Consider the following 230,686-nt stretch of genomic DNA (forward strand, 5'->3'; position numbering starts at 1 on the left):
GCAGGATGCCGAGCTCTTTCGACATGGTCTCGACGTCGGCGATGTTCTTCTTGACGAACGCCTGCATGTCGTCGCCGAAGTTGTTGAACTGCTCGATGGAGGCATCGTCCAACGCCTGCTGGAACTCTGGCGACTCGGTCATCTTCTGGATGGCGTCGCTCCAGAATGCCTTTGCCGCGTCGGACGCGCCGGCGGGCATGTAGAGGCCGCGCCAGTTCAGGCCATCGACGTCGTAGCCCTGCTCGACGGCGGTCGGAATGTCCGGAAATGCCTTGAGGCGCTTCGGCCCGAGCACCGCCAGGACGCGCACGTCACCGGACTCGTAGAAGCCGCGCACCTCGGAGAAGTCGCCGGAGAAGACCTGGACCGAGCCGGAGAGGAGCGAGGTGATCGCCTCGCCGCCACCGGAGAAGGCGACGTATTTCATCTGCCGTACGTCATCCATGCCAGCGGCCTTGCCGAGCAGCATCGGCTTGATGTGGTCGTAGCTGCCGACCGAGGAGCCGCCGGCGATCGCGATGGAGCGGGGATCGGCCTTGATCGCTTCGACGAGCTCTTTGAGCGTCTGGTATTCCGAATCCTTGTCGACGGCGATGGCGCCGTACTCCGTGCCGAAGGTGGCGAGCCAGTGGACGTCGTCGGGCGACGAGCCCTTGAAGATCCCCTGGGCGAGGCGCGCGCTGGTCGAGACCGAGGCCGCGACGATGAGGTTGTCGTCGTCGTTGCGTTCCTTGGTAACGTGGGCGAAGGCGACGCCGCCGCCGCCCCCGGTCATGTTGGTGACCTGCATCACCTGGTCGATGAGGCCGAGGTCGAAGAGGGTCTTGGCGGTGGTGCGGCAGATGAAGTCCCAGCCGCCGCCCGGGCTCGCCGGAGCGATGCATTCGGGATGGTCCGGTTTGAAGTCCTGCGCCACCGCCGGACCGACGGCCAGCGCCGCGACGCCGCCCACGAGCGTCGCACGAAGGAATTTTGCGAGCATGACAGCCCTCCCTTTTGATTTGTTTCTTTGGCCGTCTTCGCGGCTCATCCGGATTTTGTACCTTTATATTGTAAAAGCCAATATCTATCGGGCATGAAATTCGGATCGCCGCGTTGGCCGCATTTTGATGCGGGGACGACGGGGCGTCGACGTCGCCCGCACGCAGTCTCAGGGGTCGCCGTTCCGAGGCCGGACCACCCACGCCTTCATGGGAGCCGTGAACCATGGTGGGCGGCGGCCCGGCGCGGTCTCATGCGCTCTCCCGCCAAGGCGCGTCTGCCGAGAGCGCAACCGCTGGACACCCCGTCGACGCGGATCGATATTGCACTTCTAGTCCGATAAAGATTGGAGATTGGCCCGATGGCGGACGCCCTCGCTCGGCGCAGCAGCGTATCGGGAGACCTTGCGAGCGCGATGGCGCGCGAGATTGCGGCAGGACGATTCGAGATCGGCCAGCACATTGTCGCGCAGTCGGTCGCCGACCGATACGGCGTCTCGCGCTCGCCGGTGCGACACGCCCTCGAGGAACTCGCCATGCAAGGCTTGATCGAACGCCGCGAGAACCGGGGATACTTCGTGGCGGTGCGCCCCGCCGAGGCGGCGGCGTTTCCGGTCGATCCCTCGTCGAAGGAGGCCGCCTATCACGCGATTGCCGCGGACCGCCGCGACGACACCCTGCCCACGGACGTTTCAGAGCAACTACTTCGGGAGCGCTATGGCCTGTCTAAGGCCAAGGTGAAGGATGTCATGCTGCGGGCCGTACGCGAAGGCTGGGCCGAGCGAAAGCCGGGCTACGGGTGGCGCTTCCTGGATGTCGCGCAAACCCCGAAATCCTTTCGGCAGATCTATGAGTTTCGTATGGCGATCGAACCGGCGGCGATGCTGGTCCCCGAATATAGCCCAAGCGCCGCCGTGCTCGATTCTCTGGCAGCCGAGCAGAGCCGGATGCTCGACCGCGATGTCACGCGGCAGAACGTGGAGGACCTGCTGAACGCAGGAACGCGCTTCCACGAGGAGCTCATCAAGTTCTCCGGCAATCCCTACTTCCACTCGACCCTGGTGCAGATCAACCGGATGCGCCGACTGTTCGAGTATGAGACCGCGTTCATGTCCGAGCGGTTCCAGATCCAGTGCCGGGACCATCTTCACCTCATCGAGCTGCTGCGGTGCGGTGAGATCATCGAGGCGTCATACGCCATGCGCCGCCACCTCGCCGGCGCGCTGACCTGGAAGCAGTCGCAAATCGCCAATGACAGGCGCCGTTAGACGTCTTGCACTTTTGGTCGCATAAGATCAGAAATTGGTGTCTGTTTCTCGCGGCGCAAAGTGTACCATCCGCTCCCAAGGCGACACCCTTCGCGTCCGGAAAAGGCACGGACGGCCGACGTGCTTATGGCCCGCACGGCGACGTTGACCGGCATCTCAGAGGATCTTGAGGCCTCGGTCAGCCGATAGAGAATCGACTGATCACGGGAGAAAGATGAGGCGAGCGCCGTGTGTTCGGCGTGACCAGCGCAGTCGGCACTCGATTGGACGCCCCCTGTAGGGCTGGCATCTGCGTCAGATCCGGCGAGCCAGCTGCTCGGCTATCGCTGGCCAAGCGATGCGGCGCTGCCGCCCGACATCGAGCCGCTGGCAAAGTCCGGCGTCGTGCAGGGCACGAGCATCGCCGTCGCCAGAGGCGGCGCGATCGTCGCTGAGAGCCTTCCTACGCTGGTCACTGAACTCGAACGGGCCGATCGGCACATCCAGGCGGACACCAACTTCGGCATCGCGATCGGTGTGCTGATTGTCGCCGGCGGCGGGTACGCGCTCTGGAGGCGGATCAAGGCCGCTCGGCAGTTGGGCGCCAACTTCAAACGTCTCGAATTCCCTCAACCGGGTGGGGGTGTTGCAGGTCTTGACCTAGGCGGATGGCCGCAACCGTTCGCCCTGTGTCAGAGCTTGTAGCCGCCGCTTGCCTCGATCACCTGGCCGGTGACCCAGCGGCCTGCGTCCGAGGCGAGGAATGCCACCACGGCGGCTATGTCGGCGACCTCGCCGAAGCGGCCGAGCGCGGTGTCAGCCTCGATTGCCTTCACCGTATCGTCGCTGTCGCGAACGGCGGCGTTCATGTCGGTGCGGACCCAGCCCGGTGCGACGGCATTTACTGTGATCCCGCGCGGGCCCAGCTCCATAGCGAGGGTGTGGGTCAGGTTGTTGATGGCCGCCTTGGCCATGGAATAGATTGGGACGGGCTGAAGCGGTCGCGTCCCCGCGGCGGATGAGAGGTTGACGATCCGCGCGCCGGCCGAGAGGCGGCTCAATGCGGACTGGACCATGAAGAACGGCGCGCGGGCATGCACGGCGAACATCGCGTCCCAGGCGTCGGGGGTCGCATCGCCGAGACCACCCCAACCGGAGTTGCCGGCGTTGTTGACCAGGATGTCGAGCGTTGCGCGAGTGCTCCGCTTGGCGAGTTCGGCATCGAGCCGATCGAAAAGCGTCGGGATGTCGGCCGCCGAGCCAAGGTCCGCCTGCAGCGCGAAGGCGTTGCCGCCGGCCGCCTCGATCGCGGCGACCGTGTCCGCAGCACCTGCTGCGCTCTCGTGGTAGGTGATGGCGACGGTGGCGCCACCGGCGGCGAGGCGTTCGGCGATCGCTCGGCCGATGCCGCGCGATCCGCCGGTGACGAGGGCGATCTTGCCCGCGTGGAACTGCGTCATTCTGATTCTCGATGTGGGGTTGGTGGACTGTGCTGGGGTTGCCGCGGAGCTGTTCAGGCGGCGCGCTCGCGCATGATCGGCCCGGGACTTGCCTCGACGACCGACAGCGCAAGGCGCACGAGGTCGGCATCACCGCGATACTCGTTGTCGGCGACGTGGTGCAGGAGAACGCCGAGCTGCTCGAGCTGGCGGGCGCTCTTCAGCGGGCCCGCGTTGACAGCCCCGAAGCCGGCGTCCTCGATGAGGCCGCGCGTCAGCCGGCCGGCTGCCGCATCGTCGCTCGCGTAGAAGATGCCGGGCCGCGACGGGGACGTCGCCCATGCCGCGGCTTCGAGCACAGGCGCCGCCATGAGGTTGAACGCCTTGACCACCCGTGCTTCGGGCATGCGCTGCTGCAGTGCCTCAGCGGTGGAGCTTTCCTGCATGAACGCGAGGTCGTGGGTATGCCGGAAGTCGGCATCCACGTTGAGCGGGTTCATCGTCTCGATCACGACCTTGCCGTGGAGCGCCTCCCGGGCTTCGCCGACGACCGCGTCCATGCGCGGCCAGTAGACCGAGAAGAGGACAACGTCGCCGGCTTCGGCAGCCTCACGGATCGACCCGAGGCGCGCTCGGTCCCCGAGTTCGAAGAGAAGCGGTGCGAGCTTCCTGTCCTCGCCGTCCTTGGCGAGGATGAGGTCGTGCCCAGCGTGTGCCCACGCTCTCGCGAGGCGGCTGCCGAGGTTTCCGGTATTGAGAATTCCGATCTTCATCACGATCCGATCCGATTTGAACTTCGCTTCGAGCTGCAAAGTGGGGGATCGTCGCTGGATCATTAGACGCGCCGCGGGCGTCAGACCGTTGTCGGAAGGCGCAACAGTGGGCTTCAGCGCAGTCGTCTACCCGGTCGTGTCGGGACGATCGTCGAAGGCGTCGCGGCAGAGGTCGACGAAGCCGCGCACCTTCGGGTCCATGTAGCGGGTGGATGCGAACACGGCGTGAACCGGCAGGGGCGTGCTCGCCCAACCGGGCAAGACGCTCGAGAGCGTGCCCTCGTCGATGTGCGGGGCGGCCATGAAGCGAGGCAGGAGAGCGATGCCGAGGCCCGACGATGCCATGTTCTTGACGGCGATGGTATTGTCCAAGGCACACCGGGGAACGGACGAAATCTTCACCGTCGCCTCGCCGTTGACGAGGGTCCAGCTCGTCCGGCGACCGGTTGTCTTCATGACGAGGTCGTGCCGTCGCAGCTCCTCGACCGTCCGCGGCGACCCGGCGCGCGCGAGGTATTGCGGGGACGCGAAAAGGCCGTAGCCGATCTCGCCCAGCTTTCGCGCCGACAGATCCGAGTCCGGCAGGCTGCCAATGCGGATCGCGACGTCGATTCCCTCATGGATGATGTCGACGAAATGGTTCGAGTAGACCGCGTCCACGCTGACACCCGGCCACTTCGACAGATACGCGGCGATCCAGCGATCGACCTTCGTCGTACCGAACTCCGGAGTCGTCGCGAGGCGCAGGCGGCCCTTGGGGTCGCCTCGCTGTTGTGCGACGGCAGCCTCCGCCGCTTCCGCCGCCGCAAGGATCGTGGACACCCGCTCGAAGTAGTCGCGGCCCACCTCGGTCACGCTGAGCCTGCGGGTGGACCGGTTCAGGAGACGCGCATCGAGCTTCTCCTCGATCCGCTGCACGATCCGGCTGACGCGCGCCTTATCGGTCTCGAGGCGCTGCGCCGCGGCGGTGAATGATCCCTCCGTCACCACCGCGACGAAAACCTGCATCTCGGAAATGCCGACCGTTGCTGTCATGGACAACATTTTGTCACGCACCGCCGGATTGCTCAATCGACGCCGCGAGAGGCTTCTGCATCAGCGCGAGCGGAGAACGGATCAGCCTTTGACGGTCTCGGGGCTGGCCTGTTCGAGGAACAGGTCGATGTGGACCTGCGGCATCCCCTCGAGGGTTCCGCCGATAGGCGACGGGCGCGTCGCATCGGCGATCAGGGTGCGCGCCTCGTCCTTCGAGACGGGCCGACCCGGTTGCTGGTAGATCCGCTTCGCCTCGTCGCCGGACACGCCCTCGGGTACATGCGGTGCGTAGCGCCAGAAGTAGATCGGCGTACCGGGCTCGATGCGCCAGCTCTCCGCGAGCGCGCCGGCGTCGATCACGTCGTAGCCGATGGTCTCGATGAAGCGGGTGACGGCACCCTTCGCCGCGTTGTCGTCACCGGCGATCGGCAGGGTCGTGCGCTCGGGGCTTCCCTCGGGCCGGGCGTTGCTCGCGATGTGGAGCCAGCTGAGATTGTGGAGCCCCTTCACCAGCCTCGCGCCGGAGAGCTGCCGCTGCATCAGTTCGCTTGAGGTCAGCTCGCCACTGTCGAGGTCGGCGCGGTGGAAGCCGCCCATCCCGGGATAGTAGTTCGTCTGGTCGAGCACGACCTTGCCGGCGAACGCGTTGGCCGGCAGGTTTGCAAACGATGCAAGCGGAAGCGAGAGGATAACGATGTCGCCGGCGGCGATTGCCTCCTCGACGGTCCCGGCGCGCGCGAGCGGGCCGAGTTCGCGGGCCAGCTCGGCAAGCGACTCCGGGCCCCGCGTGTTGCTTACGACGACATGGTACCCGGCGGAAACCGCAAGTCGAGCGACTGCCTTGCCGACCAGGCCTGCGCCGATCATTCCGATTGTCTGTGTCAAACTCATGCTCCTTGTGGGTGGCGCCACGCGCTGACGATGAGGCGCGCATCGCGAGCCGGTCGAACGACAGGGGCCGTTCCAACCAACAGGAGCGGGAAATGGGTTGGCCGCAGCGTGAGCAACAGTAAGGCGAGGAGCAACGCTCTGTTGTCCATCAGGCCAACAAGGTGTGCACTGAGCAAGGGGCGCCAGACCAGGCCGCTGCGCCTCAAATGTAGCCCCACCCCAGGTTCGAACCCTATTCGCCCGAGACGGCACCGCCCAACGTCCTGTACGCCAAATTCAATCGGATGAGGGTCACTCGCGCCTAGGTGCTGGCAATACCGTCTGCCCGGCGCGCCTTGTGCGGGCTCATTTCGTTGGGAGGTTCCTCAAACGCCAAAGTGGGATCAACTCGCCATCGTCGAGCTGGGCCAGCAGGAGAGCCGCGAGACACAATCGACGGATCGTCAGCTTTCCACCTGCGCGCAACCGACGACGAGACCGCCTGATGTGGCTCGTTCGTGGCGTGATACCTTCGCGAGGCAGGGATACGCTACGATGTTGCTCGCGCCGCATCCGCTCGGTCCTGGCTGAGCCGGGGCCGCAAACTCGACAAGCCGACCATCGGCTCCATCGTAGTGTTCTGTCGCGGCAAGCGCGACGGCTGGCAGGGTCACGTCGGGTTCTACGCCGGCCGCGCGAAGAACGGCGATATTCTGGTCCTCGGCGGCAACCAGGGCGATGCGGTCAGCATCCGGCCGTATTCGGCAAGCCAGCTGCTCGGCTATCGCTGGCCAGGCGATGTGGCGCTTCCGCCGGACATCGAGCCGCTGGCGAAATCCGGCGTCGTGCAGGGCACCAGCATCGCCGTCGCTAGTGGCGGGGCGATCGTCGTCGAGAACCTACCCGCGCTTGTCACCGAACTCGAGCGGGCCGATCGACACATCCAGGCCGGGACCATCTTCGGCAGAGCAATCGGCGTGCTGATCGTCGCCGGGGGCGGGTACGCGCTTTGGAAACGTGTCAGGGCCGCTCGGCAGCTGAGCGAAGCATGATGGGTTGGCTTATCGCACTGCCTTGGGTTCGGCGGCTCGCGATGTATGCCGCCGCTGTCGGCACCTTGTTCGCGGCGCTGGTCGCACTCCGTCGCTCGGGCGAGCGCAGCGGACGTTTGCAAGAACAACTCGAACAGGAACGGGAGGTGTCCGATGCGCGTCAGCAGATGCTGGATGCAGCGCGCAGTCGCACTCGTGGGCGTGATGATCTCGCTCGGCGCATGCCCGACGGAGAGTTCTGAGTCGGGCGGCTTCGTCTGCGTGCCGGTGCCGGAGTACCGGCAAGAATTCCTCGACCGGGCGGCGAGTGAGGCGCCGGTCGGAGCTCGTAGTCGGCACCCGGCACGGGCAGCCTGGCGGGGGATCGGAGCGCTGCATGGAGCACGGTCCACCGCTCGCGGAAGGTGTCGCCGCGGCGGTCGATATCCTCACCGAAGGCTGCGAGCTCCTGCGGGCGGTCGCCGGCCCCGAGACCGAGAAGAAGGCGACCGCCGGAAAGCGCCTGAAGAGACGCTGCTGCCTTGGCCACGTGAAGCGGGTGACGCAGTGTCAGCACCGCGGCCGCCGTGCCGAGCGCAATGCGCTGGGTTCGGGTCGCGACGCTGCCAAGCGCGACGAACGGATCGAGGTGCCCGAACGCTTCCGGATACCAGGGCCCGTTCAACGGCACGTCCCGAACCCAGTACGCCGCGAACCCCAGCGCATCGGCGCGCACCGCGAAGTCCACCTGCTCGCGGTAGTCGATCGCGATGCCGGGCGCACGCCGGAGCGGCGCCATGATGCCGATCGACAGCGCGCCGTCGCGGAAGACGGAGCCGGTCACGGGCGTGGCGGGCAGGGTGCTTGACATGGTGTCGGTCGGGGTCATCGCGGCGCGTTACCAGGCGAACCCGTCGCCGATCGTCGCGTTGCCGCGCCGATAGTCGAACGGACCCTCACCGGCCCAGTCCTTGCCGTTCGGGAAGCGCACCTCGACCCCGCCCAGTGCCGCGGGATCGAACAGCCGCATGTTGACTCCCATCAGGTCGACCTCCGGATGGTCGTGGCTGAACCGCTCGGTGAAGACCCAGTGGGTCGTCGCGGCGCACCGCACGCAGGAGTGGACCGCGGCCGCCGCGTTCGGCTTGTCCCGGCGGACGAACGAGACCGTATCGCCGACGACGATCGCCGCCGCGGCCGGGACATAGGCCCAGGCTCCGCCGGATTTGCGGCACAGGTCGCAGTTGCAATCATGGATGAAGTCGGGTTTTCGCTCGATCGTGACGCTTACCGCGCCACACAGACATTTGCCGGTCATTCAGATCTCCCGTTGCGAATTGGTTCGGCAACCGAGGGCGTTCGCACTCGGGCGCATGTGTGCCTTCAGAGTGTCGGGTGCAGCCCGCGAACCGGGCTCGCACGTTCCAGAAGCGAGGCGACGTGGAGGATCGTGGACTCGGCCAGCCAGCTGCCGACGATCTGGACATTGATCGGCAGCCCTTCCTTGGATGTGCCGAACCGCATCGAGATGCCCGGCAGGCCCGTGATGTTGAGGGGCACCGTCGCGCCCTGCAGATAGGTTGCGTCGACCGTCTGGCCGTTGATGACGAACTCGTCCTGTCCATGCGGGTGCGCGGGGAGCGGCAACACCGGTGTAACCAGAGCGTCGAACTGCTCGAAGTATGCGGCGTAGCCGTCGCGGAGGCGCTCTGCGGCCTGCTCGGCCTCGATGAACGCCGTCATCGATGTGTCGGGAAGCGAGAGCATCGTCTTCGACATCTTGTACATGTCACCTTCGTGGCCGGCGGTCACCGCAGCGAACTTCGGCTTCATCTCCATGACGTGCAGCCGGTTGAAGACGTCGAGCGCAAAGTCCTTCTCGAGCGCCGGGATGCGGACTGGCTCGACGTGGAGGCCGAGGTCCTCGAGCGCCTTAGCCGCGGCCTGAACCGTCGCGCCGACCTCGGGGTCGATCGGACCGAAGCCCGGCTCCACCAGCCAGCCGACACGGAGCTGCCGGTCGGGCTGGCGACCGATGCCCGCGTCGAACCGGCCAATGCTGGTGGCGAAGGCGTCCTTCCCGTCCGGACCCGCGAGCTGCGAATAGGCGAGAGCAAGGTCGCGAATGCTGCGCGCCATCGGGCCCACGTGCCAGAAGCGGCGCGGTGCGCGCGGATAGATGCCGGTCATCGGCACCCGCCCATGCGTCGCCTTGAGCGAGACGATACCGGTCTGCGCGGCCGGTCCGCGGACGGAGATGGCAAGGTCGGTGCCGAGACCGATCGGCGACATGCCAGCTGCGATCGCCGCCGACTCGCCACCGCTCGATCCGCCGGGCGTGCGGGTCACGTCCCAGGGATTGTTCGACCGGCCGGACAGAAGGTTGTCGCTCTCGATCCAGTAGGAGAACTCCGGAAGGTTGGTCTTGGCGAGCAGGATGCCGCCCGCCTGTTTCATTCGCGCGACGCTCGTGGCGTCGGCCTCCGGGATGCGCCCCCTGAAGATCGGCGAACCGCGCTGCGTGAGAACCCCCTTCGTGTCGATCGAGTCCTTGGCCGTGAACGGGACGCCGTGGAGCGGTCCGACGTCGTCGCCGGCGAGGATCGCGGCCTCCGCCCTCTTCGCCTCCGTGATCGCATCGCCCGCGAGCGTGACGATCGCATTGATTTTGGGGTCGACCGCCTGGATGCGATCGAGATGCGCCTCGACGACCTCGACCGGAGACACCTCCTTGCTGCGGATGCGCTCGGCGAGCTCCGTGGCGTCGGAGAAAATGATGTCTTCACTCATCACGGCTTTTCCGATCCTTCGGCGCGACCGAATCGCGTGGGCTGAGCGCGACGGGGTCGCTGGCGGGAAAGCTCTCCTCCAGCGCCTCGTCGAGCAGGGCGTCGAGATGGTCGTCGGCCTGGTCGTGGGCGGGCACGGGCGCGGGTGCGTCGCCGGCCGGATGCTCCGGCATGCTCGTCATCCCTTTCGGTGAGCGAGGAGGCGGCGGGCGGCCTCGGTCGATGACGCGGGGTTCTGCCCGGTGATGAGATTGCCGTCCTCGAGGACGTAGGACGACCAGTCGTCACCCTGGGAGAACCGGCCGCCGAGCGCCTTGAGCTCGTCCTCGACCAGGAACGGCACGACCTTGGTCAGCCCGACCGCCTCCTCCTCGGAGTTGGCGAAGCCGGTGACGGGCCGGCCGGCGACGAGCGGCTTGCCGTCGGTCCCCTTGACGTGGCGCAGGACACCGGGCGCGTGGCACACGAGGGCGAGAGGCTTGCCGGCGGCGTTCATCGCCTCCAGCAGCGCGATGGACGTCTCGTCTTCGGCAAGATCCCACAGCGGTCCGTGGCCGCCGGGATAGAAGACCGCGTCGAAGTCGGCGGCGTTCACGTCGGCGAGCTTGACGGTGTTCGCCAGAACCTCGCGCGCGGCGGCGTCCGCCTTGAAACGCTCGGTCGCGTCGGTCTGGAACTGTGGCTCGTCGCTCTTGGGATCGAGCGGGGGCTGCCCGCCCTTCACCGATGCGACGGTGATGGCAATGCCGGCATCGTGCAGGACGAAGTACGGGGCGGCGAACTCCTCGAGCCAGAAGCCGGTCTTGCGGCCGGTGTCGCCGAGGGTGTCGTGGGAGGTGAGGACCATGAGGACGTTCATCGGGTGCTCTCGTTCGGAATTGGGGGAAGGCGCGCGGCCGACGCCGCGCCGTTCGGGGATCCGCGATCCCGCAGCTCCTGCCGCAGGGTGGCGACGTCTTGTGTCGGCGCGAGGCCGTAGAATTTGCGGTAGTCGCGATTGAACTGCGACAGGCTCTCGTAGCCGACGTTGTAGGCGACGGCGGCGACGCTCTCCGCCGCGAGTAGTCGTTTTCGGGCGATGTGGAGCCGCATCTGCTTCTGGAACTGAAGCGGCGAAACGGTGGTGACCGTCTTGAAGTGCCGGTGGAAGCTCGGAACGCTCATGTTGACGCGCTCCGCCAGCTCCGCGACCCGCAGCGGCTCCGAGACATTCTCGCGGATCCACTGCGTCGCCCGGCCGATGCGGGCGATGTTCCCCTCCGGCCATGCCAGCGCTTGCAGGAGCGGCGCGAACGGGCTGTGGAGCAGGCGCCAGACGATCTCCCGGTTGATCATCGGAGCGAGAATCGGGACGTCGGCCGGCCGATCGAGAAGCTCGAGCAACCGGGCCAGCGGATCGGCGAGCGCCGGATCGAAGTCCATGACGCCGAATGGCGCCGCCGCCTCTGCAGCGGGCCCGTGCGCCTGGTTGCCGATAAGTTCGGCGACGTTCGACAGGTCGAGCGCGACGCTGATCGCGAGGTAGGGCGTGGCAGTGCTCGCTTCGACGATGCGCGACGTGACGGGCAGATCGACGCCGGCGATCAGCGATTGGCCGGCGGTGTACCGGACGAGCTGGTCGCAGATCATCGCCTCCTTCTCGCCCTGCAGCACGACGCTGTAGACGGGGTGCTGCACGGTCACGAACGGCTCGCTCGCCCGCGTGAAACAGGAGAGCGTCAGTCCGTCGATGTGCGTATGCATCCCGTAACGTTTGGCTTGGCGCTCGGTCAGCGGCACGAGGCGGCACAGATCTTCGTGTTCATTCATGCACGGATCCTGTCTCTGGAGCGGACTAAGGTTTCATCGCCGCGACGGCGCCCTCGATGGGCGTCGTGCCTCCCGTGACCTCGAGGATGACGCGGTTGACGGTGGGCTGACGCAGGAGTTCTGCGATCGTGACAGCGACGTCGTCGCGCCGGATCTCCTCGTGAACCTTCGCGAGGCCGAGGTCGACGGTGCCGGCGCCCGGCTCGTTGCGCAGCGCCGACGGTCGCAGGATCACCCAATCGAGGGCGGTGAGCACAAGCTGGGTCTCCGCGTGCTTCTTGGCGACCATGTAGTGCTCGAAGTCCTCGTTCATCCGCCGCTCGCGCCACGCCTCCGGGAAGACGGAGACGAGGACGAAGCGCCGGATGCCGGCGAGTTCGGCGGCGGCCGCGAGCTTGCCTGGCCCTTCGCCGTCTACTTGATCGGTCGCCTCGGGCCCGTCGCGTCCGCCCGCGCCGGCGGTGAACACGATGGCGTCGTTGCCGCGCATCGCTTCGGCGAGTTCGGCGACCGACATCGCAACAAGGTCGCCGGGCGTGGTCGCAATTCCCTCGGCGGCCAGCTCGTCCCGCTTCGCCGCCTGGCGGACCAGTCCGTCGACGCGGTTGCCTCGCGCCGTCAGCTGGCGGGCGAGCCGCACGCCGACACCGCCGCCGATCCCGATGATGAAGACGTTCATGCCAAAATCCTTGTCTACGATCGCGTCAACCCGCGTGCGCCTCGACGAGCCACAGCGCCTTGTCGAGACTGCGCGCGAAGCCGGTGAGGATGTCCGCGGTGACCGCGTCGCCGGCTCCGCCGGTCTGGTCGATCCCCTCGCGGACGGCTCCCACGAGCGCCGCGTACCGCTCCGCCAGCGCCGCCAGATGATCCTCCTCGGCACGCAATGCGTCGGGATAGACCGGCAGGCGCGTCGAAGCCGCCACCGCTTGCACCGAACCTTCGGCGACGGCGCCGAGCTGGACGATGCGTTCTGCGGTGGCGTCGACGTGGCCGTCGAGGTCGGAGCGGAAGCCGTCGAGCATCTCGTGAAGCGCGATGAAGCGCGACCCCTTGAGGTTCCAGTGGGCGTGCTTGGTGAGGAGCGCCAGATCGATACCGTCGGCCAGAATGGCCTGCAGGCAGTCGACCGAGACGGTGCGCGCATTGGCGCTGAGGTTGATGCCGTGCATGACGTCACCCACGGATGAAGGAGAGGACGTCGGCATTGAAGCGGTCGGCGTCGATCTGGGCGAGGCCGTGCGAGCCTCCCTCGTAGACCGTCAGGACCGCGTCCTTCACGATCTCGGCCGCCTTGGCCGACGAAGCGGCGAGGGGAACGATCTGGTCGTCGCTGCCATGGACGATCAGCGTCGGGCGGTCGATCGCTTCGAGGTCTCTGGTGTAGTCGACCTCGGAGAACTCGCGCACGCAGTCGAACTGGCCCTTGATGCCGCCGGCGAGCCCCTGGAGGCGGAAGCTCTCGCGAAGTCCCTCGTCGACGACGGCGCCCGGACGGTTGAAGCCGTAGAACGGCATCGTCAGGTCATAGTAGAACTGTGCCCGGTTGGCCTCGACCTGCGCGCGGATGTCGTCGAAGACCGCCATCGGCGTGCCTTCCGGGTTCGCATCGGTGCGCAGCATCAGCGGCGGCACGGCTCCGACCAGCACCACCTTCGCCACGCGTGACGAGCCGTGCCGGCCGATATAATGCGCGACCTCGCCGCCGCCGGTGGAATGGCCGATCAGCACGGCGCCCGACAGGTCAAGATACTCGATCAGCTCGGCGAGGTCGTCGGCGTAGCGATCCATGTCGTTGCCGTCCCATGGCTGGGCGGAGCGGCCGTGGCCGCGGCGGTCATGGGCGACGACGCGGTAGCCGGCGTTCCCGAACGCCAGCATCTGCCGGTCCCAGGCATCGGCCGAGAGCGGCCAGCCGTGCGACAGGACGATCGGTTGCCCGGAGCGCGGGCCCCAATCCTTGTAGTAGAGCGAGACGCCATCGCGTGTCGTATGTGTCGGCATGGGAAGAACTCCTTGCGCGGCAGGGCATGCCGTGCGGTCTCGGGGCGCTCGCCTACAAGGCGGGCGGGGTCAGGTCGGAAAGCCAACGGCGGAACATCGCATCCGCCTGGACGCCGAGGCGGTGTCCGTGTTCCACGGCGTCGGCGCGCAGGGCGTTCGGGCTGATGCCGGCGTGCGCCAGCTCCACGACGTGACCGATGAGCCAGTGCTCGAAGGTTGCGGCTATCGCTTCAGCGTGGAACTGCAGCGCGAGGATGTTCGGCCCCTTTGCGAAGGCCTGCGTCGGGCATTCGGGCGTCGCGGCGAGCCGGACGCATCCGTCCGGCAAATCGACGTTGTCGCCGTGCCAGTGGAGGACGGGCGTGCCCGCGAGTGCGGCGAGCGGGCTCGCCATCCCGTCCGGCGTCAGTTCGACCGGCGACCAGCCGATCTCCCTCACCGCCCCCGGATGGACGGCGGCGCCGAGCGCCTGCGCCATCAGCTGCGCGCCGAGGCAGATGCCCAGCGTCGGCCGGTCCGCCGCGAGGCGCGTGTGCAGGAACCGCAACTCCTGCGCAACGGCCGGATAAGTTTCTTCGCCGGCCACCCCGATCGGCCCGCCGAGGACGACCAGGAGATCGGCCGCCAGCGGATCGAGCGCGGCGAGATCGCCCCCGGCGGCCTCGACGTACCGGATTGCGTAGCCCGCCTCGGTCAGAGGGGCGGCGAAGCTGCCGAGATCCTCGAAATGGACGTGTCGGATGGCTTGCACGGTGGGCATCGCGCGCCTCATCCCGCTCGGCCGCGCGAGAGGCGCGCGGTGAGGATGTGCTCGAGGTCCTTCAGCGCGGCGGCCGCGGTCGCGGTCGGCTCTGACGCGCCGCCGATGGCGACAAGCTCGCCCATCGTGTCGGTCGCGACGCGGATCGCCTTGTCGTGGCCCGAGACGTGCGCGAGCGGATCGTTCCTGGTGAAAGTCTCCAGTCCGACGCGCGCCGCGAACCGATCGCCCTCGCGCGTCAGCCGGCCGACCAGCTTCGGGACGCGCCCTTCGCTTTGCCACGTGGCGATGTCGTCCGCGGTGATGGCCGCGATGCCTTCGACCGCGACGTCGTCGAGGGTCAGGCGGGCATCGAGGCCGAAGTTCGCAAGGATCAGGAGCTTGTAGGCCGTGTCCCAGCCCTCGAGATCGCCGCGCGGGTCGCGTTCCGCGAAGCCGCCGGCCTGCGCTTCGGCGAGCGCCTCCGCGAGCCCCACACCGCGCGTCATCATCGCGTCGAGCAGGAAGTTCGTCGTGGCGTTGAGGATCCCTTCGAGGCCGAGAACGGTGGTTCCCCGAAGATTGTAGTCGAGGAGGTCGATGGTCGGCAGTGCGGCACCGGTCGCCCCGCTGACCTTCAACGTCGCGCCCGTGCCGCGTGCGATTTCGCGCAACCGGGGGCCGGAGTGGACCAGCGCGCCCTTGGAGACGGCGATGGCGTCGCGCCCGGCTTCGAGCGCCATCGTGAGGTAGGCGAGGCCGGGGCCGCCGGTGCGGTGGTCGCTCGGCCCGGCTTCGATCACGACGTCGGCGCCGGTGGAGGCGACGAAGTCCGGCCCGCTCAGGTCTTCCTCGAGGGCGTCGAACCGCGCCTCGTCGAGCCCGGCGGGATCGAACAGGCCGCTCCGTGAACCGCAGACCGCGACCAGGCGAACGTCGACACCAAGGAGATCCCGATAGCGCGAGCGCCGGGCGAGCAGCATCGCCGCGATGGCGCGGCCGACCCGTCCGAAGCCGGTGATCGCGATCTGGCTTGTCTGCATGGTGGCACTCATTCCCCGTCCTCGGATGACGTGACAGCTGGCGATGCTGGAGCACGGACGCCACGTGCCCGCATGTAAATGCTTGTGAATCGCGCCGGTGCATGCGCCCCCGGCGACGTCCGGCTAGAGCACATGCTCGATCCTGATGGGCAGGTCGCGCACTCGCCGCCCCGTGGCGTGGTACACGGCGTTGGCAATGGCCGCCGCGACACCGACCACGCCGATCTCGCCGACGCCCTTCACCCCGGCAGCGTTCACCGCGCTGTCCTCCTCGGGCACCATGATCGCCTGCACGTCGCCGATATCGGCGTTCACAGGTAAGAGGTATTCGGCGAGGTTCGCGTTGATATAGGCGCCGTTGCGCTCGTCGATCTCGGTCGCTTCGAAGAGCGCCGAGCCGATGCCCCAGATCATTCCGCCGACGAGCTGGCTATGCGCGGTGCGCGGATTGATGATGCGCCCGCACGCGAAGGCGCCGACCGCGCGGGGCACCCGGATCTCGTGCGTCAGCGCGTGGACGCGGACCTCGACGAACTGCGCCCCCAGCGCGAACTGCACCCGGTCGGGCAAATGCACCCCGCCGGCCGGACCCGCCTGACCGCGGTAGAGTGCGCGCATCCCGTCCGGCGCGACGCCGTGCGGGCGGATTTCCGCCAGCTCCTCCACAGCGCCCATCCCGGACGCCTCCATCGCCGGGATGACGGCGGCGGGCGTCGCTGCATCGAGCCGTCGGCGGATCGCGGCGCACGCGGCCATGATCGCCGGGGCAACGCTCGCGGTGGAGGATGAGCCACCCGCGACGATGGCCGGCGGCAGGTCGCTGTCGCCGATCGCCACCGCGACCCGGTCGACAGAAACGCCCAGTTCCTCGGCGGCGACCTGCGCCATCATCGTTGTCATGCCCTGGCCGAGCTCGTGGCCGGCGCTGGCGACGTGCACCCGCCCGTCCGCGGTGAGGCGGACACGGGCGGCCGAGGCTCCGGCGTAGGTCGGATAGAACGCCGCCGCGCAGCCCCAGCCGACGCGCCAATCGCCATCCGTCATGGAGCCCGGCTCCGGGGAGCGCGCGGCCCAGCCGAATGCCGCCGCCGCCTCGTCGAAGCAGCGCATCAGCGAGCGGCTGGTGTAGGGGAGGCCGCCGACAGGGTCGGTCAGCGTGTCGTTGACGCGCCGCAGCTCCACCGGATCCATGGCAAGCTTCACGGCGAGTTCGTCGAGCGCACTCTCCAGAGCAAATCCGTACGGCATCTCGCCGGGCGCGCGCATGAAACCGGGCGTCGAGCGGTCGGCGGCGACAGCGTTCACGCGGACCGATATGTTGGGGCAGGCGTAGAGCCGCGCGGTCATCGACGCGGCGCCCATCGCCAAGGTGTCGGCGCGCGAGGTCAGTTCCCAGCCCTCGTGGCGCATCGCGGTCAGGCGGCCGTCGCGGTCCGCTGCGAGTTCAACGTGATGGCGCGTCTCCGCGCGATAGCCGGAGAGGGTGAAGCCCTGCTCGCGCGTCGGTACCAGCACCACGGGACGCCCGAGCCGCCGCGCCGCCAGTGCGACAAGGGCGGTGCGCTGGGTGAGGAAGCCCTTGGCGCCGAAGGCGCCGCCGACATATGTCGACACCACGCGGATGCGGTCCGGCTCGATCCCGAGTTGGTCCGCGAGGCCGAACTTGACGTTGTTCAGGTACTGGCTCGGCTCGTGGACGGTCAACCGGTCGCCGTCCCACACGCACTGGGTGGCGAACAGCTCCATCGGGTTCTGGTGCTGCGTCGGCGTCGAGTAGCGCGCGTCGACCGTGACGGGCGCCGCCGAGAACGCCGCCGCGACGTCGCCGGTCGTGATGGTCATCGGCTCCAGCTTCTGCACCGTGCCGGCATCGATGGCGACCGCGGTCGGCGCCTCGTCGCAGCTGACGCCGACCCGCCCTGCCGCCTCTCGCGCGGCCTCGAAGGTCTCGGCGAGGACCATGGCGACGGGCTGCCCCCAATGGGCGACCTCTGCCGATCCGAGCGGGCGCACGGAGTCCGCCAGGTAGCCGCCGGCATAGAGCGACGGGCGCTGCGGGATCGCGTCACCGACCGTCTCGTGCGTGAGGATGTCGAGGACGCCCGGGACCGCCCTCGCGGAGGTCAGCTCGAACGCCTGCACCGCGCCGCGTCCGATCCGGCTGGTAACGAGATAGGCGTAGGCCGTTCGCGGCAGGCGCACGTCACTCGCATAGCGCGCCGCGCCGGTGACCTTGGCGCGCCCTTCGACGCGTGGCACGGCGTGGGCGGGCGTCGGAAAGAGCGGAAGGTTCATGGCCGGGGCTCCATCATGGCTGCCTCGCGCAGGGCGCGGACGAGCGTCGCCTCGCCGAGGGCGATCTTGAAGGCGTTGTGAGAGTGCGGCCGCGCATCGGCGAACGCGATTCGGGCCGCCGCTTGCATGGCGCCTTGCGAGAGCGCGCCGCCCTTGAGGGCCGTCTCGGCCTCGTGCGCCCGCCACGGGACGGTCGCGACGCCGCCCAGCGCGATCCGCACGTCGCGCACCGTATCGCCGTCGAGGTCCAGCGCCACCGCGGCGGACGCGACCGCGAACTCGTAGCTCTGCCGGTCGCGGACCTTCAGGTACAGCGACCGCCACGTCCACGACCGGGCCGGAACGACGAACTCGGCGATGATCTCGCCGGGCTCCAGGCTCGTCTCCCGATCAGGTGTCGAACCGGGCAGCCGGTGCAGCGCGGCGAACGGAACGGTGCGGGCGCCATGCCGGCCGGCGACGACGACATCGGCGTCGAGCGCGATCAGCGCCTGCGCGAGGTCTCCCGGATAGGTCGCGATGCAATGCTCGCTCGTGCCAAGAACGGCGTGCGTCCGGTTGGCGCCCTCGCGAGCCGCGCACCCGCTGCCGGGCACGCGCTTGTTGCAGGCCGCCCAGGAGGGGTCGCGGAAATAGGCGCAGCGCGTCCGCTGCAGGACGTTGCCGCCCAGTTTGGCCATGTTGCGCAATTGCGCGCTCGCCGCCAGTGCCAGCGACTGCGCGATCACGGGGTAGTCGGCAACGACGGCGGGGTCGGCGGCGACGTCGGCCATCCTGGCGAAGGCACCGAGGCGCAGCCCTTCCGGGCCGGCGCGAACGTGCCCCAGCTCTGCTTCCAGCGCCCTCAGATCGACGAGGCGGCTCGGCTGCATGACGTCGAGCTTCATGAGGTCGATGAGTGTGGTGCCGCCGACGAGGATGGCATCGGACGAGGGCTCGGCCTCGGCCATGGCGAGGACGGCCTCGGCCAGCGACGCCGGGCGGATGTACGCGAACGGACGCATCTCAGCCCTCCACCAGGTCGCGGGCCTCGAGCACCGCGCGCACGATGTTGGGATAGGCGGCGCAGCGGCACAGGTTGCCGCTCATGGCTTCGCGGATCTCGTCCTCGGTGCCCGCGCGCCCCTCCCGGACGCAGCCGACGGCGGACAGGATCTGCCCCGGCGTGCAGTAGCCGCACTGGAAGGCGTCGTGGTCGATGAACGCCTGCTGCATCGGGTGCAGCGTGCCGTCCGGCCCCGCCAGCCCCTCGATGGTGGTGACCTCGCGCCCCGCCACCGCCACCGTAAGCGTGAGGCAGGACAGCTCCCGGCGACCGTCGACGAGGACCGTGCAGGCCCCGCACTGGCCGTGGTCGCAGCCCTTCTTGGCGCCGGTGAGGCCGAGGTGATCGCGCAGCGCATCGAGGAGGGTGGTGCGGGGGTCGATCTCGACCCGGTACATGCGCCCGTTGACGGCGAGGTTGGTTTCGGAGGCGTCGCGCGTCTCTGCCGTCGAGGGCGGCGGAGCGGTCCGGGCCGCCGCATCGCTCGCCACGAGAGGCAATGCACTGCTTGCCGCCGCCCCGATCAGGAATTGCCTGCGGCCTTCGTGGTAGTTCGGGCGTCTTGGTGTGCGCTTCATGGGGTTTCCCTTCACTGCGGGTGAGCCGTCGGCGGCCGGCGCCGGCGATCAGGCGGTCCGGGGCGATTTTCGCTTCGTTGCGTGCCGGCGGAGTTGGCCGGGCGTCTCAGTTGGCCTCGACCCGGCCGATGAATGCGGTCAGGAGACGAATGACGTCCTCCGGGGCCTCCTCGGCGACGTAGTGCCCGACGCCTGGAAGATGCTCGATGCGCGGCTCGCTGAAGCGGGCCTCCATCAGTTCGACGAGGAGCGGGTGGCCGAGGCCCCCGATCCCGAGCGAGGGCGTGCCCAGCGTGTCCGGATAGGTGAGCTGATCGTCGAGGTCCTGCGCGTAGGCCTGATACCAGCCGTTGCCGCCACGGATCCCGTCGGGCGTGTCGTACGCGGCGGCGTAGACCGCGCGGTCGCGCTCCGTCAGGGCGTCCTTGCGATAGAGGAGCTGGTCCCAGAACCAGCCGTGGAGGATGTGGGCGCGGCCTTCGATCAGCGCCTCGGGAAGGTCCGGCACCTGGTTGAAGGCGAACCACCAGAGGAAGAAGTCCTCCGAGAAGGTCCCCGTAAGGGGGCGGGGCGGCACCAGCCGCAGGTCACGCGTGCTCTGCGGCTGCGCCGCGACGTCGAGAAATGTCACCGACATCGCCGCCTCGGGGGAGTTGGCCGCGAAGGCGTAGGCGACCTGCGATCCGATGTCGTGGCCGACGAGGTGCGCCTCACTGTAGCCGAGGTGCGCGATCAGCTGGCGGATGTCCTCGGCCATGGTCTTCTTGTCATAGCCGCCGCCGGGCTTGTCCGTGGCGCCCATGCCGCGAATGTCGACCGCGATGACATGATGGTTCTGCGCAAGGGCGGGCATGATCTTGTGGAACGCCCACCAGGTCTGCGGCCAGCCGGGCATCAGGATGACCGGCGACCCTTCGCCGCCTTCGACGTAGTGCATGCGGATGCCGTTCACCTCGGCGAAGCGACGCTCGAAGCCGGGAAGCTCCCGGACCAGACTGTCGTCGGACACGTCGATCCCGGCGTAGGGGTTTGCCTTGTCGGTCGTCTGCGCGAGCGCGGCGGTCGGGAGGACGAGCGCTGCGATTGCGGCCGCGATTAGAAACGGGCGGCTTGTCATTGTACGGTACTCCGCTCGCGGGGGCGGGAACGGCCGTCGCGTGCGATGGTCTCGGCGGCGCCGGCCAGCATTTCGACCCAGTCCTGGTGATATCGGTACAGTGCTCCGGGGTTCTTCCGGCCGATCAGATCCAGGAAAAACGGGCCTTGCAGGGTCTCTTCGGTCAGAAGATGCGCGCCGGTCGCAGTCGGCGTGACGATCCAGCCGTGGACCGCGGTCGACCCGGTTTCGTCGCCATCGACGGTCGTCGCCCAGGTGAGCTTGCGCTGCGGAACCCACCCGGTCACGACGCACCGCATCGGATATCCGACCGTCACCCGTGTGAACCGGGTTCCGAGGCGAAGCTCACTCTCGTCACCGTGGATCGAGACGCGATCCTCCGGCGGGAAGTACCGCGACCAGTTTTCCGCCTCGACGAGCAGCTTCCACACCACCTCCGGCGGTGCGTCCACGTCGGTCTCGTTCAGCGCATAAAGGGCCGAGACGCGCGGATCGTGCTCGGGTGGGAATGCAACCTTTTCCAGCATGTCCGGCTCCAGGCTTCCGTGATTGGCGGACGTACAGCCGTCGCGCCCGGTTGCCTGGAGGTAGTGGCGCAGGTCCTCGGCAGACTATGCAGATTCTCTCAGGAGCTGGTTCGTTTCGCTCATTTGCGCGGCCGCCAACCGACGATTGTTCGCCGGCCCTAAGTCTGTGTGTCGCGAATCCCGGCCGCGGGACCAGTCCCTGCCAGAAGCGCACGGGCGCGCACGAGGTCGCGCGTCGAGAGCCCCTCGTCGAACCGCCGATAGTGCTGGTCGAGCTGCTCCGCGGCGCCGCGCTGCGAGCCCAGATCCATCATGGCGGTGGCGATGCGAAGCTGCCACGAACGCGCTCCCATCGCCTCCGCGTCGGCCATGGCGCGGGCGAACAGGCCGGCGGCTCCGTCACGGTCGCCGCTGCGCATGTGCACGACGCCAGCGACCCGCAGCACTTCCGGCCGACACCACGTCTCGCGCTGTGTCGCAACGCCGGCCTCTGCGGCGGCGATCGTTGTTTGCGCCTCGTCGAGGTCGCCGCGCGCCGCGAGCGCTTCGGCGAGGACGCTCCGATAGAACGGGACGCGGATCAGGAACCGGGCCCGTTCGAGCTCGGCGATGGAGGCGCGCAAGGCATCGATCGCGTCCGTGCTGCCACGCTCGGTGACGGCCCATGCGGTGAGCGTCTTCGCCAGCGGTCGCCACACCCAGATGTCGTTGCGACACACCGTGTCGTAGAGGAGCGCCAGATACGCGTCCGCCTCGTCCACCGCGCCGCGCCAGAGCGCCACCAGAAGCGCCGATGCGACGAGCGAGTTGGAGACCGAGACGCCGTGGTCGATCGAAAGTGCGGTGTCGACAGATTGCGTCGCGGCGCGCGCCGCCTGATCAGGATAACCGAGTAGCCAGAGCGTCAGCGAACGCGTGCTGTGGATCGCGACGGTCCGGTCGAAATGGAACCGGCCCAGCTTGACGGGCGGCGATCTGGGCTGACGGCCGCGCGCCAGCGTCTCGATCCGGCGGTGCGCGGATTTAAGGTCGCCGGTCTGGAACTCCGCGAGCGCGCGGAGCCGTTCGCCGTCGGGGAGCGCGGCGGCATCCTCGCGCGCCGCAACCTCGGCAAATCCGCCCAGCGGCGCGAACGCGTCGGCCGGCCGGCCCGAGTAGATCAGGTAGTACACGAGGCCCCAGAGTGCGCGCAGCTCGATGTCAGCATTTGCGTTGCGTCTGGCAAGTTCGATGCAACGCTCCCACGCCCCCTCGATCTCGGGGACGAGCGTTTCCTCCAGCGTCAGACCCCATGCGTGCGAGGCGCGAAGCTTGGCCTCGATGGGGCCGTTCTCGCACACTCCGCTCTCGAATACGGTGAGGGCGCGCGCAACGTGGGACCGGCTTTCGCCGACGAGCGAAAGCGCGTCCCACAGCGGGATCGCGGCGCTCGTCAGCCGGAGTCCGAGATGCGCATCGCCGCCGGGAGCGAAGGCCCAGACGAGCGCCTTGCGCAGGTCGTCGATCCGGACGGCATAGGATGCCGCCCAGTCGCGGGTCGGGCGGGAGTTCCATTCCGCTTCGGCGTGCTCGAAAACGCCAAGCAGGTGCTCCGCATGCCGGCGGGTGCGATCGCGATCTTCCCCCGCGGCCTCGAGACGACCGGAGGCGTACACCCGCGTGCTTTCGAGGAGGCGGTGGCGCAAGGCGCCGTCGCGCACGCTGCTCGCGATGAGGGATTTGGCGGTCAGCCCGGCGATGCCTGCGGCGAGCTCGGCAGGGGCGAGCTCTGCGTCCGCGACGACGGCGATCGCGTCGTCGCTGCTGAAGTAGCCGGCGAACACCGAAACGCCGCGCAGGATGCAGGCTTCGGTGTCCGAGAGCAGACTGTAGCTCCAGTCGAGCGTCGCCGTCAGCGTCTGCTGTCGCAGCGGCGCGTTGCGAGGACCGTGCGTCAGGAGCGACAGGCTGTCCGAGACCGAAGCGCGGATCGTGCCGAGTTCGAGCGTGGTCGCGCGCGCGGCGGCGAGTTCGATCGCCAGCGGGATGCCGTCGAGCAGCCGGCAGATGTCGGCCACGACCGGAGCATCGTCACCGGCGAGTTCGTAGCCGCTCCGCTCGCGCGCACGGGTCACGAACAACTCGACGGCAGCGTAGGCGAGCGCCTCCTGCGGCAGCAAGGCGGAGCCAGGCGCCGGGCTGGCGAGAGGCTCCAGCCGGAAGACGTGCTCCTGGGCGAGGCCGAGCGGGGCCCGGCTCGTCGCCAGAATCGTTGCATCTGGAACCTGTCTGCAGATCCGGTCCGACGCGACGGCGACCGCATGGGCGAGATGCTCGCAACCGTCGAGCAGGAGGAGGCTGGGCCGATGGCGCAGCGCGGCGACGGTCGCATCGAGCGCGTTCGGGTACGTCGCGGCGCCGAGCGCGGCCGCGATCGCGATCGGAACCAGTTGCGGATCCCCGACCGTCGAGAGGTCGACGAAGATCACGGTCTGCCCCTGCGCGGCGGCATCGCGGGCCGCGGCCGCGGCAACGGTCGTCTTGCCGACCCCGCCCGCGCCGACGATCGTCACGAGCCGCGCCCGGCTCAGGTGCCTCGCGACGGCCGCGATATCGTCGGCGCGGCCGATGATGCCGAGATCCCCCGGAAGGTTCGGCGGCAGGTTCGGCGGGGGAGTCGTTGAAGCTGCCGTCTCCGGCGGCGCGACGCTGACCGGAGCGACGAAGCGATAGCCCCGCCCGATCTCAGTGGCGATGAACGTCATCCCCGGTGCCGCGGCAGAGAGGGCGCGGCGCAGGGCGGCGATGTGGACCCTCAGATTGTCGTCTTCGACGAACGTGTTCGGCCAGGCGTGGCGGAGCAACTCCTCTTTCGAGACGGCACCACCGGCCCGCGCGACGAGAAACGTCAGGATGTCGAACGCGCGCGAGCCGATCGCGAGCGGCCCGTCGGCCCCCAGGAGCAGCCGTTGCTGCGGGAGGAGACGGAACGGCCCGAAAACGTAGCTTGCGCGTTCGATAGCGTTGCGCCCGGCGTCGGCGGCCGACTCGTCCGAATTCTCATCGTCACGTGAAGACACGGCGTGCGCTTTCTCCGAGGGCACGATCCAACCGAACAGAAGTCCCGACCGGTCTCGGCGATGAAACCTGCACGGTGTCGACGATGCAACGCATCGGCGTCGACCGCAGAATTCATACCAGATTATGTCGCTTAACGAGACAGTCATCCAAGCGCCGCGCAAAAACTCCGGCCGAACGGTTGCCTCCGGCGCTCGATGCGAGCGACGCGGCGAAGGGGGTCGGCGGAGCTCCTCGCGCCGGCAGGCCGAAGGCAACCATCCTTGCAGTCGCCGATGTCGCGCGACGAATCCGGCTGCTTGCCCGAACCTTCCAACAATTCGTGGAGCCACCATGGAAACGATGCGCGCTGTCGTAGCGGAACAGTTCCGCAAGCCGATGGAACTCATGGACGTCCCGGTCCCGGAGATCGGCGCCGACGACATTCTCGTCCGACCCAGCGCCTGCGGCATCTGCCGGACCGACTGGCACGTCTGGAACGGGGACTGGGTCTGGGGCGGCCTAAAACTTCCGCTGCCGATCACGCTCGGTCACGAGATCGGCGGCGTGGTCGACCGCGTCGGCGCCAACGTCAAACGCCTGAAGCCGGGGATGCGCGTCTGCGTCCCGTTCAACTTCGGTGACGGGGACTGCCCCTACTGCCGCAAGGGCCTGTCGAACCTTTGCGACAATCCGGCATGGGGCTTCACCACCCCGGGTTCGGGCGGCTTCGCACAGCTGGCAAAGGTTCCGAACGCAGACTTCAATTGCATCGAGCTGCCCGCCAACGTCACGGAGAAGGACGCCGCGGCGCTGGGCTGCCGCTACATGACCTCCTTCCGGGCCGTGAGGACGCGGTCTGAGGTCCAGGGCGGCGAGACCGTCGTCGTGGTCGGTGCCGGTGGCGTCGGCCGGTCGGCCGTTGAGATCGCATCGGCGTTGGGCGCGCTGGTGGTCGCGATCGACACCAAGGACAGCGCGCTCGAAGCCGCCAAGGCGGTCGGGGCGAGCCACGCGATCAACTCGTCCGGCCTCACCCCCGAGGAGGTCCGCGAAAGCCTGGACACGCTCATTGGCAGCCGGGGGGCCGACGTCGCGATCGACGCGATGGGCGGTCAGAACTCGACGCTCACCGCGCTGCACACGCTGGCCAAGGGCGGGCGACTGTGCGTCGCGGGGCTGACGACGCAGGACGACAAGGGCGCGATCACGCTGCCGGTGGACCTCATGGTGTTCCGGGAATGGTCGCTCGTCGGCACGCTGGGCAACCCGCACGCGGACTATCCCGAACTCCTCCGCCTGGTCGACAGCGGCAAGCTGCAGCCTGGCCGGCTGATCACGGAGGAGGTCGCGCTCGCGGACGTTCAGGGCGTCTTCGATCGACTGCCGACCTTCGAGACCGAGGGTTTCGTCGTCGTCACCGACTTCAACTGAAATATACGGACAAACAACCATGCCCATCATGTTTCTGAGCGCTGCCGAAGGCACGTTCGACCAGGCGGCGAAGGATGAGATCGCCGAGAAGCTGACTGATCTTGGCGCCGAGTGCGAGCGCTTGGCCCGGACCCCATTCATCCGCAGCACGACGTACCTGCACTTCTGCGACCTTCCCGCCGGCGACATCTACCATGGGGGCAAGCGGGCCACGGCTAAGATCGCGACGCTTCTCGTGAACGCCCTCGAAGGCGGCTTCGACGCGACCGCGAAGGAGGTCTTCATGGAGCGCGCCACGAAGATCCTCGGCGACGCCTCCGGCCAGAGTGGCCGCGTGCCGGCCTACGTCATCTTCCGGGACGTCTCGAACATCAGCCTCGGCCTGTTCGGCGGCACGGCCACGCTGAAGGATCTGCGCGAACCCGACCCTGACGCGAAGCCGATCTGATGCCCCCGCTGAAGAACTTCGCCCTCCTGCGCGATGCCTGCCTTGTCGGCGGCCGCTGGATCCACGCGGCCGACAGCGCCACCATTGCCGTCACCGCACCCGCGTCGGGTGAGACGGTCGGCACTGTCCCCCGACGCGCACGTCGATGGAACTGGGCGGCAACGCGCCGTTCATCGTGTTCGACGACGCCGACATCGACGCGGCGGTGGAGGGGGCGGTCGCCTCGAAGTACCGCAACGCCGGGCAGACGTGCGTGTGTGCCAACCGCATTTTCGTGCACGACGGCGTCCACGATGCGTTCGTCGAGAAACTGGCGGCGCGGGTGGCGACCCTCAAGGTCGCAGGGGGCTTCGAAGCGGGCGCCGACGTCGGACCGCTGATCGACGAGGCGGCGCGCGACAAGGTGGCGGCGCTGATCGAGGAGGCGCGCGCGGGCGGAGCGAGGGTTGTCGCCGGAGGCCGGCCGCACGCCCTCGGCGGCACCTTCTTCGAGCCGACCGTCGTCACCGGGGTCACGCCGCGAATGAGCCTGTTTCGTGAAGAGATCTTCGGCCCGGTCGCGGCGGTCGTCCGCTTCCGCGATGAGGCCGAGGTGACGGCGATGGCGAATGACACCCCGTTCGGCCTCGCCGGCTATGTCTACGGTCGCGACGTCTCCCGCATCTGGTGCACCGCTGAGGCGCTCGATTTCGGCATCGTCGGCTGCAACACCGGCCTGATCTCCACCGAGGTCGCCCCGTTCGGCGGCATGAAGGAGAGCGGCCACGGCCGCGAGGGCTTCTACCACGGCGTGGAGGATTATCTGGAGGTGAAGTACCGCTGCCTCGCGGTCTGACGGCAGCGGCGCGCGGCGGTCATGAGATCGCCACGCGTGGCCTCAGCGCGAGAGCAGCACGTCGGCGACGGCCTCGCCGATCCGTATCAGCTCAGCGTTCCGCGTCGCGAAGTCCGTCGGCGTGTCGGAGATGTAGATCGCCACGAACCACGGCGCGCGGTCCGGCGGCGTGACCATTGCGACGAGGCTGCGGGTATACCCGTTGCCGGCGCCGGACTTGTCGGCGACGTGCCGGTCGGCCGGCAGCGCGTCGCGGATCAGCGCGCCGGTGACGCCGCCGCGGCTCATCCAGTCGCTCAGGATGTCGCGGGAGGCGGGCCCGAGCGCCGGGCCGAGCAGCATCGCTTTCCAGGTGGCGACGATCGCGGTCGGCGTCGTCGTGTCGCGCGGATCGCCGGGCGCGAAGTCGTTCACCGCCGGTTCTGTGCGGTCGAGACGGGTCGTGTCGTCGCCGGTCCGGCGCAGGAAGTTCGTCACCGCCTGCGGACCGCCGAGCCGTTCAATCAGAATGTGGGCCGCCGAATTGTCGCTGACGTCGAGCGTCGCGAGGCACAGGTCCGCCAGCGTCATCGTCCCGCCGACCTTGGTTTCCGTGACCGGCGCATAGTCGAGCATGTCCTCGGATGCGAACGGCGCCTGGTCGGACCGCGCGAGCTTGCCGGCGTCGGCTCGCTCCAGCACGGCCCCGCACAGGACCGACTTGAACGTGCTCGTCATGAGGAAGCGCTCGTCCTACCGATGGCCCCATGTCCAGCCGGTGGCGTTGTCTTCGACCGGGACGCCGATCCGCCCGCCGAGGTCGACCTCGAGCGTACGCACCACCGCACCGAGTCGCTCGGCGGAATCCTCGGCCCTCGGCGCCCCGGCGGTCATCGCGATGACGAGCGCGCCGAGGATCGGCGCGGCACGCGTTCTGAATCCCATGATCGAAGATCCTTGTTGCAGTCGTGTTTATGGCGCGGCCGTTGTAGCGCCGGGCGCATCTCAGCTCGTGGCGGCGGAGAGGGCGGGCAATACGACGACCCGCGTTCCGACCGGGAGGCGGGCGTAGAGGTCGATGATGTCCTGATTGAACGGCCGCACGCATCCCGAGGACACCATGGTCCCGATCGCGCTCGGCTCGGTCGTGCCGGCGGGCTCGCCGGTCGGGTCGGGGACCTCCTGCTGCAGAAGGTGCGGAGCGATGCGGCGGACGTCTATGGCCGGGATTGCAAACGGCTCGGTGTCGATCGCCGCATACATCGCCGAGTACATCGCGAACGCGCGACGGTGCTCCAGGACGACCTGCCGCGCGGCAAGGTCGTCGTCCCGCGTCACACAGGCGGCGAGGGCGAACGGGGTGGTGACCCCGAAGGCCCGCCGGCTAATCGTCATTCGGGGATCGCTCCTTTTGCGCCGGCAACTATGGCTGGCGAGACAAGGCAACGTCCATCGGCTATGAGTTTCTATAGATCATAATCAAAAGTTTGGGATGGGCCTCGCCCCGGCGCTGCGTGTGTTCGTTCGCACGGTGGAACGTGGATCGATCAGCGCCGCCGCCCGCGACCTGTCCGTCTCACAACCGGCGGTCAGCAAGCATCTGCGCAATCTGGAGAGCCACGTCGGTGCACGGCTGCTCGAACGCTCGGCCCGGCTCGCCCGGCCCACCCCGACGGGGCAGACGCTCTACGAGGGCGCACGGGACGGCCTCGCGACCATCGAGGCTGCGCTGGAGGGCGTGCGACGTGACATGGGCGCCGTCGAGGGGCATCTGCGGGTTCATGCGCCGACATGCATTGATGGCAAGCAACTCCATCCGATCGTGCTGGCATTCCAGCAGCGCCATCCCGGCGTCACCGTGGATCTCGCGCTGGAGGACCGCGTCGTCGATCTCGTTTACGAGAATTTCGACCTCGCGCTGCGTCTCGGCCGTCCGGACGGCGCGGGGCTGATCGTCCGTCCGATCGGCGTGACGCGACGCATCCTCGTCGCGGCGCCGGACCTTCTGGCGCGGACCGGGCCGATCGAGACGCCCGAGCGGCTGATGGAGGTGCCGGTCGTCGTCCCGATTTCGACGGCGCCCGACTCCACGCTGGCGCTCAGTCGGGCGGGGACGGACATCGCGGTGCCGGTCCGCTCGGTCCTGCGCAGCAACAATCCCGACGTGCTCGTGCGGACGCTTGTTTCGGCTCACGCCGTCGGCCCGGTGCAGCAGCTGCTCATCTCGCAGGAGCTGTCCGATGGTCGGCTCGTTTGCATCCTGCCGGAGTACGAGGCCCGGTCCTCGGAGGTCTACTTCACCTTTCTGTCGGTACGCTTCATGCGATCGCTGGTCCGCGCCTTCACCGACTTCTCGGTCGCAGCGCTCCGCCAGGTCGAGGGGATCGGTGCGGTCGGTTCGACGTCCGTCGGCCCCGGCACCGGCAGGCTGCGGGTCCCCGAGACGACCGACTGGACCGTCGCGTTCGCCGGCGTGGCGGGCGACTAGCCGGACGGCCGAATCGGCGGGGGAGGCCAGCCCGCCGAGCGGCGTCGCGCATAGCGCGGCCGACCATACCCGGCGGGTGCGATGCAGGACGGGTCGTCTATCGGACGGTGAGGACGACCTTGCCGGGGACGCCGCCCTTCATGGCGCGCTCGTGGGCGCGCGCCGCCTCGGCGAGGGGAAAGGTCTCGCCGACCTCGACGCGCACCGTGCCGTCGGCCAGCAGGCGGGCCGCCTCGGCGAGCTGCGGGCCGTTCGAGCGAACCTGCGTCGAGGAGACGGTGATGCCCCGCTCCCGCGCCGTGTCCTGTCCCTGGAAGCCGAGCGGGTTGACGAGGAACAGCGCCCCGCCGGGCCCGAGGACGCGCAGAAACCGCTCCATGCCCGCCCCGCCGACCGCGTCGATCACGAGGTCGACTCCGGAGACGACGTCCTCCGCATTTTCCACTTTGTAGTCGATGACGTCGTCCACCCCGAGTTCGCGCAGCAGCGGAGCGTTGCGACCGGCGGCGACACCGATGACGCGCGCCCCCTTCCACGTCGCGAGCTGCACGACGAGATGGCCGACGCCACCGGAGGCCCCGTTGACGAGCACCGTCCGCCCCTTCAGCGGAACCGGCTCGTGGCGGACGGGCTGGAACGGGTTGGGCGCGTCGTGGCCGAGATCGACCAGGAACTGCCAGGCGGTCAGAAGCGACATCGGCGCGCCGGCGGCAGCGATGTGGTCGATCCCGGCCGGCTTGCGCGCCAGCTCCGTTGCCGGGACGCTGACGAACTGCGCGTACGCGCCGCTCCCCGTCATCAGCTTCTCGGGGAAGCCGACCATGGCGAACACCTCCTCGCCCGGCGCGAAGCCGGTGACGTCGTCCGCCATCCGCTCGACCGTCCCCGACACGTCCGTGCCGATGATCAGCGGGAAGGCCGGATCGGGCCGCCACTCGGGCGGCAGCGCGCGATAGCCGTCGCGCAGATAAAGGTCCGGCGGATTGATGCCGACGGCATGAACCCGCACCAGCACCTCGCCCGGACCGATCGCCGGCACCGGCGCGTCCTCGTAGGTCAGAACCTCCGGCCCGCCGTATGCGTGCAGGCGGACCGCTTTCATCATGGTGCTCATGGGAGCCCCCTCATTGCTTGCACGGCACAGCTAGGGACTTCCAGCACGTTGATAATGACAGCCGACGGTCTAACTCTTGTTACATGGCGGAACAGATCGCGCTCGATCGGCTGACCGGGCTGCTGGCCTTTGCCCGTGCGGCGTCGCTTGGCAGCTTCACGGCGGCGGCACGCTCGCTGTCGATCTCGCCGTCGGCGGTGAGCAGGAGCGTGCAGCGACTGGAGGCCCGGCTCGGCGTGTCGCTGTTCACCCGGACGACGCGGGCGCTGACGCTGACGCCCGAGGGGCGCGAGCTGTTCGAGCGTGCGCTGCGCCTCCTGCGCGAGGTCGAGGAGATCGAGCAGGCCGCGATGACGGCGCGATCCGATCCGGTGGGCACGCTGCGGGTCGCGACGTCGCTGCCGCTCGGCGTCCATGTGATCGCGCCGGCGCTTCCGGCCTTCCGGCGGCTCCACCCCATGGTGTCGATCGACCTTCGGCTGAGCGACCGGTTCGTCAACATCGTGGAGGAGGGGGTCGACGTCGCCGTTCGCATCGGCGAGCTCGGCGATGCCCGGCTGATCTCGCGGCGGCTGGCGGCGTGCCGGCTCTGCGCCTTCGCGGCGCCGTCCTACCTCGCCGCCCGCGGCACGCCGCAGCATCCCGACGAGCTGTCCGGCCACGACACCGTCAACCTGCAATATCAGAGCAGCGGCCAGCCGTTCCGCTGGCCGTTCCGGGTCGACAATCGCACGATCGAGATCGTCCCGCAGCCCGGCATCGTCGCCGACGTGAGCGACGCCGTCGTGGCCGCGCTGGTGGCCGGCGGCGGCATCGGGGTGACGGCGACCTTCCTCGCCGCGCCGTTCGTCGCACGCGGAGACCTCGCGCCCGTTCTCGCCGACTACGCCGTCGACCACCACGACATCACCGCCGTCTGGCCCGAAAGCCGCGCGACGAACCCCGCCGTCCGCGCCTTCCTCGACTGGCTCGCCGGCGTGTTCAGCGATCTAGATCGCTGACGGTCTGATCGGGCGCCGCCGGCGGGCGTGAAGACCTCCTTTGAGATCTTAACAAGGCGATAGTTGAGCAGACAGCAACGCTGAAGAATCGGTGCGAGCTGGAGAATGTTCGCTCCCAGGCCCTCTCTCTCCGCCAGTCTTATCATCGATCAATTTGGATTTGATTGGCGCTTCTGGGGCGGACGGAAATTCTGTCCCACGTTCTGTCCCACATCCCTGCCCGACTGCTGGCGCACTTCGGTGAACGCGTGCGGATAGACGGTTCGGGTCGGCGCATGAACGTCGGCTCTACCGTCCATTTCAACCCGACCGAGGGCCACATCCTTGCTGGCGTGCAGATCGACGAGCACCGCTTTCTGGCGCGGGTAACGTCGCCGCAGCTCTTTCACATCGCTCCCGACCCGCGTGACACGGAGGACAAGCGCAAGCTCGCCGCATCGAAGGATGCGCAGGATCTGCCGGAGATCCGCCACAAGGTGCAGCGGCTCTTTGAAGGTGCGAAAGCCTGCGGTGCCGTTTGGTGCTGCGGTCATCGAGTTACTCCAGCCTTATGCCCCTTGGCGAAAGCGTTGAGCATCTCTTCGAACTGGTCGACGAACTCGATCAGGTCATCGCTGGCGCGAAGCATCGCGTCTCCGCACGAGTGGCGGACCCCATCCCGGCAATGGACTCCGCGCCTGCTGTGTAGAACCTGATGCGCGCCTCCAGCGAGTCCCATTCGTCGATCAGGTTGGACAGTGTGGGTGCCACGTCGCTCTCCGCGACTGTCCGGTCGCAGGCGATGGTCTTGGCGGTAGGCACTGCTTCCCCCACCGCCGGCTCGGCGGTCTTCCGCAAAGTCGGTATCCCAATTGTCTGCGATAACCACCAACGCGGTGCTCATAACTAACCAGCCGCGGAACGTTTCGGACAAATACAAAGATAGTTATCGGAGCCAGTATGACGTCGGTGACAAGCAATCAGTTGCGAGCGGTCGGTACACTCGCGGGAGTATAGCAAAAGCGGCTCGCTGAGAAATCCGGCGTCAGTATCAATACGATTCGCAATATGGAGGGTCGCGGCTCCGAGGAGATAGCCAGTGGTGCCGTTACTGTCATGAAGGTGCTGGCCGCGATGGAAGCGGCCGGCGTAGAATTTGCGAATAGTGGACAGCCGGGCGTTCGTCTCCAAAAGACAGCGGAATTATAAACCTACCGTCAAGGACCGCGCGGGGCACGGAGGGCGGCTTCGAGCCTCTCGGTTGCTCGGCAGCCGCAAGTTCAAACGCCGCGTCTGTCCGTAGTTGCTCGACCTCGTCCTCGATTTTCTTCTCGTCGGGGAGCGTAGCGATCCGGTTGTCCTTGTCCGCGCGCCGATAGATCTGGCGGGCGACAGCGATGAGGATGGTCTTCGGGGCCTTGCCCTTCTGGCGCATCCGCTCGCGCATGGCGACGAGGTTCGGGATGCGGCGCGGTGCCGTGAGGGCTGCGATGTAGAGCGCTTCGCGAACCTTGCGGTGCGCGCCCCAGATGCGGCGCGTGCCGCGCCGGGTTCCGCTCTCCCGGGCGTGGGGTGCGAGGCCGGCGAGGGACGCATTGCGGCGCCGGTCGAGCCTGCCGAGTTCGGGAAGTTTGCCCCGGAGAAGTGGCGAGGACCATCGGGCCGATGCCAGGTACGGCGCGCAGAAGCCGAGCTTGTGAAGAAAGCGTCCGGTCGTCTTCGATGAATTGAGCGATGGCGCGATCGAGTTCGGCGATCTGGCGTGTGAGGAGGTCGATCATCGCCTCGATCTGGGCGGCGATCTCGTCCTGGCCGGCGTTGTGCCGGCGCGTCGTCTCGGCCTTGCCGATATCGACCAACTGCCTGCAGTACCTGAGGAAATCGGACAGCCGGCTGCGCGCCGGGCTGCTTGGGCGAGTGATGGGGAGGTCGAGGACCGAGCCCATCTGGGCGAGCACGCGGGCATCAACCCGGTCGGTCTTGGCGAGGACGCCGGTGGCCCTGACGAACTCGCGCCTGGCGTGGATTGGTCCACGAGAAGGTGACGCCGCATTCGGTGAGTGCAGCGTTGAGCGGGCCTTCGCGGCCACTGGTCGCCTCGAAGATGACGAGGGCGTCAGAGGCCAGCGACGAAACCCAGGCGGCGATAGATTCCGGGTCGTTCGCGACCTCGTGTGGAAGTGACAGCCGGCAGGCCGGGGAGGTCGAGAACGGTGCGCGAGAGGTCGCAGCCAAGGACGGTGCGCGGCATGGTGGGATCCTGTCCATGTCGTTCGGGATCGGCTGTCCCAAGCAACTATTCAGGGTTCAAGAGCGACGCGGAAGGGACCCATGCTCCCTAACGGGTTCAGTCACCCTCGGGGGGGACGGGCTCCCTTCCGCAACCCTGAAGCTACCACCTCGCCAATAAACAGGGAGGTTCAATTGATATTGGATCTTGTACCTGATCGACGGCGAGTGGGAGATTCCGCAAGGTGGCACCTTATAGGGGAAGCAATTGAGCCAGTGACCCGGTGGTGCGATGGTCATGCCCATGTCGAACCCCAACCCCGACACATTTCGATACCACAAGACGTCACCGGAAGTGTTGCCGCTCGCCGTCATGCTCGACATAGGCTTCCCGCTGTCGTTCCGGAACGTGAAGGATTTGCTGAAGGAGCGCGGGATCGAAGCCTCCGGCAAGACGGTACGAATTTGGAACGAGCGCTTCGACCCCATCTTCACCGCTGATATCCGCCGCAAGCGGTTGGTGGCACTGCCGTCAAGGACACCGTGGCGCTGGCATCTCGACGAAGCCATTCTGAAGATCAAGGGCGCAACGCGCCTCCTCTGGCGCGCATTTGACCAGGACGCCGAAGTTCTCGAGGCTTTCATCTCGAAAACACGAAGTCGCAGGGCGGCGCAGAGTTTTCCGCGGAAGGCATCGAGGCGGCACGGCCGCCGCCTCGAAATTGCGACCGACCGAACCCTCTCATACCACGCCGCTCTGTGCGATCGCGCCGTCTCGGTCCGGCAATGCACCGGCCGCCGGCTCGATAATCGCGCCGAGACTCTGGGTCAGCCGGTGCGACGACATGACCACGCCATTCTTCGTTTTCGGCCACCGGAGACGCAGCAGCGGGTCGCCTGCGCCCGCACCTCGATCCGCAACCACGTCAACCCGGAACGCCACGTCTACAGCCGTCATGATCTGCAACGACATCGGGCCACCACCGTCGCCGAGGGCGTCGGGCCGGGGCGGCCTGATGTCGACGCCGTCAGCCAACCTCCCTCCCTCACGCCATTCCCCTGACACCGCCCGTAGGAGGCCGGCATGACCCGCTTTTCACGCCCCAATCTGCGCTTTCTCGGAGCTGCGGGAACCGTCACAGGATCGCGCTATCTCGTGGAAGCCGGGTCACGCCGCATTCTTGTCGATTGCGGCCTCTTCCAGGGCTTCAAGACCCTGCGTGACCGCAATCGTAAACCGTTCCCAGCACGACCCTCCAGCATCGACACAGTGCTGCTGACACATGCGCATCTCGACCACTCGGGCTATCTTCCGGCGCTGATCCGCGCCGGATATGCGGGGCGCGTGCTCTGTACCGAAGCCACCGCGGAACTCTGCGGTCTGATACTGCCCGACAGCGGCCACCTTCAGGAAGAGGAGGCGCGCTTTGCGGCGCGAAAAGGATTCTCAAAGCATCGGCACCCGACCCCGCTCTACACGCTGAAAGATGCCGGGAAGGCTCTCGAGCGGTTCAAGACCGTTGAGTTCCAACAACGGATCAACTTGGGCGACGACATCGCCGCGACGTTCATTCCTGCCGGCCACCTCCTGGGAGCGGCGCAGATCCGACTCGAGATCGGCAGCTCCATTGTTCATTTCAGTGGCGATCTCGGCCACGATCCGGATCCGCTGATGAGACCACCGGAGCCGTTTCACGGTGCCGATGTGCTTGTCTGCGAATCGACCTACGGCGATCGGCGCCATCCGGATATCGACGCGGAGGCGGAACTTGCGCCGGTGCTCAAGCGCACCTTCGCTCGGGGCGGGACAGTCCTGATTGCGTCTTTTGCGGTCGGCCGTGCGCAGGGGTTGATGCTTCATCTCGCCCGCCTAATGGCGCGGGGTGAGATCCCTCGAGTGCCTGTCTACCTCAACAGTCCGATGGCGATCGACGCGACCGAGATCTATCACCGCCATCACGAGGAGCACCACGTCTCCCGCGAGGATTGCGTGGCCATGTTCCGAATTGCCACCCGCGTGAATTCGGTCGACCAGTCGAAGGAACTCAACACGCGGAAGGGGCCGATGATCATCATCTCGGCGAGCGGTATGCTCACCGGGGGACGCATTCTCCATCACCTGGTCAGCTTCGGGGGCGATCGGCGGAACACGATTCTGCTCTCGGGGTTCCAGGCCGGCGGGACGAGAGGCGCAGCGCTGGTCGGCGGCGCTCGAACGCTGCGCATGTTCGGACGCGATTATCCAATCGAAGCGGAAGTCGTCCAACTTCAAAGTCTCTCGGGTCACGCCGACGCCGACGAAATCCTGCGCTGGATGGCGTCCGGGCCGGCACCGCGCATGACCTATCTCACGCATGGCGAGCCTACGGCGGCCGACACGTTACGCCAGCGAGTCGCGCATGAACTCGGCCGGGCAGTCCGCGTTCCGGATCATCTCGACACAGTGCATCTAGATCGCCCGAAATGAGCGACACGCTCATCCTCGTGCCCGCGGGCATCGACACCTACCGTCAGCCCGTCGTCTACATGCGCGAGGATTGCCACATCTGCCGGGCGGAGGGCTTTGCCTCTCAGACACGAGTGCGCATCGACCTGCGCGACCGGTGGGTCATCGCCACGTTGAACGTCGTGGCTCACGACGGATGGCTGGCGGTCGACAATGCGGCGTTGTCCATTTCCGCCTGGTCGGCGCTTGGAGCACGCCCCGGTGACAGGGCCCGGTTCTCCCATCCCGAGCCTGCCGGATCCGCCTCGAAGGTCCGGGCAAAAGCCTACGGCGAAAGGCTGAACGAGCGCGATTTCGCATCGATCATTCGCGACACGCTCGAGAACCGGCTGACCGATCTCGATCTTGCTGCCTTCATCACGGCCTGTGCGGGAAACCGGCTGGACGGCACCGAGACCGTGGCGCTGACGCGGTCGATGCAGGCCGCAGGCGAAACCCTCGACTGGGGCGGACGAAGCGTCCTGGACAAGCACTGTGTCGGAGGGCTGCCCGGAAACCGGACAACACCGCTGGTCGTCGCGATTGTGGCGGCCACCGGCCAGTTGATCCCCAAAACGTCGAGCCGTGCCATCACATCCCCTGCGGGAACGGCGGATACCATGGAGGTCATGGCCCCGGTCACGCTCGACGAACGGGCGCTGCGCCGAGTGGTCGAGGCCGAGGGCGGCTGCGTGATCTGGGGAGGCGCGCTGAACCTCAGTCCGGCCGACGACCACTTCATCCGCATCGAGCGCTCGCTCGACTTCGACTCGACCGGACAACTTGTGGCCAGTGTCCTGTCGAAGAAGGCCGCAGCCGGGTCCACTCATGTTCTGATCGACATGCCAGTCGGGGTCACTGCCAAGGTTCGTTCCGCCGAGGCGGCCGCGGCCCTGTCAGCGCTGTTCCTACGGGTGGGCGAGGCCATTGGCCTTCGGCTGGCCGTCCACCTCAGCGACGGCACCGCTCCCGTCGGTCGTGGCATCGGTCCGGCGCTCGAAGCGGCGGATGTGCTGGCGGTGCTCCGGCGAAGGGCCGAGGCACCGCTGGATCTTCGGGCAAGGGCGTTGGACCTTGCGGCGCACCTGCTCGATCTCGCGCCCGGTGGAGTGCCCGGCGAGGGGCGGGCAAGAGCGGAAGCGCTGCTCGACAGCGGCGCGGCGGAGGCGAAGTTCCTTGCGATATGCGAAGCGCAGGGCGGCTTCGCGGAGCCGAAGCTGGCGCCACACCGGATCGAGCTTCCCGCCCCCTGCCAGGGGATCATTTCCGCTATCGATAATCGAGTCATCGCGCGCGTGGCCAAGCTTGCAGGTGCACCGCGGCAGAAGGTTGCAGGCGTTCTACTCCGGGTGCAGGTCGGGGACCGGGTCTCGAAGGGCCAGCCGCTCTACGAGATCCACGCCGCGACTCCGGGGGAGGCGGCGTGGGCGCATCGCTACGCCGAGCAGCATGCAGATGCGCTGTCGATCGCGCAGGGGCCACGATGATCCTGGCTCCGTTCCCGGAGATGACCCCGCTTGCGACCGCGATCGCAAGCCATCTGGATACCGGATGTCGGCCGCTCGGCTGGCACCGTTTTCCGGACGGCGAAAGTCTGGTGACGCTCCCGGACGGGCTATCGGGCGACGATATCTCCGTCGTCGCGACCCTGCGCGATCCCGACCGGCTTGCCCTTCCGCTGCGCATTGCGCCTGCCACGGCGCGGGAACCTGGCGCTCACCGAGTCGGGCCGATTGCGCCTTCTCTCGGCTACATGCGGCAGGACCAGTCGTTCCACCCGGGATAGTCCGTCAGCTCGCCCTTTTTCGCGGATTTGCTGAGCGAAAGCTCCTTGGGCGGTATTCGGGGTCGTAGCCGGAGTGTGGATTGGCGCCGGAGGTGGGTATGAGCCATGCTGCCGTGTCAAGGATGCCCGAGTGTTGCGCGAGGAGCAGTCGATTCGTGGATCCGGGTGAAGCCGGAGCTTGTTCGACGTTGCGGAGATAGTCGCCACGACCTGCCAGGGCCACTGTCAGGATTTGCTCTCGTCTCTTTAGCCTCACTACCTTCTGCGGCAACTTTAAGGTGGTAAAGGTCGCGCGTTCATGGCCTCTTCTGGGTACGGGTAACGCCAAAGACCGCGGAGATCGTCATGCCTTGGAGGCGGCTATACTTCAGTCGGTGTCGGATACAGTTTGCTTCCCTGTTGCTGTCCATGGGACTGGCGACACTGGCGGTCGCGCAGGCGACGGCCGACGAACGGACGATTGGATCGTTCGATAGCGCGACCTCGGAGTCGATCCGCGCCGCCATCCCGAAGCTTGAGACGTACATCGAGGCCCTGATCGAGGCCGACGCCGTGCCGGGCCTCGCGGTCGCAATCGTGAGCGGCGATCAGGTCTATCTGAATGGCTTTGGTGTCAGGGAGGCCGGCGCGCCGGAACACGTCGATGCCGATACGGTGTTTCAGATCGCATCACTGTCGAAGCCGATCTCGTCGACGATCGTCGCCGCGCTGATGTCGGACGGCGCCTTCGACTGGGACACACGCATCTCCCAGATTGATCCGTCGTTCCAGCTCTTCGAACCCTATCCGACCGCAAACGTCACCGTGTCGGACCTTCTTTCGCACCGCAGCGGGTTGCCCGGTCTCGTCGGCGACGAGCTTCTGGCCTACGGCTTCGATCGCGCCACGATCCTTCGTCGGCTGCGCCTCGTCAGGCCGGCTTACTCCTTCCGCGGAGGATATGAATACAGCAACTCAGGCTTTACGGAGGGTGCCGTCGCGGCCGCAGCCGCTGTGGGCCTCGCGTGGGAGGAGGCGGCCGAGACGCTGCTCTTCGGGCCGCTCGGGATGGCCTCCACCAGCATGCGCTACGGCGATTACCTCGCGCGGGGAAACCGTGCCGAGCTGCACGTTCGCTACGACGACCGCTGGCAGGCGCTCGTGAAACACGACACGGATGCCCAGGCGCCGGCGGGGGGAGTCAGCACCAGCGTGCGCGACCTCGCCCGTTGGATGACCCTTGTCCTAGGCAATGGCGTCATCGACGGGCGACGGCTCGCCCCGGAAGATGCCCTCGCGGCGAGCCATGCCGCACTTTCGCACATCGGATCGGACCCGATCGGCGGGGAACCGGTCTTCTACGGATTGGGATGGGCCTTGATCTACGGCAACAATGGCAGGGTCTGGACCCATGCCGGCGCCCTCACTGCCGGAGCGCGCTCCCTGGCGACATTCTATCCAGATAAGGGGTTCGCAATTGCCGTGCTGTCGAATGCCCACCCGACCGGCGCGCCGGAGGCTGTGGTCGACCGGTTCGTGGACCTCGTCCTCTCCGGCGGAGACGGACCGGACACGATCGAAACGTGGAACGGGATCTACGCGTCGATGGTCCCCGAATCTCCCTCGGCCAAGGACTATGGATCGTTGCCACAATGGCTATCACCGCCCTTGTCGCCGCAAGCTTACGTCGGGACCTACCATAACGCTTATGTAGGGACGGCGGTTGTCACAGCGTCCGATGACGGGATCCTCAACCTCGCGCTCGGTCCCGAGGGTGGTCTCCAGCGTCCTCTGCGCCACTTCAATCGCGACCAGTTCACGTTCTTTCTTCTCGAAGAAGTGCCTGACACGCCCTTCGGTATCAGTTTCCAGATCGGCGCACAGGGCGTGGCTACGTCGATGAATATCGACGACATCACCGACAGCGGCTTCGGAAGGCTCGAACGGGTGGGCGACGCGCCCTAACCGCGGGGGGTGGAACGCCAGGTGCCGGAGTGAGAGCACGACAGGTACCATCTGTATCGCGACTTCGACGGAAACTGACAGCGTATCGGCGATCCGACATCTCTGCGCCGCCTCGCAAGAGTGTCGTCACGGACGATCGAGAGCGTTCGCGAGATGACGAAAGATCGGGACGTCCCCCGCGCTTTTCGACCGCGGCGCAGAGCTGCACGACGCTCCGGTTGCTGGCTACACCACTGGATGCCTGAATTCTTTCGGAACAGCGAAGCAGGTAGTGCAGACGAGCGCGAGGCTGTCCGAGGGCCACCCAGCAAGAGGAATTGGCCCACGGTGGTCTGCTCCCCTGAAGTGTCCTCGGTGTGGAATGCTACCCTCCGAACACGCGCTCTATTCGCTCCTTCGAGGCGTCATCCCGTCGCGCGCTCGTGCAACCGGTGCGATCGATACGACGAGCGGTGTGCCGCGATACTCATGGCGGCGGTGGCGAGATCAGAACCGCTTGGTCAGGCGCACCGTGCCGCTGTGGCTCCAGTAGTCGTCGCCGAAGGTACCGCCGTACTGGGCGCGGAGGTCGAAGCCCTTGGGCCCGGTCAGCGTCACGCCCGTCCCGAGGCGGCCGACGACGTCGGCGATCGGAATGGTGGTGTCGAAGGTGCCGGTGCCTGCGGGAGCTGCAACGAGCTCGGCCGTCGTCGTCCAGTCGTCCTCGGTGGAGAGGCTGAGCCCCGCCGTCGCGAACAGGCGGGCCTGCCACTCTTCGGCGAGGTCGACCCTGGCGCCGACCTCCACCGCCGGGGTGGCGACAAAGGTCGTCTGGTCCTGGTCGCCGACCTTGAGGTTGTAGATGCCGGCGCCGTTTTCCGTGTAGCCGCTGGCGTTGGCGTAGATGAGGTCGAGGTCGAGGAACGGACGGATGTAGGCGACTTCGGTGCCGGCCGTGTAGGCGAGGCGGGCGCGGGCCGACAGGGTGGTGATGTGGGACGCGCCCTCGGCCGTGCCGCTGAAGCCCGGCAGCGTAACCCGGCGGTCGACGTCGTAGCTGCCGTAGCTGCCGGCGACGCCGCCCGCGATGGTGAAGGCGCCGATCTCGTGCTTGACGGCGGCGGCGATATAGCCGGAGTCGCCGTCCGCCGTGGAAAGGCCGTCCGAGCTGTCGTAGTCGGAGCTGATGTAGCCGAACGCGACGCCCGCGAACCAGCTCGGCCGGATCTCGACCTGGCCGCCGCCGGCGAAGCCCCAGTCCGTCGCGTTGTAGCCGGGGTCGCCGCCCTGGCTCGCGGTCGCCGCGCCGAACTCGGCCCAGACGCAGCTGTTCTCCGAGACGATCGCTGTCCCGCCCGAGAAGGCCGGACAGCTCATCACGCGGTCGAGACGCCCCAGTGCGAGGCTCGACTGCGCCGCCGCGGCTGCCTGCGAGGCCCCCGGCGACAGCGACGACAGCGCCGCGGCGTAGGCGAGCCCGGCGTCGTCGGCGGCCGACATGTTGTCGATCACGGCGAGGAGCTCGGCATACCGGCCCGAACCGTTGTCGAAGATCCGGTCGAGGTGCGCGCCTACCCTCCGCTCGTTGCCGGACAGGCGGCCGAACGCGTCGGCGAAGCGCGAGTCCTCGGCCGACACGGCGAGGGTGTCGCCGGTGCGGGACACGGCGTAGTCCACGGCCGGCGTGTCAATCGCGTCGAGAGTGTCCGTGATCGCGCCGTTCGCGGTGAAGACGGGGAGGGCGGAAGCCTTCACGAGCCGCGTCGGCGCGACGGCGATCCCGCCGGCGAGCTCGGCGTCGCCGTCGACCGTCAACCGCCCGGCGCGTCCGTTCGCGAAGTCTGCACCGAGGGCGATGACGCCGTCCGCGCCCTGAGTGAACCGGCCGGCGATGCGGGTCGCGGCGTCGATCCCCCCGTCGCCGACGACGAGGCGACCGTCGTTGACGATGTCGGCCTGGTAGAAGTCGGCACCGGTGAGTGTCGCGTCCGAGAGGTTGTTGACGGTGACTGCGCCGGGGCCGTTCGGGCTCGTCGTCGTCACGTTGCCGGAGATGGTGCCGCTATTGTTGACGGTGAGGGTTTCGCCGGAGCGGGCGCCGTCGGAGATGTACTGGATCGCATCGCCGCCGGAGGATGCGGCGATCGTGCTGCCGCTGTCGAGAAAGATGACGTTGACGTCGCCATCGAGGATCGCGACGCCCGCACCACCGTCCGTGCCGCCCGTGATGTCGTCCTCGACGAACACCATCACCTGGGAGTTGCCGGAGGTGCCGCTGCTCTGGGCGAGGACGCCGTAGGAGCCGCTGCCGGTCGCCGAGACCGGGCCCTTCAGCTCAAGCTCGACACGGTTTCCGATGCCGCTGCCGCCGGACTCGCCCATCCGGATGCCGGCCGCGTCCTCCTGCAAGCCGCCGCCGCCGCCGACCGACTGGACGATGACCCCGTGCGCACTTTCGCCGGTGGTGGTGACCGCGGTGGAGATGATCGCGCCGATCTCGCCGCCGTCACCGTTGCCGCCGTTGGCCAGCCTCTCGATGTTGATGCCCTTGTTGCCGACGTCGCCGCCGATGCCGCCGCCGCCGCCGATCGACTGGACGACGATGCCGTGGGCGCCGCGACCTGAGGTCGTGATGCTGCCGCCGTTCAGCTCCAGCCCGACCTCGCCGCCGTTGGAGGCCGTGCCGCCGCTGCCGCCGACGTTGACGCTGTTGGTGTTGCTGGCCGAACCGGAGCCGCCGATGCCGCCACCGCCGCCGATCGACTGCGCCACGAGGCCGAAGGCGCGGTTGCCCGTGGTGGTGATGGTGGGCGTGAAATCGAGTCCGACCTTGCCGCCGCTGCCGGCCGCGCCGCCCCCGCCGCCGACGTTGATGTCGACCGACATGCCCGTGCCGCCCTCGGATGCATTGGAGGTGCCGTTGCCGCCCATGCCGCCGCCGCCGCCGATCGATTGGGCGACGAGGCCGTGGGCGTCGGCGCCGGTGGTCGCGATCGCCACCGTGCCCTTGACCTCGACCCCCTTGCCGTCGCCGGCCGTCCCGCCTTTGCCGCCGACGCCGCTGCCGGCGCCGCCGCCAACGCCGATGTTGCTGGTCCCGCCGGCCGTGTCCGAGCCGTCGCCGCCCTGGCCGCCCCCAGCGCCGATCGACTGGAGCAGCACGCCATGCGCCATGTAGCCGGCCGTGGAGACCGTCGCGGTCGGGGCCGCAGCGTCGGGGGTGAAGACGACGTCGACCTTACCGGCGTCGCCGCCCGAGCCGCCCTTGCCGCCGACGCCCACGGTGATCTGCGGCGTCACGCCCGCGCCGGTCGTGGCGGCCGTGGCGCCGGTCCCGCCGCCGCCGCCGATCGACTGGGCCACGATGCCGTCGGACCAGTCGCCGGTCGTGGCGATGGCGCCGCCATGGTCGAGCGTCACTGTGCCGCCTGCGCCGCCGTCACCGCCGCGCCCGCCGACGCTGACGGTGGGGTTGATGTCGATGAGCCTGTCCGGAAGGTCCTGCGGGTCGGCGAGGGCGATATCGCTGTCGCTGGTCGGCTTGGCGGAGCCGAGCGAGCCGGCAAGGCCCCCGCCGCCGCCGATCGACTGGATGAACAGCCCGTCGGCGTCGATGCCGCTGGTGGTGATGGCGCTGCCGGCCGTGGTGGCGATGTCCACGGCGCCGCCGTCACCACCGGCGCCGCCTCTCTGGCCGAGGTTGACCGTCACGGTCGCGTAGAAGGCGGTCTCCTCACTCTCCTCCTCCTCGCCGCCTCCGGTGGAGAAGGCGCCGGAGAGCTGCACCTCGCTGCCCTGGACCGTGCCGCCGCCGCCGCCGACCGACTGCGCGACGACCCCGCGCGAGCCGTCGCCGGTCGTCTTGAGGATGCTGTCGGAGTAGAGCGTGACGCTCGTTGTGCCGCCATCTGCGCCGAGCGAATTCTTTCTGATCTCGAGGGCGCCGACGTCGAAGGTCGCGTCGAACGTGTAGTCGCCGAGATAGCTGCGCGTGCTGCTGGTCGGCAGGCCCGAGCTGCCGCCGCCGCCGCCGATCGACTGCGCCAGGATCGCGTTGGCGTACTGGCCGGCAGTGGTGATCGTCGTCGGGGTCGAGGATGGTGTCGCGCTGCCGACCGTCACGGACGTCTCGCCGCCGGTGCCGCCGTCGCCGCCCCGGCCTCCGAGCGCAGCGTTGACGGTGAGCTTGACGGTGCCGCCGATCAGCTCGTTCGTGGTGGTGCTGGCATCGCCACCGTGGCCGCCGCCGCCGCCGATCGACTGGGCGAGAATGCCGTGCGAGCCGGCGCCGTTGGTGAGGATCGTGGCGCCCTGGTCGAGCGTCGCGGCGACGGTGCCGCCGTGGCCGCCCGTGCCGCCCGCGCCGCCGAGCGAGGCTTGAAGGTTGGCGTTGAAGGTCTGCTCCGGATCGTCGGGGTCGACCGGAATGCCGGTTGTGAAGGCCTTCGCGGCAGCGGCGCCACCGATGCCGCCTCCGCCGCCGACCGACTGGATGAGGAGGCCGATGGCGTCGTTCGCCGTCGCGTTGTCCTGTGCGGTCGCCGTCTTCACCGTCGTTCCGGACAGCGTCGCGGTGACCGCGCCGCCGTCGCCGCCACCGCCGCCTTTGCCGCCGAGGTCAAAGCCGATGGCGAGGAGGCCAACCGCCTTGGTGGTCGCCGAGCCGCCCAATCCGCCACCGCCGCCGACCGAATGCGCGAGGACGCCCGTGCCGCGGTTGTTTTCGGTGGTGATGGTGCCCTCGCCGAGCGTCACGGCGACGGAGCCACCGTCTCCGCCGGTCCCGCCTTTGCCGCCGATGCCCAACTCGAAGAGCTTCAGTTGCGTCGTGCTCAGGGCGTCGCCGCCCGTGCCGCCGCCGCCGCCCACGGACTGCGCCGCGACGCCGACGGAGGCGTCGCCGGAGGTGGTGACGGAGAAGGCCGACGCGGGATTGATGTTGACGCTGCCGCCGTTGCCGCCGCCGCCGGCCTGTCCTCCGATTGCGGCGGAGCCTTCGCCGAGCACGCCGCTGGAGAAGGCAGCGCCGCCGTTGCCGCCGCCGCCGCCCACCGAATGGGCGAGGAGGCCGTGCGAGAAGATGCCGTCGGTGGTGACGGTGCCGATGTCGGTGATGTCGATCGTGCCGCCGTCGCCGCCGTCGCCGCCTCTGACCCCGAGCGTGTAGACGCCGGTGGTCTCGTCCGTGCTCGGCACGCTGACGGCGGTGCCGCCACCGCCGCCGACCGACTGCGCGTGGATGCCGATCGCCGCGGCGCCCGTCGCGCCGACGGTGCCGGTGTTGGAGATCGTGACCGTGCCCGGCGCGACGCCCGAGTCCGAGCCGCCCGTGGCGCCGATGGAGACATAGCCGTTTCCGACGCCCGCCAGGCCGCCGGCGCCGACGATGGACTGGGCGACGAGTCCGCTTGCACCGAGGCCGTTGGTGGTAACGCTGCCGGTGTTGTCGATCGTCACCGTGCCGCTTTGCCCGCCCACGCCGCCGGAGCCGCCGAGCGCGACGAGGGCGGTGGAGCTCACCCCGCCCGCGCCGCCGCCGCCGCCGATCGACTGGGCGAGAATGCCGCTCGCCATCACGCCCTGCGCCGCGATGTCACCGGCGTTGGTGACGGTGACGTCGTCGCCTTCGCCCCCTTTGCCGCCGGCCCCGGCGGGTCCGCCGAAGAGGCCGCTGATGCTGCCGCCGGTCCCGCCGCCGCCGCCGATCGACTGGGCGACGATGCCGTAGCCGTAGGGCACCGGCTCGCGGATGTCGCGCGTGCCGTCGGTCGAGATCGAGCCGCTGTAGACCTCGACGCTGACGGTGCCGCCGTTGCCGCCGGCGCCGGCGCCGCCCGCTTGGCCGAACACGATGTTGCCGTCGCTGCCGTCGCCACCGTAATTGCCGATCGACTGGGCGACGATGCCGCGCCCCGAATCGTGCCCGGCCGAGGAGGCTTCGGCGCGGATGCCCTGGTCCGTGCCGGGACTGATGCCGATGGTGATCGCGCCGCCGTTGCCGCCGATGCCGCCGGTGGAGTCCTGCGCATCCTTGAGGCCCGCACCGCCGAGGCCACCGGTGCTCAAGGCGAAGATCGCGTCCACCGCCGTGCCGACAGCGTGGACCGGGGTGCCGCTTTCGTCGTCCTGCAGCAGGATGTCGATATCGACATTGCCGCCGTCGCCGCCGACGCCGCCCGGCACGTGGCTCTGGCCGACGCCGCCGGTGCCGCCGGCGGATTGGCCGGAGATCGCCGCGCTCTGGTAATAGGAGGCCGCGGTGCCGGTCTGCTGCGCCGAAACCGTCCCGTTCAGCGTGAGGGAGACGTCACCGCCGACGCCGCCGTTGCCGCCCGAGTCGAATTTGTCGAGCGGGCCGACGTTGTAGGACCAGCCGCCATTGCCGCCGACGCTCTGGAGGTCCACCGCCCGGACCGCGCCGCCCCCGGTCGACTGGCCGACCACCGACGTGGTGCCGTCCATGGTGAAGTCGACCGCGCCGCCGCTGCCGCCAAGGCTCGTGCCGCCACCGCCCTGCGTCTCGCCGTTCGAGGAGTTGTAGTCGTCGGGCCCGTTGCCGCCGACCGAGTGGGCGCGCAATCCCATGACGCTGGGGGCGAGGAAGGGCACATCCGCACTGCCGATGGTGATGTCGCCGGTCGTGCCCGACACCAAGCCGCCATTGCCGCCCGCACCACCCAGAGGCGTGAAGGTGCCCCCCTGGTTGCCCCGCCCGCCCTGTCCGCCCTGGGACAGGAGATCGATGACGTACGCGTCCACCACGGTCTGGGGGCCGGACACCGTAGCGAGGATCGAGGCGGACGTGTTCCGGCCGTTGAAGGAGACCAACCCCGCGTCGCCGCCGGCTCCGCCGTTGCTCTTGTTGTTCTGGTTGTCGTCGTTGCCGTTGCCGCCGCGGGAGACGATCAGGATCGCCGATGCGCGGTCGCCAGCGGCCGTATCGGCCTGCTGATACGTGACCTGCGTGGAGGCGGGAGGTTCGATGGTGAGATTGCCGCCCGCTCCGCCGGACGAAGACTGACCATCGGTCGACCCTTCGCCCCCTTCCGAGGTGACGAACAAGCCGACGTCAGAGTAGGGGTAGACGACATCGAGGTTCGAATCGACATAGACCGTGAGGCTTTCACCGGCCCCTCCGTCGGTGCTCCCCGATCCAGCGGTGCCGGTGCTCTGATGCCCGAACGGCTGGTCGCTCGTCGCGCCGTCGGAGAACGTGCACACCCCGTTCGAGACGGTGCAGTCGATCGCCTGCGCCGCAGCCGGCGCGCCGGCGATGACCGGCGCCAACGAGGTCAGCACAGTCGTCAGCATCAGGCGCCGATTGAACGAAAGTAAGGAACCCGAGGCACGCATAAATCTAATCCTAATTCGGCCGGAACAGTGGCCGTCGCGGGTCCCGGAAACAAAATTACGATTACTCGTTAGCGGCTTGTCGGTGCCAATGGCTTGGTGACGTGTCGCATCTCCGCCACAAACCTCCTTTCGCGAATACACTTTTAAGCAATTTTCGTTCGTGTCGAGGGCGAAGCCGCTCGTACAAAAGTAGGCATCGCCGTCGAGCACAGGCGGGGCGACGATTCCGGCAACGGTGAGACCGGCGACGCACGTGGTGGTCCTCGAGCCGTGGGGTGGACGCCGCCGGTGCACCGTCGATGCAACGCCGCAGCGCGAGAAGCGGTATCGGCAGGGCGACGCATGAACGTCGGCTCCCCTCGCCAACTCAATCCGACCGAGGGTCACATCCCCGCACCTCCAGCGGGTCTCGTTCTTTGAACATTTTGGACAGCGTGGGCGCTGCGTCGCCTTCGGCGATTGTCCGGTCAGATGCGACGGTCTTGGCAGCGGATACCGCCTCTCTGTCCGCCGGAAATGTGGTGTTCGGCATCGATTGCTCTCCAGTGCACTGTGTGTGATGCCTCAAGGATGCTTCGATGCCGTGGGTATCGTCAGTGCCCGAGGTATCACTTTGGTGCTGAGACGGTCGCTGCGCGGTGCTGGAGCAATCGCCGCGCAACCACGTACGATTGAGGCCCTCCGGTCTGCTCTGGAAGAAGCAGGTGTGAAGTTCATTCCGGAGAATGGGGGCGGCGCTGGAGTGAGGCCGAGAGAGGGTACAACAGACGACTGAGATGGTAGTGACAGGCGCCATCGCCTTGGCTTGACGAACAGGCGCTCGAGAAGGAGCGCCCCCAGCGAAGCCATCACGCGCATAGACCCTATTGGCCAAGACAAGATGACTAAACTGACGTTCCGGAAGTATCGGAGTTCCCTGCATTTGCGGGCAAACGCCATCCCAGTTGCTATCATCGCCGCGGTGATGCTCACGGCCGGGTTCTTGGTATTGGAATACGATGTACTCGCACACTTTAGAGAGCGTTCAGCGGACGTCCTGTTCTTGGAGATCGAAGAGGCGCTGATCCTGGCCGCCATCTTGATCGGCGGGATGTTCATCGTGTGGTATCGGCGCAGCCGCGCCTATCGGACTGAGCTGGAACGACGCCTCAAGGCGGAAATCGAGGCTCGCCGGGCGCTGGAACTCGCGCTACTCGATCCACTCACCGGTTTGGCGAATCGACGCCATTTCGAAGAGATCTTCCACGCGGCGGCTGAGCGCGGGTTGATCACCAAGCATGCGCTCATCCTCCTCGATCTGAATGACTTCAAGCCGGTGAACGATGTCTACGGCCATCCGATCGGAGACGAGGTGCTGAGGGTGATCTCGATGCGCCTGAACAACGCCGTCAAGCAAAACGATCTCGTTTCTCGATTGGGCGGCGACGAGTTCTCGGTGATCGTGTTCGAGGTCCATTCCGCCGAGGCCGCGTCGGAGGTTGCTCAGCGCCTGATGGAAATCGTGGCGGAGCCGGTCGCCGTTTCGGGCAAGCTGTTGAACGTCTCCGCGAGCATTGGCTACACGCTGTTTCCGAACGAGGGGCAGTCGCCGCCAGAGATCTACGCTCGCGCGGATCAGGCGCTTTATGTGGCGAAGACGAACAAGCACGAGCGCAGGGCGATCCACCGCTAGGGCTCTTTGTGCGGCTAGGCTGCCATTTCACTATCTGAGACCTCGAGAGCCGCTCATGCGAAGTGCGTTTCCACCACTCGTCCTGGCCTTCGCCGTTGCGATGGTCATTTCCAGCCTGCTTCCCACTCATGCGAGATCCGAGCGCGGACAAGAACCGAAACCGTCTGATTTTGCGGAATGTCGTCCCCGGGCAGCCACGTAGTCCACCGGCGGGACACCTCGGCCGTTCGCCTGTGGCTGTGAAAGCTCAATCGGGACGCTGTTGACAGCCTCGAAACTGCCGTCCGACACGACCCGCTTTTGTCCATCGGCGGAAAAGGGTATCCGTCATCGGATGCGCCTAAGAGCCTACGCTATTCACCTATTCACCGCCGCCGGCGCATCGCTTGCCATGCTCGCACTGCTGGAGGCCGCGCAGCAGGACTGGGCCATGATGGCGATCTGGCTGGCCATCGCCTTCGTCGTCGACGGGATCGATGGCCCTTTGGCCCGCCGCTACGACGTTCGCACCCATGCGCGAGTGATCGATGGGACGCTGCTGGACCTGATCATCGATTTTCTGACCTATGTCATGATCCCCGCCTACGCCCTTTATGGATCGGGCTTGCTTCCAGGGTGGACCGGCTGGTTCGTGGTGCTTCTCATCCCGTTTGCCTCCTCCCTCTATTTTGCTGATACACGCATGAAGACGGACGATGCTTCGTTCCGTGGCTTCCCCGCATGCTGGAATATGGTGGTTCTGGCATTGCTGGTGATCCAGCCGGGTTGGGGCGTGATCTTCGGTCTGGTCCTGCTGCTGTCCGCTGCTCAGTTCCTCATGCTGCGGTTTATTCATCCGGTGCGTACGTCGCGCTGGCGGACTGTGTCATTGCCTGTCGCGATGATCTGGACAGGCTGCATTGCATATTCCGCTTGGATTGATTTCGCCTCGATGTCGGTGTTGACCGGGATCGTGGCCGTGACGTCAGCCTATTTGCTGCTCGCGGGAATCGCACAGCAGATCATTTATGAATCGCGAAGCGCTGCGCTGATGTAGAACGGTGGCGGACGACGCGCCGCACCGGGTTGCGTCGCGACGCCGTAGCGGGCGGGAGGTCGGCCTTGGCGAGTGTGTGACAGGTCCGAAGTTTCGGTACATCGGTTTTCGTCATATGCTGCATCGAACGAACGCCGTCGGTGGCCCGAATGGCCACCGGTGGTCTGACTCCGAACGTCTGCTTCGGGCTCACTGCCGACCCGAGGTATCTCGGGGCCCTTCGATATTGGAAGGGTCGTACCGGGTGGACATCTCGGACGCTGATTGACACCCCCCTGTCGCACTGGTGATGCGGTTGGCACAGGATGGTCTTCGCGGAGGAGGCAATAATGAGCGTCGCATTCAAGAAGGAGGACAGCGCCGACACCGCCTCGGAGACGGTGCTGCCCGACCGACCGATCTCGCAGCATCCGAACTTCGTGACCGCAGAGGGGCTGGCGGCGCTGGAGCGGCTCCTGGCCGAGGCGCGCAACGCCGTCGACGCCGCGTCGGGGATCGAGGACATCAACGAGCGGCGACGGCAGCAGGCGGTCCCGCTGCGCGACATGCGCTATCTCGCCGAGCGTGTCCGCACCGCCCAGGTGGTGGACGCGCCGGCATCGGCGGAGGCCGTGGCGTTCGGCGGAACCGTAACGTTCCGCCGCGACGACGGTCGTGTGCAGACATACCGCATTGTCGGCGAGGATGAGGCGGACCCCAGGACCGGAACGATTTCGTACGTCTCGCCGGTGGCGCAGCGCCTCCTCGGCCGGGTGATCGGAGACGTGGTGGATGTCGGCGGGGGCGAACTCGAGGTCGTTTCCATCGCTTGACGGCGGCTTCCGGAGGGAATGCATCGTCTGCCATTGCGATGGCAACTCGCCCGCTTGAACGTGCCACGACGCTCTCGAAAGACCATCGCCTTTTCGAATACCGGCACGTCCGCTTCGAAGGGCCCTGCCTCGCGCAGCCAGCGTTCGCGATTGGCACACATCGGTGGCAAGTTTGCTAAGGGGCTGGAGGGCCCCACTTGGAGCGGGGCTCCTTCCTCCCAAGGAAGCGCTAGCGGTTACCGCCCGGGGCGGGTGATCGCTGCAGAAGATCGTTGCAGCGGCGGGCCACTACCGTGGCAAAGGTGGCGCAGTGATCAGGCGCCGCTCGTTCGCCCGCGTCTTCAGCCGTTCGCGCATCGCCGCGTTGTCTGGCCGCCGGGACTTGTGCCGGTCGGTCCTCGGATGCATTCCGACTCCAGCGCCTTCGGCCGTCTGGCCTCGGAAACCTCCATCCCGCCATACGGCTTCCGCCAGGCGTAGAAGGTCGCGTCGCCGATCCCGTGCTTGCGGCACGGCTCCGCCACGCTGTTCCTTGCGGCGTGTTCGTTTAGCACCGCGATGATCGCAACCTCGCTGAAGCGGCTCTTCTTCACCGCCGTCCCCTCCCGGCGGAGTCCAGTTCAGACCGGCGACGCTCCAGCGGACAGCGGCCCTGCCAATATTCGAGCAGTTCCGACCGGGACACAGCCTGGCCGATGCACTTTACGACCAGCCGTTCGGCTTCGGTGCTCGTCGGCGGAATGCCGTGGGATGGATATTGGCCCAGATGCCTAAATCCGCCAACACGCGGAACCAGCCTTCGCGCGCTCTGCGGCGGTGCCTAAACGTGCTGTGCCCCGCTGGATTTGAAGCAACAGGCAAAAGTCTACCGTGCCTCGAACACGACCTCGCCCTCCTTGATCGTCGCGAGCACGTCGATCGTGTCGAGTGTCTCCGGATCGATGGCTGTGGGATCGGCGGACAGCACCACGAAATCGGCGAGCTTGCCGGGCTCGATGGAGCCCTTCGTCGTCTCCTCGAAGTGCTGATAGGCCGGCCAGATCGTCATTGCCTTCAGCGCCGTCATCACATCCACCCGTTGTGCCGGCCCGACGATGTCGCCGGAGCGCGAGCGCCGTGTCACCGTTGCGTCGAGCACCCGCATGCTGTCGGGGAAGGCGACCGGTGCATCGTGATGGGTGCTGAACCTCATCCCTCGCTTCACCAGCCAGCCGGTCGGTGAGATGTCGTCCACGAGCTCGGGGCCGACGGTATGCTCGCGGTGCCAGTCGCCCCAGTAGAAGGTGTGCATCGGGAAGAGAGACATGAACACGTTCAGCCGCTTGTAGGAATCGACTTGGTCCTCTCGCAGGAACTGTCCGTGAATCAGTACGGCGCGGCGGTCCGCAGGACCGTACTTCTTCGTGGCAGCGTCGATGCTGGCGATCAGCATGTCCGACGCGCCCTCGGCGTTGGCATGGGTATTGATCTGGATGCCGTTGGCGAAGGCCCAGTCGATGACGGCGACCGTCTGCTCCATCGTCGCAGCAGCATAACCCTTGTAGCCGGGGGGATAGTCGCCGACGGGATCGTAGTAGGGCCGATCTCTCAGTGCGGTGAAGCCTTGCGGCGAGCCGTCGATCGTCAGCTTCGCGCCGGCGACCCGGAAGCGGTTCTGGTACTCGCGCGAGACGTGGGCGGCGATGTAGTCGCGGTCAACGAGAACGTCGGGGTAGGTCAGCACGTCGATCTTGAACCCGCCCTCGTCCGCCACCTTGCGCAGCACGTCGGCAGTCGCCGGAACCGAGCGTCCCTCTTCGGCGGTGGTGTAGCCGTACCGCGCCCAGAGCTCGGCGCCGGCACGGGCGAAGGTCTCGAAGCCCTCGGCGCCGAGGGGCTGGATCAGCTTGGAGAGCGCGGCATAGAAGGCGTTCTCCTCGAGCACGCCGGTCGGCTGGCCATCCGCGCCGCGGAGGATCTTGCCTCCGGCGGGATCCTCGCTGTCCGAGGTGATACCGGCCGCCTCGAGCGCCTTGGAGTTCGCTGCACCCATATGGCCGGACTGGTGGACGACGAAGACCGGCACGTCGGCCGAAACAGTGTCGAGATCTTCGCGAGTCGGGTGCCGCTCCTCGACGAGTTGCGCAGGGTCGTAGCCGAAGCCGATAACAAGGTTTGCCTGGGCCACCGCGTCGGCGTTGCTCGCAGCCCAGCCCCTAAGCGACTCCGTCAGGCTCGCGATGTCTGTCACCTCGCCGTCCGGAGGCGAAAGGAGGTTGGCCGAAAGCGCCTGCAGGCCGCCCATCAACATATGGCCGTGAGCGTCGAAGAACCCTGGCAGCATCGTCCGTCCTGCCAGATCGAAAGTCTTCGTCTCCGGCCCGCGGTGACTCTCCACCTCGGCAGCAGTCCCGACAGCCAGAACCTTCCCGTCCCTGACCGCCACGGCTTCGGCGCTGGGGGTGGCATCGTTCATGGTCAGGATCGGACCGCCGGAGTAGATGGTATCTGCGAGCTCCCGCGCCAGTGCCGCCGGAGGAGCGAGCAGCACCCCGGCCATCGCGACATGTCGAATGGCGCGGATCAAGGTTCCACGAGGCAAGAGGGTCCCTCCACTGCGTTGCCCTGTCGGCTGGCAAGTTTAATCTTATGCGTGCGCCGATGACACCACCATTCTTGACTGGACCTATGTCGGTGTTTTCTGACCGCCTCTCGCTTGAACGCCTCCGCGTAGGCCCGCCGTCGTCTCTCGCTCATCTTGAGACACTCCGCCATCAGCTCGAAAACCTGTCGTCGGTGTCCACACGAACAGGCCGGGGTCGCTCTCTGATGCTGGACGAAAGGTCGAAAGGCCGGCATTCGAACCCGATCAGGCAATCGCGGGCTCGGAGTGAAGTCCGACCATCGCTTCGCTTTCGCGCCAGAGCCGGTCCTGGCCCTGGCGGTCGCGGGCCAGCTCCGAGGGATCCGGAAAGGTCGGCTTGCCCTTGACGAGCGACACGTAGACCCGATCTGCGGGCGGCTCGATCATCCCCAACGCGACATCAGTCAGCATTTTCCCGGAATGCTCGGCCATGTTCATCACGAACTCGGGGCGGAACAGCCCGATCACAGGAAAGATCGTGCGCATCATGATCCGGACCAGCAGGACCTGCAGTGCGGATGCGTCACGGCCCGAGCTGCCGCCGGTGAGGCCGGGGTTGAAGGCAATGACGCGGATGCCGAGGGCCTTCGCCTCCTCCAGGCGCGAAAACGACAGCGCGGTCATGAGGTTGCACAGCTTCGACGCCGTATAGGAGCGGATGCCGACGCCGGAGCCGTTCGGCGTCGGGTGCGCCCATTCCGCGATGTCGAGCGACTTCGGCGCGATCCGCTTCATCGGCGGGTCGTGAATGTTGCTCGACGTGATGACGAGGCGCCTCTGGAGCGCCATGTGCGGCAACCGCAGCCGGGCCAGCAGGAAGTGAGCGAGGTGGTTGACCGCGAACGTGAGCCCGTAGCCCTCGGCGCTTCGCTCGTCCGCGGCGCTACCGTGCAGTCCGGCGTTGAGGACGAGAATATCGATGTGCTGCTCGCCGAGTTGCCTCTTCACCGCGTCGGCAAACGCGCGGACGCTCGCGAGCGAGCCCAGCTCGAGAGGGAGAACCCCGGCTCGAGTGGGCGAATATCGGTGTGGCCGGCGTTCGCCGACGATCACTCTCGTCCGGGGCCGCTTCAGGAAATTGCCCAAAGCGTATGCGCCGACGCCGCTGGTGGCTCCGGTCATGACGATGACGCGCCGCGGCAGGGATTCGCTCATGATATCTCTCCGTTGATGGCAGGTGCCTCGGCCGTCACGGCCGACCGGGTCGGTGCACCGAACGGACGCGTTCTGGAACGACGTCGTCGCCGGCGGGAATCCTGGGGTCTGACCGTTCAGGCCGGGTCCGCCGATATACGCTCGTCTCCGGATCGGGCGTCACGGTCGACGGGCGCCGGGCGCGGATCCGCCAGATGCCTGCGACGAGCGCTTCGACGCCAATGAGGATCAGCCATGTCTTCAGCGCCAGGGCCGAGGCGTTGGCGTCGCCTCCGTCCCTCGCCGCCGCGTATCCCACGGCGATGAAAAGGGCGTTCCACAGCGCCGCCCCGAGAGAGGTGGCGCCGACGAAGCGCCAGGACCGTGCTCGCAGGAGCCCCGAGATGCCGGGCGCGATCAGGCGGATTGTCGGAATCAGCTGGGCGCACAGGACGAACCGGTGCCCGTTCGATCTGAATTGGTCGAGCCACCAGCCAGTGCGCGACGACGGCACGCCGATATATCGGCCGAACCGTTCGAGCAGGTTGCGGGCGCGTGCCTCGCCTAGGGCATAAAGTGGCAGGCAGCCGAGGACCGTGCCGACGGTGCTGAGCAGGAGGGCGGCCGGCAGCGAGAAATGTCCTTCCGCCGCCGCGATGCCGATCACCACGAGTACGGCGTAGGACGGCAGAACGGGGACGAGGCGCTCTATAAGGGCCACCGCCGCGAGGGCAACCGCCCCGTAGGCCGCGATCCATGGAATGAGTGTTCCGACAGGGTCCGCGCTACGTCACCCCTCGATGGGCACGAGTGAGCAGGCGGCGGCATTCCGGCGCCGTCGGCGGGACCGGCACGATCTCCAGGGCGGCCCTTCGGCTGATCCGGTCGTCCACGGCATCGGACCGTCGTTCCTTGGTTCGTTTCGGGCGGGGTGCAACCCTCGCGGGGCGCAGCAACGGGCGACGTGCCCCGTGGGCGAACTCAGCGTCGCAGGCGAAGGTCGGGCTCGCCGTTCTCCCAGCCTTGCAGCCCGTCCGGGGTCTCGCGGAATTCGAGGCACTTCTCCAGGAACGGGCTCGCGAGGCAGATCGTCGGGCCCTCGACCCGCCAGTTCACGTTCTGGGAGAAGAAGAGCGGGCCGCGCAGGCGTCCTGTGCCGTCAGGATTGAGCGTGAGATCGAATTTGCGGCGGCCGCTCGGCGCCTCGGCCGACCATGTCGCCCCGTCAGCAAGGATGGCCGCTGCGGCTTGAGGTGGCAGCCTGGTCTGTCCCTCCGCGGCCGACGTATGCCGCGCGAGGATAAAGAAGGCTCGGGCGATTGTGATCGACGTCTTCATGGTCGGCAGATCTCCTCCGTTCCTAGCGAGTGGCGGACGGTTCGCGGCGGGGCTGATGAGTTGTCTCGGATGCTTGCTGCTGCGGATCGGTGGCCGGACCGTCGTCGGTCCAGCTCGGCGTCACCGCCGCTGCCGTCTCGGCACAGCTCGATGACGTCCAGTCCGACACGTCGGGCGATGTCGGCGAGATTGGGGGCGCACGCCAGTCGGTGCGCACGATCGGCACCGTCGCCTCGGTGGAGGAGCTGAAGGCACTGCGCATCCCGCTCGCCGACGGGCGGCAGGTCCGGCTCGACGAGGTGGGGGCTGTGGAGGACAGCTTCGCCGACCGAACCTCGATGGCCTTCCTCGACGGGAGGCCCATCATCGCCGTCGAAATCATGCGCTCCAACGGGTTCTCCGACACGGGTGTCGCCGCTGACGTGGAAGCGGCGCTGACGCGCTTCGCCGCCGCCCATCCGGATGTCGAGATTTCGGAAGCCAACAGCGTCATCGGACCGATCCTGGAGAGCTACGACGGCTCGATGCAGATGCTGTACGAGGGCGCCGTCCTCGCCATCGTCGTCGTCTTCTTCTTCCTGCGCGATTGGCGCGCCACGGTCCTCGCGGCTGTCGCCCTGCCGCTGTCGGTGATCCCGACCTTCCTCGTCATGGCGCTGCTCGGGTACAGCCTCAACACCTTCACGCTGCTCGCGCTGTCGCTCGTCGGCGGCATCCTCGTCGACGACGCGGTCGTCGAGATCGAGAACATCGCCCGCCATCTGCGCTCGGGAAAACGTCCGATCGACGCCGCGATGGAGGCGGTCGCCGTCGTCGCCTCGCTCGTCGTGGCGCGCCTGCTGACGCCCATGATGGCGGCCTACTTCATGAAGGCGCGCAACACCGAGGAGAGAGACGGCCTCGTCATGCGCGCCTATATGGTCGTGGTGAAAGCCTCGCTGCGGCACCGGGGCCGGACCGCGCTGCTGACCGCACTCGCGCTCACGCTTTCGTTCGCCACCATCCCGTTCCTCCAGTCCGGCTTCCTTCCCGCCTCCGACGATGCGCGGGTGCAGATCACGCTGACGCTTCAGCCCGGCGTCACCATCGAGCAGACGGAGCGGGTGGAGAGAGCGGCCGCAGCGATCGTCGGCGACGTGGACGAAGTCACGCGCGTTCTGGCCTCGGTCGGCTCGGCATCCTCCGGCGGAGACCGCGGCGCTTCGGCGATGAGCAACACGGCGGCTGCCACGCCGGTCGCCACGTTGACGCCGATCGGCGAGCGGGAGGTGAAGCAGTCCGACATCGAACGCGAGATCCGGGCCGCCCTGTCATCGCTGCCCGGCGTGCGCGTCGAGGTCGGTGGCGGCAGAAACGGCGCCAAGCTCGACATCACCCTTGCGGGCGACGACCCGATCGCGCTCGCAGGCGCAGCGGCCGCGCTGGAGGACGAGCTCCGCACGCTTGTGGGCGTCGGGGCGGTCACGTCGACGGCCTCGCGGCAGGCGCCGGAGATCCAGATCATCCCCGACGTCGCCCGCGCCGCCGCGCTCGGCGTCACGTCGCGCGCGATCGCGCAGACCGTGCGGGTCGCGACGGGCTGCGACTACTCGGCCGTGCTCCCGAAGCTCAATCTTCCCCAGCGGCAGATCCCGAGCGTCGTGCGCTTCAGCCGCGAGGCTCGGGCGTCGCTCGACGATATCCGCAACCTGCGCGTCCCGGGCGCGAACGGCAGCGTCGATCTCGGCAGCATCGCCGACATCGGCATCGGCGGGAGCCCGTCGCAGATCGACCGGGTCGACCGGATGCGCAACGTCACGCTCTCGATCGAACTCGGTGGGCGCGTGCTCGGCGAAGTCTTCGCCGAGGCATAGGGGCTGCCGGGCTTCGCGAACCTTCCGTCGAGCGTGACCCTCGTGCAGCAGGGCGAACTGCAGCAGAGCTCTGACCTGTTCGCGAGCTTCGCGGTCGCGATGGCGGTCGGCGTGTTCTGCATCTACGCCGTGCTCGTCCTTCTCTTCCACGATTTCCTGCAGCCCTTCACCATCCTGATGGCGCTGCCGCTCTCGCTCGGCGGCGCGCTGGTTCCACTGGTCGTGACGGGAACCAGCTTCTCGCTGCCGGTGGTCATCGGTCTTCTCATGCTGACGGGCGTGGTGACGAAGAACTCCATCCTCCTCGTCGAGTACGTGATCATGTCACGCCGCGAGGGTATGGCGCGCTTCGACGCCTTCGTCGACGCCTGCCACATGCGCGCGCGGCCGATCGTGATGACCACCATCGCGATGGCGTGCGGCATGCTCCCGGTCGCTCTCAGCCTCACCGGCGGCGGCCCGAGCGTGCGTCAGCCGATGGCCATCGTGGTGATCGGCGGCGTCATCACCTCCACCTTCCTCAGCCTTGTCGTCATTCCGATGATCTTCACCTTCGTCGACGACCTGTCGCGCCTGCTGAAGCGGCTCGCCGGATCGGTCGGTGTCCGCCATGCGATCTTGTCCGTCGAGGCGCCAGACCCCGTTCGTCCAGAGGTGGTAGCATTCGAACGCAGTCGTCGCGCCGGCCTACAGGATGAAGTCCGCGCTGCTCATCGCTGAGAGGCCGGTGAGCTCGATCGTCAGGTCCGCGCCCGCACTGGCGTCGGTGACGGCGACGACGACCGCCTTGTCGCCATAGATGCGGTAGCCGAGGTCGCCCGCAGCCGTCAGCGCGCCGGTGCCGACGAAGCGGAAGGCCTGGTCTCCCGCACGGGTCGGGTCCGCGTCGATCGAGGAGAGGTCCAGAAGGTCTTCGCCACGGACGAAATCGCCGACGATGTCGCGCGTGTCAGCCGTGATGCCGGAGTCGCCCTCGCCGAACACGACCACATCGCGCCCCGCGCCCAGCCGGATCGAGTCCTGCCCCGCACCGCCGACGATCGTGTCGTCGCCGGCACGGCCGCTCAGGAAGTTGTCCCGGTCATTGCCGGTGATGACGTTCGCGAGGTCGTTGCCGCCCCCATCCAGCGCCAGCGATCCGACCTCCAGATTCTCGACATTGTCGTCCAGGTAATAGGCTGGGAGAAATGAACGGACCGTGTCGCGGCCCCCGTCCGCGTCTTCCAGCACGAGGTCGTCGCGCGCGCCGACGATATAGAGATCGTCGCCGCTCCCGCCGATCATCGTGTCCCATCCGGCACCGCCGTCCAGCGTGTCGGCGCCGGAACCTCCGTCGAGGAGATCGTAACCATCGCCACCCAGCAGGAGATCGTCGCCGGTGTCGCCGAAAAGTTCGTCGTTGCCGGCGTTGCCGGTCAACGTGTCGTCGCCCGCTGCGCCGGAGAGGGTGCCCGTCCCGTCATCCAGCGTCATCGCATTGCCGAGTCCGTTGCCGACGCCCTGGCCCCCGCCACGCACGATGAGGTTCTCGACGTAGGCGGGCAATTCGATCCGGGTGTAGGCGATGATCGTGTCGATCCCGCCGTCGGCCTCCTCGATGACCATGTCGTCCAGACTGGAGACGTAGAAGATGTCGTCGCCGAGGCCGCCGAGCATGGTGTCATCGCCCACGCCGCCGTTGATCCGGTCGTCGCCGCCGCGGCCGTCGATCCGGTCGTCGCCGCCTGCGCCGATGAGCACGTTCGCCCCGTCGTTGCCGACTATCAGATTGTCGCCGTCGTTGCCCGTGGCGGTGGTCCGCCCATATCCGAGCCGCAAGACCTCGACATTGTCGTCGAGGACATAGTTGTTGGCGTAGGAGAGGACGGTGTCGTGGCCCTCGTCGATGCGCTCCACCACCCGGTCGCCGGCAAGTCCGACGATATAATAGTCGTTGCCCGCACCGCCTATCATCGTGTCCGCGTCGGCGCCACCGTCGAGGGTGTCGTCGCCGTCCTCGCCCACGAGGCTGTCCCGCCCGGCAAGGCCCTTCAGCGTGTCGTCGCTCGCGGTGCCCCGCAGCATGTCGCCGCCGGCTCCGCCGGACAGCGGCTCGCCCGCGGTGGCTGTGAGATTCATGCCGTCACCGTCGTCGCGCCACAGGGTGATGCTGACCGTGGCCTCGTCGGTGATCACATAGGACTGACGGGCCCTGTAGGAGGCACGGAACAGGTCTCCGAAAGGACCGGTATCTGAGGACTCATGATTATATCCGGCCCTGACGCTCGGCCCGTTGGCCGCCATGTCCGCGGCTCCGAACAACATGGTGTAGATAAAGTAGACGAAACCGCCGTAAAATGTGCTGTATGCAAGGTATCCCGCAATATCATCGAAGCCATCGCCGTTGACGTCACCGAGGGCGCTGATCGCTTCTCCCCTGCCGATTTCGGTCCCGGCGCTGTCGGCCGATGCGGTGAACTCGCTGATCCGGATGGGGCTGGATACCGCGTCGGCCTGCCCGTAGATGAGGAAGTTGGCAAAGGTATATTCGGGCTCGTCGTCGCTCAGATCGATGTCCGTTCGCACCGTGAGGGCGAGGTCGGCATAACCGTCGCCATTGACGTCGCCGCCTGCCGACACGCCGTAGCCGAACTCGTCGGGGCGGCGATCGACTTCAACCACGAACCCTTCGGTTTCGTCGATGTCATCGAGGTCGACGATGCCGCCGACGTCGCCACGGCCGAAAATCGCAATAAGCCGATCCTTGCGAACGACCGCCATGTCGTCGATCCCGTCACCGTTTACGTCGCCGACTTCGGTTTCGGCGAGGATCGGCAGGCTGGACTGATAGCGGTCGCCATAGAGGGCCTCGGTGTCCTCCTGGCTCGGATCTCCCGGCGTCTGCGCCCGAATGGTGCGGCTGATGAAACTGCTGGCACCGGGCGCATAAAGATCGACGAGGCCATTACCGGTGTCCTCCCCGGCGGGCTCGACCCCGTAGTTTCCCAAGCCCAGGGTGGCGAACTCGTACTTGAAAAGACCATTGGAGACGAGGCTGTACGTGAAGGCGTCGGTCCCGGCGGTTCCCGGCGCCAGATGCTCGAAGGCGTCGCTGGAATCGTAGTGAAAGGTCAGGTCGGTGTTGACTGTGAGCCGGGCGCCGGACGCGAGCGTGACAGTCTTGCCCGGCGCGACGAGCGAACCGTCGACGAGCGCATGGTCCGGTGCGGCATGGGGGCTGCCCTCCCCGGGTATGCTCAGTTGACCGTCCGCGGATCCCATGTAGGTCGTGAACAGGCTGAAGCTGTCGGCTGGCACGAGGGTCGGTGCCGCCGGAAGAATATCGGACATGGGTCCCCCACGAAAATGGATCGGGCAATTACAGTATGCACGATTGCACAGGATCGGTTGGCACGATGGTGCGCCGCGGCAAATAAATAGATCTTTCACCCGTCTGCAATTGACGTGGTTCCGGTGGGTTGCGTTTGGGCCACCGAACGGGCCTTCATCTTGACTGCGATGGCGGAACTGGCCTCCCAAGCACTCGTCTCATTGGCTCCAGCGGTCTGACAGATTAGGGTTCATCTGGCTGTTGGCGCCGGAGCAAGGCGCCTTTCTCGACGAAATCCCCGCCGATGCTGTCGGCGACAACCTGTGTCGCGCGGTTCGGGGCAGGCGGACGGCATCGGCGAGGGGTGATCAGGCGCTGGCCGGCAGGGCCGGCGCCTCGAGCGCGGCTTCCAGATGGCCGAGCACGCCGAGCTGTCCGAGGATGATCGACGCGGCAGGGTAGCAATGGAACGACGCGACCTTGCCGTCCTTGAGTTGGAAGACGTCACAGCAGGGGGCGTGCATCTCGCGGCCCGTCGGCGCGATGGTGCCGGCCGGCAAGGCGAGCGGCCCGGTGTGCGTCCCGTTCAGCGTGAGCTCGACGATCACCGTGTCTCCGGCGACAGTGAGGTTGCCGAGCGCACGGTGCATGTCGGCAAAGGCGTTCCCGTAGATCTCGACGGGCCGTCCGATGTCGGCTCCGACGTATTTCACGCCGGCAGAGGTGTCCCAGAAGTATCCGTCGTGCGCAAACAGGGCGACGAAGGCGTCGATGTCCTTGACCTCGGCGACCCGGTAGAGTTCGCGGATCGTTGCTTCGTTGGATGTCATGTCTCGGTGTCCAGTAGAGATGAAGGGGGAATCGGCGTGCAGCGTTGGGGGATCCGGGGCCTCGTACGCTCGTGGTCCCCGGATCGCCGCCCCGTCGGTTACACCTGCGCCTGGCCGCCGTCGGCGAAGAGCTCGGCGCCGTTGACGAAGCTCGAGTCGTCCGAGCCGAGGAAGAGCACCGCCTTTGCGATCTCCTCCGGCTGGCCGACGCGTCCGAGCGGAATGCGCGAGGCGAGGTGGTCAAGGAGCGCCTCCTGCCGGGAGGGGTCGTCGCCGGCGAGGTCGACAAGCCCGGGCGTCCTGGTCGAACCAGGGCTGACGACGTTGACGCGGATGCCGGTACCGCTGAGATCGAGCGCCCAGCTTCGCGCCAGGTTGCGCACCGCCGCCTTGGAGGCGGAGTAGACGCTGAAGGCCGCCGTTCCCTCGGTCCCCGCGGTCGAGCCGGTCAGGATGATCGATGCGCCGCGCTGAAGCAGGGGCAGCGCCTTCTGCACGGTGAAGATCACGGCCTTGACGTTGCGCCCGAAGGTATCGTCGACCTGTTCCTCGGTGATCTCGCCGAGCGGAAGCATGCTGCCGCCTCCCGCGTTGACGAAGAGGACATCGATGCGGCCGGCGAGGCGGCGGACGTCGTCGAAGAGCAGGTCTAGGTCGTTGAGGCTCGCTGAATCCGCCTGGATGCCGACGGCGCCCTCGCCGATCTCGGCGACCGCCTTGTCGAGAGCGTGACGCCGGCGACCGGTCACGAAGACCCTCGCCCCCTCCGCGGCGAACAGCTTGGCGGTAGCGAGTCCGATGCCGCTGGTGGCACCGGTGATGACGGCGACCTTGCCGTCGAGACGAAGAGACATGTCTTGGACCTTTCGTGTTGTGCCGTTGCCCCAGGCGTCGCCCCTCCGCCAGCATTCGCGCATCGGCGGGGCTCACCAATCCGCGATGGATGGCGTCGTCCTGTGGTCTCCAAGGTATTCCAGAAGAAATATTGAGAGGTGTGCACTAGAATTTGCAGGGTATTTTCGCCTATTCTTAGGTATAAGACGGAAATTTATGTCTATAGGGTGCGTTTATTGGAATGCGTTGTCTGCAACGTTATTTCGAACGGGGCATATCGTGGGTTGTGCAGGCGTTCGCTTTGCGGAGACGTTTGTCGCGACGCCGCGCTGGACGTAGGCGAACGGCAGAACCGGCAGAAGCGCGCGTCGATGGATTCTGATGCCATGCGGATGGACAATCGGCACCGCCGGGGCTGGGCGTCAGCGACTGGCCCGCCCGACGCGATCCTCGCCGAACCGGACCTACACGTCGCCCGGGGCGAGGCCTCCGAAGACCTCGACGACGAAATCGCAGAAGGCGCGAACCCGCGCATTTTGCCGGCCGCTCTCGTGATAGACGAGGTGGAGCGGCATCGGTGCGGGGCGATAGTCGCCCAGCACCGCCTCCAACCGCCCATCGGCGAGATAGGGACGCAGCACGCACTCGAAGCTCTGCCCGATGCCGAGACCGGCGAGCAGCGCGCTCACATGCGCCGTGCTCTCGTTGACGCTCGCCGCGAGCGGCGGGAGGATCTCGATCGGCCGCTCGTCACCGATGAAGCGAAACGGGAAGGGTGACCCGCTGAGGGCCGAAAAGTAGCCGACGCCGCGATGATGTCGGACGTCGTCGGGCGCCACCGGGCGGCCGAACCGCTCGAAATAGGCCGGCGTCGCGCAGGTCACGAAAGGGAGTTCGCAAACCCGCCGCGCAATCAGAGTGGAATCGCGCATGGGCCCGCCGCGAATGGCGCAGTCGACCCCGTCACCGACGATGTCGACGCTGCGGTCCGTCACGCCCATCACGATTTCGACGTCGGGATAGCGGGACAGGAATTGCGGCAGAGCCGGGATCAGGATGACGTTGGCGAGGGAGGAGCCGATGTCGATCCGCAGCCGCCCGGAGAGGTTCCGCGTGGTTCGGCGCGCGGCATCGTCCATCGCGTCGAGTTCGGAGAGAAGCTTGACCGCGCGATCGTAGTAGTCGTGGCCCTCCACTGTGATCGCCGTGGTGCGTGTGCTGCGCGCGATGAGTCTCGTCGAAAGATGCTCTTCAAGATCCAGCAGCAGCTTGCTGACCGTCGATCGCGGAAGATTGAGGGAGCCGGCGGCCTTGGTGAGGGATCCAGCCTCGACGATCCGGACGAAGACCCTAAGCGCCAGTACTTGATCCACCGTCCGCTCCGTCGCCTCTTCCGTCCGGCCCGGCCGTCCGCGGATGCTGCACCGCCCGTCCCAATCTGTCGAGGCCGGCGGCAGCCTCGCCGCCCGCGGCCAGCGGACGCTTCCGCCGCAGCGCGTCGGCCGCGGTATACTCGGAGAGTTCGATCCGCGAGCCGCCTGGCGTCTCGATCATCACGATGCGGCGGACCTCAGCCGATGGATGCCAGCGGAAGCGCCGTTTCACTCGGCGTCGGCAGGTTCCGGTCGCGTTCCGGGGCCTGGCGGTCCAGGACGTCCCGGACATGGAGCGGCCCACCATCAACGTCACCACGACGCTCGACGATGCGGAGCCGGCGCTGCTCGAGGCCGAGGCGGCGCAGGCTATCGCGTGCAGAGGCGGCGCGGGCCGCGGTAGGGCTGGTACGTGCAGTCCGACGCGCGGAAGCTGCGGTAGAAGCGCGAACAGACCCTGATGTTGCAGCGCGGTGCGGCCGCAGCGGCCGCGGCGGCGCGTGCTTCCAGCAGGTTGAGCGGCGGCGGGCGCTGGACAGCGCCTTCCTGCCGGCGCGAAACGACGTCGCCTCGCTCTCCGACACTTCGTACCAGCTCGATCGGGGTGGCCGGCTCGTCGCTCTCCGCCGGGCCATCCACGCCGGCCGCGCCCTTCATGACGCTGGCGAAGATCTCGGCCGGCAGCGACCCGCCGGTGATATTGCCCTCCAGCGGGGCGAAGTCGTCGCGCCCGATCCAGACGCCGACCACCAGCTTGTCCGAGAAGCCCACGAACCACGCGTCACGGGAGTCCTGGCTCGTCCCGGTCTTGCCTGCGACGGGGCCGCCCCAGTTCGCCCGGCGGCCGGTACCCTGGCGCGTGACGGACTCGAGAAGCGAGAGAAGCGCGGGGCGGACCTTCGACAGGTCGGTCGCAGCGGCCGTCGGTGCCACTTCGAAGGAGGGACCATCGTCCCCCAGTCCGATCGCCGCGATACCCGTCGCCTGGATCGGAGCGCGTCCGGCCAGCACCGCTGCGTAGGCTTCTGTGAGATCGAGCAGCGTCACCTCGGAGGTGCCGAGCGCCAGCGCCGGCACCTTCGTGAGCTCTGCCTCGATCCCGAAGGCTTCGGCGGTCTCGGCGACCTTGTCGATGCCGACGTCCATCGCGAGGTTGACGGCGGCGCCGTTGAGCGAGCGGGCGAACGCCTCGCGTGCCGTGACGCGCCCGGAGAAGCGGCCGCTGAAATTCTGCGGTCGCCAGCCGTTCACGTCGATCGCCACATCGTTGACCATCGTGTCGGGCGTCAAACCCTCGGAGATGGCGGCGGCGTAGGTGAACAGCTTGAACGTCGATCCGGGCTGACGTTTTGCCTGCGTGGCGCGGTTGAACTCCGATTGCGGGTCGCGTCCGCCGACGAGCGCGCGGACCTTGCCGTCGGGCTCCATCATCACGATCGCGCCCTCCTGGCCCGGATGGTCCGCGAGTGCGGTCTGCAGCGCCTCTTCCGCCAGCTCCTGAAGCGCTTCGTCGAGGGTAACGGTGATCGTCACGTCCGTGGCGATCTCCTGCGCGACCGCTTCCGCCTGCGGCAGCACCCAGTCCGTGAACCAGCCGCCGTGCCAGCGCCCGCTCGGAGCGTAGCGCGGGCGGGCGACGAGCGAGGCGATCTCGGCCTTCGCCGTCTCCGCCTCCGCGTCGGTAATCCGCCCCTGCGCGGCCATCAGGTCGACCACCACGCCGGCCCTTGCCCGGGCTGCGTCCGGGGCGGAGCGCAGATTGGCCGCCGACGGCGCACGGATCGAACCGGCGATCACGGCGGCCTGCGCGATGGTCAGCTCCTCGTGGGACGTGTCGAACAGCACGCGTGCCGCTGCCGGCACGCCGGACGCGCCGGCGCCGAGGTAGATGGTATTGAGGTAGAGTTCGAGGATCCGGTCCTTGCCGAGCTGGCGGTCGAGATTGCGCGCGACGACCGCCTCCTGGATCTTTCTTCGAAGCGTCGTTTCGTCGTCGAGATAGAGGATCTTCACGAGCTGCTGGCTGATCGTGCTGCCGCCCTCGACGACCATGCCGGCGCGCCAGTTGCGCCACGCCGCGCGCATCACGCCCCAGGGATCGACGCCGCCGTGGCTGTAGAAGCGGCGGTCCTCCGTCGCGAGCACGGCGTCGACGACATGGTCGGGGAAGGTCGAGAGTTCGGCATACGGCTCGCGATGGCCGCCGCGGCGGAAGAGCGGCGCCTTGTCGGCGGTCTGCAGCGTCAGCACGGGCTCTTCGGCTGCGGGCAGCGTCTGGCTGAGCGGCAGATCGCGAAGCGCCCACAGGGTGACGCCGGAGAACACCGTCACGAGCACCACCGCCACTCCCGCCACGGACGCGAGCGTCACGAACGGCCAGCGCCGCAGCTTGCCGTCTCTCTTCCTCCGGAAAAGCGCCGGGAGCGAGCGGGTGTATCGAAGCCCCGTGCGGGTGCCTCTCGTGACGGCGCTCGCGATCACCGGCGCCTTGCTGCGCGCCGTCCCGTTGAGCGAGCGGGCGGCGCTCGAGGCCCCCTTGCCGAGAGCGGCGCCGCCGCGTCGCGCGTCACGCCAGAGGGCCGAGCCGAGCGCCGCGAAGGCCTGCTTCGTCCCGGACGTCTCCCTTCCGCCGCTCACGCAGAGGCCGCCGAGCGGAAGCGAAATCCGCAGACGGGCTCGACGGCGACGGGATTGCCGAGACACCCGGCCCGAAGCACGCCGATCGGATGGGCCCGTTTCTCGGTTCGAACAGTCATGAGCGGTTTCCCACTGCGCGGCGACCCCGTTGCCTCTCGGATGACAGCGCCAAAGCACTGCCGAAAGTCAGACAACGCGGGTTGGAGCGTTTCGATCCCGCACGCTTCTATCGCCGAGCCGAGCAGGCGGATCGGCGATCAGGCACGGCCGAGGCATGTGGCGGGCATTCGATCCCCCTGTTGCCGCCGCACGCACCACCCAGAGCGCCACGCTGCCCGACGAGGCCGGGAGAGCGTCATCGCCGAGTGGCGTGGAAGAGCGACGGTCGCGATCCCGTGGGGGAATGCCGGAACGGGTGCCGGGCGTCCTCACCAGCTCACGGTGAGGCCGATCCGCCCGCCGAGCGCATGGCCCGAACTGTCGTCCACCCGAACGTCGTAGTCGCCGGACGCGAAAAGGCTCACCTTGTCCGACACCGCCATCGAGGTGCCGAGATCGAGCTGCACCCGCGTGCCGCCGAGCCCGGCATCGAACGACATGGCATTCCTGCCGCCGAGCCCGGCGAACGTCACCTCGGGACCATCGCTGAAGGCGTGCCAGAGGTTCGCCCGCGCCCACCCGGTCAGCTCGTGGCCGTTCTCCAGCGACCAGCCCCGGCTCACCCGCCCGCCGATGCGGCCGAGGAAGTCGTCAGCCGCGTCGTAGCGGACCACTCCGTAACTGTCCGCACCGTTGTCGAAGGACAGGCGCTGATAGACGAGTTGGGCCTGCGGCTCGACCACCCAGCCGGCACCGAGGTCGAAGCGATAGCCGGCCTCCAGCGAGCCGATCACGCCGAAGCCGTCGGTCTCCAGCGTCTCGCCCAGTGTCGAACGCGCGCTCGCCTCATCGTAGAAGGTGCCCTGCAGCACCGCGTCGATCTGCAGCCCGCTCGACCGCTCGTGGTTCCAGTAGGCGCCGAGCGAATAGGCGTCCATCGACACCTTTCCCGCCGATCCGCCGTAGACGGCATCGACGTTGCCGCGCGCGTGACCCGCGCCGACGTAGAAGCCGATCACGTTCTGCACCGCACCGCCGGGCTGCGACAGCAGATGGTCATAGCCCGCCTGAAAGCCCCCGAGGTCGACATCGTAGCTCGGCCCGTCATTCTCGAAGCGGTCCAGTCGAGCCGCCGCGCCGCCACCGCCGGAGCCCTGGCTGCCGGTCTCGCCGAAGACGCGGCCCCAGGCGGCGCTTCGACGACCCGGCGCACGGCCAGCGGCGCGCTCGTCGCGGGTGCCGAGAATCGCGAGGCCATACTGCGAGGCGATGGCGGGAAGCGCGGTATCGACGGCCACCTCCGGCCTCAGATCGGGCAGCGCGTCCGGTCCGGTCGCGCCGCCTTGCGTCGACCGCAGGAACCAGTCGTCGCCCCCCGACGCGCCGCCGCGATAGACCCCATACTCGAGCGCTCCGCTCGCGACACGGCTTCCGAGTACGAACGCGCCCGGGGCGGTCGCGCCGCCGTTGACCGTCTCGATCAGCCTGATGCCGTCGCCTGCGGTGAGCTCGCCGTCGCCGATCGGCGCAACGAGGACGCGGGTCAGCCCGCTCGCCAGCCCGCCATCGACGATGAGCCGGTCGGCCGCGCCCTCGTCGCCCAGCGCAGCGTTCATGACGAGCGCGCCGTTGGCGCCGGCATAATTGCCGACGGTCAGACTTTGGAAGTTCCCTCCCACGGGCGGCGCGAACGCGATCGTGCTGCTCACGTTCACCAGATCGTCGACCCGCGAATTCACCCCCGGCCCCGCGCCGGGAAGCTCCCACGCGCTGCCGTCGGCGAGCACCAGGTCGATGCGTGCGTCGGCGGAACGGGTGATCGCGCCGGTGAGCCGTGAACCGGACGCCGCCAGCGTCAGATCGGTTCCCCTCGCGACGACCGCCGTGCCGTTCGCGGCGGAAAGGGAGCTGTCCGTAAGCGACAGCGCGGCGCTGCGGCTGTCAGAGAGCTCATCGACAGGGAGCGCCGCGATCGCCGCGGCGGATTTGCCGAAAGCGGATACGCTCACACCCTTCAGGTCGACCAGCGCGCCTTGCCCCAGCACGACGGCATGAGCATCGGCGCCTCGGGTCACCACCGACCCGCCGGAAAGCCCGACGAAGGCTCCGTCCCCCTGTGCCAGCACGCCGTAGCTGTCCCGCGCCAAGGTCTCGACGGCGAGGTTCGTACCCAGCATCTGCGCCGCGCCGTCACCACCCGCGACGTGTAGGCCGATGCCATCCCCGCTCAGCATGATCCGGCTGTTGGTGAGGTCGACCGAGCCGTTCGCCTCCACCCACACGCCGTCGCCGCGCGCGAGGTCGATATCGACTTCGGTGCCCCGGAGCGTCGCGGGGGCATTGCCGCCCGCATGAAGGCCCGCGAGCGCCGAGCCGGTAATGCTCACGCGGCGCAGCTCGGCGACCGCGTTGTCCCGCGCGTCGATCCCGATGCCGCTGATCTCGTCGCCGGCCATGAGGATGTTCACGTCCGTCATCGACAGCGAGGCGGTCCCCGTCGTCGTTGCCAGGAACGCGCCGTCGCCGCCGAGCGAGGCGGTGATATCGCCGCCAAGGCCGAGGGTCACGCTGCCGTCGCCGACATAGATCGCGGGCACGTAGTCCTGGATCGGCGCGAGCGTCACTCTGCCGTTTGCCGTGGCCGAGCCGCCATTGTCGGCATAGACCGCCGCCCGCGTCAGGAACGGCCCGCTGATGAGCCCGGTCCAGACCGTCCCCGCGTCCACGGTTTCGGTCCGGCCGTCGGCGGCGACCTGAATCTGGTTGTCCGGCCCGGTCCAGCCCATGATCTCCAGCAATTCCCGGAACAGATGCGCCGGTGCATCCGGATCGTCGGAATTGCTGGAGTTGATCAGAATGCTGATCGTGCGGTCGTTCGCGCGATCGTACATGACCAGCGCCTCGAAGCCGAGACCGTTGCCGGTGTGGCCGATAAAGCCGGAGATCTCGCCCATGCCGAAGCCGTAGCTGTCATACTCCGGGCTTTCCGGATCGGACGCGGTGGAGCCGAAGGACTTCAGCCGATCCACGAATTCGCGCCTGGTGATGAGCTCCCCGCTGCCGACGGCTTTGCCCCAGCGCTCCACGTCCGCGATGATGCCGACCAACCCTCCGGACGCACCGGCGCCGGTGGTATTGAAGTCGGCGAGCGAGATCGGCCCGGTGCCTTCGTCGGCATAGCCGACCGCATTGGGCGTCGGCATGGCGTTGGCGCCCTGGTACACCACCGAACTCAAGCCGAGTTTGCGGGACAGGCGGCGCTGCACTTCCACGGACCATTCACGGCCCGTGGCGGCCTTGATCACCTCGCCGAGCAGCAGGGTATTGGTGTTCGAATACTCGTAGGACGTGCCGGGGTCGAACTGCATCGGCTCGGCAAAGGCGAAGGCGAGCAACTCCTGCGGGGTCCAGTCCCGGCCGGGGTCCAGCCCGAACTGCGCGCGAAAGGCGTCGGACGCCGTGTAGTTGAACAGGCCGGAGCGCATCTGCGCGAGCTGGCGGATCGTGATCACGTCGCCGTCCGGCACGCCGCTGACGTAGTTGCCGATCGGATCGTCGAGATTGACCCGCCCTTCGTCGGCCAATTGCAGGACGACCGTGGTGACGAACGACTTGGTGACACTGCGATAGCCGAAGTAGGTCTCCGGCGTCGGAGCGGTGCCGTTGGCGATATCCGCGACCCCGGAATTCGACGTCCAGCGCATGTCGCCCTGACGGACGGAGACCGAGGCGCCGGGAATGCGCTTGGTGATCAGCGCCTGATCGATGGCGAGCTGCATCTGCGCGGCGGTGGCCGGGTTGTCCCACGGGACATCGCCCAGCCCCTGCGCGAGCGCGAGCGTCGCGTGCGAGGAAAACATCAAAATTGCGGCGACCGTGGAAAGGCGACGTTTGTTCGAAGCTAAAATACGGTCCAACCCGGCCACCAAGCTCTGATTCTCCAGTGCTTCGCACCGTATCAGCGTTCGGCGCGAAATCCATTCCCAGTCCAGTTGCCGACATCTCACAGGCGACGAGTGTGTCCGCCACGCCGAAGACTGGAAAATTCTCGCGTATGAACGGAATCCGTTCCTTCTAACGTCGCCGCTTGGAATGTGTTCGGCCCGGATCAGTCGTAGCCGGGAGGGGCCGCGAAGGGACGAGTAGTGGACATGCTTGCCTGCGTGCGGGCGATCCAGAGCGCCGCGCCCTGTTCGCGCGCAAGCGCCGTCGCTGACCGGAAGTCGCCGGTCGAGGTTTCGGGCGTCGGCGCGAGCGTCCCGCGGATCCTGTGGAGCTCAGGCTCGATCCAGCGGAGCCCATGCCTCCCGACTTGGACGAACGCCTCGTAGAGCTCGCGAAGACCGGCTTGCGGCCGCCCCGCGAGAGCCTCGCTCTCCGCGAGCAATCCGAGAAAATAGGGCACCCACATGACCGCGCCCGTCGCGGAATAGTTCGCCAGACCACGCCTGATTTCGGCTGCGCCGTCCTCGGCCATTCCCTGGCGGGCGAGCGCCCAGCCGCGGATGACGGTGCCGGTCGCCGCATAGAGCGGGTAGCCGTGCTCCAACGACACGCGGGTCGTGCGCTCCGCCTCGAGCCGGGCGGCGTCCGGATCGTCGAGAAGCTGAAGGAAGATGCAGTTCCAGGCGTGTGCCACCGCCGTCGTCGTCGCGCTGGCGACCGCCGAGACGTAGCCGGGGATCCTCTCGAAATGGGCCAGGGCGCTATCGCGGTTGCCGAGGATCAGCTCGAGCTGCGTCAGCCAGCACGTCGACATGACGCGGGAATCGATCGCGTACACGACCGCAGAGTCCCGATCACGATCCGGGTCGTAGAGCGACAGGACGCGTTCGAATTCGGCGCGGCTCTCGACGAAGCGGCCCATTTGCGACAGGGCCGATCCGATCATGCGATGGCCGGTGATCTGGGCCGGCACGTCGCCGGTGGCCTCGCCGCGGCTCACGAGCTCGAGGGCGACGGCATGCGCCCGGTCGAGATCGCCGCGCTGGAAGTGGAACACGGACAGGCCGTAGAGCACGGGATAGAGTTCGCCCGCCTCCCCGAGCGAAAGGCAAAGTTCCTGCGCGCGCGCATACGCGGCGCCTGTCTCCGGCGCGGCGAATCCCAGGGTCGCCAGGGAGGCCTGCCCGCGCGCTCTCTGCAAGCGGAGTTCGCGTCGAAGCGTCCCGGGTTCCGCCGGAAGTCCGGCGACGGCGGCAAGACCCTTGTCGATCTGCACCGCCGCCTCCTTCATGGCAAACCGCGCGAGTGCGCGCTCGGCAGCGCGCTGCCAGCCGTCCACTGCCCGACACAGGTCGCCGGCCGCCGCGTGATGCTCGGCGAGCAGCCCCGGCTCCGCCTCGGCCAGCTGCGGGAAGCGCTCCTCGATCGCGAGGGCGATCCGGTGGTGGACCTCCTGGCGGTGCACCTTGAGCAGGCTCTCGTGCGCGGCGTCCCGAACGAGGGCGTGCTTGAAGGTGTAGCGGGCCTCGGGCGGCGTCCCCGTGCGGAAGACGAGTTCGGCGGCCACGAGGCGATCGAGCGCGGCCGCGAGCTCGTCGTCCGGCAGCGGCGACACGGCGGCGAGAAGCGGCCAGGCAAATTCACGTCCGATGCAGGCCGCCGTCTGCGCCACCTCGCGGATGTCCGGAAGACGGTCGAGGCGCGCCATGAGCGACGCCTGGAGCGATGCCGGCACCGTACCGGGCAAACCGGCAATGCCAGCTTCCAGCACGGCCTTCGTGAGTTCCTCCACGAAGAGCGGCACGCCGTCGGTGCGGGCGATGATTTCCGACCGCACCGCCTCAGGCAGCGCACGCCTGCCCCTGAGCCGCGCCACGATCGCGCCCGAAGCCGCCCGGCCGAGGCGGTCGAGAGACAGCTGCGTGAGGGGAGCGCCGCGTCCGAGCGTCGGCTGGTTGTCGGGACGGCTCGTGAGGAGCACGAGGATCGGCTGGTCGCCGACCCGCTCCAGTATTTCGGCCAGGAATTCCAGCGTCGTCGGATCGATCCAGTGGACGTCCTCTACGACGAGGAGCAGAGCCCCGGCGCGCGCGAGGCCAACCACCTGATCGACAAGGAGGGCCAGCGTGCGTGCCCGCCTCGGAGCGGCGCCGAGACCGGCGACGGCCGGCGGCGCCGGGCCTCCCGCACCCACCAGATCCGCCACGAGGGCCACCGCAAGATCAGCGTCCCCCGTCACGTCGCCGAACAGGCGGGCGAGCTTTCCGCGCTTCGCCTCTGCGTCGTCCGACGGCGCTATCCCGGCCGCCCGCAGGATGTGCTGAACGACCGGCCAGAGTTCGATCCCCTGATGAAGCGGGGAGCACTGGTAGCGCAGGCAGACAGGCTTCTCGTTCGCCAGTGCGTCGTAAACGGCCTGGATCAGCCGCGATTTCCCGATGCCAGCCTCGCCGACGACGAGGACCGCCTGGCCCTCGCCGCCGCGGGCGCGTTTCCACCGGTCCATCACGAGGGCGAGCTCCTGATCGCGGCCCACCATGGGGGGCGGCACGCCCGGGTGCAGGACCTCGAAGCGCGTCTCGCAGTCTCGTGCGCCGATCACGTGATGCGCGGCGATCGGATCCGCGAAGCCCTTCAGGAAAAGCGGGCCGCACGGTCGGGTCCGGAACATCTCGCCGACGAGAGAGCGGGTCGCGTCGGCGATGACGACGCCTCCAGGCCCTGCCACCTCCTGCAACCGCGCCGCGAGGTTCGGCGTCTCGCCGAAGACGGTCTCCTCCTGAGCCGCGCCCTCGCCGATGAGGTCGCCCACCACGACGAGTCCGCTCGCGATGCCGACGCGCGCCGAGAGCGGCGCCTCGCCCTGAAACGACAGATTGGCAACGGCGGCGGTCGTCGCGAGACCGGCCCGCACGGCCCGCTCGCCGGCGGCCTCCTCCGCACGGGGCCAGCCGAAATAGGCAAGCACTCCATCGCCCATGAACTTGGCGACATGACCGCCGCCCCGCTCCACCGTCGCCCGGACGGTGTCATGGTAGGCCCTGAGCAGCCGCCGGAGATCCTCCGGGTCGAGACGGCGCGACAGTTCCGTCGAGCCCGCGAGATCGACGAACATCACGGTGAGGTGCCGGCGCTCGGCGATGCGCGCGCCCGGAAGAGACGCGTTCGCGCTCCGGAGTTCGGCGAGCGCCGCGAGGAGTCGCTTTCTATGACCGAGCGAGGTGATGCCGATTTCGCGCAAGTCTTCGGACGTCAGCGCGGAAAGGAGCGCAGCATCGACGTCGTTGTCCCGGAACGCTGCCTCGTAACGTCCAAGACCCAAGCTCCGCAGCCAAGACCCGATGTCCATCGGAGACTCCGGCAGGTGCATTTTTCAGCGGCACCAGGGAGTGGACGCCAGTTCGTCGTCACCGTCAAGCCGACCGGAGGGGACTGCGCGACGGCGGCCGCGTCACGACGGTATCGAGGCGTGCTGTTCTGGTGGTCGCCCCCAAGGTGTCCCGAAGCGGCTCGTCTCCATTTTCGAAGATGACGACAGGGCCCATGGAGAATTCCAATGGCCCGGCTGCCTCGGTGGAGGAATATCGGTCGGTCATCAACGACAGCCGGGCCGGCATGGAGGTCTTCGGCGGGGTGATCATCGGCGCCGGTCACGTGACGTTCCGCCTGCCCGCGCAGGAGCTTGGCGCTCTCCACGGCATCACCGACCGGACGGCGATCGGCAAGACAGTGCCGCTCATGTCCGTCATGGCCGATCACGCGCCGGCGGCGAGACGGCGGATGACCGGGACCTCACGGGCGGGGATCCATGCCGGTCCGCGGCGTCCTCGTCGCCCTGGGCCTTCACGGCCATAGTCGCGCCGCGCCTTTACGGTGCGAGGGGGCCACTCTACGATCAGTTGAGGCCCCAAGACGTCGTGACGGTCGAATGGCGGGCGAAGAGCGCCCACCGGACCCGCCGACGGAACCCCGACCGCTCAGGATGCCGCACGGCACCTGCGCCCAACGGAGGCACCGAAATGAACCGACATGCCATCCGCATCGCCACCGCGGTCGTGTCCACGGCGCTGGCCGGCGGCTCGACCGCCTATGCCCAGCAGGCCCCGGCGCCGGCGTTTGCGGACCTCGCGATGCCGTCCGCCGACGTGATACCGTCGGAAGCCTACATCCGCAGCGTCGCCCGCAGCGCCTACGTCTGGGGCTGGCCGATGATGAACATGCTGAACCGGCGCGCGCGGATCACGCAGGCTCCGCACCCTGGACTGCTCGGAGGCGTGCTGCCGGCCGCACCACGCGGGCAGATCGCCATGCTGCACGACTATATCGCCCCGAACCAGCGCTTCATCGCCTGCCCGAACCAGGACGTCGTGTACGGTCTCGGCTTTTTCGACCTCGACACCGAGCCGGTGGTCATCCAGGCACCGGACTTCGGCGACCGCTTCTGGGTCTATGCCCTCTACGACCAGCGGACCGACCAGTACGGCGAGCTCGGCAAGCCCTATGGCTCGGAGCCTGGCTTCTACCTGCTCGTGGGGCCGAACTGGCAGGGCGAGATTCCGGACGGCATCAGCGGCGTCATGCACTCGCCGACGTCGCTCGCCAACGCCATCCCTCGCATCTTCCAGAACGACACGGACGAGGATCGCGCCGCGATCCAGCCGCTGATCAACCAGGTCGTCGCCTATCCACTCTCCGAATTCACCGGAGAAATGAAGTCCATCGACTGGGCGACCGCGCCCGACATCGAGAACCCGGAACAGGGCGGTAATGCCGAGACGCGCTGGGTGGTGCCGGACAAGTTCTTCGACCAGTTCACCGAGGTGCTCGCGATGGTCCCGCCACTGCCGGGCGAAGAGGCGATGTACGCCCAGTTCCAATGGTTGATGGATGTCGTCGCGGCGGACCCCGCGCTGAAGGCCGCGATCGTCGACGAGGCGGGAAAGGCCGAGGCGGAGATCATCACGCCCTTCCTGCAGTGGAAGCACAACGGCAAGCCGGCCGGCAAGGGCTGGAACCGTTCGGTCAACAACGCGCAGTGGGGTGTCGACTACTACGACCGGACGGGCACCGCGCGGTCGAACATGTTCGATAACCGGCCGAACGAGACCCAGTATTTCTATACGGACAACGACGCGGCCGGCGGCGTGCTCGACGGCTCGAAGGCCTATGCCATCACCTTCGCGGCCGGCGAGGAGCCTCCCGTCAACGGCTTCTGGTCGATGACGCTCTACAACAAGGAACACTTCTTCCACCCGAACGAGCTGAACCGCTATTCGCTCGGCACCAAGAACACGACGCTGACGCGCAACGCCGACGGCTCGCTGACGCTCTACGCCGGCGCCACGTCGCCGGGGGGCGAGAAGGAGGCGAACTGGCTGCCCGCGCCGGACGGGGCGTTCTCCCTCTACATCCGCGCGTACTGGGGCAAGGAGGCCATCCTCGACGGGACCTGGCAGCCCCCGACGATCGAGCTCGTGGAGTAGGCCGGAACCCGACGGGCGGGACGGGTCGGCCGCACCCCGGCCGGGCCGCGAAGCTCCACCGCCGGCTACACCGTCAAGAACCGGCCGATCGCAATGCGCCCGCGCGGGAAACGCCGCCCGGTGAACCGGCGACCGCTGGCGCCCCGCCTTCGGGGCGAGGCTGCATCATCCGTCGGTCGTGGCCCTCGGAGACGCACCGAAGGTACGCCGGAAGGCCTGGCTGAACGCGCTCTGGGACGAATAGCCGGCCTCTCGCGCAACACTGGCGACGCTCGCGTCGCCGCGCAGCAGGGCCGCGCGGGCCATCGTGAGGCGCCATGCCCGCAGGTACGCAAGGGGCGGCTGGCCGATGCGGCGAGTAAACTCGGCGGAGAAGGCCGCGCGCGACATGCCGGCGACACCCGCGAGCCGGGCCACGGTCCACGGCCCGGCAACGTCGTCATGCATGGCGCCGAGCGCGCGTCCGAGGCGCGGGTCGAGGAGGGCGCCGAGCCAGCCCATTCCGGTTTGACCGGCCTCGCCGGCATAGGCCCGGATCGCCTCCACCACGAGGACGTCCGCCAGCCGGGCGCTTACGATCTCGCCGCCGATCGTGTCCCGCTCGATCTCGCTCGTCATGAGCGTGAGGACGGCGGCGATCGCCCCGGACCCGGACGACGTTCGTGGGATAAGCATGAAATCGGGCAGCATCCTGAGCAGAAAGTCCGCGTTCGCGTCCGCGAAGGTCACCGTTCCGCCGATCCCGACCGTATCGTCGCCACCGACGCGGGCGACATCGGCGCCGGGGCCCTCGTAGAGGCTGCGGCCGTCCACTGGGGCGAGGTCCGGTTCGCTGGCGACGGCATAGTCCGTGCGGCCGAGGAGGCAGACGTCACCTGCGCTCATGAAGGTCGGCGCGTATCCGGGGCGCAGCATCCACTGACTGCCGCGCAGGACGGCGACGAACTTCAGCCGATCGACGGCGGGAAACGAAAACGCCCACTCGCCGCCCGCTTCGAGGCGCGTACGCCGCGTGACCCGGGCGCCGAGGACGCCGAGCACATCGGAGAGAGGATCTCGGCCGGTTTTGGACGAACGCGACAATTCCATGGACCGACTCTCATAGAGGATCTTGGGGCCGCCGCCTATTTCCTTCGCCACGCACATGGATCGCCAGCGGAGGGACGCACGATGGGCATCGAGGGAACGGTTGTCGCGATCACGGGCGCGAGCAGCGGTATCGGCAGGGCGACGGCGAAGCTGCTGGCGGAAAAGGGCGCTTTCGTGGTCCTCGGCGCCCGGCGCGAGGAACCGCTCGTCCAGGTCGCCGACGAGATTGCCGCCGCCGGCGGCAAGGCCGCCTGGATGGTGACGGACGTGCGCCGCCGGGGCGACCTCGTGGCGCTCGTGGCGCTCGCGCTCGAGCGCGCCGGCGGGCTCGACGCCATCGTCAACAATGCCGGTATCGGCCCCATCTCCCGGCTCGATGCGCTGCGCGTCGAGGACTGGGACGCGATGATCGACGTCAATCTGCGGGGAACCCTCTATGGCATCGCCGCCGCCTTGCCGGTGTTCGCCCGCCAGGGCCGTGGGCATGTCGTCAATGTCATCTCGACGGCGGGCATCAGGATCGTGCCGACGATGGGCGTCTACGCCGCCACGAAGAACGCGGTGCGCACGGTGACGGAGGCCCTGCGGCAGGAGGCAGGTCCGAACCTGCGCGTGACGGAGGTCTCGCCGGGGATGATCGCCACAAACTTCGGCTCGTCCATTACCGACCAGCCGACGAAGGCGATGATCGAAGAGAGGTCGGGGCAGATCGCGATCGCGCCCGAAGCGATCGCCCGGGGCATCCTGTTCGCGCTGGAGCAGCCCGGCGACGTCGACGTCGGCAGCATCGTCATTCGTCCCACCGCGCAGGACTGAGCCCGCGAGCGGAACATCCCGACAAAGAGGCGGCGTGGTCGCTCCTCGCCGATGCCGTCGAAGACGGCGGATCGTCCGCTGGGATCCCGCAAGGCGGAAGAATCACTCCGGAAGACGGGAGCGAAGCCGCTTTGCACGATCGACGGGATCCGGCCGCCTTCCGGGGCGTGGACCCATGCCATGACGTGGCCGCTTCACCGGCCGTGCCCTGACCTCGAAGTGGCGAAAGTGTGGCAGTTTGATCACCCTCATCAGAGATTGTCATCGACGGCTGCAACCGGTGCTTGCCAGTATGACGGGAACATTTCAACGCTTTCGCAAACACTAATGGTTGTGGGAGCGGGCGGTTCCGATGGGCGCATTGACGGGGGTGGCGGCGTCGCCCCGGTGGCCGGATGTGCCGGCGTGGATCGTGGGTCGTCGCTTCCGCTCGGCTCTCCTTGCATCCGTTGCCACGGTCGGCTGCTTCGCCGCGGCACCCCTCCACGCGCAGGACTGCCGGACGAGCACCGTCCAGGGTCTTCGGACCGAGTCCTGCTCCGGGAACCTTTCCGGCGGCGTCAACCGTCTGACGAACACGGTGGATCGGCTGAACATCGTCGGCCTCGACGGAACCGTCACGCCCCGCGCCCCGGCGCAGCCGACGTTCGGGGTACGCGGAGGCGGGCCGAAGCGCCTTCTGGTGGAGGGCAGTGGCCGCGCCGTCATCGGCTCGGGCACCGGCTCCGCCCTTGAGGCGTCCTCCGTTGGCTTCAACGGCGCAGCCGGGTGGGAACGCGTCGGACAGGCCCCGCCCGGCTTCCAGGGCGGAGATGCCGGTGCGGCGAGGATCGACCTCTTCGGTGGCGTCTCGGTTCACCCGGCCGAGACCGGCTTCCTCGCCCAGAGCCTCGGCGGCGCAGGCGGGCGGGGCGGAGGATCGAGGGGCACCTTCGAGGCGAACCGCCCCGGGGCCGGCGGGCCGGGCGGCAACGGCGGCACCGTGCTCGTCGACATTGCCCGGGGAACGCATGGGGCCGGCGCGGCGGACGGTCCGATCGTCCATGCGCTCAGCCGGGGAGGCGCCGGCGGCGCCGGAGGCGAGGCGAGGGGGCCGGTGGCCGTGTTCGGCGCGTCCGGCGGACGCGGCGGCGCTGCCGCCGCGAGCGGCGTCATGATCTCGAACGCCGAGGTCCTCGCCGGGGAGCCCGCCGGTCTCGTTCTGGTTGAGAGCCTCGGTGGCGACGGCGGAGCCGGAACCAGCGTGATCACCGGCAGCCTCCCGTCGCGGCGGCTCGGCGGGGACGGCGGCGCGGGCGGGGCGGCGGGCGCCGCGAGCTTCATCATGTCGTCCGGCCGTCTCGGCGCGCCCGGCGTCACGGGCGGATCCCTCGTAGAGGCGGTCTCGCGCGGCGGCACCGGCGGCGCCGGCGGCTACTCGCTGGGCGACGCGGGAAGCCGCACGGGCGCCGGCGGGTCCGGCGGCAGCGGCGGCGCGGCCGACATCCGGCTCGACGCGGTGGTGGTGGGCGGCGGAGTGCCGTCCGCCCTGACGCTCAACCGGGGATCCGTCATCCTCGCCCAGTCGCGAGGAGGAGACGGCGGAGTCTCCGGTCTCGCCAACAATCTCACGGGCGTCGCGCGAGGCAACGTCGGCGGTGGCGGCGGCGCGGCCGGCGCAGCGCGGATCGTCCTCGACGGTGTGACCATCCGGGCGGCCGGCGTCGCGCCGAACAACCAGACATTCGGCGTGCTTGCCGGTTCGGTCGGCGGCAACGCCGGACGGGCGGCGAGTTCCAGCGACGGGCGCGGCGACAGCGGCGGCGTCGGGGGCGCCGGATCCCTCGCGCGCGTCGAAATGGTGAACGCGACCGTCGAGCTGGAGCGGGTGCTGACCGTCATCGAGGCTTCGAGCGTCGGACAGGACGGCGGTGCGGGCGGCGTCGCGCGGGCGCTGACCAACCTCGCGACCGGCGGTGCCGGCGGCCACGGCGGGGCCGGTGGAACGGCCGAGCTTTTCCTTTCGGGTGGCACCGTCACCCTCGGCGACCGGGGACGGGCGGCCGTCCGTGCCACCAGCAGCGGCGGCAGCGGCGGACGCGGCGGGAACGCCAGCAACGGCATCGTCCTGAGCGCGCCGACGACTGGCGGGGACGGTGGCGCGGGCGGCCATGGCGGTGAGGTGGTGCTGGAACTCCTCGACGGGATCAGCGTCGCCGCCGCTGATGCGGTCGGCGTCGATGCCCTCAGCATGGGCGGTCGCGGCGGCGACGGCGGCGTCGCCTCGGCGGTGATCGTGGGCGGGGCGACGGCCGGTCGCGGCGGTGCGGGCGGGGCCGGTGGCGCGGTCGCCGTCACGCTCGACGGGACCGTCGCGACGTCAGGCGGTGACGCCGGGCGGCCCGCCTTCGGTATCTCGGCGCGCAGCCTCGGCGGCGCCGGCGGACCGGGCGCGCTGGCGCGGACCCTATTCGGCGGCGCAACGGGCGGCGCGGGCGGCGGCAGCGGGCCGGGAGGCGCGGTGAACGTCGGCACGACGGGCACCGTCACGACGGGCGGCGCGGGCGCGCACGCCATCTTCGCCCAGTCGATCGGCGGCTTTTCCGGCAACGCCAGCAGCGGAAGCGGCTTCGTCGGCTTCGGCGCGAGCGGCGAGAGCGCGGGGGACGGCGGCGCCGTGACGGTGGCGCTCGCCGGCCCCGACGCCCACCTCGCCACTGACGGGCGCGATGCGGCCGGCATCTACGCCCAGTCGGTCGGCGGCGGCGGCGGGCTCGCCGGAGCGGGCAGTGGCGTGGTCGCTGTCGGCGGAACCGGCTCGTCGGGTGGATCCGGGGGCGCGGTCCTCGCGACCTTCTCCGGAGGCGGTGTGGAGACGGCTGGGGCCGACTCCGCGGCCGTCTTCCTCCAGTCGATCGGCGGTGGCGGCGGCGACGGATCACGGGCCACCGGGTACGGCAGCCTCATCGGCATCTCCGTCGGAGGCGCCGGTGGTCGAGGCGGCGACGGCGGCGCGGCCCGGGTCTCCGACTCCGGGCGTGGCGCCGCGGCGCTCGTCACGCAGGGAGAGCTCTCGCGCGGTCTCGCGGTGCAGTCGGTCGGTGGCGGCGGTGGTGACGGCGGCAACGCCATCACGGGGGCCGGCGTCAACGTGGTGAATGCCGCGATCGCCCTCGGCGGGCGGGGCGGCCAGGGCGGAGCGGGCGGCAGCGTGACCGTCAACACGGCAGCGACCGTGTCGACCGCGGGGACGCTCGCGACCGGCGTGGAGCTCCTCTCCATCGGGGGTGGCGGCGGAACGTCCGGCACGACGGTCGCGGCCTCCGGGCTGACCTTGCTCAACGTCGGCGTGGCGCTCGGCGGCGCAGGCGGCGGCGGGGGCGACGGCGGCCGCGTGGACGCGACCTTGCGCGGCGGCGTCGTCACCCGGGGCGACGGCGCGACGGCCATCAGCGCGCAGTCAGTCGGCGGCGGCGGCGGGCGGTCGGGCGACGTCTTCAACGCGACCGGCCTCAACGCCTACTCCGTCGCCGTAACGCTCGGCGGGGCCGGCGGACGCGGCGGTTCCGGCGGTCACGTGACGCTCCGCAGCGACGGCGGTGTCGCGACCACCGGCAGCGACGCGACGGGCCTCGAAGCGCTCAGCATCGGCGGCGGCGGTGGCTCCTCCGGCCTTACCGTAACGGCGGACGCCGCCTCCCTCCAGTCTGCGGCGGTCACCATCGGCGGCTCGGGGGGCGTCGCCGGGCGGGGCGGGGTCGTCGACGTCATCGCGGGCGGTCTGGTCGCGACGGAAGGGTCGGGCGCGCGCGGCATCCTCGCCTCATCCATCGGCGGCGGAGGCGGCGTCAGCAACGCGACGGTCGCGGGCACCGGCGTCGCGCTCCTCGGCAATGTCGGCGTTGCCGTCGGCGGCTCGGGCGGGGCAGGGGGCGAGGCCGGCGCGGTCAGCGTCTCGGCGCGCCGCGACGTGACGACGCTCGGGAGCAACGCGGGTGCCATCGTCGCCAGCAGCATCGGCGGCGGCGGCGGCTCGGCGGGTATGACGGTTGCGGGGACGGCCCAGAGTCCGGTCGCCGCGAACGTCACCGTCGGCGGCGCGGGGGGCGGCGGCGCGGCGGCGGGCGCCGTCACGGTCGTCGCCTCGGGAACGGTGTCGACCGCCGGACACAACAGTGCCGGCATCAGCGCCATGTCGGTCGGCGGCGGTGGCGGCGACACCGGCATGACGATGTCGGGCTCCGGCATTACCGGCGCATCGATCCCCGTTACCGTCGGTCAGGACGCGGGGCGCGGCGGGACGGCGGGCGACGTGTCGGTCACCACGCGCTCGGTCTTCACCCTCGGGCGCAACAGCCCGGGGATCCTCGCGTCGAGCACCGGTGGCGGCGGCGGGTCGGCCGGGTCGGTCGTCAGCGTCCCGCTCCTCCAGCTCGCCACCGTCCCGGTCGCGGTCGGCGGCGCCGGCGGCGCCGGCGGCACGGCCGGAAACGTCGCGGCGCGGCTCGACAGCGGACGGGTCGCGACGGCCAATTCCTTCAGCCCGGGCATCGTCGCCCAGTCGATCGGCGGCAACGGCGGAACCGGCGGCAGCGCCCTGCAGGGGAGCATCAGCGCCAGCCCGGCCCCGAACATTCCGTCCGGCGTCGTCGCCGTCGTCGTCGGGGGCGCCGGTGGCGCGGGTGGCGAGGGCGGCCGGGTCAACGTGATCTCGCTTGGCGCGGTGCAGACGGCGGGCCTTCTGTCGCCGGGCCTCATCGCCCAGTCGATCGGCGGCAATGGCGGCATCGGCGGGTCGGTCACGACCGGCAACATCAGCTTCACCGGCGGCACGTCCGGCCAGGTCGGCGTCACGGTGGGCGGCACCGGCGGGGCCGGCGCGAAGGCCGCCGGGGTCGTCGTCAACAGCCGGCAGCCGATCGTGACGGCAGGCGACCTGTCGGAGGGCGTCATTGCCCAGTCGATCGGCGGAAACGGCGGCATCGGCGGTGCCGTGGCGAGCCTCAATGGCGGCTTCCGCAACGGGTCGTCCATCGGCCTTCAGGTGAACGTGGGCGGCGCGGGCGGCCGCGGCGCCGTCGGCAGCCGCGTCGATGTGACGAACCGCGCCGCGATCCGCACGACCGGCAAGGAATCGCGGGGCATCCACGCCCAGTCGATCGGCGGCGGCGGCGGTATCGGCGGCGCGGCGTCGAGCTTCGCGCTCGACCTCAACCAGCTCCTCGGTATCTGGGAGGAGGTGCGGCCGGCGACCGGCGGGTCCGACGCCTCGGGCAGCGCCGAGTTCTCGCTCGACGCGCGCGTGAATGTCGGCGGGACGGGCGGGGCCGGCGGAAATGCCGGCGCCGTGCTCGTGCAGAACGAGGGGGCCGGCATCATCACGGCGGGCGTCGGCGCGCAGGCGATCGTCGCGACCAGCATCGGCGGCGGCGGCGGCGCGGGCGGCACGGCCTCGCACGACAGCTTCGAGGTGCCGGAGCTCTGCGAGATCGGCGGCATGGTCCTCGGCGGTGGCAAGGACCTCCTCTGCGGCATCCGGACCGTCAAGAAGATCATCGACGGCACGTTCGAGTTCGAGCCGGAATTCGACGTCACCGTGAACGTGGGCGGCGCCGGCGGGGTCGCCGGCAATGGCGGCACGGCGGGGGTGCGCAACAGCGCGCCCCTCACCACCAGCGGCGACGTCGCGCACGGCATCTTCGCCCAGTCGATCGGCGGCGGCGGCGGCCACGGCGGCAACGGCGCGGCCGAGCAGAGCCTCCTCGAGAGCATCGACGAGGGCGTCGCCGAATTCTGGGAAGTCGTCCAGGACGGCTACATCGCGACCGCGACGAAGGAAGGCATTCTCGGGCTCAGCGTCGACGCGCCGACGTTCGATCTCCTCAAGGTGCTGAACGAGTTCGAAATCGGCATCGGCGGGCGGGGCGGCGCCTCCGGCGACGGCGGTGACGTCACCGTGTGGAACAGCGGTGCGATCACGACGACCGGCGACCAGGCCCACGCCATCTACGCCCAGTCCATCGGCGGCGGCGGCGGCACCGGCGGCATGGGTGTCAACGGGACCATCGGCGTCTTCAACGTGGGCGGCATGGGTTCGGGCGGCGGCACCGGCGGCGCGGTCACGATCGAGACGAGCGGCGCCATCCGCACGACCGGCCTCGGCAGCGCCGGCATCTTCGCCCAGTCGGTCGGCGGCGGCGGCGGCGTCGCGGGCGACGTCGGCGGGGTCTGGGCGGTCACCTACGAGAACAAGGACACACTGTTCCGCTCGGAGCTCCTGTTCGGGGACTACAGGCCCGGCGGCGGCGGCGACGGCGGCGCCATCGACATCGTCTCGACCGGGCGCATCACGACCGGGGGAGACCTTGCCCACGGCATCATCGCCCAGTCGATCGGCGGCAGCGGCGGCATGGCCGGGGACGACGACGACCCGACAACCGTCATTCTGACCACCGCCCCGACGGTCTTCGCCTCCAGCCGCGGCGACCGGGGGCGCGGCGGCGACATCCGGGTCGAGGCCACCGGCGGCATCGTCACGACGGGCGCGGACGCGAGCGGCATTGTCGCCCAGTCCCAGAACGGGGCGGCCAGCCGGTCGGGCAACGTCTCGATCACCACGGGCGACATCTCCATCCGCGGCGCGGGCGGGCGTGCCATCTTCGCCATGTCGGGGGTCGAGACCGGAGGGGTCGGAAGCTTCCCTTCGCCGGAGACCAGAAGGGACGGCAGCGTCACGATCGGGGTCGTCGCGGGGGCGACGGTCGAGACGGCGGATTCGGCCGAGACCATTCTCATCCTCGGTGGGGACGAGAGCGGCAAGGTCGCCAACCGCGTCACGAACCTCGGCACGATCGTCAACCATTCCCGCAAGGCCGGCCGCTACGTGATCCGGACGGACGGCGAGGCGGACCTCGTGATCGACAACAGGGGGACGATCGCGGGGGCTATCAGGATCGGCGGCGGCGAGCCGTTCGTGGCCCGGCGCGGCAGCGCACGCCGGGCCGCCCCGGGTGCGGCGACCGGCGGGCGGTCGGCCATACTCCTCAACAGCGGCCTGGTCTCCCTCGGCGGCGTCGCCGATCTGGGTTCCGCAGGCCGCCTGCGCAACACCGGTCTCGTCACGGTCGGCACCGGCGAGGGGATCGCCCCCCGCGCCCGCGTCGTCGGCGACTTCGTGCAGGGCGCGTCCGGCGTCCTCGAAATCGACGCCTCGCTGGCGGACGGGCGGGCCGAAGTCCTCACCGTCGACGGCGAGATCACGCTCGACGGGCAGCTCGCCATCGTTCCGCAGGGTCTCCTGCCATACGAGGGCGAGACGCGAAACATCGTCGTGATGCGCGGCGAGGTGCTGTCCAACGCGGCGGAGGTCATCGATACCGCCGCCATCGACTACGAGGCCCGCACCGTCGATGGCGGGCCGGGGCGCGACCGGGTCGTCCTCTCCTACACGGTGGACTTCACCCCGCTCGACGGGGACGGTCCGGCGGGCGAGGAGATGGAAGTCTACGGCAAGTACATCAACAGCCTCGTCGCGGCGCGGCGGTCGGCGATTGCCCGCGGCAGCGATGACTTCGCCTTCGTCGACGATCTCGTCTTCCGCATCCTGACCGAGCCCGACGCCGCCGCACTCGCCGCCAACTACGATCGTGCGGTGCCGCACGCGGAGTTCGCCGTGACCGAGACGGCCGTGCTCGGCGGCGTCGCCTTCGCCAATCAGCTGATGTCCTGTCCGGCCTTCGTCGACGGGCTCGCCGTCTACGCGGATGAGGGGTCCTGTGGCTGGGCGAGCCTCGGCGGACAGGCGGCTACCCGCGACGGTTCGGCCGACCGGGACGGCTACGACGAGACCACGTTCGGCTTCAGCGCGGGCTTCCAGGCCGAGGTCGCCGACGACTGGTTCCTCGGTGGCGCGGTGTCGGTGACGCGCAGCTGGCTCGACGGGGCCCATGACATGGACGGAGCCGGGACCCGCGCGGCCCTCGGCCTCGTCGCGAAACGGGAGGTCGGCGCGAGCATCTTCTCCGCGGCGGTGTCCGGCGGCCACGCCTGGTACGACACGTCCCGGCCGGTGCCCCTGCCGGGCGGGGGGACGGCCCGGGACGATGCGGACATCACCGGATGGTGGATCGCCGCCAACGCGCGGGCGGCGCACCGCTTCGACGTCGGTGGCGGCATGTTCCTGACGCCGACGGTGGACGTCGGTGTCCAGCACTGGCACCAGAACGCCTACAGCGAGTCCGGCGCGGGGCCGTTCGGCCTGTCGGTCGGCGCCATCGAGGAGACGGCCGTCACGTTCAACCCGTTCCTCGAGGCGGGGGCCGGGTTCGCGCTTCCGGGCGGAACGGGTGAACTGAAGCTGCGCGCGGGCGTGCTCGCCTTCCTCGGGAACGACACGTACGAGACGACGCTGCGCTACGCCGGCCAGAACGGCGCGGGGCCGTCGTTCAAGGTGGACGAAAAGGTCGATCCGGTGTTCGCCGACCTCGGCGTGGCCCTTTCGGCCCAGGTCGGGGAGAGCGTGACCCTCTCACTCGGCGCCAACGCCCTCCTGTCGGACGACTATCGCAGCCTTTCCGCCCGCGCGGGCCTCGATATCGCCTTCTGAGGGAACCGCGACGACGGCCAGCCGCGGGCTGTCGTCGCTTTCGTCGCCGGGGTGGGCCGGGGGCTCCGGCCTGCCGGTTTACGCCGCGACTGCGTCAGGGATCAGCGGGGACTTCGCGTCGAAGCGCTCGCCGCCCTTGAGGCACATCACGGGGCGCACGAGCTTGTCCGAGATCGCCTCGACGCCCGAGTTGTCGAACAGCTTGAAGCGGCCGTCGAGGATCTCGATGACGCTGACGTCCGCCTCGCGCCCGACCGCGAGGGTGCCGTGCTCGTCTTCCTTGCCGATCATGATGGCGGGGTTCTTCGTGACCGTCGCGACGACCTCTTCCAGCGTCATGCCGAGCATCATCAGCTCGGTCATCGCGACGGTGAGGTTGAAGGGGGCGATGCCGAAGAACGGGTTCTCCTCACGCTCCTCCTGGCCCATGCCGGGCTGCGGAACGCGCACGTTGTAGCCGTGAAGGTCGGCGCCGAGGGTGAAGGGCTTCACGCCCGAGTCGATCACCTTCTTTGCGACCGCGAACGAGAAGTGCGAACCATGCCCGACGTCCACGCGCACGCCGCGCTTGACCGCCTCGAACACGATCGGGTGCACCTCCCCCTCCTCGGAGACGAAGCCGCCCGGATGGCGGGTGAACGGGTGGGCCAGCACGTCGCCCTCGTCCATGATGGGGACGAGCTCGCGGATCAGCTCGTCCGCGTCCGGCACCGGGCCTTCCTCGGCGGTGGACCAGAGCTGGCCGAGGTGGATGTAGAGCGGCACGCCCACCTCGCGCGCGATCTGCTTGCCGACCTTGATGACCTCGAGGCCCCAGCGCGACTGGCCGCCGATCTCGGCGTGGGCCTTGATGCCGCGCACCATGTCGAGGTTTTCCTTGGCGACACGGATGGTGTGCTCGGCGTTGACGCCGTTGGGGCCGTAGAGGTCGGGGTAGAGGTGCCCCTCGAGCCCGCCAACGAGGTAGCACGAGATGAAGCAGTAGAGGCGCGTCTTCGCCAGCTTGGCGGTGTGGTTGCGGAAGCCGCCGATGGTCATGCAGCTCGGCCCGCCCTGGTCGACGAGGGTGGTGACCGCCGACTGCACGCCCACGAGATCCGGGTTGAGGCCGAACTTGCCGGTCACGTGCTCGTAGACATGGGCGTGGGTGTCGATCATGCCCGGCAGGACGATCTTGCCGGTCACGTCGATCACGTCCTTCGCGGCGCTGGCGGGAAGATCCGGCTCGATGGCGGCGATGCGGCCGTCCTTGACCGCGACGTCGAAGAGTCCGTTGCGCTCGGCCGCCGGGTCGATGACCGTGCCCCCCTTGAGGATGGTGTCGTACTGGCTGGCGTCGCTCATGGCACGGGCGTCCCTTGATGGTGTCTGGGCTGAGGTTCGAACCGGCCGGTCACGGGATGTCGCGCGTCATGGGCCGGAGCGGCATCGCCGAAGGATAGGTTTCCGCAAGTTCAGTGTACAGATGTTCATTGCACTGACGATTGCGCATATGCGCGCCAGGCCGCGCATATTTAGCAGGCATTCCGGCGCATTCTGATGTCATGATCGTCCCTGGCCGTCCGGTTCGTCCGTGCAATGCACATGGCACGGCGCTTGCTGGAACGGCCAGCCATGGAGACTTTCGCATGACCGACGGGACACCCGCCTCCGGCGCCCCTGCGCGGGGCGTGGGGGCGCGCCTCACCCGCTTCGAGGACGATCGCTATCTGCGCGGACGCGGGCGCTTCGTCGGCGACATCAAGCTGCCGGGGATGCTGGAGATGGCCTTCGTGCGGGCGCCGGTCGCCCACGCGCGCGTCGTCGCGGCCCGCAAGCCGGCGGGGCTGGCCTTCCTGGGAGGCGACCTCACCGGCTGCTCGGGGATCCGTGCCGATTCGGGGCTCAAGGGGTTCCGGTCCTCGATCCAGCCCATCCTCGCGACCGACAAGGTCCGCCATGTCGGCGAGCTCGTCGCGGCCTGCTTGGCGCCGACCCGCGCCGAGGCGGAGGACCTCGCCGAACTGGTCGAGGTCGACTACGAGGAGCTTCCCGCGGTCGTCGACATGCGCCGGGCCGCCGATCCCGACATGCCGCTCCTGCACGACGGATGGGAGGAGAACACCTTCCTCGAAACGTCCGTCGACATCGGCTTCGACGACGCGGTGAAGGGCGCCGCCGCCGTTGTCACGCGCACCTACAGCACCGCGCGGCAGTGCATGTCGCCGATGGAGGGCCGCGGCTGCATCGCGCACTACGACGAGATGAGCGGCCAGATCGTCCTCACCACGTCGACGCAGATGCCGCACATCGTGCGCACCGGGATCGCCGAGTGCCTCGGGATCGACCAGGCGCGGGTGCGCGTCATCCCGCCGGACGTCGGCGGCGGCTTCGGCTACAAGGGCGTTCTCCTCGCCGAGGAGGTGTGCGCGGCCTGGCTCGCGATGACGCTGCGCCGCCCGGTGCGCTGGCTGGAGGACCGGCGTGAGCAGTTCTCCGTCGGCGCCAACTGCCGCGAGCATCATTACGAGATCACCGGCTACGCCGCGGCCGACGGCACGCTGCTGGGCGTGGACTGCGACGCGATCGTCGATTCGGGCGCCTACTCGATCTATCCGTTCTCGGCCTGCCTGGAAGCGGCGCAGGTGGCGAGCATCCTCCCCGGCCCCTACCGGATGAAGGGCTATCGCTGCCACACGAAGTCGGCGGCCACGAACAAGCCTCCCATCCTGCCGTTCCGCGGCGTCGCGCGTACGGGCGTCTGCTACGCGATGGAGCTTATCATCGACGCGCTCGCCGAGGAGCTCGGCATGGAACCCTCCGCGGTGCGGGCGAAGAACCTCGTCCCGCCCGAGGAGATGCCGTTCACGAACATCACGAACAAGTACTTCGACAGCGGCGACTACCCCGAGGCGCTGCGCCGCGCCGTCGCCGCCATCGACCTGCCCGCCATCCGCGAGACGCAGGCCGCCGAGCGCGCGGCGGGCGCGCCGACCCGCACCGGCGTCGGCGTCTCGATCTTCTGCGAGCAGGGGGCGCACGGCACGTCCGTCTACCACGGGTGGGGCATCCCGATGGTGCCGGGTTACGAGCAGGCGATGGTCCGCCTCACGCCCGACGGCGGGCTCGAGGTGCGCGTCGGCGTGCAGAGCCACGGCCAGAGCCTCGAGACCACGCTCGCGCAGATCGTGTTCGAGGAGATCGGCATCGACCCCGCGCTGGTGAAGGTCGTCCACGGCGACACGGCGCTGACGCCGTACTCGACCGGCACATGGGGCTCGCGCTGCGCCGTCATGGCCGGCGGCGCGGTCGGCGCGGCGTGCGAGAAGCTCGGCGAGCGCATACGGGCGATCGCCGGCCACCTCCTGCAGGCCGAGCCCGATACGGTCACGCTGGCGGACGGGTACGCGCGCGGGCCGTCGGGCGAGGTCTCCCTCGCCGAGGTCGCCCGCACCTGGTACCTCGCGCCGCAGAACCTGCCGGCCGACGTCGACCGGGGCGGGCTGGAGCTCACCGAAGGCTATCGTCCCGCGCCCGACACCGGCACATTCTCCTACGCCTGCCACGCGGTGCGGCTGACGGTGGATCTCGACACGGGCGCCATCGCGCTCGGCGACTACGTGATCGTCGAGGACGCCGGGCGGATGATCAATCCGATGGTGGTGGATGGTCAGGTGCTCGGCGGTGCGGCACAGGGTATCGGCACCGCGCTCTACGAGGAGATGCCGTTCGACGCCGACGGCCAGCCGATGGCGGCCACCTTCGCCGACTACCACCTCCCCGGCGCCGTCGAGGTGCCCGCGATCCGGATCGACCACATGGAGACGCTCTCCCCCCTCTCGCGGTTCGGCCAGAAGGGGATCGGCGAGTCCGGCGCGATCGGCCCGCCGGCGGCCATCGCCAACGCCGTCAACGACGCGCTGCGCCCGTTCGGGGCCCGCACCGCCTCGCTGCCGATCACGCCCGACAAGGTGCTCGATGCGCTGGGCCATGCGGCCGCGCGCAAGGACGTCGCCGCATGAAGGCCGCAGCCTACGACCTCGCCACGCCCGCAGACCTCGCCGGCGCCCTAGCCGCGCTCGGCGGCGAGGCGCGGCCCGTCACCGGCGCGCAGTCCCTCGGCCCGATGCTGAACCTGCGCCTGGCGCGACCGGCGGCGCTCGTCGACCTCGCGCGGGTGCCCGAGCTCCGGACCGCCGACGACGCCGGGGACCACGTGCGCTACGGCGCCGCCGTCACGCACGCCGAGATCGAGGACGGCGAGGTGCCGGACGCGACGCCGGGCTGGATGGCCCGCATCGCGCGTGGGATCGCCTATCGCGCCGTGCGCAATCGCGGCACCGTCGGCGGGAGCCTCGCCCACGCCGATCCGGCGGCCGACTGGCTCGTCACGCTGACCGCGCTCGGCGGCTCGGTCGTGCTCTCCGGGGCGGGGGGCGAACGGACCGTGCCGCTGGACGGGTTCGCGACGGCCCCCTTCACGACGGTGCTGGAGCCGGGGGAGATCATCTCGGCGGTCATCGTGCCGAAGCCGCGGCCGGGCGCCCGCTGGGGGTACTTCAAGGCGCAGCGCAAGGCCGGTGACTTCGCCAAGGCGAGCGCCGCGCTGCTGGTCGACGGGGAGGCGGGGGTGACCCGCCTCGTCGTCGGGGCCATCGAGCGGCCGCCGCTGGTCGTTCCCGACCCGGCCTCCCTCCTCGAAGGCCGCGTGACGCCGGCCGACGCGCTGGCCGCGCTGCTGCCGGACCGCGAGCCTCTCTCGCTGCGGCTTCACGCCGCCGCCATCGCGCGCGCCATCGCCGCCGCCACCCACACGGCGGCGTCCGCCGAACCGAGCCCTGCCCGATGACCACGATTGCCCTGACCCTCAACGGCCGTGCGGCGGAAGCCGACGTCAGCCCGCGCACCCACCTTGCCGACTTCGTGCGCGAGGCGGAGGGCCTGACCGGGACGCACCTCGGCTGCGAGCACGGCGTGTGCGGCGCGTGCACGCTCTACGTCGACGGCCGCCCGGTGCGCAGCTGCCTCACCTCCGCCGCGAGCTGCGACGCGACCGACGTGCGGACGATCGAAGGTTTTGACGACGACCCGCTGATGGCCCGTCTGCGCGCCGCATTCTCGGCCCATCACGCCCTGCAGTGCGGCTTCTGCACGCCGGGCATGCTGGCGACGGCCTACGACATCGTGCGCCGCCTGCCCGATGCCGACGCCACCCGCATCCGCGAGGAGCTTGCCGGCAACCTGTGCCGCTGCACCGGCTATCGGGGCATCGTGGAGGCGATCGAGGCCGTCATCGCGGAAGGGCCGCACATGGCCGCCGTGATGCCGCTGCCCCGGCGGGTGCCGCAGGCACGGGCGGTCCCGCTCGCGGGCGCCGCGCCGGCGGTCAGGGACGCGCCGGCCGCCTCGCCGGACAATGCGCCGCACGCGGACGCCGTGCTGCCGGAGCACATTCGCGGCGGCGAGACGCTGCGGCGCGAGATCCCGCTCGACCATCCGCCGGAGGCGGTGTGGCGCCGGCTCACCGTGATCGAGGACGTGGTCGCCTGCCTTCCGGGCGCGCGCATCGAAACGCGCGAGGGCGATCGCTTCGCGGGTGCCTTCACCCTCTCGATCGGGCCGATGCGACCGACCTTCCGTGGCACCGCCGCGGTGTCCTACGATGAGGCCGCGCACAGTGGCGAGGTCCGCGGTGCGGGCGGCGACCCGAAGAGCGGCAGCCGGGGCGAGGGCATCATGCGGTTCACGGTCGTCCCGCGCGGTGACGGGGCCTCCACGATGGACGTGGCGATCACGTACCGGATCAGCGGTCCGCTGGCGCGATTTGGCCGGCCCGCTGCGCTTGCGGGAGTGGTCGACGCACTGCTCGCCCGGTTCGCGGAGAATTTCACCGCGATGATCGAGGGCCGCGACGAGGACGTGCGCTCCGACGCGAGCGCGTTCGCGCTGTTCGTGGCAATGGTTCGGCGCTGGGTGTCGGGCGCGCGGGGAGGGTGATGAGCGTGATGGGACGGAACGAGCGGGAGGCGAGCCGTTGAGCCAGCGCATTGAAGCGGCGGTGGAGGCCGCCGGGGCACCGGATCCCGGCGTTTGCGGGCCTGAGCGCAACGCGATTCCGGCGACGGCGGCGACAACCGCGATCGCCGAGCGGCCGGGCTTCCTGATCCGCCGCCTCCACCAGATCCACGTCGCGATCTTCGCCGAGGAGTGCCACGGCGAGGTGATCACGCCGGTGCAGTATTCGGTCATGTCGGCCGTGGCCGAATGCAAGGATGCGGACCAGACGGTGCTGGCCCACGCCGTGGGCCTCGACCGCACCAACATGGCCGCCGTTCTCGACCGCCTCGCCAAGCGCGGCCTGATCCGCCGCCGCGTGGCGCCGCGCGACCGGCGCATGAAGCTCGCCAGCGTCACGCCCGCGGGGGAGGCGCTGATGAAGCGCGTCGCCGAGGCGGTGGACCGGGCTCATGCGCGCACCGTCGAGGCGCTGCCGGAGGATGAGCGCGCGGCCTTCATCGCCGCGCTCAAGACGCTGGTGCGGGCCAACAACGCGCTCGGCCGCGCGCCGCTGAAGATGGGCTGATGGGCGGCGCCGCCTCAGCCGGCACCCCCGGTGAAATCCCAAACCGCCTTCTGCCCCATCGGCGGATTGCGCCGCACCGCGGCGAGGTCGATCTCGACCCGCTCGCCGGCGATGCGCGCGGGGTAGAGCTTCAGGTCCGCCACCTTCCAGCCCCGCGACGGCGCGCCGGTTCGAAGGTCGAAGCTCGCGAGGTGGCGGGGGCAGACGAGGCGGCAGCCTTCCAGCCGCGCCTTGCCGAGGTCCGCCCGTTCGTGCGGGCAGGAGCCCTGGGCGGCGTGGACACCGCCGTCCGTCCGGACGAGCACGAGGTCGTAGCCGTCGATCTTGATGCGCTGGATGGACGGGCCGGGGGTGTCGCCGACAGTCGCCACCGGGCGCCAGTCTTCGCTTTCGTCACTTGTTGATGTCATCCTATAACCGTACGAGATAAGCTGCCAGTGTCAATCGCGAATACATCGGTATCTGCCGAAACTCTCAAGGTGTGGCCGCGTCTTCTGCGCGTCGAGTCGCTGCGCGACTTTGCAAACCTTCCCGAACGCACGCTGCTGCATGCCGGCCCGCCCTTCGCCGCGCCGGAACACGCGCCCGCGCCCATCCTGCAGTCGGCCGCTCTCGTGGCGGTGGCGGAGAGGATGGCGGCGGACGTCGCCTCCGCCCGCGCGGCGCTGGTAGCGGGTGACATCGCTCTCGCCCCGGCGCAGGACTACGGCGTGGTCGTCCCGCTCGCCTTCATCGCCGGGCCGTCCGTTCCGGGCCTCGTCGTGGGGGACGCGGGCGCCGGCGGGGATGCCGTCGAGCGCTTCTCGCCGCTCAACGACGGGCCGCCCCCCGCGGCGCTTCGCTTCGGGACCGGCTCCGCAGACGGCCTCTCCCACCTCGCGGCGATGGGTGACGTCGTGGCGCCCGCGCTGAGATCCGCCCTCGCGGCGCCGATCGACGTCGTGCCGCTGATGGCGGCCGGCCTCGCGGGCGGCGACGACCTCCACGGCCGCGTCGCGTCGGCCCAGTCCGCCATGCGCGAGGCGCTGCCACCCCTCGGGGCCGAGGCGGAAGTCTATCTCGACGCGGCGGGGCAGTTCGTCCTCAACCTCCTGATGGCGGCCGCCGCGGTGATTCTCGCGCGGGCCGGGGAGCAGGGCGGGGCCGACATGGTGATCGCCGCCGGCGGCAACGGCGTCGACTTCGGCTACAAGACCGCCGCCGCACCGGACCGCTGGGTGACCCGGCCCGCCACGATCCCGGAAGGGCCGCGCTTCGGGCCGGACAAGCATGAGACGCTGCCGGCGATCGGCGACAGCGCCGTGCTGGACGTGGCCGGCTTCGGGGCGGCGGCGCTGCGCTTCTCGCCCGAGCTGGTCACCGCCTACCGCGGCCTCGCCGATCCGGCCTACGAGACCGCCAGCGCCCACGCTCCCTTCCGCTTCGCGCACCCGGACCTGCCGTTCGAAGGACTGGCGCTGGGGCTCGACCTGGCGCGAATCGCGGACGCACCCGTGCTCGGCGTCCAGCTCGCGGCGCTCGACGCGCACGGCGAGAAGGGCATCATCGGGCGCGGGATCGCGCCGTGGCCGCGCGGTTGACCCTCGCCGGGCTGGCGTCTGGCGGGCTTCACCGCTAGACCCCACAGGCTGCGCGCGAAGGCAAGGTCAGACGAGTGCCGAGACCCGACTATGGCAGAAGCCGCACGCCCCGATACGTTCAGGTGGCGGCGGCGATCCGGCGACGGATCGACGAGGCAACGTGGCGGCCGGGCGAGAAGATTCCGCCACTGCCGGTGCTGCAGGACGAGTTCGCGGTCGCCCGCGTCACGATCCGCCAGGCGGTCGAGATGCTGGAGGGGGAGGGGCTTCTGCGCCGGGTGCAGGGGGCCGGCACGTTCGTCGCCGCCTCGCTGCCGGACAAGCGCTTCCTCAAGCTCGACCTCGACTGGTCCCGGATTCCGTCCGAGATCGGCGCCAGTGTGCCGCATTTCCTGTCGATCGAGCACGACGTGGTCCCGCCCGAGCGCGTCCTGCGCGGCCTCGTGCCCGCGGGAGCCTACCGCTTCTTCGAAAGCCGGCAGGCGCGCGAGGGGGCGCCGTTCTCCTACGCGCGGGCCTACGTGGTGGAGGACGTGGCCGCGCGGGCGCCCGAGCGTTTCGCCCGCGAGCCCGCCCTCTACGTGATCGCGACCCTGCCGGAGCTCGCCATCGGCTCGGCGCGGCAGTCCTTCGTCATCGGCGCGGCGGACGAGGCGATCGCCGGGCACCTCATGACGGGGATCGGCTCGCCGACGGCGGAGGCCCACATCACCATAGCGGACCCGGACGGGCGCCTCCTCTACGTGGCCGACGTCGTCTACCGCGGGGACTGTGTCCGGCTCGACGTCGATCTGCTGCGCTAGCGTCCTATTCCTGCACAAAAAGCGCGCGCTCCGAGGCCCCCGCGGTGACGAATTCGTATGCGGGCGGGGCAAAATGTGCATGCCATATGGGCAGTACTGTTGAATTTATAAACTTTCAATCGCATCCCGCCCCGTCTAATTTCAAATGGTCCTATATTTAGGATGAAAGTGATCGTGCCATATGGCGCGACAATCTTGCGTGCATGCGGATCAACTTTGGAGCGGCCAAGGGTAGACTTGGTGGCCCCGGTTGACGGTTGGCATGCGCGTTGAATCCACCGGCCGCAGCATTCCGCAAGAGGGGCTTGCATGACGAAATCCGTGAAACTGTCTCCCACCATCGCCGGTCTTCTGAGCGGCGCGGCGCTCGCGCTGGCGGCGACGGGGGGCGCTCTGGCTCAGGATGGCGAGCCCATCAAGATCGGCGCCCCGCTCGCCCTCACCGGCGGCCTCGCCGACGAAGGCCAGAAGCAGCGCCTCGTCTACGAGATGTGGGCCGAGAAGGTGAACGCCGCGGGCGGCATCGAGGTGGACGGCGTCAAGCACCCGGTCGAATTCATCGAGTACGATTACCAGACCGACGGGCCGCGCGCCGGCCAGCTCGCCGAGCGCGTGATCAACGAGGGCGCGCAGATCATCATGGCGCCGTTCGGTTCGGGCCACTCGAAGATCACCGCCACGGTCGGCCAGCGCTACCAGATCCCGGTCGTCGCCTGCGTGGCGTCGTCCGAATCGGTCTACGACCAGGGCAACCCGTACCTCTTCGGCACGCTGTCGCCCAACTCCAACATGACGAAGGCGATGGTCGCCTACCTGAAGGAGAAGGTGCCGGGCCTGTCGACCGTCGCGATCTACGGCAAGGACGACGTCTTCCCGAAGTCGATGGCGAGCGCCACGGCCGCCGCGGCTGAAGATGGCGGCCTCAAGGTTGTCTACAACGAGCTCTATCCGGCCGGCGCGATCGACCATTCGTCCGCCATCTCGTCCATCAAGTCGCAGAACCCGGACTGGGTGTACGTCACCGGCTACACGCAGGACCTGATCCTCGCCCGGCGCCAGCTCGCCAACCTCGGCGTCGAGCCGAAGGTCCTCACCATGGTCACCGGCCCGGCCTACGTCGAGTTCACCGAAGGCCTCGGCGAGCTCGCCGACGGCGTGACCAGCCAGACGTGGTGGCACCACACCGTCGCCTACGAGGGTGTCGGCGTCTGGCCGACGACCGCCTCCTTCTACGAGGACTTCAAGGAGGCCTCCGGCGGGCAGGACCCGGACTACGTCCACGGCTCGTGCGCGGGCGCCCTCGTCATGCTGGAGGACGTCTTCAAGCGTGCCGGATCGCTCGAGGGCCCGGCGCTGCGCGACGCGCTCGCGGCGACCGACATCCAGACCTTCTACGGTCCGATCGACTTCGGCGAGAACGGCATGAACCAGGCTCGCGACCTGCCGATCATCCAGGTTCAGGACGAGGACATCAAGGTTCTCTACCCCGAATCCATCGCCACCGCCGATCTGGAGCTGATGGGCGACTGATCGCCCTTCTCCGACCGCGACGCAACGACGCCGGGGCGGCGACAGCCGGCCCCGGCCCTTCCAGCTCAGGGTATCAGTCTTAATGGACGTCGGGCAGATCATTGCCAACGGCCTGGTGCTCGGCGCGCTCTACGCGTGCCTGGCGGTGGGCTTCTCACTCGTTTGGGGCGTTCTCAACGTCATCAACATGCTGCACGGGTCATTCGTGATCCTCGGCGGCTATCTCACCTTCTTCGCCGCGCAGGTGATCGGCATCCACCCGCTCGCGGCGCTGGTGCCGGTGGCGCTGATCCTCTTCGTCCTCGGCTACGCCCTGCAGGCGACCTTCATCAACAAGGTGGTCGCCGCGCCCGTCCTCGTCACGCTCACGCTGACGTTCGGGCTGGACATGATCCTCTACAACGTCATGACCGTCTATTTCTCCGCGACGCCGCGCCAGCTCACGCTCGGCCTCGGCAGCGTGGAGTTCTGGGGCATCTTCCTGCCGGTCGAGCGGCTCATCGGCATGGGCCTCGCGCTCGCATTGACGGCGATCCTTTTCGTGACGATGCGTACCTCCTCCATCGGCCGCGCCATCGTCGCGGTGCGGATGGACCGCTTCGCCGCCGCGCTGATGGGCATCAAGGTCAACCGCATCTACGCGATCACCTTCGGCATCGGCGCGCTCATGGCGGGCGCCGCGGGCTCGGTCTTCGCCATGGTCTTCCCCGTCACCACCAACCTTTCGGGCGTCTTCCTCGGCAAGGCGTTCGTGGTGTGCGTGATCGGCGGACTCGGGTCGGTGCCGGGCGCGCTGGTCGGCGGCCTCGCCCTCGGCCTCGTCGAGGCGTTCGCGGGCGTCCTCCTCGGCCCGCAGAACGCGCTGACGGCCGGCTTCGTCCTGATGCTGCTCCTGCTTCTCGTCCGTCCGACCGGCATCCTCGGCGTGAAGGGGTACGAGTAATGTCCAATCCCGTGCGCATCGGCCTCTTCGCCATCTGGATCGTCGTCCTCGGCAGCGTGCCCTTCTGGGGCGACAACGCGATGGCGCGCACCGCGATCATGCTCGCGATGTCGTCCGTCCTCGCCTACTCGTGGAACATCATCGGCGGCTTCGCGGGCTATCCGTCATTCTCCACCGCCGCCTTCTTCGGCCTCGGCTCCTACGTGGGGGCGCTGTGCCAGGGGGCGGGGGTGCCGATGCCGCTCGCGTGGCTGGCGGCGACGATCTTCGTCGCGGCGTTCGCCGGCCTCATCGGCGGCATCGTGCTGCGCCTGCGCGGCCACTACTTCGCCATCGCCTCGATCGCCATCGTCGAGGTCTGCCGCCTCGTCGTCGCGGCGTGGGGCAGCCTCACCGGTGGCGGGAACGGCTTGAACGTCCCGCTCCTCATGTGGTCGCCCGACAATACCATCCTGTTCTTCCTGATGGTGATGCTGGCGCTGCTCGTGATCATCTTCGCGATCACCGTGTTCATCGACCGGCACCGCTTCGGATTCGCGCTGAAGTGCATTCGCCAGAACGAGGACGCGGCGGACATGGTCGGCGTGGACGCCACCCGCTTCAAGATCCTCGCCTACGTCCTCTCGGCCTTCCTGTGCGGCACGGCGGGCGCGGTCTACGCCTCCTGGATCGGCTATATCGACCCCACCGACTCCTTCCAGATCGTGATGACCGTGGAGATCCCGGTGATGGCGATGCTGGGCGGCGCTGGCACCGTCCTCGGCCCGGCGATCGGCGCGGCGGCCTTCGTCGTGCTGGAAGAGATCTTCTGGGCCAACTTCCTCGACTGGAACCGTGCCATTCTCGGGGCGATCATCGTCGTGGTGATCTTCGCGCTGCCGGGCGGCCTCATCCGCATCTTCAGCGGACGGACGCGGCTGCCGTTCCTCAGGTCGCGCTCGACGGAGGCGGTGCAATGACGGCCATCCTGGAACTGCGGAACGTCTCGCGCACCTTCGGCGGCATCCGCGCGGTCGACGACGTGTCCTTCTCGCTGAACGAGGGGGAGATCGTCGGCCTCATCGGGCCGAACGGCGCCGGCAAGTCGACGCTGGTGAACCTCATCACGGGCGTCCACACGCCGAGCGCCGGCAAGGTGCTCTATCGCGGCGAGGACGTGACCCGTCAGAAGCCGCACCAGGCCGCGCGCCGCGGCCTCGCCCGCACCTTCCAGATCGTCCAGCCCTTCCCGGAGATGAGCGTCCTCGAGAACGTCGCCGCCGGGGAGATGTTCGGCGGCGAGCCGTCCAGCTACCACGAGGCCGAGGAACGCGCGGCGGAGCATCTCGACTTCGTCGGTCTCTCCCACGTGGCGAAGACGCCCGCGTCCTCCCTCACCCTGCCGAACCGCAAGCGGCTGGAGCTGGCGAAGTCGCTCGCCATGAAGCCGAAGGTGCTGATGCTCGACGAGGTCAACGCCGGCCTCAACCCGGCCGAGATCGACGGCGCCCTCGACCTCATCTCCCGCATTTCCCGCCGCGGGATCACCATCCTCATCATCGAGCACCTCATGAAGGTGGTGCTCAGCGTGTCGCAGCGGCTGATGGTGCTGCACCACGGCGCGCTGATCGCCGAAGGGGCGCCCGGCGAAGTGGTGCGCGATCCGAAGGTGGTGGAGGCCTATCTCGGCTCCAAGTTCGCCAAGCGTCTGGAGTCCGAGAACTATGTCTGACGTCACCCCCTTCCTGAAGGTCGAGGACCTCTCGGCCGGCTACGGCGACGTCACCGTCCTGTGGCAGATCGACTTCGACGTGCGGCCGGGCGAGATCGTCTGCATCGTCGGCTCCAACGGCGCCGGCAAGACGACGCTGCTGCGCACCATCTCCGGCATGGTAAAGGCGCGGCGCGGGTCGATCACCCTCGGCGGCAAGGACATCACCAACGCCGGGCCGGACAAGGTGTTGCGCGCCGGCGTCGCCCACGTGCCCGAGGGCCGGCGCCTGTTCAAGGGCCTGTCGGTCCGCGACAACCTGCTGCTCGGCGCCTACCTGCGCGAGGACCGGGCCGACGTGGCCCGCGACCTCGACCACATGCTCGAGCTCTTCCCCCGCCTCGGCGAGCGTCTCAACCAGGACGCCACCACCATGTCCGGCGGCGAGCAGCAGATGTGCGCGATCGCGCGCGGGCTGATGAGCCGGCCCGAGCTCCTGATGATCGACGAGCTGTCGCTCGGCCTCGCGCCGCATCTCGTCGAGCGGCTGGGCGACGCGCTCAAGGCGATCAACAAGGAGGGCCTCGCCATCCTCCTCGTCGAGCAGGACGTGATGACGGCGTTCGACCTCGCCGACCGCGGCTTCGTCATCGAGACCGGGCGCGTGGCGAGCGGCGGCGACACGGAGGTTCTGGTCAACGACCCGGCCATCCGCAAGGCCTACCTCGGAGTCTGAGCGGTGAGCGGGCCGGCGGTGGCGCCCCACGAGGTATGGCAGACGCTCTACCCGCCCGGCACCTTTCCGCAGGGCGGGGCGGGTGAGTACGACACCGTCTACCCCGGCACCCTGCCCGACGGACGGCAGATCGCGCTCCCCATCCGCGAGCTGCCGGACAGCGGAGGGACGCGTGCCGTCGCCTCGCTGATCGTCCATCAGGCCGCGTTCGAGGTGGAGGACGCGCTGACGGCCGTCATGGCCGAGCGCCTTGCCTCCTTCGCGCCCGACGTGATCGTCGCGGTGCCCTCGCTCGGCATCACGCTCGGGCAGGCGGTGGCGCGCCGTCTCGGCCACACGCGGATGGTCGCCCTCGGGACGACCCGCAAGTTCTGGTACGACGGGGCGCTCTCCGAGCCCTCCTCGTCGATCTCGAGCCGCGGTTCGCCGAAGACGCTCTACATCGACCCGCGCATGCTGCCGGTGCTGCATGGCCGGCGAATCGCGGTCGTCGACGACGTGGTGAGCACCGGCTCGTCGTTCGGGGCGGTTCTGCGGCTGCTGGCGAAGGCCGGGCTGGCGCCGGTCGCCCTCGCCGTCGCCATGGCGCAGACGGAACGCTGGCGGGACCTGCCGGAGCTGCGCGCCCCTGTCGTCAGCGCCTTCGCGACCCCAGGCCTCGTCCGCGCTCCGTCCGGCCGCTGGACGGCCGAGGCCACGCCGGAGCGCTGAGCCCCGGCCCTTGTCGCCGCGGACGAACGGTCCCGCTCGACCTGGCCCGCGGATGCGCGCGACTGCGCCGGGAGCCGCAGGCCTCGCGTTGATTCTTGTCAAGCTGGGGTCCTCCACCCGTTGCGATCGTCCGCGGACGGGACATCGGGAGAATCGAGATGACACGGATTCTGCTGCTCGGGGCCTGCGCGGCCGTCGCGGTCGCCCCATTCGCGACGACAGGCTCCATCGCCGACGACCAGACGCTTCGTGACGATGCGCTCGCGCTCTTCGAGCCGATTCCCGAGTCTCCGGACCCCGCGCCCGACCCGGCGCAGGTGGAACTCGGCAAGGCGCTGTTCTTCGAACCCCGCCTGTCGGAAGGGCACAACATCAGCTGCAACACCTGCCACAACCTCGGCACGGGCGGCGCGGATCTGGCGTCGGTCTCGCTGGGGCATCGCTGGCAGAAGGGCGGGCGGAATTCTCCGACGGTGCTGAACGCGACGTACAACACGGCCCAGTTCTGGGACGGCCGGGCCGCCGATCTCACCGAGCAGGCGGGTGGCCCCATGGTCAACCCGGTCGAGATGGGGTCGACCCAGCAGCACGTCGTCGAACAGCTGAAGGGAATCCCCGGCTATCTGCCGCTCTTCGCCGCGGCGTTCCCGAAGGACCCGGACCCGGTGAACTTCGCGAACGCCGAGGCCGCGATCGCGGCCTTCGAACAGACACTGATCACCCCGGATTCCCCGTTCGACCGCTTTCTCCGCGGCGACGACGCGGCGATGACGGCGGATCAGAAGGAGGGACTGCGCGCCTTCATCGATCAGGGCTGCGCGGCGTGCCACAACGGCATCAACCTCGGCGGCAACAGCTATCAGCCGTTCGGGCTGGTGGAGAAGCCGGACTGGGCGATCCTGCCGCCCGGCGACAAGGGCCGGTTCGAGATCACGCGCGCCGAAGAGGATGCCTACGTCTTCAAGGTCCCGACGCTGCGCAACATCGCGGTCACGCCGCCTTATTTCCATTCGGGGGCCGTCTGGGACCTGAGCCTCGCGGTCGACGTGATGGGCACGGCCCAGCTCGGTGCCGCGCTCGACGCCGCGCAGGCGGCCAGCATCGTGGACTTCCTGGACAGCCTGACCGGCGAGATGCCCCAAATCGTCTACCCGACATTGCCGCCGAGCACCGCCGATACGCCGCGCCCGCAGCAGTGACGTGCCCGTATCGGACAGCGCCCTCCGATGCCGGCCGGCGTTGCCGTCGAGGCGGATCGGCCGGCGGTGGGCGCATATCCCCGCCCATGGGGGACGGGCCGGGGTTCGTGCGCCTCGCCGTTTGACGATCGTCAACCCGCGGGCGGGGCGCCCCGGTGGAGATTCGGCCGGAACGCGGCGCGCGGGCCGCGACCGGTGAGGGGCGATGCTGGCCGAATCCGACGTCTCGATCGCCCGGAAGGTGGAGGTCCTGCGGGAGCCGTCCAGCTACGCCCATCGTCCGCCCACGGTCGACGTCGTGGAGACGCACGTGTCGTGGGTCTTCCTCGCGGGCGACCTCGTCTACAAACTGAAGAAGCCGGTGCGGAACCGGTACTTCGACTTCACGACAGCCGCGAAGCGCAAGGCGAACGGCGACGACGAGGTCCGACTGAACCGCCGGCTGTCGCCTGAAGTCTACCTCGGTCTGGCAACGCTCACGCTCGGGCGCGGCGGCACCCTGGCGCTGAACGGTTCGGGGCCGGTGGTGGACTGGCTCGTGGTGATGCGGCGCCTTCCGGCCGCGCGGATGCTCGACCGCATGCTGGCCGGGGGGCAGGTCTCCGCGGCCGAGATCGACCGCGTCGCGGCGACGCTCGGCCGGTTCTACGCCGCGGCGGCGCGGGCGGACATCACGGCCCGCGACTACGTCCGGCATTTCGGGGAGATGCAGGTCCAGAACCGCCGTGTCATCCATCAGGTCCTGTCCGGGGACGAACTGACGACGGCCGAGGACACGCTCGTCCGTCTCGATGCGGCGATCGTCGCGCACGCGGCCACCCTGGCGCGTCGCGTCGCCGACGGGCGCGTCGTCGACGGCCACGGCGACCTCCGACCGGAGCACATCTGCCTGACCGAGCCGGTCGCGATCTTCGATTGCCTGGAGTTCAACGGGGCTCTGCGCCGTGTCGACCCGCTCGACGAGATCGCCTTTCTCGGCATGGAGTGCCGCCTGATCGGCGCGCCCGCGTTCGGCCGGGAGTTGGCGCGGCGCGTTCTGGGCCACCTGGAGGAGACGCCGGACTGGGGACTCTTCGCCTTCTATGCGGGGTTCCGGGCGGTGCTGCGGGCGCGCCTGTCACTGGCGCACCTCCTCGACCCGGCGCCGCGCGAGGCGGGCCGGTGGAGGCCGCAGGCGAACCGCTACTTCGCCCTCGCGCGTGACCATCTGGCAGGCCACACCTGACGGTGCGGGGCTCAGTGCCGGAGGTGCATCTCGGTGGCCGCCGGCAGACTGTCGGCGCGGATGGCATCGGCGAAGATGTCGGCCGTCCCGAGGACGACGAGGCGCCCGCGCACCAGTCCGGGTTCGAAGTCGAACGGCGGCACGGTGTCGGTCACGACGACCTCGTCGATGCCGGGTTCGCGCCACATCGCCTCGGCGCCGTCCGCGAAGAGGCCGTGCGTCGCGGCGATGGACACGCGCCTCGCCCCCCGCGACCGGCACTCCGCCGCGACCCGCGCCATGGTGGTCCCGGTGCTGATGAGGTCGTCGATGACGATGGCATGGCGTCCGGCGACCTCGCCTGCGAAGAGATCGCCACTGACCCGGCCCATGCTGCGGGCCTTCTCCATGAAAGCCTTGTCCACCGGCCGGCCGAGCGCCGCCTCCAGCGCCTCCCGGAAGAGGTCGGCGCGCTTGCCGCCGCCGAGGTCCGGCGAGACCACGGCGACCGGAGCGTCGCCGATGCCGGCGAGGAAATGCCGGACGAAGACGTCGATGGCGCTCAGATGCTCCGTGTCGCAACGAAACGCGTTCTGGAACGCAGCGATGTTGTGGACGTCCATCGCGATGACGCGCTGCGTCCCCACGGCCTCGAAGAGCTGGGCGACGTAGCGGGTCGTGACCGGGTCGTGCGGCTTCGTCTTCCGGTCCTTTCGCGCGTAGCAGAGGTACGGGACGACCGCGCTCACCCGGGTGGCGCCGGAATCGCGCAAGGCGGCGATGAAGAACAGGAGCCGGCAGAGCTTGTCGTTGGGGCTCTGCTCGTCGTCGGCGACGAGGGTGTCGACGACGTAGGCGTCGTGCCCGCGGACCTCGCACAGCGGGCGCGCCTTGTGCTCGCCGTCCTCGAAGGTGCGCACCTCGTGCGGCGACAAGGGCACGCCGAGGCTGGCGGCGATGCGCGAGCCGAGCCCATCCTCCCCGTCCAGCGCGAAGAGGAGCGGGAAGGGCGCGTGGATCGGTGCGGCGTGACCGTGGTGCAGGGCCGAGGCCCGCTGCGGCACCGCACGAACGGCAACCCCGCTGAGGATCATGTCGACGGCGACACCGTCCGAGGACAAGGGTGCGGCGAGCACCTCGGCCATCTCCACCACGTCGCCGTGCTCCTTGCGCGGGAACTCGGCGAGCACGGGTTCGCGCGTCTCCCGCACCGTCTCGAACAGGCGGCGCAGCCGCACGGCCATGCGCCTGTCGCTCGCCTCCATCAGCCGGGTGCCGACGGGGCAGGCGCCAAGGAGGGTCTCCGCCGCCGTCCCCGCGACCAGCAGGTGGTCCCGCGTGCCCGGGTCGAACCGGAACACCGCGGCGGCCGGCCCCCAGTCGCCCGCGTCCTCGACCGACCGGACCGGGACCGCGTGGTCGCCCCGCTCCGTCCTCCACCGCGCGAGGAGAGCGGCCAGGTCTGCCGCGTGCGGCGCCGGTGCCTGGTCGAGGCGGGTGAAGAGGCGGCGGAGGGACGGGGTGATCTCGGCAAAGGTTGTCATGGTGCTCTTCCGGGCTTGAGCCTGCGGCCAGCATCGGTCGCGGTACCCCGACCGCCTTGACGTTCGTCAACCGATCGCCGGCGATCGACGGTCTCGCGCTCGCAATGGCACGGCCCCGCCCGGGCCGCGGGCGGCCCGCCCGGCGCCCCTTCCGGCGAACCATCACCCGAGCGTGCAAACGCCTCCGGCCGGCCGCAGCCGCCTCCGGCATGGTCGGCCTCCGCGCGAATGCCCGCCGGCCGTGTCGGGGCGGAACCGGATTGCCGGGGACGGCGCCGTCCGATGGAGCCTTCGCAGCCTGCGCCGGGCTTGAGCGAGGGGCCGCCCGCGGGCACACGCGACGGATGGGTGGTTCTCCGACAACCCAGTTCTGGCCGCCGCGGCTTTGTACTATGCTCGGTTGCGACGGGGGCTACGGTCGGGAGGCAATGCCATGCGCGGCCGCGGCCGCGCCGGTGTCTTGGCACATATGAGTGACGTATCGTCAAATTCGGGGCGTGGAGACGCCGGGCATACACCGATCTGCGCCCTCGGCGCGTCCGCAGGGGGGCTCGCGCCGCTTCGCACGTTCTTTGAAAAGGTCGAGCCCGACCTCGGCCTCGCCTTCATCGTCGTGGTGCATCTCGCGCCCGACCACCCGAGCGCGCTTGCCGAGCTCCTCGCCGCCGTCACGACGATGCCGGTCGAGACGGTCCGGACCGGCGCCGTCCTCGAGCCGAACCACGTCTACGTCATGCCGCCGGATCACGAGCTGGTGATCGAGGCCGACCATGTGCGGGCGACGTCCTTCACCGAGCCGAGGGGACGGCGCAACCCGATCGACCGGCTGTTCGAATCGCTCGCCAGCCAGCGCGGCGACGGGGTGGTGGTGGTCCTGTCGGGCGAGGGGTCTGACGGCGCCGCCGGGTCGCGCGCCGTGAAGGAGGCCGGAGGTCTCGTCCTCGCCCAGGATCCGATCGAGGCCGAACACAACGCCATGCCGCGGGCCGCGATCGACACGGGCGACGCGGACGTGACCGGACCGGTGGCCGACCTCGCCGTCCGCGTCGGCGAATTCGCGCGCAACAGAAGCGTCGTCGCCGGCCTTCACGCCGATCGCGACGAGGACACGCTGCGCGCCATCATCGGCACGCTGCGGCGCCGCGTCGGCCACGACTTCGCGCACTACAAGACCGCGACGCTGCTGCGGCGGATCGGGCGGCGGATGCAGGTGACGCACCGGCCGTCGCTCGCCGACTACGCCGAACACCTGCGCGGCTCGGAGGAGGAGGCGCAGGCGCTCTTCGCCGACCTCCTGATTTCGGTGACCGCCTTCTTCCGCGATCCCAAGGCGTTCGAGGCGCTCCAGCGGGAGGCGATCGGGCCGATCTTCGACCGGCTGGAGAAGCAGGACACCCCGGAAATCCGCGCCTGGTCGGTCGGCTGCGCCACCGGCGAGGAGGCGTACACGATCGCGATGCTGCTGATCGAGGAGGCCGACCGGCGCAAGAGCACCGTCCCGATCCAGATCTTCGCCACCGACATCGACGAGCCCGCGCTGACCAAGGCGCGCGAGGGCATCTACGGCCGCGCGATCGAGGCCGACGTGTCCGACGCCCGGCTGAAGCGCTTCTTCATTCAGGAGGGCGAGACGTGGCGGGTGCGGCAGGAACTGCGCGACGCGGTGCTGTTCGCCCGGCACAGCGTGCTGAAGGACCCGCCCTTCATGCATCTCGACCTCGTCGCCTGCCGCAACCTCCTGATCTACCTGGACCGGGAGATGCAGCGGCAGGTCTGCGGCGTCCTGCGCTACGCGCTCGACCCCGGCGGCTTCCTGATGCTCGGGACCGCCGAGACCGCCGACGCCGCGCCGGAGATGTTCCGCGTGCTCGACCGCGACGCGCGCCTCTACGTCGCCGAGGCGGTGCCGGGGCGGACCATGCCGCTGCCGTCCGAGAGCGCCCCCGGCCTCTTCTCGGTCGTGCCCAAGCGCCGCGCCACCGGGTCCGACCGCGGCGCCGGCATGCTGCACCTCGACGCGCTCGAGCAGGCGGGCCCGCCGAGCGCCCTCGTGGCGCAGGATCAGCGGGTGCTGCATCTGTCGCCCAACGCCGGGCGCTACCTGATGCCGTCCGGCGGGCCGATGCCGCTCGACCTGCCGGCGCTCGCGCGGCCGGAGCTGCGCCTCGATCTCAAGGTGGCGCTGCACCGTGCGCTGGAGGAGGGGCAGCCGACCCTGACCCTGCCGATCCGCGTCGCCTTCAACGGTTCGCGCCGGCGCACCGTCCTCAACGTGACGCCCGACCTGTCGGCCGACCCGGCGGCGCCCCGCGCGCTCGTCCTTTTCCTCGACGGCGGGCCCGTCCCCGACGAGGTGGACCCCGCCGACACGCCCCCGCAGCCGGACGAGACCCGCCGCCTGCACGAGGAGCTGCGTGCGGCGCAGGAGCGGCTCGCCGCCAGCCGCGGCGAGCACGAGGTCGCGATGCAGGAGCTGCGCGCGGCCAACGAGGAGCTGCAGTCGGTCAACGAGGAGTACCGCTCGACCTCGGAGGAGCTGGAGACCTCCAAGGAGGAGCTCCAGTCGATGAACGAGGAGCTTCAGACGCTCAACGCCGAGCTCAAGAGCAAGCTCGAGGGCGTGTCGCTCGCCCACAACGACCTGCGCAACCTCGTCGCCGCGACCGACTTCGGCACGCTGTTCCTGGACACCGACCTCAAGATCCGGATGTTCACTCCGGCGGTGACACAGGTGTTCAGCCTCGCCGCCACGGACATCGGCCGCCCGATCACCGACTTCGCCCACACGCTGGAAGGCGGCGGCATCAACGGGGACGCGCGCACCGTGCTGCGCGACCTCGCGCCGGTCGAACGCGACGCCCGCACCACCGACGGGCGCTGGCTGACCATCCGCCTCAGGCCTTACCGGACGCTGGAGGAACGCATCGAAGGCGTCGTCGTGACGTTCATCGACACCAGCACGACGCGCAAGGCGGCGGAACGTCAGCGCGAGAGCGAGGAGCGCTTCGTCGCGCTGGTCCGGGCGACCCGCGACGCGGTCTACCGCATGGGCCCGGACTGGGGCGAGATGCGCATGCTCGACGGCAGCGGATTTCTCGAGGACACGCCCGAGCCGATCACCGACTGGCTGGAGCGCTACATCCCCGAGGACGGGCGGCCGGCGCTTCTCGCGGCCGTTCACGACGCCATCGCCCGCAAGGGCCTCTTCGAGCTGGAGCACCAGGTCATCCGCGCGAACGGCGCGGTCGGATGGATCCATTCCCGCGCGGCCCCGCTGCTCGCCCCCGGCGGCGCGATCCGTGAATGGTTCGGTGTCGCCAGCGACGTCACCGAGCGGCGGATGGCGGAGGAGCGGCTCCGCGAGACGCGGGACATGCTGGCCCTCGCGACCGCCGCCTCCAAGCTCGGCTGGGTCACCTGGGACCCCAGCACACGCGAGGCGCAATGGGATGCCCGCGGCCGCGAGATCATGGGTCTCGGGCCCGAGGACACCCAGCCCGAGGACTGGCTCGCGCATCTCCACCCGGAAGACCGCGCGATGGTGGAGGCGTATGTATCGGAGCGCATCGCCGACGGGCGGCCCTTCGACATGGAGTTCCGCGTCATCCATCCCGACGGCGCCGTCCGGCACGTCCATGGCTCCGGCGCGTTCGTCGTCGAGGCTCAGGGCGGGCCGATCCGCGGGACGGGGCTGATCCGCGACGTGACTGCGCGATGGCAGGCCGACGAGACGCAGCAGCTCCTGCTCGAAGAGCTGAACCACCGCGTCAAGAACATGCTGACGGTGATCCTCTCGATCGCGGCCCAGACCCGCGAGGATGCCCCGTCGCTGGAGGCGTTCTCCGAGGCGTTCGAGGAGCGGGTCCAGGCCCTCGCGCAGGCTTACGACGCGCTGACCAGCAACGGCTGGAAGGGCGCGAACATAGAGGATCTGGTCAAGAGCGCGGTCGCCCTCTTCTCAGGGGCCGAGCGCGACCGGGTCTCGCTGACCGGTCCGACCGTCGCGCTCGGCCCGAGCGCCGCCACGTCGCTCAGCCTCGCGCTGCACGAGCTCTGCACCAACGCGCTCAAATACGGGGCACTGTCAAACGGTACGGGACGGGTCGAGATCGCCTGGAAGGTCGAGGACACACCGTCGGGCCGCCGCTTCGTCTTCGACTGGCGGGAGCGGGGCACCTCCGCCGTCGAGACGCCGGTGCGCCGGGGCTTCGGCTCGGCGCTTCTGGAGAACGGGTTGCCGGGCGAGCTCGGCGGGTCGGCTCACCTCTCCTTCGACCCGGACGGTCTCAGCTACCGGCTCGTATCTCCGCTGTCAGGGCAGCTACGCGATGGCTGAGCCGCACCCGCTCTCGCTGCTGATCGTCGAGGACGAGGCCATGGTGCTCTCGCTCCTGCGGCGCGGCGCCGAGGCGGCTGGCTGCATCGTCCGCGCCACGGCGTCGAGCGTAAGCGAGGCGCTTGCCCGGTTCGAGGCGCTGTCCGGCGAGATCGACGCGGTCCTTCTCGATTCCAACCTCCACGGCGTTCCGGCCACCCCGGTCGCCGACCGCCTGCGCGCCGCGGGCGTCCCGTTTCTGGTGATCACCGGCTACACGGCGGAGTATGTCATGCGGATCACCGGTGACGCCCCGATCCTGCGAAAGCCGTTCCGCACGACGGCCCTCGCGGAGGCCCTGCGCACCCTGCCCCGCCGCTGAGCGCGGGCCGCGGGAGCCACGGCCCGACGTTCCCTCCCGCAACGGTCGCCGAGTGCGTTCAAGCTCGGGCGCGGAACGCCGGCGCCACGTAGTCCGGGTGGCGCGGGCAGATGTGGTCGAGAGGCTCCAGCGCATGGGTGTGGTCGACGTGGATCACCGCGTCGAACTGGTCGGCCAGCCGGGCGTGGAAGTACTCCGATTTCCGCTCGCCCTGCGGTGTTTCGAGGGCACCGATCGCCCGCTGCAGGCGTGGCAGGCTGAAATGGCAGTGCAGAATCTCGTTGTCTCGCAGCGGGATGAGCGCGTCGCCCTCCAGCACGACGTGGAACAGCCGTTCGTAGCTTTCGGCGACCGCCGCACGCACGGGCTTCACCTCGCCCGGCTCGTCCCAGGCACTTGCCGCCCGCACGGTGCCGTCATGCGTCGAGAAGCCGATCAGGACCGCGTCGCGTCCGTGGGCCTCGCGGAGCAGGGTGCCGAGGCTGCGCTCCCCCCGCTCGCCCATCTCCGTCGCCCGAGCGTCGCCGACGAGGCAATTGTGCGCCCAGACGACCAGCTTGGGCTGCTCGCCCCGCTGGACATGGATGTGGTCGGCGAGGCGTTCGAGGCTGTTCGCCATGTGCTGGCTGCGAAGGTTCCACGGCGAGACGCGCTCCTCGAACATCGCCCGGTAGTAGCGCTCCGCGGCTCGTGTCGCGGTCGCGGTCTGCTCGGCGCAGTAGCAGGCCTCCCGGACGGCGAAACCCGACCGGGCCAGATAGCGGAAATGGCCGCTGCGAAGCGCCAGCAGCTGGGACATCAACTCCTGATCGTGCCAGGGAGAGACGCCGAGCATGGTCTCGAAGCCGCATTGGCGCCTATGGCGGGCGTGATGGAACTCGAAGTTGCCGTAGTAGGCCTGCGCCCGGAGCGCGGCCGCCGGGTCGACCCCGTCGAGATAGGCGGCCGCCGCCTCGATGGACGCCTCGAGGCTGAAGAGGTCGAGGCCGTAGAACCCCGCCTTCCACTCCGGCTCGGTGAAGGCGACGTTGTGATCCCGCAGCCATTCGACGAAGTCCCGGACCACGGTGTTGCGCCATGTCCAGGTCGGAAACCGCTCGAAGTCGGCCAGCGCGTCGTCCGCGTCGTGGATCACCATGTCGCCGCGCACGTAGCGGTTGACGCGGTAGGCGTCCGGCCAGCTGGCCTCGACGGCCACGCCCGCGAAGCCGTGGTCGCGGATCAGCCGTCTGGTGACCTCGGCCCGGATGTCGAAGAATTCGCGGGTGCCGCGGGTCGCTTCTCCGATCAGCACGAAGCGTGCGTCCGCGGCCATGGCGACGAGGCGCGCGAGGGCGGCCTCGTCGGCGAGCGGGATGGCCTGGCTCCTGAGATCGTCGATCAGTCGGTCGTGCGCATGCATCGGCGTTGTCCCGGTCCACATCAGAGCGATCGCGCAGGGAAGACCTCGGTTCTTTCGGTCCGCCGAGCGAGCCTCGCGCCTCGGCCCGGGACGCGGCCGCTCCGGTCGGCGCGGGCGCGGCGGGGCGGACCGCTGCCGGTGGCGCATCGTTCTGGCGCGGGGCGCGTCCGGGCTGCCGTGCCTTGCGGGGAGAGGGCGCCCGCCGGCGGTGGTGCGCCGGTCGCCATGCCGCCCTCCGGCACGGCGCAGCGGACCACGCTCGCTCCGGGGCGGGTCGTCGGAGTCCTTCCATATCGGTCTTCGACGTTCCGGCGATTTTCAAGCGACATGCCATCGTTCCTCAACCAGGGGATGCCATGACTGTTTCCGGCCTGAACGATCGTGATTTGCGAATTGTCAAATGAAGATTGCATGCCATCCCGCCCTTCACCCGCGGTCGGCGCGAGGCTCGCGACGGCGTGCCGCCCCGCCGGGGTCCGGTGGCGCTGTCGCCATTGAGAATTGTCAACCGCGAGGCTTCGCACGGGAGGCCCGATACGACGCGACGCGGATCAGTTGTCGGGGCAGTCGAAGTTGATACCGGACGTTTCGTGGGCTGCGCGCGATACCGAAGGGGTCGCGCCGGGTGAGGGGGGCGCGGCGGCGGTCGGAGACGCCGCGCCGCATTCCCTGGACCCTCAGGGCGTCCTCGACGCGCACCGGGTGACGGCTCTGGGGCTGTCGCACGAGGAGGCGAAGTCCCGTCTTGGCCGGCACGGCCCGAACCGCATCGCCACCGCGCCGCCGGTCTCCAGCTGGGCGATCCTCGTCGCCCAGCTCGCCAGCCCCGTGGTCTGGCTGCTTGCCGCCGCGACGGCCCTGTCGCTGACGCTAGGCGACGTGGCCGAGGCGGTCGCCATCATCGTCGTCCTCGGCATGAATACGCTGATCGGCTTCGTCGCCGAGCAGCGCGCGGTGCGTTCCATGGAGGCGCTGCGCCGGCTCGACGTCGCGACAACGCGGGTGCGCCGCGCGGGCTCCATCGGCACCGTCCCGGCGCACGAGGTGGTGCCGGGCGACATCGTGCTGCTGGAAGCCGGCGACCGTGTTCCGGCGGACATGCGCCTCCTCGAGGCTTCGCGCCTCGCCGCGGACGAATCGATGCTGACGGGCGAGTCGGTCGCCGCCGGCAAGAGTGTCGCCGCGGTGGCGGCCGGGACACCGGTCCCCGACCGCACCCCGATGCTCTTCAAGGGGACGGCGCTCACCACGGGGAGCGCCGTCGCGGTCGTGACCGCGACGGGACCGGCGACCGAGATCGGCCGCATCGCGACATTGGCCCTGGATGCCGGGACGGATCGCTCCCGGCTGGAGGAGCGGCTTACGGTCCTCGCCCGGCAATTGATCTGGCTCACTCTGGCGGTGGCCGTCGTCATCGCGATCGTCGGTATAGTCTCGGGCGAGCCGGTGGTGCGGATGGTCGAGGCGGCCATCGCGCTCGCCATCGCGGCAATTCCGGAGGGGCTGCCGGTCGTCGCCACGCTGACGCTCGCGCGCGGCATGCTCCGCATGGCGCGCGAGAACGCGCTGGTGCGCAGCCTGGGCGCGGTCGAGACCCTCGGCGCGACCACGGTCATCCTCACCGACAAGACCGGCACCATCACCGAGAACCACATGGCGGTGGAGCGCCTCGTCGGTCTCGGAGGAGACGCGGACGAGGACCCCTTGCGAGGGAGGGCGCTCGGCATCGGCGTGCTCTGCTCGAACGCGGATCTCGACAAGGCCGGCGAGGGAACCGGCGACCCGCTCGAGGTGGCTCTGCTCGAGGCTGCGGTGGCGAGCGGGATGGACATCGGCGCCGCACGGCAGGAGCGCCCGCGCCTCGTGGAGCACGCGTTCGACCCGGACCTCCGGATGATGGCGACGGTTCACGGCGGCGCTGACACCGTGGTGGCGGTCAAGGGCGCGCCCGAGGCCGTGCTCGCTGTCTGTACGAAGGCTGCGACCGCGGCGGGCCCCGTGCCGCTCGGCGACGCGGAGCGTGCCGTCCTGCGCGAGGCGATGGACGACCTCGCCGCCAGCGGACTGCGGCTGATCGCGCTGGCCGACGCGTCCGGCGAGGTCGACGCGGCGCGGCCGTTCCACGACCTCACCTTCGTGGCCGTCGCGGCGCTGCGCGACCCGCCTCGCGAGGACATTCCGGCCGCGATCGCCGCGTGTCACCGCGCCGGGATTCACGTCGTCATGGTGACTGGCGATCACGAGGTCACCGCGCGCGCCATCGCCCGCTCCGTCGGCCTCGCCGACCGGGGCCCCGAACCGGCGGTGCACGCCCGCGTCACGCCGGAGGACAAGCTGAAGCTCGTCGTCGGCTTCCAGGCCGCCGGCGAGACGGTCGCGATGACAGGCGACGGCGTCAACGACGCCCCGGCGCTCCGCCAGGCCGACATCGGCGTCGCGATGGGCATCCGCGGCACCGACGTCGCCCGCGAATCGGCTGACATCGTCCTCCTCGACGACGCCTTCTCGACCATCGTGACGGCGGTGCGCGAGGGGCGGGTGATCTTCGCCAACATCCGCCGCTTCTGCGTCTACCTGCTGTCGTGCAACCTCGGCGAGATCCTGCTCATCGGTCTTGCGCTCCTCGTCGGCCTGCCGCTGCCGCTGACGCCGCTCCAGATCCTCTTCCTCAATCTCGTGACGGACGTGTTCCCGGCCTTTGCGCTGGCGGCGACGCGCGGCGATGCGAGGGTGCTCGACGAGCCGCCACGGCCGCCGGAGGAGCCGATCCTTGCGCGGCGGCAGTGGACGGACGTCGTGATCCTCGGCGTCGTCATCGGCCTCGCCCCGCTCGCCGCCTTCCTGATGACGCTCGAACAGGGGGCCGCGCTGGAGAATGCCGCCACGGTCGCCTTCCTCGCCATCGGGCTCGCCCAGATCTGGCACGTCCTCAGCATGCGCGACGTGAAAGGGGGGTGGCTCGTCAATCCCATCACCACGAACCCGTTCCTCTGGGGGGCGGTGGCACTCTCGCTGGCGTTCTTCGCCCTCGCGCTGGCGCTGCCAGGGCTGCGCGGCGTCCTCGGACTGGTGGTCCCCACGACGGGCGAGTGGGTGCTTGCGGTCGGGGCGAGCCTCGTTCCGCTCGCTGCGGGACAGATCCTGCTGGCGGTACGGCGCATGCGCGGTGGCCGGAGCACCGCGCGCGCCGTCGAACGCGCAACACGCTAGCGGTTCGAGGTCAGCCCGGCACCCGGCGCCTCCGGGCGGGACGCACCCGGGGACCGCACCGACAGCCGACCGCTCGCCGCTCGGCCGGGCCGCTTGTCCGGGCTCAGAGCCACGGGTCGTCGGCGGACGGGGGCGGGGGGCCGCGGTAGAGGACGTGCGCCGCCTCGACCATGCTGCGGACGCCGAGCTTGTCGAATGCGCTCTTGAGGTGCGTCGCCACCGTGCTCTCGCGCACCGCGAGTTCGGCGGCGCACTGCCTGCGCGTCATCCCGGTGGACATCCGCTCGAGGATCTCGAACTCGCGCGGGGTGAGGAGGTGCCGCACCTCCTCCGACGGGGCGGGGCGTCGCTCCGCCTGGCGCAGCACGTCCCGGCGGCGCTCCGCGATCAGGCAGAGAAACCGCAGTACGTCGAGGTGCGGCAGGACATGCCGCGCGAACGCCTCCCGCGGCATGTCCGAGCCGAGGTTGAAGCCGCCGTATCGGGGGCCGCCTCGCAACCGCACGGGAATCGCGAGGCCCGAGGTGAAGCCGTGCTCGGCGGCACCCTCGATGTAGGACCGCGCGCTGTCCGGCAGGTACGGGTAGTCGCCGAGATGGGTGATGCCGGTCAGCGTCGCCTCGAAGCTGCGGCAGCAATACTGGAGGAACGGGTCGCGCGCCGAGACGGAGCCCGGGGGCTCGAGCGACAGCGTCGCGGCCATCTCCGGCCGGCTGCCGTCGGCGTCGATCATCAGAAAGATGTAGTGGGTGAGATCGAGCCGTGCGAGCGCGGCGCCGAACACCTCCCAGACGCCCGCGACGGACGTCTGACAGTCGATCTCGGCGGCGAGCGACATCAGCTGCTTCGTCTGATTCACGATCTTGCGCCGCTCATTGCAAATCGATCGCCCCAGTTGGCGATGTGGAAAGATGCAAAGCGTAGCGGCCGGACTCACGGAAAACAATTCCGCTCCTCCCCGATTCAGGGGAGGCGGGCGAACTGCGCACCGCCGACTATGCCGAAATGCTCGCGCCCGCGACCCGCGATCGCCTGAACGGCACCGGTGCACGAGCGAGCGTGGCGAGGCTGGGAGAGGGCGCGTGCTCGAACGTCGACGATTTCTGAGCGGGGCGGCGACGCTCGCGGTGTCCGCGTCCGTGTCACGGATCGCGTTCGCGGGCGGCGGGCTGATCGAGGTTCGCATCGCCGAGCCGGAGTCGCTCGGGGGTCTCTCCGGCGAGCGTCTCCGGCGCGGGATCCTGAACTCGCTCAGCCTGCGGGCGGAAGGCGACGTCACGCCCGCCCGGCTCTACTTCACGCGCATCACGAAGGGGCGCGTCGCGGACCGCTTCGTTTCGGGCCGGTTCGAGCTGCGCGGCGGCAGCCTCGCCTTCCCCGGCGAGATGCACTTTCCGGGCGAGATGCACTTCCCCGGCGAAATGCACTACCCGGGAAAGATGCTGTTCCCCGGCGAGATGCACCTGCCCGGGCGTAACGCCGAGCGAACCGCGGCGGAGCTCGCCGTGCGCGACCTGCAGCGGTCGGCCGGATTCGAGGGCTACCACTTCATCGTCTTCGCGGAGGCGCCGACCACGGCGGGACGGGGCCTCGCCCTCGGCACGGTCAGGGGCTGAGCGCTGCGTGTGGCCGTGCTCGGCAGGGGACCGGCGGGCCTCCTCGCCGCCATCGTCTACGCGCGGGCGGGCGCCGAGGTGCGCGTCTTCGCGCCCCCGGGCGAGGCGTCGGTACAGGCCGAGCACGTCCACCTCGTCCGGCAGGAGGTCGGTGAGCTGGCCATGCGGATAGACGCCGATCGGCTCGGCCCCGCCGTGGCGGAGGCGGCGCGTCCCCGGTACTTCGCCACGCCCGGGCCGAACGGGATCGTGCGCCGCGAGGGGCCGCACGTGAGCCGGGCACGCCTCTGCGCGGCGCTCCACGCTGCGGCGTCGGCCCACGGGATCGCGATGCTGGACGCGGCCCGGCCCACGCGTGGGCGCCGGGGCTGGGCCTTTCCGGACGGCTGGACCGCCGGGACCGCCGTCGACGCGACGGGCGGCGCCCGGGTCCTCGCGCGCCTGCTGGCGGCGGGCGGCGAGCGGATCGTGCTGGAGGACGTCGGCGACACCACTTACGCCGAGACGCACGTCCTCACCGCAGGGCGTCCGTTCGGGGCGGTGACGGCGCGGCACGCCGGCTGCGGCCGCACGGTCTACTTCGAGAGCGAGGGGGACAGGACGGCCCGGGTCACCGCCCTCGTGCAGGGCACCCGTCCCGGCGCCGCGGGCATGGCCGGGCTTCTCGGCCCGGAACTCGCGACTCTCGTGCCGGCGGACGCCCGCGTCGTCGCCACTCACCGGATGACGGCGCCGCCGGCGCGGCGGCTCTCCTGGACGCCGTCGCCCCGGCACCGCTGGTTCGCGTTCGGCGACGCCCTGGTGCAGACCCCGCCCGCGATGGGGTTCGGCATCGCCTCCGCGTTCCGGCAGGCGGTCGCGCTGGCGGACGCGCTCGCGACGGGCGACGACCCCGCCGCCGCGCTCCTCGGCCTGGCGGACGCCGTGTGGGCCGGGGCCGGGGCTCAGGAGGCCGCGACGCCCGGACCCGGAGGTGGCCGGTGAGCACGCACCGCCGGCCCAGCGCCCGCCGCGCTCTGGCGGCGCTCGCCGTCCTCGCTGCGGTCACCCCCGCTGCGGTCACCCCCGCCGCGGCGCAGCAGCGCGAGGCCTGGGCCGACACGCCCTGGGTCATCGTCTGCGCCGACGGCTCCGGCCTCTTCGAGGCCATGAAGGTCGACTACCCCGGCACCGACACATACTGCACGCTGACGCCGACGCAGAACGGCCAGACGCTCGAGACCGTCTCGCTCACCCGCGGCGACATCGAAGGCCTGCGCCGCGCGTTTCAGACTGCGGCGCGGGTCTACGACGGCCTCGGCCTGCCGCCCCCGTTCCTGCCGCGCCTCCCGGATCCGGACTGGCGCGCGTCCGGCGGGACGCCGAAGGTCGGCTTTCCCGTCCACGTCTCGCAATACCTGCCGGGCGTCTATGGACGGTACGTACCGGGCACGACATCGGGTCCATGGGAGGGGGCCGCGGAGCTGTGGGTCGAGCATCGCGACCAGACGAAGTTCACGGCGACCGGGCTCGCCGACCGGGCGCGCAGGACGGCCATCCATGAGCTCGCGCACGCCGTCTTCGGCAACTGGATGGACAATCCGGACCGCGCGACCCACGACGCCGCCAACTCGCCGCAGTGGATCACCGAGGGTCTGCCGGACATGTTCGCCACCCTCTACGCGCTGCACGTGGAGGGAATGCTCTCGCTGGATGCGCTCGACCGGCTGCCCGCGCTTCCGGCGCCGAAGTCCCGCACCTACGCGCGCTACAGCGCCCCCGGCGGCCTCGCCATCAGCGGCCACGAGAGTGAAGAGGACGACCAGCGCAGCTACGACACCGCGACCTTCTGGATGCACCTCTTCTCCGAGCGGAACGCCGGCCTCGGCCTCGTCCGCGAGCTGTCCGACCTCTTCGAGCGCGATGTCACGAAGGGGGAATCGGGCGAGATCGTCGACGGCTGGCTGCGCGACCGCCTCGGGACCACGCTGCCGGAGGCCTTCGCACGCTTCATCGCGGACGTGACCGACCCCGCCCTCGGCTACCGCAAGGCGCTCGGCGACTATCTCTCCTGCGGCAGTCCGCTCCCGGTGTCGTGGCTCGACGTCGGTCCGGTTCGGGTGACGCGCGAGCCGTTCCTGCGCGAGGGGACGACCGCCCCGCTCGGGGGCCTGCGCGTCACCTGCATGCGCTACAGTGTCGGCCTGGAGACCGCTGCGGTGACGGTCGACGCCCGCACCTTCGCCGGTGATGCGCTGCCGCCGGAGACCGTGCGCATCTTCGCCGACGGGGTGGACCTCTCGGACGGCGGCGCGCTGGTCGTCCCGGCCGGGCCGCCACGCGATATCGTGGTCGCCGCGATCCAGACGGGCGATGCCTATTCACGGGCGCCGGTCGGGCCGATCCCGGCGATCGACCTCCGGTTCGAATCGACGCCCTGGGTGCCGTGCGACGCGGGCGCGCTGCGGCCGCTCTGGACCCGCGGTTTCGTCCACCCGCTGTTCGACACGGGGCAGGACGTCGCGAACCCCGGCGGGCGCACCAACGAGAGCTTCTGGAACACGACGAGCCTTACCGTCCGCAACGCGGGGGGCACCGCGTCCTACCCGGCCTGCGGCAAGCTCACCCTTGCGCGTCACGGCGACGTCGAGACGCTGCGCCTCGCCGTCACCGTCCCGCCGAGGGGCGAACTGCTCGACTGGAACGGCAGCACCTTCTTCCAGGTCGCGGCCCCGGCGGGGAAGCTGTGGCCGCTGCTGCGGCGGGGCGCGCGCGTCTCGTTCGGGCCGGGGCCGCGCGTGTTCGGCCCCACGCCCGCCTATCCGGGGGATTTCCACGAGGACCTCTACGACACGGTCGGCGGCTATCTCTGGACACCGGGCCACAGAACCTACTTTGCCCAGAACGAGGCGACGCTGACGCTGTCGATCGAGGAGATCGGGGGCGGGAACGTCGACCTCTCCTTCGTGGCGAGCGGACCCGGCCACACCCGCAGCGACGACGGCGACGCGCCGGACGCCTGGTCGCTGGAAGGCCGCTTCGCCGGGTCGCTGCAGCGGATCGGCACGCGCCGCCTGCCACGCGAGGCGCACCATTCCGCCTGCATGTCGGCGCGGGCGGAGCTGCGCGCCGTGGAGCACACCGCCTGCGTCGATGCCTACAACAGCGCCTTCCCCGGTGCTGACCCGCTCGCGGTCGACGCGACCGAGAACCAGTACTCGGCGACCAACCATCTCGTGCCGCTTGCCTCGCCGGTGCCGCCGCGCCGGCGCCGCCCCGACCCCGGGCCGAACCCGGATCCTGACCCGGCGCCCGATCCAGCGCGCGGCGATCCGCCCAAGGACGAGCCGCGCCCGGTCGACGTGACCCGCCGGCCACCGCCCGGCGCGCCACCCGGCGTGGCGCAGGGCACGGCCCCTCCGGCGTCGCCGGTCGGCACGGGGAGCGCGGGCGCTGGCGGCGTCGTCCCGTCGCTCTGCACCGCGCTCGCGACGCGGGCGGAGACGCTGCGCCGGCTCGCCTGCGCCGCCGAGCGGGGCTGCTGCCGTGGCGACGAGACGCCCGCCGCGGTCCGCGCCTCGCTCCTCCTCACGGACGCGTCCGCCGCGGACGCCTTCTTCCTCGATGCCCTCGGCCGCTGAACGGAGTTCCCCATGTTGCGCCTTCTCCTTGTGATCCTCCTCGCCGCGCTTCCCCTTCGTCTGGCGGCGCAGGAGGCGGGCACCATGATCGTGCTCGACGCGTCCGGCTCGATGTGGGGCGACATCGGCGGGCGCACGAAGATCGAGATCGCCCGCGAGACGCTCGCCGAGGCGGTCGGAAATCTCCCCGCCGGGCAGGGTCTCGGCCTCATCGTCTACGGCGCGACCCGCAAGGGCGACTGCGCCGACATCGTCACCGCCGTGCCGCCCGGACCGGTCGCCGAGACCGGCCGGCGTGTCGTCTCCGCGGCGGACGCGGCGGTGCCGAAGGGGAAGACGCCGATCACCGAGTCGGTGCGCCGCGCCGCGCAGGCGGTCCGCTTCAACGAGGCGAAGGCGACCGTCGTCCTCGTCACCGACGGGATCGAGACCTGCGACGCGGACCCTTGCGCCCTGGCGCGGGACCTCGAACGCGAAGGGATCGACTTCACCGCGCACGTCGTCGGCTTCGGTCTCTCGGCCGAGGAGGGGCGCGCCGTGGCCTGCCTCGCCGACGAGACGGGCGGCCGCTACATCGAGGCGAACGACCGCGACGCGTTATCGGACGCCCTGGCGACGACGCTGGCCGCCGATCCCGAGCCGGACGAGCCCGACGCCGCCGCGCCGCGTGATGTCGCGCTCCTCCTGCGCGACGCCGAGGGCAGGCCGGTCCTCAACAGCCGCGACCTCGCCTCGGTGGTCCTCGCCGGCCCGGACGGGGCACGGGTCGGGGCAGAGCTCGACTACGGTCGCGAGGCGACGGCACGCCTCTCGCTGGCACCCGGCGAGTGGGAGGTCACCGCCGAGCGGGTCGAGACCGCGGGGGACAACACCGCCTACAGCGCGCTGAAGCGCTTCACCGTGCCGGAGGGGGACGGCGAGGTCGTCGTCGACCTCCCGCTGCGCGCGCACCTCACGGTGGAGACCATCGTCGGTGCCGGCGAGCCGCTCCCGTCGGGTGAGACGGTGCCGAGCGCCGTCGCCGGACGGGCCGGCGCCAGCTACGAGCTGCGCGAGATCGTCCGCGGAGCACCGGCCGCGACGCGCTACGCCGCCGGTGCCGGCGGCTTCGACGAGGTCGTGGCACCGGGCCGCTACATCCTGCGCGGCACGTTCGCCCGGACGATCACCCGCGACGTGCTGGTCGAGATCGCCGAGGGCGAGCACAAGGTGGTGCCGTTCGACTTCGCCCTGTCGCGCGTCGTCGTGGCGGCGCTCGACGCGGACGGCAAGCCGGTGACGCGCCAGACCACCGTCCTCGCCGACGGACCGAAGGGCGCCGGCTTCAGCCGCGGCGGCGGCGGGCTGCGCAAGGACGGGGCGCGCCTGCCCTTCTTCCTTCCGGCCGGCCGCTGGCGGATCAACGCAGGGCAGGAGGGCGGCGGTCAGCGCCGCTCGGAAGTCCTCGTCGAAGTGCCGGGGGCAGGTGGAGACCTGACCGTCACCGTCGGCGAGGGCGAGCGCCTCTCGGAGACCGACCGCGCCGCGCTCGCCGTGCCGAACTGCAGCGCGGTCGGCGGCAAAACGGGCTGCCTCCTCGGCACGGATACCGCCGCGAGCGTGCCGCCCGGAACTGCCGCGGACACGGTCGGGGAGGCTGCGGGCGCAAATTCCGTCGCGGCGGCGGACGACGCGCAGGGCGCCGGTGCCCTCGCTGGGTTCTGGGCGATGGAGGAGGACGGACCGGACGCCTGCGCCGGCAACGTCCTCGCGATCGACGGGGACGGCTTCTTCCGCCTGCGCATCTACCTCGGCGGCGCCACCGGCTTCACGACGGCGGTGGCAGGCGTCTGCGCACCCGGAACGGACGGCGCTGCCCGCTGCACGCCCGTCGCGCTGTCGCAGGACCGGCGCTCGGCCTATGTCGACAGGCCGGCGGAGGGTGCGCCGGAGATCGCTATCAAGGGGGGAGGCGCCGACGGTGCGGAGCTCTGTGTCGGCGCGGAGGGCTGCAAGCCGCTGGTGCGCTGCCAGGCGGCGGACCTTCGCGTTGCCGAAAGCGGCGAGCAGGTGCTCGATGCCCCGGCGCCCGTGCGGGGCCAGCCGTGACGGGCGGCATGCCCGCGACGGGCCACAACGCACGGCCGCTGCCGCCGGTTCAGGGGCGCTGAACGCGGACAGCGTTCCTACAGCTTCAGTCGCATCGGGCGATCCGGATTCCGGCGGATGAAGGCATCGACGTCACGCAGTCGCGCCGGGAGAGGTTCGGCCTCAGCCACCACGTGACCAACAGCTTCGTCCCCGGAGAACGGTTCACGCTGGCGGGCATGTCGCCGGTCATCGGTCCGGATTGCCGTATCCTCGACCTTCTCCGGGATACCGCCGGTGCCGGGATGTCCTTTCCCCCGTGCCGGGCAGCGGCCGCGATGCGGCGCCGCGCGCCGGGGCGGTCGGCCGGGCCCTAAGCGTTTCGTTTTCCTGTTATCCGTGACGCAATTTTGGCGCGATTGGGGATAAGCGCGCGAGCGACGACGTGCGCGCAGACGCTTGTTGACTCCGTGCCGGCGGCATCGGCGGTCTTGCAATATCGTCCGACGGCAGCGCCGGGAAACCGGACACGACTAGGATCGCAGGTCCGACAGACGCGAGCACGATGGAGAAGGCTGTCTATGGCGCGTTCCGGCAGTGACCGGCCGACGGAGACCGGTGGCGACGGCGGAACCGTACGCGGCCCCGCCTCGTCGCGCCGCGAGGCCGGAACGCGGCACGTCTTCGCCCTGAATGCCGTCGGCGGCCTCTTCGTCGTCCTCACCTTCATCGCGATCTGTCTCTGGTCGATCCTCGCGGCCGAGGAGGAGCTGAAGCAGACCGCCGAGCTGGCGGCGCAACGCTGGGCCCAGGCCGCCATCGTGGACAGCGACGCGCTCGATCACCTGCTGGCCGGCGATGGCGCCACGCCGGCGGACGAGGTCTACCTCAACACCATCGCCCGGACCGCCGACGTCCTGTCGTTCCGGATCTACAACGCCGAAGGCGAGCCCGTCTTTTCGTACACGCCCGACGACAACGACGGCCTCGCCGAGCATGCCCCCGCCGAATCCGACACCGCCGCGCGGGTCGAGATCATTCGACGCGGCGACGCGCCGGGACCCACCCCGATCGCCCGCGTCTGGATTCCGTTCGGGACCGTCGCCGACCCCGCCGGCTCGGTCATCGTGACGACGGACCAGAGCCCGAACGCCGCGATCTACCGGGAAGAGCTGCTCGGCACCCTCGCCATCACCGGCCTCCTCGTCTTGATCGCCCTCGCGAACTGCTTCGGTGTCGCCTTCCTGCTGCGCCGGAAGAAGATCAGCGACGAACGGATCTTCAATCTCGTCCACCGGGACAGTCTCACCGGGCTTTCGAGCCGGAAGAACTTCCAGGACACGATGAGCCGGTGCTTCCCTGCCGAGGGGGGCGGTAGCCACGCCGTCGCCCTGCATCTCGTCGACGTCGACGGGTTCAAGTCCGTCAACGACACGCTCGGCCATCCGGTCGGCGACAGGCTGCTGCAATCGGTGGCGACGCAGCTCCTGTCCAGCGTGGGCGAGAACGACGTCGTCGCCCGCCTTGGCGGCGACGAATTCGCCGTCCTCCAGCGTCATGCCGATACTCCGGGGAAGGCGGAGACCCTGGCGGAACGGATCGTCGAGAGCGTCCGCCTGATCCACAAGGGGACCGGCAGCACGGGACACGTCACCGTGTCGGTCGGTACCGCCCTCGCCCCGGTCCATGCGGACAACCTCGACGACCTGACGCGCTTTGCGGACATCGCGCTCTATCGCGCGAAGAACGACGGGCGCGACCGCAGCATCCTCTTCGCCCCGGGCATGGAGGACGAGCTGAACGCCCGCATTCTCCTGCGCACCATCGTGCGGGACGCGGTCGAGACCGGGGCCTTCGAGCTCCACTACCAGCCGATCTGCAGCACCGGGGACCGCACGATCCTCGGCTTCGAGGCGCTCGCCCGGCTGCCGGATCCGTCCGGCCAGCGCACCATCCCGCCGTCCGATTTCATCCCCGTGGCGGAGACGATGGGGCTGATGCCGCGCCTCGGGGCGCTGCTGCTCAACGACGCCTGCCGCACCGCCGTGACCTGGCCGGCCCACCTGACGCTCGCCGTCAACCTCTCGCCCCAGCAGTTCGGCGACAACATCGTCGGGACGGTGGCCGATGCGCTCGCCACGTCCGGACTGTCCCCGCACCGACTGGAGCTCGAGGTCACCGAATCCCTGCTCTTTGCGAACGAGGACGTCGCCATGCAGCAGCTCAACGCCCTCAAGGCGCTCGGCGTGCGCATCGCGATGGACGACTTTGGCACGGGGTATTCGAGCCTGAGCTATCTCTGGCGGTTCCCGTTCGACAAGCTGAAGGTCGACCGCTCCTTCATCGCCTCCCTCGACGCGGCGGACAGCGTGGGCGTCGTGCTGCGCACGATCAGCGCGATGAGCGACGCCATGGCGCTGACGGTCGTCGCCGAGGGGGTCGAGACCGAGGCTCAGCACGCCTTCGCGAAGAACGCGGGTTACGACGCGGTGCAGGGCTATCTCTGCGGCCGCCCCATGCCGCGCGACGACATCCCCGCCTTCCTCGCCCGGCGTTGCTGCTGAGCCGCCGGCCGGCTCGGGCCAGCCGAGCCATCCCCCCGCCGCGCGATCGCCGGCCGCGCATTTGTCTGGGGGACGGGGAGCGGATACTAATTCGGCTGGTCCATGCGAGCGATGGCAGCCATGTCGCTGAACGATGATCCGACCTTCTGGGCGTCCGCCCGAAAGCACCTCACGCGCTACGGCGGCTCGTTCGAGCCGATGATCGTGGAGCGCGCCGCGGGCTCCTACGTCTACGATGCGGACGGCCGCGGCATCCTCGACTTCACCTCGGGCCAGATGAGCGCCGTCCTCGGTCATACGCATCCGGACATCGTCGCCACCGTCGAGAGGCAGATGGGCGCGGTGGCGCACCTCTTCAGCGGCATGCTGTCCCGCCCGGTGGTCGAGCTCGCGACCCGGCTCGCCGAGCTGGCGCCCGGCCTCGACCGCGTCCAGCTCCTGACGACCGGCGCGGAGTCCAACGAGGCGGCCATCCGCATGGCGAAGCTCGTCACCGGCGGCCACGAGGTGGTCGCCTTCGCGCAGAGCTGGCACGGGATGACCGGCGCCGCCGCGTCCGCCACCTACAGCGCCGGCCGGCGCGGCTATGGCCCGGCCGCGGCAGGCTCCCTCGTCATCCCGGCGCCGAACTCCTACCGTCCGCGCTTCGCCCATGCCGACGGGTCGAACGACTGGCAGACGGAGCTCGACGACGCGTTCGAGCTGATCGACCGGCAGTCCACCGGCAGCCTCGCCGCCTTCATCGCCGAGCCGATCCTGTCGAGTGGCGGCATCCTCGAGCTGCCGCCGGGCTACCTCGCGGCGCTGAAGCGCAAGTGCGAGGAGCGCGGCATGCTGCTGATCCTCGACGAGGCGCAGACCGGCGTCGGCCGCACCGGCAACGTCTTCGCCTTCCAGCGGGACGGCGTGACGCCCGACATCATGACGCTGTCGAAGACCCTCGGGGCGGGCCTTCCGCTCGCTGCGGTCATGACGACGGAGGCGATCGAGCAGGAGGCGTTCGAGCGCGGCTACCTCTTCTACACGACGCACGCGTCGGACCCGCTGCCCGCGGCGGTCGGCGTCACGGTGCTCGACGTGGTCGAGCGCGACGGCCTCGTGGCCCAGGCCGCCAGCCGCGGCGAGCGGCTGCGCTCCGGCCTCCACGCCCTGCAGCAGCGCTACGAGTGCGTCGGCGACGTGCGCGGGCGGGGACTGCTCCTCGGGCTGGAGATCGTGACGGACCGGCAGACCAAGGCCCCCGGCTTCGAGCTCGGCGCGAAGATCATGGAGGAGGCCATGCGGCGCGGTCTCAACATGAACATCGTCAAGCTCGCCGGGATGGGAGGCGTCTTCCGCATCGCCCCGCCGCTTACCGTGTCCGAGGAGGAGATCGACCTCGGCCTCGAGATCATGTCCGACGCGATCGCGGCCGTCGGCCACGCCTGAGCTGCGCGACCAGCCGCCCGCGAAGCACGCCGCGTCAGCGGACCGCGTCCGCCGGCCTGGCCCTTTGGTCCAACGTTCGTGACTGGCAAATCATGTTAGTCTCGGGTGATGAAGGCAGCGGTCGAACACGCCAACGAGATCGGCATGGTGCTCGACGGTCTCGCGACCGGTCGTGATGCCCCGGTCGCTGCGTCGTGGCGCCGCTGTGTCGAGACCTACGGCATGGACCCGGCGCGCGACGAGCCCGCCCACATCGTCACCGAGACCGAGCTGCGGGAGCATCGCCAGCAGGCCGAGCACCTGATCGCCACCGCCCGATCGGGCCTCCAGTCCCTGTTCCGCCAGGTTGCCGGGCAGAACTACGTCCTGCTGCTGGCGGACGCGAAGGGCGTTTGTGTCGACTATTTCGGCGACCCCGTGTTCGAGGGGGAGCTGCGACGCTCCGGCCTCTACCTCGGCTCCAACTGGGCGGAGGATCTCGCCGGGACATGCGGCGTCGGCGCCTGCATCGTCACCGGGCAGCCGATCACCATCCACCAGAGCGACCATTTCGGCCTCGCCCACACGCCGCTCTCCTGCACCTCGGCGCCGATCTACGACACGATCGGCCAGCTCGCCGCCGTCCTCGACATCTCGCTGCTGCGCTCGCCGCAACCGAAGTCCAGCCAGAACCTCGCCATGAGCCTCGTCACCGCGTCGGCACGGCGGGTCGAGATGGCGAACCTCATGGCCCGCAGCCGGCGCGAATGGGTGTTGCGCCTGTCCATGAGTCCGGAATTCCTCGACGTCGATCCGGAGGCGGCGATCACCCTCGACGGGTCGGGGCGGATCACCGGCTACACCCATGGCGCCGGCGCCCTCGTCGGCACAGGCGACGGCGGCGGGGTCATCGGCCGCCGGATCGACACCGTGATGAGCGTCTCCATCGACGACCTGCCGGACCTGATGCGCGACCGCCCGACCGAGGAGCGGGTGCTGGAGCTGAACGACGGCCGCCGGCTGTTCGGCCACGCCATCGCCCCGCAGGTCACCCGGTCGGCGCCGCGCCCCCCGGTCCACGCGAGGCCGAGCGCGTTCGCCGCCCTCGCCGGTCCCGATCAGGCGCTCGACGCGCTGCTGGCCCAGGCCGAGCGGCTCGCCGCCACCGACGTCGCGATCCTGATCGCCGGGGAGACCGGTGTCGGCAAGGAGCGGCTGGCCCGCGCGCTCCACACCGTGGGCCGGGTCGGCGGGCGGTTCGTCTCGCTGGCGGCGGGCGGCCTCTCGGTGGGCGACCTGAGGGCGACGGTCGCCGCCGTGGGCGAGGCGCGGGCGACGCTCTTCCTGCGCGCGGTCGAGGACCTCTCGCCGGAGGTGCGCACCGCGCTCCCCGCGGTGCTCGACGCGCACCCGAACCTGCGCCCGGTCTCCTCCACGCGGCTCGACCCCTCGGCCCTGCGCGGCGAAGGCGGGCTGAAGCCGGAGCTCTGGTTCCGCCTCGCGCAGACGACGCTGCGGCTGCCGCCGCTTCGGTTGCGGGCGGACTTCGACTGGCTGGTCGACCGCCTGTTGCGGTTCCGCACGGCAGACAGCCCGCGTCTCACCCCGGCCGCGCGCGACGCGCTCAAGGGCCGCGCCTGGGGCGGGAACATCCGCGAGCTCGCGGCCGCGCTCGACGTCGCCGTCGCCCTGTCGGACGGGGGCGTGATCGACGTGACGGACCTACCGGCGGACCCGGAGCACGCGGCGGCGCTCGAGGAGGATCTCGAGGCGATGCTCGACGCCTGCGGCTGGAACATGGCCGAGGCCGCTCGCCGCCTCGGCGTCAACCGCTCCACCGTCCTGCGGCGCATGCGGAGGGCCGGTCTCGCCGACTGAGCGCAACGTCCGTTGCGCGGCGTTGCGCGCGCAACGCCAATTGTGGCGACGGCGCGAGATCGTACATTTTCGCATACGTGACCCTCGCGGGTCGCAGCCCTTCCCGTCATCCTCCCGCCAGCAACAACACGAATGGGAGGCAAGCCGTGCTCGACACAACGCTCACCGGCAAGGTGCAGAAGGTCCTCGACACCTTCGGCGACGCGCTCGCCGCGCGCGATATCGACAAGGTCGCGCAGATGTTCGCCGAGGTCTCGTACTGGCGCGACCTTCTGGCGTTCACCTGGAACATCAGGACGGTGGAGGGCCGGAAGGGTATCGCCGAGATGCTGCGCGCCCAACTCGACGCCGTCGACCCGACCTCCTTCCAGGTCCAGGCGGGCGAGACCCCCACCGAGGACGGCGGCGTCACCACCGCGTGGATCACCTTCGAGACGAAGGCCGGCCGGGGCTGGGGGCTCATCCGCCTGAAGGACGGCCTCATCTGGACGATCCTGACGGCGCTGCAGGAGCTGAAGGGCTTCGAGGAGAAGAAGGGCAGCGCCCGCCCGCTCGGCGCAAAGCACGGCGCCGCGAAGAACCGGGCGACTTGGAAGGAGGAGCGCGACACCGAAGCGAAGTCGCTCGGCTACGAGACGCAGCCCTACTGCCTGATCGTCGGCGGCGGGCAGGGCGGCATCGCGCTCGGCGCGCGCCTGCGCCAGCTCGGCGTGCCGACCATCATCATCGAGAAGAACGAGCGTCCGGGCGATTCCTGGCGCCGCCGCTACAAATCCCTCTGCCTGCACGACCCGGTCTGGTACGACCACCTGCCGTACATCAAGTTCCCGGACAACTGGCCGGTCTTCGCGCCGAAGGACAAGATCGGCGACTGGCTGGAGATGTACACGAAGGTCATGGAGCTGAACTACTGGACGAAGACGACCTGCAAGTCGGCGTCCTACGACGAGGCGAGCGGCACCTGGACCGTCGTCGTCGACCGCGACGGCGAGGAGGTGACGCTGCGGCCCAGACAGCTCGTCCTCGCCACCGGCATGTCGGGCAAGGCCAACAAGCCGAAGTTTCCAGGCATGGAGACGTTCAAGGGCGTCATCCAGCACTCCTCCGAGCATGAGGGGCCTGACGCGTGGACGGGCAGGAAGTGCGTCGTCATCGGCTCCAACAATTCCGCCCACGACATCTGCGCCGCGCTCTGGGAGAACGGGGCGGACGTCACCATGGTGCAGCGCTCGTCGACCCACATCGTGCGGTCCGACACGCTGATGGATATCGGCCTCGGGGCGCTCTACTCGGAGAAGGCCGTCGCCTCCGGCATGACGACCGAGAAGGCGGACATGATCTTCGCCTCGATCCCCTACAGGATCATGCACGAGTTCCAGATCCCGCTCTACCAGCAGATGAAGGAGCGTGACGCCGACTTCTACGAGGGCCTGGAAAAGGCCGGGTTCGACCTCGACTGGGGCGACGACGGCTCGGGCCTCTTCATGAAGTACCTGCGCCGCGGCTCGGGCTACTACATCGACGTCGGCGCCTCCCAGCTCATCATCGACGGCAAGGTGAAGCTGGTGAAGGGACAGGTGAAGGAGTTCGTCGAGGACGGCGTCGTGCTGGACGACGGCACGAAGCTCCCCGCCGATCTCGTGGTACTCGCGACCGGCTACGGGTCGATGAACGGCTGGGCCGCCGACCTCATCAGCCGCGAGGTGGCGGACAAGGTGGGCAAATGCTGGGGCCTCGGCTCCGACACGACCAAGGACCCCGGCCCCTGGGAGGGGGAGCAGCGCAACATGTGGAAGCCGACCCAGCAGCACGGCCTCTGGTTCCACGGCGGCAACCTGCACCAGTCGCGGCACTACTCCCTCTACCTCGCGCTTCAGCTCAAGGCCCGGATGGAGGGGCTCGACACCCCCGTCTACGGTCTCCAGGAGGTCCACCACAAAGGCTGACGTCCCGTCGCGCGCGCCGCGGCCCATCCGGCGTCGGCCTCACGCGGGGACGGCGCCGGCCCGCGGACCCGCGCGCGGGAGGGCGCCGCAGGCCCGGCGGTCCGCCCCTGGCGGGCCGCCGGGGCGTCCGTTGGGGCGCTTGCTGGTGGCGGTCCGGCGTGGAGCGTCGTCCAAACGTCAAGAACCCTTCATCGAACCGTCTTGCGTGGGCGCTACCGAGCGCACCAACGTCCACGACCAAGAGGTCACCATGCTTCGCCTCTCCGTTGCGCTCATCGCGCTCATGACCGCACCCGCGCTCGCGCAGGATGCCGACATCATCGGCCAGCAGTTCCCCGCCAAGCTCGTCGGCCATGCCGTGATCGAGGCGAACACCATCATCCCGGCTCCGGCCGACGCTCCGGCCGACGCGCAGATCTCCGGCAAGTTCACCGGCGGTGCTGCCCGCGTCGACGAGCCGGCCTCCATCCCCGGCAACGTCGGCTCCTATCACGGCAACCGCGCCACCGGCCTGTCGCTGCCGTTCGAGGGCCAGCCGGTCCAGGGCTTCTCGGGCTTCGCGATGAACCGCCTCGACGACGGCTCCATCATCGCCCTCACCGACAACGGCTTCGGCTCCAAGCTGAACTCGCCCGACGCGCTGCTCTTCTTCCACAAGATCAACCCGGACTTCGAGACCGGTGAGGTCGCCCGCGAGACGGTCTTCCTGAAGGACCCGAACAAGGTCGTGCCGTTCCGCATCGCCTACGAGGGCACCGCCGAGCGCTACCTCACGGGCTCCGACTTCGACCTCGAGTCCATCCAGCTCGTCGGCGACACGCTCTGGATCGGCGAGGAGTTCGGCCCCTACCTCATCGAGGCCAGCCTCGACGGCGTCGTGAAGGGCGTCTACCCGACGATGCTCGCCGGCGAAGAGATCAGGAGCCCCGACCACCCGGCCCTGAAGATCCCGGCGACCGCCGGCAAGGACTACCGTTCGCAGCGCTCCGGCGGCTACGAGGGCATGGCGCTCCAGCCCGGCACCGGCCTCCTCTGGGCGATGCTCGAGAAGCCGATCTACGAGGCGGACGGCTCGACCGGCAACGCTCTCACCGTCATGGCCTTCGACCCCGAGACCAGGGCGTGGATCGGCGACGTCTTCAAGTTCCCGCTCGCCGAGGGCGCGACCGCCATCGGCGACTTCAACTTCATCGACGAGAAGCGCGCCATGGTCATCGAGCGTGACAACGGCGAAGGCGACCCGTCCCTGAAGTGCGAAGGCGAGGCGACCCCGGAGTGCTTCCCGAACCCGGCGATGGTGAAGCGCATCGTCCTCATCGACACCTCCGACCTCCACGAGGACGGCACGGTTCGCCGGATCGGCTACATCGACCTGATGAACATCGCCGATCCGGACGGCGTCGCCCGCCTCGAGACCGACGCGAAGCGTGACCTGACGGGCCTCTACACCTTCCCGTTCTTCACCATCGAGGACGTCATGAAGGTCGACGACACGCACATCATCGTCGCCAACGACAACAACCTGCCGTTCTCCGCCGGCCGCAAGCTGACCGAGGCCGCGGCGAACGAGTTCATCCTCCTCGAGGTGCCCGGGCTCCTCTCGGCCGAGTAAGGACAACGCGCCGGGCCGGCCATGCGCCGGCCCGGTCGTTCCGGGCCCCTCGGCCCGCTCCGTCCCGGTCCGCCTCTGACGGTCGTGCTACCCGGCCAGCGCCGTCAGGACGCATTCGGGGGTCGCCGGCGCGTCGAGCGGGCGCCAGCCGCCGGCTGCCGCCGCGACCGCCGCGGCCACCGCCTGATGCGCCGAGATCGCCAGCATGAAGGGCGGTTCGCCCACCGCCTTGGAGCGGCGGATCGCCAGCTCCCGGTTCTCCCCCGGCCCCCAGATCCCGGCCCGGAAGTCGATCGGGCGGTCGGACGCACACGGGATCTTGTACGTCGACGGCGCGTGCGTCGTCAGCCGCCCGTCCTTCGACCACACCAGCTCCTCCGTCAGCAGCCAGCCGCAGCCCTGGATGTAGCCGCCCTCGATCTGCCCCAGGTCGACCGCCGGGTTCAGCGAACGGCCGCAGTCGTGAAGGATGTCCGCACGCAGGAGCCGCGTCTCGCCCGTCAGCGTGTCGATGGCCGCCTCTGTCACCGCCGCGCCATAGGCGAAGTAGTAGAACGGCCGGCCCTTCGCGCTCTCGCGGTCCCAGTGGATCTTCGGCGTCGCGTAGTAGCCCGTCGAGGACAGCGAGACGCGCGCCATGTACGCGTCCCGCACCAGCGTGCCGAAGCCGTGGCGCGTGCCGCCCACCGTGACGGTCCCGCCCTCGAACCGCGCGGCGCCGGGCTCGACCCCCGCCCGTTCCGCCGCGAAGGCGACGAGGCGCGCCTTGATCCGGTCGCAGGCGTCCTGCACCGCCATCGCGTTCATGTCGGCGCCGGACGAGGCCGCCGTCGCCGAGGTGTTGGGCACCTTGTCGGTCCGCGTCGCGGTGATCTTCACGTCCTCGAGCGGCACCCCGAACGCGTCCGCCGCGACCTGCGCCACCTTGATGTAGACGCCCTGTCCCATCTCGATGCCGCCGTGATTGATCATCACGGAGCCGTCCTTGTAGACGTGCACCAGCGCGCCGGCCTGGTTGAGGAAGGTCGTGGTGAAAGAGATGCCGAACTTCACCGGCGTCAGCGCGATCCCCCGCTTCAGCACCGGCGACGTCTCGTTCCACTCCGCGATCTCTGCCCGCCGGCGCACGTAGTCCGACCGCGCCACGAGGTCGTCGATGATCGGCGCTGCGACGGCGTCCTCCACCTCCATCCCGTAGTGCGTCATCCGCTCCGCCGCCGGGGCGGATGCGCGGTAGAGGTTGGCCCGCCGCACCTGCAGCGGATCGACGCCGAGGTCGGCGGCGACATGCTCGATGACGCGCTCGATGCCCACCATCCCCTGCGGTCCGCCGAAGCCGCGATAGGCGGTGTTCGACACCGTGTTGGTGCGCCACCGGTGCGAGACGACGTCCAGCGCGGGGATGAAGTAGGCGTTGTCGGCGTGGAACATCGCCCGGTCGCAGATGGCGCGCGACAGGTCCAGCGACCAGCCGCAGCGGGCGTGCTGCACGAACGATACGCCGTGGAGCCGGCCCGTCTCGTCGAACCCGGCCTCGTAGTCGATGATGAAGTCGTGCCGCTTGCCGGTCATGACGAAGTCGTCGTCCCGGTCGAGGCGGACCTTGGCGGGGCGCCCGGTCACGCGGGCCGCAAGCGCCGCGACCGCCGCGCAGAGGTTGCCTTGGGTCTCCTTGCCGCCGAACCCGCCGCCGAGGCGCCGGACCTCCACCGTGACCGCGTTGTTCGGCGTCCCCAGCACGCGCGCCACCACCTCCTGGCATTCGGACGGGTGCTGGTTGGACGAGACGACGTGCATGTCGTCGTCCTCGCCGGGAGTGGCGACGGCGATCTGGCTCTCCAGCGCGAAATGCTCCTGCCCGCCGATCTTCATCCGCCCGGAGATGCGCCGCGGGGCGGCGGCGATCGCGGCCGCCGCGTCGCCCTGGCTCATGCGGTAGCTCTCGTCCACCTTGTCCGCGTCGGCGGCGATGGCGTCCTCGATGCTGACGATCGGCGTTGCGGGCGTGGCGTCGATCACCGCGAGCTTTGCCGCCGCGCGCGCGGCCCGGCGTGACGTCGCGACCACCGCGAACAGAGCCTGGCCCTCGAGCACCACCTCGGCCGCGCCGCCCATGAGGGCCAGCATGATCTCGTCGTGCTTCACGGGGCCGACGTTGTTCTCGCCCGGCACGTCGTCGCCGGTCAGCACCGTGACGACCCCCGGCGCAGCCCGGACGGGCGAAAGGTCCGCCGTCAGCCGGCCCCGCGCGAACGTCGCGATGCCGATGTGGACGTGGAGGAGGGCGGCGGGCTCCGGTATGTCGTCGGCGTAGATGGCGCGGCCGGTGACGTGCTTGTCACCGGAATCGTGCCGGATCGGGCGATGCACCACGCCGGTCGCACCCGCGATCTCGACGGGCTCGTCGGGCATCAGCCGCCCTTCGGCGGCGCGCGGCAGAGCGTCCTCGGTCATCGGTCGGCCCCTTCCTCCAGCCGCCAGCTTACATGTTTCGGGCCAATGTCCCGATGGGCCACACCGTCGCCGGCCTCCGGACGCTAGGCACCCGTCCCGGCCGCAATCGGAGCAGCGGGGGCGATGGTGGCGACCACCGGGACGTGGTCGGACGCCTTCTCCCAGCCGCGCGCCTCGGTGAGGACGCTGGTCGTCACCCGGTCCGCCACGTGCGGCGAGGCCCAGACGTGGTCGAGCCGCCGCCCCCGGTTGTTCCCCGGCCAGACCGGATTGCGGTAGCTCCACCAGGTGTAGATCTTCTCGGGCTCCGGCCGGTCGCGGCGGACGACGTCGACCCACCCCTGCTCGGCGCGGATCCGCTCCAGCGCCTCGGTCTCCACCGGCGTGTGGCTCACCACCTTGAGGAGCTGCCTGTGCGACCAGACGTCGTCCGGGTACGGGGCGACGTTGAAGTCCCCCGTCAGCAACGCCGGCTCGGCGACGGCGGATCGGCCCCAGGTGAGCATCTCCTCCAGGAAGGCGAGCTTGTGGGCGAACTTCGCGTTGATCGCCGGGTCGGGCTCGTCGCCACCGGCGGGGATGTAGAGCGAGTGGAGGCGGATCGGCCCGCCGAAGTCCACCACCGCCGAGACGTGGCGCGGATGGTCGATCCCCCCGATGACGTCCGCCTTCACGTCGAGGATCGGCACCTTGGAGAGGATCGCCACGCCGTGGTGCCCGCCGACGCCGTTGAGCGCGGTGTACTTGTAGCCGCGCCGGCGGATCGGCTTCATCGGGAACTGCCCGTCGGAGCAGCGTGTCTCCTGCAGCAGGATCACGTCCGGCTTCGCCTTGCGCACCACCTTGCCGAACAGGTCGACCCGGGCCCGGATCGAGTTGATGTTCCAGGTGACGACCGTCAGCGGCGTCGTCGCGTCACCGGCATCGGCCGGCGCGTCCCCGGGGACCGGCACTTCGCTCATCGACTGGCTCACGATGCGTCCACCGCGTCGGCGAGCGCCAGCACCCGGCGGGCGGCCTCGGCATGCAGGCGCTCGACCATGCGCCCGTCGAGCGTCGCGACCGAGCGGCCCTCGCGCTCGGCGGCGTCCATCGCCTCGACGATGGCGCGCGCCTTGGCGACCTCCTCCGCGGAGGGGGCGAAGACGGAGTTGACCGGGCCGATCTGCGCCGGGTGGATGACGGTCTTGCCAACCATGCCGAGCGCGCGGCCGGCCCTGGCCTCGGCCACCAGCCCCGCCTCGTTGCGGAAGTCGTTCATCACCCCGTCGATCACGTCGCACCCCGTCGCGCGGCCGGCGAGGACGATGGCCTGCAGCGCGAACGCCAGGTTGGCGCGCTCCGGACCCGGTTCGCATCCAAGCTCCAGCGCCAGGTCGTTGGTGCCGACGATCAGCGCGACGTCGCCCGTCGCTTTGGCGGCGCGCGCGATGGGCAGCGCGTTCCAGATCCCCTCCGCCGCCTCCATCATCGGCCAGACGGTGCCGACCACTGCGCCGAGGCGGGTGACGTCCTCGACCGTCTTCACCTTCGGCAGCACCACCGGGACGCCGAGGGAGGTGCCGAGCGCGGCGTCCTCGGCGTGCCACGGCGTGTCCGCTCCGTTGACGCGGAGCGCGACTTCCTTGACGGGCTTCAGCGTCTCGACCGCCTGACGCGCCGCGTCGCGGGCGGCCACCTTCCGGTCGGGCGCCACGGCGTCCTCCAGGTCGACGATGACGGCGTCGGCGGGAAGCTCCGTCGCCTTGGCCAGCGCGCGGGCGTTATCGGCCGGAATGTAGAGGATGGTTCGGCGCAGCTTCGGCATTTTTCTCTCCGACCGCGAAACGTATTGAACTCCCTGCTATCGTCCCGCCGACACATCGAGCAAGAGGACGACAATGTTGGGTAAGACGGTGGTGGCCATCTCATCCACGGTGATGCGTGGCGCGGTGGGTCTCCGCCCGATCACGTTCGCGCTCGAACGACGCGGGCTGACCGTGTGGCCGGTGCCGACGGTGATGCTCCCGTGGCACCCCGGAATCGGCCCGTCGACGAAGACGCCGAACCCGGATCTCCCGGGCCATCTCGCCGACCTCGGCACCCGCGCGAACGAGATCGACGCCATCCTGACGGGCTACTACGCGCTTCCCGAGCACGTCGAGGCGACGGCGGCCTTCATCGACACCGTGCGGCGGACGCGGCCGGACATCCCGGTCCTGATCGACCCCGTGACCGGGGACGAGGCCGGGCGATACGTCCCGGACGCCGTCGCCACAGCGGTGCGCGAGGAGCTGGTGCCGCGGGCCGACATCATCACCCCGAACGTCAACGAGCTTGTGGACCTCGGCGGCAGCCCCGACCTCGTCCGGGCGGCCGAGGCGCTCGGCGCGCGGCAGGTGATCGTGACCTCGGCGGTGCAGGAAGACGGGCAGATCGGTACGCTGCTTCTGGAGAACGGCAATGCGACGCTGGTGATGCACGACGAGATGGACCCGTGCCCGAAGGGCACAGGCGACCTCTTCAGCGCCGTCTACCTCGCGTCCTCGATGGAGAATGCACCCGCCGATGCCGTGCGCGACGCGGCCGCGGCGACCTTCGCGGCGGTGCGCGCCTCGACCAACGACCTGTTGGCGTACGCCGCGGTGGTCGACGACATCGCCAATCCGGACAGGTCGAGCGTGACCGTCAAGGCGGCCGCCGACACGGCCCTGCGCCGCGCGGGATGATCGTCATGTCCGATTTTGTCTATGGTGTTGATGGTTGCCGAAATGGTTGGGCTGTCGTCTCGATACGAGCGGATGGCCACCCCGATGCAGGGATTTCCTTTCACGCAGATCTCTCCGATCTGGTTGATAGCGGTTCGGTGATTGCGATCGACATGCCGATGGGATTGCCAGACCGGATCGCTGGCCCGGGCCGTGCCGCCGAACAAGCAGTCCGCCCTCTCCTGGGACTGCGTAAGTCATCCGTGTTCTCGATGCCGGGACGTGCCGCGATATTCGCGGACGACTATCGCACGGCGTGCGATCTGGCACTTGCTGCATCTGACCCACCGAGGAAGGTGAGCCGTCAGGGGTTCGCATTGTTTCCTGCCATCAGGCGTCTGGACGCGCTGCTGACACCAGACAATCAGAATCGGATTTTCGAAACCCACGCCGAAGTCGCGTTCTGGCGGCTCAACGGGGAGGCGCCGATGCCGACGGCCAAGCGCGTCAAGAACGTGCCGACGCGCGAGGGGCTCGCCGAGCGGATCGCGCTGCTGGAGCGGCACGGCATCGACCCGGCGCTGTTCGACCGGCGCCCGCCGGGCATGCCGCTGGTCGACGCGGTGGACGCGGCCGCGATCGCGCTCATCGCCCGGCGCTGCGCGCGCGGAGAGGCGACGCCCTTCCCCGACCCGCCGGCGGTGGACGGTCGCGGCCTCAGGGTCGCGATCTGGGCCTGACGCGCCGGTGTGTTGTCCGGCCGCCCGTCAGCCGTGCGCGCCGACCACGGTGCAGAGCTCGTCCACCAGCGAGTGGATGAGCGCGGCGTCGTCGCCCTCAGCCATGATGCGGATGAGCGGCTCGGTGCCGGAGGGGCGGATGACGAGGCGCCCGGTCTCGCCGAGGCGCGCCTTCGCGGCGTCGATGGCGTCGATCACCGGCATCGCCTCCAGCGGCTTGCCGCCCTTGAAGCGCACGTTCTTGAGGATCTGCGGCACAGGCTCGAACCGGTGGCAGACCTCGGACACGCGCCGCCCGCTCTCCACGACCACCGCCATCAGCTCCAGCGCGGCGAGCAGGCCGTCGCCGGTGGTGGTGTAGTCGGTCAGGATGATGTGGCCGGACTGCTCGCCGCCGATGTTGAAGCCGCCCTCGCGCATCCGCTCGGCGACGTAGCGGTCGCCGACCTTGGTGCGCTCCATGGCGATGCCGCAGCTGTCGAAGTAGCGCTGCAGGCCGAGGTTGGACATGACCGTCGTGACCACGGTCCCCTTGGCGAGGCGGCCCGCCTCCTGCCACGACCGCGCGATCACCGCGAGGAGCTGGTCGCCGTCGACCACGTCGCCCTTCTCGTCGATGATGATCACCCGGTCGGCGTCTCCGTCGAGCGCGATGCCGATGTCCGCCCGGACCTCGCGCACCTTGGCGCGGATCGCCTCGAGCGAGGTGGAACCGCAGTCGCGGTTGATGTTGGTGCCGTTCGGATTGACGCCGATCGCCACCACCTCGGCGCCGAGCTCCCAGAGCAGGTCCGGCGCGACGCGGTAGGCGGCCCCGTTGGCGCAGTCGACCACGATGCGCAGCCCGTCGAGCGACTGGTGCCGCGGGAAGGTGCGCTTGGCGAACTCGACGTACCGGTCGCGCACGCCGTCGAGGCGGGTGGCGCGTCCGACGTCGCCGTTGCGCGCGAGCCTGGAGGACATGTCGGAGTCCATCAGCGCCTCGATCTCGGCCTCCACGCTGTCGGAGAGCTTGAAGCCGTCGGAGCCGAAGATCTTGATGCCGTTGTCGGCATAGCCGTTGTGCGATGCGGAAATGACGACGCCGATGTCCGCCCGCAGCGAGCGGGTGAGCATCGCCACCGCCGGCGTCGGGATCGGGCCGAGCATGAAGACGTCCGCGCCGACGGCGGTGAAGCCCGCGCACAGCGCCGTCTCCAGCATGTAGCCGGAGAGACGCGTGTCCTTGCCGATGACGATCCGCTGGCTGCCCTCGCGGGTGGCGAGGACGATGCCGGTGGCCATGCCGACGCGCATGGCGATGTCCGGCGTCATGTTGGCGCCGTTGGCAGGACCGCGGATGCCGTCGGTCCCAAAATACTTGCGTGCCATTTGCTCGACCTTTTGCCGTGTACTCAACGCTCAACCGAAGGGGTTAAATCTGTATAACACCCCCGGGTCAAACGACTCGTCACCCGAATGCAACGCGGTCGATGTGGCCGGCTTCGCGCACGCCGCCGCCAGCCCGCAAGGCACAGCCGGCCGGCGACCCGGCGTCCGTCAGTAGAAGACGAAGCTGCGCATCGAGACCGATGCGATGTCGATCGACTCGTTCATGAAGACGAGCTGGTCCCGATCGTCCGCCGCCCCGGCGACGGCGAGCGCGGGGAGGTAGTGGTCGAGCGACGGGTGCGCGAGCTCGAGGAGGTTCCCCAGCGCCTTGCGGTCGGCCAGCGCGGCACGGTCGCCGGCCTCCAGCCGCTCGGCGAAGCGGGTGTCGAAGTCGAGCGCCCAGTCGTACGGCGCCGCGCCGAAGCGCATCGTGCGCAGGTTGTGCACGATGTTGCCGGAACCGAGGATCAGAACACCCCGGTTGCGCAGCTCCGACAGCGCCCGGCCGATCTCGAGATGGTGCGGCAGGTCCTTCGTCATGTCGATGGAGAGCTGGAACACCGGCACGTCCGCATCGGGGTAGAGGAACTTCAGGACGGTCCAGGCGCCGTGGTCGAGGCCCCAAGTCTCGTCGCCCTCGGCGTGGTGGCTGGCGAGGATCGAGACGACCTCCTTCGCGACGTCCGGCGCGCCGGGCGCAGGATACTGCTGGGCGTAGAGCTCGGCCGGGAAGCGGTAGAAGTCGTGGATGGTCTTCGGGTGCGCGGTGACGTTCACCAGCGTCGAGCCGTTGGTCATCCAGTGGGCCGAGACGACGAGGATCGCCTGCGGGCGCGGCAGCGACCGCCCCAGCTCGGACCAGGTCCGCGAATAGGGCGTGTCCTCGATGGCGTTCATCGGGCTGCCGTGGCCGAGGAAGACGACGGGCATCCGGTCGGACGCCTTGAGGCCGTCCTTCAGGGCCTGAAGCTTGTGGGCGATGCTCATGGCGTTTTCCTTCACGCGTTTCCGGTCGGGTGCGCGGCGTTCGTCCCGGCTTCTCATCCCCGGCGAGGGGCTCCCGGCGCCATCTTAGCCGACACTGCGTCCATTGCTGCGGCCCGATGCACGGACCGCTCGACGCTCCCAGACATGAGGCTTGCCGTTTGGGAATGAAATGGAGGATATGGCGAATGACTTTCGCCATATTGTACTGAAAGTGGCGCCATGGACATCATCGACGGTCTGCGGGCGTTCGTCGCCACGGCCGAGACCGGCTCGTTCACCGGCGCGGCGGAGCGGCTGGGCGTCTCCAACAGGCTGACGTCGAAATATGTCGCCGAGCTGGAAAGGCGCCTCGGCGCGCGGCTCCTTCAGCGCACGACCCGGCGCGTCGGGATCACCTCGGCGGGCGAGACGCTGCTCGCCCGGGCGCCCGCGCTCCTCGACGAGCTCGACGACATGCTCGGCGCGGTCAGCGAGGAGAGCCGCGGCTACTCCGGTACCCTGCGGATCTCGGCGCCGGTGACGTTCGGGGAAATCGCGGTGAAGGACCTCCTCGCCCGGTTCGCCGCACCGCACCCCGCACTCACCGTCGACCTGCGCCTCAACGACCGGTACGTCGATCTCGCCGCCGAAGGCATCGACCTCGCCTTCCGCGTCGGCGAGGGCGGGATGCCGTCGCTGAAGCGCCGGAAGCTGGGCGAGATCGTCGGCATCCTCGTCGCCTCGCCCGCCTATCTGGAGGGCCGGGCGGCGCCGGTGGTCCCGGCGGACCTCAGGGACCACGCCACGATCGTCGACACCAACCGGACCGACCCGGCGCGGTGGGTGTTCGTGCGGGACGGGGAGGAGGTCGCCGTCGAGGTCGCGTCGCGCTTCATGGTCAACAGCGCGCAGGTCGCCCGCGATCTCGCGGTCGACGGGTGGGGCATCGCCTTCTGCCCGACGTTCGTGCTGGGCGACGACATCGCGGCGGGCCGGCTGGTGCGCCTCCTGCCGGACTACGCCAGCCCGAACCTGCCGGTGAGCGTGGTCTACCTCGCGGGCCGGACCCTGCCGCGAAAGGTCCGCGCCCTGATCGACTTCGCGCACGCCGAGATGCGGCGATCGATGTTCGGCTGAAGGTCCCGGGAGCCTGCCCGCTTGAACGGTGTGTTTGTGCCCTCTGTGAATTAACGGCGGTGACGGGACGCCGCCGGTCGTACAGGATGGCGCCAACTCGAACACGCCGGGCCGGAACGCGCCCGCAGCCGATCAAGGGAGCCGCACCATGACCGCCTACGTCGTCATCACACGCGAGGTCACCACCAACCCCGACGAGCTCGCCGTCTATCGCCAGAAGGCGCCGGTCGCGCGCGAGGGCCATGCGCTGACGCCGGTCGCGTTCTACGGCGCGCTGCAGGTCCTGGAGGGCTCGCCGATCGAGGGGGCGGTGATCCTCAGCTTCCCGACGGTGGAGGAGGCGCGCGCCTGGTACGACAGCCCCGCCTACCAGGAGGCGCTGGCCCACCGCCAGGCCGGCTGCGAGAGCCGCGCCTTCATCGTCGAAGGCGTCGACGCGAAGTAGCCGGCCCGCCGCCGCCCCGCCGCCGCCGCCCCGCCGCCGCCGCCCCGCCACCGCTGCCGCGCGGCCCGCGGGCCCGACTTCGGGCGGTTCCCTCCGATGGAGCAGGTGCCGCTGGCGCGAGGCCCGTCGGCTCTGCCGGCGGGAGCGCGCGCTTGCCGTCCGCGATGGACCTCGCGCCCGGCGGTCGGCCGCGCGCTTGATGCGCGGGCTGGCGACGCCGTTCGCCGCGGGTGAAGCGGCGAGGGGCGCCGCTGGAGGGCGGACAGCACATCAGCCGCCTAATAAAAAAGCCGCCCGGTGGGCGGCTTTTTCAATCGGTGAACGTCGGGTCAGGACGGCTGCGGCTCCCATCCGCCCTCGTTCGCGGGCGGGCGGGGCTTGTGGGCGCCGGTCGGCGGGACGGTCGAGGCCCGCGGCGGGCTGTCGTCGTCCGCGCTCTCGCGCACGGGGGGCTTGCCCTTCAGCAGGTCGCGGATCTCGTCGCCGGTCAGCGTCTCGTACTCGAGCAGGCCCTTGGCGACGGTGTGAAGGTCGTCGAGGTTCGTCTTGATGACGGCGAGCGCGGTCTCGTAACCCTCGTTGACGAAGCGCTTCACCTCGCGGTCGACCGCCTCCTGCGTCTTCTCGGAGACGTTCTGGTTGCGCGCCACGGAGTGGCCGAGGAACACCTCCTCCTCGTTCTCGCCGTAGAGCAGCGGGCCGAGCTCGTCCGACATGCCGAACTGGGTCGCCATCGCGCGGGCGAGCTTGGTCGCCATCTTGATGTCGCCCGAGGCGCCGGAGGTCACCTTCTCGTGGCCGAAGATCAGCTCCTCGGCGACGCGGCCGCCCATGGCGACTGCAAGGTCCGCCTTGCACTTGGCGCGGCTGAGGGACACGCGGTCCGATTCCGGCAGGCGCATCACCATGCCGAGCGCGCGGCCGCGCGGGATGATGGTCGCCTTGTGGATCGGGTCGGAGGCCGGCATGTGCAGCGCGACGAGGGCGTGGCCCGCCTCGTGGTAGGCGGTCAGCTTCTTCTCGTCCTCGGACATCACGAGGGTGCGGCGCTCGGCACCCATCATGACCTTGTCCTTGGCGTCCTCGAACTCCTGGTGTGTGACGAGGCGCTTGTTGCGGCGGGCCGCCAGCAGCGCAGCCTCGTTGACGAGGTTGGCGAGGTCCGCGCCGGCGAAGCCCGGGGTGCCGCGCGCCAGGACCTTGAGGTTCACGTCCGGCGCCAGCGGCACCTTGCGGACATGGACCTTCAGGATCTTCTCGCGGCCGACGAGGTCGGGGTTCGGGACGACGATCTGGCGGTCGAAGCGGCCCGGACGCAGCAGGGCGGGGTCGAGGACGTCCGGACGGTTGGTCGCGGCGATGAGGATGATGCCCTCGTTCGCCTCGAAGCCGTCCATCTCGACCAGCAGCTGGTTCAGCGTCTGCTCGCGCTCGTCGTTGCCGCCGCCGAGGCCCGCGCCGCGGTGCCGGCCGACGGCGTCGATCTCGTCGATGAAGATGATGCAGGGGGCGTTCTTCTTCGCCTGCTCGAACATGTCACGCACGCGGGACGCGCCGACGCCGACGAACATCTCGACGAAGTCCGAGCCGGAGATCGAGAAGAAGGGCACGTTCGCCTCGCCGGCGATGGCGCGGGCGAGCAGCGTCTTGCCGGTGCCCGGAGGGCCGACGAGCAGAACGCCGCGGGGGATCTTGCCGCCGAGCTTCTGGAACCGGGACGGGTCCTTCAGGAAGTCGACGATCTCCTGCAGGTCTTCCTTGGCCTCGTCGACACCGGCGACGTCCTCGAACAGGACGCGGCCGTGCGCCTCGTTCAGGAGCTTGGCCTTGGACTTGCCGAAGCCCATCGCCTTGCCGGCGCCGCCACCCTGCATCTGCCGCATGAGGAACAGCCAGATGCCGAGGATCAGCAGCATCGGGAACCAGGTGGCGAGGATGCCCCAGATCGAGATGCCGTCGTTCGGCGGCTCGGCCCGGATGGTCACGCCCTGGGAGTCCAGCGTGTCGATGTAGTTGTTGGCGCCTTCGGGGGCGTAGGTCGAGAATCGGCCGCCCGAGTTATAAGTTCCCGTAATATCACGTTGCTGGATCGTCACGGCACGGACGTTGCCCTGCCGCACCTCGGTCAGGAACTGCGAGAACGAGATGTCCGACGTGTTGGTCCGCTGCCCCGGATTCTGGAACAGCTGGAACAACGCGATCAGCAACAGCGCGATCACGACCCAGAGTGCGAAATTGCGGAAATGGTTGCTCATGACATACCTTGATTGGCGCCAACACTGGCGCGCGAGCGGCCCCGCGACCCCTCGATAGATCCAGTCAACATAGGAACTTTGGGCTCGGGTGCCAACTACTTGGTGGTTATGTTACGTGGGGGACGAATGAGCGCACCTCAGCGCTCGGGCCGCACGTTCGCCCCATTTGCTGGCCAGTCCCGCCGCCGAACCGCCATCGTCGGCAACGCAACCACCTGATCGCAAAGATGGATAGCCGGCGTCGTCATGGCCGCTTCCATAAGTACAGCACGCTGAGGACTGTGCCGCCATAACCGCGCGGCCCACTCCCTGCCCGTGCTTCCTGCGGCAGCCACGCGTACCGGGCGCATCCCCGCCGGCACGGTGACGCGGTAGCGGCCGTCGAACACCGCGCTCTCGCCGGGGGCGACGGTCACCGCCTCGATCCCCCGCCGCTCCCGCCACAAAACGATGGAGCCGCCGCGGCTGACGGCGCGGCAGCGGCCGAGCGTGGTGGCCTGCCCGCGCAGGAGCGCGGTCGCGGCGGCGGCGAGGGTTTCGAAACGCGGCGGGAAGTCGAGACCGCCGGCGATCCGCACCGCCTCCGCCAGCGCCCGGAGGCGAACCTCCTCGTGCACGCCCGCCCAGGGGGCGACCGACAGGACGACGGCGCCGACCGGGGTTCGCCGCATCGCCGCCGACAGGAGGTCCGCCACGAGCCCGTCGACGAGGTCGCTCGCCCGCGCGAGGTGGGCGGCGGTGGCCGCGAGCCGCTCCGCCGTCAGGCCGACCCCGGCGAGCGCCGGGGCGAGCTCGCGCATGGCGATGCGGTCGTACGCGGTGTTCTCGTTGGACGGATCGTCGCGCCAGGGGATGCCGCGCTGGCGGAGCGCGTCGCGCAGCTCCTCGCGCCGGGCGGCGAGGAGGGGACGCAGGATGCGGATCCCGTGGTGGGCGGCGTCCGGCCGCATCGCCGCGAGACCGCGCAGGCCGCTCCCCCGCGCGAGCCGCAGCAGCAGCGTCTCGGCCTGGTCGTCGAGGGTGTGACCGGTGGCGATCGCCGCGAGGCCGTGGGCGTTCGCGGCTTCGGCGATCGCCGTGTAGCGGGCCTCGCGGGCCCAGGTCTGAAGGGACCCGACCGGAGGACCGTTCGCCTCGAGCGCGAGGCAGGGGAAGCCGAGCCGCGCGGCGATGTCAGCGACGAAGCGGCACTCCTCCGCCGCCTCGGGGCGAAGGCCGTGGTCGACGGTGAGGACGGTGAAGGTGCGGTAGGGCCGCGCTTCCGCGAGGAGCACGGCGAGCGCGACGGAATCGCCGCCGCCGGAGACGGCAAGGCCGATCGCGCCGTCGACGGAATCGATCAGCGCGAGGTCGAGAAAGGGTGCGGTCGTCGCCGCGATCAAGCGCAGTTGGCGGTGCGGCGCTCGGCCTCGGCCTGGGCGCGCAGGCTGCCGCTGACGTTCGGGTAGGCGCCAAACAGCTCCTCCAGCGAGGAGCAGGCCGCCTCGCGCTCGCCCAGCCCGTTGAGCGCCGTGCCGAGCTTCAGGAGGCTCTCGGGCGCCCGCGCCCCGTTGGGGTCGGTCGTGTAGTTCTCGAGAAACTGGTTTGCGGCGCCGCGGTAGTCGTGCTGTGCCAGCAGGGCCTCGCCGAGCATGAAGCGCGCCTCACCGGCGACGGGGCCGGTGGGGTTGTCGGTCAGGACGGAACGGGCGGCGTCGGCGGCCATAGCGTAGCGGCCGGAGCGCTGCAGGTCACGCACCTGGTCAAGCGCGTTGTTCGACGCCGGCGCGGCATTGCGCGCCGCCGGCGAGGTTTGCGAGGGGCTCGGCGTCGACGAAAGGTCGCCGTTGAGGGCGGACAGGTCGACCGGGCCGGAATAGTTGCCGCCCAGAGACTGGGAGGAGGGGGCCGACTGGGCCGGGAGCTGGCCCAGCGTGCTCGGCGGGGCGCCGGGACCCGTGGTCCCCGGCGCGGGGCGCACGTCCGTCCGCTGTCCGGCGGCGCTGGCGGTCCCGGACTCGATCATCGACTGCAGGCGGCGCACGGTGAAGGTGAGCTCCTCCACCTGGCCGGTCAGCATCCGGACCTGCGTTTCGAGCTGCTGGATCCGCAGCTCCGCGTCGGATTTGCCGGTGCTCTGCTCGCCGCCTTCACCCCCGCCGAAGATTCTCGGCAGGAACCGGTTCTGAACGGCGGTCACCGCGGAATCGGTCGATGGGGTCCAGCGCGGCAATGCGAGCACCGGAGTCGTCAGGGCGACGAGCACGACGGTCAGTACGAGGCGCATGACACTCTCCATCACGGCAATGGGGCGCTTAAACCGGCGCCCCTGCCGTGGGAAACATGGTTAATTGCCCAGAACCGTGACGGCGCGGCGGTTCTGATTCCAACACGACTCGTTGTCGCAGACGGCGACCGGGCGCTCCTTGCCGAAGGCCTGGGTGCGCATACGGTTCGGCGCGACGCCGCGGCCGGCGAGGTAGCGGCGAGCCGCCTCGGCGCGGCGGGCGGACAGCGCGATGTTGTACTCGCGCGTGCCGCGCTCGTCGGCGTGGCCCTCGACGGTGACCTGGTAGCGCGGGTACTTCTGGAGCCACGCGGCCTGCCGGTCGAGCGTGCTCGCGGCGGTCGAGTTGATCTCCGAGGAGTCGACCGTGAAGAACACCCGGTCGCCCACGTTGATGGCGAAGTCTTGCTGCGACCCGGGCGTGGCCGCGCCAGCGCCGGTATTCGTGGGCTTTTGCGCGCAGCCAGCCAGCGCAACAGCGACCAGCATGGCGCAGGCACCTTTGGCCACCCAGCGCCTTGTTCGGAACTCAGTCATTCACGCGACTCCGACGGATGTCATTCACCTGTGGATTACCAAGTAACGGTTAACGCACCCTTGGCATAACGTCTCGCCTTAGAGCGCGAGCGTCGGCGTCGCTATACGCGGGCATCCGGTCGCTCTTCAAGAGTGAATCCGTGTGCAGTCGCTCCCGGGGGCGGTCCTCAGCGCTCTTTCATGTACGGAACGCCGAGGGCGCGCGGCGGGATCGCGCGGCCGAAGAAGCCGGCGAGCAGGATCACCGTCAGCACGTACGGCGCCACCAGGATCACCTCGATCGGGATCTGCCCCACGAGGGGCAGCGAGACGCCGGACATGCGTGCCGCGGAGCTTTCCAGCACGCCGAACAGCAGGCATGCGAAGAGCGTCGGCACCGGCCGCCACTTGCCGAAGATCAGCGCGGCGAGGGCGATGTAGCCCTTGCCGGCGCTCATCTCGCGAACGAAGCCTCCGCCGTGGGCAGTCGAGAGGTAGGCTCCTGCCATCCCGCAGAGGATCCCGGTGATGATCACGGCCCGGTAGCGCAGCCAGGCGACGGAGTAGCCGGCGCTGTCGACCGCCTCGGGCGCCTCGCCGACGGCCCGCAGCCGCAGCCCGAACGTGGTCGAGAAGAGGATGAGGGCGGAGAGCGGCACCGCGAGGGTCGCCGCGTAGACGAGGAGGTTGTGGCCCGACAGGAGCTCCGCATAGAACGGGCCGAACCAGGGCACGTCCGCGAGGCGGTCGGCGAAGGGGAGGGTGATCGGCCCGAACCGCTCCTCCCGCGAGAGCGGCGGGGTCTGGCCGCCCTGTGTGAAGAGGGCGATGCCGATCACCACCGTCAGCCCCGACGCCAGGATGTTGATGGCGACGCCGGAGACGATGTGGTCGCCCCGGTGGGTGATGCAGGCGAAGCCGTGCACCAGCGCCAGGGCGACCGAGGCGCCGATGGCCGCCGCGAGCCCGGCCCATGGCGTGCCGGTGAGGCTCGTGACGGCGGCGGCGGCGAAGGCGCCCATGAGGAGCTTGCCCTCGAGGCCGATGTCGACGACGCCGGCCCGTTCGGAGAACATGCCGGCCATCGCGCAGAAGATCAGCGGGGTGGCGAGCCGCAGCATGCTCGCCAGGATCTGCATCGCGTCGAGCCACGCCTCAGTAGCCATGCCGCGCCCTCCATGTCGGCGCGGCCGCCGGGGGAGAACTGGGCGCGGCGGAGAGTCGCGAGCCGGTGGCGGGGTCGGTCAGACCTCGAAGGTGACCCTGCCGTCGTCCGCGATGCGGACCATGGGCTGGTAGGCGATCTCCCAGGCGTGCCCGTCCGGATCCGCGACATAGCCGCGAAGTCCGCCATGCGGCGGCTTGTCCGCCGCGCGAACGAGCGTCCCGCCGGCGGCCACCAGCGCGACCATCACCGGCGTCACCTCCTCCGCCGTCCTGACGTTGTGGGCCAGCGCATAGGCGCCCGGGCGCCGGAACTCGCCCTTCAGCCCCATGTCCTCCGCCAGCGCCGGGGCGAGGAAGGTGCCGAGGATGAAGCCGTTCATCTGGTAGAAGACGATCTCGTCCGCCTTGAACACGGGCGCCCAGCCGAACCCGTCCTGGTAGAACCGGCTGGCGGCCTCGATATCCGCGACTCCCAGCGTGATGACTGAAATCTGATGCTGCATCGGACAAACCCTTTCCGTTCCCCGGCGCACCGCGCGACGGGGTCACGTCAAGGGGCTCACGCTCGCGCACGGCCTGGTCCCGCGGAGCGCGGGGGGCGCGCCAACCGAGCCACGCCCTCACCATTTCTGACCGCGCCATCCTGCACGTAGCCCCCGGGGCACGCAACGTCTGCCGCCTCATGAGGTTGCGAGCCTCGCACGCGGCGCGAAGAGGCGCGACAGTGGGGCGTCCAGCATGTGCGCCAGCGCGCCGGAGAAGAGGATGATGAGGCCCTGCAGCACCAGCACCATGTTGCGGTCCAGGGTCGAGTAGGTGAACGAGAGTTCCGTGCCGCCCTGGTAGAGCGCCCCGAAGAGCAGGCTCGCCATGACGATCCCCACCGGATGCGCGCGCCCCATCAGCGCGACGGCGATGCCGGTGAAGCCGAAGCCCGCGGTGAAGTTGTTGACGAGCTTCTCCTGCGCGCCGAGCACCGCGTTGGTCGCCATCAGCCCGGCGAGGGCGCCGGAGATGACCATCGTGAGGATCACCATCCGCGGCACCGGCACGCCCGAATAGAGGGCGGCGGGCTCGGACTCGCCCAGGGTGCGCAGGCGGAACCCGAACGGCGTGCGCCAGATGAGCACCCACACAGCGATCGCGGCGACCGCGGCGAGGACGATCGAGAGGTTCAGCGGCGACGAGGCGGCCTCGAAGCCGAGCGCCCGGGCGATCTCGTGGATCTGCGGGATGGTCGCCTCGGGGGCGATGTTGCGGGTCTGCGGCGTGGACTGGCCGGGCCGGATCAGCGGCCCCGTCAGGAGCCAGACGAGGATGCCGGCGGCGATGAAATTGAACATGATCGTCGTGATGACGACGTGGCTGCCGCGCGTCGCCTGGAGCAGCCCGGGGATGTAGGCCCACGCGCCGCCAAACGCCGCCGCGCCGAGGATGGCGAACGGGATCACCAACGGGCCCGGCAGGTACGGGTCGAGCGCGAGGCACACGAGGATCGCGCCGAGCCCGCCCATCGCCGCCTGCCCCTCGCCGCCGATGTTGAAGAGCCGTGCATGGAAGGCGACCGCCACCGCGAGCCCGGTGAAGACGAAGTTCGTCGCGTAGTAAAGCGTGTAGCCGAGGCTGCCCGGGTAGACGAACGCGCCCTGGATCATGACGTCGAGCGCCTCGAGCGGGTTCTCGCCGATAATCGCCACCACGAGGCCCGCCACCACGAAGGCGAGCGCCACGTTGATGAGCGGGACGACGACGACGTCCGCCCAGACGGGAAGGGGGCCTCTCACGCGCTTTTCTCCAGGTGCTGCCCGTCCGGGCCGTGCCCGGCGGAGATGCCGGCCATCATCAGGCCGACGCTCTGCCGGTCGGCGTCCGCGGCCGGGAGGGTGCCGACGATGCGCCCGGCGTTCATGCCGATGATCCGGTCCGACAGGGCGAGGATCTCGTCGAGCTCCACCGAGACGAGGAGGATCGCGCAGCCCGCGTCGCGCAGGGCGAGCAGCTCGCGGTGAATGAACTCGATGGCGCCGATATCGACCCCGCGGGTCGGCTGGCCGACGAGGAGCACGCGCGGCGCCGCCCCGTGCTCGCGCGCGATGACGAGCTTCTGCTGGTTGCCGCCGGAGAAGCCGGACGCGGCGAGCCGCGGATCCGCCGGGCGCACGTCGAACCGGTCCATCAGCGCCTGGCAGCGGGCGCGCATCCGCCTCGTCCTGAGGAGCCAGGGGCGGCTGGCGCGGGCTTCGTCGAGGTAGCCCAGCACGGAGTTCTCGCTCATCTGGAACGGCAGCACGAGCCCTTCCCGGCGCCGGTCCTCCGGCACGTGGGCGACGTGGAGATCGCGGATCTCGCCGGGATCGGTCGGGCTCTCGGCGCTGATCGTGCGGCCGCCGACCGTGAAGCTGCCCCCGGACGGCGGGACGATCCCGGCCAGCACGTTGAGGAGCTCCGACTGGCCGTTGCCGGCGACGCCCGCGACGCCGACGATCTCGCCGGCATGTAGCGCGAACGAGACGTCCGACAGGCGCGTCACGCCCGCCTCGTCGCGCACGGTGAGGTGGTCGGCGATGAGGACCGGCGCACCGGCCGGCCGGGTCGACTGGTTGCGCACGACGGCGACCGCGCGGCCGACCATCAGCTCGGCGAGCTCCTCCCGCCCGGTCTCGGCAGTGCGCCGCTGGGCCACCATCCTGCCGCGGCGCATCACCGAGACCTCGTCCGTGACGGCCATGATCTCGCGCAGCTTGTGGGTGATGAGGAGGATGGTGACGCCCTTCGCCTTCAGCATGGCGAGGCTCTCGAACAGGCGGTCCGTCTCGTCCGGCGTGAGGACGCCCGTCGGCTCGTCGAGGATTAGGATGCGTCCGCCGGCCAGCAGCGCCTTGATGATCTCGACGCGCTGCTGCAGGCCGACGGGGAGCTTCTCGACCACGGCGTCGGGGTCCACGGAGAGCCCGTAGGTGGTCTCGATCTCGGCGAGGCGGGTGCGGACCTCGGCGCGGCTCTCCTTGAGGAACGGCGCCTTCGCCGTCTGGAGCATCAGGTTCTCGAGGACGGTGAAGTTCGGGACCAGCATGAAGTGCTGGTGCACCATGCCGATCCCCTGGGCGATCGCGTCGGCGCTGGCGGCGAGCTTCACCTCCTGGCCGAACAGGCGGATCGTCCCGCTGTCGGCCTGGTAGTGGCCCGAGAGGATCGACACGAGGGTGGATTTTCCCGCCCCGTTCTCGCCGATGATCCCGTGCACCGCCCCGGCGCGGACCGTGAGGTGAACGTCGTCGTTCGCCTGGACCGCGCCGAAGCGCTTCGAAATGCCGACCAGCTCGACGGCCGGCGCGTCGGAGAGCGTCATCGCGACGGGTGCGTCAGGCGCGCCCTCAGACCGGGCACTCCTGGTCGTCCTCGTAGTTGTGGACCTTGATCTCGCCGGAGATGATGCCCTTCTCGGCGGCCTCGACGGCCGCACGGATCTCCGGCGTCATCAGCTCGGCGTTCTTGTCGTTCTCGACGAGGCCGACGCCCTCCTGCTCGAGGCCGAGGGAGACGATGCCGGCGGTGAACTCGCCGTTCTTGGCGTCCATCAGAGTGTCGTACGCGGCGTTGTCGACCCGCTTCAGCATCGAGGTCAGCACGGAGCCGGGAGCCACGTCCTCCTGGTTGGAGTCGACGCCGATGGCGAGCTTGCCCTCGTCCGCCGTGGCGCGGATCACGCCGAGGCCGGTGCCGCCGGCGGCGTGGTAGACGACGTCGGCCCCGCGGTCGATCTGGCTCTGGGCAAGCTCGGCGCCCTTGGAGGGGTCGTTCCAGGCCAAAGGCGTGGTGCCGGTCATGTTCTGCAGGACGGTGGCGTCGGCGTTGGTGTCCTTCACGCCCTGGACGTAGCCGCACGCGAACTTGCGGATGAGCGGCACGTCCATGCCGCCGACGAAGCCGACCGTGCCGGTCTTGGAGGCCATCGCCGCCGCAACGCCGGCGAGGTAGGAGCCCTCGTGCTCCTCGAAGCGGTACTGGCGCAGGTTCGGCTGGTCGAGCCAGTAGACGTCGATGATGGCGAACTTGGTGTCGGGGTATTCCTGCGCCACCTTGTCGATGGCGTCCGCCTGGGCGAAGCCGACGCCGAGCACGAGGTCCGCGCCGCGCTGGGCCATGCGGGTGATCGCCTGCTCGCGCTGGGTCTCGTTGGTGACCTCGAACTCCATGACCTCGATGCCGGTCTCGTCCATGAAGCGCTTCACGCCGTTCCACACGCCCTCGTTGAAGGACTTGTCGAACTTGCCGCCCATGTCGAACACGACGGCAGGCTTGAAGTCCTGCGCCTGTGCGGAAACGACGGGGGCGGAGACGGCGAAGACAGCGCCGGCGAGGCCGGCCAGAACGGCCTTGAGCATGGAACCCTCCAAGTTGCTTGTTCTCGACACTAAGACCGGACACCGCCGCTTGCCTAGCAAGTCGTCGGCCAGGGGCCCTGTTACACAACGTCTCCCGGCCGGGCCGACCGGGAGTGGCTAGAGCATTGTCAGGCCAGCCCGATTTCCCTGAGCCGCTCGTTCAGGTAGGCGCCGGCGGTCTTCTCCGGGCTGAGCGCCACCTCGGAGCGCGGATGGATGAACATCGGCATCGAGAAGCGCGCGCCGTTGTCGCCCACCGGCGGGTTCACCACGCGGTGGGTGGTCGACGGGTAGTAGCCGCCCGAGGCGAGCTGCAGCATGTCGCCGATGTTCACCGCGATCATGCCGCCGTCGCACGGCACGGCGTGCCAGTCGCCGTTGCGGTCCTGCGCCTCGAGGCCGGGCGCGGAGCCCGCGAGAAGGAGCGTGATGAGGTTGATGTCCTCGTGCGCGGCGGCGCGGGTGGCGCCGGGCTCCGGGGGTGCGCCGGTCTGTGCCGGATAGTGCAGGATCCGGAACATCGAGTTGTCCGACCCGCGCAGCATGTCCGGCAGCGACTCGGAGAACCTGGCGCGCACGTCCTCGGGGGTGTTCGCCTCGATCCAGCCCAGCATGGTGATGCCGAGGGCGACGAGGTCCTTGTAGAGGCCGCGGGTGGTCGCCTCGACCGAGCCGGGCAGGTGCGTCCCGGGATAGACCTGGAAGAACTCCTTCAGGTCCTTCGTCTTCGACCCCTTCGCGTTCTCGGAGCGGAACGGGAAGTACCCCTCGGGCGACGGCGGCTGGACCTTGAAGCCGAACTTCGTCTCGCTGGCGAAGAACTGGCCCCACTCGGAGTAGGCGCGGCCGATCCGGTCGGGTGCGATCGGGTGGTCCTTCAGCACGGCGAACCCGGTCTCGTGCAGCGATCGCGCGAAGAGGGCGGGCGCCGCGGGGTCCGTGTAGCTGACGGCTTTGATGGCGAACATTGGGTCTCTCGACAGGGCGACTGAAGCGAAAGAGTATCCTGCCGGTCCGGGCGCTTGCAATGTGCGAGGCGGCGCGGCCCCCGGCCCGCCCGGCCACCACTGGCGAGACGTTCCGTGATCGAGCACCTGCACCTTCCCCTCATCATGCTGGCGGCGCTGATCGCGATGGCGAGCCCCGGCCCGGCGACGCTGGCGATCGCCGGGACGTCGATGTCGCGCGGGCGCGTCCCCGGCCTCGCGCTGACGGGGGGCATCCTCACCGGCTCGCTGATCTGGTCCACGGCCGCGGCCTTCGGCCTCGCCGCGCTGATGCTATCGCACGCGTGGGTGTTCGAGGTGGTGCGCTACGCGGGCGGGGCGTACCTCGCCTATCTCGCGGTGAAGTCGGCGCGGGCGGCGTGTTCGGCGGAGGCGCTCAATACCCGCACGATGAACGGGTCCCTCTTCGCGCTCTACCGCAAGGGCCTCGCGCTGCACCTGACGAACCCCAAGGTCGTGCTGTTCTTCGGCTCTCTCTACACGATGGGGGTGCCGCACGACGCGACGCCGGCCGAATTCGCCCTCATCATCGGCGCGATCTTCACCCAGAGCGTGATCGTGAACGGCGGCTACGCGCTGCTCTTCTCCGCGCCGGCGGTGACGCGCGCCTACATCCGCCTGCGGCGGTGGTTCGAGGGGATGTTCGCGGTCGCCTTCGGGCTCGCGAGCGTCAAGATCGTGACGACGCGGCTGTCCTGAGCGACGGCGGCGCGCCGCCGCGGCGACTCTGCCGGGCGGCCCGGCCGCCCGTGAAGGGGTCAGCGCGGTGGACCGTGGCGGACCGGCCCACCGCGCTCGCCTCAGGCCGCCTCTCGGACGGACCCTGGGACGTAGTTGAGGATCGGGGCGAGCCACCGCTCGGCGGTGTCGACGTCCCATCCCTTGCGTTTGGCGTAATCCTCGACCTGATCGCGCTCGATCTTGCCGACGCCGAAGTAGAAGCTCTCGGGGTGCGAGAAGTAGAGGCCCGACACCGACGACGCCGGCCACATGGCGAAGCTCTCGGTGAGCTTCACGCCCGTGCGCGCCTCGGCCTCGAGGAGGCGGAACAGCGCCTCCTTCTCGGTGTGGTCCGGCTGCGCGGGGTAGCCGGGCGCCGGACGGATGCCGCGGTAGGACTCGGCGATCATCTCCTCCGGCGTCAGCGTCTCGTCCGACGCGTAGCCCCAGATCGTGCGGCGCATGCGCATGTGGGCATACTCCGCGAACGCCTCCGCGAGGCGGTCGGCCAGCGACTGGAAGAGGATCTTTCCGTAGTCGTCGCCCTTCTGGACGAAACGGGCGACGATGTCGTCCTCGCCGACACCCGCCGTCACCGTGAAGCCGCCGATGTAGTCCTTCGGGCCGCCCTCGGGGGCGATGAAGTCCGACAGGGCGACGTTGGCGCGGCCGTCGGTCTTCGGCATCTGCTGGCGCAGCGTGTGGAAGGTGGCGATCTCGCGCCCGCCGTCGGTCAGGACGATGTCGTCGCCGCGCGACTGCGCCTCCCAGAGGCCGACCACGCCCTTCGCCGCCAGCCATTTGTTCGAAACAATGTCGGCGAGCATCTTGCGGGCGTCGTCGTAGAGCTTCGTCGCCTGCTCGCCGAACCGCTCGTCCTTCAGGATCGCCGGGAACAGGCCCTTCATCTCCCAGGCCGCGAAGAACGGCGTCCAGTCGATGAACGAGACCAGCGTCTGGATCGGGACCTCGATGGTCTTGAGGCCGAGCTCCGGCGGCGCGGGCGGCGTGTAGGCCGACCAGTCGGTCCTGAAGGCGTTGCCGCGCGCGTCGACGATCGGCGTGCGCTTCTTGTCGCCCTGGCCGCGGAGATAGCGCTCGGCGGTCTTCTCGTACTCGCTCCGGATCTCCGTCGCGTAGGTCTCGCGGTCGCCCATCAGGCGCGAGCAGACACCCACCGCGCGCGAGGCGTCGGTGACGTAGACGGTCTGGCCGGCCGAGTAGTTCGGGTTGATCTTCACCGCGGTGTGGATCTTCGAGGTCGTCGCGCCGCCGATGAGGAGCGGCATGTTGAAGCCGCCGCGCTGCATCTCGCCGGCCACCGACACCATCTCGTCGAGCGACGGGGTGATGAGGCCGGAGAGGCCGATGATGTCGACGTTCTCGGCCTTCGCCACCTCGAGGATCTTGGCCGAGGGGACCATCACGCCGAGGTCGATGACGTCGAAGTTGTTGCACTGCAGCACGACGCCGACGATGTTCTTGCCGATGTCGTGGACGTCGCCCTTCACGGTGGCGAGCAGGATCTTGCCGGCCGACTGGCGCTGGCCTTCCTTCTCCGCCTCCATGAACGGCATCAGGTAGGCGACCGCCTGCTTCATCACGCGGGCGGACTTCACCACCTGCGGAAGGAACATCTTGCCCGAGCCGAAGAGGTCGCCGACGACGTTCATGCCGTCCATCAGCGGACCCTCGATGACGTGCAGCGGCTTCTCGGCCTTCTGGCGCGCCTCCTCGGTGTCCTCCTCGATGAACTCGGTGATGCCGTTGACGAGGGCGTGGCTCAGCCGCTCCTCCACCGGCTTTGTGCGCCAAGTGAGGTCCTTGGCCTTCGCCGCGCCGGCGCCGCCCTTCCACCGCTCGGCCGCTTCCAGCATCCGCTCGGTGGCGTCGTCGCGCCGGTTGAGGACGACGTCCTCGCACAGTTCGCGCAGCTCGGTCTCGAGGTCGTCATACACCGCGAGCTGGCCGGCGTTCACGATGCCCATGTCCATGCCGACCTGGATCGCATGGTACAGGAACACCGAGTGCATCGCCTCGCGCACCCGCTCGTTGCCGCGGAACGAGAACGAGAGGTTGGAGACGCCGCCCGAGATGTGCGCGTGCGGCAGGTTCTCGCGGATCCACTGCGTCGCGTTGATGAAGTCGACGCCGTAGTTGTTGTGCTCCTCGATGCCCGTCGCCACCGCGAAGACGTTGGGGTCGAAGATGATGTCTTCCGGCGGGAAGCCGTGCTCTGTCAGGAGCTTGTAGGCGCGCGCGCAGATCTCGGTCTTGCGCTCGAACGTGTCGGCCTGGCCGGTCTCGTCGAACGCCATCACGACCGCCGCGGCGCCGTAGCGGCGCACCAGCTCGGCCTGCTGCAGGAACTGCTCCTCGCCTTCCTTCAGCGAGATCGAGTTGACGATCGCTTTGCCCTGGACGTTGCGCAGGCCCTCCTCGATCACGTCCCACTTGGACGAATCGACCATCACCGGCACGCGCGCGATGTCCGGCTCGGAGGCGATCAGGCGCAGGAAGGTCGCCATCGCCTCCTTCGAGTCGAGCAGGCCCTCGTCCATGTTGACGTCGATGATCTGGGCGCCGTTCTCCACCTGGTCCCGCGCGACATCGAGGGCGGTGGCGTAGTCGCCTTCCTTGATCAGCTTGCGGAAGCGGGCGGAGCCGGTGACGTTGGTGCGCTCGCCGACGTTCACGAACGGGATGTCGTCCGTCAGCACGAACGGCTCGAGGCCCGACAGGCACATCAGCGAGCGGCGCTCGGGCAGCTCGCGGGGCGAGTAGTCGTTCACCACGTCGCGGATCGCGGCGATGTGGTCCGGCGTCGTGCCGCAGCAGCCGCCGACGATGTTGAGGAGGCCCTCCTCCGCGAACTCCTTGAGCTGGCGGGCCATGTAGGCCGGGCTCTCGTCGTACTCGCCCATCTCGTTGGGGAGGCCGGCGTTCGGGTAGACGCAGGTCAGCGCGTCCGCGACCTTCGCGATCTCGGCGATGTGCGGGCGCATCTCGTTGGCGCCGAGCGCGCAGTTGAGGCCGATGGAGAGCGGCCGCGCGTGCATCACCGAGTGCCAGAAGGCGGTCGGCGTCTGGCCCGACAGGGTGCGGCCGGAACGGTCGGTGATCGTGCCGGAGACCATGATCGGCACACGCCGCGCGCCGGACGCGAAGAGGCCCTCGATGGCGAAGATCGCCGCCTTCGCGTTCAGCGTGTCGAAGATCGTCTCGACCAGCAGGAAGTCGACGCCGCCGTCGAGCAGGCCGCGGGCGGCTTCCTCGTACGCCGTCGCCATCTCCTGGAACGTCACGGCGCGGAAGCCGGGGTCGTTCACGTCGGGCGAGATGGAGAGCGTGCGGTTCGTCGGACCCATCGCCCCGGCGACCCAGCGCTGCCGGTCGGGATCGGCCGCCGTCACCGTGTCGGCGGCGCGCCGCGCGAGCTGGGCGGAGGCGACGTTGAGGTCGTAGACGCGGTCCTGCAGCCCGTAGTCGGCCTGGGCGATGGACGTCGACGAGAAGGTGTTCGTCGCGACGATGTCGGCGCCGGCCTCGAGGTACTGGCGGTGGATCTTCTCGATCGTGTCCGGCTGCGTCAGCGACAGGAGGTCGTTGTTGCCGGACTGCGGGTGGTCGGAATGGATGTGACAGCCGCAGCCGCCCCCGTGGCCGCCGCCATGCGCGCCGATGAAGGCGTCCTCGTCGAACTTCTCCTTCTGGATCATCGTGCCCATGGCACCGTCGATGATCAGGATGCGCTTTTTGGCGGCCTCGAGAATTGGATGACTCATAAAAACTCCGATCAGGCCGCGGCGGCAGCCTGCGCCACCGGGTTGATCCCGATGAGGCGGCAGAGCGCGTAGACGAGCTCGGCGCGGTTCATCGTGTAGAAATGGAAGGTGTCGACGCCGCGGGCCTGGAGGTCGAGGACCTGCTCGGCGGCGATGGCGGCGGCGACCAGCATGCGCTGCTCGGCATCGTCGTCGAGACCCTCGAAGCGGTCGGCGAGGCGGTCGGGGATCGAGGCGCCGCACATCTCGGCGAAGCGCTTGATCTGCTTGAAGGACAGGATGGGCACGATCCCCGGAACGATGTCCACCTTGATGCCGCGCCGAGCGACGCGCTCGCGGTAGGCCTCGAAGAGATCGTTGTCGAAGAAGAACTGCGTGATCGCCCGGTCGGCGCCGGCGTCGACCTTGCGCTCGAGCTGGTCGATGTCGGCGTCCCAGTTGGCCGAGTCGGGGTGGCACTCGGGGTAGGCCGAGACCGAGACCTCGAACGGGGCGATCGACTTGATACCGGCCGTCAACTCGGCGCCGTTGGCGTAGCCGTCGGCGTGGGGCTTGTAGGGGGTGCCCGGTCCGTCCGGCATGTCGCCGCGCAGGGCCACGATGTGGCGCACGCCCGCATCCCAGTAGTCGCGGATGACGGCGTTCACCTCCTCCTTGGAGGCGGCGACGCAGGTGAGGTGCGCGGCCGCCTTGAGGTTCGTCTCGTCGACGATGCGCTTCACGGTGCGGTGCGTGCGCTCACGCGTCGAGCCGCCGGCGCCGTAGGTGACGGAGACGAAATCGGGCTGGAGCGGCTCCAGCTTCTGGATCGTCGCCCAAAGCGTCTGTTCCATGGCGTCGGATTTGGGCGGGAAGAACTCGAACGAAACCCGGGTCATGCGTAGGCGCCTTCCTCTTGGCGAATATCGTCGGAGATGATGCGGGGGTCCTTGGCGAGCCACAGCGACACGGTGAGCGTGTCGCCGGTGCCCGCCCCGGACAGCCGCTCGGTGGCGATGCTGTCGAGGTGCGCGTCGCGGAGCCAGTCGGCCATCTCGCTGTCGGCGATGCCGAGGCGGCGGTGCTGGGCGTTGGTGCGCAGCTCCTCGAGGTGATGCGGTGCGAAGTCGACCACCAGGAGGCGGCCGCCGGGACGCAGCGTGCGCGCCGCTTCGGCGAGCGCCCGCCCCGGATTGTCGAGAAAATGCAGGACCTGGTGGATGATGACGACGTCGAACCGGTCCTCGCCCACGGAGAGGGCGTAGATGTCGTCCTGCGCGAGGCGGGCGTTGGACACGCCGGCCTTGGCGAGGTTGGCGCGCGCCACCGAGAGCATCGCCGCGCTGGCGTCGACGCCGAGGAGGCGCTGGGCGCGGTCGGCCATCAGCTCCAGCATGCGGCCGGTGCCGGTGCCGACGTCGAGAAGGTTGCGGATCGGCCGGTCGCCCAGGATGGAGCGGATCGCGGCCTCGACCTCCGCCTCCGGCACGTGGAGGGAGCGGATGCGGTCCCACACGTCGGCGTTGGCGGCGAAGAAGTCGGCGGCCGCGGCGGCCTTGGCGGCGTGCGTCGCGTCCCGCCGCTCCCGGTCGCGGACGTGGATCGGGTCGTTGGGGTCGAGCTGGGCGAGCAGCGCCTCGGCGAGGCGGGAGCCGCCACCGGTGTCGGCGAGGCGGTAGAAGGCGAAGGCGCCTTCCGCGGAGCGGGCGATCAGCCCGGCGTCCGCCAGCAGCTTCAGGTGTCGCGAGATGCGCGGCTGGCTCTGGCCGAGGATCAGGGTGAGATCCTTCACGGTCAGGTCCGAGTCCCGGAGGAGGGACAGGATGCGCAGGCGCGTCGTCTCCCCCGCTGCGCGGAGGGCCGCCACGAGAGCCTCATGTCCTGATCCGGGAGAACCGGCGTCCATCGATCACATTTCCACATAAAGAAATCTTTATGAGATTATGCGTACTGTCCGGCACCCTGTCAACCGGCTCCCCGAGGCTCGTTCCGCGGGAGGGGACGGACCCGCAGCCTCGCCGGAGCCTTCAGGCCGCGGAGGAGGGGTGGCCCGACCACGTGGGTCGCCGGGCCGAAACGGCGAGGATCCGCAGCCGCTTCGGCGGCGGCGGCGTGAGTGCCGGACCACCTTCGGAGGGCCGGTCCGGCCGGTGTGCAGTCCGCCGGAGCCGGGGCCCCGGTGCCCGCGCGGGACCTCTGGCGCGGGTCCGGCGACGAGGCTGCAGCCACTTTCGCGTGAGCGCCCGACCGGCACCCTGCGAGGGCGCCAGGGAGTGAAACAGGCCCCGGCCATCCCCCGCGAACGGGCGGCCCCGACGGACGGCGGAAATCCAGACCCGGAGGCTTGCGCTCGAGGGGGAGTCGGCGCCATGTGCCGGGGAACGAGGACATCCCATGATTGCAGTGAGCCGGACGCCGCGGCCTTTCGCGGTCACGTTGCGTATGGTGGCCGGTATCGCGGTGCCGATGACGCTCGCCTACCTCTCGACGCCCCTCATCGGCATCGTCGACGTCGCGGTGATCGGCCAGCTCGGCGACGCGGCGCTGATCGGCGCGGTGGCGCTGGGTGCGCTGCTGTTCGACTTCCTCGGCGTGAGCCTCAACTTCCTGCGCTCCGGAACGACCGGGCTCGTCGCCCAGGCGATGGGCGCGGAGGACCGCGAGGCCGAGGCCATGGTGCTCTGGCGCGCCCTCCTGCTGGCCTTCGGCGCGGGGCTCCTCGTGGTGGTCCTCCACCGGCCGCTCCTCTCCGCCTTCCTGGTCGCGATGGGCCCGTCCGATGCGGTGGCGACGGCGACGCGCGACTACTTCACCGTGCGCGCCTTCGCGATGCCGCTGATGCTGGCCAACTACGCGATCCTCGGCTGGCTGCTCGGCCTGGGCCGGGCGCGGGTGGCGCTGGTGCTGCAGCTCCTCATCGGCCTCACCAACGTCGCCGGCTCCGTCCTCCTCGTGATGGGGCTCGGCTACGGCGTGGCGGGCGCCGCGGCGGCCTCGGTCTTCGCCGAGCTGGTGACGGCGCTCGCGGGCGGCGTCGTCGTGATGCGGGCGCTCGGCCGGCGGCCGCGCCCGTCGCTCGCGGCGGTGCTGGAACGGGCCGGCTTCATGCGCATGGTGGCCGTCAACAGGGACATCTTCGTGCGCTCGATGCTCCTCATCGGCACGTTCTCGTTCTTCTCCGCCGTCGGGGCGCGGTTCGGCGACGTGACGCTCGCGGCGAACGCGCTCCTCCTCAACATCTTCCTCCTCGGCGGCTACTTCCTCGACGGGCTGGCGACGGCGGCCGAGCAGCTCACCGGCCGCTCCATCGGCGCCCACTATCGCCCGGCTTTCGACAAGACGGTGACGCTGTCGGTGATCATCGGCGGGGCGATGGCGGCGCTCCTGGCGCTCCTGGCGCTGGTGTTCGGCGACGCGTTCGTCTACGCGCTGACGACGGCGGAGGACGTGCGCACAGCCGCCCTCGCGTTCCTGCCGTGGGCGGCGATGACGCCGATCGCCGGCGCGCTCGCCTTCATCATGGACGGCATCTACATCGGCGCGACGTGGTCGGCGATGATGCGCAACATGATGATCGTCTCGACGCTGGTCTTCCTGGCGGTCTGGGCCGTGGCGGTCCCGGCGATGGGCAACCACGGCCTGTGGCTGGCGCTCCTCGTGTTCCTCGGCGCGCGGGGCGTGACGCTCTACCTCGCGGTGCCGTCGCGCGCGAACGCGACGTTCGGGGCGGCCGGCTGAGCCGCCGTCCGCCCGGCCCGCCTACCAGGCCTTGAAGGCGGGCGGGGCGAACTCGAGGATGTCGCGGCCCGCGTGGTCGAAGTCCTTGTAGCCGTCGTAGACCTTCTTCGCGTTGGCCCGGACCTCGGCGAGGAGCGCGGCCTCGTCGACCATCGTCAGGCGGCCCTCGTCGACCACCACGCGCCCGTCCACCATCACGTGATCGACGTGCTGGGCGTTGCCGATCTGGACGAGCGCCTTGATCGGGTCCTGCATCGGCCCGAACGCGAAGCGGCCGAGGTCCACCACCAGCATGTCCGCCTTCGCACCGGGGGAGAGGCGGCCGATGTCGTCGCGGCCGAGCGCCCTGGCGCCGTTGACCGTCGCCGCGTTGACGACGTCGCGGGCCGGCGCCGCGCGGAAGTCCTTGGAATGGACCTTCCCGAGAATCGAGGCGAACTTCATCTCGTTGAACATGTCCTGCGGGTAGGAGTCCGTGCCCAGCGTGATGTTGATGCCGAGTTCGGAGTAGGTCCGGAAGCCCTCGAACATGATGCCCCGCCGGGAGAAGACGAACGGCGAGTGGGAGACGTGCGCGCCGCTCGCGGCCACGCGCTCGAGGTCGCCGACGCGGGGGAAGCCGGTCTGCGAGTGCCCGCCGTAGAACAGGCTGTGGCCGAGGATGACGTCGGGGGCGAGGAGGCCCTCGTCGGCGAGCACGCCGAGCGGCGTCGTCTGCTCGCGCCGCACCGTCTCGTGGAACTCCCAGATCGTCTCGGCGACGTGGAGGGTGACGGGGAGGCCGAGCCGGGTGGCTTCCTCGCGCGTGCGCCGCAGCAGGCGGCGGGACGTCAGCACCGCCTCCACGGGGACGAGGATGCCGCGGATGCGGTCGTTGTACTTGCCGTTGTTGCGGCTGGCGGCCTCGCAAGCGACCTCGAACTGCTCCTCGCCGTCGTCCTCGAACCACTCGTAGTGGAGGCGGCCGCGGTCGTCGAAGTGGTAGTGGGCGGAGGCGTAGCCGGGGGCGAAGTAGCCGCGGATCCCCATCTCGCCGGCGATGTCGACCATCGTGTCGGTGTTGCCGCCGACCTCGCCGCCCATCTCGACCACGGTGGTGACGCCGGTCTTCAGAAGCTCGCCGATGGCGTACCGGATCCCGACCTCCGGATCCTCGGGGGCGAGGAAGTTGGCGCCGTCCCTGCCGGCGGGGAGGTAGTTGAGGAAGCCGCAGGAGAAGAGGTCGAGTCGCCCGCAGTCGCAGGTCATCCGGTCGCCGACGTGGCTGCACACGTGCGCGTGGCTGGAGATGAAGCCGGGCATCAGCAGCCCCTCGGGGAAGGCGCGGACCTCGACGCCCTCGGCTGCGGGCTCGCGGGCCGGGCCGACGTAGGCGATCGCGTTGCCGGCCACCTCGACCTCGCCGTTCTCGAGGAGGTGGTGGGCACCGTCCCTGAAGCCGAGCACCCACTTGGCGCGGTAGATCACACGGTCGGCTGACATTGGAGGAACTCCTGCGGGGTTAGCTGGCGCGGGCCTTCCAGGCCGAGCGCGCGATGAGGAAGACGAGGCCGATGAGGACGGTCGCTCCGACCACCACGGTGGACGCGGCGGCGACGGTCGGGTCGAATTCGGAGCGGATCCCCTCCCACATGCGCCGCGGCAGCGTCCGCGTCGTCGAGTTGCCGACGAAGAGGGCGATGAGGAGCTCGTCGAACGAGGTGAGGAAGGCGAGGACCGCACCGGCGAGGATGCCGGGCATGGCGAGCGGGATCGTCACCGTGAAGGCGACGCGGGCCCGGCCGGCGCCAAGCGTCTGCGCGGCCCTCGCCAGGTTGGGGTCGATGCCGCGCAGGGTCGCGAGGGTCGTCAGGAGCACGAACGGCAGCGCCAGGCAGAGGTGGCCGAGGACGATGCCGAGTTCGGTCCCGGCGAGGCCGTATCGCGTGAAGCTCATGTACATCGCGAGCGCCAGCACGATGGGCGGCATCAGGATCGGCAGCGTCGTCAGCGCGGCGGCGACGGCGCCGAGCCGTCTCGGCAGCGCGGCCAACGACAGCGCGCCCGGGACGCCGATCGCGACGGCGAGCACGGTGACGATGGCGCCGATCTTGACGCTGCGGAGCGCCGCGCCGGTCCAGTCGTCACGGCCGAGGAAGTTCCGGAACCACTCAAGGCCATAGCCCGGCGGGGGGAAGCGCACGAATTCGGAGGTCGAGAAGCTCATCATCACCACGACCGCGAGCGGGGCGAGGACGAAGACGAGGACGAGCGCCGCCACCGACCAGGCGAGGCCGGCGCCATGGGTCCGCGCCCTGGGATAGCGGCGGGCCATCAGAGCTTCGCAACCGGCCGGAGCCGGGCGATCAGCGCGCCCGCCGCTAGGAGCGCGGTCACGAGCAGCACCAGGATGACGGCGGCCGCGGCGGCGTTCGGCCAGTTCAGCGTCACGTTGACGATGGTGTCGACGTAGACCGCGAGCATCACGTTGGTGCGTCCGCCGAGCATGAGCGGCGTGATGTAGAAGCCGAGCGCGATGACGAAGACGATGAGCGCGCCGGTCGCCACGCCCCGCCCGATCAGCGGGAGCACGACGGTCGCGAAGACGCGCGCCGGTCCGGCGCCGAGGGACTGCGCGGCGCGGATGAGCTCCGTCGGGATCGCGCGAACCGCGTTGTGGACCGGCAGGATCATGTAGGGGAGCAGCACGTGGACCATCCCGACGGTCACGGCGCCCCAGTTGAACAGCAGGGCGAGCGGCTCGGCGACGATGCCGGAGCCGACGAGGCCCGCGTTGAGGACGCCCTCGCGGCTCAGCATGTAGAGCCAGGCGTAGGTGCGCACGAGGGACGAGATCCAGAGCGGCAGCACCGCCGCGAGGAGCACGATGCGTCCGGCAAGCGGCGGCAGCGCGCGGACCGCCAGCGCGAAGGGCACCGCGATGACCGCGCAGATCGCGGTGACGGCCGCCGCGACGAGGACGGTGTTGGTGAGGATCGTGATCGCCGCGCGCGAGGCCATGAAGCGCTCGTAGCTCGCGAACGTCGTCGGTCCCTGGAACGAGGTGGCGATCAGGCCGCCGATGGGGACGAGGAAGAACACGCCCAGCACGAGGAGCGCCGGAACGCCGAGCATCATGGCGAAGCGGTCGCGGACGCGGTGGACCGGGTAGAGCTTCGCCCGCGCCTTGCGGCGGCGCGGGGCGGGGGCGTTGTCGGCGGCCAGTGTCACGGGCGGCGCCGCGCGGTGGGGCGCCCCGGTCGGGCCGATGGGAGATGCATCGTCGTCTCCTGCGGGGCGCCCGAGCCGTCGCTCAGAGCAGCGACCACTCGTTGAAGCGGTCGACCACCGCGCCGAAATTGTCGGCCCACCAGCGCGAGTCCTGCACGTACATCTTCGAGAGGTTGGCCGGATCGCTCGGCAGGACCGACGCGCGCCCGGGCTTGAGGCCGGCGAGGACGTCGGCATTGGCCGGTCCGCCGGCGTAGGCGTTGAAGATGTCGACCTGCGGCTGAACCTTCAGCAGCGCGTCGAGGAGCTTCATGGCGGGCTCCATCGGGGCGCCCTTCACGATCATCAGGTAGTCGAGCGAGGCCTGGCCCTGGTTCCAGTTGAGGTCGACCGGGGCGCCCTCGTCCTTCGCGGTCAGGATGCGGCCGGAGTAGGTGGAGCCGGTCGTCACCTCGCCGGAGGTGAAGAGCTGCACCACCTCGCTGCCCGAGCTCCACCACTTGTTGACGTGCGGCTTGATCCTGTCGAGCGAGGCGAAGGCGCGGTCGACGTCGAGCGGATAGAGGTCTTCCTTGGCGACCCCGTCGGCCATCAGCGCGAATTCGAGGTTCGGGTACTGGCCGTCGCTGCCGGAGGTGAGCGTGCGATCGCCGGGGAACTTGTCGACGTCCCACACGTCGGCCCAGTCCTGCGGGACGGCGCCGCCGAATTTATCCGTGCGGTAGCCGATGTTGTAGGACCAGTAGAAATAGCCGACGGCCTTCTCGTGCTTCAGCTCGTCGGGGATGCCGGCGAGCGCCTCGGCGGAGAGCATCGAGTAGTCGATGGGCTCGAAGTACTCGCCCATGTCCTCCAGCGTGTAGACGGTGAGGAGGTCGGTCTCGACGACGTCGAACTCGAGGTTGCCCGAATCGACCATCGCCTTGATGCGGCTCGGGAAGGGGAGCGAGTCCTCGACGACCTTGATGCCGGACGCCTCCTCGAAGGGGTCGAGCACGTACTGGCGCTGCAGGTCCTGCAGGGAGCCGCCCCAGGAGCAGAAGCGGACGGTGTCGTCGGCGGCGAGGGCGCGGCGCGGCAGGACCAGGCCCGAGGCGGCGGCCGCCGCGGCGAGGCTGGCTGCCCCGCCGAGGAAGCGGCGGCGGCTGAGCCGGTCGATTTGGGCCAGTTTCGACAGCATCCGTGGGTCGCTCATATCGGGTCCTCAGCGGCAGGGGTGAACCGTCGGCGGCGCGCCGACCGGGGTGGGTCGGTGGCGCTTCTCGAGCGAGCCGCGGGAGGCCCCATTGCGCGAGGGCGCCAGTATCTGCTTAAGCTGCTTAAACGTTAAAGCAGGGTGTGATCCCTGTCCAGACGGCGGGAGCCCTGTCCAGACGGCTCTGGCGGTGGGACTGCTATGCGCATGGGTCGGTCGCGGGCCGCCGGCGCCTTGGGGACGATGGGCCGGGAAGCGGGAGGAACGCGTGCCGGGACGGGGAAGCCGCCAGCCGGGAAGACGGGTCGGGCTGAAGGACATCGCCCGTGCGGCGGACGTGTCGCCGGCCGCGGTGTCCTACGCGCTGAACGGGACGGGGCGGCTCGAGGAGGGGACGCGCCAGCGCATCATCGGCATCGCCAAGGCGCTCGGCTACCGGGCGAACGCGAACGCCCGCAACCTGCGGCGCCGCACGTCCGGTGTCCTGACGATCGCGGCATCCGTGCCGCCGGGGCTCGCCAGCATGCTGCCGGCGATGGACTACGTGATGGCGATCTGGCAGGCGGCGGCCGCGGCGTCGCTGAAGCGGGGCTTCATGCTGCTGCTGCTGCCGTTCGGCGTGGAATCTGGCGAGCTCGCGGGGATCCCGGTCGACGGCGGCATCGTCGTCGACCCGGTCAAGGACGATCCCCTGCTGCGCCACTTCGCCAGGACGGACGCGCCGGTGGTGACGATCGGGCGGGATCTCGCGCGCCCGGCCGAGGCGTCCTGGTGGGTGGACAACGACCACGACGCGCTGGTGACCATGGCGCTGGAGCACCTCAGGTCCCGTGGGGCGCGCCGGGTCGGGGCGGTGCTGGCGGGGACGGGGTACGCCTACACGCTGGCCTACCGCCGGGCGTACGAGGCATGGTGCGCCTCCGTCGGCCAGGCGCCGATGCTGGTCGCGGTGGACGAGCCGGCGACCGAGTCGGCGGGCTACAACGCGGCGACGGGGCTGCTGGACCGGTGCGACCCGCCGGACGCGATCTTCGCCTCGCTCGACCGCTTCGCGGTGGGGGCGCTGTTCGCGGCGGCGGCACGGGGGCTCGCGGTGCCGGACGACCTGATGATCGTCTCCGGCAACGACGGGGTGGCGACGCGCTCTGCGACGGTGCCGGTCACGGCGCTGGACCTGTCGCCGGCGGAGCTGGGGCGGATCGCGGTCGACATGCTGATCGACCGTATCGAGGGGGCCGACGCGCCCAGGCATGTGATCGTCCCGGGCCACCTCGAGCCCCGCGCATCGACGGCTCGCGGAGGGTGACGACGGACGCCCGAGGGGAGCCGGATGCCAAGATTGCATACGCATTTAAGGCTGGGCAGGATGTCGCTGGAAGTCGGTTCCCGGAGCCTGGTCGTGATATGGTAGTGATAGGGGCGGGGTGCCGATCGAATGGCCACTTCCCGTCTACTTTGACGATAATCCGAGCAGCTGGCATGGCCGTCGCCTAGATTATCGGTTTGACAAAACTAGATGCCTGATTAAGTTTGCATGCCTATGCAAAATTGGCGTGGTGCGGGTTTCGGTGAGGCGTGACGCTGGGGGCGGAGTGATGGTGCGGGGCGGGCCGGATAGCGGGACGATCGTGACGGGCCGGCGCGCCACCTGCCGCTCGGCGTCGGCCCTTGCCGGCATCCGCCCCGATGGCGCCCGTCGCGACGCGCCAATCGCGGTGGTGGCGAAGGCGCCGCCCCGTCGCGTCCAGCTCCAGCCGGCACGGGGCGCGCGGAATTGAACCCGTTTCCGGGGCGGTTCGCCGGCCGGGTGATCGTCGTCACCGGTGGCGGCAGCGGGCCGGGCCTCGCGACCGCCGAACTGCTCGCGGCCGAGGGCGCGAGCGTGGTCGCCATCGACCTCGCGTTCGGCGACACAAGCTGCGGGGCGGCCCTTCGCTTCGCCGCCGACGTGTGCGATCGGGCGCGGCTCGATGCGATCGCGTGCGAGGTGCGGGACGCGGTCGGCGCGGTCGACGGGCTGGCGACGTTCGCCGGGATCGCTCGGCCCGGCGGGATCGAGGACGTCGCGCCGGAAGACTGGCGGCGCGTGCTCGACGTCAACGTCGTCGGTTCGGCGAACGCCGTGGCGGCATTCCTGCCGGACCTGTCATCGGTGCCGGGCGCGTCGGTCGTGCTGTGTTCCTCGCAGGTGTCGCTCGGCGGGGCGAGCAACTGCGTCGCCTACGCGGCTTCCAAGGGGGCGATCAACGCCATGTGCCGCTGCCTCGCCGTCGACCATGCGGACAGCGGGATCCGCGTGAACGCCGTCGCGCCGGGACCGGGCGAGACGTCCGTGATGGCGCGTGCATCGGCATGCGAATCCCCGGGGAACATGGCGCGGACACGGGCCCAACCGGCGCTGGGGCGGTTCGGCACGGCAGGCGAAACCGCCGCCGCGGCGGCCTTTCTCCTCAGCGAGGAGGCGAGCTTCATCACCGGCACGGTATTGCCGGTCGACGGCGGGTGGTCGTTCTCCTGAGCAGAATTGAATTCGTATTCAAATCCTCGCGCAGCGGCATTGCGAGCTGCGTCAGGCGCTTTGGGCGGACGCTGCCCGAGCAGAATCGGCCGCCCCGACAAGAAGTTCTTGTCATTTGCAGGCGAACGATACCTCGGTCGCGAAGGCACGGATATCGGGACGGAATTCGGCAGGCTGGCCAATCCACCCTTGCAACGTCGCGCCGGAACGGCCACCGGACCCATGCAAATCCCTATAAACGAAAAGTTTCATTGCCATCGTGGGCAGCAGTGATTAGCTGAACGTTCCTCGAACCACGCAGTGCATGCGAATGCGGAGCCATGGGGACGATGGCGAAGAAATCGATCCGCACCACGTCGTTTGACGTGGCGGCCCTTGCCGGGGTGTCTCAGTCGGCCGTCTCGCGTGCGTTCACGCCCGGGTCCAGCATCAAGGCGACCACCCGGGACAAGATTCTCGAAGCCGCCCGCAAGCTGAACTACGTCCCGAACTCCATTGCAAGCAGCTTGACGAAGAACCGGTCCAGCATCGTCGCCGTGATCCTCGGCACGTTGTCGAACCCGTTCTACGTTCACACGCTCCACGCCTTCAGCCAGGAGCTGCAGAAGCTCGGCCGGCAGACCCTGACCCTCACCCTGTCCGACACGATGGACACCGACGAAGCCATCCTGAAGGTGCTTCAGTACCAGGTGGAGGCGGTGATCCTGACGTCGGCCCAGCTTTCGACGCGGATGATCAACCTGTGCCATGACCGCGGCATCCCGGTGGTGCTCTTCAACCGCTACATCCCGCACAGCGACGTCTACGGCGTACGCTGCGACAACGTCTCCGGCGGCCGGATGGTCGCCGACGCGTTCCTTGCCGCGGGCGCGCGCTCGTTCATGATGATCACCGGCGAGGCGAACGGCAGCACCAGTCAGGATCGCGTGCGCGGTTTCGTCGAGCGGGTCCTCGAGGCCGGCATCCCGCGCAGCGCAATCTCGAGCTACCCCGGCCTTCGCTCGTACGAGGGCGGAGCGGCGGCCGTCGACATGCACGTCGCGGCCGGGCACGAGATTCCGGACGCGATCTTCGGGATCGCCGACGTGATGGCGATGGGGGCGATGGACGCGCTGCGGTACCGCTACGGCAAGCGCGTGCCCGAGGACGTGATGGTCGCGGGTTTCGACGGGATTCCGGAGGGCGGGCGGCCGCCCTACCAGCTCACCACGGTGCGCCAGCCGGTCGCCGAGATGGTGACCGAGACACTGAACCTCCTCAACTTCGACGGCGCGCGCGAGCCGGAGGAGCTGACGCGGGACCGCCCGATCGCCGGCGAGATGATCTGGCGCGCGACCGTTCCGCGCCCGGCCCGCGCGGAGCCGGCGCCCGTCGCGGTGGCGCCGGAGGCCTCGGCCGGCTGATTCGCCGGCCCGGGAGCCCGGCGGCCCTCAGGCGTCCGCCATCGCCGCGTCGCCGACGAGCTCGGCCGCCGCCCTGCCCGCCAGCATGCCGAGCGTGATCGCCGTGCAGAGGCCGGCGGCGGGCAGGTAGCCGTCGCAGCCGCTGCCGGAGATGCTCTCCGCCGTACCGCCGCTCGCGAAGAGGTTCGGGAGGGGCGAGCCGTCCTCGCGCACCACCCGCGCCGTCCCGTCGATCTTGAGGCCGCCCTGGGTATGGAACAGCGCGCCCGTCGTGCGGATCGCATGAAGCCGCCCGGAGAGCGGCGGGTTGCGGGTGAAGTCGCGGCCGAAGGGGCAGGGGACCTCGCCCTTCGCCATCCGCTGCGTCTCGGCGATGGTCGCCTCCAGCGCCTCCGCCGGCACCTTGATGAGCTCGGCGAGGGCGCCGGCGTCCCCGGCCGTGCGGACGACGTTGAGCGCCTTGAGCTCGCGGAATTCCGGCAGGTCCTCGCAGGTCGCGCGCCGGGCGTCGTCGAAGATCACCCAGCCGATGCCCTCCGGCTGCTGGAGCGTGTTGAGCGACTGGGCGGAGATGTCCTTCACCTCGTTCGAGTAGCGCCTGCCTTCCAGGTTCACCATGATCCCGCCGTTCATGATCGGGTCGTAGTTGCAGATCACGCCGGCGGATTCGACCAGCGCGCCGTACCCCTGGAACGCGTCCATCGAGCCCACGGCCGCGCCGAGCGCCATGCCCCACTCGATGCCTTCGCCCTCGTTCCCCTCGTGGCCGAAGTACTTGTAGTAGGGCGCCTCGCCGAATGAAGGGATGAAGCGCCTCACCATCCCGGCGTTGGCGCCGAAGCCGCAGGTGGCGAGGATGAGCGCCTTGCAGCCGATCGTCTCGACGGCGCCGTCCGCGCGGGTGACGCGCACGCCCGCGACGCGCCCCTCGGCGTCGGCGTAGACCGTGTCGACGTGGGCACCGGTGACGATGTCGGCGCCGGCCGCCTCGGCCGCGCGCATCATCGTGTCGTGGAGTTCCTTGCCGGTCTTGGACGGGACGCCGTGCAGGCGGTTCACCGTATGGCCGAAGAAGCCGCCCCAGGAGAGGTCGAGGCGGAAGGGAATGCGGAACCGGTCGACCAGCCAGTCGATCGCCGGGCCGCAATTGTCCGCGACGGTGCGGGACACGCCGGTGTCGGCGGTACCCTTGCTGCGGGCCATGATGTCCCGGTAGAGGGCCTCCGCGTCGTCCTCGATCCCGTTCTCGCGCTGCAGCCTGGTGCCGGCGGCGCAGACGTTCCCCTGCGACATGCATGTGCTGCCGTAGGGGACCACGTCGCGCTCGAGGAGGAGGGTGCCCGCGCCGCTGTCGCAGGCGGCGAGAGTGGCCGCGAGTCCTGCCGCCCCGGCGCCGACGACGACCACGGGGACTTCGATGTCGAACTCGGGGATCGACCTGTCCACACCCGTCATTATTGAGCCTTCATGTTGTTGATCTGATGGTGGGGCGCCCGGCGCGCGCGGGCCGGGGCCCGAACCGCGGTGCCCTCGGGCGGCGCCGCAGTGCACCATGCCGGGCGGTTCCGGGAGAGGGTGACGCGGAGGGTATCCCGGCAGGCGCGCCCTGCCGCGACTTCTCGCCGATGCCCGGGCGGTGCGGGCGACGCACTGCCCGGTCCCACCCGCGGCCGCCCACCGGGTTGCCGCCGCCGGGCAGGCGCGGCGGCATCCCGGCGGTACCCTCTCGCGGGCATGTGCGGCACGGTGAGCGTTGGGTGGGGTAAGTGCGCATCGAGCGCCCTTGCGACCGATTTGAATACGAATTCATAATCGACGTGCCGCAGCGGGTGTCAAGCGGCTTCATCTCCGGGCGGAAACGATGCCTTCGCGCATCTCGGGATCACCGAGGCGTCGCGATATTTGTCCCGCGCGGCCCAAGTTTCGCGTTGACACTCTCGCGAGGCGCTCATTGAATGCGAATTCAATATGGTCGAAGCGGCGCGGCCGGACTGCCGCTCCGCCGCGGCCGAGGCGCCGGCGCACCCGCTTGTCGAGAGTTACGCATGACCGCTTTCGCCCTGACCCAGGACGCCATCGATCCGCTGCTCGACACGCTGCTCCCCGGGAGCGACTTCCTTCCGCCCGCCTCCTGCACCGGCACCGGCGCGGAGGTCCTGATGAGCGCCAAGGGCGTGGATGCCGCCCGCGCCATCCTCGCCGCGCTGCCGCCGGACTTTGCCGACCTCGCGACGCCCGGCCGCGCCGCCGCCGTCCGCGAGGTCGCAAGGCTCTGCGGCGCCGTTCAGGCTCTGGTCGAAGTCGCGCATCGCGCCTACTACTCCGATCCGGACGTGTCGGCGGCGGTGGCCCGGCTCGCCGCGTACCGTCATCCTCCCCGGCCGGCGGGACCGGAGATGCCGCCCTTCGATCCGTCGATCCTCGACACCGTCCGAAAGGCGGCCCCCGCCTGGCGAGACCCCAGACCAGCAACCCCGGACGACAACGCGCGATGAGTGACACAGAGAACCCGCTCCCCTGGCTGACGGACCGCGTCGTCGGGACCTCCTACGGGGACCTGACCCCCGCCTCGATCGAGAAGGCCAAGACCTTCCTGCTCGACACGTTCGGGGTCGGCGTCGCCGGCTGCCACGGCTACCGGATCGACAGGATCGTCAAGGTGGCGTCCGGGTGGGGCGCAGGCGAGGAAGCGCGCGTCTGGGTTTCCGGCGAGACGCTGCCGGCCGGTGGCGCCGCCTTCGTCAACGCCTACCAGATCCACAGCCTGGAGTATGACTGCGTCAACGAGGACGCCGTGCTGCACCCGATGGCGACGCTGCTCTCCGCCGTCATGGCTTACTGCGAGCGCCGCTCGCGCCAGGGGCGGCCGGTCAACGGGCGCGACTTCCTGGCCGCGGTGGTGATGGGCGTCGACGTCTCGATCTTTCTCGGCAAGGCCTCCACCGGGCCGATCCGCTTCTTCCGCCCCGCCGCCGCCGGCGGCTTCGGCGCCGCCGCCGCGCTGGCCAAGCTGGAAGGCTTCGACGCGACGCGCATGACGCAGACGCTGGGCAACCAGTACGGCCAGTCCTGCGGGACGCTGCAGCCGCACGTGGAGGGCTCGCCGATGCTGGGCATGCAGGTCGGCTTCAACGCCCGCGCGGCGCTGGCGGCGGCCGACTTCGCCGCCGAGGGCGTGCTCGGACCGGAGGACGTGCTGACCGGGCGCTACGGCTACTTCCGCCTGTTCGAGAACGATGACTTCGACGTCGCCCACGGCAAGGCCGAGCTGGAAGCCGCGTTCCAGATGGAGCGCATGTCCCACAAGCCCTACCCGTCGGGCCGCCTCACGCACGGCGTCGTCGACGGGCTCGGCCGCCTCATCGCCGCGCACGGCTTCGCGCCGGACGACATCGCGACGATCACCGCGACCGTTCCGCAGCTCGTCAACCGCCTCGTCGGCCGGCCGGACATTCCGGAGCCGGCGCCGAACTACGCCAAGCTGTGCCTGCCGTTCGTCGCCGGCACCTTCCTCAACCACGGCGTGGTGGACGTCGACGAATTCATCGGCCCCGAGAAGCTGAACGACCCGCGCACCCACGACTTCGCCGCGCGCGTCACCGTCATCCAGGACGACAACCCGAGCCACAGCGCGATGACGCCGCAGACGATCGCCGTCACGCTGAAGAACGGCGCGTCTCACAGCGTCGTCCTCGAGGCGGTCTACGGGCACGCCGACAACCCGCTGTCGCGCGAGGAGAATCTCGACAAGTTCCGCCGCTGCTGGTCCCGCGTGCCGCAGCTCGCGCCGGAGAAGGGCGAGGAGCTGATCGGCGTCGTCGACGCCTTCGAGACGCTGGACGACGTCGCCGACGTCGTGCGCTATCTGGTCGCCTGACCGGGCCGCCGCCTCCGGCCCGCCGGAGGCGCCGCCGGCACGGCGGCCTCAGTCGTTGGCTGGCCCGGTGGGCTTGCCCCACTTGCGCTCGAACGCCCACACCTCCTCGAAGCCGATCAGCGAGTTGAACTCCTTGAAGGAGAACAGCGGGACGTCGGGCGACTGCGAGGTGCCGAGCGTCCTGAACGCATTGAACACCGCTTCGGCGGCGTGGGCGGCCGCAAGGCCCGTCGCGGCGGGATAGATCGCCATGTCGTAGCCGATCTCCTTCAGCTCGGAGGCGCTGCGGATCGGGGTGAGGCCGCCGTCCGCCATGTTGGCGAGCGTGGGCTTGTCGAGCCGGCGGCAGGCCTCGCGCATCTCCTCGTCGCTGACGAGCGCCTCGATGAAGAGGACGTCGGCGCCGGCCTCCCCATAGGCGACGGCCCGCTTCACGGCGCCCTCGAAGCCCTCTGACTGGCGCGCGTCGGTGCGGGCGATGATGAAGGTGTCCGGATTCCTGCGGGCGTCGCAGGCGACCTTGATCTTGTCGACCATGTCCTCGACCGGGATCAGGCGCTTGAAGGGCGTGTGGCCGCACTTCTTCGGGAACTCCTGGTCCTCGATCTGGATCGCGGTGACCCCGGCCTCCTCGTAGCCGATGACGGTGTGGTGCACGTTGAGGAGCCCGCCGTACCCGGTGTCGGCGTCGGCGATGACGCCGGCGTTCACCATGGTGCACAGCGTGCGCACGCGGTCGACCATCTGCGTGTAGGTGGCGATCCCGGCGTCGGGGAGGCCATAGGCCGAGGCGGTCATCCAGTAGCCGGACGCGTAGGCGAAATCGAGGCCGCTCCTGTTGAACACGGCGGCGGCGATCATGTCGTGGACCCCCGGGGCGACGACGAACTCGCCTGCCGCGAGAGCCGCCTTCAGTGTCGGTTTTGCCATTCTTCTTCGATCCCTTTGCCGGAGGTGTGGCTGGCTGTGCGCCGCGTCTGACACCTCGTCATAGTCGGCGCCGCTTTCGAAGTGGTTGGCGCGCTATGGCCGGCTGCCATCCCGCCATGGCCTGCCCTCCCATGGCCGGCCGTGGCTCCCGGGCGGAATTCTTCGGCCGCCGATCCAATCACGCTTGCGCCACTTCAAGCTGAGATTATAGTTCGATGAATGCGCATGCAATGCTTGCCGCGCAGACGCTTCGTTCAACCGGGGGATGGATCTATGAGGCTGGGTGTCGACGTCGGGGGAACCTTCACAGACCTGCTCCTTCACGACGCCGCGACGCAACGCACCTACCAGGCCAAGACCCCGTCGACCCCCGAGGACCAGTCGATCGGCGTCGCCAACGGTGTGAAGCTCATCTGCGAGAAGGCGGGCATCTCGCCGTCCGACATCTCGCTGATCCTCCACGGCACGACCGTGGCGACCAATGCGGTGCTGGAAGGCAAGGGTTCGCGCGTCGGCCTGCTTGTGACCGAGGGGTTCGAGTACACGCTGCACCTCGCCAAGTCCTGGACCCCGGGGCCGCTCTTCGGCTGGATCGTCATGGACAAGCCGGAGCCCCTCGCCGCGCTGGCCGACACGCGCGGCATCCCGGAACGGATGAACGCACGCGGCGAGGTGGTGAAGCCGCTCGACCGCGAGGCCGCGACCCGGCTGATCGACGACCTCTGCTCCTCCGGCATCGAGGCGCTGACGATTTCGCTGATGCATTCCTATGCAAACCCGGATCACGAGCGCGTCCTCGCGCAGATCGTGAAGGCGCGGTACCCGGACATCCCGGTCTCGATCTCGTCGGAGATCCTGCCCGAGTTTCGGGAATACGACCGGGCGATCACAACGGTCATGAACGACTACGTCCGGCCGATCATGCGGCGGTACCTGTCGCGCATCGAGACCCGGCTCAAGGACGACGGCGTCCACGCGCGCCTCCATATCGTTCGCTCCGACGGCGGCCTGATGAGCGCCGAGGCGGCGTCCGAGCGGCCGGTGCACACGGTGCTCTCCGGTCCCGCCGGCGGCGTGACGTCGACCGTGATGGTCGCCCGTCGCACCGGCCTCGGCAGACTTCTCGCCTTCGACATGGGCGGCACCTCCACCGACGTCTCCGTCGTCATCGACGGCGAGCCGACGATCTCCCGGTCGACCGAGGTCGGCTACTTCCCCGCCAAGGTCCCGACGCTCGACGTGCGCTCGGTCGGGGCCGGCGGCGGCTCCATCGCCGAGGTCTCCGAACTGACCAGCTCGTTGCGCGTCGGCCCCCGCAGCGCCGGCGCGCGCCCCGGCCCCGTCGCCTACGGCCGCGGCGGCACCGAACCCACGGTGTCGGACGCCAACGTGGTGCTCGGCTACCTGCCGCCGGTTCTCCTCGGCGGCGACATGTCGCTCGACGTCGAAGGCGCCCGCGCCGCCGTCTCGAAGGTCGGCGAGGCGCTCGGACTGTCGCCGGAGGGCGCCGCGCAGGGGATCATCGACATCGCCAACGAGGTGATGCTCGGCGCCCTCCGCGTCATCACGGTGCAGCGCGGACTCGACCCGCGTGACTTCGGCATCGTCGCCTTCGGCGGCGCCGGCCCGCTCCACGCCAACGCGCTGGCCGAGCTTCTCGGCTGCTATCCGGTGGTCGTCCCGGCCAACCCCGGCGTCCTGTCGGCACTCGGCTTCCTGGAGTCGGAGTTCAAGAACGAGTTCGTGCAGACCTTCATCCGCTCGACCAAGGCGCTCGACGCGGCGGACGTGTGGGCCCGCTTCGACGCGCTGGCCGAGAAGGCGGCGCACTGGCTCGAGGAGGAGAAGGTGGCTCCGCAGGACCGCCACCTGCAGTTCTCGGTCGACCTGCGCTACGAGCAGCAGGGCTTCGAGGTGACGATCGACCTCGACGGGGACGTGATCGCCGGGAAGGCCAGCCTGGAGGCCGTGTTCGACAAGTTCCACGCCACCCACGAGCGGCTCTACGGTGTGCGCTTCCATGTGCCGGTCGAGCTCGTGGCGCTGCGGGTCGTCGCGACCGGCGCCACGACCCCGGTGGAGGAGGCCGCCGCGATCACCGGAGGCCCGGCGGCCGAGGCGATCATCGAGACGCGCCCGAGCTACTTCAACGGTGAGTGGGTGGAGACGCCGAACGTCGACCGCGCGCGGCTCGCCATCGGCGAGCGGGTCGCCGGCCCCGCCATCATCCGCCAGTACGACACGACCACCGTCCTTCTCCCGGATCATTACGCGGAGGTCGACCCGCACGGAAACCTCCTGATCTGGCCGAACGCGAAGGGGAACTGAGATGAAGACCGTCGATCCCATCACGCTCGACATCATCGAGAACGCGCTGAAGAACGCCCGCTTCGAGATGGACGGCGTCGTCGTGCGCATCGCCCTGTCGCCGGTGATCCGGGAGCAGCACGACGAGTTCCCGATGATCTGCAACGAGCGGGGGCAGATGATCGTCGGCCAGTTCGGCTCGTACATCCCGGCGATCGTCGAGAAGTTCCAGGGCGACCTCAACGAGGGCGACATCTTCGTCTGGAACGACCCCTACGCCTGCAAGGGCTCCATCTCGCACAACAACGACTGGTGCGTGATGATGCCGATCTTCCACGAGGGGGTGCTGGTCGGCTTCTCCTCGATCTTCGGCCACATGGTCGACGTCGGCGGCAAGGTGCCGGGCTCGATGCCGGCCGATGCCTATTCGATCTGGGAGGAGGGGCTGCGCATCCCGCCGGTGCGCATCTACGACAAGGGCGTGCTGAACGCGGGTGTCCTCGACATCATGCTCAACAACACCCGCACGCCGGACATGAACCGCGCCGACCTGATGGCGCTGATCGCGGGCTGCCGGACCGCGGCGACGCGGGTGCGCGAGCTGTGCGACCGTTTCGGCCGCGATACCTACATGGCCGCGTGCGACATGCTGCTCGACCGCACCCACGAGGCGATGAAGGTCCTCATCGACAAGTACATCTCCGAGGAACCGGTCACGTTCACTGACTACGTCGACGACGACGGTGTCGGCAACGGCCCGTTCAAGATGACGCTGTCGATCTACAGGAAAGGCGACACGGCGGTCTTCGACTGGACCGGCACGGACCCGCAGGCGGAGGGCCCGATCAACTTCCATATCCACGAAGGGCTCTGCAAGCTCTTCTTTGGCGTCTACATGATCATGGCGTTCGACCCCTCGATCCTCTTCAACGAGGGGTTCTACGACCTGTTCGAGATCGTGCTCCCGGAGGGGAGCCTCCTCAATCCGCGCTTCCCCGCCGCGCTGTCGAACCGCCTCAACACGCACACGCGCTTCTTCGACTGCCAGGCCGGGGCGCTCGGCCAGCGCGCGCCGCACCTGTCGATGGCGGCGGGCTACGGGACGAGCCCGCACTTCATCTTCACCGGCCACGACCAGGACGGGAAATATTTCCAGCTGATGGAGCTCCTCTTCGGCGGCGTCCCCGGCCGCCCGCGCGGGGACGGCCTCGACGGCCACGCCTGGTGGCCTCTCTTCTCGGCGACGCCGATCGAGTACATCGAGAACTACTATCCCGTGCTGATCGAGAGCTACCGGCCGATCCGCGACTCCGGCGGGGCGGGGCTCCACCGTGGCGGCGCGGGCATCGCCAAGACCTATCGCCTTCTCGAAACCGGCAGGGTCTCGATCCATGACGACCGCGAGATCGTCCCGCCCTGGGGGATCAACGGCGGCCTCTACGGCGGGACCTCGAGCAAGTGGATCGTGCGCAAGGCGACCGGCGAGACGGAGCGGATCCCCTCCAAGATCGACAACCTCGCGGTGGAGGCGGGCGACGTGGTGGTCTTCAACACCGCGGGCTCCGGCGGCTGGGGCGATCCGCTCGACCGACCGGCGGAGAGCGTCGCGCGGGACGTGCGCCACGACCTCGTCTCGCCGCAGGCGGCGCGGGACTTCTACGGTGTCGTCCTCACCCCCGCGAACGTGCCGGACGATGCCGCGACGGAGGCCCTTCGGGCGGACATGCGGACGAGGCGCGGCGAGCCGGAGCCCTTCAATTTTGGCTATGTCCCCGAGCAGGCGGAGGCCGCCGAGTAGGCGCGGCCGCCACGCGCACCCCTTCGGAGCCCTAAAGGGACCTGCCCCGGCGAGGCGGTGACCCCCCGCCCCGCCACGGGCACGGCCCCAGCCTGTTTCCCGGAGCCAGCCGTCGCTGATGCCCGACAGGAGCCGGACCGGAGCCGCGCGCAAGGCCACCGCAGGTGAGCGGAGCGGGCCTTGCGCGGGGCTCCGGTCCGGCTCAGGGCATCGATCAGCGAGGGCTGGCTCCGGGAAACAGGCGACCGCCCTGTTACCTGGTGAAGCCCGAGCGCCTGCAGCCTCGCATGCTGGTACGTTGGCTGCCCAATCCAAGGAGTCTCGACGTTGGATCACGCCCCGGAACCCGATCTCGATCCGATGCCGCATCTGGTGCGGCACGTCGCCGGCCTCGCCTATGACGATCTCCCGCCGTCGGCGGTGGCGGCGGCCAAGACGTTCACGCTCGATACGCTCGGGGTCGGCATCGCCGGCGCGAACGGGACCGGCGTCGACGCGCTGCGGGCGCTGGCGCAGACGTGGGGCGAGGGGCGGGAGGCGTCGGTGTGGGGGAGCGGCATCCGCCTTCCGGCGGCGACGGCGGCGTTCGTCAACGGCTACCAGGTCCACTCGCTGGAGTACGACTGTGTCCACGAGCGGGCGGTGCTGCACCCGATGGCGGCCGTCCTCGGGGCGATGATGGCCGCGGCGGAGCGGCGTGTCGCGAGGGACGAGCCGCCGATCGACGGGAGGACCTTCCTCGCCGCCCTCGCCGGCGGGGTCGACTTCGCGACCTTTCTCGGCTTCGCGGCGCGAGGGCCGCTCCGGTTCTTCCGTCCGTCCACGGCGGGCGGGTTCGGGGCGGCTGCCGGTGTCGCACGCATGCTGGGCCACGACGAGGCGACGATCGCGAGCGCGCTGGGGATCCAGTACTCGCAGACGTCGGGGACCATGCAGCCGCACGTCGAGGGGTCGCCGTGTCTGGCGCTGCAGGTGGGACTGGCCGGGCGCGCCGGCCTCGTCAGCGCCGACCTCGCCGCGGCGGGCTTCAAGGGGCCGTCCGACATCCTGACCGGCCGCCACGGCTACTTCCGGCTGATCGAGCGGGACGCGTTCGACGTCGCGGCCGAGATCGGGCGCATCGGCCGGGAGTTCCAGGTGGAGGAGCTCGCCCACAAGCCGTTCCCCTCCGGGCGCCTCACCCACGGCACCGTCGACGCGCTGATGCAGTTCACGTCGCGCCTCGGGATCGGGGCGGACGATATCGCCGAGCTGCGCTGCCTCGTCCCGCCGGTGGTGTTCCGGCAGGTGGGCCGGCCGGACATTCCGGCGCCGGACCCCAACTATGCCAAGCTCTGCATCCCCTTCGTCGGCGCGACCTACCTCCGGCACGGCCGCGTGGACGTCGGCGAGTTCCTCGGCGAGGCGATGCTGACCGACCCCAAGACGCACGAGATCGCGGCGCGCATCCGCGTCGAGGAGGACGGCAACCCCGACCAGAACGCGATGACGCCCCAGCGCTTCGTCCTGACGCTCACGGACGGGTCCAGGCACGAGCTGACGCTCGACCACGTCTACGGCCACCCCAGGTCGCCGCTGTCGGCCGCGGACAACGTCGACAAGTTCATGCGCAACTGGGGGACGGTGCCGGGTCTCCCGGCCGGAAACGCGGAGCGGGTCGTGGAGCTGGTGGAGACGCTGGAGACGGTCGCCGACGTGACGGCGATCGCGCGCCTCATGGTCCCCGCCTCGGCGGCCTGAGCCGCGCAGCGCCCGGACCCTCGCGTTGCCATGAAGGCACAGTTCGGCAATTTAAAGTTGGTGCGAGAGGGGGGACTCGAACCCCCAAGCCTTGCGGCGGACGATTTTGAGTCGTCTGCGTCTACCGGTTCCGCCACTCTCGCAGGCGAGGCGTCTGCGGCGCCATGGGCTTTCGTCACCCCTGCGCCATCCGTCCCGCGGCGGCGCAACATACCGTTTCGTCGGCCACTGGCAAGAGCCATGGCGGCGCCACGGCCAGAGGTTGCTCCGACACCACTATCATTCAACATAGGATTGTTGTAAACGACTATCATAGATTGTCGTGACGTGGTGGGTCTGAGCGGAGGGGTCGCATGCGTTTCGTGTTTGCCGCGCTGTTCGCCGGCTGCGCCACCTCCGCACTCGCCGGCGCCTGGACGATCGAGCGGGGGGAGACGCGCACCTACATCACCTCGAGCTTCACCTACGGCGACCACGGGTTCGACGCGGACGGCAACCTCGTCGCCGTGCCGGAGTACCAGAAGCTGACGCTCTCGGCCGCGCTCGAATACGGCCTGCGCCCCTGGCTGACAGGCGTCGTTCGCGGCGAGCTCACCGAGGAGAGCAGCGAGCGGGAGATCGCGCCCGACCTTATCGGGCACGACCCGCAGACGTTCGCGTCGGTCGCCGGCGGGGCCCGCGTCCGCCTCTTCCAGGGGCCGTTCTGGGTCGCGTCGACGGAGCTGACGGCCTTCTCCGGCGGCTTCAGCTCGCAAGGCGATTCCAAGCCCAGCGACAGCCCTGGCGTGGAAGTGCGGGCGCTCGGGGGCGTCGGCACCACCCTCTACGACACGCCCGTCTTCGCCGACGCCCAGCTCGCCTACCGTGCGAGGTTCGACGACGACGCCTCCGACGAGGTGAAGCTCGACCTCACGCTCGGCGCCCAGATCCTTCCCAACTGGATGATCCTCGGCCAGACCTTCTCGACCTTCGAGGTCGGTGGCGACAGCGACTACCACAAGGTGTCCGCCAGCGTGGTGCGCACCATCACCGACAACCTGCGCCTGGAGGTCGGCGGCGTGGCGACCGTCGCGGGGACGAACGCGATCCAGGAGTTCGGCGGGCACGTCGGCTTCTGGTGGGTGCTGCCCAAGCGCCGCCCGGTGGATGAGCCCGACCCCAGGCTCGCGGCCGACTACCGGGACTTCCAGGCCTACCGCTCCATCTTCAGATAGGGTTCGCCGCGCGGCTGGCCGCCAGCCCGTCCGCTTCGGCATGGCTGCACGGCGCGACGCCGTCGTCCTTGACGCTCGCCGTCGCCGGCGGCAACGACGGCGTCACCGAACCTCGCGGAGATCTCCGTTGCAGCAATCCCTACAAAGCCTCCTCCTGTCGCGTCGCTGGGAGGCCTTCATCGTCGTGCTCATCGTCGTCAACGCCGTCATCCTCGGCCTGATGACCTCATCGAGGGCCATGGCCGCGGCGGGACCGCTGCTGGAGCTTCTCGACGGCGCCATCCTCGCCGTCTTCACCGTCGAGATCGCGCTGCGCATCTTCGCCTTCCGCGCACGGTTCTTCAAAGACCCCTGGAGCCTCTTCGACTTCTTCGTCGTCGCGATCGCCCTGATGCCCACCACCGAGAGCTTCTCGGTCCTGCGGGCCTTCCGGATCCTGCGGGTGATGCGGCTCATCTCGGTCATCCCGACCCTGCGCCGCGTCGTCGGCGGGCTGATCGCGGCGCTGCCGGGGATGGCTTCCATCGTCCTCCTAATGGTGATCATCTTCTACATCTTCTCGGTGATGGCGACCTCGCTCTACGGTGGCACCTTCCCGGACTGGTTCGGCTCCATCGGCTCCTCCGCCTACACGCTGTTCCAGATCATGACGCTGGAATCCTGGTCGATGGGCATCGTCCGGCCCGTCATGGAGGCCTACCCGAACGCCTGGGTCTTCTTCGTGCCGTTCATCATGGTGACGGCCTTCGCGGTCCTGAACCTCTTCATCGGTATCATCGTCTCCGGCATGCAGCAGGAGGTGGAGCAGGAGGCCGCGGCGAGCCGGGACGCCCTCCTGGAGGAGCAGACCCACGTCGCGCACGACGTGAAGGCGCTGCGCGACGAGGTGCGGGAGCTGACGGCTGCCATCGAGCGCCTCACCGCCGCGAAGGGCACGAGCTGAGATGGCGGGCCCCCCGCCGGAGGTCGTCTTCCTCCACGCCGTCACCCGCGACCGCTCCGACTTCGACGAGCTGCGGGCCAAGCTGGACGTTCCGACCCTCGCACTCGACCTCCCCGGCCACGGCGACGGGCCGCGCACGGCGCCCTATGTCATCACCGAGATGGCAAGGACGATCCGCCTTCCGGACGGGCCGCCGCCGGTCCTCTACGGCCACTCCCTCGGCGGCTGCGTGGCGCTGGCGCTGGCGGCGCAGCGCCCGGGCGCGATCCGCGGCCTCGTCCTGGAGGACCCGCCGCTCTTCGCCTTCGACCCGAACCGCGAGGGCAAGCGCGCCTTCTACCGCGGCTTCGTCAAGCTGAAGGAGCAGATGGAGGGCCCCTTCGCCGGCTACGACGAGGCCGCCTGGGCCGCGGAAGTCGCAGGCTGGGGCTCGGGCCACGGCAAGGCCCGCCTGCTGGAGATGTTCGGCCCGGAGGCCGTCCGCCGGCGTGGCCACCAGCTCGCGACGTTCGACAGCCGCGTGCTCGACGGGCTCATCGACCTCTCCATCGGCGCCGGCTTCGACCCGATGGCCTTCCTCTCCGCCCTCGACGTTCCGGTGACGCTGATCGCCGGGGACCCGGAGCATTCGAGCGTCCTCGCGGCCGAGGAGGTCCGGCGGATTGACACCGAACTCGACATCGAGGTGGTGCAGATCCGCGGGGAAGGGCACTTTGTCCACGAAGTCCTCCCCGAGCCGTGTCTCGCTCCCGTGCGCGCGCTCATCACCACACCCTGAAGGAACGCGAACGATGGCTACGGCGACGGGTACGCCCGCAGGCACGACTGGAGGCCCGGCGACGCGGATGGACGGCCTCGCGTGGCTGATGCTCATCGTTCTCGCGCTGCTCTGGGGCCTGTCGTTCCCGTTCGCCCATATCGCACTGCGGGGCCTTCCCGTCCTCACGCTGGTCGCGCTGCGCGTGCTGCTCGCCACGGTGACGCTCTGGGCCGTCGTCGCGCTGATGCGGCTCCAGGTGCCGGACTCGCGCGCCGCCTGGGCCTCGCTCCTCGGTATGGGGGTCCTGAACAACGTCATCCCCTTCTCGCTCATCGTCTGGGGCCAGACGGAGATCGCGGCCGGGCTCGCGGCGGTCCTGATCGGCACGACGCCGCTGTTCACCGCGTTCGTCGCGGGCGCGCTCCTGCCGGACGAGCGGATCACGGTGCCGCGCCTCACCGGCATCCTCTTCGGGATGGCGGGGGTCGTGGTGATCGTCGGGCCCGGGGTGCTGGGTGACCTCGGCCATTCGCTCTGGGCGCAGTGCGCCGTGCTGGGGGCCGCGCTCTCCTACTCGTTCTCGTCGGTGTTCGCGCGCCGGCTGCGGCGCTTCTCGATGCATCCGGTGGTGCTGAGCGCCGGGCAGACGCTGGCGTCGTCGGCGATCCTCGTCCCGGCCGCCTTGATCGTCGACAGGCCGTTCGGCCTGCCGATGCCCGGCGCCGACGTGTGGCTCGCGGTGCTCGCCTTCGCGGTGCTGGGGACGGCGGTCGCCTACATCCTCTATTTCGCCATCATCGCCCGCGCCGGGGCGACCAACACGATGCTGGTCACCGTCCTCAATCCGGTCTTTGCGCTCATCAGCGGCGCGCTGCTCCTCGGTGAGGCGGTGACGTTGCGCCAGGTCGGCGGGCTGGCGCTCATCGCCCTCGGCCTGTCGGTGGTCGACGGGCGGCTGTGGCGGCCGCTCGGCGCGGCGGTGGCGCGGCAGGCGGAGGGGACGCGGGGCTGACGCGAAGCCGCCGGAGGCCCCGGAAGTCAGCCCGGCTCAACGACGCCGGATGACAACGGGGCGGGCGGTCCGGTTTCCTCGCCCGCCTCCACCATCCGGCGAGCCGGTGCGTGCCGTGAGGCCGTCTCAAGTCCCGGCTCAGGTCCCGGCTCAATCCCCGGCGCGAGCCTGCCCGGACCTTTCGGTCCGCGCGCCAGAGGTTCGATCCCCGCCGGGGATCGGATCGTTTTCGCAATTCTGAATACAACGAGCGCGGAAGCCTCGCGAAAGGCGAGGGCCCTACCTTTCCCCGTGGCGTTCGGTCCGGCCGCAAGTGTCAGGCGGCCGGTTCCGCCGAACGGTTCAGGTCTTAAGGAGGGCGCCTTGCGTCACACTCAACTTGCTTTGGCGGCTGCGTTCGCTGTTGTCGCGGGCATGCTCCTGGATGGATCGTCCGCGCGCGCGCTGGAGCCCGCCAAGGGCCTCACCCCCGCTCTCATCACCGACGAGGTGATCGCGGAGGTGCGCGAGTTCCTCGCCAGTCCGCTGGTCGCGATGTCGATCGCCATGCAGAACGAGCGCCGCCACGGCGTCTCCCAGGAGCGGATCGACGCGCTCGACAAGCAATGGCGCGCCGAGGCGGACAGCGAGCGCAAGCCGCTGATCTCGGCGACGCTGTCGAGCCCGCTGTCGACCTACCTCACCCGCGTCCAGGCACGGTCCCTGGGGCGCTACTGCGAGATCTTCGTGATGGACGCCTACGGCCTCAACGTCGGCCAGTCGAGCATCACGTCCGACTACTGGCAGGGCGACGAGGCCAAGTGGCAGAAGACCTACCCCAAGGGGCCCGACGCCGTCTTCATCGACGAGGCCGAATGGAACGAGGAGACCCGCACCTGGCGGGCGCAGCTCTCCCTGACGGTCACCGAGCCCGGGACGGGCAGGGCGATCGGGGCGGCGACCATCGAACTCAACCTCACCGAGTTGCAGCGACAGGCGTTCACGCGATGATGGCCAATCTTTCGATATCCAAGAAGCTCTGGGTGGCGTTCGCCGCCGTCATCGGCGTGACGCTGCTGTCGGCCGGCTTCACGCTCCTCCAGTCCCGTGACGTGGTGAGGGGGCTCGAGGAGAGCGGCCGCCGCGCCGCGGGCCTCGCGACCGTCGAGACGTGGCGCACGACCGTCGCGGAGACGCACGAGGCGATGCTGTCGTACATCAACAGCGGCGAGGTGGCCTTCGCCGACGAAGTGCTGGCGGGCTTCCGGCGCATGGAGGCGACGGAGCAGTCGGCCCGGACCGTGGCGACGCCGGGGACCGCGCTGGCCGGCAATCTGGCAGGGGTCGCGGGTCTCGTCGCCGAATGGCGCCGCGACATTGCCGAGGCGCAGCTCCGCGAGATGACGGACCCGCTCACCTACGACCTCGCCCGCCTGCGCGAGATGTCGATGCAGAGCAACCGGCTCTGGCGCGCGATCGGCAGCGGATTCGCGGACATCAGCGCCAAGACGCGCGCGGCGATCGCCGAGCAGCGGTCGCATCAGCTCCGCGAGCTGAACTTCCAGATGTACGTCTCGCTCGGCTCGGCGGTGACGATCCTCCTCGTGTCGGTCGGCATGGCGGTGGCGATGCGTCATGGCGTGGCCCTCCCGGTGCGGCGGCTCGCGGCGACGACCTCCCGCCTCAAGGACAGCGACTGGACCGTCACCATCGAGGGGACCGGTCGCGGCGACGAGATCGGCGACATGGCCAAGGCGCTGCAGGTGTTCCGCGACCAGGGCGAGCGCAACGAGGTCATCGAGGCGGAGCGCGTTCGCGATGCCGAGGCCAAGGCGCGTCGCGCCGAGGAGATCACCAACGCCGTGCGCGGTTTCCGCGGCCAGTCCAGCGCCCTCCTGGCCCAGCTTTCGGAGGCGGGGATCAAGCTCGACGGCGCGGCGACGTCGCTCGACAGCGTGGTCGGCGCGAGCTTCTCCTACACGCGCACGGTGAACGACGCGGCGATGGCGACCGGCCTCAGCGTCAAGAGCGTCGCGGCCGCGGTGGAGGAGATGACCGCCTCGATCCAGGACATCTCCAGCCAGCTCCAGAACGTCTCGCATCTGACGCGGACGACGACGGAGGCGACCGACACGGCAACCGGCAAGGTGGACGGGCTCAAGGCGCGCTCCGACGAGATCCACCAGGTGGTCGACCTCATCAACGGCATCGCCGGGCAGATCAACCTGCTGGCGCTGAACGCGACCATCGAGGCGGCGCGCGCGGGGGACGCCGGCAAGGGCTTCGCGGTCGTGGCGCACGAGGTGAAGCAGCTCGCCGACCAGACGGCCAAGGCGACCGAGGACATCGGCCGGGTGATCGGCCAGGTCTCCGACGAGGTGGACGAGGTCGTCGGCGCCATCAACCTGATCAGTCGCTCGATCGCGCAGGTCAACGCGAACGCGGCGGCCGTCGCCTCCGCGGTGGAGGAGCAGTCCGCCGCGCTCGGCGAAATCTCGCGCAACGTTAACGAGGTGTCGGAGCAGACGACAGGCGTCGCCGACAACGTCCAGGGGGTTGAGAACAAGGTCGGCGAGACGCGCGACGTGGCGACGAACGTGAACCAGCTCTCGAAGGCGCTGCAGGCCTCCAGCAAGGACCTTTCGGGCAGCATCGACGAATTCATCGGTGCCGTCGCCAACGACGATCACGGGACCCGCACCGCGATCTGAGGCTGCGGCATAGACGCCACCCCCGGGACCCGCCTGCAGGGCCGGAGTCCCCGTCCCGGCGTTTTCCTCACGGATAAAGGAATAAAACCAGCCGTCGCGGGCCTCCGCGGCGGCTTTGCCGGTGTCTGCGGCGTTGCGCACCAAATACGCGTATGCTAAGCGCGCCGCTGTCCCCGGACGGGCAAGACGAACACCAGAAAGAGCGCCTTGGCTACATCCGAATCATCAGGCGTCGCAGAACGCTATGCATCCGCGTTGTTCGACCTCGCGCGCGAGCAGAACGCGCTCGACTCGGTCGAGGCCGACGTGTCCACTCTCCGTCAGATGATCGCCGAGAGCGATGATCTTCGGCGCCTTCTGGAAAGCCCGATCATCAAGGCCGAGGACCAGATCCGTGCGCTCGGCGCGGTGCTGGAGGCGAACGGCATCTCCGGCCTCGTGGCCAACTTCGCCAAGCTGGCGGCCAAGAACCGCCGCCTCTTCGCGCTGCCGGGCATGCTGAAGGTGTTCGGGGAGCTGATGGCTAAGCATCGCGGCGAGACGCTCGCGATCGTCACCAGCGCCGAACCCCTGACCGACGCGCAGCTCGAGACGTTGCGCCAAGTGCTTTCCGAGAAGACCGGTGGCACCATGAAACTCGAGACGATCGTCGACCCCTCGCTCATCGGCGGGTTGATTGTTCGCCTCGGCAGCCAAATGATCGACACTTCCGTGCGCACCCGCCTCCAGGGGCTGCGCCAGGCCATGAAGGAAGCCGCATAAGATGGACGTACGCGCCGCCGAAATTTCGGCCATCCTGAAGGACCAGATCGCCAACTTCGGCCAAGACGTCGAAGTTTCCGAGGTCGGACAGGTGCTGTCCATCGGTGACGGCATCGCCCGTGTCTACGGTCTCGACAAGGTGCAGGCCGGCGAGCTCGTGGAGTTCCAGGACGGCACCCGTGGCATGGCGCTGAACCTCGAAGTCGACAACGTCGGCATCGTGGTGTTCGGCGACGACCGCAACATCTCCGAAGGCCAGACCGTGAAGCGCACGGGCTCCATCGTGGACGCCCCGGTCGGCATGGGCCTGCTCGGCCGCGTCGTCGACGCGCTCGGCAACCCGATCGACGGCAAGGGTCCGATCCAGTACGAAGAGCGTCGCCGCGTGGACGTGAAGGCGCCGGGCATCATCCCGCGCAAGTCCGTGCACGAGCCGATGTCGACCGGCCTCAAGGCCGTGGACGCGCTGATCCCGATCGGCCGCGGCCAGCGCGAGCTGATCATCGGCGACCGTCAGACCGGCAAGTCCGCGATCATTCTGGACACCTTCCTGAACCAGAAGCCGATCCACGACGCGAACGACGAAGCCAACAAGCTCTACTGCATCTACGTCGCCGTCGGTCAGAAGCGCTCGACCGTCGCGCAGTTCGTGAAGGTGCTCGAGGAGCGCGGCGCGCTGGAGTATTCCATCGTCATCGCCGCCACCGCCTCGGACCCGGCGCCGATGCAGTTCCTGGCGCCGTTCACCGCGACCGCCATGGGCGAGTACTTCCGCGACAGCGGCAAGCACGCCGTGATCGGCTACGACGACCTCTCCAAGCAGGCCGTCGCCTACCGCCAGATGTCCCTGCTGCTGCGCCGCCCGCCGGGCCGCGAGGCGTACCCGGGCGACGTCTTCTACCTGCACTCCCGCCTGCTCGAGCGCGCGGCGAAGATGGGCGACGACCACGGCGCCGGCTCGCTGACCGCCCTTCCGGTCATCGAGACCCAGGGCAACGACGTGTCGGCGTTCATTCCGACGAACGTCATCTCCATCACCGACGGCCAGATCTTCCTCGAGACGGACCTCTTCTACCAGGGCATCCGTCCGGCGGTGAACGTCGGTCTCTCGGTCTCGCGCGTGGGCTCCTCCGCGCAGATCAAGGCGATGAAGCAGGTCGCCGGCAAGATTAAGGGCGAGCTCGCCCAGTACCGCGAGATGGCCGCGTTCGCGCAGTTCGGCTCGGACCTCGACGCCTCGACCCAGCGCCTGCTGGCCCGTGGCGCGCGTCTCACCGAGCTCCTGAAGCAGCCGCAGTTCTCGCCGCTGACGACGCCCGAGCAGGTCGCCGTCATCTACGCCGGCGTGAACGGCTATCTCGACGAGATCCCGGTCGGCAAGGTCGGGGCCTACGAGGAAGGCCTGCTTCTGCTGATGCGCGGTCAGCACAAGGACATCCTGGACGGGATCTGGGAGAAGAAGCAGCTGACCGACGAACTGGGCGAGCAGCTCAAGACCGTGGTCCAGGGCTACACCAAGCAGTTCAAGAGCCAAGAGGCGCCGGCGAAGGCTGCGTAAGCCCGCCGCCGACACCAGGACAATAAAATGGCGTCTCTGAAGGACCTCAAAGTCCGCATCGCCTCGGTGAAGGCGACGCAGAAGATCACCAAGGCGATGCAGCTCGTCGCCGCCGCCAAGCTGCGCAAGGCGCAGGAGGCGGCGGTGGCCGCACGGCCCTATGCCGAGCGTATGGCCGCCGTCCTTGCCAACCTCGCGACCCTGACCGAGGGTGATCCGGAGGCGCCGGTCCTGATGACCGGCAACGGGTCCGACCAGCGTCACCTTCTGGTGGTCTGCACGGCGGACCGCGGCCTTGCGGGCGGCTTCAACTCGAACATCGTGAAGAAGGCGCTCGCCGACGCGCAGAACCTCCTGCTCGCCGGCAAGGACGTCGAGTTCCTCTGCGTCGGCCGCAAGGGCTACGACATCCTGAAGCGGGCCTACCGCGAGAAGATCATCGAGGTGATCGACTTCAAGGCGATCCGGAAGATCACCTTCGCGGAAGCGCACCTCGTGGGCGACAAGGTCATCGACCTGTTCGAGGCCGGCCGGTTCGACGTCGCGACGCTCTACTACTCGGAGTTCCGCAACGTCATCAGCCAGGTGCCGACGGGCCTGCAGCTCATCCCGGCTGCTCCGATCATCTCCGAGGGCGAGGATACGGAGCTGCACGCCGAGGGTGGCGGCGTCTACGAGTACGAGCCGGACGCGTCCGAGATCCTCGAGGCGCTGGTCCCGCGGAACATCCGCGTGCAGATCTTCCGCGCGCTGCTGGAGAACGACGCGTCGGAGCAGGGCGCCCGCATGACCGCGATGGACAATGCGACGCGCAACGCCGGCGAAATGATCAATCGCCTGACCCTGGAGTTCAACCGGACCCGCCAGGCCCAGATCACGACGGAGCTGATCGAGATCATCTCCGGCGCCGAGTCGCTCTGACCGCGTCGACGGTGACGCTGCCCCGCGCAGCGTCATCGGGCGCGTCCCGTTGCGGCCGTCCCGCCGCGACGGGGCGGCGACGCGGCGGGGGGCGCGGCACTCGGCCCTAGGCCCGAGGCCAAGTCGTTGATTGTTGCTCCTTGAGGAACGGCATATCAACGCCAAGTCACCTGCCCGGCCCCTTTCCGGAGAGCCCACGGCTTCCCCAATTCCGAAGGAGCGACCATGGCCGAAAGTGCGGCAGCGACCACGTTCCACGCCCCCTCGGACGACGACTTCGACATCCGCAGCAACGAGTACGGCACGTACGCCGTGCCCAAGGCGTACCACATGCGGGTGCTGCCGAAGGTGCTGGAGCGCGGCAAGGTCTACGAGCCGAAGACGATCCAGTATATCCGCGATAGCGCCGCCGACGGCGACATCGTGACCGGCGGCGCCTTCATCGGCGATTTCCTGCCCGCCCTCTCGAAGGCGATGGCGCCGGGGCGGCTGATCCACACGTTCGAGCCGAACCCGCTCTGCTTTGAGGCATGTCGTCGCACCATCGCGCTCAACCAGCTCGAGAACGTTCGCCTCAATGCGGTCGCGGTCGGCCACAAGCCGACCAAGCTGCCGCTGCGTGTCGAGGACTTCGAGAAGGGCGAGCCGGCCGCGGCGCAGAGCGCGATCAACGCGCGCGCCTCCGCATCTGACGCCGGCTACATCGAGGTCGACGTGAAGACCATCGACGACCTGGTCGAGCGCGGCCGGAAGGTCACCGTGATCCACCTCGACATCGAGGGGTTCGAGCGCCAGGCGCTGCGTGGCGCGGTCCGTATCATCCGCAATCAGCACCCCAAGCTCGTCGTCGAGGGCCGCCGCACGACCGTCGAGTGGCTGGAGCGGGTCTTCCCGCGCGCCGGCTACCAGATGATCGGCGCCTGGGAGAAGAACCAGATCTTCGAGGCTGCGAACCCTGCGGTTCCGCGGGCGCGGGCCGGCCAGTCGGGCAAGGACTGACCGGGACGATGGCGCGTTTCAAGCAGAGCGGCAGGGCCGCGGGACCGCATCGTGACGGCTGACCTGGGGATCGGCAAGATCCGCTGGCCCTGGCCGTCCCGGCACGTCGCACCGCGCAAGGCGGCGACGTCGAAGGGGTGGCGATCGGCCGGGACGTACCGGGTGAGCTACCGCGTTGCACGCGTCGGGGGCGAACTGCACTTCGTTCCGGCCTACGCCAAGAGCCGGCCGGCCGCGGCGCGCATCCTCGCCGGAAAATACTTCGAACCCGCGACCCATACGCTGATGGAGCGTCTGCTGAAGGAGCGTCCCGGCGACATTGTCCACGCCGGCACGTTCTTCGGCGACATGTTGCCGTCGTTCTCGAAGGCATGCCCGGGGCGCGTCTACGCCTTCGAGCCGGTGCTCGAGAACTTCGTTCTCGCCAAGCGCTGCATCGAGGCGAACGGGCTCACCAACGTGCTCCTGACGAACGCCGGCCTCGGCGAGAGGATCGAGGTGGCCTGCATCAACGTGGGCCAGGACGAGAACCACCGTGGCGGCGGCTCGACGATCGACGAGCGCGGCCAGCCGACGATGCTGACGACGATCGATTCCTTCGCGATCGAGGACCTCTCGGTGCTGCAGCTCGATGTCGAAGGGCACGAGCTGGCGGCGCTGAAGGGGGCGGCCGCGACGATCGAGGCCCAACGGCCGGTCATCCTCGTCGAAGACAAGAAACGTCAGTGCGACGAATTCCTCAAAGCGTTCGGTTATGAACGAACCGGGCGCCTTCCAGGGATCTTCGCGTGGGCGACCCCGACGGACAAGGCGCGCATCAAGCCGATCATCCGCGATTTGCGGCAGTCGGAATCCTCGTGAGAGGAACGAATGTCGCGCCTGACCCCGTTTTCTTCTATCGACACCACCCTTAAAGTCGCCGCTGATCTGGACAACAGCGCACCACCGGTTAAAGAGACGCGCGAGCGAACGCGCGAAGGCAGAGGATATGGCAGAAGCTACCGGACAAGTTACGCAGGTCATGGGCGCCGTCGTGGACGTCAAGTTCACGCACCATCTCCCCGCGATCCTGAACTCGCTCGAGACCGACAATAACGGTCAGCGCCTCGTGCTCGAGGTGGCTCAGCACCTCGGCGAGAACATGGTGCGCTGTATCGCGATGGACGCGACCGAGGGCCTGGCGCGCGGCAATCCCGTGAGCGACACCGGCAACCCGATCGAGATGCCCGTCGGCGACGGCACGCTCGGCCGCATCATGAACGTCATCGGCGAGCCGATCGACGAGGCCGGCCCGATCCCGCACACCGAGACCCGCCCGATCCACGCCCCGGCTCCGTCCTACACGGACCAGTCGACCGAGGCGGAGATCCTGGTCACGGGCATCAAGGTAGTCGACCTGCTCGCCCCGTACGCTCGTGGCGGCAAGATCGGCCTCTTCGGCGGCGCCGGCGTGGGCAAGACCGTGCTCATCCAGGAGCTCATCAACAACGTCGCCAAGGCGCACGGCGGTTACTCCGTGTTCGCCGGCGTCGGTGAGCGTACCCGCGAGGGCAACGACCTCTACCACGAGATGATCGAGTCGGGCGTGAACAAGCCCGGCGGCGGCGAGGGCTCCAAGTGCGCCCTGGTCTACGGCCAGATGAACGAGCCCCCGGGCGCCCGTGCCCGCGTCGCGCTCTCCGGCCTGACGATCGCGGAGAACTTCCGTGACCAGGGCCAGGACGTGCTCTTCTTCGTGGACAACATCTTCCGCTTCACGCAGGCGGGCTCCGAGGTGTCGGCGCTTCTCGGCCGCATCCCCTCGGCGGTGGGCTATCAGCCGACGCTCGCCACCGACATGGGTGGCCTGCAGGAGCGCATCACCACCACGACCAAGGGTTCGATCACCTCGGTGCAGGCCATCTACGTGCCGGCCGACGACCTGACCGACCCGGCGCCGGCGACGTCGTTCGCGCACCTTGACGCGACGACCACGCTGAACCGCTCGATCGCGGAAAAGGGCATCTACCCGGCGGTGGATCCGCTCGACTCCACGTCGCGCATGCTCTCCGCCCAGATCCTGGGTGAGGAGCACTACACCGTCGCCCGCCGCGTGCAGGAGACGCTGCAGCGCTACAAGTCGCTGCAGGACATCATCGCGATCCTGGGCATGGACGAGCTCTCGGAAGAGGACAAGCTCACCGTCGCCCGCGCCCGCAAGATCGAGCGCTTCTTCAGCCAGCCGTTCCACGTCGCCGAGGTGTTCACCGGCAAGCCGGGCGTGTTCGTCGAGCTGGCCGACACCATCAAGGGCTTCAAGGGCCTGGTGAACGGCGACTACGACGACCTCCCGGAGCAGGCCTTCTACATGGTCGGCACCATCGACGAGGCGATCGAGAAGGCGCAGGAACTCGCCGAAGCCGCGTAAGTGGCAGACGCGGACCGACCGTGTTGCGCTGCCCTCGCCGAGGTCCTCAAGGGCCCCGGCGAGGGCGCCGATCCGGCGCTGTTCGTCGACGACGACGGGGTGCTGACGATGGTCGTCGCGACCCTCCAGACCCCAGGCGGCCTCGGCTTCTTCGACCGTGCCGTTCTGTTTTGCCCGTTCTGCGGAACGGGGCTTCAGACCCAAGACCAGATCAATCGCAAGGCTTGAAATCCCGATGGCCACCTTCCCCTTCGAGATCGTCTCCCCCGAGCGGCTCCTCTTCTCCGGCGAGGTCGAGGCGGTGAAGCTCCCCGGCTCCGAGGGTGAGTTTCAGGTCATGGCCGGCCATGCGCCGCTGCTCGCCCTGCTCGGCCCCGGAATCATGGAAATCGCCGGCGGCGAGGGGAACGGCGAGCGCCTCTTCATCGATGGCGGCTTCTGCGACATGAACGGCGTGACCTGCACCGTGCTCGCCGAGGCGGCGACCCCGATCGAGCAGCTGTCTCCCGAGTACATGAAGGAAATGATCGAAGCCGCGCACAAGCAGGCGGCCGAGATGGAGCCCGCGGACCACGACGAGGCGCTGCGCCGCATCGCCGTCCTCCACCTGGTGCACTCCCAGCTGTAATTTTTTGCGGAACCTTTCGGTCACCACTACGTTACGCTTTGTAACGTAGTGCGAGGAGTGCGGAATGATCCGCTTGTTCGCGGCGGCGGCCGGACTCGCCGCAATGGCCGTTGCCGCTGCCGGCGCGCAGACGGCTCCGGACGGCGAACCGGCGTCTGAGGCACAGGCGCCGTCCAGCACGCCCGTTGCCGCGAACGTGCCCGATCCGGCGCCCGACGCGCCGGTGAAGGAAGACCCCCCGACACCGCCGGAAACCCCCGCAGCCGTCGAAGCGCCGACCGTGCCCGAGACGCCGGCCGACATCGCCGACGTCCCCACCGCACCTGAAACGCCAGCGGACGTCGAGGTTCCGACCGCGCCGGACATGCCCTCTCTCGCGGAGCCCGCGCCGGCTGAGGCTGGGGCCACCGCGCAGGCGCCGGATGCGACCGGAGAGCCAGCCGACCCGGAAACGCCGGCTGAGGCCGACGCGGCCGCGGCTCAGGACACGGCAGAGGCCGTCGAAGAGGCTGCGGCCGACCCAGATCCCGCCGAGGCCATCCCGAGCCCGACACAGACCGAGGCGCCGATTTCCGTCCAGGAGCTGCAGTCGGACTACAACGCCCGATTCGCCGACTACGACGCGCGGTTCCTCGACTACGACCTCCGTCTGGAGAGCCTCCAGCGCCGCATCTCCGAACTCGAGAAGACTGGCGAGGAGCCCGCGCCCGAGACCGCCGTCGCGGCCCCGGAGGCGCCTGCCGAGCCGACGCCCGAGGTTCCTTCGTCGCAGTAGACCGGTACGGCGGGAATGGGCCTCAGGACCCGCGCGACCGGTCCTGGCATCGCCCCCGATCGACGCTCTCCCAGGCTCCCGTTGCGGGTCCGGATGGACCGGCGGCGGTGGTGTCAGATGGCGGCGGCCTCGAGCTGCGGGGCGGGCATGCGGGCCGGGGCGGGCCTGCGGTCCTCCGCGTCGACGTTGGCGATCCGCTCGTCGATGACCCTCAGGACCTCGTGCGAGAAAGGCTCGAGGTGCGCATAGGGGATCAGTGACATGAAGAACGGCTCGAACGCGTGCGGGTTGCCGTTCTTCATCGCGTGGCGCAGCGTGCCCCAGAACTGGCGCTTGCCGCGGGGCGCCCGGACGCCGAGCGCCCAGCACACGCGCATCATCATCCGGGCCTGATGCGACCAGTGCTTGTGCCGTCTGAGGTCCACCTTGATGTGCTCGAACCCCATCCGGTCGATGAGGGAGCGGACCCGGCGGTGGAAGTTCTCCGGCGTGTACGAGCGTGCGATCACCGTGCGGTAGTCGCGCAGGACGTCGACGCGCGGCCGGTCGGTATCGAAGTTGAGCCCCTGCGAGCACTGGTCGGCCATCTTCTGCTCGACCCAGTGGCTGTGGTGCAGGTCGTGGAGCCGCCCCTCGGCCTCGAGCCTGCGGCTGAGCTGGGTACCGGGCAGCGCGAACAGGAGGCCGCAGATCGAGACCGGGATGGCCGTGCTGTCGATGAGGTCGGCGACCGTGTCCCCGGTTCCCTCCTTCTCGCCGTCGAAGCCGACGATGAAGCCCGCGATCACCTGAATCCCGTGGGCGTAGACCTTGTCGATGCTCTCGACGATGTCGCGCCGCATGTTCTGCTTCTTGCGCATGGCCTCCAGCAGATCCGGATCCGGCGACTCGATGCCGATGAAGACCGACATGAACCCGGCGCGGGCCATCATGGTCATCAGCTCGGGATCGTCGGACAGGTTGAGCGAGGCCTCGGTGTAGAAGTCGAACGGGTACTTGCGGGCCCGCTGCCAGGCGATCAGGTCCGGCAGGAACGCCTTCACCGCCTTCTTGTTGCCGATCAGGTTGTCGTCGACGAAATTGACCGAGCCGCGGTGGCCCAGCGCGTAGATCCGGTCCAGCTCGGCCAGCATCTGCGCGCTCGTCTTGGTACGCGGCCGGCGGCCGAACAGCTCGATGATGTCGCAGAACTCGCACGTGAAGGGGCAACCGCGCGAGTACTGCACGGCCATCTGCATGTAGTCGTCGGCGCGGATCAGGTCGAACCGCGGGACCGGGGAGGTGGTGACGTCCGCGGTGAACTTCTCGGCGTCGATGCGTGCGCGCGCCTCGCCGGAATGCCACGCCTCGACCAACGTCGACACGACACTCTCGCCCTCGCCGGTCACGACATACTCCGCGTCGTCGTAGAGCTCGGGACTGGACATGACGTCCGGGCCGCCGACGGCGATGGGCCGGCCGAGCCGGTGCGCCCGCTCGATCATGTCCAGCATGCTGGCGCGCTGCGGCATCATCCCGCTGATCATGACGAGGTCGGCGGCGGCGATGTCAGCGTCGGCGACGGGGTCGATGTTGTTGTCGATCAGGCGGATCCGCCAGTCGTCCGGGAGGAGGGCGGCGACCGTCAGCAGGCCGAGCGGCGGCATGAGCGAGCGTTTGCCCATCAACGGCATGGCGCTCTTCATCGCCCAGAACGAGTTGCCGTCGAACTCGGGGTAGACCATCAGGACGTTGGGTGCAGGTCGCGCACGCGGCGGGGCCAGGGTGGACGCGGTGTCGGTCAAGGGCACGTATGTCCTCCCATTGCGGTCTCTGTGACGCGGGAACTAGGACCGTATGTGAACCGGCCAAGGCTGGCCAGCCTGTACCGACCGTAGGAACGAATGATGGCTTCAATTTGTCACCCGCCGAGGGTAGGAATTCTATCGTCAGGGGTGACATTTCCAAATAACGATATCTTTATATCCTTGATCCGAGGCGCCGGTGGTCATATAGACGGCACAACGGAAGGACAAGGAATTCCCATGGCCATTGCAGAGACCGCTCCCGCCACCGATTACATCGTCAAGGATATCGGCCTCGCCGACTACGGCCGCACCGAGATCGATATCGCCGAGGTCGAGATGCCTGGCCTCATGGCCGTGCGCGAGGAGAACCGCGCCGCGCAGCCGCTGAAGGGCGCCCGCATCGCCGGCTCGCTCCACATGACCATCCAGACCGCCGTGCTGATCGAGACGCTGGTCGCCCTCGGCGCGGACGTGCGCTGGGCCTCCTGCAACATCTACTCGACGCAGGACCACGCCGCCGCCGCCATCGCCGCGTCCGGTACCCCCGTCTTCGCCATCAAGGGCGAGACGCTGGAGGAGTACTGGGACTACGCCGACAAGATCCTCGACTGGGGCAACGGCGAGACCTGCAACATGATCCTGGACGACGGCGGCGACGCCACGCTCCTCGTCATGCTGGGCACCCAGGCCGAGACCGACCCGTCGGTCATCGCCAACCCGAAGAACGAGGAGGAAGAGTTCCTCTTCAAGACCATCAAGGCGCGCCTCGCCAAGGATCCGACCTTCTACTCGCGCTGCAAGGCGAGCATCAAAGGCGTCTCCGAGGAGACGACGACCGGCGTGCTGCGCCTCTACCAGATGGAGAAGCGCGGCGAGCTCGCCTTCCCGGCGATCAACGTCAACGACTCGGTGACGAAGTCGAAGTTCGACAACAAGTACGGCTGCCGTGAGTCGCTCGTCGACGCCATCCGCCGCGGCACCGATGTCATGATGGCCGGCAAGGTCGCCATCGTCTGCGGCTACGGTGACGTCGGCAAGGGCTCGGCGGCGTCGCTCGCCGGTGCCGGCGCGCGCGTCCTCGTGACCGAGATCGACCCGATCTGCGCCCTGCAGGCCGCGATGGACGGCTTCGAGGTCGTCACCATGGAAGACGCCGCACCGCGCGCCGACATCGTCGTCACCGCGACCGGCAACAAGGACGTCCTCACGGTCGACCACATGCGCGCCCTGAAGGACATGGCGATCGTCTGCAACATCGGCCACTTCGACAACGAGATTCAGGTCGCCGGCCTGAAGAACATGAAGTGGAAGAACGTGAAGCCGCAGGTGGACCTCATCGAGTTCCCCGATGGCAAGCGGATGATCCTCCTCTCCGAAGGCCGCCTCGTGAACCTCGGCAACGCGACCGGGCACCCCTCGTTCGTGATGTCCGCCTCGTTCTCGAACCAGACGCTGGCCCAGATCGAGCTCTGGAACAACGGCGGCAGCTACGAGAACAAGGTGTACGTGCTGCCCAAGCACCTCGACGAGAAGGTGGCGGAGCTGCACCTTGCGAAGCTGGGCGCCAAGCTGACGAAGCTGTCCTCCGAGCAGGCCGCCTACATCGGCGTCGGTGCCGAAGGCCCGTTCAAGTCCGACCAATACCGCTACTGAGACTGCGATGATCCCACTCACGCCTCTGGCGGCCTCGCTGCCGTCCACGGTCCCCTTCGTCGGTCCCGAAGCGCAGGAGCGGGCGCGCGGCGCCCCCTTCCGGGCGCGGCTCGGGGCCAACGAGAACGCGTTCGGCACCTCGCCGCGTGCGATCGAGGCGATGGCCCGTGCCGCCGCCGAGGCGTGGCAATACGGCGATCCGGAGAACTTCGACCTGAAGTCCGCGATCGCCGAGCACTATGGTGTCCCCGCCGCCCGCATCGGTGTCGGCGAGGGCATCGACGGCCTCCTGCAGGTCATCACGCGCCTCTTCGTGACCGACGGGACCCCCGTCGTCACGTCGGCCGGCGCCTACCCGACCTTCAACTACCATGTGAACGGTTTTGGCGGCCGCCTCGTCACCGTCCCCTACCGTGACGACCGCGAGGACATCGACGCGCTGCTCGACGCCGCGCGCCGCGAGAAGGCCGCGCTGATCTACCTCGCCAACCCTGACAACCCGATGGGGACCTGGCACGACGCCGACGCGCTGCGCCGGCTGATCGAGGACATTCCCGAGCACGCCGTCCTCCTCCTGGACGAAGCCTACGTCGAGTTCGCGCCCGCCGCGGCGCAGCTCGCGATGAGCGTCGAGCATCCGCGCCTCATCCGTCTGCGCACCTTCTCCAAGGCATACGGGCTCGCGGGGATGCGGGTCGGCTACGCGGTGACCACGCCGGAGATGGCGAGCGCGTTCGACAAGGTCCGCAACCACTTCGGCGTCAACCGCGTCGCCCAGGCGGGCGCGCTGGCGGCGCTGCAGGACCACAAGTTCTTCCGGCGGATGCTGGCGGACGTCCACGCCGCGAAGGTCCGCATCGGCGCCATCGCCGCCGCCCATGGCATGACCGCGCTGCCGAGCGCGACGAACTTCGTGGCGCTGGACACCGGATTCGACGGGACGGTCGCCCGGGCCCTGGTCGCGGCGCTCTCCGCCCGCGGCGTCTTCGTGCGCATGCCGTTCGTGGCGCCGCAGGACCGCTGCATCCGTGTCGCGGCGGGACCCGACGAACTGCTCGACGTGCTGGACGCCGAACTGGGCGCGGCGCTCGCCGAAGCGACCAGCGTCGTCGCGGTCGCCGGCTAGGACGGCAAGGTGCGCCCGTCGCGCGACGGCGCCCGCCCCAGGGCCACCGGGGCCGGCCGACGCGTCAGTTGGTGCGCAGCCGCCCGTCCGGACCGATGAGGTCCGGCGAGTTTTCACGATATTCACGGGTATAGGTGCCGCCGGGCGTCCCGTAGGCGTCGCTGGTGCGGGTCGGCGCGGTGCTGCCGGTGCCGTAGAAGTCGGCGTTCGGTCCGCGGCCGGGCGTGATGTCGTCGTCGTAGACGACGCCGTCGAGGTAGCTGGTGCTGTTGTCGCCGAAGTCCTGGGCGGCCGCGGCGCCGCAAAGCGCCAGCAGCGCCGCCACGCCGATCACGATCCGATGTCTCACGCACTCACTCCTAGGCACGCCGCGGCCCGGCGGGGACGGATCCCCCGCCGCCCGATCCGCCGCGAGTATCTCCCGAAAATCTAAGGAAGTGCTTAGGGACGGCAAGCGGGCCGGGCAGGTGCCGCGGCCCGTCGGGCGCGTGCCGCACCGCGCGGCGCACGCCTTGCGGCGCGATATATTGCGCGCGGCCCATCCTGACGCGGCGAACGCAATAATCGGCCGCATCTTCATCACTTTGCTGCGAGAATTGTGGCGCTCTCCGTTTAATTTGACTGCGTTTTTTGGAACAAGACAGTTATGAAAACTTGGTCAGCTGTCGGTAGACCGCCGGCGGGGGCCGGGACTGCACGTCGAGGGGACCGTTCGTCGTCACCGCGCTCGGCTCGTCCTGTCGCCTGAGAAGGCCGAGACGAACATGGATGGGGATGGCGCCGGATGGCCTTCAGGATTGGTAGAGGCATTTTCGACTCGCTCGAGGGCTCGGCCTCCGACGACATCGTGCTGGGCCTCGGCGGCGACGACATCGTCATCGGCGGCTTTGGCTCCGACTGGCTCGACGGCGGGGACGGGGACGACATCGTCGTCACCGGCGCGATCGTTTCCGGCTCGCTCCTCGGCGGCGCGGTGTTCGAGGACACCGACAACGACGTGGCCTTCGGCGGCGCCGGCGACGACGTGATCATCTCGGTCGGCGGGGCCGACTACATAGACGCGGGCGAGGGCGGCGAGACGGACGGCGACCTCGTCGCCGTCAACCGGTCCGGGAACACCGCCGCGCTTCGGGCGTTCGGCATCGACAGCGCGCTCGCCCCGTCTCCGACTCCGGTGTTCGAGGGCCAGTTCGTCGTGCTGAACGACGGGACGGCGGTCACCAACGCGGAGCATCTGCGGCTGCGCGGGACGACGATGTCCGACACCATTCTCCTCGCCAACATGACGAGCCTCGAGGAGACCGAGATCTTCGCCAACGGCGGAAACGATGTCGTCACCACGGGCGACAGCGTCGACTCGCTCTACGGCGAGGGCGGAGACGACCTCCTCTCCGCCGGAGCGGGCGCCGACAGCGTCGAGGGCGGGACGGGGAACGACACGATCCTCGCCGGGGCGGGCGGCGACTACGCCCTCGGCGGCGCGGGCAACGACCTCATCATGGGCGGCGACGGCGACGATGCCATCTACGGCAACGCGGGCGACGACACCGTGATCGGCGGCGCCGGCAACGATACCCTCGGCGGCGCCGAGCCGTACGCCGGGACCCGGGCGTTCGACACCGACACATATGTCGGCGGCGAGGGAGCGGACCTCTTCTCCCTCATGTTCGGCGCCATCAACGAGGACGTCATCGCCGACTTCGACCGCCGCGAGGGCGACAGCATCGAGATCGGCTTCAACATCGACATCGGCCGGGACGACGTCGAGATCGAGCTGGTCGACCGGCGCGCGGGCACCTTCAACGTCACCGTCGAGGGGGAGGGGACGCACACCTTCACCGCCGTCGGCGCCCTCGTCTCCGACGTGGCGCTCCTCGTCTTCTGACCGACGACGGGGTCCGGCCGGCACCCGCCCGCCGTACGGCGGCCGACCCACGCCGCGCGGACGTGGCGCGGAGGCGCGGCCGCGGCCGCCACGACCGGCGCCCCCGTGTCACCGCACCCGGGCCGGCGGTCGCCCCGGCGACGCTCCCGGGTCGGCGAGTGTTTGCTCACAAAGGATCCTCCTCGGCGGCCGGGAGTGCTATAGCGCAGAAAAAAGCACCGTCCGGCTCGGGCCGGCCGGGAACAACACGACGGGAGGTGAGCGCCGCATCGGACCGGCCCGCCGCCCGTCAGGGAGCGCGCCATGACCGCCGACGACGTCCTCGACAGCCGCTATTCCTGGGTGCGGCTCCTTCTCACGCTCGCGGTGGCGGCGGTCGGCAACGTCGGCATCTGGGCGGTCGTCGTGATCATGCCCGCGCTTCAGGCCGAGTTCGCCATCGACCGCGCCGACGCCTCGCTCCCGTACACGATGACGATGATCGGCTTCGCGTTCGGCAACGTGGTGGTGGGCCGCATCGTCGACCGGTTCGGCATCACGGTCGCGCTCCTCGTCGCCACCGGCTTCCTTGGGATCGGCTACGCGGCGACGGCGATCGCGAGCCACGTTCTCCTCGTCTACGCGCTGCATATCCTCATCGGGATCGGTACCGGGGCGTGCTTCGGCCCGCTCCTCGCCGACATTTCCCACTGGTTCTCGAAGCGGCGCGGCATCGCCGTCGCGCTGGTCGCGAGCGGGAACTACATTGCTGGCGCCTTCTGGCCCATGGTCCTCAGCGGCATCCTCTCGGCGAGCGGGTGGCGCGGCGTCTACGGCGCGCTCGCGATCATCGTCGTCGTGACGCTGGTGCCGCTGGGCCTCGCGCTGCGCCGGCGGGTACCGGCGGCGACGATGGCGCACTCCGACGCCCTCTCGGCGGCGCGGCGCCGGTCGGTCGACCTCTCGCTCGTCACTCTGCGCAACCTTCTCGCGGTCGCCGGCATCGGCTGCTGCGTGGCGATGTCGATGCCGCAGGTCCACATGGTCTCGCTGGCGGTCGACCTCGGCTGCGCGCCCGTCGTCGGAGCGCAGATCCTGTCGGTGATGCTGATCGGCGGCGTCATCTCGCGCATCATCTTCGGCGCGGTGGCCGACACGCTCGGCGGCGTGCGCACGCTGCTCATCGGCTCGACGCTGCAGTGCTTCGCGCTCGCGCTCTACCTTCCGTTCGACGGCGTGGTGTCGGGGCTCTTCGTGGTCAGCTTCGTGTTCGGCCTCTCCCAGGGCGGCATCGTGCCGTCCTACGCGGTGATCGTGCGGGAATACTTCCCGGCGCGGGAGGCGGGGACGATGATCGGCTTCATCCTGATGGCGACGATCTTCGGCATGGCGCTCGGCGGGTGGATGTCCGGCTACATCCGCGACGTCGCCGGCTCGTACGACATGGCCTTCCTGAACGGCATCGCCTTCAACGTCCTCAACATGGTGATCATGCTGCTGATCCTCAGCAAGACGCGCACGCCGCGGCAGCGGGCGGTGGGGATGCCCGCGCCGGTCCAGGTGCCATGAGCGGGCGCACGGCGTCGCGGCCCCGCGCCCGGGGCGCGAGGCGTCGCTCCGACATCACCGGCCGGCGGTGCGTCCGTCAGCCGAAGAGGCGGGAGAAGAAGCCCCTCTTAGGCACCGCCACCACCACCGCCTCGGCCTCAGCCTTGTGCGCGGCGTTCTTCATGACGGTGGAGACGAGGACGTAGGTCTCGGTCCACGCGTCCTTCAGCTCCGCCGTCCAGGCGTCGCCGAGACCCTTCTCGAGCGTGTAGAGGAGCGCGGCGCCGACGGCGTCGTAGTGCTCGTCCCTGACGCCGTAGGCGACGTGCTTGACGCCGAGCGCCTCGACCACGGGGACGATCGTGTCCACCTGGTGGAGGTTCGACACCGCGACGCCGAGGGTCTTCATCAGCTTCTTCTTCTGCTCCGCCATCTCGGCCGGAAACAGCGACGTCAGCTCGGGGTTCTGCTCGAACAGCCGTCCATAGAAGATGTCGGCGGCCGTCTCGGCGATCGGCGCGACCTTCTTGAAGCTCTCCTGGACCAGCGCAACTTTCTCGGGGGTCATCCTAAAATCCTTCAATCAGAGAGGGGAGATGGACGGGCGGTGCGGTCCGCCCGCCCCCGACGTCAGCCGTCGATGGGAATGCGGATCACGACACCGCCCATCGTGTCGCCGAGCTCGAAATCGGTGCGCGGGGAGTCCTTGTGCGCGTTGTGGCAGGAGACGCAGGCCGGCGCGACGGCGACATCCGCGTAGACGGCGGTGAGGTAAGTCTGATCGCCGAGGGTTTCCTCAGCGTAGAATGGCTCGTCCGGGTCGTCCGCGACCGCCTGGAGCCCTTCCTTCTCCACCTCGGTGGTCGCGCCGTTCTGCTTGTTGACCGGCCACAGTGAGAGAAGCGAGTAGAAGAACTTGTCCGTCTTGTCGGCGACCAGCTCGGAGCCGAAGCGGAACATCTGCGCGGGCAGCGGCAGTGCCTTGTCGTCGTGGAAGAATTCCGACGCCTTGATCACGCCTTCTTCGTTGGCGAGCCGATTGACCACCATCTTCGTGTAGACGGTCCGGTCCGACTCCATGACCGCATGGAGCATATCGGCCACATCCTTGGCGTCGATACTCTGGGCGACGATCGCCGTGGGCATTGCGATGCCCGCCGCGACGAGACCCGCCGCGGCCATGACCTTGAAGCGCTTTATTCCCATGATAGATCCTCTTTCGCGTTGCCGTTCGTGCAATGGCGGCACGGGGGGAGGAGAGCGAGGCCCATCACTTGCCTCCCTCCGTGCGACTTCTCGCCCAGTCGATGCTCGGCACATGGGCCGAGGGGCGCCCGTTGAAGTTCCTCTCAACGAGTTCGGGATCCGCCAGGGCGTCGATCGCGAACGACAGCCCGTGGCAGTTGAGACAGACCGGCCGGATCATCTTCTCGTTCGGCCGCAGCGTGGCGTTCTGGTTGTGCGTGACGAAGAAGCGGCCGCGGCGCAGCTCGATCTTCGGCATGTGGCAGTCGCCGCAGGTCACCCCGGTTCCGGCGGGCGCGGTGCCGTCGCGCTCGGCCTCCCAGAGGCGGAAGTGGGGCGAGGTGAAGTAGGCGCGGGTGTGCGGATCGTCGTGGCAGGAGGCGCAGGCCTCGACCGCGGCGGTGGCGAGATCCGGCTGATGCGGCGCATGGCACTGCCCGCAGGTCCCGACCGACTCGCCGTGCGCGTCCGGCTTCATCGGGATGCGCGCCTTGTCGACCGTCATCGCCGTCAGCGGGACGTCGCGGAACGGCGCGGTGAGGGCGGCGAGGACGGCGTTCTCCGGCGCCTTGCGCGGTTCGGGGAGCGCGGGGTGGAAGCGCATCGCGTGCCGGCCCTCACGGAAGGTGTCGGTCTCGCGCTTGTGGCAGTCGCGGCAGGTCTCCATGCCGGGCGACGGGGTCCACGCCGCGGCGAGGGCGGCGCGGTCCGCCGGGTCCGCCTCGGGGGCGTGGCAGCCGCCGCAATTCACGCCGCTCGTCGCGTGCTTCGAGGCCGCCCACGCCGCGACGACGCCGGGTGTCGCGAGGCCGTCCGGTGCCACCGCGTCCCCGGCGCGCAGGATCTCGGCGAGCGCGGTCCGGGCGTCCTCCCCGGCCTCGTCCGGCGCCGTGCCGGCGTTCTCGAGGTAGGCCTTGAGGCTCGCCACCGGGTCGTCCGACAGGATCGCGGTGAGGCGCGGGTGGCTCCGCGCCGCGGCGGAGAAGGGCTGGACGGGATCGGCGGCGAAGTCGGGCTCCGCCGCGTGGCGCAGCAGGAAGTCCTCGTAGAGCGCGGTGTTGTCGTGGAAATTGTGGCAACCGGCGCTGGCGCAGGTCTCGAAGCCGTAGCCCTTGTGGGTCGGGCGGTTCTCGTAGACGTCCTGATGGCAGGCCATGCAGTAGTCCATCGGGAGCGTCACGGCGCCGACGCGGGTCTCTTCCGGGACATGCTCGGCGTGGCAGGTGATGCAGTACAGCGCGTCGAGTTCGGCGCGGCGGGCGACGTTGCGCGGGTCGCGGAACTTCTTGACCGGGTGCGAGTCGTCGGCCTCCTTCAGCTCCTCCTCGTGGCAGGTGAGGCAGGCCTTGTTCATGTCCTTCCGGACCGTCACGCGGTCGGCGAAGAAGCCGGAGGTGTGGCACGCCTCGCAGGCCACCTCGATCTGGTGGTGCGCCCCGGTGGTGCGGCCGATCAGGAAGATGTCACGCGCCCCGCCGACGTAGGCGATGGAGGCGAGCGCGCCGCCGGCGGCCAGTGTGAGGCCGACCCAGAGGCACCAGAGGAGGGCATTTCGGCTCATCCTCATCGCATCACCACGTGTAGACGCTGAGGATGTGGAATAGGATCAGCGCCGGGAGCGGCCACAGCGCCAGGATGTGGATCCAGAGCGGCAGCGCACGGGGCCTGGCGTGGGGGCCGATGAGTTCGGCCTCGCGCATCTTGTGCTCGCCGCCGGTGATGAAGCCGGAGACCGCGCCGGCCGCCAGCATGACGACGAAGCCCGCCATCAGCACGAGGTTGAGGTTGGTGCCGAGCCGCAGTCCGGTGTGCGCCACGGCGACGAGGGCGGCGAGGAGGCCGAGCGCGATGTGCACCAGCCGCCAGGCCTGATAACCGCCGAACCGCCGGAACCAGCCGATCCGCTTGCGCAGGCCGAGGACGGCGGCGGCGACCGTGATCCCGAGGAGCGTGTAGCCGGTCCACTGCTTGACGATCGAGTCGAACCAGAGCGTCCGCAGCATCCGCCCGTCGAAGTAGGTGTCCGGGACGGGGACGTTCGGGATCAGCAGGATCGCCAGCGAGGCGTGGGTGGCGAGGATCGAGAAGGCGAGGACGAAGGGCCACCACTTGACCGGCTGGGGTCTCGCGGCGGCGCCGAGGAGGTCGAGGACCAGCGGCTGGCAGGTGCCGCAGACGGTGTTGGCGCCGGTGGCGGCGCGGACGTCCGCGAGGGTCGTGGCGCCCCGGGCGACGGCGGAGCCGATGGCGCCCTTGGTGACGCCGGTGCAGTTGCAGACGATGGCGCTGGCCGGCAGGGCAGCGGCGCCCTCCGCCGTGGCGCGCCAGAGGGTGCCGGTGCGGCGCAGGCGCCAGAGGGCGAGCGGGGAGACGCGGGCCCGTCCGGCGACGGCGCGCTGCAGGCGGCTCGCCTCCGGCCAGGCGCCGACGCCGAGGGCCGCGACCAGTTTGCCGCGCTCGAGGAAGAGGCGGCGGTAGATGCCGTTCTGCGGATCGGTGAAGACGACGCTCCTGACGCCCGGGGCCTGGGCGGCGGACTCGAAGTCGCCCATGGAGAAGACGTCGGCGCCGAGGACCTTGAGCTTGGTGGCCGGGACGGAGCCCTTGTAGGCGACCGGGGTGCCGGCGATGCTGGCGGCCGCGGTCACCGCGTGCTCGAAACCGGGGCCGACGAGGCCGTAGACGACGCCGCGGTGCTCGGCGCATTCGCCGACCGCGTAGATCGACGGGTCGGAGGTGCGCATCTCGTCGTCGACGATGACGGCGCGGCCGAATGCGAGGCCGACCGCGGCGGGGAGCTGGATGTTGGCGCGCACGCCGGTGCAGACGACGACGGTGTCGGCGATGAGGCTCGCCCCGCTGGCGAGGGTGACGGAGACGACGCGGGAGAAGCCGTCGATGGAGGCGATGCGCTCGCCGGTGCGCACGGTGACGCCGAGCGCCTCGATGCGGGCGGCGAGCGTCCGGCCCGCGGCCTCGTCGAGCTGGCGGGGCATGAGGCGGTTCTCGTGTTCGACGATGGTGACCCGGGCGCCGCGACGGGCCATGCCGCGGGCCGCCTCGAGGCCGAGGAGGCCGCCGCCGATGACGACGACGTGGCGGGCCGACATGGTCCGGGCGACGAGGCGCTCCGCGTCGTCGAAGTTGCGGAAGGCGTAGACGCCGGGGAGGTCCGCGCCGGGAATCGCGGGGATGAAGGCGCGGCTTCCGAGGGCGAGGACGAGGCGGTGGTAGGCGACGACGTCGCCGCGCGAGGTGACGACGTGGCGCTTCTCGCGGTCGATGTCGACGACGGAGGTGCCGTCGTGGCAGGCGACGCGACCGGGCGGGGGGAAACGGTCGTCGAGGTAGACGGTGCCGACCTGGGCCTCGCCGGCGAGCAGCGGGGTCAGCTTGACGCGGTTGTAGGGGCGCCAGCGTTCGGCGTTGAAGAGGACGACGTCCCAGCCGCGGCGGGACAGCTCCTGCGCGGTGCGCACGCCGACCGGCCCGCCGCCGACGATGACGACGGGGGCGGTAGCGTTCTCCGGCGCGTTCAGGCTGTCCGAGCGGACTGCGACGTTCATGCGGCGACCTCGACAAAAGGCAAAAGCTCAGTGTGGCCCGCGCGCGAGCCATCACGGTTTCAGTGCCAGTCGACATCGTTGCCGAACGTGCATCCGCCGTTGGATACACGCGTTGGACTTAGCAACCCGCGTGCCAAGGTTGCGATTTTCTCCGATTTGAGGGTGGGGAGACGAACTGGACCAAATATAGTTCAGGATTCGCCGCGCCGGCGGTCCGTCGTCAGGCGGCGGCGGGGGGCGCGGCGCGGGCGCTCTTGCGGCGCAGGTGGCCGGCGGCAGCCGCGTAGCCTCCGCCGGCGCCGTCGACGAAGTGGAAGTGCCCGTCGTCGGTGTAGGACGGGACGATGCAGGTCATCAGCGCCGCGTCCTGGCGGTGGATGCCGTAGAGGAGGTCGCCGGCGGCCTCGGCGGCGTCGAGCGCCTCCATCAGCTCGAGCTCGAGGTCGGGGCCGCAGTCGGCGGTCATGTGCAGCGCGTCGCCGAACTTGCGGTAGTCGGCGTTCTCGGCCGCGACGCCGCGGTAGCTCGCCGGGTTGAAGGCGCCGACCCTGATGCGGCTCGCGAACAGCAGCCAGCCGAACGCGTTGTGGGCGGCGACGCGCGCGGCCTGGCCGATGGCGGTGCGGCCGGAGCGGCTCGCCAGTGCCTCCAGCCAGATGCCGGGCGACAGCAGCGCCGGCCGCAGCGACCCGGCGTCCACCGGGTGGAAGCGGTCGGCGTCGCCCAGCACCGCGAGGATCCGCTGCACGGCGGCGCGGAAGGCGGCCCCGCCGCCGGCGCCGGGGACGAGGATGATGGAGACCATCGCGCCGTTGCGCGGCTCGATCGGCTGCCAGCGGCAGGACAGGCCGGTGAGGTCCGGCCGGGCGCCTTCCTCCGCCGGCAGGATGGCGTCGCGCCCCGCCTTGAGCCAAGCCCCGGCGAGCGCCACGCCGCCGCCGTCGAACATCGCGTAGGCGACATGGGGCGAGGGGCGGAACATCGCGACGCGCACGTCCGTCCCGGCCTCGCGCAGGCTGGCGACGGTGACGATCGCGGTACGCAGGTCGAGGCCGATGTCGTCGCGCACCCAGGCGGCGGTCCGGGCGAGCGCCTCGGCCGCGCCGTCGCGGTCGGCGGCGGGGAGCGCGAAGACGCAGCCGTCGCCGCCGAAGGCGAACGGGAAGTGGCGCGTTCCGAGGCGGTTCATGACCGCGGAAATGGCAGCGGAGCCGGCGACGTTCACCGCCTTGTAGCGCCCCGCCTCGATCGCCCGGGTCGACCGCACGACGTCGGTCAGGCCGAGGAACCAGTCCTTCGGCACGCCGGCGTAGAGGGCCGGGTCGGTGACCCGTCCGAAGTCGGTGAACGACGGAAACTCGGTGAGCCGGCGTTGATCGAGCATCCTGTCCCTCGCGGGTACTCCTCCTTCAGGTACGTATCGCACCGGCTTGGGGCCGTATGTTGGCCTCGCACGGTGCAGTGGGACGCGGGCCGGGCGACAGTCTGGCACGCCGGCGGCGGGCGGGGATTGGGGCCCGTTCCGCGCCGGGGAGCCCGGCGTTCCGGCGCTCCGGGGCGGGGCGTTCCGGCGGGGTCAGGAGGCCCGGACGGGGGCGTGCGCGGGGGCGCGGCCCAGTGTCTCGGCCGACGGCTCGGGCCGCAGGAGGATGACGCCGGCGAGCAGCGCGAAGGCGACGATGACGAGCTTCCACGCGTCCGAGCGGCGCTTCAGGCCGGGCAGGCCGAGCGGGCGGATGAGGTGGGCGAGGATCGCCAGCGCGATGATGGCGGAGATGATCTTGGTCATGGTTCCATCGCGTCCGGGGCGCGGCGGCGGCGCCCGGGGGCACCGCCGGCGCCGCGTCCCGGCCGTCCGCTCAACGGACGATCGAGAGGTTGGGGCTGGGGCGCGTGAGCTCGCCGCGGGTGATGTAGCGCAGGATCGCGACGACCTGCTCGGGCGTCTCGCAGACGGCCATCGCCTCGGCGTCGACCTCCTTGAGGGCGTGGGTGTGCTCCTTGGGGTGCATGACGATGTAGGGGGTGCCGAGGGCGGCGGCGTAGCCGGCGTCGAACGCGGCGTTCCACTGCTTGTACTTGTCGCCGAAGCGCACAACGACGAGGTCGGCCTCGCCGATGAGGGTGCGGGTGCGCATGGCGTTGAGCTTGGCGCCCTTGTGGTCCTTCCAGAACGGGTTTTCCTCGGTGCCGAGGATGGCGATGCCGCAATCGTCCGAGGCGTCGTGGTCGGTGACGGGGCCGGTGAGGTCGACCGGAAGGTCGAACTCGTCGACGCCGTCGGCGATCTGGTCGCGCCAGTCGGAGTGGATTTCTCCGGCGAGGTAGACGGTGAGTTCGACGTCCATGGATCAGTCCTGTCGCAGTCGCAAGTGGGCGCGGATGATAGGCAACCGCGGGGTGTGGCGACAGGGATAGTCTGCCGATGCGACAAGGATAGCGCGAAAATGCCCCGCGGGGACAGGGCCGGGGCCGTGCCGGGGGCGCGGGCCGGGCTGGCGCCGGGGGCGGGCGCCGGGGGCGGGCGCCGGGGGCTGGGGTTGCGGCTGGGCGCCGGGGGCTGCGGACGGGGCGCGCCGGTGCGATGCTGGCGCGGCCGGGCCGGGCGGCGGGATCCTGCGGCGCGTGCCGCCGTTGGTGGGGAGGAACCGGAACGGAGGGAGCGAGGATGACCGAGAGGCAGGACGCGTCGCGCCGCATGTTCGAGCCGCATTCCAACCAGGGGATGTCGCCGCGCGAACGGCGGATCTATGCGGCATACGAGCTCGCCTACACGCTGGTGGATTTCGGCGCGGCGGCGTCGTTCATCGTTGGGTCGGTGCTGTTCTTCTGGGAGTCGACGATGGTGGCCGGGACGTGGCTGTTCCTCGTCGGGTCGGTGCTGTTCGCGGCCAAGCCGTCGATCCGGCTGGCGCGCGAGCTGCGCAAGCTGGGCTCGGGGGCGACGGAGGACGTCGCGCGGCGGGCGGTGGAGTAGCGCGCCCCGGGGGCCGGACCCGGTCGCGAGGCGGCGCGCCGCGGCCGGGGGCGCCGGTGGCCGACGGCCGTGGGCCGGGGGCGGCGGGGACCGGCCTGTCCGGGACTTGCCGGGCGTCGGCCTGCGGGTCCACCTGCCGGTCCGGCGGCTGGCGGCTGGCGGCTGGCGGGTCCCGGCGGGCCGGTTCTTCTGCCGGTCCGGGGCGGGGCGGAGGCCCGGTGGCCTGCTGTCGGCGGGCCTGCGGGGCGGAGGGGCGGGCGGTTCCGGGCCGGGGGCCGGCCGTGCCGTGGTGCCGCCTCTTGCCTCATGCGCCGCCTCCGGTCCCGGGCGCCTGTCGCGCCCGCCTCGATCCTGCCGGGGTCTGACGGTCCGGCAGGGGGAGTATGGCGGCAGCGGGCCGGGGCGGGGATAGGCGGGTCGCCCCGGCGGGCGTCGTCCGGCTGGCGGTCAGCCGCGGTAGACGCAGAAGTGGCGGATGCCGTCGTAGCCGAGGTAGGTCCCGGTGTTCGGGTCGAAGCTGCGGAAGCGGTTGGTGCAGTAGGCGAACCAGCCGTCGCTCCACGGGGCGTAGTCCTCGACCACGACGACCGTGTTGTTGGAGTAGAGCGGCAGGGTCGCGGCGGCGAGCACGCCGAACGCGGGCGCCCAGAACCAGGCGCTGTTGTTCCAGTAGTACCAGCCGTCGTACGCGGGCCGCCAGTAGTAGCCGCGATAGTATCGCCTGTCGCCGTTCCAGCGGGGGTAGCCGTCGTACCAGCGGCCGTGGCGGTAGTAGCGCCGGGCGCCGTTGTGGGCGTAGCGCGATCCGGGACCGCGGTTCACGTGGCGGGGCGGGGCGCGGTGGCCGCGGTAGGCGTTGCGGGTGGCGTACTGCCGGCCGGTGTTGACGCGGCGCCCGCTGGCGGTCCGGCCCCGGTAGGTCTGGCCGCGGTAGGCCTGGCGGCTGGTGGCGGTGCGGCCGCGGTAGGCCTGGCCGCGGTAGGCCTGGCGGCCGGCGGTGGTGCGGCCGCGGTAGGTCTGGCCGCGGTAGGCCTGGCGACCGGCGGTGGTGCGACCGCGGTAGGCCTGTCCGCGGGAGGCCTGGCCGCGGTAGGCGGAGCGTCCGCCGCCGGAGCGTCCGCGGTAGACGGCGCCGCCGCCCCGGTTGCCGCCGCCGCGGTAGCCTCCGCCGCCGCGATAACCGCCGCCGCCGCTGCGTCCGCGGTTCTGGACGGTGACGATGCCGCTGGGGGCGGTGCCGATCTGCGACTTGAGGGCGAGGCCCGGCGGTCCGGCGGCGTGGGCCTGGAATGGGGTGGCCATGGCGAACGCGGCCATGACGGCGACTGCGAGCATCAGTTTCATCCCGTCCTCCCTCGGCGGTGTGCGGGCTGACGCGGCGCGAGATGGATCGCAGGCCGGAACTCGCACGACTGAGCGGTAATTTGCTCAATTTCCAGCTGAACGGGGTGTGAACGGAGGATTTTTTGTGGCGCGGCCGCGGCGCGCCGGGAGGCGGCGGCGCGGGGTCGCCGGAAGTGGGGCCGTCGGAGGTGGGCGGCCGTCGGAGGTGGGGGCGTGCGGAGGCGATCCCTCGGAAGGGTTGGGGAGGGGCCGGGCGCGCGGGAAACGGCGCTATGGTGTAGGTGAGCCGCTCGCCGCGCGCCCGCCGTCCGGCTTTGAGGGCGGGTGGGGCTTTCGGCCCGCGGCATCCTCGGATGCGCGCGGTACGGGGACGCCGGTTCGCGGGTCCCGGCGGAGCGGTGTGGCGGGCGTGGGCCCCCTCACGTCACGCGGGCGTCATGGCGAACGGCGCCGTCCGTCCCAACCGTCCTGCCGGCGGGTTCGGGTGCGTTACGCCCTCTCCCGGCCGGCGGCCGAAACACGCGCTCCCTGTCGGCCGGTCCGGACAGGCCTCCCCGGTGACGCGTGTGGGGGGATGGTACGCGGGGTGAGTGGGGCGGGGATAAGGTTTCAGGCGGGCTGGAGCTTGAGGCGGAGTTCCTCGCCGGTGAGCTGGTTCAGGACGGTAAGGGTTCTGTCGTCGGACTGAAGCTGGCGGTCCGCGTCGAGAAGTTCGATGCCGTAGAGCGAGCCGTCGGGGAGGACGTCGATATTGATGTCATCGTTGATGACGAGGGTTTCCAGCTCGCCGGTCTTGTCGGTCAGGGTGATGTAGGCGGCGTTCGCGTCGGGGTCGTAGGTGATCTGCATGGGCGCTACCTCAGGAATTGGGCGATGACGGTGAAGACGGTGATGATGCGCCATCCGTCCAACTGTGGGCACAAGAACACAAGCTGATTGCGAGGAACCACCGGCTTGGTCATTTCTACCAGACTTGCTATCTAACGAGATTCAGCCATGCCATCTGTGGCTGCGTGGGGTTAGGCGGAAATCGAGTGGAGGGTATGATGCTTGAGGAGGAAAACGCTAGGAATGCTGCTGCGTCTTACACTCTTCCCCAACTCGCTCGCATTGTCGGAACTAGGCGTGCGCAAGTAAATTCTTGGGTTAATGGAAGCCCCGGAAGTCACGCTTCCCCTATCCTGAATACTGAGTTGCGTCAAGGCGTTAAAGGTCCCATCCTAGGTTTTCTTGATTTGGTGGAAAGCGCATGGGTCGCACATTTTCGCTCGCTTGGTTATAGCGCGCAGACCATTCGGCGAGTGGCAAACAAGCTTCGTGCGCAGCAAAATACTGGGCGCCCATTCGCTTACAAAAATAAATTCTTGGCTGATGGGAAACGGATTTTTCAGGAGGTTGTAATGGAGGGAATTAACGGGGTGGAGCAAGGATTGGTCGACGTGATGTCTGATAATTTTGTAATGAAGCGCGTAATCGATCAATCTCTAATGGATCAGATATTTTATGTGGATGACTTAGCTGCAGAATTTACGCCTCTACGTAACCATCGCAATATCGTTGTTAGGCCTAACGTTGCCTTTGGAAGGCCTGCTCTTTTAAGGTTTCGGGTTCCTACTGAGGCAATTCGGCTTGCGTATCAAGCAGAGCACGGTGATGCTGAGGCGGTGAGTCAAGATTTTGAGATACCCGTCGAGGCCGTCTTGGATGCTGTCGAATTTGAAAACGAATTAGAAGAGCGCATCCTGCATTAAGGGTCGATGTGAAAATTCGATTCGATGAGAATATGAGCCCCCGCATAGTCGCAGCACTTCGTGCATATTTGTCTTCGCGCGGTGGGTTTGAGCTTAGTCATGTTAGGGAATTCTCGCCGCCTGCAACTGGAGATCCTACTTGGCTAAAACAGTTCTCCGACGATGATGGTCACGCAATAATTTCAGGCGATTCAAGAATACTGCAAAATTGGCCAGACCTCATCGCTTATGCGGAAAGTGGTTTGGTTTCATATTGGCCACCAAAGAAAAGCGGAGGCTGGAATGGGTATTCAAAAGCCGCGCTGTGGATTCAGTGGTGGCCGGTTATTTATGAGCATATGAAAGACGCCCCGCGCGGGTCAATGTGGAGATTGCCAAATAGCTTCGTTCCAAACCGGGATGCCCTGACGCCGTTGAAGGATCCTCGTTTGGACACAGATCAGAAAAAAGATGGGCTAGGAATAACTACGCAGCCCAAACTTCATGAGTTCAAGCGGTGATCGAACGGCGAATGGCAGACTCTACCCATCCACCTTCAGCGCCGCAATAAACGCCTCCTGCGGGATCTCCACCTTGCCGAACTGGCGCATCTTCTTCTTGCCCGCTTTTTGCTTCTCCAGCAACTTGCGCTTGCGGGTGGCGTCGCCGCCGTAGCACTTGGCGGTCACGTCCTTCCTCAGCGCGCGGATCGTCTCTCTGGCGATGATGCGGCCGCCGATGGCGGCCTGGATCGGGATGACGAACATGTGCTGGGGGATCAGCTCCTTCAGCTTCTCGCACATGGCGCGGCCGCGGCGCTCGGCCTGGGAGCGGTGGACCAGCATCGCCAGCGCGTCGACCGGCTCGGCGTTGACGAGGATGTTCATGCGCACGAGGTCGCCCTCGCGGTAGTCGGACAGCGAGTAGTCGAACGAGGCGTAGCCCTTCGATACCGACTTGAGGCGGTCGTAGAAGTCGAACACCACCTCGTTCAGCGGCAGCTCGTAGGTCACCATCGCGCGGCTGCCGACGTAGCTGAGCTCGGTCTGGTTGCCGCGCCGCTCCTGGCAGAGCTTGAGGATGCCGCCGAGATACTCGTCCGGCGTCAGGATGGTCGCCTTGATCCACGGCTCGGCGATGCTGTCGATCTCGGTCGGGTCGGGCATGTCGACCGGGTTGTGCAGCTCCTTCATCTCGCCGGAGGAGAGGTGGAGCTGGTAGACCACCGACGGCGCGGTGGCGATGAGGTCGAGGTTGAACTCGCGCTCCAGCCGCTCCTGGATGATCTCGAGGTGGAGGAGGCCGAGGAAGCCGCAGCGGAAGCCGAAGCCGAGCGCGGCCGAGGTCTCCATCTCGAACGAGAACGAGGCGTCGTTGAGGCGCAGCTTGCCCATGGCGGCGCGCAGGTCCTCGAAGTCGTTCGCGTCGACCGGGAAGAGGCCGCAGAAGACGACCGGGATGGCCGGGCGGAAGCCGGGCAGCGGCTCGGTCGCGGGGCGCTTGTCCTCGGTGATGGTGTCACCGACGCGGGTGTCGGCGACCTCCTTGATGCCGGCGATGAGGAAGCCGATCTCGCCGGGGCCGAGGCTGTCCACCTCGAGCAGCTTGGGGGTGAAGACGCCGACCTTGTCGACGCCGTACTTCGCGCCGGTGCGCATCATGCGCACGGTCTGGCCCTTCTTCAGCTCGCCGTCGATGATGCGCACGAGGGTGACGACGCCGAGATACTGGTCGAACCAGGAATCGACGAGCATCGCCTTGAGGGGCGCCTTCGGGTCGCCCTTGGGGGGCGGCAGGCGCTTGACGATCGCCTCCAGCACGTCGGGGATGCCGAGCCCGGTCTTGGCGGAGATGGGGATCGCCTCGGACGCGTCGATGCCGATGACCTCCTCGATCTGCGCGCGGATGCGCTCGGGGTCGGCGGCGGGCAGGTCCACCTTGTTGAGGACCGGGACGATCTCGTGGTCGTTGTCGATCGCCTGGTAGACGTTGGCGAGGGTCTGCGCCTCGACGCCCTGGGAGGCGTCGACCACGAGGAGGGAGCCTTCGCACGCGGCGAGCGAGCGGTTCACCTCGTAGGCGAAGTCGACGTGGCCGGGCGTGTCGATCAGGTTGAGCTTGTACTCTTTCCCGTCCTTCGCCGTGTAGACGAGCCGCACGGTCTGCGCCTTGATGGTGATGCCCCGCTCGCGCTCGATGTCCATCGAGTCGAGGATCTGGTCCTTCATCTCGCGGTCGGTGAGGGAGCCCGTCGCCTGGATCAGGCGGTCGGCGAGCGTCGACTTGCCATGGTCGATGTGCGCGACGATCGAGAAGTTGCGCACATTGGCAATGGTCTGCGCATGGCCTTCGGAGGCGGCGCTGGCGGGGGCGTTCGTGTCGACGTGGGCGATGTCATCCATGGCGCTTATGTAGCAGCGACCTCGGCCCCCGCAAAGCAGCGTGACACGGCGTTTCGGCGCAGGCAGGCGTGCTTTTCGCACGGGTCGGCGGCGGGGCGGGGGCAGGGCCGGCGGCGGGGCCGTCCGGGGGTGCCGGAAGCATCAGGGATCGTGATGGAAGGCATGACGATCATTCGTTTGAGTGAACGACGGCGCGCGCCTAGGTGGAGCCGGCAGGACGGCAGTGCCGCCGCGACGTGAGGAGAGTCGAGATGAGCGACGTCAACGGGATCAAGGTGTCCGGCACCCGCTCCGGAACCGGGGCGCGGGTCGAGCGGACCTCCACCGGGCTGCTCGCGCTGGTGGCGGTCGTGCTGGGGGTGATGGCGGTGTCGGTGGCGTTCGACGGCGACGCGCCGAACCGCGACGGCACCCCGGACCGGGAGGTCTGGTACGGCAACAGCGCCCACCTGCCGGAGCTCTTCCCGGGCCGGCAGGCCCACTGAGGCGGGCGGCGGGCCGTTCCGGCGGGGACGGGGCGGCTCAGGCGTCCGTCAGGCCGCGGGCGGCGTCGGCGGCCTTGAAGTGGGCGAGCTGGTCCCGGTAGGCCTTCCTGAAGGCGGGGCGGCTGCAGGCGCGCGAGACGTAGGCGCCGAGCGCCTCGTAGGGGTCGAGCCGGCCCAGTTTCTTCGGCACGCGCAGGGCGTCGGCCATCATGAGGTCCGCCACGGTGAAGCGCGAGGCGGCGAGCCATTCGCGCTCCTTGAGGACCGCCTCCAGGCGGTCGAAGCGCTGCGCCATCCAGCCGGCGAGGGGGTTTTCCGGCGGATCGGACAGGTTGATGAACCACCACGGCACGGTGACCATCTCGACCGAGTTCAGCGCGGCGACGAGCCATTGCTGCGTCTCGGCCCGGCCCTTCGGGTCGCGCGGCATCAGCGCCTCGCTGCGCTCGGCGATGTGCAGGAGGCAGGCGCCGCTCTCGAACACGCGCACCTCGCCGTCCTCGAGGAAGGGGACCTGCCCGAACGGCTGCCTGGCGATGTGGTCGGGGCCGCGGTCCTCGAACGGGACGGTGGCGACGGAGTAGGGGAGGCCCGCCTCCTCGAGGGCCCAGCGGAGCCTGAGGTCGCGCACGAAGCCGCGCGGGCCCTTCGGGACCCAGTCGAAGGTCCAGATCGTCATCTGCTCGGGCATGGTGGCGTGTCCTCGAACGTTCCAGTCTGAATCCGGCGCCGCTCCTCCACGGGGCGGACCGGGTCGCCGGCGGGGCGGTGCGGAGGGGCTGTCAGGCCGCGCGCACGGCGACGAGGCGGCCGACCCGCAGCGAGCCGACGCGCAGGTTGTGCTCCATGGCGCGGGAGGCGGCGACGCGCTTCGCCAGGACCTCCGGGGCGAGGCCGTCCAGCGACCGGCCCTCGTCCGCCGCGGCGCCCCAGCGCGCGATGATGCCCTGATGGAAGCGCTGCCCGAGCTCGGATTCGTCGACGAACTCGCCGGGCGAGAGGCCGAGCGCGCGCAGGCGGGCGAGCGCCGCGTCCAGCGGCTCCAGCGCCGACATCGACGCGTCGGTCGCCCAGGCGAGCGGCCAGCGCAGCTCGCCCTCGCCCGAGAAGATCTCGTGCAGCGCGAGCCGGCCGCCGGGCGCCAGCGCCCGCGCGAGCTCGCCGAAGAGGCGGTCCTTCTCGGCGATCTGCATGGCGACGTGCTGCATCACGACGACGTCGAAGGCTCCGGTCTCGACCGGCATCGACAGCGCGCTGGCGTTGATGACGGTCATCCGCGGCGACAGGCCGACGAGCGCGTTGAGACGCTCCGCGGTGCCGGCGAGCGTCTCCGACAGCTCGACGGAGGTCACGGTCGCGCCGTAGCGGTCGGCGAAGCGCCGTGACGACCCGCCGACGCCCGCCCCGACGTCGAGCACGCGGTCGCCGGCGCCGATCCCGCCCTGCAGGGCGAGCGCGTCGGTCGCGGCGAGGCCGCCCATGTGGATCATGTCGAACGCGTGGAGGTCCTCGGGCCGGGCGGCGGCGGGGTCGATGCCGGCCTCGCGCAGCGCGCTGACGGCGCCGTCGTAGCTGACGGCGAGTGTGGACCAATGCGCGGCGACCTTGCGGCCCTGGTCTGTGATCGCGTCGGTCATCGGGTCCCTTCCGGTCGGTCTCGCGCGTCGTGCGCCTCGGTGCCCGGCGCCACACTGCCATAAGGCGCGCCAATGGCAAGTGCAGCGAGATGCGGTCTGGCGGCGCCGGCCCGGCGGTGTTCCGGGCGGGCGGCGCGGGCCCGGCCGCCCGCCGCCGCCACGCGCCGCAGCAGGCCGGACGCCCGCCCGGGGCCGCCGAAAAGGCGAGGGAGACTGCGGGATACGCCGGCGCATGCGACGGTGCACAAAAATCTCCGTCATCGTACCTTTAGGTTGGGTGGCACCGTTTCATTCCTGAAGATTGTGTGGTCTGTTGATCGGGCCATGGTCATAAGCTTCGGCAGTCGCGTCCGCAGTCGCCGCAGGCAAACAAACCCAACGAGGCCATGGCGCACAGGAGAGGAAACTGTGATGCCAAGGACGATCGATGTAGGCCGCGCCGTGCTGATGGCGGGCGCGGCGGCGCTGTGGATGGCCACCGGTCCGGCGTTCGGCCAGGCGGACCCGCCCGCCCCGGCCACCGTCAACAACCCGGCCCCCGCCGACGGACCGCTGCAGGGCCGCCCCGAGACCGCCGGCGCCCAGCGCCTCGCGCCGCTCTCGGCGCCGCCCTTCGCCACGGAGGAGGCGGACCTGCCGCTCGACAAGATCACCGTTCCGGAAGGCTTCGAGGTCGAGGTCTATGCGAGCGGCATCAAGAACGCCCGCTCGCTGCGCGTCGGCGAGAAGGGGACGGTCTTCGTCTCCAACTGGCAGGGCAACAAGCTGTGGGCGATCACCGACGACGGCGGCAAGCGCACCGCCCAGGTGATCTACGAGGGGCTCGACTGGCCGAACGGGATCGCGGTGCACGACGGCACGCTCTACGTCGCCGAGCACACCAAGATCTCGAAGGCGGAGAACATCGAGGACCAGCTGAAGGACCCGCCGCCGCTGGTCTCGATCTACGAGGACCTCGGCGAGCCGCGGCCGCACGGCTGGCGCTTCCTCGCGGTCGGGCCGGACGAGAACCTCTACGTTTCCAACAGCGCGCCCTGCAACATCTGCATGCCGGAGCCGGGCTTCGGCGAGATCCGCAAGGTGGGCCTCGACGGCTCGGGCGCCGAGCCGGTCCTGCGCGGCATGCGCAACACCGTCGGCTTCGACTTCCACCCGAAGACCGGCGCGCTCTACTTCACCGACAACAACCGCGACTGGCTGTCGGAGGACCTGCCCAACGGCGAGCTGAACCGGATGACCGAGCCGGGCAAGCAGCACTTCGGCTTCCCCTTCTGCCACCAGGGCGACCTCGCCGATCCGGAGTTCGGCTGGGGCTACGACTGCGCCGACTTCGAGCCGCCCGTCGCCAAGCTGGGGCCCCACGTCGCCCCGCTCGGCATGCGCTTCTACACCGGCGAGATGTTCCCCGAGCGCTATCGCGGCGCGATCTTTGTCGCCCGTCACGGGCCGTGGAACCGCACGAAGAAGATCGGCGCGGACATCCTCGCCGTGTTCCTCGACGAGAACGGCGACGTGACCTCGATGGAGCCGTTCCTGGAGGGGCTGATCGAGGACAACGAGTATATCGGCCGGCCGGTCGACGTCGAGGTGATGGCCGACGGCTCGCTCCTCGTCAGCGACGACTGGAACGGGGCGGTCTACCGCGTCTCCTACACGAAGTAGGCGGACGCCGCACGGAGGCCGGCGCCGGGCACCCCGCCCGGCGTCCGGCCCGACGCTGGGGCCGGGTGCCCGCGGGACCCTTCGGGGGCGGCGGCCGGTCCCGGACCGCGGCGGCGCGCAGCCCCCGGTCGACGCGGCGCGGACGGCCGCGCCGGAGCCATGGATGGAACACGTGAAGCGATTGATGATGCTCGCCGGCCTCGGCACCCTCCTCGCCGCCGGACCGGCGGCGGCCGACCTGAAGCTCTTCCCCGAACGGCAGGCGACCTGCGAGGGGTGCCACGGCGAAGGCGGCGTCTCCGAGATGGCGGAGATCCCCTCGCTGGCGGGGCTGCCGGAATACTACGCCCTCCTCCAGCTGGTGGAGTTCCGCGACGGCAACCGCGACTCGCCCGAGATGGAGGCGACGGTCGAGGGGATGAGCAACGACGACCTGAAGGCGGCGGCCGCCTTCGTCGCCTCCTTCGGGCCGCCGCCGACGCAGGGACCGGGCGACGAGGCGCTGATGGCGCGCGGCGCGGAGCTGTCGTCGCAGAACGGCTGCGGCCGCTGCCACGGCGCCGACTACCGCGGCGGCCAGCAGATGCCGGCGCTGCGCAACCAGCGCGCCGACTACGTCGAAAAGGCCCTCCACGACTACAAGACCGAGCGGCGCATCGGCGAGCGCGCGGCGATGGTGGAGATCGCCGCCAATCTCTCCGACGAGGACATCGCGGCGCTGGCCCACTACTTCGCGCACCAGCCGTAGTCGCCGCCGCCGGCCCGGCGTTCACCCGGGGACCGGGGCCGGAGAACCGGGGGCCGGGGGCGGCCGCCGGGTGGCCGTGCGAGCGGGGCCGCCCCGGTCGGGGGCGGCGGGAGCGGGGTGCCGTCGGCGCGGGGCGCGGCGCCGCTGGTCCGGGGGATTGTGCAGCGGGGGAAATGTGGTGCTACACCTTCCGCAAGCCGGGGACACGGCAGGGAGGACACGACATGGACAATCCGCGCTGGGTGCAGCGTCCCGAGGGCGCGAACTGGGGCGACTTCAGCCCCGACGACCAGCTCGGTCGGCTCAACCTCATCACCCCCGAGAAGGTGCGCCAGGGTGTCGCCGAAGTCCGGGAGGGGGTGACCTTCTCGCTCAGCCTGCCGCTCGACTACCCGGGCGGCAACCTCCTCAACCCGCGCCGCTACCCGCCTGTCCTGCGCCCGACGATGCGCGAGACGATGCCCAACTTCAACGCGGCGATCGGCGATCAGGTCACCGACGTCGTGTGCGACGACCTCGTCATCCTGCATCTGCAGTATTCGACCCAGTGGGACGCGCTCTGCCACGTCGGCTCGCGCTTCGACGCCGACGGCGACGGCGTGGCCGAGAAGGTCTACTACAACGGCTTCCGCGCCGACGAGGACATCAGGGGGCCGAGCTCGCTCGCCGACTGCGGCATGGGCGACGGGACGAGCCGGGAGAGCACCTCGGGCGCCACCCGGCTCGGCATCGAGGGGATGGCCGCGCACGGCGTGCAGGGCCGCGCCGTCATGGTCGACCTGCGGGCACACTACGGCGACGCGCGCACCTTCGTCGGCTACGACGAGCTGATGCGCGTCATGGAGGCGGACGGCGTCGAGGTCGAGACCGGGGACATGGTGTGCCTCCACACCGGCTTCGGGCAGCGCGTGCTGGAGATGAGGAAGACGCCCGACGCCGAGGCGCTCCACTCCCTCTGCGCCGTGCTCAACGGGCGCGACGGCAGGCTGCTGAACTGGATCTCCGACAGCGGGCTCGCGGTGCTGATCGCCGACAATTACGCCGTGGAGGGGCTACCCGCGCAGGAGGGGCACGAGACGCCGTGCGCGCAGATGCCGCTCCACGAGCACTGCCTGTTCAAGAACGGCATCCACCTCGGCGAGCTGTGGCACCTGACGCCGCTGGCCGAGTGGCTGCGCGCGCGCGGGCGCTACCGCTTCCTCTTGACGGCGCCGCCGCTGCGCCTTCCGGGTGCGGTCGGAAGCCCCGCCAACCCGATCGCCACGGTCTGAGGCGGCGGCGGGCGGGCCAGCGAGGGGGACGGGCGTGACGCGGACGGTGCGTTTGGGGGCGGGCGCCGGGTTCTCCGGCGACCGGATCGATCCGGCGGTGGAGCTCGCGGAGAAGGGCCGCCTCGACTACCTGGTGTTCGAGTGCCTGGCGGAGCGCACCATCGCGCTGGCGCAGCAGGCGCGGCTGGGCGACATCGAGGGCGGCTTCGACCCGCTGCTCGAGGCGCGCATGCGCGCGGTGCTGCCGGCCTGCGCCGCCGGCAACGTGCGGATCGTCACCAACATGGGGGCCGCGAACCCCGTCGCCGCCGCGTCGCGGGTGCGGGCGATCGCGCGCGAGCTGGGGCTCAACCCCGTGGTCGCGGCAGTCACGGGCGACGACGTGCTGGACGTCCTCCGGCGGGCGGACCCGATGCTGGAGGAGCTGGCCGCGCCGCTCTCCTCGCTGGGCGACGCGGTCATCTCGGCCAACGCCTACCTCGGGGCCGGGCCGATCGCCGAGGCGCTGGGGGCCGGGGCGGACATCGTCGTCACCGGGCGCGCGGCCGACCCGGCGCTCTTCCTCGGGCCGCTGGTCCACGAGTTCGGCTGGGCGATGGACGACTGGACGCGGCTCGGCCGGGGGACCGTCGCCGGGCATCTTCTGGAATGCGCGGCGCAGATCACCGGCGGCTACTTCGCCGATCCGGGCCGCAAGGACGTGCCCGATCTGGCGCGCATCGGCTTTCCCATCGGCGAGGTGGACGCGGACGGCGGCCTGACGATCGGCAAGGTGGCCGGGTCCGGCGGGCGGATCGACGCCGCGACGGTGACCGAGCAGCTCCTCTACGAGGTGCACGACCCGGCCGCCTACCTGCAGCCCGACGTGGCGGCGGACTTCTCCGCCGTGACCGTCCGCGAGGCCGGGCCGGACCTCGTGCGCGTCGAGGGCGGGGACGGTCGGGCGCGCAGCGGGCTCTACAAGGTCTCGGTCGGCTACCGCGACGGGTTCATCGGCGAGGGGCAGATCTCCTACGCCGGCACCGGGGCGGAGGCGCGCGGGCGCCTCGCGCTGGAGATCCTGAGGGAGCGGATGGCGCTCACGGGGATCGCCTGCCGCGAGGTGCGGGGCGAGCTGATCGGCGTCAACAGCGTGTTCGAGGGGGCCGCCGCGCGCGGGGAGCCGGCGGAAGTGCGGGTCCGCTTCGCGGCGCGCACGGACGACCGCGAGGCGGCGGCGCGCATCGGCCAGGAGGTCGAGGCGCTGTACCTGTGCGGCCCGGCGGGCGGCGGCGGCGTCACGAGGGGCGTGCGCGAGGTGCTGGCGATCGCCTCGGCGCTGGTCCCGGAGAACGATGTCGCGCCGCGCGTGACGGTGGTCAACTGACGGGGGCGAGACATGCGGCTGGGTGAGATCGCGCACGCGCGCGCCGGCGACAAGGGCAACACCTCGAACCTCTCCGTCATCGCCTACGACAAGGCGGACTTCGCGCGGCTGGAGCGCGAGGTGACGGCGGAGCGGGTGAGGGCGCACTTCGGCGCGATGGTGACCGGGGAGGTGACGCGTTTCGCGCTGCCGCAGCTCGGCGCGCTCAACTTCGTGCTGAAGGGCGCGCTGCGCGGCGGCGTCACCCGCTCGCTGGCGCAGGACGCGCATGGCAAGTGCCTGTCCGGCGTGCTCCTCGACATGGAGTTGCCGGAGTAGGGCGCCGGCCGGGCCGCCTCCGGGAGGCGGGGTGTCAGGCGGACGGGGCGAGCGTGCGGATGACGCGCGCCGGATTGCCGCCGGCCAGCGCGTTCGCCGGAACGTCCCGCGTCACCACCGCGCCCGCGGCCACGACGGAGTTCTCGCCGATGGTGACGCCGCCGATGATCGTCGCCCCGGCGGCGATCCAGACGTTCCGCCCGATGACGATGGGCTCGGCGACGGTAACGGACCGCCGGCCGGCCGGCTCGACCGGATGGCCGGACGTGATGATGCTGACGTTGGGGCCGATCATCACCTCGTCGCCGATGGTGACGCCGCCGAGGTCGTAGAGCGTGCAGTTCTGGTTGATGAAGACGTTGCGCCCGATGGTCGTGTTCCTGCCCCCGGTCGCGAAGAAGGGCGGCAGCAGGAGGACGCTGTCGTCGACCGGGCGGCCGATGATCTCGCCGAGGAGGGCGCGGACTTCGGCGGCATCGTCGAATGTCAGGCGGTTGAGGCGCGCGGTGAGCGCCATGACGCGCCTCGTCTCCGCCACCATGGCGGCGGACTCGGGCGTGCGTGCATGAACGACGGTGGCGCCGGGCCGATGAGACATTCGCTGAGGTCCTCCCGTGCGCGTCGCCGGACGAGGGGCGCCGGCGCGCCCCTCTGGCTACAGGGCCGGACGGGGGCGTTCCAGCGCCGCCTGTGCCTGCGGCGGTCCCCGGCCGCGGTCCGTCCACGCGCGGGCGCGGTCGACGGGGCCAAGTCCCGGGCAAGGCAGGGGACTCCTGTTGATGGTTAAGATTTGCTTTGGATTTCCCTCCTAGTCTGGCGGGGTGCCCATGGACGAGGGCCCGGGACTCGAGTGTTGTTGGCCAGTCAGGGCGTGATGTGTCAGGGGATTCCGCGATGTTGGACTGCATCGACGATGCGCGCATCCGCGAGCGCGCTTACACGATCTGGGAGAAGGCCGGCCGGCCCGGTGGTCTCGAGCAAGACCACTGGCTGCGCGCCGAGAGCGAGCTTCGGGCCGAGCGCCTGATCGCCCTCGCCGCGACCGCGATCGCCGCGGACTGCCCGCCGAAACGGGCCGAGCCCAGGGCCGCGCAGGCGAGGCCCGCCGAGGCGAAGGCGGCCGAGGGGAAGGCGGCGAAGGCCAAGGCGGGGAAGGCTCCCGCCAAGGCGGGCGGCGCCAAGGGGGCAGCGAAGCCGGCGGGCGCGAAGGCCGCCGCCAAGGCGGACAGGGCGGACATGCCGGGCGAGGCGTCCCGGCGCAAGCGCCGCGCACCCTCGGCGGACGACGCCGACGCCGGGGCGACCGCCCACTGAGGCGGGCCGCGCTCCTCCCCGGAACGGGAGAGGGGCCGGGTCCCGTTCGCCACGCCGGGTCCCGCGCCCGATGGAGCGCGGGGCGTGGCCTAGTGCTGTTTCAGGTAGTCCTGCAGGGTGGTCTCGCCGCCGGGGCTCGCGCCCGGGCGGTTGTCGCGGATCCAGGATTCGGGTGAGAGCCACGTGGCGCGCAGGACGTCCTGGCGCGGCAGGTCGGTGAAGACGGCGAGCGGCAGCGCGTCGTCGGGGCCCGACCAGTCGCCGACCTCGCCGCCGATCTGCACCGGCCGGCCGTTCCGGCCGGGCTGCACGCGCCGTCCCATCGCGGCGATGACGAAGAGGTAGCCGTCCTTCTCGTAGCCGGTGGACGTGAAGGCCCAGCCCTCGTGGCGGAAGCGGTCGTCGCGCTGCCAGCCGGCCTCCTCGGCGGCGCCGTCGAAGAGGTCCGTCATCGTCGTCTCGGCGTGCGTGCGGGCCTCCATCGAGTTGAGCGGATGTTCGGGGCGCAGGAGGTAGAAGGCGGAGCGGGTCGGACCGTGCAGCGCCTGCGCCATCTCCCGCAGCGAGGCGATCATGTCGTAGAAGACGAGGTTGGTCTCCGGCGGGACGAGGTCGCCCCAGGTGACGGTGCCGACCGAGGCGGGCAGGACCGGCGCCCCCGGCGGGCCGCCGCGGAACCAGTCCGGCCGGCCGCCGTAGGCCGGGGGCAGGAACGCGAGCGCGGTGCCGGCGGCGAGGAAGGCCGCGAGGACGAGGCCGGCGAGGAAGCCGGTGGCGGCGTGGCCGCGGCGGCGCGGCGTCGCGGGCGGCATGCGATACCGGGTGGCGTCGGGAGGGGGCGTCGGCGCAGTCATGGCGCGGTCTTGGAGCCTCGGCGCGGCAAAGTCATGGCGGCGCGGCCAATCGAATGCGGGGAACGCTGATATGACGCGGGCGCGTGGCTCGGCCAGCACCCTCGGCGTGTGCCGGGCCGGAAGCGGCGGGGTTTTCGCGGTCGCGGCGGGGCGGCGTCAGCGGCGGGCGCGAAAAAACGCCTCGAGGAGGCGGGCGGCCTCGGTTTCGGCGAAGCCGCCGTACACTTCGGGTCTATGATGAACCGTCGAATGGGTGTAGAGGCAGGGTCCGCTCTCCACGGCACCGCCTTTCGGGTCGAGCGCTCCGAAATAAAGTCTCCGGATCCTTGCGAAACTGATCGCTGCGGCACACATGGCGCAGGGCTCCAATGTGACGTACAGATCGCAATCGAGAAGCCGTTCGGATCCGATGACCCGAGCGGCGGATCGGATTGCGATGATTTCGGCATGTGCTGTGGGGTCCAGGTCGGCGAGGGTGCGGTTGCCGGCCGACGCTAGGATCGCACCGTCCTTGACAATCACCGCCCCGACCGGCACTTCGCCGCGCTCCGCCGCCAGGCGTGCCTCGGCCAGCGCATGCTCCATGAACGTCACGAAGGTTTGACGATGTCCGACACGTCCCCCCCTGAGGCCAGCGATCCGGAACCCGGTATGGCGAAAGGCGACCGAGTCGCCAAGGTGATCGCACGGGCGGGCGTGGCCTCGCGCCGCGAGGCGGAGGCCATGATCGAGGCCGGGCGCGTGTCCGTCAACGGTGTCACCCTCGACACGCCGGCGGTGACGGTGACCGAGAGCGACGTGATCAGCGTCGACGGGCAGCCGATTCCGCAGCGCCTGCGCACGCGCGCCTTCATGTTCCACAAGCCGCGCGGCCTCGTCACCACCAACCACGACCCCGAGGGCCGGCCGACGGTGTTCGATGCGCTGCCGGGGTCGCTGCCGCGCGTGGTCACGGTGGGGCGTCTCGACATCAACACCGAGGGGCTGCTCATCCTCACCAACGACGGCGGCCTGGCGCGGGTGCTGGAGCTGCCGGCGACGGGGTGGACGCGCAAGTACCGCGCGCGGGTGCACGGGCCGATCGACAAGGAGAAGCTGGCGAGCCTTGCCGAGGGGACGGCGGTCGACGGCGTCCTCTACGGTCCGATCCACGTGACGGTGGACCGCGACACTGGCGACAACTCGTGGCTGACGGTGGCGCTGTCGGAAGGCAAGAACCGCGAGGTGAAGATCGTCCTCGGCTCGCTGGGGCTGCAGGTCTCGCGGCTGATCCGCGTGTCGTACGGGCCGTTCCAGCTCGGCGAGCTGCCGCGCGGCGAGGTCGTGGAGATCCCGACGCGACAGCTGAAGGACCAGCTCGGGCCGCGTCTGGCGGCCGAGGCGGAGGCGGACTTCGAATCCCCGGTGGCGGCGACGGTGCTCAAGGCGAAGCCGGCGCGCCCGGGACGCGGCGAGAAGCCGGGCGGGGGCGGCCGACGGGACGACGCGCGCGCCGGCGCCGGTCGCCGCGACGACACGCGCTCCGGCGGGAGCAAGGGCTTCTCCGGGAGCAAAGGTTTTGGCGGGCGCGACGGGCGTCCGGGCGATGCGCGGGGCGGCAGCCGCGGGCCGGCGAACGACGGCGCGCGGTCGCGTCCGGGCGCGCGCGTGCTCGACGAGTCCGGCAGCCGCGCCTACTCGGACTATCGCCAGAGTCATGAACGCGACGAGCGCTGGTCGGACCGCGACGACCGCCGGGGCCGGGACGAGGGCCGCGGCCGCGACGATCGCGGCGGCGCCCGTGGCGGCTTCGGTCGCGACGAGCGGCGCGAACACGGATCGCGCGGCGGCTCGGACGGCGGCGAGCGGCGCGAGTACGGCTCGCGCGGCGGCTCGGACCGTGGCGAGCGGCGCGAGTACGGCTCGCGCGGCGGCTCGGACCGTGGCGAGCGGCGCGAGTACGGCTCGCGTGGCGGCTCGGACCGCGGCGAGCGGCGGGAATACGGCTCGCGCGGCGGCTCGGACGGTGGCGAGCGGCGCGAGTATGGCTCGCGTGGCGGCTCGGACCGCGGCGAGCGGCGGGAATATGGCTCGCGTGGCGGCTCGGATCGCGGCGAGCGGCGCGAGTATGGCTCGCGTGGCGGCTCGGACGGTGGCGAGCGGCGCGAGTATGGCTCGCGTGGCGGCTCGGACGGTGGCGAGCGGCGCGAGTACGGCTCGCGGGGCGGCTCGGACCGCGGCGAGCGGCGGGAATATGGCTCGCGCGGTGGGTCGGACCGTGGCGAGCGGCGCGAGTACGGCTCGCGCGAGGGCGGGGAGCGGCACGAGCGCCGGTCCGACGATCGCCCGCGCGGCGGGCGTCCGGACAGCGGCCGGCGCTTCGAGCCGCGTGGCGGCAGTGGTCCGCGTTTCGGCCAGGGCGATCGGCAGTCCCGCCCCGATCGGGGCGGTTCGAGCGGCGGCGGCTGGAGCCGTGGCGGTGAGGGCCGGGACCGGCCGGGCGGCACCGGCGGCCGGTCCTTCGGCCGCGATGGCGGGGGATCGGCGCGTCCGGAGCGCAGCTGGACGCCGCGGCGCGACGGCGACGGCGAGCGCAAGGGGTACGAGCCGCGCGAGGGACGCACGGGGCGTTCCGAGGGCGGACGGCCGCCCCGGCACGACGGCGCGCGCCCGCGCTTCGGCGGCGAGGGCAAGAGCGGCGGCCGCAGCTGGGGCGACAAGCCCGGCGGCCGCGGCAAGGATGGTCCGCGCGGTCAGTTCGGCGGCGAAGGTTCGCGGTCGCGCGGTCCCGGCGAGCGTGGCCCGCGCGACGGCGCCTTCCGCAAGCCGGGCGGCCCGAAGCGCAGCAGCGCGCCGCGCGGCGGCGAGGGCGGCGAGGCGCGCACCGGACCGCGCGGCAAACCGGCCGGTGGCGACCGTGGCGAGCGCCGCAGCGAGGGCCGCAAGTTCGAGCCGAAGGGGGCGAGGCCGCCGCGGCACGACAAGCCGCAGGGGCCGCGTCCCGATCGTCCGGGGCGCTCCTCCTACCGCCCGTCCGGCGGCGGCCGTCCGAAGCCGACGCGGACCTGACCTGCCGATGCGCGTGACGACGACCGGCCGCCGTTGCGGCGGCCGTGCTCCGTCGCCCGCGCGGGCGCGGCGGGGCGCGGTCTGATGCGGGTCGTCGGCGGCCGGCATCGCGGCACGGCGCTTCACGCCCCCCGGGGCGACGCCACGCGGCCGACGACGGACCGGCTGCGCGAGACGATCTTCAACATCCTCGCCCACCGTTTCGACGATCCGGTGCAGGACGCGCGCGTCCTGGACCTCTTCGCCGGGACGGGCGCGCTCGGCATCGAGGCGCTGTCACGCGGGGCGACCTTTGCGCTCTTCGTCGAGACGGGGGCGGAGGCGCGGGCCGTGATCCGGCGCAATGTCGAGGCGGTCGGCGCGCTCGGCGTGACCCGGGTGTGGCGCCGCGACGCGACCAAGCTCGGGCCGTGCCCGGTGCCGCCGTTCGACGTGGTGTTCGCCGATCCGCCCTACGGCCACGGCCTCGGCGAGGCGGCGCTCGGGGAGGCGCTCGCCAGCGGGTGGCTCGCCGACGGCGCGATCGCGGTGCTGGAGGAGCGCGCGGACGCGATGCCCGCCGCGATCGAGGGCTTCGAGGAGCCGTTCGTGCGCGAGGCCGGCGAGAGCGCGGTGGGCTTCTTCGTCCGCACGGCGCGCGCGTAAATCCGGGCAGCCCCTTCCGCGGGCTCCCGAAGAGATCATCATCCTTTTCCCAGCTCGCTCCCTCTGCGCGGTGCTTACGCAATCCGGGGCGGGAGCCTGATCGTCGGAGCCGCCGTCGCGCCCCCTGAACGGCGGCGGCCGGGACCCGGTGCAAGGGGCCGGAGGCCGGCGAAGCCGCTTGCCCTTGCACCGGGTCCTGGCTGCTGCCAGGGGGCAAGCGCGACGGTGGCTCCGACGGTCAGGCGGGCTGATCGTTGGTGAGCCCGAGCCCGCCGGAGGCCGCGGCCTTCCCGCCCGCTCCCGAATTCTCCGGTATCGTTCCGTCCCCTCTGTCGCGGCTCGTCATCACCGGGGCCGCCCGAATCCGGCGCCGGTCAGCGGCCGGGGAGGGTGATGGGCTGGCCGTGGGGGGTGGCGTCGGCGGCGTCGCGCCAGCGTTGCTGTTCGGCGGTGAGGTCGCCGTCCGGGGCGATGGGGGCGAGGGCGCGTTCCAGGGCGCGGACGAAGGCGACGTAGTCGGCGGTGCCGTCCTCGGGGGCGGGGTGGCCGCGGCGGAGCTCCTCGCCGTAGATCGCGGCGAAGGCGGCGGGGTCGATGAGGCCGCGCTCGAGGAGGTGGGCCCTGAGGGCGAACGCGGTCGCCTCCCACGGGGCGGCGAACGCGGGGGCGTCGTCCTTCGCGAGGTCCGCGAGGGTCGGGACCGCGTCGGGGCCCCTGGCCGGGGCGCTCATGCCGCGGGTTCCAGGTAGGGTTCCCAGAGGTCGGCGCAGACGTCGCTCGCGGTGGTGTCGGGTCCCCAGAGCTCGCTGGCGGGGAACATCACCGTGTAGAGCGGGGCGGGGTTCTCGCCCTCGCCGTGGGCGTTGGTGTCCGGGAAGACGAAGGAGCCGTGGACGGTGACGACCGTGCCGGTGTGGCCGCGGACGTAGGCGGGGGCGCGGGTGTGGGTCGCCGGGTGCATGGGTCTGACGCGCACCCTGTCGCCGACGGCGTATGCCGGGGCGGGGCCGGGACGGTCGGTCGGCCCGCCGCGCGCCATGGCGGGGCGCACGTTCTCGCGGGTGAGGACGCGGGACGGCTGGTCGAGGTCGATCTCGGCGACGAGGCGCTCCAGCGCGCCGAGCCAGATCCCATAGTAGCCCGCCGTGTAGTAGGTCACGTGCGGCAGCGTCTCGCGCAGGTAGCGGGAGTGGTCGAGCGTCCAGCGGCCGGTGGCGCCCATCGCGAGGGTGAGGCCGAAGACCTCGCGCTCCCACTGGGCGTGGAAGACGGGCTCGTTCGCCTCCGGCACGACGGGGCCGAAGCCGTGGGCGCCGCCGAGGTCCTGCGGGCCGTTCACGCCGGCTCTCCGGCCGGGGCGAGGGCGACGCCGGTACCGATCATCGAGTCGCGGGTGACGAGGGCGGCGAGTTCCTCCTCCGACAGGCCATC

At 69.7% G+C, this 230,686-nt stretch carries 180 protein-coding genes, 1 tRNA gene and 5 pseudogenes (2 of these 186 running past the window's edge); 93 read left to right on the forward strand and 93 right to left on the reverse strand.

Features of this window, described 5'->3' with window-relative positions; translation table 11 throughout:
* A protein-coding gene (locus DLJ53_RS03005; RefSeq protein WP_111342216.1) for a Bug family tripartite tricarboxylate transporter substrate binding protein crosses the window boundary here: on the reverse strand, positions 1–982 show its 5' portion. It extends 5 nt beyond the left edge of the window; the window shows 982 of its 987 coding nt (coding positions 1–982); it begins with the start codon at positions 980–982; its stop codon lies beyond the left edge, outside the window.
* Positions 983–1,342: 360 nt separating this feature from the next.
* Here DLJ53_RS03005 and DLJ53_RS03010 point away from each other — a divergent pair, with 360 nt between their 5' ends.
* Positions 1,343–2,248, forward strand: coding sequence for a GntR family transcriptional regulator (locus tag DLJ53_RS03010; protein ID WP_202912971.1), 906 nt, complete (start codon positions 1,343–1,345; stop codon positions 2,246–2,248).
* Positions 2,249–2,542: 294 nt separating this feature from the next.
* Here the strand turns inward: DLJ53_RS03010 and DLJ53_RS34625 are convergent, their stop codons facing one another.
* The 5 genes from DLJ53_RS34625 to DLJ53_RS03035 form a co-directional block, all read right to left on the reverse strand.
* On the reverse strand, positions 2,543–2,860 hold the full coding sequence (locus DLJ53_RS34625; protein ID WP_146619869.1) for a hypothetical protein: 318 nt from the start codon (positions 2,858–2,860) through the stop codon (positions 2,543–2,545).
* A 59-nt stretch (positions 2,861–2,919) separates the two neighbouring features.
* Complete coding sequence (locus DLJ53_RS03020) at positions 2,920–3,687, reverse strand: SDR family NAD(P)-dependent oxidoreductase (RefSeq protein ID WP_111342222.1); 768 nt, start codon at positions 3,685–3,687, stop codon at positions 2,920–2,922.
* 53 nt (positions 3,688–3,740) lie between these two features.
* Positions 3,741–4,439, reverse strand: a complete 699-nt coding sequence (locus tag DLJ53_RS03025) for an NADPH-dependent F420 reductase (protein WP_111344013.1) — start codon at positions 4,437–4,439, stop codon at positions 3,741–3,743.
* A gap of 126 nt (positions 4,440–4,565) precedes the next feature.
* On the reverse strand, positions 4,566–5,474 hold the full coding sequence (locus DLJ53_RS03030) for a LysR family transcriptional regulator (protein ID WP_202912972.1): 909 nt from the start codon (positions 5,472–5,474) through the stop codon (positions 4,566–4,568).
* A gap of 81 nt (positions 5,475–5,555) precedes the next feature.
* Positions 5,556–6,359 carry an NADPH-dependent F420 reductase gene (locus DLJ53_RS03035; RefSeq protein WP_111342225.1) on the reverse strand — a complete coding sequence of 268 codons (804 nt, stop codon included), beginning with the start codon at positions 6,357–6,359 and terminating at the stop codon, positions 5,556–5,558.
* Between the two features lie 530 nt (positions 6,360–6,889).
* On the opposite strand from DLJ53_RS03035, the gene DLJ53_RS03040 reads away from it, so the two are divergent.
* Both DLJ53_RS03040 and DLJ53_RS35065 read left to right on the forward strand, forming a co-directional pair.
* On the forward strand, positions 6,890–7,396 hold the full coding sequence (locus DLJ53_RS03040; RefSeq protein ID WP_111342227.1) for a TIGR02594 family protein: 507 nt from the start codon (positions 6,890–6,892) through the stop codon (positions 7,394–7,396).
* The gene (locus DLJ53_RS35065; RefSeq protein WP_162408729.1) at positions 7,393–7,638 is read left to right on the forward strand and encodes a hypothetical protein; all 246 of its coding nucleotides are present in this window, start codon (positions 7,393–7,395) and stop codon (positions 7,636–7,638) included. The genes DLJ53_RS03040 and DLJ53_RS35065 overlap by 4 nt, the downstream gene beginning before the upstream one ends.
* Here the strand turns inward: DLJ53_RS35065 and DLJ53_RS36610 are convergent.
* The 17 genes from DLJ53_RS36610 to DLJ53_RS03125 all read right to left on the reverse strand — a co-directional run bounded on the left by DLJ53_RS36610 (position 7,557) and on the right by DLJ53_RS03125 (position 24,380).
* Positions 7,557–8,264, reverse strand: coding sequence for an LLM class flavin-dependent oxidoreductase (locus DLJ53_RS36610; RefSeq protein WP_111342229.1), 708 nt, complete (start codon positions 8,262–8,264; stop codon positions 7,557–7,559). The two genes, DLJ53_RS35065 and DLJ53_RS36610, sit on opposite strands and share 82 nt — an antisense overlap.
* A 9-nt stretch (positions 8,265–8,273) precedes the next feature.
* Positions 8,274–8,693, reverse strand: a complete 420-nt coding sequence (locus tag DLJ53_RS03050; RefSeq protein ID WP_111342231.1) for a GFA family protein — start codon at positions 8,691–8,693, stop codon at positions 8,274–8,276.
* Positions 8,694–8,758: 65 nt separating this feature from the next.
* Positions 8,759–10,165: an amidase gene (locus DLJ53_RS03055; RefSeq protein ID WP_111342233.1), complete on the reverse strand. Its 1,407-nt coding sequence runs from the start codon at positions 10,163–10,165 to the stop codon at positions 8,759–8,761.
* Complete coding sequence (locus DLJ53_RS03060; RefSeq protein WP_111344017.1) at positions 10,158–10,337, reverse strand: hypothetical protein; 180 nt, start codon at positions 10,335–10,337, stop codon at positions 10,158–10,160. Before DLJ53_RS03060 ends, DLJ53_RS03055 begins: the two co-directional genes overlap by 8 nt.
* Before the next feature lie 5 nt (positions 10,338–10,342).
* Positions 10,343–11,023 carry a type 1 glutamine amidotransferase domain-containing protein gene (locus DLJ53_RS03065; RefSeq protein ID WP_111342235.1) on the reverse strand — a complete coding sequence of 227 codons (681 nt, stop codon included), beginning with the start codon at positions 11,021–11,023 and terminating at the stop codon, positions 10,343–10,345.
* The gene (locus DLJ53_RS03070) at positions 11,020–11,973 is read right to left on the reverse strand and encodes an AraC family transcriptional regulator (RefSeq protein ID WP_111342237.1); all 954 of its coding nucleotides are present in this window, start codon (positions 11,971–11,973) and stop codon (positions 11,020–11,022) included. The genes DLJ53_RS03065 and DLJ53_RS03070 overlap by 4 nt, the downstream gene beginning before the upstream one ends.
* Before the next feature lie 25 nt (positions 11,974–11,998).
* Positions 11,999–12,652, reverse strand: a complete 654-nt coding sequence (locus tag DLJ53_RS03075; protein ID WP_111342239.1) for an NAD(P)H-binding protein — start codon at positions 12,650–12,652, stop codon at positions 11,999–12,001.
* Positions 12,653–12,677: 25 nt separating this feature from the next.
* Positions 12,678–13,145: a DNA starvation/stationary phase protection protein Dps gene (gene dps, locus DLJ53_RS03080; protein WP_111344019.1), complete on the reverse strand. Its 468-nt coding sequence runs from the start codon at positions 13,143–13,145 to the stop codon at positions 12,678–12,680.
* Between the two features lie 4 nt (positions 13,146–13,149).
* Complete coding sequence (locus DLJ53_RS03085; protein ID WP_111342241.1) at positions 13,150–13,977, reverse strand: alpha/beta fold hydrolase; 828 nt, start codon at positions 13,975–13,977, stop codon at positions 13,150–13,152.
* Positions 13,978–14,029: 52 nt separating this feature from the next.
* On the reverse strand, positions 14,030–14,737 hold the full coding sequence (locus DLJ53_RS03090; protein WP_111342242.1) for a glutamine amidotransferase: 708 nt from the start codon (positions 14,735–14,737) through the stop codon (positions 14,030–14,032).
* An 8-nt stretch (positions 14,738–14,745) separates the two neighbouring features.
* Entirely contained in the window at positions 14,746–15,771 is a 1,026-nt protein-coding gene (locus DLJ53_RS03095) for a homoserine dehydrogenase (protein ID WP_202912973.1), read from the reverse strand.
* 111 nt (positions 15,772–15,882) lie between these two features.
* Positions 15,883–18,054, reverse strand: a complete 2,172-nt coding sequence (locus DLJ53_RS03100; RefSeq protein ID WP_111342246.1) for a xanthine dehydrogenase family protein molybdopterin-binding subunit — start codon at positions 18,052–18,054, stop codon at positions 15,883–15,885.
* Positions 18,051–19,058 (reverse strand): FAD binding domain-containing protein, encoded by a 1,008-nt coding sequence (locus tag DLJ53_RS03105; protein WP_111342248.1) that lies wholly within the window; start codon positions 19,056–19,058, stop codon positions 18,051–18,053. Before DLJ53_RS03105 ends, DLJ53_RS03100 begins: the two co-directional genes overlap by 4 nt.
* A gap of 1 nt (position 19,059) precedes the next feature.
* Positions 19,060–19,677, reverse strand: coding sequence for a (2Fe-2S)-binding protein (locus DLJ53_RS03110; protein ID WP_111342250.1), 618 nt, complete (start codon positions 19,675–19,677; stop codon positions 19,060–19,062).
* Positions 19,678–19,783: 106 nt separating this feature from the next.
* A complete protein-coding gene (locus tag DLJ53_RS03115; protein WP_111342252.1) occupies positions 19,784–20,794 on the reverse strand; it encodes an alpha/beta fold hydrolase in 1,011 nt (336 codons plus the stop codon).
* Positions 20,791–21,321, reverse strand: coding sequence for an SRPBCC family protein (locus tag DLJ53_RS03120; RefSeq protein ID WP_111342254.1), 531 nt, complete (start codon positions 21,319–21,321; stop codon positions 20,791–20,793). The genes DLJ53_RS03115 and DLJ53_RS03120 overlap by 4 nt, the downstream gene beginning before the upstream one ends.
* Positions 21,322–21,479: 158 nt before the next feature.
* Positions 21,480–24,380 carry an ATP-binding protein gene (locus DLJ53_RS03125; RefSeq protein ID WP_162408807.1) on the reverse strand — a complete coding sequence of 967 codons (2,901 nt, stop codon included), beginning with the start codon at positions 24,378–24,380 and terminating at the stop codon, positions 21,480–21,482.
* Positions 24,381–24,711: 331 nt separating this feature from the next.
* On the opposite strand from DLJ53_RS03125, the gene DLJ53_RS34630 reads away from it, so the two are divergent.
* The 3 genes and pseudogenes from DLJ53_RS34630 to DLJ53_RS03145 form a co-directional block, all read left to right on the forward strand.
* Positions 24,712–25,791 carry an alcohol dehydrogenase catalytic domain-containing protein gene (locus DLJ53_RS34630; RefSeq protein WP_162408809.1) on the forward strand — a complete coding sequence of 360 codons (1,080 nt, stop codon included), beginning with the start codon at positions 24,712–24,714 and terminating at the stop codon, positions 25,789–25,791.
* 19 nt (positions 25,792–25,810) lie between these two features.
* Positions 25,811–26,239, forward strand: coding sequence for a hypothetical protein (locus DLJ53_RS03140; protein ID WP_111342257.1), 429 nt, complete (start codon positions 25,811–25,813; stop codon positions 26,237–26,239).
* Positions 26,240–26,363: 124 nt separating this feature from the next.
* Positions 26,364–27,074 (forward strand): annotated as a pseudogene (locus tag DLJ53_RS03145) (aldehyde dehydrogenase family protein); the annotation flags it as partial.
* A gap of 42 nt (positions 27,075–27,116) precedes the next feature.
* On the opposite strand, the pseudogene bla reads toward DLJ53_RS03145, so the two are convergent.
* The 3 genes and pseudogenes from bla to DLJ53_RS36615 form a co-directional block, all read right to left on the reverse strand.
* Positions 27,117–27,794: pseudogene (gene bla / locus DLJ53_RS03150) on the reverse strand (class A beta-lactamase); the annotation flags it as partial.
* A gap of 12 nt (positions 27,795–27,806) precedes the next feature.
* The gene (locus DLJ53_RS35460; RefSeq protein WP_202912975.1) at positions 27,807–27,998 is read right to left on the reverse strand and encodes a hypothetical protein; all 192 of its coding nucleotides are present in this window, start codon (positions 27,996–27,998) and stop codon (positions 27,807–27,809) included.
* Between the two features lie 60 nt (positions 27,999–28,058).
* Positions 28,059–28,205: pseudogene (locus DLJ53_RS36615) on the reverse strand (L,D-transpeptidase); the annotation flags it as partial.
* Positions 28,206–28,545: 340 nt separating this feature from the next.
* Between DLJ53_RS36615 and DLJ53_RS03160 the strand changes: the two are divergent.
* Positions 28,546–29,541, forward strand: a complete 996-nt coding sequence (locus DLJ53_RS03160) for a LysR family transcriptional regulator (RefSeq protein ID WP_111342263.1) — start codon at positions 28,546–28,548, stop codon at positions 29,539–29,541.
* A 97-nt stretch (positions 29,542–29,638) separates the two neighbouring features.
* On the opposite strand, the gene DLJ53_RS03165 is transcribed toward DLJ53_RS03160, so the two are convergent.
* Positions 29,639–30,655, reverse strand: a complete 1,017-nt coding sequence (locus DLJ53_RS03165; protein ID WP_111342265.1) for an NADP-dependent oxidoreductase — start codon at positions 30,653–30,655, stop codon at positions 29,639–29,641.
* Positions 30,656–30,738: 83 nt separating this feature from the next.
* Between DLJ53_RS03165 and DLJ53_RS03170 the strand changes: the two genes are divergently transcribed.
* Entirely contained in the window at positions 30,739–31,656 is a 918-nt protein-coding gene (locus DLJ53_RS03170; RefSeq protein ID WP_111342267.1) for a LysR family transcriptional regulator, read from the forward strand.
* 149 nt (positions 31,657–31,805) lie between these two features.
* On the opposite strand, the gene DLJ53_RS34635 is transcribed toward DLJ53_RS03170, so the two are convergent.
* Together DLJ53_RS34635 and DLJ53_RS36620 are read right to left on the reverse strand one after the other, a co-directional pair.
* Entirely contained in the window at positions 31,806–32,189 is a 384-nt protein-coding gene (locus DLJ53_RS34635) for a hypothetical protein (RefSeq protein ID WP_146619871.1), read from the reverse strand.
* Between the two features lie 560 nt (positions 32,190–32,749).
* Positions 32,750–33,379: a transposase gene (locus DLJ53_RS36620; RefSeq protein ID WP_111344023.1), complete on the reverse strand. Its 630-nt coding sequence runs from the start codon at positions 33,377–33,379 to the stop codon at positions 32,750–32,752.
* Between DLJ53_RS36620 and DLJ53_RS03190 the strand changes: the two genes are divergently transcribed.
* From DLJ53_RS03190 to DLJ53_RS03215, 6 genes are all read left to right on the forward strand, one after another.
* Positions 33,363–33,680 (forward strand): hypothetical protein, encoded by a 318-nt coding sequence (locus DLJ53_RS03190; RefSeq protein ID WP_111342271.1) that lies wholly within the window; start codon positions 33,363–33,365, stop codon positions 33,678–33,680. The two genes, DLJ53_RS36620 and DLJ53_RS03190, sit on opposite strands and share 17 nt — an antisense overlap.
* A gap of 488 nt (positions 33,681–34,168) precedes the next feature.
* Positions 34,169–34,927 (forward strand): DDE-type integrase/transposase/recombinase, encoded by a 759-nt coding sequence (locus tag DLJ53_RS03195; protein ID WP_162408811.1) that lies wholly within the window; start codon positions 34,169–34,171, stop codon positions 34,925–34,927.
* Positions 34,928–34,948: 21 nt separating this feature from the next.
* Complete coding sequence (locus tag DLJ53_RS03200) at positions 34,949–36,331, forward strand: MBL fold metallo-hydrolase (protein WP_111342275.1); 1,383 nt, start codon at positions 34,949–34,951, stop codon at positions 36,329–36,331.
* Entirely contained in the window at positions 36,328–37,836 is a 1,509-nt protein-coding gene (locus DLJ53_RS03205) for a thymidine phosphorylase family protein (protein ID WP_111342277.1), read from the forward strand. Before DLJ53_RS03200 ends, DLJ53_RS03205 begins: the two co-directional genes overlap by 4 nt.
* Positions 37,833–38,135 (forward strand): ribose-phosphate pyrophosphokinase-like domain-containing protein, encoded by a 303-nt coding sequence (locus tag DLJ53_RS03210; protein WP_111342279.1) that lies wholly within the window; start codon positions 37,833–37,835, stop codon positions 38,133–38,135. Before DLJ53_RS03205 ends, DLJ53_RS03210 begins: the two co-directional genes overlap by 4 nt.
* Before the next feature lie 408 nt (positions 38,136–38,543).
* On the forward strand, positions 38,544–40,079 hold the full coding sequence (locus tag DLJ53_RS03215; protein WP_162408813.1) for a serine hydrolase: 1,536 nt from the start codon (positions 38,544–38,546) through the stop codon (positions 40,077–40,079).
* 486 nt (positions 40,080–40,565) lie between these two features.
* On the opposite strand, the gene DLJ53_RS35070 is transcribed toward DLJ53_RS03215, so the two are convergent.
* Positions 40,566–47,369 carry an autotransporter outer membrane beta-barrel domain-containing protein gene (locus DLJ53_RS35070; protein WP_162408815.1) on the reverse strand — a complete coding sequence of 2,268 codons (6,804 nt, stop codon included), beginning with the start codon at positions 47,367–47,369 and terminating at the stop codon, positions 40,566–40,568.
* Positions 47,370–48,291: 922 nt separating this feature from the next.
* On the opposite strand from DLJ53_RS35070, the gene DLJ53_RS03230 reads away from it, so the two are divergent.
* From DLJ53_RS03230 to greA, 3 genes are all read left to right on the forward strand, one after another.
* On the forward strand, positions 48,292–49,083 hold the full coding sequence (locus DLJ53_RS03230; protein ID WP_146619872.1) for a GGDEF domain-containing protein: 792 nt from the start codon (positions 48,292–48,294) through the stop codon (positions 49,081–49,083).
* Positions 49,084–49,345: 262 nt separating this feature from the next.
* The gene (locus tag DLJ53_RS03235) at positions 49,346–50,119 is read left to right on the forward strand and encodes a CDP-alcohol phosphatidyltransferase family protein (protein ID WP_244934995.1); all 774 of its coding nucleotides are present in this window, start codon (positions 49,346–49,348) and stop codon (positions 50,117–50,119) included.
* 329 nt (positions 50,120–50,448) lie between these two features.
* On the forward strand, positions 50,449–50,931 hold the full coding sequence (gene greA / locus DLJ53_RS03240) for a transcription elongation factor GreA (RefSeq protein WP_111342287.1): 483 nt from the start codon (positions 50,449–50,451) through the stop codon (positions 50,929–50,931).
* Positions 50,932–51,338: 407 nt separating this feature from the next.
* On the opposite strand, the pseudogene DLJ53_RS03245 reads toward greA, so the two are convergent.
* From DLJ53_RS03245 to DLJ53_RS03265, 5 genes and pseudogenes are all read right to left on the reverse strand, one after another.
* A pseudogene (locus DLJ53_RS03245) lies at positions 51,339–51,524 on the reverse strand (transposase); the annotation flags it as partial.
* A 272-nt stretch (positions 51,525–51,796) separates the two neighbouring features.
* Positions 51,797–53,470, reverse strand: a complete 1,674-nt coding sequence (locus tag DLJ53_RS03250; protein ID WP_111342291.1) for an amidohydrolase — start codon at positions 53,468–53,470, stop codon at positions 51,797–51,799.
* A gap of 309 nt (positions 53,471–53,779) precedes the next feature.
* Complete coding sequence (locus tag DLJ53_RS03255; RefSeq protein WP_202912976.1) at positions 53,780–54,709, reverse strand: SDR family NAD(P)-dependent oxidoreductase; 930 nt, start codon at positions 54,707–54,709, stop codon at positions 53,780–53,782.
* Positions 54,710–54,743: 34 nt separating this feature from the next.
* Positions 54,744–55,409, reverse strand: coding sequence for a DedA family protein (locus tag DLJ53_RS03260; protein WP_280525493.1), 666 nt, complete (start codon positions 55,407–55,409; stop codon positions 54,744–54,746).
* Between the two features lie 260 nt (positions 55,410–55,669).
* Positions 55,670–56,026, reverse strand: a complete 357-nt coding sequence (locus DLJ53_RS03265; RefSeq protein WP_111342295.1) for a hypothetical protein — start codon at positions 56,024–56,026, stop codon at positions 55,670–55,672.
* A 113-nt stretch (positions 56,027–56,139) separates the two neighbouring features.
* Here DLJ53_RS03265 and DLJ53_RS03270 point away from each other — a divergent pair.
* Positions 56,140–58,599 (forward strand): annotated as a pseudogene (locus DLJ53_RS03270) (efflux RND transporter permease subunit); the annotation flags it as partial.
* On the opposite strand, the gene DLJ53_RS03275 reads toward DLJ53_RS03270, so the two are convergent.
* The 7 genes from DLJ53_RS03275 to DLJ53_RS03305 form a co-directional block, all read right to left on the reverse strand.
* Positions 58,567–61,209, reverse strand: a complete 2,643-nt coding sequence (locus DLJ53_RS03275; protein ID WP_111342297.1) for a calcium-binding protein — start codon at positions 61,207–61,209, stop codon at positions 58,567–58,569. The pseudogene DLJ53_RS03270 and the gene DLJ53_RS03275 sit on opposite strands and share 33 nt — an antisense overlap.
* Positions 61,210–61,557: 348 nt before the next feature.
* A complete protein-coding gene (locus DLJ53_RS03280) occupies positions 61,558–62,019 on the reverse strand; it encodes a nuclear transport factor 2 family protein (RefSeq protein WP_111342299.1) in 462 nt (153 codons plus the stop codon).
* 98 nt (positions 62,020–62,117) lie between these two features.
* Positions 62,118–62,873 carry an SDR family oxidoreductase gene (locus tag DLJ53_RS03285; protein ID WP_111342301.1) on the reverse strand — a complete coding sequence of 252 codons (756 nt, stop codon included), beginning with the start codon at positions 62,871–62,873 and terminating at the stop codon, positions 62,118–62,120.
* A 444-nt stretch (positions 62,874–63,317) separates the two neighbouring features.
* Positions 63,318–64,226, reverse strand: coding sequence for a LysR family transcriptional regulator (locus tag DLJ53_RS03290; RefSeq protein WP_111342303.1), 909 nt, complete (start codon positions 64,224–64,226; stop codon positions 63,318–63,320).
* Positions 64,227–64,595: 369 nt separating this feature from the next.
* Positions 64,596–66,863, reverse strand: a complete 2,268-nt coding sequence (locus tag DLJ53_RS03295) for a PBP1A family penicillin-binding protein (protein WP_162408819.1) — start codon at positions 66,861–66,863, stop codon at positions 64,596–64,598.
* Between the two features lie 428 nt (positions 66,864–67,291).
* Complete coding sequence (locus tag DLJ53_RS03300) at positions 67,292–70,888, reverse strand: autotransporter outer membrane beta-barrel domain-containing protein (RefSeq protein ID WP_146619873.1); 3,597 nt, start codon at positions 70,886–70,888, stop codon at positions 67,292–67,294.
* Positions 70,889–71,070: 182 nt separating this feature from the next.
* Positions 71,071–74,256 (reverse strand): AAA family ATPase, encoded by a 3,186-nt coding sequence (locus tag DLJ53_RS03305; RefSeq protein WP_162408821.1) that lies wholly within the window; start codon positions 74,254–74,256, stop codon positions 71,071–71,073.
* 131 nt (positions 74,257–74,387) lie between these two features.
* Between DLJ53_RS03305 and DLJ53_RS35470 the strand changes: the two genes are divergently transcribed.
* Together DLJ53_RS35470 and DLJ53_RS03315 are read left to right on the forward strand one after the other, a co-directional pair.
* Entirely contained in the window at positions 74,388–74,762 is a 375-nt protein-coding gene (locus DLJ53_RS35470; protein WP_146619874.1) for a hypothetical protein, read from the forward strand.
* A gap of 275 nt (positions 74,763–75,037) precedes the next feature.
* The gene (locus tag DLJ53_RS03315; RefSeq protein ID WP_244935026.1) at positions 75,038–76,390 is read left to right on the forward strand and encodes a DUF1254 domain-containing protein; all 1,353 of its coding nucleotides are present in this window, start codon (positions 75,038–75,040) and stop codon (positions 76,388–76,390) included.
* Positions 76,391–76,555: 165 nt separating this feature from the next.
* On the opposite strand, the gene DLJ53_RS03320 is transcribed toward DLJ53_RS03315, so the two are convergent.
* Positions 76,556–77,479: an AraC family transcriptional regulator gene (locus DLJ53_RS03320; RefSeq protein ID WP_111342313.1), complete on the reverse strand. Its 924-nt coding sequence runs from the start codon at positions 77,477–77,479 to the stop codon at positions 76,556–76,558.
* Between the two features lie 81 nt (positions 77,480–77,560).
* Here DLJ53_RS03320 and DLJ53_RS03325 point away from each other — a divergent pair, with 81 nt between their 5' ends.
* Both DLJ53_RS03325 and DLJ53_RS03330 read left to right on the forward strand, forming a co-directional pair.
* Complete coding sequence (locus DLJ53_RS03325) at positions 77,561–78,295, forward strand: SDR family oxidoreductase (RefSeq protein WP_111342315.1); 735 nt, start codon at positions 77,561–77,563, stop codon at positions 78,293–78,295.
* A 352-nt stretch (positions 78,296–78,647) separates the two neighbouring features.
* The gene (locus DLJ53_RS03330; RefSeq protein WP_146619875.1) at positions 78,648–86,879 is read left to right on the forward strand and encodes an autotransporter outer membrane beta-barrel domain-containing protein; all 8,232 of its coding nucleotides are present in this window, start codon (positions 78,648–78,650) and stop codon (positions 86,877–86,879) included.
* Positions 86,880–86,957: 78 nt separating this feature from the next.
* On the opposite strand, the gene DLJ53_RS03335 is transcribed toward DLJ53_RS03330, so the two are convergent.
* On the reverse strand, positions 86,958–88,223 hold the full coding sequence (locus DLJ53_RS03335; RefSeq protein ID WP_111342319.1) for an amidohydrolase/deacetylase family metallohydrolase: 1,266 nt from the start codon (positions 88,221–88,223) through the stop codon (positions 86,958–86,960).
* 284 nt (positions 88,224–88,507) lie between these two features.
* Here DLJ53_RS03335 and DLJ53_RS03340 point away from each other — a divergent pair, with 284 nt between their 5' ends.
* Genes DLJ53_RS03340 through DLJ53_RS03355 form a run of 4 tightly spaced genes read left to right on the forward strand, consistent with a single transcriptional unit; the run spans position 88,508 to position 93,441 of the window.
* Positions 88,508–90,880: a xanthine dehydrogenase family protein molybdopterin-binding subunit gene (locus DLJ53_RS03340; protein WP_111342321.1), complete on the forward strand. Its 2,373-nt coding sequence runs from the start codon at positions 88,508–88,510 to the stop codon at positions 90,878–90,880.
* Positions 90,877–91,707, forward strand: coding sequence for an FAD binding domain-containing protein (locus tag DLJ53_RS03345; RefSeq protein ID WP_111342323.1), 831 nt, complete (start codon positions 90,877–90,879; stop codon positions 91,705–91,707). Before DLJ53_RS03340 ends, DLJ53_RS03345 begins: the two co-directional genes overlap by 4 nt.
* Positions 91,704–92,855 carry a 2Fe-2S iron-sulfur cluster-binding protein gene (locus tag DLJ53_RS03350; protein ID WP_111342325.1) on the forward strand — a complete coding sequence of 384 codons (1,152 nt, stop codon included), beginning with the start codon at positions 91,704–91,706 and terminating at the stop codon, positions 92,853–92,855. The genes DLJ53_RS03345 and DLJ53_RS03350 overlap by 4 nt, the downstream gene beginning before the upstream one ends.
* Before the next feature lie 37 nt (positions 92,856–92,892).
* Positions 92,893–93,441, forward strand: a complete 549-nt coding sequence (locus tag DLJ53_RS03355; RefSeq protein ID WP_202912979.1) for a MarR family winged helix-turn-helix transcriptional regulator — start codon at positions 92,893–92,895, stop codon at positions 93,439–93,441.
* Between the two features lie 14 nt (positions 93,442–93,455).
* Here the strand turns inward: DLJ53_RS03355 and DLJ53_RS03360 are convergent, their stop codons facing one another.
* Positions 93,456–93,812 (reverse strand): Rieske (2Fe-2S) protein, encoded by a 357-nt coding sequence (locus tag DLJ53_RS03360; RefSeq protein ID WP_162408825.1) that lies wholly within the window; start codon positions 93,810–93,812, stop codon positions 93,456–93,458.
* A 108-nt stretch (positions 93,813–93,920) separates the two neighbouring features.
* Between DLJ53_RS03360 and DLJ53_RS03365 the strand changes: the two genes are divergently transcribed.
* The 10 genes from DLJ53_RS03365 to DLJ53_RS03410 all read left to right on the forward strand — a co-directional run bounded on the left by DLJ53_RS03365 (position 93,921) and on the right by DLJ53_RS03410 (position 103,858).
* A complete protein-coding gene (locus DLJ53_RS03365; RefSeq protein ID WP_111342329.1) occupies positions 93,921–95,021 on the forward strand; it encodes an oxamate carbamoyltransferase subunit AllG family protein in 1,101 nt (366 codons plus the stop codon).
* A 122-nt stretch (positions 95,022–95,143) separates the two neighbouring features.
* Positions 95,144–95,824: a GntR family transcriptional regulator gene (locus DLJ53_RS03370; RefSeq protein WP_202912980.1), complete on the forward strand. Its 681-nt coding sequence runs from the start codon at positions 95,144–95,146 to the stop codon at positions 95,822–95,824.
* A 321-nt stretch (positions 95,825–96,145) separates the two neighbouring features.
* On the forward strand, positions 96,146–97,354 hold the full coding sequence (locus DLJ53_RS03375; protein ID WP_202912981.1) for an amino acid ABC transporter substrate-binding protein: 1,209 nt from the start codon (positions 96,146–96,148) through the stop codon (positions 97,352–97,354).
* Positions 97,355–97,436: 82 nt separating this feature from the next.
* Positions 97,437–98,297 (forward strand): branched-chain amino acid ABC transporter permease, encoded by an 861-nt coding sequence (locus tag DLJ53_RS03380; protein WP_111342335.1) that lies wholly within the window; start codon positions 97,437–97,439, stop codon positions 98,295–98,297.
* Positions 98,297–99,256, forward strand: coding sequence for a branched-chain amino acid ABC transporter permease (locus tag DLJ53_RS03385; RefSeq protein ID WP_111342337.1), 960 nt, complete (start codon positions 98,297–98,299; stop codon positions 99,254–99,256). The genes DLJ53_RS03380 and DLJ53_RS03385 overlap by 1 nt, the downstream gene beginning before the upstream one ends.
* Positions 99,253–100,008: an ABC transporter ATP-binding protein gene (locus tag DLJ53_RS03390; RefSeq protein ID WP_111342339.1), complete on the forward strand. Its 756-nt coding sequence runs from the start codon at positions 99,253–99,255 to the stop codon at positions 100,006–100,008. The genes DLJ53_RS03385 and DLJ53_RS03390 overlap by 4 nt, the downstream gene beginning before the upstream one ends.
* Entirely contained in the window at positions 100,001–100,723 is a 723-nt protein-coding gene (locus tag DLJ53_RS03395) for an ABC transporter ATP-binding protein (RefSeq protein WP_111342341.1), read from the forward strand. The genes DLJ53_RS03390 and DLJ53_RS03395 overlap by 8 nt, the downstream gene beginning before the upstream one ends.
* Positions 100,724–100,726: 3 nt before the next feature.
* The gene (locus DLJ53_RS03400; RefSeq protein WP_202912982.1) at positions 100,727–101,434 is read left to right on the forward strand and encodes a phosphoribosyltransferase; all 708 of its coding nucleotides are present in this window, start codon (positions 100,727–100,729) and stop codon (positions 101,432–101,434) included.
* A 158-nt stretch (positions 101,435–101,592) separates the two neighbouring features.
* Positions 101,593–102,633, forward strand: coding sequence for a cytochrome-c peroxidase (locus tag DLJ53_RS03405; RefSeq protein WP_111342345.1), 1,041 nt, complete (start codon positions 101,593–101,595; stop codon positions 102,631–102,633).
* A 205-nt stretch (positions 102,634–102,838) separates the two neighbouring features.
* Complete coding sequence (locus tag DLJ53_RS03410) at positions 102,839–103,858, forward strand: hypothetical protein (RefSeq protein WP_202912983.1); 1,020 nt, start codon at positions 102,839–102,841, stop codon at positions 103,856–103,858.
* An 11-nt stretch (positions 103,859–103,869) separates the two neighbouring features.
* On the opposite strand, the gene prs is transcribed toward DLJ53_RS03410, so the two are convergent.
* Positions 103,870–105,381, reverse strand: coding sequence for a ribose-phosphate diphosphokinase (gene prs, locus DLJ53_RS03415; RefSeq protein ID WP_111342347.1), 1,512 nt, complete (start codon positions 105,379–105,381; stop codon positions 103,870–103,872).
* A gap of 469 nt (positions 105,382–105,850) precedes the next feature.
* On the opposite strand from prs, the gene DLJ53_RS03420 reads away from it, so the two are divergent.
* Together DLJ53_RS03420 and DLJ53_RS03425 are read left to right on the forward strand one after the other, a co-directional pair.
* Entirely contained in the window at positions 105,851–109,717 is a 3,867-nt protein-coding gene (locus DLJ53_RS03420; protein WP_162408827.1) for a CheR family methyltransferase, read from the forward strand.
* Positions 109,710–110,078 carry a response regulator gene (locus DLJ53_RS03425; RefSeq protein ID WP_111342351.1) on the forward strand — a complete coding sequence of 123 codons (369 nt, stop codon included), beginning with the start codon at positions 109,710–109,712 and terminating at the stop codon, positions 110,076–110,078. Before DLJ53_RS03420 ends, DLJ53_RS03425 begins: the two co-directional genes overlap by 8 nt.
* A gap of 58 nt (positions 110,079–110,136) precedes the next feature.
* On the opposite strand, the gene DLJ53_RS03430 is transcribed toward DLJ53_RS03425, so the two are convergent.
* Complete coding sequence (locus DLJ53_RS03430; RefSeq protein WP_162408829.1) at positions 110,137–111,480, reverse strand: erythromycin esterase family protein; 1,344 nt, start codon at positions 111,478–111,480, stop codon at positions 110,137–110,139.
* A gap of 573 nt (positions 111,481–112,053) precedes the next feature.
* On the opposite strand from DLJ53_RS03430, the gene DLJ53_RS03435 reads away from it, so the two are divergent.
* A complete protein-coding gene (locus DLJ53_RS03435; RefSeq protein ID WP_280525494.1) occupies positions 112,054–114,690 on the forward strand; it encodes a cation-translocating P-type ATPase in 2,637 nt (878 codons plus the stop codon).
* 103 nt (positions 114,691–114,793) lie between these two features.
* Here the strand turns inward: DLJ53_RS03435 and DLJ53_RS03440 are convergent, their stop codons facing one another.
* The gene (locus DLJ53_RS03440; RefSeq protein WP_162408831.1) at positions 114,794–115,549 is read right to left on the reverse strand and encodes a helix-turn-helix transcriptional regulator; all 756 of its coding nucleotides are present in this window, start codon (positions 115,547–115,549) and stop codon (positions 114,794–114,796) included.
* A 223-nt stretch (positions 115,550–115,772) separates the two neighbouring features.
* Between DLJ53_RS03440 and DLJ53_RS34640 the strand changes: the two genes are divergently transcribed.
* The 9 genes from DLJ53_RS34640 to DLJ53_RS03485 all read left to right on the forward strand — a co-directional run bounded on the left by DLJ53_RS34640 (position 115,773) and on the right by DLJ53_RS03485 (position 131,400).
* Positions 115,773–116,306 carry a hypothetical protein gene (locus tag DLJ53_RS34640; RefSeq protein WP_162408833.1) on the forward strand — a complete coding sequence of 178 codons (534 nt, stop codon included), beginning with the start codon at positions 115,773–115,775 and terminating at the stop codon, positions 116,304–116,306.
* Positions 116,307–116,315: 9 nt separating this feature from the next.
* Complete coding sequence (locus DLJ53_RS35075; RefSeq protein ID WP_162408835.1) at positions 116,316–117,290, forward strand: hypothetical protein; 975 nt, start codon at positions 116,316–116,318, stop codon at positions 117,288–117,290.
* The gene (locus tag DLJ53_RS03455; RefSeq protein ID WP_111342359.1) at positions 117,287–119,926 is read left to right on the forward strand and encodes a gluzincin family metallopeptidase; all 2,640 of its coding nucleotides are present in this window, start codon (positions 117,287–117,289) and stop codon (positions 119,924–119,926) included. Before DLJ53_RS35075 ends, DLJ53_RS03455 begins: the two co-directional genes overlap by 4 nt.
* A gap of 12 nt (positions 119,927–119,938) precedes the next feature.
* Positions 119,939–122,014: a vWA domain-containing protein gene (locus tag DLJ53_RS03460; protein WP_111342361.1), complete on the forward strand. Its 2,076-nt coding sequence runs from the start codon at positions 119,939–119,941 to the stop codon at positions 122,012–122,014.
* Between the two features lie 560 nt (positions 122,015–122,574).
* A complete protein-coding gene (locus DLJ53_RS03465) occupies positions 122,575–124,557 on the forward strand; it encodes a putative bifunctional diguanylate cyclase/phosphodiesterase (RefSeq protein WP_111342363.1) in 1,983 nt (660 codons plus the stop codon).
* A gap of 120 nt (positions 124,558–124,677) precedes the next feature.
* Positions 124,678–125,985, forward strand: a complete 1,308-nt coding sequence (locus DLJ53_RS03470; protein WP_111342365.1) for an aspartate aminotransferase family protein — start codon at positions 124,678–124,680, stop codon at positions 125,983–125,985.
* Between the two features lie 108 nt (positions 125,986–126,093).
* Positions 126,094–127,842 (forward strand): sigma-54-dependent Fis family transcriptional regulator, encoded by a 1,749-nt coding sequence (locus DLJ53_RS03475; protein ID WP_111342367.1) that lies wholly within the window; start codon positions 126,094–126,096, stop codon positions 127,840–127,842.
* A gap of 146 nt (positions 127,843–127,988) precedes the next feature.
* Entirely contained in the window at positions 127,989–129,788 is a 1,800-nt protein-coding gene (locus DLJ53_RS03480) for an NAD(P)/FAD-dependent oxidoreductase (protein ID WP_111342369.1), read from the forward strand.
* A gap of 250 nt (positions 129,789–130,038) precedes the next feature.
* The gene (locus tag DLJ53_RS03485; RefSeq protein ID WP_111344035.1) at positions 130,039–131,400 is read left to right on the forward strand and encodes an esterase-like activity of phytase family protein; all 1,362 of its coding nucleotides are present in this window, start codon (positions 130,039–130,041) and stop codon (positions 131,398–131,400) included.
* Positions 131,401–131,487: 87 nt separating this feature from the next.
* Here the strand turns inward: DLJ53_RS03485 and xdhB are convergent, their stop codons facing one another.
* From xdhB to DLJ53_RS03500, 3 genes are all read right to left on the reverse strand, one after another.
* On the reverse strand, positions 131,488–133,812 hold the full coding sequence (gene xdhB, locus DLJ53_RS03490) for a xanthine dehydrogenase molybdopterin binding subunit (protein ID WP_111344037.1): 2,325 nt from the start codon (positions 133,810–133,812) through the stop codon (positions 131,488–131,490).
* Between the two features lie 125 nt (positions 133,813–133,937).
* Complete coding sequence (locus DLJ53_RS03495) at positions 133,938–134,816, reverse strand: exodeoxyribonuclease III (RefSeq protein WP_111344039.1); 879 nt, start codon at positions 134,814–134,816, stop codon at positions 133,938–133,940.
* Between the two features lie 8 nt (positions 134,817–134,824).
* Positions 134,825–135,661 carry an HpcH/HpaI aldolase/citrate lyase family protein gene (locus tag DLJ53_RS03500; protein WP_111342371.1) on the reverse strand — a complete coding sequence of 279 codons (837 nt, stop codon included), beginning with the start codon at positions 135,659–135,661 and terminating at the stop codon, positions 134,825–134,827.
* A 73-nt stretch (positions 135,662–135,734) separates the two neighbouring features.
* Here DLJ53_RS03500 and DLJ53_RS03505 point away from each other — a divergent pair, with 73 nt between their 5' ends.
* Complete coding sequence (locus DLJ53_RS03505) at positions 135,735–136,562, forward strand: bifunctional hydroxymethylpyrimidine kinase/phosphomethylpyrimidine kinase (protein ID WP_111342373.1); 828 nt, start codon at positions 135,735–135,737, stop codon at positions 136,560–136,562.
* Positions 136,563–136,567: 5 nt separating this feature from the next.
* Complete coding sequence (locus tag DLJ53_RS03510) at positions 136,568–137,281, forward strand: DUF429 domain-containing protein (protein WP_111344041.1); 714 nt, start codon at positions 136,568–136,570, stop codon at positions 137,279–137,281.
* 27 nt (positions 137,282–137,308) lie between these two features.
* Here the strand turns inward: DLJ53_RS03510 and glmM are convergent, their stop codons facing one another.
* Positions 137,309–138,652, reverse strand: a complete 1,344-nt coding sequence (gene glmM / locus DLJ53_RS03515; protein ID WP_111342375.1) for a phosphoglucosamine mutase — start codon at positions 138,650–138,652, stop codon at positions 137,309–137,311.
* Between the two features lie 168 nt (positions 138,653–138,820).
* The gene (gene ygiD / locus DLJ53_RS03520) at positions 138,821–139,639 is read right to left on the reverse strand and encodes a 4,5-DOPA-extradiol-dioxygenase (protein WP_111342377.1); all 819 of its coding nucleotides are present in this window, start codon (positions 139,637–139,639) and stop codon (positions 138,821–138,823) included.
* A 219-nt stretch (positions 139,640–139,858) separates the two neighbouring features.
* Between ygiD and DLJ53_RS03525 the strand changes: the two genes are divergently transcribed.
* Both DLJ53_RS03525 and DLJ53_RS03530 read left to right on the forward strand, forming a co-directional pair.
* Positions 139,859–140,755, forward strand: a complete 897-nt coding sequence (locus tag DLJ53_RS03525; RefSeq protein WP_111342379.1) for a LysR family transcriptional regulator — start codon at positions 139,859–139,861, stop codon at positions 140,753–140,755.
* Positions 140,756–140,903: 148 nt separating this feature from the next.
* A complete protein-coding gene (locus DLJ53_RS03530; RefSeq protein ID WP_111342381.1) occupies positions 140,904–141,200 on the forward strand; it encodes a DUF1330 domain-containing protein in 297 nt (98 codons plus the stop codon).
* Positions 141,201–141,529: 329 nt separating this feature from the next.
* Here the strand turns inward: DLJ53_RS03530 and ftsH are convergent, their stop codons facing one another.
* The 10 genes from ftsH to DLJ53_RS03580 all read right to left on the reverse strand — a co-directional run bounded on the left by ftsH (position 141,530) and on the right by DLJ53_RS03580 (position 152,757).
* Positions 141,530–143,455: an ATP-dependent zinc metalloprotease FtsH gene (gene ftsH, locus DLJ53_RS03535; protein WP_111342383.1), complete on the reverse strand. Its 1,926-nt coding sequence runs from the start codon at positions 143,453–143,455 to the stop codon at positions 141,530–141,532.
* A gap of 137 nt (positions 143,456–143,592) precedes the next feature.
* Entirely contained in the window at positions 143,593–144,837 is a 1,245-nt protein-coding gene (gene tilS / locus DLJ53_RS03540) for a tRNA lysidine(34) synthetase TilS (RefSeq protein ID WP_162408839.1), read from the reverse strand.
* The gene (locus DLJ53_RS03545) at positions 144,834–145,721 is read right to left on the reverse strand and encodes a tetratricopeptide repeat protein (RefSeq protein ID WP_162408841.1); all 888 of its coding nucleotides are present in this window, start codon (positions 145,719–145,721) and stop codon (positions 144,834–144,836) included. Before DLJ53_RS03545 ends, tilS begins: the two co-directional genes overlap by 4 nt.
* 60 nt (positions 145,722–145,781) lie before the next feature.
* A complete protein-coding gene (gene pal / locus DLJ53_RS03550; protein ID WP_111342389.1) occupies positions 145,782–146,258 on the reverse strand; it encodes a peptidoglycan-associated lipoprotein Pal in 477 nt (158 codons plus the stop codon).
* Between the two features lie 167 nt (positions 146,259–146,425).
* A complete protein-coding gene (locus DLJ53_RS03555; protein ID WP_111342391.1) occupies positions 146,426–147,403 on the reverse strand; it encodes an ABC transporter permease in 978 nt (325 codons plus the stop codon).
* Between the two features lie 78 nt (positions 147,404–147,481).
* Positions 147,482–147,907 carry a VOC family protein gene (locus DLJ53_RS03560; protein ID WP_111342393.1) on the reverse strand — a complete coding sequence of 142 codons (426 nt, stop codon included), beginning with the start codon at positions 147,905–147,907 and terminating at the stop codon, positions 147,482–147,484.
* A gap of 177 nt (positions 147,908–148,084) precedes the next feature.
* Positions 148,085–149,188, reverse strand: a complete 1,104-nt coding sequence (locus DLJ53_RS03565; RefSeq protein WP_111342395.1) for an ABC transporter permease — start codon at positions 149,186–149,188, stop codon at positions 148,085–148,087.
* On the reverse strand, positions 149,185–150,753 hold the full coding sequence (locus tag DLJ53_RS03570; protein WP_111342397.1) for an ABC transporter ATP-binding protein: 1,569 nt from the start codon (positions 150,751–150,753) through the stop codon (positions 149,185–149,187). Before DLJ53_RS03570 ends, DLJ53_RS03565 begins: the two co-directional genes overlap by 4 nt.
* A 25-nt stretch (positions 150,754–150,778) precedes the next feature.
* Positions 150,779–151,789, reverse strand: coding sequence for a BMP family lipoprotein (locus tag DLJ53_RS03575; RefSeq protein ID WP_111342399.1), 1,011 nt, complete (start codon positions 151,787–151,789; stop codon positions 150,779–150,781).
* A 128-nt stretch (positions 151,790–151,917) separates the two neighbouring features.
* Positions 151,918–152,757, reverse strand: coding sequence for an isopenicillin N synthase family dioxygenase (locus tag DLJ53_RS03580; RefSeq protein ID WP_111342401.1), 840 nt, complete (start codon positions 152,755–152,757; stop codon positions 151,918–151,920).
* Positions 152,758–152,871: 114 nt separating this feature from the next.
* Here DLJ53_RS03580 and DLJ53_RS03585 point away from each other — a divergent pair, with 114 nt between their 5' ends.
* A complete protein-coding gene (locus DLJ53_RS03585) occupies positions 152,872–153,495 on the forward strand; it encodes a LysE family translocator (protein ID WP_111342403.1) in 624 nt (207 codons plus the stop codon).
* 101 nt (positions 153,496–153,596) lie between these two features.
* Here the strand turns inward: DLJ53_RS03585 and metH are convergent, their stop codons facing one another.
* Genes metH through DLJ53_RS03600 form a run of 3 tightly spaced genes read right to left on the reverse strand, consistent with a single transcriptional unit; the run spans position 153,597 to position 159,186 of the window.
* Complete coding sequence (gene metH / locus DLJ53_RS03590) at positions 153,597–157,301, reverse strand: methionine synthase (RefSeq protein ID WP_111342405.1); 3,705 nt, start codon at positions 157,299–157,301, stop codon at positions 153,597–153,599.
* Positions 157,302–157,312: 11 nt separating this feature from the next.
* A complete protein-coding gene (gene metF, locus DLJ53_RS03595) occupies positions 157,313–158,179 on the reverse strand; it encodes a methylenetetrahydrofolate reductase [NAD(P)H] (RefSeq protein WP_111342407.1) in 867 nt (288 codons plus the stop codon).
* Entirely contained in the window at positions 158,176–159,186 is a 1,011-nt protein-coding gene (locus tag DLJ53_RS03600; RefSeq protein ID WP_111342409.1) for an ArsR/SmtB family transcription factor, read from the reverse strand. Before DLJ53_RS03600 ends, metF begins: the two co-directional genes overlap by 4 nt.
* A gap of 536 nt (positions 159,187–159,722) precedes the next feature.
* On the opposite strand from DLJ53_RS03600, the gene DLJ53_RS03605 reads away from it, so the two are divergent.
* The gene (locus DLJ53_RS03605) at positions 159,723–161,018 is read left to right on the forward strand and encodes an MATE family efflux transporter (RefSeq protein ID WP_244934998.1); all 1,296 of its coding nucleotides are present in this window, start codon (positions 159,723–159,725) and stop codon (positions 161,016–161,018) included.
* A gap of 21 nt (positions 161,019–161,039) precedes the next feature.
* On the opposite strand, the gene DLJ53_RS03610 is transcribed toward DLJ53_RS03605, so the two are convergent.
* From DLJ53_RS03610 to DLJ53_RS03625, 4 genes are all read right to left on the reverse strand, one after another.
* Positions 161,040–162,500, reverse strand: a complete 1,461-nt coding sequence (locus tag DLJ53_RS03610; RefSeq protein WP_111342413.1) for an amidohydrolase family protein — start codon at positions 162,498–162,500, stop codon at positions 161,040–161,042.
* Between the two features lie 19 nt (positions 162,501–162,519).
* A complete protein-coding gene (locus DLJ53_RS03615) occupies positions 162,520–163,332 on the reverse strand; it encodes an ABC transporter permease (protein WP_111342415.1) in 813 nt (270 codons plus the stop codon).
* Positions 163,332–164,228, reverse strand: a complete 897-nt coding sequence (locus DLJ53_RS03620) for an ABC transporter permease (RefSeq protein ID WP_111342417.1) — start codon at positions 164,226–164,228, stop codon at positions 163,332–163,334. The genes DLJ53_RS03615 and DLJ53_RS03620 overlap by 1 nt, the downstream gene beginning before the upstream one ends.
* 82 nt (positions 164,229–164,310) lie before the next feature.
* Positions 164,311–165,423: an ABC transporter substrate-binding protein gene (locus tag DLJ53_RS03625; RefSeq protein WP_111342419.1), complete on the reverse strand. Its 1,113-nt coding sequence runs from the start codon at positions 165,421–165,423 to the stop codon at positions 164,311–164,313.
* A gap of 268 nt (positions 165,424–165,691) precedes the next feature.
* Between DLJ53_RS03625 and DLJ53_RS03630 the strand changes: the two genes are divergently transcribed.
* From DLJ53_RS03630 to DLJ53_RS03640, 3 genes are all read left to right on the forward strand, one after another.
* Positions 165,692–166,729 (forward strand): LacI family DNA-binding transcriptional regulator, encoded by a 1,038-nt coding sequence (locus DLJ53_RS03630; protein WP_162408843.1) that lies wholly within the window; start codon positions 165,692–165,694, stop codon positions 166,727–166,729.
* A 468-nt stretch (positions 166,730–167,197) separates the two neighbouring features.
* On the forward strand, positions 167,198–167,941 hold the full coding sequence (locus tag DLJ53_RS03635; protein ID WP_162408845.1) for an SDR family NAD(P)-dependent oxidoreductase: 744 nt from the start codon (positions 167,198–167,200) through the stop codon (positions 167,939–167,941).
* Positions 167,942–168,270: 329 nt separating this feature from the next.
* A complete protein-coding gene (locus tag DLJ53_RS03640) occupies positions 168,271–169,344 on the forward strand; it encodes a LacI family DNA-binding transcriptional regulator (RefSeq protein ID WP_162408847.1) in 1,074 nt (357 codons plus the stop codon).
* Between the two features lie 27 nt (positions 169,345–169,371).
* On the opposite strand, the gene DLJ53_RS03645 is transcribed toward DLJ53_RS03640, so the two are convergent.
* Positions 169,372–170,799: an FAD-dependent oxidoreductase gene (locus DLJ53_RS03645; RefSeq protein WP_162408849.1), complete on the reverse strand. Its 1,428-nt coding sequence runs from the start codon at positions 170,797–170,799 to the stop codon at positions 169,372–169,374.
* 590 nt (positions 170,800–171,389) lie between these two features.
* Here DLJ53_RS03645 and DLJ53_RS35080 point away from each other — a divergent pair.
* Together DLJ53_RS35080 and DLJ53_RS03650 are read left to right on the forward strand one after the other, a co-directional pair.
* Positions 171,390–171,839 (forward strand): hypothetical protein, encoded by a 450-nt coding sequence (locus tag DLJ53_RS35080; protein ID WP_162408851.1) that lies wholly within the window; start codon positions 171,390–171,392, stop codon positions 171,837–171,839.
* Positions 171,836–173,221 carry an MmgE/PrpD family protein gene (locus DLJ53_RS03650; RefSeq protein ID WP_162408853.1) on the forward strand — a complete coding sequence of 462 codons (1,386 nt, stop codon included), beginning with the start codon at positions 171,836–171,838 and terminating at the stop codon, positions 173,219–173,221. Before DLJ53_RS35080 ends, DLJ53_RS03650 begins: the two co-directional genes overlap by 4 nt.
* A gap of 48 nt (positions 173,222–173,269) precedes the next feature.
* On the opposite strand, the gene DLJ53_RS03655 is transcribed toward DLJ53_RS03650, so the two are convergent.
* Positions 173,270–174,151, reverse strand: a complete 882-nt coding sequence (locus DLJ53_RS03655; protein ID WP_111342431.1) for an isocitrate lyase/PEP mutase family protein — start codon at positions 174,149–174,151, stop codon at positions 173,270–173,272.
* 273 nt (positions 174,152–174,424) lie between these two features.
* Between DLJ53_RS03655 and DLJ53_RS03660 the strand changes: the two genes are divergently transcribed.
* From DLJ53_RS03660 to DLJ53_RS03670, 3 genes are all read left to right on the forward strand, one after another.
* Positions 174,425–176,479, forward strand: a complete 2,055-nt coding sequence (locus DLJ53_RS03660) for a hydantoinase/oxoprolinase family protein (protein WP_111342433.1) — start codon at positions 174,425–174,427, stop codon at positions 176,477–176,479.
* A 1-nt stretch (position 176,480) separates the two neighbouring features.
* Positions 176,481–178,256: a hydantoinase B/oxoprolinase family protein gene (locus DLJ53_RS03665; protein WP_111342435.1), complete on the forward strand. Its 1,776-nt coding sequence runs from the start codon at positions 176,481–176,483 to the stop codon at positions 178,254–178,256.
* 327 nt (positions 178,257–178,583) lie between these two features.
* Complete coding sequence (locus DLJ53_RS03670; protein WP_202912984.1) at positions 178,584–179,996, forward strand: MmgE/PrpD family protein; 1,413 nt, start codon at positions 178,584–178,586, stop codon at positions 179,994–179,996.
* 58 nt (positions 179,997–180,054) lie between these two features.
* Here DLJ53_RS03670 and DLJ53_RS03675 read toward each other — a convergent pair.
* Positions 180,055–180,139, reverse strand: a tRNA-Leu gene (locus DLJ53_RS03675).
* 210 nt (positions 180,140–180,349) lie between these two features.
* Here DLJ53_RS03675 and DLJ53_RS03680 point away from each other — a divergent pair.
* The 15 genes from DLJ53_RS03680 (at position 180,350) to DLJ53_RS03750 (ending at position 194,665) form a co-directional block, all read left to right on the forward strand.
* Positions 180,350–181,210 carry a hypothetical protein gene (locus DLJ53_RS03680; RefSeq protein WP_111342437.1) on the forward strand — a complete coding sequence of 287 codons (861 nt, stop codon included), beginning with the start codon at positions 180,350–180,352 and terminating at the stop codon, positions 181,208–181,210.
* Between the two features lie 127 nt (positions 181,211–181,337).
* Positions 181,338–182,153: an ion transporter gene (locus tag DLJ53_RS03685; RefSeq protein ID WP_111342439.1), complete on the forward strand. Its 816-nt coding sequence runs from the start codon at positions 181,338–181,340 to the stop codon at positions 182,151–182,153.
* Position 182,154: 1 nt separating this feature from the next.
* A complete protein-coding gene (locus DLJ53_RS03690) occupies positions 182,155–182,931 on the forward strand; it encodes an alpha/beta fold hydrolase (RefSeq protein WP_111342441.1) in 777 nt (258 codons plus the stop codon).
* Positions 182,932–182,944: 13 nt separating this feature from the next.
* Positions 182,945–183,925, forward strand: a complete 981-nt coding sequence (locus tag DLJ53_RS03695) for a DMT family transporter (RefSeq protein WP_226574192.1) — start codon at positions 182,945–182,947, stop codon at positions 183,923–183,925.
* Between the two features lie 414 nt (positions 183,926–184,339).
* Complete coding sequence (locus DLJ53_RS03700; RefSeq protein ID WP_111344045.1) at positions 184,340–184,915, forward strand: hypothetical protein; 576 nt, start codon at positions 184,340–184,342, stop codon at positions 184,913–184,915.
* Positions 184,912–186,615 carry a methyl-accepting chemotaxis protein gene (locus DLJ53_RS03705; RefSeq protein WP_111342445.1) on the forward strand — a complete coding sequence of 568 codons (1,704 nt, stop codon included), beginning with the start codon at positions 184,912–184,914 and terminating at the stop codon, positions 186,613–186,615. Before DLJ53_RS03700 ends, DLJ53_RS03705 begins: the two co-directional genes overlap by 4 nt.
* Before the next feature lie 207 nt (positions 186,616–186,822).
* Complete coding sequence (locus tag DLJ53_RS03710) at positions 186,823–187,377, forward strand: F0F1 ATP synthase subunit delta (protein ID WP_111342447.1); 555 nt, start codon at positions 186,823–186,825, stop codon at positions 187,375–187,377.
* Position 187,378: 1 nt separating this feature from the next.
* Positions 187,379–188,935, forward strand: coding sequence for a F0F1 ATP synthase subunit alpha (gene atpA / locus DLJ53_RS03715; RefSeq protein WP_111342449.1), 1,557 nt, complete (start codon positions 187,379–187,381; stop codon positions 188,933–188,935).
* A gap of 27 nt (positions 188,936–188,962) precedes the next feature.
* Complete coding sequence (locus tag DLJ53_RS03720) at positions 188,963–189,856, forward strand: F0F1 ATP synthase subunit gamma (RefSeq protein WP_111342451.1); 894 nt, start codon at positions 188,963–188,965, stop codon at positions 189,854–189,856.
* Positions 189,857–190,081: 225 nt separating this feature from the next.
* On the forward strand, positions 190,082–190,855 hold the full coding sequence (locus DLJ53_RS03725) for an FkbM family methyltransferase (protein ID WP_111342453.1): 774 nt from the start codon (positions 190,082–190,084) through the stop codon (positions 190,853–190,855).
* 51 nt (positions 190,856–190,906) lie between these two features.
* Positions 190,907–191,716: an FkbM family methyltransferase gene (locus DLJ53_RS03730; protein ID WP_111342455.1), complete on the forward strand. Its 810-nt coding sequence runs from the start codon at positions 190,907–190,909 to the stop codon at positions 191,714–191,716.
* A gap of 127 nt (positions 191,717–191,843) precedes the next feature.
* Entirely contained in the window at positions 191,844–193,262 is a 1,419-nt protein-coding gene (atpD, locus tag DLJ53_RS03735; RefSeq protein ID WP_111342457.1) for a F0F1 ATP synthase subunit beta, read from the forward strand.
* Positions 193,263–193,490: a hypothetical protein gene (locus DLJ53_RS03740; protein WP_111342459.1), complete on the forward strand. Its 228-nt coding sequence runs from the start codon at positions 193,263–193,265 to the stop codon at positions 193,488–193,490.
* 7 nt (positions 193,491–193,497) lie between these two features.
* Positions 193,498–193,890 carry an ATP synthase F1 subunit epsilon gene (atpC, locus tag DLJ53_RS03745; RefSeq protein WP_111342461.1) on the forward strand — a complete coding sequence of 131 codons (393 nt, stop codon included), beginning with the start codon at positions 193,498–193,500 and terminating at the stop codon, positions 193,888–193,890.
* Positions 193,891–193,954: 64 nt separating this feature from the next.
* The gene (locus DLJ53_RS03750) at positions 193,955–194,665 is read left to right on the forward strand and encodes a hypothetical protein (protein WP_111342463.1); all 711 of its coding nucleotides are present in this window, start codon (positions 193,955–193,957) and stop codon (positions 194,663–194,665) included.
* Between the two features lie 113 nt (positions 194,666–194,778).
* Here the strand turns inward: DLJ53_RS03750 and DLJ53_RS03755 are convergent, their stop codons facing one another.
* Complete coding sequence (locus tag DLJ53_RS03755) at positions 194,779–196,455, reverse strand: B12-binding domain-containing radical SAM protein (RefSeq protein WP_319005031.1); 1,677 nt, start codon at positions 196,453–196,455, stop codon at positions 194,779–194,781.
* A gap of 234 nt (positions 196,456–196,689) precedes the next feature.
* On the opposite strand from DLJ53_RS03755, the gene ahcY reads away from it, so the two are divergent.
* Positions 196,690–198,105, forward strand: a complete 1,416-nt coding sequence (gene ahcY / locus DLJ53_RS03760) for an adenosylhomocysteinase (RefSeq protein WP_111342465.1) — start codon at positions 196,690–196,692, stop codon at positions 198,103–198,105.
* A gap of 7 nt (positions 198,106–198,112) precedes the next feature.
* Positions 198,113–199,231 (forward strand): pyridoxal phosphate-dependent aminotransferase, encoded by a 1,119-nt coding sequence (locus DLJ53_RS03765; RefSeq protein WP_111342467.1) that lies wholly within the window; start codon positions 198,113–198,115, stop codon positions 199,229–199,231.
* A gap of 64 nt (positions 199,232–199,295) precedes the next feature.
* Here the strand turns inward: DLJ53_RS03765 and DLJ53_RS03770 are convergent, their stop codons facing one another.
* Positions 199,296–199,580: a hypothetical protein gene (locus DLJ53_RS03770; protein ID WP_146619878.1), complete on the reverse strand. Its 285-nt coding sequence runs from the start codon at positions 199,578–199,580 to the stop codon at positions 199,296–199,298.
* A gap of 435 nt (positions 199,581–200,015) precedes the next feature.
* On the opposite strand from DLJ53_RS03770, the gene DLJ53_RS03775 reads away from it, so the two are divergent.
* Together DLJ53_RS03775 and DLJ53_RS03780 are read left to right on the forward strand one after the other, a co-directional pair.
* Entirely contained in the window at positions 200,016–201,116 is a 1,101-nt protein-coding gene (locus DLJ53_RS03775) for a calcium-binding protein (RefSeq protein WP_111342470.1), read from the forward strand.
* A gap of 303 nt (positions 201,117–201,419) precedes the next feature.
* On the forward strand, positions 201,420–202,664 hold the full coding sequence (locus tag DLJ53_RS03780) for an MFS transporter (protein WP_111342472.1): 1,245 nt from the start codon (positions 201,420–201,422) through the stop codon (positions 202,662–202,664).
* Between the two features lie 76 nt (positions 202,665–202,740).
* Here DLJ53_RS03780 and DLJ53_RS03785 read toward each other — a convergent pair whose 3' ends face one another.
* From DLJ53_RS03785 to DLJ53_RS03815, 7 genes are all read right to left on the reverse strand, one after another.
* Positions 202,741–203,211 carry a globin family protein gene (locus tag DLJ53_RS03785; RefSeq protein ID WP_111342474.1) on the reverse strand — a complete coding sequence of 157 codons (471 nt, stop codon included), beginning with the start codon at positions 203,209–203,211 and terminating at the stop codon, positions 202,741–202,743.
* A 62-nt stretch (positions 203,212–203,273) separates the two neighbouring features.
* Positions 203,274–203,849: a Tll0287-like domain-containing protein gene (locus tag DLJ53_RS03790; protein WP_202912986.1), complete on the reverse strand. Its 576-nt coding sequence runs from the start codon at positions 203,847–203,849 to the stop codon at positions 203,274–203,276.
* A gap of 64 nt (positions 203,850–203,913) precedes the next feature.
* Entirely contained in the window at positions 203,914–205,449 is a 1,536-nt protein-coding gene (locus DLJ53_RS03795; RefSeq protein WP_162408855.1) for a cytochrome c3 family protein, read from the reverse strand.
* Positions 205,450–205,459: 10 nt separating this feature from the next.
* Positions 205,460–207,454 (reverse strand): FAD-dependent oxidoreductase, encoded by a 1,995-nt coding sequence (locus tag DLJ53_RS36335; protein ID WP_111342478.1) that lies wholly within the window; start codon positions 207,452–207,454, stop codon positions 205,460–205,462.
* Positions 207,455–207,674: 220 nt separating this feature from the next.
* Positions 207,675–208,838, reverse strand: coding sequence for a DUF3095 family protein (locus DLJ53_RS03805; protein WP_111342480.1), 1,164 nt, complete (start codon positions 208,836–208,838; stop codon positions 207,675–207,677).
* 192 nt (positions 208,839–209,030) lie between these two features.
* On the reverse strand, positions 209,031–209,243 hold the full coding sequence (locus tag DLJ53_RS03810) for a hypothetical protein (RefSeq protein WP_111342482.1): 213 nt from the start codon (positions 209,241–209,243) through the stop codon (positions 209,031–209,033).
* A gap of 70 nt (positions 209,244–209,313) precedes the next feature.
* A complete protein-coding gene (locus DLJ53_RS03815; protein ID WP_111342484.1) occupies positions 209,314–209,802 on the reverse strand; it encodes a YtoQ family protein in 489 nt (162 codons plus the stop codon).
* Positions 209,803–210,122: 320 nt separating this feature from the next.
* Between DLJ53_RS03815 and DLJ53_RS03820 the strand changes: the two genes are divergently transcribed.
* On the forward strand, positions 210,123–210,431 hold the full coding sequence (locus tag DLJ53_RS03820; protein WP_226574221.1) for a YrhK family protein: 309 nt from the start codon (positions 210,123–210,125) through the stop codon (positions 210,429–210,431).
* Between the two features lie 447 nt (positions 210,432–210,878).
* On the opposite strand, the gene DLJ53_RS35915 is transcribed toward DLJ53_RS03820, so the two are convergent.
* Positions 210,879–211,775 carry a BA14K family protein gene (locus DLJ53_RS35915; protein ID WP_146619879.1) on the reverse strand — a complete coding sequence of 299 codons (897 nt, stop codon included), beginning with the start codon at positions 211,773–211,775 and terminating at the stop codon, positions 210,879–210,881.
* A gap of 609 nt (positions 211,776–212,384) precedes the next feature.
* On the reverse strand, positions 212,385–212,624 hold the full coding sequence (locus DLJ53_RS03830; RefSeq protein ID WP_111342488.1) for a DUF2283 domain-containing protein: 240 nt from the start codon (positions 212,622–212,624) through the stop codon (positions 212,385–212,387).
* Positions 212,625–212,821: 197 nt separating this feature from the next.
* On the opposite strand from DLJ53_RS03830, the gene DLJ53_RS34645 reads away from it, so the two are divergent.
* Positions 212,822–213,526: a hypothetical protein gene (locus tag DLJ53_RS34645; RefSeq protein WP_146619880.1), complete on the forward strand. Its 705-nt coding sequence runs from the start codon at positions 212,822–212,824 to the stop codon at positions 213,524–213,526.
* 8 nt (positions 213,527–213,534) lie between these two features.
* Positions 213,535–214,026 (forward strand): PIN-like domain-containing protein, encoded by a 492-nt coding sequence (locus DLJ53_RS34650; protein WP_146619881.1) that lies wholly within the window; start codon positions 213,535–213,537, stop codon positions 214,024–214,026.
* A gap of 21 nt (positions 214,027–214,047) precedes the next feature.
* Here the strand turns inward: DLJ53_RS34650 and lepA are convergent, their stop codons facing one another.
* On the reverse strand, positions 214,048–215,907 hold the full coding sequence (gene lepA / locus DLJ53_RS03835) for a translation elongation factor 4 (protein ID WP_111342489.1): 1,860 nt from the start codon (positions 215,905–215,907) through the stop codon (positions 214,048–214,050).
* Between the two features lie 251 nt (positions 215,908–216,158).
* Here lepA and DLJ53_RS03840 point away from each other — a divergent pair, with 251 nt between their 5' ends.
* A complete protein-coding gene (locus DLJ53_RS03840; protein ID WP_111342491.1) occupies positions 216,159–216,392 on the forward strand; it encodes a hypothetical protein in 234 nt (77 codons plus the stop codon).
* 37 nt (positions 216,393–216,429) lie between these two features.
* On the opposite strand, the gene DLJ53_RS03845 is transcribed toward DLJ53_RS03840, so the two are convergent.
* On the reverse strand, positions 216,430–217,083 hold the full coding sequence (locus tag DLJ53_RS03845; protein ID WP_111342493.1) for a glutathione S-transferase family protein: 654 nt from the start codon (positions 217,081–217,083) through the stop codon (positions 216,430–216,432).
* 91 nt (positions 217,084–217,174) lie between these two features.
* Positions 217,175–218,029, reverse strand: a complete 855-nt coding sequence (locus DLJ53_RS03850) for an SAM-dependent methyltransferase (protein ID WP_162408857.1) — start codon at positions 218,027–218,029, stop codon at positions 217,175–217,177.
* A 411-nt stretch (positions 218,030–218,440) separates the two neighbouring features.
* Here DLJ53_RS03850 and DLJ53_RS03855 point away from each other — a divergent pair, with 411 nt between their 5' ends.
* The 5 genes from DLJ53_RS03855 (at position 218,441) to DLJ53_RS03875 (ending at position 223,394) form a co-directional block, all read left to right on the forward strand.
* The gene (locus DLJ53_RS03855) at positions 218,441–219,691 is read left to right on the forward strand and encodes a PQQ-dependent sugar dehydrogenase (protein WP_202912987.1); all 1,251 of its coding nucleotides are present in this window, start codon (positions 218,441–218,443) and stop codon (positions 219,689–219,691) included.
* 172 nt (positions 219,692–219,863) lie between these two features.
* A complete protein-coding gene (locus DLJ53_RS03860) occupies positions 219,864–220,439 on the forward strand; it encodes a c-type cytochrome (RefSeq protein ID WP_162408859.1) in 576 nt (191 codons plus the stop codon).
* A gap of 224 nt (positions 220,440–220,663) precedes the next feature.
* A complete protein-coding gene (locus tag DLJ53_RS03865; RefSeq protein ID WP_111342499.1) occupies positions 220,664–221,710 on the forward strand; it encodes a cyclase family protein in 1,047 nt (348 codons plus the stop codon).
* A 34-nt stretch (positions 221,711–221,744) separates the two neighbouring features.
* On the forward strand, positions 221,745–223,076 hold the full coding sequence (locus DLJ53_RS03870; protein WP_111342501.1) for an acyclic terpene utilization AtuA family protein: 1,332 nt from the start codon (positions 221,745–221,747) through the stop codon (positions 223,074–223,076).
* 12 nt (positions 223,077–223,088) lie between these two features.
* Positions 223,089–223,394, forward strand: a complete 306-nt coding sequence (locus tag DLJ53_RS03875) for an AtuA-related protein (RefSeq protein WP_111342503.1) — start codon at positions 223,089–223,091, stop codon at positions 223,392–223,394.
* A gap of 34 nt (positions 223,395–223,428) precedes the next feature.
* Here the strand turns inward: DLJ53_RS03875 and DLJ53_RS03880 are convergent, their stop codons facing one another.
* Positions 223,429–223,992 carry a sugar O-acetyltransferase gene (locus tag DLJ53_RS03880; RefSeq protein WP_111342505.1) on the reverse strand — a complete coding sequence of 188 codons (564 nt, stop codon included), beginning with the start codon at positions 223,990–223,992 and terminating at the stop codon, positions 223,429–223,431.
* Between the two features lie 296 nt (positions 223,993–224,288).
* Between DLJ53_RS03880 and DLJ53_RS03885 the strand changes: the two genes are divergently transcribed.
* On the forward strand, positions 224,289–224,708 hold the full coding sequence (locus DLJ53_RS03885) for a DUF2934 domain-containing protein (protein WP_111342507.1): 420 nt from the start codon (positions 224,289–224,291) through the stop codon (positions 224,706–224,708).
* A gap of 89 nt (positions 224,709–224,797) precedes the next feature.
* Here DLJ53_RS03885 and DLJ53_RS03890 read toward each other — a convergent pair whose 3' ends face one another.
* Positions 224,798–225,562, reverse strand: a complete 765-nt coding sequence (locus DLJ53_RS03890; protein ID WP_146619882.1) for a hypothetical protein — start codon at positions 225,560–225,562, stop codon at positions 224,798–224,800.
* A 156-nt stretch (positions 225,563–225,718) separates the two neighbouring features.
* The gene (locus tag DLJ53_RS03895; protein WP_111342511.1) at positions 225,719–226,147 is read right to left on the reverse strand and encodes a nucleoside deaminase; all 429 of its coding nucleotides are present in this window, start codon (positions 226,145–226,147) and stop codon (positions 225,719–225,721) included.
* 66 nt (positions 226,148–226,213) lie between these two features.
* Here DLJ53_RS03895 and DLJ53_RS35720 point away from each other — a divergent pair, with 66 nt between their 5' ends.
* Together DLJ53_RS35720 and rsmD are read left to right on the forward strand one after the other, a co-directional pair.
* Positions 226,214–228,610: a pseudouridine synthase gene (locus tag DLJ53_RS35720; protein WP_162408861.1), complete on the forward strand. Its 2,397-nt coding sequence runs from the start codon at positions 226,214–226,216 to the stop codon at positions 228,608–228,610.
* An 84-nt stretch (positions 228,611–228,694) separates the two neighbouring features.
* Complete coding sequence (gene rsmD, locus DLJ53_RS03905) at positions 228,695–229,255, forward strand: 16S rRNA (guanine(966)-N(2))-methyltransferase RsmD (protein ID WP_111344055.1); 561 nt, start codon at positions 228,695–228,697, stop codon at positions 229,253–229,255.
* Positions 229,256–229,629: 374 nt separating this feature from the next.
* On the opposite strand, the gene DLJ53_RS03910 is transcribed toward rsmD, so the two are convergent.
* The 3 genes in view from DLJ53_RS03910 to nthA are tightly spaced (each overlapping or abutting the next) and all read right to left on the reverse strand, a layout consistent with a single transcriptional unit that may run on beyond the window.
* Positions 229,630–229,986: a nitrile hydratase accessory protein gene (locus tag DLJ53_RS03910; protein WP_111342515.1), complete on the reverse strand. Its 357-nt coding sequence runs from the start codon at positions 229,984–229,986 to the stop codon at positions 229,630–229,632.
* Positions 229,983–230,594 (reverse strand): nitrile hydratase subunit beta, encoded by a 612-nt coding sequence (locus DLJ53_RS03915; RefSeq protein WP_111342517.1) that lies wholly within the window; start codon positions 230,592–230,594, stop codon positions 229,983–229,985. The genes DLJ53_RS03910 and DLJ53_RS03915 overlap by 4 nt, the downstream gene beginning before the upstream one ends.
* Positions 230,591–230,686: the 3' portion of a nitrile hydratase subunit alpha gene (gene nthA / locus DLJ53_RS03920; RefSeq protein ID WP_111342519.1), read on the reverse strand. The gene runs 522 nt beyond the window's last position; only the last 96 of its 618 coding nucleotides appear in the window; its start codon lies beyond the right edge, outside the window — the gene reads right to left on this strand; the stop codon is at positions 230,591–230,593. Before nthA ends, DLJ53_RS03915 begins: the two co-directional genes overlap by 4 nt.

Origin of the sequence: Acuticoccus sediminis (assembly GCF_003258595.1) — a bacterium.
Lineage (GTDB): Bacteria > Pseudomonadota > Alphaproteobacteria > Rhizobiales > Amorphaceae > Acuticoccus > Acuticoccus sediminis.

Coding starts and splice junctions, on each gene's coding strand:
- DLJ53_RS03420 (WP_162408827.1), top strand. CDS start 105,851: ATGAGTGACGTATCGTCAAATTCGGGGCGTGGAGACGCCGGGCATACA.
- greA (WP_111342287.1), top strand. CDS start 50,449: ATGAGCGTCGCATTCAAGAAGGAGGACAGCGCCGACACCGCCTCGGAG.
- ftsH (WP_111342383.1), bottom strand. CDS start 143,455: ATGAGCAACCATTTCCGCAATTTCGCACTCTGGGTCGTGATCGCGCTG.
- DLJ53_RS35720 (WP_162408861.1), top strand. CDS start 226,214: ATGGCGAAAGGCGACCGAGTCGCCAAGGTGATCGCACGGGCGGGCGTG.
- DLJ53_RS03665 (WP_111342435.1), top strand. CDS start 176,481: ATGAAGACCGTCGATCCCATCACGCTCGACATCATCGAGAACGCGCTG.
- DLJ53_RS03335 (WP_111342319.1), bottom strand. CDS start 88,223: ATGAGCGACGCCAGCCAGTACGACACCATCCTCAAGGGGGGCACGGTC.
- DLJ53_RS03750 (WP_111342463.1), top strand. CDS start 193,955: ATGATCCGCTTGTTCGCGGCGGCGGCCGGACTCGCCGCAATGGCCGTT.
- DLJ53_RS03320 (WP_111342313.1), bottom strand. CDS start 77,479: ATGGAATTGTCGCGTTCGTCCAAAACCGGCCGAGATCCTCTCTCCGAT.
- DLJ53_RS03865 (WP_111342499.1), top strand. CDS start 220,664: ATGGACAATCCGCGCTGGGTGCAGCGTCCCGAGGGCGCGAACTGGGGC.
- atpC (WP_111342461.1), top strand. CDS start 193,498: ATGGCCACCTTCCCCTTCGAGATCGTCTCCCCCGAGCGGCTCCTCTTC.
- DLJ53_RS03265 (WP_111342295.1), bottom strand. CDS start 56,026: ATGAAGACGTCGATCACAATCGCCCGAGCCTTCTTTATCCTCGCGCGG.
- DLJ53_RS35915 (WP_146619879.1), bottom strand. CDS start 211,775: ATGAAACTGATGCTCGCAGTCGCCGTCATGGCCGCGTTCGCCATGGCC.
- DLJ53_RS03500 (WP_111342371.1), bottom strand. CDS start 135,661: ATGCCGAAGCTGCGCCGAACCATCCTCTACATTCCGGCCGATAACGCC.
- DLJ53_RS03075 (WP_111342239.1), bottom strand. CDS start 12,652: ATGAACGTCTTCATCATCGGGATCGGCGGCGGTGTCGGCGTGCGGCTC.
- DLJ53_RS03600 (WP_111342409.1), bottom strand. CDS start 159,186: ATGGACGCCGGTTCTCCCGGATCAGGACATGAGGCTCTCGTGGCGGCC.
- pal (WP_111342389.1), bottom strand. CDS start 146,258: ATGACTGAGTTCCGAACAAGGCGCTGGGTGGCCAAAGGTGCCTGCGCC.
- DLJ53_RS03655 (WP_111342431.1), bottom strand. CDS start 174,151: ATGGCAAAACCGACACTGAAGGCGGCTCTCGCGGCAGGCGAGTTCGTC.
- DLJ53_RS03545 (WP_162408841.1), bottom strand. CDS start 145,721: ATGCGCCTCGTACTGACCGTCGTGCTCGTCGCCCTGACGACTCCGGTG.
- DLJ53_RS03775 (WP_111342470.1), top strand. CDS start 200,016: ATGGCCTTCAGGATTGGTAGAGGCATTTTCGACTCGCTCGAGGGCTCG.
- DLJ53_RS35070 (WP_162408815.1), bottom strand. CDS start 47,369: ATGCTGACGACTGTGCTGACCTCGTTGGCGCCGGTCATCGCCGGCGCG.
- DLJ53_RS03065 (WP_111342235.1), bottom strand. CDS start 11,023: ATGAACGTCCTCATGGTCCTCACCTCCCACGACACCCTCGGCGACACC.
- DLJ53_RS03830 (WP_111342488.1), bottom strand. CDS start 212,624: ATGCAGATCACCTACGACCCCGACGCGAACGCCGCCTACATCACCCTG.
- DLJ53_RS03610 (WP_111342413.1), bottom strand. CDS start 162,500: ATGTCAGCCGACCGTGTGATCTACCGCGCCAAGTGGGTGCTCGGCTTC.
- DLJ53_RS03385 (WP_111342337.1), top strand. CDS start 98,297: ATGTCCAATCCCGTGCGCATCGGCCTCTTCGCCATCTGGATCGTCGTC.
- DLJ53_RS03660 (WP_111342433.1), top strand. CDS start 174,425: ATGAGGCTGGGTGTCGACGTCGGGGGAACCTTCACAGACCTGCTCCTT.
- DLJ53_RS03165 (WP_111342265.1), bottom strand. CDS start 30,655: ATGAGCACCATGATGAAAGCGGTCCGCCTGCACGCATACGGCGGGCCG.
- DLJ53_RS03345 (WP_111342323.1), top strand. CDS start 90,877: ATGAAGGCCGCAGCCTACGACCTCGCCACGCCCGCAGACCTCGCCGGC.
- DLJ53_RS03325 (WP_111342315.1), top strand. CDS start 77,561: ATGGGCATCGAGGGAACGGTTGTCGCGATCACGGGCGCGAGCAGCGGT.
- DLJ53_RS03460 (WP_111342361.1), top strand. CDS start 119,939: ATGTTGCGCCTTCTCCTTGTGATCCTCCTCGCCGCGCTTCCCCTTCGT.
- DLJ53_RS03765 (WP_111342467.1), top strand. CDS start 198,113: ATGATCCCACTCACGCCTCTGGCGGCCTCGCTGCCGTCCACGGTCCCC.
- DLJ53_RS03555 (WP_111342391.1), bottom strand. CDS start 147,403: ATGGCTACTGAGGCGTGGCTCGACGCGATGCAGATCCTGGCGAGCATG.
- DLJ53_RS03785 (WP_111342474.1), bottom strand. CDS start 203,211: ATGACCCCCGAGAAAGTTGCGCTGGTCCAGGAGAGCTTCAAGAAGGTC.
- DLJ53_RS03090 (WP_111342242.1), bottom strand. CDS start 14,737: ATGCCCACCGTGCAAGCCATCCGACACGTCCATTTCGAGGATCTCGGC.
- DLJ53_RS03725 (WP_111342453.1), top strand. CDS start 190,082: ATGGCCGAAAGTGCGGCAGCGACCACGTTCCACGCCCCCTCGGACGAC.
- DLJ53_RS03315 (WP_244935026.1), top strand. CDS start 75,038: ATGCCGTCCGCCGACGTGATACCGTCGGAAGCCTACATCCGCAGCGTC.
- DLJ53_RS03910 (WP_111342515.1), bottom strand. CDS start 229,986: ATGAGCGCCCCGGCCAGGGGCCCCGACGCGGTCCCGACCCTCGCGGAC.
- DLJ53_RS03840 (WP_111342491.1), top strand. CDS start 216,159: ATGAGCGACGTCAACGGGATCAAGGTGTCCGGCACCCGCTCCGGAACC.
- DLJ53_RS03025 (WP_111344013.1), bottom strand. CDS start 4,439: ATGAAGATCGGAATTCTCAATACCGGAAACCTCGGCAGCCGCCTCGCG.
- DLJ53_RS03510 (WP_111344041.1), top strand. CDS start 136,568: ATGTCCGATTTTGTCTATGGTGTTGATGGTTGCCGAAATGGTTGGGCT.
- DLJ53_RS36610 (WP_111342229.1), bottom strand. CDS start 8,264: ATGACCCCGACCGACACCATGTCAAGCACCCTGCCCGCCACGCCCGTG.
- DLJ53_RS03470 (WP_111342365.1), top strand. CDS start 124,678: ATGTCGCTGAACGATGATCCGACCTTCTGGGCGTCCGCCCGAAAGCAC.
- DLJ53_RS03200 (WP_111342275.1), top strand. CDS start 34,949: ATGACCCGCTTTTCACGCCCCAATCTGCGCTTTCTCGGAGCTGCGGGA.
- DLJ53_RS34635 (WP_146619871.1), bottom strand. CDS start 32,189: ATGACCGCAGCACCAAACGGCACCGCAGGCTTTCGCACCTTCAAAGAG.
- DLJ53_RS03790 (WP_202912986.1), bottom strand. CDS start 203,849: ATGGGAATAAAGCGCTTCAAGGTCATGGCCGCGGCGGGTCTCGTCGCG.
- rsmD (WP_111344055.1), top strand. CDS start 228,695: ATGCGGGTCGTCGGCGGCCGGCATCGCGGCACGGCGCTTCACGCCCCC.
- DLJ53_RS34645 (WP_146619880.1), top strand. CDS start 212,822: ATGCTTGAGGAGGAAAACGCTAGGAATGCTGCTGCGTCTTACACTCTT.
- atpD (WP_111342457.1), top strand. CDS start 191,844: ATGGCAGAAGCTACCGGACAAGTTACGCAGGTCATGGGCGCCGTCGTG.
- DLJ53_RS03615 (WP_111342415.1), bottom strand. CDS start 163,332: ATGGCCCGCCGCTATCCCAGGGCGCGGACCCATGGCGCCGGCCTCGCC.
- DLJ53_RS03475 (WP_111342367.1), top strand. CDS start 126,094: ATGAAGGCAGCGGTCGAACACGCCAACGAGATCGGCATGGTGCTCGAC.
- DLJ53_RS03820 (WP_226574221.1), top strand. CDS start 210,123: ATGACCGAGAGGCAGGACGCGTCGCGCCGCATGTTCGAGCCGCATTCC.
- DLJ53_RS03795 (WP_162408855.1), bottom strand. CDS start 205,449: ATGAGCCGAAATGCCCTCCTCTGGTGCCTCTGGGTCGGCCTCACACTG.
- DLJ53_RS03280 (WP_111342299.1), bottom strand. CDS start 62,019: ATGACATCCAACGAAGCAACGATCCGCGAACTCTACCGGGTCGCCGAG.
- DLJ53_RS03530 (WP_111342381.1), top strand. CDS start 140,904: ATGACCGCCTACGTCGTCATCACACGCGAGGTCACCACCAACCCCGAC.
- DLJ53_RS03880 (WP_111342505.1), bottom strand. CDS start 223,992: ATGTCTCATCGGCCCGGCGCCACCGTCGTTCATGCACGCACGCCCGAG.
- DLJ53_RS03285 (WP_111342301.1), bottom strand. CDS start 62,873: ATGTCTCTTCGTCTCGACGGCAAGGTCGCCGTCATCACCGGTGCCACC.
- DLJ53_RS03425 (WP_111342351.1), top strand. CDS start 109,710: ATGGCTGAGCCGCACCCGCTCTCGCTGCTGATCGTCGAGGACGAGGCC.
- DLJ53_RS03855 (WP_202912987.1), top strand. CDS start 218,441: ATGCCAAGGACGATCGATGTAGGCCGCGCCGTGCTGATGGCGGGCGCG.
- DLJ53_RS03505 (WP_111342373.1), top strand. CDS start 135,735: ATGTTGGGTAAGACGGTGGTGGCCATCTCATCCACGGTGATGCGTGGC.
- DLJ53_RS03605 (WP_244934998.1), top strand. CDS start 159,723: ATGGTGGCCGGTATCGCGGTGCCGATGACGCTCGCCTACCTCTCGACG.
- DLJ53_RS03780 (WP_111342472.1), top strand. CDS start 201,420: ATGACCGCCGACGACGTCCTCGACAGCCGCTATTCCTGGGTGCGGCTC.
- metF (WP_111342407.1), bottom strand. CDS start 158,179: ATGACCCGGGTTTCGTTCGAGTTCTTCCCGCCCAAATCCGACGCCATG.
- DLJ53_RS03895 (WP_111342511.1), bottom strand. CDS start 226,147: ATGGAGCATGCGCTGGCCGAGGCACGCCTGGCGGCGGAGCGCGGCGAA.
- DLJ53_RS35080 (WP_162408851.1), top strand. CDS start 171,390: ATGACCGCTTTCGCCCTGACCCAGGACGCCATCGATCCGCTGCTCGAC.
- DLJ53_RS03055 (WP_111342233.1), bottom strand. CDS start 10,165: ATGAGTGAAGACATCATTTTCTCCGACGCCACGGAGCTCGCCGAGCGC.
- DLJ53_RS03340 (WP_111342321.1), top strand. CDS start 88,508: ATGACCGACGGGACACCCGCCTCCGGCGCCCCTGCGCGGGGCGTGGGG.
- DLJ53_RS03410 (WP_202912983.1), top strand. CDS start 102,839: ATGCTGGCCGAATCCGACGTCTCGATCGCCCGGAAGGTGGAGGTCCTG.
- DLJ53_RS03100 (WP_111342246.1), bottom strand. CDS start 18,054: ATGAACCTTCCGCTCTTTCCGACGCCCGCCCACGCCGTGCCACGCGTC.
- DLJ53_RS03115 (WP_111342252.1), bottom strand. CDS start 20,794: ATGACAAGCCGCCCGTTTCTAATCGCGGCCGCAATCGCAGCGCTCGTC.
- DLJ53_RS03205 (WP_111342277.1), top strand. CDS start 36,328: ATGAGCGACACGCTCATCCTCGTGCCCGCGGGCATCGACACCTACCGT.
- DLJ53_RS36335 (WP_111342478.1), bottom strand. CDS start 207,454: ATGAACGTCGCAGTCCGCTCGGACAGCCTGAACGCGCCGGAGAACGCT.
- ygiD (WP_111342377.1), bottom strand. CDS start 139,639: ATGAGCATCGCCCACAAGCTTCAGGCCCTGAAGGACGGCCTCAAGGCG.
- DLJ53_RS03380 (WP_111342335.1), top strand. CDS start 97,437: ATGGACGTCGGGCAGATCATTGCCAACGGCCTGGTGCTCGGCGCGCTC.
- xdhB (WP_111344037.1), bottom strand. CDS start 133,812: ATGCCCGACGAGCCCGTCGAGATCGCGGGTGCGACCGGCGTGGTGCAT.
- DLJ53_RS03810 (WP_111342482.1), bottom strand. CDS start 209,243: ATGACCAAGATCATCTCCGCCATCATCGCGCTGGCGATCCTCGCCCAC.
- DLJ53_RS03485 (WP_111344035.1), top strand. CDS start 130,039: ATGCTTCGCCTCTCCGTTGCGCTCATCGCGCTCATGACCGCACCCGCG.
- DLJ53_RS03495 (WP_111344039.1), bottom strand. CDS start 134,816: ATGAGCGAAGTGCCGGTCCCCGGGGACGCGCCGGCCGATGCCGGTGAC.
- DLJ53_RS03095 (WP_202912973.1), bottom strand. CDS start 15,771: ATGAGTGCCACCATGCAGACAAGCCAGATCGCGATCACCGGCTTCGGA.
- DLJ53_RS03010 (WP_202912971.1), top strand. CDS start 1,343: ATGGCGGACGCCCTCGCTCGGCGCAGCAGCGTATCGGGAGACCTTGCG.
- DLJ53_RS03815 (WP_111342484.1), bottom strand. CDS start 209,802: ATGGACGTCGAACTCACCGTCTACCTCGCCGGAGAAATCCACTCCGAC.
- DLJ53_RS03210 (WP_111342279.1), top strand. CDS start 37,833: ATGATCCTGGCTCCGTTCCCGGAGATGACCCCGCTTGCGACCGCGATC.
- lepA (WP_111342489.1), bottom strand. CDS start 215,907: ATGGATGACATCGCCCACGTCGACACGAACGCCCCCGCCAGCGCCGCC.
- DLJ53_RS03690 (WP_111342441.1), top strand. CDS start 182,155: ATGGCGGGCCCCCCGCCGGAGGTCGTCTTCCTCCACGCCGTCACCCGC.
- DLJ53_RS03875 (WP_111342503.1), top strand. CDS start 223,089: ATGCGGCTGGGTGAGATCGCGCACGCGCGCGCCGGCGACAAGGGCAAC.
- DLJ53_RS03640 (WP_162408847.1), top strand. CDS start 168,271: ATGGCGAAGAAATCGATCCGCACCACGTCGTTTGACGTGGCGGCCCTT.
- DLJ53_RS03305 (WP_162408821.1), bottom strand. CDS start 74,256: ATGGACATCGGGTCTTGGCTGCGGAGCTTGGGTCTTGGACGTTACGAG.
- DLJ53_RS03805 (WP_111342480.1), bottom strand. CDS start 208,838: ATGCTCGATCAACGCCGGCTCACCGAGTTTCCGTCGTTCACCGACTTC.
- DLJ53_RS03330 (WP_146619875.1), top strand. CDS start 78,648: ATGGGCGCATTGACGGGGGTGGCGGCGTCGCCCCGGTGGCCGGATGTG.
- DLJ53_RS03845 (WP_111342493.1), bottom strand. CDS start 217,083: ATGCCCGAGCAGATGACGATCTGGACCTTCGACTGGGTCCCGAAGGGC.
- DLJ53_RS03215 (WP_162408813.1), top strand. CDS start 38,544: ATGGGACTGGCGACACTGGCGGTCGCGCAGGCGACGGCCGACGAACGG.
- DLJ53_RS03560 (WP_111342393.1), bottom strand. CDS start 147,907: ATGCAGCATCAGATTTCAGTCATCACGCTGGGAGTCGCGGATATCGAG.
- DLJ53_RS03070 (WP_111342237.1), bottom strand. CDS start 11,973: ATGAATGAACACGAAGATCTGTGCCGCCTCGTGCCGCTGACCGAGCGC.
- DLJ53_RS03850 (WP_162408857.1), bottom strand. CDS start 218,029: ATGACCGACGCGATCACAGACCAGGGCCGCAAGGTCGCCGCGCATTGG.
- DLJ53_RS03645 (WP_162408849.1), bottom strand. CDS start 170,799: ATGACGGGTGTGGACAGGTCGATCCCCGAGTTCGACATCGAAGTCCCC.
- DLJ53_RS03695 (WP_226574192.1), top strand. CDS start 182,945: ATGGCTACGGCGACGGGTACGCCCGCAGGCACGACTGGAGGCCCGGCG.
- DLJ53_RS03350 (WP_111342325.1), top strand. CDS start 91,704: ATGACCACGATTGCCCTGACCCTCAACGGCCGTGCGGCGGAAGCCGAC.
- DLJ53_RS03255 (WP_202912976.1), bottom strand. CDS start 54,709: ATGAGCGAATCCCTGCCGCGGCGCGTCATCGTCATGACCGGAGCCACC.
- DLJ53_RS03105 (WP_111342248.1), bottom strand. CDS start 19,058: ATGCGTCCGTTCGCGTACATCCGCCCGGCGTCGCTGGCCGAGGCCGTC.
- DLJ53_RS03020 (WP_111342222.1), bottom strand. CDS start 3,687: ATGACGCAGTTCCACGCGGGCAAGATCGCCCTCGTCACCGGCGGATCG.
- DLJ53_RS03405 (WP_111342345.1), top strand. CDS start 101,593: ATGACACGGATTCTGCTGCTCGGGGCCTGCGCGGCCGTCGCGGTCGCC.
- DLJ53_RS03250 (WP_111342291.1), bottom strand. CDS start 53,470: ATGGCCGGGGTGCTGCTCGCTCCTCCGGCGGCACTGGCGCGGGAGCTC.
- DLJ53_RS03395 (WP_111342341.1), top strand. CDS start 100,001: ATGTCTGACGTCACCCCCTTCCTGAAGGTCGAGGACCTCTCGGCCGGC.
- DLJ53_RS03625 (WP_111342419.1), bottom strand. CDS start 165,423: ATGAGCGACCCACGGATGCTGTCGAAACTGGCCCAAATCGACCGGCTC.
- DLJ53_RS03170 (WP_111342267.1), top strand. CDS start 30,739: ATGGCGGAACAGATCGCGCTCGATCGGCTGACCGGGCTGCTGGCCTTT.
- DLJ53_RS03390 (WP_111342339.1), top strand. CDS start 99,253: ATGACGGCCATCCTGGAACTGCGGAACGTCTCGCGCACCTTCGGCGGC.
- metH (WP_111342405.1), bottom strand. CDS start 157,301: ATGAGTCATCCAATTCTCGAGGCCGCCAAAAAGCGCATCCTGATCATC.
- DLJ53_RS03705 (WP_111342445.1), top strand. CDS start 184,912: ATGATGGCCAATCTTTCGATATCCAAGAAGCTCTGGGTGGCGTTCGCC.
- DLJ53_RS03275 (WP_111342297.1), bottom strand. CDS start 61,209: ATGTCCGATATTCTTCCGGCGGCACCGACCCTCGTGCCAGCCGACAGC.
- DLJ53_RS03195 (WP_162408811.1), top strand. CDS start 34,169: ATGTCGAACCCCAACCCCGACACATTTCGATACCACAAGACGTCACCG.
- atpA (WP_111342449.1), top strand. CDS start 187,379: ATGGACGTACGCGCCGCCGAAATTTCGGCCATCCTGAAGGACCAGATC.
- DLJ53_RS03700 (WP_111344045.1), top strand. CDS start 184,340: ATGCTCCTGGATGGATCGTCCGCGCGCGCGCTGGAGCCCGCCAAGGGC.
- DLJ53_RS03885 (WP_111342507.1), top strand. CDS start 224,289: ATGTTGGACTGCATCGACGATGCGCGCATCCGCGAGCGCGCTTACACG.
- DLJ53_RS03050 (WP_111342231.1), bottom strand. CDS start 8,693: ATGACCGGCAAATGTCTGTGTGGCGCGGTAAGCGTCACGATCGAGCGA.
- DLJ53_RS03650 (WP_162408853.1), top strand. CDS start 171,836: ATGAGTGACACAGAGAACCCGCTCCCCTGGCTGACGGACCGCGTCGTC.
- prs (WP_111342347.1), bottom strand. CDS start 105,381: ATGACAACCTTTGCCGAGATCACCCCGTCCCTCCGCCGCCTCTTCACC.
- DLJ53_RS03720 (WP_111342451.1), top strand. CDS start 188,963: ATGGCGTCTCTGAAGGACCTCAAAGTCCGCATCGCCTCGGTGAAGGCG.
- DLJ53_RS03680 (WP_111342437.1), top strand. CDS start 180,350: ATGCGTTTCGTGTTTGCCGCGCTGTTCGCCGGCTGCGCCACCTCCGCA.
- DLJ53_RS03120 (WP_111342254.1), bottom strand. CDS start 21,321: ATGCTGGAAAAGGTTGCATTCCCACCCGAGCACGATCCGCGCGTCTCG.
- DLJ53_RS34630 (WP_162408809.1), top strand. CDS start 24,712: ATGGAAACGATGCGCGCTGTCGTAGCGGAACAGTTCCGCAAGCCGATG.
- DLJ53_RS03160 (WP_111342263.1), top strand. CDS start 28,546: ATGGGCCTCGCCCCGGCGCTGCGTGTGTTCGTTCGCACGGTGGAACGT.
- DLJ53_RS03085 (WP_111342241.1), bottom strand. CDS start 13,977: ATGCCGACACATACGACACGCGATGGCGTCTCGCTCTACTACAAGGAT.
- DLJ53_RS03110 (WP_111342250.1), bottom strand. CDS start 19,677: ATGAAGCGCACACCAAGACGCCCGAACTACCACGAAGGCCGCAGGCAA.
- DLJ53_RS35460 (WP_202912975.1), bottom strand. CDS start 27,998: ATGGGATTCAGAACGCGTGCCGCGCCGATCCTCGGCGCGCTCGTCATC.
- ahcY (WP_111342465.1), top strand. CDS start 196,690: ATGGCCATTGCAGAGACCGCTCCCGCCACCGATTACATCGTCAAGGAT.
- DLJ53_RS03030 (WP_202912972.1), bottom strand. CDS start 5,474: ATGACAGCAACGGTCGGCATTTCCGAGATGCAGGTTTTCGTCGCGGTG.
- DLJ53_RS03525 (WP_111342379.1), top strand. CDS start 139,859: ATGGACATCATCGACGGTCTGCGGGCGTTCGTCGCCACGGCCGAGACC.
- DLJ53_RS35065 (WP_162408729.1), top strand. CDS start 7,393: ATGATGGGTTGGCTTATCGCACTGCCTTGGGTTCGGCGGCTCGCGATG.
- DLJ53_RS03575 (WP_111342399.1), bottom strand. CDS start 151,789: ATGCTCAAGGCCGTTCTGGCCGGCCTCGCCGGCGCTGTCTTCGCCGTC.
- glmM (WP_111342375.1), bottom strand. CDS start 138,652: ATGGCACGCAAGTATTTTGGGACCGACGGCATCCGCGGTCCTGCCAAC.
- dps (WP_111344019.1), bottom strand. CDS start 13,145: ATGCACGGCATCAACCTCAGCGCCAATGCGCGCACCGTCTCGGTCGAC.
- DLJ53_RS03060 (WP_111344017.1), bottom strand. CDS start 10,337: ATGCCGGAGCATCCGGCCGGCGACGCACCCGCGCCCGTGCCCGCCCAC.
- DLJ53_RS03570 (WP_111342397.1), bottom strand. CDS start 150,753: ATGACGCTCTCCGACGCGCCGGCCGTCGAGCTGGTCGGCATTTCGAAG.
- DLJ53_RS03580 (WP_111342401.1), bottom strand. CDS start 152,757: ATGTTCGCCATCAAAGCCGTCAGCTACACGGACCCCGCGGCGCCCGCC.
- DLJ53_RS03430 (WP_162408829.1), bottom strand. CDS start 111,480: ATGCATGCGCACGACCGACTGATCGACGATCTCAGGAGCCAGGCCATC.
- DLJ53_RS03140 (WP_111342257.1), top strand. CDS start 25,811: ATGCCCATCATGTTTCTGAGCGCTGCCGAAGGCACGTTCGACCAGGCG.
- DLJ53_RS03890 (WP_146619882.1), bottom strand. CDS start 225,562: ATGACTGCGCCGACGCCCCCTCCCGACGCCACCCGGTATCGCATGCCG.
- DLJ53_RS03230 (WP_146619872.1), top strand. CDS start 48,292: ATGACTAAACTGACGTTCCGGAAGTATCGGAGTTCCCTGCATTTGCGG.
- DLJ53_RS03465 (WP_111342363.1), top strand. CDS start 122,575: ATGGCGCGTTCCGGCAGTGACCGGCCGACGGAGACCGGTGGCGACGGC.